Genomic DNA, 224,583 nt, shown 5'->3' with positions numbered 1-224,583 from the left:
GTGCGGATACTCGCTGCCGTCTTCCAGCAGCAGCCGGATGCGGGCGTCGGCATCGCTCGCGCGCTGCAGCCGGCCGCTGGCCAACTCGCGCTTCAGGCGCAGCAACTCGCTGCTCGACTGCGTGACGTGCACGTGGATCGGGTCGAGCTGCTGCACGGTGGTGAGGGCGGCGGCCTGGTTGGCGGTGACCAGCGCGCCCGGCGTCACGCTCGACAGTTCGGCCCAGCCGGTGATCGGTGAAGTGATGCGCGTGTAGCCCAGCTGGATGCGCGTGGTCTGCTCGGCGGCGCGTGCCACGCCCAGGTCGGCCTGGGCTTGCTGCTCGGCGGCCTGGGTTTCGTCGAACACCTGGCGGCTGATGGCGTCGATCTTCACCAGCTCCGCATTGCGCTTTGCCACCGTGCGTGCCGTGGCCAGGGCCGACTCGGCCTTGCGCACGCTGGCTTGCGCGCTGGCGTGCGCCGCCTGCAGCGAGGCCGGGTCGAGCTGGTAGAGCACCTGGCCGGCCTTGACCTGCGAGCCTTCGGTGAAGAGCCGCTCCTTCAGAATGCCGCCGACCTGCGGACGGATCTCGGCGATGACCGGCGCGGCGGTGCGGCCGGGCAGCTCGGTGCTCAGGGCCAGGGTCTCTTGCTTCAGGGTGACGGCGCCGACTTCCTTGTCTGGTGCGGCGGCTGCCTTCGATGTGCCGGGTGTCTCCACGCTGGTGCGCGAGCAACCTGCGAGCGCGGCGATGGTGAGGGCCGTGAAGAGCAGGGCGAAACGGGAGGGTGTTTGGTCAGGCATCAGACAGGTAATTGAAGTAGCGAACGCCCCCGATGGAGCGGGTGAGCGGCCTCAAGTTCAACGACGCATGAGAGGCGTGGCCGGCTTTACACGCGGTTTACTGCAATTGCGGTGCCATGACGCGGCGATCGCGTGACAGCCATGTGACACGACGGCCGGAGCCGTTGCGGTGCCGCCTTCAGGCCCGCTGTAGCGCGCGCGTCACCATGTCGTTCGGCGCAAGCCGCAGCAGATGCGGCAGCAGCCCCATGGCCTTGTCGCGTTCGCCCGCATGCAGCAGCCCGTTGGCGCACACCGAGAGCGTGTTCGCCAGCTCGGGGTGATCGGGCGCGGTCTTCAGCAGGATGCGGCACAGCTTGTCCGCGTCCCCGAACTGGCGGATGCGGGCGAAGCGGCGCGCCAGGCGGGCCATGTCGTCCGGCTTCAGGCGCACACCGGGTCGGGCCTGTTCGAGGTAAGTGGTGAAGCTCGCATGCTGCAGTGCCAGCGTGTCGGCGTCGGTGGCGGGCAGACGGAAGATGCGGCGCGCGGCCTGGTGGAAGTCGTCGCTCGCAGGCTGCAGGCGCGCGGTGTTGAACCAGGCGCGCAGCGTGTCGGTGTCGCCGGGGCGCAGGGCGGCCGCGGCGCGCCATTCGGCGCAGGCGTTCTCGAACTTCATCGTGGCGGCCAGCTTGCGCGCGGCGGCCACATGCTGGTCGAAGAGGTCGTCGTCGGTCACCATTTCCGACTTGACGGTCTCGGGCGTCTTCACGCGGTGCAGCAGCGTGGCGCCGGCCATCAGCGCGGCGCCGGTGAGCAGGCCACCGAGGTGGGCCATGTAGGCGATGCCCTGGCCGCCCAGCCAGTGCTGCATCAGCTCGTTGATGATCCATGCCGGCAGCAGCAGAAGGGCCGGCGCGGTCACGTAGTTGAAATAGAAGAACAGCTGGTAGAAAAAACGGATGCGCCGCAGCCGGTACATCACCGCGTACATGCCCATCAACGCCGAGATGGCGCCCGAGGCGCCCAGGCCGTAGCTGCCCTTGCCCGCATAGGCCCAGCCGGCCAGCGCGGAGGCGCCGACGGCGCCGAGCAGATAGAACGTGAGATAGGTGCCGCGGCCCAGAGCCAGCTCAACCGAGAAGCCGAACAGGAACAGGAAGAGCATGTTGCCCAGCAGATGCCCGGTGCTGCCGTGCAGGAAGGCGGCGGTGATCCAGGTCCAGGGCTTGAACTCGGCGTCCTTGCCGTAGTCCTGCGACCAGCGCTCGGTGAAGGGAGCGGGCAGCATCGCCTCGTAGTGCTGGCGGTCGCGTTTCCACTCGGTGTACTGCGGGTTCGCCGGCGTGATGACTTCATCGGCCTGCAGCCTCTGCAGGAATTTCTTCTCGTGCTGAAGGCCTTCGAGCAGTTGCGGATAAGTGTCTTCATCCGTCAGCATGCGCCGGGCCATCTTGCCGCGCTTTGGGTCTGTTTTTTCAAGCCACTCCACGAAGGGCGGCAGCTCCAGTTGGGGCAGCACGCTCTTCGTGTAGTAGCTGGCGGCGCGCTCGCGCCCGTTCTCTTCGCTGCGCTGCGGCCCCCAGAACACGAGCATGTTCACAAGGATCAGCAGCACCGTCATCCACGGCGGGTTGCGCCAGCTCGGTTTGTTTTCGAGCGGGATGGCGTAGAACACGGCGCGGCGGCTGTCGTCGGCTCGCTCAGCCCAGGCGTGCGCGGTGGCGCGCGATCTGCGCCTTCACTTGCGCCGGGGCGGTGCCGCCCAGGATGTTGCGTGCGTTGAGCGAGCCGCGCAGGCTCAGCACGTCGTACACGTCCTTCTCGATGTTCGGGTTGAACTGCTGCAGCACCGACAGTGGCAGCTCGGCCAGGTCGACCTTGTGCGAGGTGGCGGCCTTCACGGCGTGCGCCACGGTTTCGTGCGCATCGCGGAAGGGCAGGCCCTTCTTCGTGAGGTAGTCGGCCAGGTCGGTGGCGGTGGCGTAGCCGCGCAGGGCCGCGGCTTCCATCGCCTCGGGCTTGACGGTGATGCCGCCGATCATCTCGGCAAAGATGCGCAGGGTGTCCTTGAGCGTGTCGACGGTGTCGAACAGCGGCTCCTTGTCTTCCTGGTTGTCCTTGTTGTAGGCCAGCGGCTGGCCCTTCATGAGCGTGATCAGCGCCATCAGGTGGCCGACCACGCGGCCGGTCTTGCCGCGCGCCAACTCGGGCACGTCGGGGTTTTTCTTCTGCGGCATGATCGACGAGCCGGTCGTGAAGCGGTCGGCGATCTGGATGAAGCCGAAGTTCTGGCTCATCCACAGGATCAGCTCTTCGCTCATGCGGCTGATGTGCACCATGCACAGGCTGGCGGCGGCGGTGAACTCGATCGCGAAGTCGCGGTCGCTCACGGCGTCCAGGCTGTTCTGGCACACGCCGTCCATGCTGAGGGTCTTGGCGACCAGTTCGCGGTCCAGCGGGTAGCTGGTGCCGGCCAGCGCGGCGGCGCCCAGCGGCAAGCGGTTCACGCGGCGGCGCACTTCGCCCATGCGTTCCGCATCGCGGCTGAACATTTCCACATACGCCAGCATGTGGTGGCCGAAGCTCACCGGCTGCGCCACCTGCAGGTGGGTGAAGCCGGGCAGGATCACCTCGACGTTCTTCTCGGCAATGTCGACCAGCGCCTTCTGCAGCTCGACCAGCAGGTCGCCGATCAGGTCGATTTCGCCGCGCAGCCACAGGCGCACGTCGGTGGCCACCTGGTCGTTGCGGCTGCGGCCGGTGTGCAGGCGCTTGCCGGCATCGCCCACCAGTTGGGTCAGGCGGGCTTCGATGTTCAGGTGCACGTCTTCGAGGTCGAGCTTCCACTCGAAGGCGCCGGATTCGATCTCGGCGCGAATCTGCGCCATCCCGCGTTCGATCGCGGCGTGGTCCTGCACGCCGATGATCCCCTGCGCGGCGAGCATGCCGGCGTGTGCCAGCGAGCCCTGGATGTCGGCTTGCCAGAGGCGTTTGTCGAAGAAGACGCTGGAGGTGTAGCGCTTCACCAGGTCGCTCATTGGTTCGGAGAACAGGGCCGACCAGGCTTCGGATTTCTTGTCGAGTTGGTTTTGGGTCATGGGAGCCGTCCAGGAGGCAATAATGGGTTGGTCACCCGATGTAACTGATGTCTGTGATGCGCAACCCGGCGATTTTATCGGCCAGCTCTACAACCACGTCCCCGGCATCGTCGGAAAGGGCCCGTTCGACCGCGCGCGGCGAGCCTTCGCTGTTCGACGCCTGCCGGATCGGCGTGGTGCTGCGCACCGTGGTGTTCGTCGAGGCGGTGGTGGCCATTGCCACGCTGTTCGTGGTGTCGACGCCCGCCGAATGGCTGGTGCAGACGGCCACCGTCACAGGTGGCGCCTTGCCCGCAACGCTGCTCTGGCTGGTGGCGACCTGCGGCCTCAAGAAGCCGTTGCGGCGCCTGCCGCGTCAGTGGCAATACGCGGCCGGTGCCACGCTCGGCGCCGTTTCCTCCCTTTATGGATGCGGTTTGCTGCGGCTGACGGGCGTGCTTTCCAATGCGCCGTGGCTCGCGAGCGCGCTGGCCGGGGCCCTTTTTGCGGGGCTGGTGATGGCGGCGATGGTGCTGCGCGCGCGCGGCCAGACGCCCGCGGCGACCACGGCCCGGCTCGAAGAGCTGCAATCGCGCATCCGCCCGCACTTTCTGTTCAACACGCTCAACAGCGCCATTGCGCTGGTGCGCGAGGAGCCGGCCAAGGCCGAGACCATGCTCGAAGACCTGGCCGAGCTGTTTCGCCAGGCGCTGGCCGACCCGGGCGAATCGGGCACGCTGGCCGACGAGATCGCACTGGCCGAGCGCTACCTGGCCATCGAGCAGGTGCGCTTCGGCGACCGCCTGCGCATCCGCTGGGACCTCGATGCCGCCGCCAGCAACGCGCGCCTGCCGCCGCTGCTGCTGCAGCCGCTGGTCGAGAACGCCATCAAGCACGGCGTGGAGCCCAGCCCCGAGGGCGCCAAGCTGCGCATCCGCACCGAGCGGCGCGGTTCCATGGTGGTGATCGAGGTGGTCAACAGCCTGCCGCCGCTGCGCTGGGCCGACGAGCCGCTGCCGCGCGGCCATGGCATCGCGCTGGCCAATGTGCGCGACCGCCTGCGCCTGTTGCACGACATGCAGATGCAGTTCAGCGCCGGCATGGACCAGAAGAACTACCGGGTGCGCATCGCCATCCCCGCTGAATCATCATGAGCCTCAAGACCCTGATCGTTGACGACGAAGCCCTGGCACGTTCCCGCATGCGCACGCTGCTGCGCGACTGCACCTCGCCCGCCGCCGAAGTGGTGGCCGAGGCCTCGCAGGGCGCGGAAGCGCAGCAGCACCTGGCCACGATGGCGCTCGACCTCGTGCTGCTCGACGTGCACATGCCCGGCGTCGATGGCATCGAGGTGGCACGCGCGCTGCGGAGCCGGGCCGACGCGCCGGCCGTGGTGTTCGTGACCGCGCATGCCGCCCATGCGGTGACGGCCTTCGAGCTTGACGCGGTCGACTACCTGACCAAGCCGGTGCGGGCCGAACGCCTGCAACAGGCCCTGCAGAAAGCCGAGCGATTCCTCAAGGAGCGCCGCGCGATACAGGCCGAGGCCGCGCCCGAGAGCGTGCTGATCCAGGACCGGGGCCGCGCCGAGCGGGTGCCGCTGTCCGAAGTGCTCTACCTGAAGTCCGAATACAAGTACCTCACCGTGCGCACCGCCACGCGCAGCCATATCCTCGACGGCTCGCTCAACGAGTTCGAGGAGCGCTATCCGAACCGCTTCCTGCGCGTGCACCGCAATGCGCTGGTGGCGCGTTCGGCGATCCGCGCGCTCGAAAAGTACGACGACGGCGAGGACGCCGAAGGCTGGGCCTTGCGGCTCGATGCGATTCCCGAACCCGTGGCGGTGTCGCGGCGCCAACTGGCCGCCGTGCGCGAAGTGCTGAAGGAAGCGCGATGACCGAAGAAACCAACGCACCTTCCGGCAAGCCGCCGACCGAAGAAGCGCCGCAATCTGCGCCCGAGTCGCTGCCTGCGAAGCCTTTGCAGCCAGCCGCTGAAGGGCCCGCTTCCGAGCCGGAGCAGCCCGAGGCGCCAGCGACGACGGATGCGCCCGCACGGGCCCGCCAACGCCTGCTGCTGCACATGCCGGTCGACGTGCGCAGCGCCTCGCTGGTGGTGCTCGCCGTGCTGGCCAGCGTCTTCGCGCTGCAGTGGGGCCAGGCCGTCTTCATTCCGCTGATGCTGAGCCTGCTGCTCACCTACGCGCTGTCGCCGCTGGTCGACATGCTGCATCGCTGGAAGCTGCCGCGCTGGATTGCCGCGGCGGTGATCCTGCTGGGCCTGTTCGGCGGCCTGGGCTGGACCGGCTATTCGCTTTCGGGCAGCGCCTCGCAACTGCTCGATTCGCTGCCGGTGGCCGCGCAGAAGCTGGGCCAGGCCATGCGCCGCGACAAGAGCGCCAGCGCCACGCCGCTCGAAAGCGTGCAGCAGGCTGCGGCACAACTGGAGAAGGCGGCCGAGGAAAACTCCGCGCGCGTTGCGGCCCGCAAGGGCGTGGCACGCGTCGTCATCGAGCGGCCGGGCTTCAACGTGCGCGACTACCTGCTCAGCGGCACCGTCGGCCTGCTGAGCGCAATGGGGCAGCTCACGCTGGTGGCCTTCCTGACCTACTTCGCGCTGTGCTCAGGCGATACCTTCCGCCGCAAGCTCATCAAGATCACCGGGTCGAGCCTGCAGAAGAAAAAGGTCACGGTGCATGTGCTGGACGACATCACCCGCAACATCGAGCGCTACCTGCTGGTGCAGATCCTGGTGAGCGCTGTGGTGGGCGTGACGACGGGCCTGGCGTTCTGGGTCATCGGGGTCGAGAACGCGGCCGTCTGGGGAATCATCGCGGGCGTGACCAACCTCATTCCCTACATCGGCTCGGTGATCGTGCTGGTGGCGGCAGGGCTGGTGGCCTTCCTGCAGTTCAACAGCCTGCAGATGGGCGTCGTGGTCGGTGGCGTGTCGCTGGCCATTCACACGCTCATCGGCAACCTGCTGATGCCCTGGCTCACCAGCCGCACCAGCCGCATGAACCCGGTGGCGGTGTTCGTGGGCGTGATCTTCTGGGGCTGGCTCTGGGGCATCTGGGGCCTGCTGCTGGGCATTCCGATCACGATGGTGATCAAGTCGATCTGCGACCGAGTGGAAGACCTGCAGCCCATCGGCGAGCTGCTGGGGGAGTAGGGCTCAGCCGAGCAGCGCCTTCAGCTCGTCGGCCGCGGCCTTGAGGATTTCCCGTGAGAGCGCTTCGTCGTTGACCGCGCGCGACAGCGACACCGCACCCACCAGCGAAGACAGCGCCGCGATGGCCTTCGCGCGCTTTTCCTTCGGCTTTTCCGCTGCCGCCAGCTTGGCCAGCAGGTCGAGGTAGGTGTTCACCTGCTGCGTGTAGGCCGTGCGCGTGCGCTCGTTGCCGCGAGCCACGTCGCCTGCCAGCGTGGTCACGGCGCAGCTCGTGGTCAGTGCGTCGCGGTGCGCGGTGCTCAGGTAGGCGTCGACCAGCCTGGCCGCCACCACCGGGCGGCTCGCCTTGGATGCGGCCACGGCCTCGACGGCACGGCCACCGTCGCTCAACGCGCATTCGACCGCTTCGGCCACCAGCGCGTCGCGCGAGGCGAAGTGGCGGTAGAAGCCGCCGTGCGTCAGGCCTGCGTCCTTCATGAGTTCGGCCACGCCCACGCCGTCGACGCCGGCCTCGCGGAAACGCGCAGCCGCCGTTTGCACGATGCGTGCGTGGCTTTCTTCCTTGTTCGCTTTTGAATGGCCCATGGGCGTGAAAAGTCCTCGGTCGTGTGCTTGACGATCAGGATTATGTTCATCATCATCCCCGATGTGGATGATGGTCGTCATTCAGAATCAACAAATCCTTGCAGGAGCCTTCCATGCCCATGATCGATGTTTACGCTGCAGCAGACCTGTTTCCGGCCGGTGCCGAAACCGACCGCCAACTCGGCGAAGCGCTCACGCTGGCGGTGCTTCGCGCCGAAGGCGTGACCAAGCCCGGCCCCTTTCACCTGGACAACACGGCCGCCTACATCCATCGCATGCCGGCGTCGGCGGTGCAGACCGCCACGAGCGCGCAGGCCCGCACGGTGCGCGTGCAGATCATCACGCCGCCGGGCTCGCTGAACCGCGAAGGGCAAAAGCAGATCACGAAGGAAGCCACCGAGATCGTCACGAAGCTGTCGGGCGACCCGAGCCAGGCCGCGCGCACCTGGGTGATCCTGACCGAGGCGGCCGAAGGCGGCTGGGGCATGTTCGGCACTGCCTTCGGCAAAGAAGAGTTCGCCGCGCTTGCCGCCAAGGCGAAGGCCGCTGCGGCTACATAGACCGCGTCTGCAATTCAGCGGGCGCCAGCTTTGGCTGCAGGGGTTTTGGTGCGCGTCGCTGCCTTCACGGGCAGCTTCTTCACGAAGGTATCGGCCGCATCCAACGGCTGCCCGTCGCGCGTGCGCAGGTCGATCTTTTGCACCGGCTTGCCGCTGTCCCGCTCGACCAGCACGGAGTGCGGCTCACCCTTGGCATAGAGGTGCGCCTCGCCCCAGTGGCGCAGGCCGACTACCACGGGGAACAGGCCCTTGCCCTTGGGCGTGAGCACGTATTCCTGGTAGAGCGTGCCGTCCGATGCGGGCACGAGGTCGAGCACGCCTTCCTGCACCAGCGACTTGAGCCGGTCGGCCAGGATGTTCTTGGCCACGCCCAGGCTTTGCTGGAATTCGCCGAAACGCTTCATGCCGTCGAAGGCATCGCGAATGACCAGCAGCGACCACTGGTCGCCCACGATCTCGAGCGAGCGTGCCATCGGGCAGGGGTCGTCTTTCAGGCTTTTTCTCCGGGCCATCTTTTCTTTGCTTTCCTTGCAAGGCGCGTGCGCCAACTGGTTGCAGGATTAGACCGCAATGGCATGCGGGTCGCCAAATAAAACCAGAATGGCCGGGATCTTTCTGGTTTCGATTGGAAGCTCCGGGGCCCGACAGATTCATCCAGCGCGCACAGACTCTTGAAGAAAGCTCCTGACATGCCCTACCTCCAGCTCGACGTGAACGGCACGCACCCCGTGGCCGACAAGAAGCGACTCGCGAAGAAACTCAGCGAGACCTACGCGCAGATGATGAGCGTCGACATCCGCCGCATCAGCATCGCGATCCGCGAAGTGGGCGAGGGCGGCGTCTGGCGCATGGTGGACGGCGAGCCGGTCGAAGTGTCGGTGCTGATGTGCGACATCCGGCGCGGCCGCTCCGCCGAGCTGCGGCTCGAAGTGGCCAAGGCGCTGTGCCGCGACTGCATCGACATCCTGGGCCTGCGCGAAGACCGGCTCAACGTCGAGTTCACCCAGCACACCGGCGACGAGATGTACCACCCCACGCTCGGCGGCTACAGCCCCGAGTGGTCGGAAGACGAAGCTCAGTGAGCCGGTCGCGCGCGATGCAGTCGTGAGAAGCGCGCGATCATCCACGGCCCCAGCAGCGCGCCCAGTCCGACCGAACTCCACGCCGCCACCCAGCTGTGCGTGCTGCCCAGGCCGAAGCGCGTCTGGCCCCAGTCCAGCGCTAGGCCGAACACCCACGGGCTGAGCGCGCCCGCGCCGAAGCCCATCACCGAACGCACCGAATACGCCACGCCCAGCCGGTGCGGCGCCACCACGTCAGCCAGCGCGGTCGAGTAGACCGATGAATCGGCAATGGCCAGCAGGTTGTAGATGGCGGCTGCCGCGGCCAGCAGCCACAGCGGCCAGGTCCACATCCAGCCGAACGCGAAGGACATGCAGAGGCTGGCGACGGTCGCGATCATCATGACCCGCGCGCGGCCCAGCCGGTCCGACGCCGCGCCGCCCGCGATGCTGCCGAACACGCTCACCAGATGCGCGAAGGCAGCGAGCGCGATGCCCGCGCCTTGCCACGCCGCCGTGCCGCCCGACGAGGCAACGAGGTAGGCGGGCAGCCACGCCCACAGCGCCATCAGCTCCCAGCAATGGAAGGCGTAGGCCCAGTTGCCGGCCATTGCGGGCTTGTCGCGCACCGTCGCGGCCAGCGCATTCCATGTGCCTTCGCGGGCTGTTTGCGTGGGGCGCGAAGGCGGACGCATCCGCCGCATGGCCTGCACCGTCAGCAAGGCACCGGCCACCGAACAGGCCGCCGCCACCAGCAGGCCATGGCGCCATTGCTGCGCGTGGCTGAAGGCCGCGACCACCGCGAGCGAGACCGCATAACCCATCGATGAAGCGCCGATGAAGAGCCCCATCGCGCGACCGCGCACGGCGGGCTCGGCATTGCGCGCCAGCAGTTGCAGGCCCGGCGTGTACGACGCACCCGCACACAACCCCGCCAGCCCGTAAAGCAGCATCGCGGAACGGTGGTCGTGCGCGAAGAGCGCGAAGGCCAGCGCCGCCATCGCGCTGACGAGGCTGCCGCCGAAGAAGATGCGGTGCGGCCCGTAGCGGTCGGCCAGCAGGCCCACCGTGAACAGCGAAACCATGTAGCCCACATGCCATGCGCTCTGGATCGAACCGGCCTGCGCGGCCGACATCTGCCAGTCGGCCATCATGAAGGGCAGCACGCCGGAGTAGGCCGTGACGATCATGGCCTGCAGCAGCCGGCTCGCGCACAGCAGCGCGAGCCAGCCGCGCAGGGGCGCGGCGGCGGTGTCGTTCGACATGCCGGGGCTCAGCGCAGCGCGCGCTGCATCAGCACCGTGTCGACCCACTGCCCGAACTTGAAGCCCACGTCGCGCAGCACGCCCACCCGCTCGAAGCCCAGCCTTTCGTGCAGCCCTTGCGAGCCGGCGTTGGCGCTGTTGCCGACCACCGCCACCATCTGCGTGAAGCCGCTGTCGGTGCAGCGCCGGATCACCTCGGCGAGCAGCGCCTTGCCGATGCCGTGGCCGTGCATGCCCTGCGCGACGTAGATCGAGTCTTCCACCGTGTGGCGGTAGGCGGAGCGGGCGCGGTAGGTGCTCGCATAGGCATAGCCGACCACCTCGCCGTTCTTCAGCGCGACGAGGTAGGGCAGGCCGCGCCGCAGCGTGTCGGTGCGGCGCGACTGCATCTGCTCGACGGTGGGTACTTCTTCCTCGAAGGAGCACAGGTCGTGCAGCACGTAGTGGCTGTAGATGGCCTGCACGAAGGGCATGTGATGCGGCTCGGCATCGAGGACTTCAACGGTGGCGAGGGCGGAGGCGGCGAGGGATGGCGATGACATGCCCCGATCTTGACGAGCCACCATCGATAAGTGAAGCTTGGCTCAGCTATGCAAGGCATAAGGAATACTTTGGAAAAGACACTGAACCTCGACCAGCTCAAGTCCTTCGGGCTGGTGATCGAAACGGGCAGCTTCTCTGCCGCCGCCGACCGGCTCGGTGTTTCCCAGCCGGCCGTGAGCCTGCAGATTCGCCAGCTGGAGCGAAGGCTGGCGGTGCGGCTGGTCGAGCGTGTCGGCAAGCGCGCCAGGGCCACGCCCGCGGGCATGGAACTGCTGCGCCACGCGCACCACATCGAGACCGCGGTGGACAATGCCATCGACGCGCTGGCCGACCATGCGAGCGGCATCACGGGCCGCGTGCGGCTGGGCACGGGCGCGACGGCCTGCCTGTACTTCCTGCCCGGCGTGCTGCGCGCATTGCGCGAGCAGTTCCCGGCGCTCGGCATCGTGGTCAGCACCGGCAACACCGACGACCATGTGCGCAAGGTGGAAGAGAACAGCCTCGACCTCGCGCTGGTCACGCTGCCGGCGGCGGGGCGTTCATTGACGGTGATGCCGGTGCTCGACGACGCGTTCGTCGCCATCGGCCGCCGCGACCTCGCACCGTTGAAGGCGCGCGTGACGCCGGTCGACCTGGGTGCCTTGCCGCTGGTGCTGTTCGAGCCAGCAGCCAACACACGCAAGCTGGTCGACCGCTGGTTCGCCGCCGAGGGCCTGCAGCCGCAGCCCGTGATGGAGCTGGGCAGCGTCGAGGCGATGAAGGAGATGGTGGCCGCGGGGCTCGGCTACGGCATCGTGCCCGGCATGTCGATGGTGGGGCGCGGTGCCCACCCCGAGCTGAAGAGCAGCCACCTGAACCCGCGCATGCACCGCACGCTGGCGGTGGTGATCCGGCGGGACAAGCCGGTCAACAAGGCCCTGCGCGTGGTGCTCGATGCGATCGTGGCGGCAGGGAAAAAGACAGGCCGCCGCTAGAGCGCAAAAGCGCAATGCGGCGGCCAGGTGTCATTCCGGAATGGCGGCCAGCGGTGCACCGCCGCGTGCGCGGCCCAGCGTGGCAACGATCAGCGCTGCAATCAGCACCAGCACGCCGCTGAGCACCATCGCGCTGGAGATGCCATGGCTGTCGACCGTCAGGCCACCGATCAGGGCGCCGGAGGCAATCGCCACCTGGAAGCCCGTCACGAGCAGGGCCTGTCCGGCTTCCTGCGCATCGGGCACCGCCTCCATCATCCAGCCGGTGAGCGCCACCGGAATCAGGCCGAACGCGATGCCCCAGATCACGACCACGATCGCGCCGGCCACCATGCCGGTGCCGATCAGCGTGGACAGCAGCAGCGCCGTCGCGAGCATCAGCGCCGCCAGCAGGGTGGTGCCGCGCACGCTGCGCGCCACCAGGCTGCCGCCCAGGAAGGTGCCGATGAAGCCCACCGCGCCATAGACCAGCAGCAGCGTCGAAACCGCATTGGCCTGCAGGCCGAACACCTGCTGCAGCAGCGGCTTCAGGTAGGTATAGGCCGCGAAGTGGCCGGCAATGAAGAACAGCACCGCGAGCAGCCCGACCTGTGCCATGCGGCGCGTGAGCGGCGTCAGCAGGTCACGCGCGCTGATGGCGCGCTGCGGCGGAATCGCCGGCAGCAGCCAGAGCTGCATCAGCAGCACGGCCGTGGCCAGCGCACCGGTGACCGCGAACGAAGCGCGCCAGCCGAACAGCGTGCCAAGGAGCGAACCGGCCGGCACGCCGAGCACGGTGGCGGCCGATACGCCCGCCAGCACCAGCGACATGGCGCGCGCCTGCGAGGCATGCGGCACCAGTTGCGTGGCAGCGGCCGGCGCAAAAGTCCAGAAGCCGCCGACGGCAAGGCCGAGCATCAGGCGCGCGACCAGCATCGTGCCGAAGTTGGGTGCAAAGGCCGCGAGCAGGTTCGAGGCGATCAGCAGCAGGGTGAGCGTGATCAGCACCGTGCGCCGGTCGAGCCGGCCCGAAGCGACGATGAGCGCCGGGCCCGCAAAGGCAGCCAGCACGCCGGGCATGGTGACCATCAGGCCGGCCGTGCCGTCGGACACGTTGAGCCCCCGGGCGATGTCGGTCAGAAGGCCGATGGGCATGAACTCGGTCGAGACCATGGCGAAGGTGCCGACGGCGATGGAACTGACGGCAAGCCATGCGGACCGCGAGGTGTGGGCCGGTGCGGCCGCCGCCACGTCGTCGATGCACGGGTTGCTGCTGGGTGAATTCATCATGGAGATGCTTTCCTGAAGGGCATCGGCAGCGCGTGCGCCAATGCTTGTGGAGGGCATTGGAGTGTGCGAGCTGACGCCTTCGCGACAAAGGGGGCGGGCAGCAGTAGTCAGTTTCCTGACGGCGAACAATCGACCCCTTTTGTGTTCCGGCGGACCCTCGGACCACCGCCAGGGTGGTCATTGCCATCACGCCCTGTGCGAGGGGCGACAGGGGTTCAAGCGATGACCGGACGCTGCTGCAGCACCCGGCCGTCGGCGATGAACGAATCGCCGATCAGCACGCGAAAGACCGCGCCATGCGGAAACTTCGGCCCGGCCACGGCCGGCGAGAGGAATTCGATCTCCAGCGCCTCGGGCATCGCGCGTTCGAGCACCTCGCCCTGCGGCACGAACCAGCGCGCCGAAAAGCCTTCGTTGTCGATCACCAGCGCGCAGCGGTATTCGCCCGCGCCGATCGGCACGTCCTGCGAAGGCAGCGCCGGCTTGCGGAACTTCAGTTCGACCAGCAGGTGTGGCGTGAACGCGCCCGCCCCGTCGAAGCTCGGCGGTGCGGCCGGCGGCGCCCGGCGCGGCCGCTTGCTGATGAGCCATGCGATGACGTTGCCGATGATCGGCACCCACAGCACCATCAGCAGCGTGCCGATGTCGCGCGCGGTCGATCCCCGTTCCGCGTAATGCCGCAGGAACGCGCCGCCCACGGCCACGCACAGCAGGATGATGACGATGAGTCGTCGGCGGACTTGGATGGTGGTCATGAAAGCGCGGGGATGAAAGCGGCCCCGGACCTTAACCCACCCGCACCACCGCATCCGCCGGCAGCGCCTGCCAGTCGATCCACTCGCCCATCGCCAGATGGTGCGTGGGCGCGGCGGCGCCTTCGACGGTGCCCCACTGCAGCACGAGGCTGCGCTTGCCGAGCCGCAGCGAGACCTCGAAGCCCGGCCAATGCGCGGGCACATGCGGCGTCAGCGAAAGCTGGCGTCCCTTCACGTTCAGGCCCAGCAGGGTTTCGACAGCGGCGCGATGCAGCCACGCGGCCGAGCCGGTGTACCAGCTCCAGCCGCCACGGCCCACATAGGGCGCGGCGCCGTAGACGTCGCCCGCCATCACATAGGGCTCCAGCTCGTAGGCCGGACCGCGCTCGGGGTGTTGCGTGCGATGGGCCGGGCTCAGTCCTTCGAAGCTCTGCCAGGCCGCTTCATGGTCGCCCTGCAGCGCCTGCGCCATCAGCGCCCACACGGCGCCGTGCGAATACTGGCCGCCGTTCTCGCGCACGCCCGGTGGGTAGGCCTGGATGTAGCCGGGGTTGTTGGTCGAATTGGCAAAGGGCGGTGCCAGCAGGCGCAGCAGGCCGGCCGGTTCGTCGTGCAGGTGCTTCTTGACGGCGGCCATGGCCGGGCCGGTATGGGTGTCGTCCGAAGCGCCGGAAAGCACCGACCACGCCTGTGCGATCAGGTCGATGCGGCATTCGTCATTGGCCGACGAGCCCAGCGGCGCGCCGTTGTCGAAGAAGGCGCGGCGGAACCAGGCGCCGTCCCAGCCGGCGTCGTGCAGCGCGGCGATCCAGCCGCGTCGCGCCTCGGTCCAGCGCGCGGCGCGTTCGTGCTCGCCGCGCGATTCGGCGATGGGCGCGAAGCGCTCGACCACGCTGCACAGGAACCATGCGAGCCATGCCGATTCGCCACGGCCTTCGTTGCCGACGCGGTTCATGCCGTCGTTCCAGTCGCCGGTGCCCATCAGCGGCAGGCCGTGCGCGCCGGTCTTCAGGCTGCGGTCGATGGCGCGCGCGCCGTGGTCGAACACGGTGGCCATGCGGCCGCTGTTCTGCGGCGCGTAGTAGGCGTCTTCCGCGCCCTCGGGAATGCCGGGGCCTTCGATGAAGCCGACCATCTCGTCGAGCAGCGATGCATCGCCCGTCACCTCGACATAGTGCGCCGATGCATAGGGCAGCCACAGCAGGTCGTCCGAGAAATGCGTGCGCACGCCGGCACCGCCGGGCATGTGCCACCAGTGCTGCACGTCGCCTTCGGGAAACTGGCGTGCCGCGTTGACCAGGATCTGCTCGCGCAGGCGCGGCGGGTCGGTGAGCGCGAAGGCCATCGCATCCTGCAACTGGTCGCGAAAGCCGAAGGCGCCGCCGGCCTGGTAGAAGCCGGCCTTCGACCACAGCCGGCACGCCAGCGTCTGGTACACGAGCCAGCGATTGACCAGCGCATCGAACAGCGGATCGGGCGTGCGCACCTGCAGGCGACCCAGCAGTTCGTCCCAGAAGCCGCGCACCTGCCGCAGCGCCTCGGGCACGTCGCGCTGGCGCCAGCGACGGGCGAGTTCGAGTGCCGCGTCGGCGCTGCCGGCGTGGCCCAGCACGAAGCTGAAGCTGGCGGTTTCGCCGGCGGCCACGACGAACTCGCCGCCGATGGCCGCGCAGGCATCGAGCCCGCTGCCGGCGCGCCGCGTCAGCGTGTCGGGCACTTCGACGACGCCGCGCCCGGCAAAGAACTCGTTGCGATCGCAGGTCCATTGCGTGGCGCCGGTCGTCGCGCCCTGCAGGCCCGCGAGCAGCAGAAAGGCCGCGCTGCCGCCGAAGCCCGCGCTCGATTCGCGCTGTTGGCCGAACACGGCCGCCTGGTCCTCGGGCTTCCAGCAATGCACGGTGCGCCGTTCGCCCCGCGCCGCGCCCATCTGCCACTCGACCATCGCGAGCGCGCGCAGGCGGCGCTGGCCGGTGCCTTCGTTGCGCACGCGCACATGCACCAGCTTGACGGCCTCGTCGCGGTCCGCGAAGAAGGTGGTCTCCAGCACGAGTGAATCCTGACGGCATTCAAAGACCGAGTAGCCCTGCCCATGCCGCACGCGGTGGCGGGAGCCGCCATCGCCACCGCCGGCGGGCGTCAGCGGCAGCATCTCGCGCGTGCCCACGTCCTGCAGCAGGTAGTGCTCGAAGGCCGTGTCCTGCACCGGGTCGTTCGACCACGGCGTGACCTGGTGCATGCGGCTGTTGCCGGCCCAGGTGTAGCCGGTGCCCCATTCGGACACCTGGAAGCCGAAGGAGGCATTGGCGATCACGTTGATCCACGGGCGCGGTGTGCGGTGTGCGAGATCGACCTCGAAGCGGAACTCGCCGCTGTCGGCATCGAAGTCGCCGATGGGCGTCACGGCTTCAGGCGCGGCCTTCGTGGTCGCAGTCCGTGTCAGCAGCGGCACGCGCGACGGCGCCGGCGTGCTGTTGTCGCCCGCCGGTGGCGTGCCGCGCGCCTCGTGCAATGCAGCCACCTGCACTTCGAGCGCCCGGCCGTCCGCAGTGAACACCACGCGCGCCAGGCTGGACAGCGCGGCCTTTTCCGAAGGCACCACGTCCTGGTCGCGCAGCAGGTAGAAGCCGGCGGTGTCGTTGCGCGGAAAGCTGTTCTGCGTCTGCTGCGCGACGCGCGAGCGCAGCGTTTCTATTTCGCGCTGCAGCGGCATCAGGTACGAGTTCGGTTCGCTGTTCAGCACCACCAGGTCGCAGGCCACGCCGCCGAAGCCCCACCACGGCTGTGCGCGCAGCAGCGTGTTGATGAGGCCCATGCCGTTCATCGAGTGGATGTAGACCAGCACGATGGGTTTGTCGCCCGAGATGCCGAAGCGCCAGATCTGGCGCAGGTCGATCAGGCCCCGGTCGCTCATCACGCGCGGCGTGGTGTAGGTGAGGATGGTGGTGAGGTCCTGCAGCGCGAGGTTCTGCGCGGGCGCGATGCTCAGGTCGCGCAGCCGCACCTGCGCCAGCGTGGCGGCCATGCGGGTGGCGCGCTCCACGTGCATGGGCTGCAGGTAGCGGTCGATGCTGGGCATCAGCGCCTCGATGCTTTCGTCGGCAGCGGTCGCGAAGCTCAGGCGCGCGGTGGCGCCCGGTGCGATCGACAGGCGCACGCGCAGGCAGGCGATGGGGTCCAGGCCGTTCACCGGCGTGCCGTTGACGGCCTGCGGTTGCGCATCGAGCGCGGGCGAAGCGAGCGTGCGGTTGCGTCCGATGAAGGCGCGCCGGTCGGTCATGCAGTCGATCGACAGCACGTTGGCATCGACCGAGGCCACGAAGTGCACGGCCGCCACCACCGGGTCGCCATGCAGGCGCGGCTTGCGCGACAGCAGCAGCGCGCGCCACGCGGGCTCCCAGCGCGATTCGACGAACAGGTTGGCAAAGGCCGGATGCGCCTCGTCGGCCTTGGGGTTCGACAGCACCGGCTCGAAGTAGGAGACCAGTTCGAGCGTGCGCGTTTCGTCGCCGCTGTTGTGCAGCGTGATGTTGCGCAGCTCGGTGTCGTCCTCGGGGCTGATCAGCACCGTGGTGCGCACCTGCAGGCCGGGCCCGGCCGCATCGAACTGCACCTGGTCGGCCAGGAAGCGGGTGCGGTAGTGCCAGTCGGCACCGGGCGCGGGCAGGGCGGTGAGCGAGGTCAGCTCAGACTGCCCTTCGTCGCGCACATAGAAGAAGGTGCCGTAGCTGTCGCGCAGCGGATCGTCGCGCCAGCGGGTCACGTTGAACGAGCGCCAGCGGCTCACGCCCGCGCCGTTGGCGCGCAGCGCCACCGTGTAGCGGCCGTTCGACAGCAGGTGCGTGGGCTGGAAGCCTGGCCCCATCGGGTCGACCACGCGCGGCTGGAACAGCGGCGCCAGCTCGGTCTGGCTGGGCTCGGGCGGCGTGCGCGGGTCGGCGCTGCCGATGATCTGGCGCGGCGTGCGCTCGTGCAGCAGCGACTCGTGCGCCTGCACCAGCGCGGCGCTGCCGAACCAGCGGCGCGGTGCTTCGTCGCGCAGCACATTGCACAGCGCCACCAGCGACATGCCCTGGTGGTGCGCCATGAAGTTGCGCACCACGGTGAAGTCCTGGCCTTCGGCCTGGCGCGAGGTGGTGAAGTCGATCGCGTCGTGAAAACCGAACTCGCCGCGCGCGCCGAGCGATTCGAGCAGTTCGAGGTTGATCACCGCCGCTTCAGGCGCGAAGGGCGCGGCCATCGCGCTGGCGTAGGGCGCCACCACGCGGTCGGTCGGCGGCGTGCGCCGCAGCGCCAGGCGTGGCACGCCGAAGGGCGAGTACTGGTAGGCCAGCGAATGGTCTTGCGCGAAGTAGGCCGACTCGGAAACGCCCCATGGCATGTTCTGCGCGCGGCCGAAGGCCTGCTGCTCGACGACGGCCGCGGCGTTGGCCACCTGCAGCAGGCCATCGGTGGGTTCGGTCATCACGAGCGCGGGCATCAGGTACTCGAACATCGAGCCCGACCACGACTTGAGGCTGGGCTGGAAGCCCACCAAGAGGAACGGCCGGCCCAGCGCCATCCAGTGCCGACGTGGCACGTCGCCCTTGGCGATGGCCAGGAAACTCAGCAGCCGCGATTCGGAGGCCAGCAGGTCGTAGTAGCTCGCGTCGAGCACGTTCTCTTCGACGCGCAGGCCGATGTGGAACAGGTGGCGCTTGGCGTCGTAGAGGCCGCTGAAATCCATGCCGTCGTGCAGCGTGTCGCAGCGTTGCGCCAGCGCTTCGAGCGCTGGCTCTTCATGGCTCTGGCAGCCTTCTTCCGCCGCAAAGGCCCGGCAGGCCTGCGCCACCGCCACGAGGTGGCCGGCGAAGTTGCCGCTGTCCACGCTGGACACGTAGTCCGGCGGCAGCGGCTTCAGTGTCTGCGTGTCGTACCAGTTGAACAGGTGGCCGTGGTGCTTCTGCATGCGATCGACGGTGTCGAGCGTGGCGGTGATGCGCTCCAGCAAGGCGGCCGTATCGATCCAGCCGAATTCGCGCGCGCAGCAGGTGGCGAGCAGGTACATGCCGACGTTGGTCGGCGAGGTGCGGTGCGCAATGGTCGGCTGCGGTTCGAGCTGCAGGTTGTCGGGTGGCAGGTGGTTGTCTTGCGGGCCCACCACATGCTCGAAGAAGCGCCATGTGTCGTGCGCCAGCTTTTCGAGGTAGACGCGCTGCTCGGGCTTGAGCGGATCGTCCGCTTGCGCATTGACGCGGCTGCTCCACCACGAGGCAATCGGCGCCAGCGCCCAGACCACGAAGAGCAGCGGCCCGAGCACCGGGTAGGCGCTCCAGTTCGCGAGCAGGGCCAGCACCAGGCACAGCGCGCTGCTGAGGGCCGCGTTGCGCACGAAGGGCTTCAACTGCTGGCTGGACTGGGCCTGCGCCTGTGCGGCCGTCGTCCACTGCAGCAGGTGCCTGCGGCTGACGACGAGTCGCCAGGTGGCAAGAAAGGCCGCATCGAGCAGCAGGCGCGTCTGCGCCGCCAACTGCACGAACTGCCAGGCCGCGCCGGCCATGGCGCGCAGCAGTTCGACCGCACCCACATCGAAGAAGTGGCGCAGCTCGATGGAGCGCCGTGTCGGCACCAGCCCGGCCAGTGCACCCAGCAGCGGGCCGAGCGTGAGCGCCGATGCAACCGCAGCCAGCGCCCATCCGAGCGGCATGGCCTGCGTGAAGATCACCAGCACCAGCAGCGCGAAAGAAGCCGGCACCACCAGCGAGCGCCGCAGGTTGTCGCACATCTTCCAGAGGCCCAGCACGTCGATGCCGAAGCGGCGCGCGCGCCACATCAGCGGCAGCAACTGCCAGTCGCCGCGCACCCAGCGGTGCACGCGCGAGGCGGCCACGCCGGCATGGTGCGGATGGTCTTCGACCAGCACCACGTCGCTGACCATCGCGCAGCGCGCGACCGTGCCTTCGAGCAGGTCATGGCTCAGCACGGCGCTGTCGGGCAGGCGCTGGTCGAGCGTGGCGTGCACCGCGCGCACGTTCAGCAAGCCCTTGCCGGTGAAGGAGCCGCTGCCGAACACGTCCTGGTAGATGTCGGACGCACCGCTGCCATAGGGGTCGAGGCCGCATTGGCCGGCGAACATCCAGTGGAAGAAGGAGCGCTCGTTCTGCATCGGGAACGGCGTGACGATGCGCGGCTGCAGGATGCCGAAGCCCGCGACCACGCGACGGCTTTGCATGTCGATCTCGGGCGCGTTCAGCGGATGCGCGGCGATGGACACGAGATCGCGCAGCGCGCCGGGCGGCAGGCCGGTGTCGCTGTCGAGCGTCAGCACATAGGGCGTGCGGCCGGGTGCGATCTGTTGGCCCGGCGCGAGCGGAAGAAAGCCGCTGGCATCGCCGCTCGCGAGCAGGCGCACCAGCATCTCGAGCTTGCCGCGCTTGCGCTCCCAGCCCATCCAGCGCTGTTCGGTGTCGCTCCAGCTTCGTGGGCGATGCAGCAGCAGGAAGCGCGGCGCGCCGCCTTCCGCCACGGGGTATTTGGCGTTGAGCGCGGCGATGCGCTGCACGGCATCGTTGAGCAGTGCCATGTCGTCGGGCATCGAGGCCTGCGGCGCATCGGCCCAGTCGGTGAGCAGTGCGAACTGCGCATGCGCCTCGCGGTTGGCGAGCCAGTGCAGTTCGAGCCGATGGGCGAGCTGTGTGTTGTTCGCGGTCGAACCCAGCAGCGTGGGAATGACGACGAGCGCGCGGTGCCGCTCGGGAATGCCGCCCGCGAAGTCCAGGCGTGGCAGTGCCTGCACGCGCACCGACTCCGCCATGATGCGTTGCGCCAGTGCAATCAATGCCTCGGACACAGGCCACGCCAGAAGGATCAGCGCCACGATGGTGGTCCAGTCTTCGCGATGCGGCAGGCCGTGCATGACGGCTGCCAGCAGCAACGCGGTGCCGACGGCCACGGCGCCGACGTAGACGGGCAGGCGCCAAGCGCGATGGTCCCGTGTGGGCCGGAAGTTCGTCGTGCGGTCGGTGCGACCTGCGGGGCTCGCAGAGCCGTCCGCCTGCAACGACGCGATCAGCGCGGGCCGGCCTTGGCCGAAGAGGTAGTAGCCGGCAGTGCCATCGGCGCGATCGGTCTCCGCGCCGGCTTCGTCGGCCGGCGCACCCGACGCCAGCTTGACGACGGCCTGCGCCACTTCGCGCTCGGGCCGTTCGCTGCTGCGCGCCACCTGCTCCATCGCATGCGTGATCTGCTGGCGCGTGAGTTCGCTTTCGTTGGCAAAGCTCGGCAGCTCGCGCAGCACGCGCAGCGAGCGGCTCACGGGCTCGATCAGGTCGCTCCACTCGACCTGGCCGATCATGCGCAGCGTGGTGATGATGTTGCCGACTGTGAGGTTGGCGGCGGCCTGCGCGTTCTGCGCGTCGCCGATCAGCGCCGGGCCGTTGGGGCAGTGCTGCTCGGTCCAGCGCACCAGCGCCGGCATGTCGTCGCCGTGCTCCACGGGCAGGCGTTGCCAGAGCTGCGTGAGGTAGTTGTCCTGCAGGCCGTGGCTCTGCAGCGCGCGGTAGAGCACGTCGAGGTCTTGCGCCGAGAGATGCGGCGCCGCATCCCAGGCGGCATGCGCGATCTCGCGCGCGACCTTGTTCTCGGCAATGCTCTCGGCCACGCGGCGCAGGTTTTCGAGCAGCACCACGCGCAGGGTGGTGGGCAGTGCCCACAGCTCGCCGAGCGTCAGCTCGTCGATGTCCTGGTACGCGTTGAGGAACGCGGTGAACAGCGTTGCATTGAGCACGCTGTCGGTGTGCGCCACATAGGCCCACGCAATGCCGTACACGCGCGGCAACCCCGCCAGCGGCGGCGTCGTGAGCTTGGGCAGGCGCGCGTAGTAGCTGCGCGGCACGCCGTCATGAATCTGCTGGAGCTGTGCCTCGACCAGGTGGAAGTTGTCGAGCAGCCATTCGGCGGCAGGCGACACATAGCGCCCGCTCTGCGAGATCAGCGCGATGTAGTCGAAGGCTGCGCGCAGCGACTCGAGGTTTTCATCGACACGCGGAAAGAAGGGCGCACCCTCGCGCGCGCGGTGGTGGTCGTCTTCCACCACCTGGGCACGGGCCAGGCTGTGGCCGTGCTGTTCGAAACGTTGGGCACCGAAGAGTTCGGCACGGATCGGAAGTGCAACCGGGTCGTGAGGACCCAGAAGAAGGGTCCGGGCGTAGTGACTGAGCCCCTGGAGGCGGTCGACGACGGCTGCTGCGCTCAAGCGAGTGCGAAGAGGCCGATGCCAAGGACCACGGCCACGCAAGCCATCGTGACGATGCGGCCGGCAGCGAGTGCGCGCACCCGTTGCATGTGGCTTCGCACCGAGAACCATCGCCCGTGAGCGCGCGCGCAGTGGCGCATGTGGGAAGCCAACGCTTCGAAGTCGCTGCTGACGAAATCGACTTGCGAATGGGAAAGGGACTGCGGGACTGACATTGCAACGGGCTCCTGTTTGACGACTTCGAGCTGCCGCGCGATTGCGAGAACTGTGAACGTTCTCCGACCGTACTCTTTTAATTGACCTTACAGGTTCCTGTTTGGCGACGGTTCACGTAGGAAAGGGCGCACAAGGCGCCCTTTGTCTTTGGTAGCGTGCGCCTAATCAGCCGGTGTTGCGCAAGCCGGCGGCCACCCCGTTGATCGAGATGTGAATGCCGCGCTGCAGCCGCTCGCCGCCATCGCCCGCGCGATAACGCCGCATCAGCTCGACCTGCAGGTGATGCAGCGGATCGATGTACGGGAAGCGATGGCGCACCGAGCGCTGCATCTCTGCGTTGCCTTCGAGCCGCTGCTTCGCGCCGGTGATGAGCGTGAGCGCATCCGATGTGCGATGCCATTCGGCCTCGATCATCGAGAACACCTTCTGGCGCAGCTTGCGGTCGGTCACCAGCTCGGCATAGCGCGAGGCCAGCGCGAGGTCGCTCTTGGCCAGCACCATGTCCATGTTCGACAGCAGCGTGCGAAAGAAAGGCCATTGCTCATACATGCGTTGCAGCAACGCCTGGCGTTCCTTCTTGCCCGCGGCATTGCCCGCAGCGGCGAGGAACTGCTCCACACCGGAGCCGAAGCCGAACCAGCCCGGAATGGTGAGGCGGCACTGGCCCCAGCTGAAGCTCCACGGCACCGCGCGCAGGTCGTCGATCTTGTGGCTCGGGTTGCGCGATGCGGGGCGCGAGCCGATGTTGAGTTCGGCGATCTCGCGGATCGGCGTGGAGCCGAAGAAGTAGTCGCCGAAGCCGGGGGTCTCGTACACCAGCTTGCGGTACGCGGCCATGCTGGCACTCGAGAGTTCGCCTGCGGCCGAGAGAAAGGTCGCGGGCGCCGGCTTGCCCTGCGGCAGCAGCGTGGCTTCGAGCGTGGCGGCCACCAGCGTTTCGAGGTTGCGCCGGCCGATCTCGCGGTTGGCGTACTTGGAGCCGATCACTTCGCCCTGCTCGGTCAGGCGGATCTGGCCGCGCACGGTGCCCGGTGGCTGCGCAAGGATGGCCTGGTAGCTCGGGCCGCCGCCGCGTCCCACCGTACCGCCACGGCCATGGAACATGCGCAGGCGAATCGGGTTGGTTTTTTTCTTGTTGAGTTCGTCGAACAGCGACACCAGTGCGATGCCCGCGCGGTACAGCTCCCAGTTGCTGGTGAAGATGCCGCCGTCCTTGTTGCTGTCGCTGTAGCCGAGCATCACGTCCTGCTCGGCGCCGGAGCGTTCGATCAGCGCCTGGATGTTCGGCAGCGCGTAGAAGGCGCGCACGATGGGCGCGGCATTGCGCAGGTCTTCGATGGTCTCGAACAGCGGCACCACGATCAGGTCGCAGGTCGCGTTGCCGTTCATCGCGCCGCGCAGCAGGCCTACTTCCTTCTGCAGCAGCAGGGCTTCGAGCAGGTCGCTCACCGTTTCGGTGTGGCTGATGATGTAGTGGCGAATCGCGGCGGCGCCGTAGCGTGCGCGCGAGGCACGGGCGGCCGCGAAGATCGCGAGTTCGCTTTGCGCGAGCGGCGAGTAGTCGGCATCGGGCACGCGCAGCGGGCGGGCGTCGTCGAGCAGCTTCAGAAGCAGCGTCTGCTTGGCTTCTTCGGCCAGCGAGGCGTACGAAGGCTCGATGCGCGCGGTGGCCAGCAGCTCGGCGATCACGGCCTCGTGCTTGTCGGAACTCTGGCGCAGGTCGACCGTGGCCAGGTGAAAGCCGAACACTTCGACCGCGCGGATCAGCGGGCGCAGACGCGGCGCCGCGAGCACGCTGCCGTGCTTTTCGTCGAGCGACTCTTCCACGGTGCGCAGGTCGACAAGAAACTCTTCCGCGTTGGCATACGGGTTCTGCGGCGCGACCGCATGGCGCGCGGCCTCGCCGCCGGTGAGTTCGCGCAGCGTGGCCGCAAGGCGCGCATACACGCCGGTGAGCGCGCGACGGTAAGGCTCGTCCTTGCGGTGCTCGCTGGTGTCGGGCGAGCGCTCGGCCAGCGCCTGCATCTCGACCGACACATCGACCAGCGTGGCCGACAGCGACAGCTCACCGCCCAGGTAGTGCACTTCGGTGAGGTAGTGGCGCAGCGCCAGTTCTGACTGGCGGCTGAGCGCGTATTCGAGCGTTTCAGCGGTCACGTTCGGGTTGCCGTCGCGGTCGCCGCCGATCCACTGGCCCATGCGCAGGAAGGGCGCGACCGACGGGGTGATGCCGCCCTGGGTCAACGCGCTTTCGAGGTCGGCATAGACGCGCGGAATCTCGCGCAGGAAGGTGGCTTCGTAGTAGCTCAGTGCGTTCTCGATCTCGTCGGCCACCGTGAGCTTGGAGAAGCGCAACAGGCGCGTCTGCCAGATCTGCGTGACGCGGATGCGCATCTGCGTTTCGTTGTCGGCGAATTCGATGGGCGTGAGCGCGTCCTTGCCACTGGCATAGGCGCTCTGGCGCAGCTTGATCTCATCGCGCGTGGTCAGCAGCAGCGCGATGGCGCGCTCGGCATCGAGGATGCTCTTGCGCTGCACTTCGGTCGGGTGCGCGGTGAGCACGGGCGACACATAGCTGTGGGCCAGCGAGGCCACGATTTCGTCGGGCCTGACGCCGGCCTTGCGGATGCGGGCCAGGGCGGTCTGCAGGTCGCCGTCGGCGGTTTCGCCGGCACGCTCGGCCTCGGTGCGGCGGCGGATCTGGTGGCGGTCTTCCGCGAGGTTGGCCAGGTGGCTGAAGTAGGTGAAGGCGCGGATCACGCGCACCGTTTCAGCCGCGCTCAGGCCCTTGAGCAGGTTCTTGAGCGCGCGGTCGGCCGCGTGATCGGCATCGCGCCGGAATGCCACGGACAGGGTCCGGATTTTTTCCACCAACGCATAGGTCTCGTCGCCCTCCTGTTCCCGGATCACATCGCCGAGGATCCGGCCCAACAGCCGGATGTCGTCGATCAGTGGCTGGTCTTCGGCCTGACGGCGCTTGGGGGGAGCAGGGGTCTTGCTGGCTTTCATTCGATGTTGTTCCTGGGGACTTGAATGGATGCGCCGACTGCGTTGCTGCGGCGCAACATGCTAGCATTCCGACGGTCTGGAAACATGTACTTTTTGGGAACGGTCTTGAGCAATATCGTCATCGCCACGCGCGAAAGTCGCCTGGCCTTGTGGCAAGCCGAACACGTGCAGGCACTTCTGCAAGAACGGGGCCACACGGTCAGCCTGCTGGGCCTCACGACCACCGGCGACCAGATCCTCGACCGCTCGCTCAGCAAGGTCGGCGGCAAGGGTCTCTTCGTCAAGGAACTCGAACTCGCACTGGAAGAAGGGCGCGCCGACATCGCGGTCCATTCGCTCAAGGACGTGCCGATGGACCTGCCTGAGGGCTTCACGCTGGCCTGCGTGCTGGAACGCGAAGACCCGCGCGATGCGCTGGTGTCGCCCCGCTATGCCTCGCTCGACGAACTGCCGCAGGGCGCGGTGGTCGGCACGTCCAGCCTGCGCCGCGTGGTGCTGCTGCGCGCGCTGCGGCCCGACCTGCGCATCGAACCGCTGCGTGGCAACCTCGATACGCGCCTGCGCAAGCTCGACGAAGGGCAGTACGACGCGATCGTGCTTGCCGCGGCCGGGCTCAAGCGGCTGGGCCTTGAAGGCCGCATCCGCGTGGCCTTCGATCCCGACACCATGCTGCCGGCCGCAGGGCAGGGCGCACTGGGCATCGAGGTGCGCGCGGACCGTGCCGAACTGATCGAACTGTTGGGCTCGCTCACGCATCGCGGCGACTGGCTCTCGACCGCCGCCGAACGCGCCGTGAGCCGCGCGATGGGCGGCAGTTGCTCGATGCCACTGGCGGCACATGCGCGCTGGCAGGCTGATGGCGTGCTGCGCATCGATGCCGCGTGGGGCGATCCGGAGGGCAACGCGCCGCTGGTGAAGGTCCACGTGCTTGCATCGGCCGACGACTTTGCCCAGGCCGACGCGCTCGGCGGTCGGGCTGCGGCCCTGCTGCGTGACGCGGGCGCCCACTGAAATCCGTAGTCATCGTATGACCGCGCGTCCCGTCATCGTCACGCGGCCAGCGCGCGAGGCGGTGCAATGGGTCGACGAATTCCGCGCTGCCGGCATCGACGCCGTGGCGCTGCCGCTGATCGTGATTGCACCGGTGGAAGATGCCGAGCCGTTGCATGCGGCGTGGCGACAGCTCGCAGGCTATACGGCGCTGATGTTCGTCAGCGCCACGGCGGTCGAGAACTTCTTCCTGCACCAAGGGCCCGATGCAGCAAGCGATGCCATCGCAAGCCGCCGCTTCTGGGCTACCGGCCCTGGCACCACGCGCGCCTTGCTGCGTGCCGGTGTGCCGCCGCAAGCCATCGACGCACCGCCACCCGAAGCCCCGCGCTTCGACTCCGAGGCGCTGTGGGAGCGGGCGCAGACCCAGGTGTCGGCGGGCACGCGCGTGCTGATCGTGCGCGGCGGTGACGAAGCGGGACAGCCGACCGGGCGTGACTGGCTCGCCAATGAGATCGATACGGCAGGTGGCCTGCGCGACACCGTGGTGGCCTACCGTCGCCTGCCGCCGTCGTTCGACAGCAAGGCACGGCAACTCGCCATCGATGGCGCCGAAGGTCGCGCGATCTGGCTCTTCAGCAGCTCGGAAGCGATCGGCAATCTGCAGCGCGCGATGCCCGATGCGAAATGGCACGCGGCAAGCGCCGTGGTCACCCATGCACGCATCGGCGAAGCCGCGCGCGCCGCGGGTTTCGGGGCGTTGCGTGTATGCACACCTTTGCGGGAAGCACTGATCGCGTCGATAGAATCCTTCGCATGAGCGCCGCGTCCCCGTCCGACGACCTTTCTTCCCCTTCCGCCGTTGCGGCACCGGTGCCTGCCCCGCTGGCGCCGCACCAGACGCCTGCCGCGCAAGCCGCTGCCGCGGTCCTGTTGTCGCGCATCGGATTCGGCCTGCTGGCCCTTGTGACCGTGGTCACGCTGATCGCAACCATCGCGCTGTGGCAGAAGGTCAGCGGCATGAAGGAACAGTTGGCGCGGCAGAGCGCCGATGCCATCGCCCAATCGATGGAAGCACGCGCGCTGGCACGCCAGGCCAGCGACACCGTGCGCGATTCCGCCGCCCGCGTGGCCCTGATCGAAACCCGCGTGGCCGAAGTCGCGCTGCAGCGTTCGCAGCTCGAAGAACTGATCCAGAGCCTGTCGCGCTCGCGGGACGAAAACCTCGTCATCGACATCGAGTCGGCCGTGCGCCTTGCATTGCAGCAGGCGCAAGTCACCGGCAGCGTCGAGCCCCTGCTCGCTGCGCTCAAGGCCGGCGACCTGCGCATCTCGCGTGCCGCGCAGCCTCGGCTCGCGCCACTGCAGCGCGCGATGCAACGCGATGCCGACCGGCTGCGCAGCAGCGCCAGCACCGACAACGCCGAAGCCCTGCAAAGGCTCGATGAGCTGATGCGCAGCGTGGACGATCTGCCGACGCTCAATGCCGTGGCCGTGCGCGGCACCGGCGTCAACGCATGGCAGGCCGAACCGATTCCCGCCGATGCGCCGTGGTGGCGCCGCGTGCTGCTGACGGTGCGCGGCGAGGCCCGCTCGCTGGTTCGCGTCGGCCGCATCCAGAGCCCCGAAGCCGTGCTGCTGGCGCCCGAACAGTCTTACTTCCTGCGCGAGAACCTCAAGCTCAAGCTGCTCAATGCGCGGCTGTCGCTGCTGTCGCGCCAGGTGGATGCCACGCGCGGCGAGCTGGCCCAGGTGGCCGCGTCGCTCAACCGCTATTTCGATCCCGCGTCGCGTCGCACGCAAGCCGCCGCCACGCTGCTGCAGCAGCTGCAGCAGCAGGTGAAGACCACCGAGCCGGCGCGTATCGACGACACGATCGCCGCATTGGCCACAGCCGCAGCAGGACGCTGATCCGCACATGCGCGCTGCAATCTGGCTCCTTGCACTCTTCGCCGTCGCGGCGGCCGTCGCCCTGTTCGCGGGCAACAACCAGGGCACGATCACGGTGTTCTGGCCGCCGTGGCGCGTCGACCTGTCGCTGAACCTCGTGCTCGTGATCCTGCTGGCGACCTTCGTGTTGCTGCACGTGGCGTTGCGCGCCCTGGCTGCGCTTTTCTCTCTGCCGACGCAGGCGCGCCAATGGCGGCTGCAGCAGAAGGAACGCACGCTTCACGCGGCCTTGCTCGATGCCATGGTGCAACTGATCGCGGGCCGCTTCTCGCGTGCACGCAAGGCGGCGCAGGCTGCGCTCACGCAAGAGAAGACCCTGTCCGCGCTCGGTGCAAGCCTGCCGCAGGCACAGCAGGTGCGCGTGCTGTCGCATCTGCTGGCGGCCGAAAGCGCGCAGGCCCTGCAAGACAAACCGGCGCGCGACGCGCATCTGCAGCAGGCCCTGAACGAAAGCGCCGACCGCACCGTGCTGTCGAGCCCCGAGACGCGCGAAGGCGTGCAACTGCGCGCCGCACGCTGGGCACTCGAAGACCGCGATGCACCGGCAGCGCTCGCACGGCTCGAAGAACTGCCGCAGGGCGTGCAGCGGCGAACGCTGGCCCTGCGCCTGCACCTCAAGGCGGCCCGCCTGGACCGGCGCACCGTCGAAGCCCTCGAAACCGCACGGCTGCTGGCCAAGCATCGCGCGTTCTCCGAAGCGGCTGCGCAGAGCATCGTGCGCGGCCTGGCGACCGAGTTGCTGTCAGGCGCGCACGATCCGGCGCAGCTGCTGCGTGCCTGGTCCGAACTCGATGCCAACGAACGCGGCATGCCCGAAGTGGCAATCCACGCGGCACAACGCATGGTCGCGCTGCGTGGGGACCTGGCATTGGCGCGCGGCTGGCTGTTGCCGGCATGGGAGCGCATGGTCGCGAACCCGCGTGCCCTGGGCGATGCGCTGCGCGTCAAGCTGGCGCGTGCGCTCGAAGCAGGGCTCGACTCGGTCGATGCCGACTGGCTGGCCCGCATCGAAAGCGCGCAACGCAACAACCCGCGCGACCCGAACCTGCAGTACCTCGCGGGCATGGCCTGCATGAAGCGGCAGTTGTGGGGCAAGGCCCAGCAACTGCTCACGCAGGCCGGGCTGGGGCTGCAGGACACCGACCTTTATCGGCGCGCGTGGTCGGCGCTGGCGCAACTGGCCGAAGCCCGCGAAGACGCGGAGCAGGCCGCCGAAGCGTGGAAGCGCGCGGCGCAGATCGAAATCACCTGAGCGTTTTCTGTTCGGGTGCGCCCTGGGTTCAGGAGCACACGGACTCTTCGGTCTTCAGGCCCGATGCCTGCGCAACTGGCTTGCCATTGCCGAAGATCAGCAGGCTGATGCCGGCCAGCACCCACACGCCGATGCCGCCGTAGAGCATCACCAGCCCGAAGCTCTGCACGAGCGCCGCATGAACGGCAGTGCCTGACGGATCGGCTTGCAACAGCGCCGGAAAGTCCTGCGTGAGCGAGTTGAAACTGCCGGCCGCGACCTTCTCCGCCACGGCGCGCAACTGCTGCGCATCGAGCGATGCGGACAAGGTGCTCTTCAGATACGAATGGATGCCTTCGAGCAGGATGAACCCCATCAGCGCGATGTTCACGGCCAGCGTGATCAGCCGTGCGCTCATGTCCATGCCCGAGGCCATGCCCGCGCGGGCGCTCGACACCGAGCCGGTGGTGGTGTTGGTCACCGGTGTGTTGGTCAGGCCCAGCCCGATGCCGGCCAGCAGGCAACCGGGCAGCAGCGTGAGCCAGCTCGCGTGTTCCATGCTGCTGCCGTAGCGCATCGCCATGAAACCCAGCCCGATCACGAACAGGCCCGAGGGAATGACCACGCCGGGCCGGTAGCGCAGCGACAGGCGCTCGGCCAGCGGCGGCATGACCAAGGTGGGCAAGGTGTAGGCCAGCAGCGCCGAGCCGGCGGTGACGGCGTCGTAGCCCAGGCCGCTCTGGAAGTAGATCGGCAGGTAGATCATGAACGGCCAGAAGCTGAAGTTCATGCCGATGGAGCCGATGATCGAGCCCGAGAAATTGCGGATGCGGAACACCGAGAAGTCGAACATCGGGTGCGGGTTGATCTTCTCGACCCAGAGGAACACGGCGAAGCTGGCCACCGTCGCGACCAGGATGCCGATGGCCACGGGGCTCGCGAAGCCGAGGCCCGGTCCCTGCGTGATGAAGTACGTCAGGCCGAACACCGCGAGCGACAGCGTGACGATGCCCGGCAGGTCCAGCTTCTTCGCGTCGGGGTCGCTGGACTCTTCCACGCTGCCCAGCACGAGCGCCAGCGCCACCACGGCCAGCGGCACGTGAACCAAGAAGACCCATTGCCAGCTCGACAGCGCCACGATCGCGCCGCCGATGATCGGCCCGAAGCCCAGGCCCATGCCGAAGACCACGCCCCAGATGGCGAAGGCCTTGCTGCGCTCCTTGCCTTCCTGGAACTGATGCGAGAGCACCGCGAGCTGGCAGATCAGCATCGCGCCGCCGGCCAGGCCCTGCAGGAAGCGGCTGACGATCAGCACGGGCGCGCTCTGCGCGAGGCCGCACACCAGCGAGGTGATGCCGAACAGCACCACGCCGACGATCAGCATGCGCTTGCGGCCGTAGCGGTCGGCCAGCGTGCCGGCGGCCATCAATACCGTGGTGCAGGCGATGGTGTAGGCGTTCATGATCCACTGCATGTCGCTGAAGTCGCCGTGCAGTGCTTTTTCGAGCGTGGGAAGAATGACCGGCACGCTGGAGATTTCCAAGCCGAACATCAGGGCAATCAGGCAGATCGCGGACAGTGCGATCCGGTTCTTGCCGGCGTGAGAGAGAGGCATCGAGCAGCTTTCCGAAAGAGGTTCGGGCGATTCTGGTGAAACCCTCTTCATGATGGAAATGATTTAATTTCCTAGAATTCATTAGGAAACATCATTTATCTATGGCCATGGATTTCGACCCCACGCTGTTGCGCGCCTTCGTGGCCGTCAAGGAAACCGGCGGCTTCACGCGTGCGGCCGAACGCTTGCACCTGACCCAATCGGCCATCAGCCACCAGATCCGCAAGCTCGAAGAGCAGGTGGGCCGGCCGCTGCTGCATCGCACGACGCGGCGCCTGACCGTGACGGAAGACGGCGAGGACTTCCTGCGCTATGCGCAGCAGATCCTCGACGCGCTCGATGCCATGACCCGGCGCTTCCAGCCGTCGCCGATCGCGGGTTCGGTGCGCTTCGGCGTGCCGGACAACTTCATGGGAGACCGCCTGCCGCCGCTGCTCTCGCAGTTCGCGCGCGGATTCCCGGCGGTGCGGCTGGAGGTGAGCGTGAGCATGCATCTGGACCTGCGCGCGATGATCCGGGCCGGCGAGCTGGACCTCGCGGTGGTGATGTCGCCACCCGACACCGTGGAAGGCACGCGCCTGCGCCGCACGCAACTGGTCTGGGCCGCGGCCGAGGCTTTCGAGGCGCCGAAGGGCGCATCACTGCCATTGGCTTTCTTTCCGAAGCCCTGTGTCAACCGGGAGGTGGCGGGTTCGGCGCTCGACCTTGCTGCGGTCGACTGGCATGTGGTCTTCACTTCGGCCAGCACGCAGGGCATTCGCGCGGCGGTGCTCGCGGGGCTTGCCGTGACGGTGCTCACGCGTGAGGAGGTGGAGCCGGGCATGAAGATCGTCGATGGGCGCTACGGCCTGCCACCCTTGCCCAGCGTCGACTTCTCGCTGATCTGGAGCGAAGGCGGCAAGACGCCTTGTGCCTGCCGGTTCGGGCAACTGATCCTGGAGATGCCGGATCTGCCGGCGCCTGATGCGCGGCCTGTTCCGGCGTGACAACGCCGAGCCAATAAAAAACGGCGCCAGAGGCGCCGTTTTCATTTGCAGTTGAGCAGGGGGCTCAGAGCGTGCGCTGCTGCTGTGCGTCGCCGGCAGCCTGCTCGAACGGCAGCGACATCGAGGCGAGGTCGCGGCGGGTTTCGACCAGCACCAGCGGGCCTTCGTCGAGCACGATCACTGGTGGGCGTTCGCGCGGCACGTGGACCGGCTTCGGCTCGGCGGCGATGGCAGCGCGCGCTTGCGCGATGCGGTCTGCATCCGAGTTGACCCACTGCAGGCCCGAGCTTTCGGCGATCTGGGCGAGTTCGCTCAGCGGCAGTTCAAAGGCTTGCACCTTGGGCAGTGCGCGACCGTTGGCGGCAGGCGTTGCGGCCTTGCTGCTTTCGGCCACGACGGGCGCTGCAGCAGCAGGCGCTGGCGCGGGGCGCTGCTCGGCGCGGGCCTGCTGGGGAGCGGGCTCGCGAACTTCCGGTGCGGTAGCAACGGCAGTCGCTTCGGCGCGTTCCGACACCAGCGGCAGTTGCTGCGGCTGGCGGGACACCGGTGCTTCTTGCACGTCGCTGGCTGCGACGGCTTCCGCGGCCGAGCCTTCTGCCACTTGGGCGCCGGCCGTGTTGGCTTCGCTGTCGTCGCGCGGGCCGCGTTCGCGGCGGTCGCGGCCGTAGCGGTCACGCGAACGGCCACGGCGCTCGTCGCCGTCGCGGCGCGGTGCCTGCTCGTTGTTGCCGGTGGCGGCGTCGTTGCCCTGGTCGGCATCGCTTGCGTTTGCTGCTTCGGCCACGCGGGTGTTGTCGGCTTCGCCGGCGACCTGCGGTGCGTCGTTGCGGCGCTCGCGGCGTCCGTCGTTGCGGTCATTGCGATCGCCGCGCGGTGCGCGTTGCTCGTCACGGCCGTTGCGCGGCTGGCGCTCGCCTTGGGCTGCGTCGTCGCCGGTGGCGGCTTCGCTGCGGGGCTGCTGCTGCGTGTCGGCGTTGCGGTCGCCGCGTTCGTTGCGGTCACCGCCACGTTCGCCACGATCACCGCGCTCGCCACGTTCACGGCGGGCGCGCGGTGCGCGTTCCGCTGCATTGCCTTCTTCGCCTGCAACGGCGCCCGGCGCCAGTTGCTGGGCTTCGAGGTTGACGTTGCCGTCGAGTGCCTCTGCCGGTGCATTGCGGCCTTCGCCTTCGCGACGCTCGCCGCGACCACCACGGCGCTGTTCACCGTCGCGCGGTGCGCGTGCTTCACGGGGCTCGCGGGGTTCACGTTGCTCGCGCGGTTCGCGTTGTTCACGCGCCGGGTTGGTGGCGTCGTTGCGGACTTCGGTGCTGCGACCTTCGCGGCCTTCGCCGCCGCGACCTTCACGGCGCTCGCCGCCACGGCCACCACGGCGTTCGCCGTCGCGACCACCGGAACGGCCACCTTCTCCACGGCCTTCGCCGCGACCTTCACCACCACGGCCGCCACGGCGTTGTTCGCCGTCACGTGCGCCGCCGCGTGCTTCGCCATCGCGGCCAGGACGGCCATCGCGACGGGGCTTCGGTGCCTCGACCGGAATCACGGCCGGTGCCGGCGCCGGAGCGGGAGCTGGCGTGCCGCCGAACAGGTTCTTGATCCAGCCGAAGAAGCCGCTTTGCGCCGGAACGGGCGCGCTCACCACGGGCGGAGCGACCGGTGCCGGTGCTGCAGCGACAGGCGCGCGCACAGCTTCGGGCTTGGGCTGCACCACGGGCGCGGGTGCATCGGGCAGCACGCCCTTGATGACCGGCGTCTGCTTGTTGGTGGGCTCCTGCGAACGGCGCGTGACGGCCGTCGGGTCTTCGATCTCGTCAGCCATCTTGTAGCTGGCTTCGATGTGATCGAGGCGCGGATCGTCGTGCTTGAGGCGCTCGAGCTTGTAGTTCGGCGTTTCGAGCGTCTTGTTGGGCACCATCAGCACGGTGACGCGCTGCTTGAGCTCGATCTTGGCGATTTCGGGGCGCTTTTCGTTCAGCAGGAACGAGGCCACTTCGACCGGCACCTGGACGTGCACGGCGGCCGTGTTGTCCTTGAGGCACTCTTCCTGAATGATGCGCAAGATTTGCAGCGCGCTCGATTCGGTGTCGCGGATGTGGCCCGAGCCGCCGCAACGGGGGCAGGGGATCGACGAGCCTTCGCTCAGCGCCGGCTTCAGGCGCTGGCGGCTCATTTCCATCAGGCCGAACTTGCTGATCGAGCCGAACTGCACACGGGCGCGGTCCTGGCGCAGCGCGTCGCGCAGGCGGCTTTCGACTTCGCGGCGGTTCTTCGACTCGTCCATGTCGATGAAGTCGATGACGATCAGGCCGCCCAGGTCGCGCAGGCGCATCTGGCGGGCCACTTCGTCGGCGGCTTCGAGGTTGGTGCGGGTGGCGGTCTCTTCGATGTCGCCGCCCTTGATGGCGCGGGCCGAGTTCACGTCGACCGAAACCAGCGCTTCGGTGTGGTCGATCACGATGGCGCCGCCCGAAGGCAGTTGCACGGTGCGAGCGTAGGCCGATTCGATCTGGTGTTCGATCTGGAAGCGGCTGAACAGGGCCGCGTCGTCGCGGTAGCGCTTCACGCGGGCGGCATGCTCGGGCATGACGTGCGCCATGAACTGCTGCGCCTGGTCGTAGATGTCGTCGGTGTCGATCAGGATGTCGCCGATGTCGTGATTGAAGTAATCACGGATGGCGCGGATGACGAGCGACGATTCCTGGTAGATCAGGAAGGCGCCCTTGCCGCCCTTGCCCGCGCCGTCGATGGCACTCCAGAGCTTGAGCAGGTAGTTCAGGTCCCACTGGAGTTCGGGCGCGGAGCGGCCGATGCCGGCGGTGCGCGCGATGATGCTCATGCCCTTGGGGTACTCGAGCTGGTCCATCGCCTCCTTGAGTTCGGCGCGGTCGTCGCCCTCGATGCGGCGCGAAACGCCACCGCCACGGGGGTTGTTCGGCATCAGCACGACATAGCGGCCGGCCAGCGAGATGAAGGTGGTGAGGGCTGCGCCCTTGTTGCCGCGTTCTTCTTTTTCGACCTGGACCGTGAGTTCCTGGCCTTCGCGGATCGCGTCCTGGATGCGGGCCTGGCTGGCCGACACGCCTTCGGCGAAGTACTGCTTGGAGATTTCCTTGAACGGCAGGAAGCCGTGGCGGTCTTCGCCGTAGTCGACGAAACAGGCTTCGAGCGACGGCTCGACGCGGGTCACGACCGCTTTGTAGATGTTGCCCTTGCGCTGTTCGCGCCCTTCGATCTCGATTTCGTAGTCGAGGAGCTTTTGCCCGTCGACGATGGCCAGGCGCCGCTCTTCCGGCTGCGTGGCATTGATCAGCATCCGCTTCATGATGCGTTGTCCTTATATGTATCGTTCTGCAGCCCGTGAAGGGCCAACGATGCACGGACGACGCCCGCGAAACAGGGGAATTGCCGCTTGGCCCCGGATGCTGTGACTGCCGCGCCAGGCGCGGACAGGCCTCTCGAGCGTCAGCTCAAGAAGACAGCCGGGGTGGGGGCGCGTGGATGGGCGCGAGCCAGATTCGGTGTTGAGTAGCTATCTTTTTGATAGCCGGTTGCGCAAGGGTGGCGCGCGCTACGGACGATTCAATGCCTGAGGCCACCGGCATCAGCCAGCGCAAGCACATTTGAATCAGCAGCATCAACACAACAAGGGACTCGCTTCGATCCGCCGGCAGCTTGGAAGCTGCAGGCTGGGTATTCCGTATCGGTGTTTCGTGGGTGTCGGCTTGACTCGGGTGCCTGGCCTGCCACTTTGCGCAATTGCGCGGGGTTTGCAGCTCGGCGCCAAAGCGGCATCGACCTCACAGCGTTGTCGTCAGTGCTCTAAACTTCTGTCTAATCAAGCACTTACACGACCGCGCTGGTGAAAAACATTATAGGTGCGAAGCAAAGCCCCGAGACCGCTCCAAATCCCTCAGGCCAAAAAGCCTCAGGTGAAACCGCGGCGCCGCATTCGGCCATCAAATTCCTCACGGTCGATGCCGAATCCGCCGGGCAGCGGCTGGACAATTTCCTGTTCCGCCATCTGAAAGGCGTCCCGAAGACGCATGTCTACCGGATCATCCGGTCGGGCGAGGTGCGCATCAACAAGGGCCGGGCGCAGGCTGAAACCCGCATCGAGGTCGGCGATGTGTTGCGGCTGCCGCCGGTGCGGATTTCGCCGCGCGCGGAGGAGGGCGCAGCCCCACCCGCACCGGCACGCGAATTCCCCGTGCTGCTGGAAGACGATGCGGTGCTCGCCATCGACAAGCCCGCCGGCGTGGCGGTGCATGGTGGCAGCGGCGTCAGCTTTGGCGTGATCGAGCAACTGCGCACGGCGCGGCCGGGCGCCAAGTTCCTGGAACTGGTGCATCGGCTGGACCGCGAAACCTCGGGCATCCTGCTGGTTGCCAAGAAGCGAAGCGCGCTGCTCGCACTGCAGGACCAGTTTCGCGAGCGCGAGACCGGCAAGACCTACCTGGCGCTGGTCGAAGGCAACTGGCCAGCCAACAAGAAGGTGCTCGACGCACCGCTCGCCAAATACCTGCTGCCGGGCCCGGATGGCACGGCCGGTGCCGGCGAGCGCCGCGTGCGCGTGGTTGCCAAGGACCATCCGGATGCGATGCGCGCTGTGACGCTGGTGCGCGTGCTGGCGCGGCTTGCGCTCCCGGGCGATGCCACGCCGCTGTCATTGCTTGCGGTGACCATCAAGACTGGCCGCACCCATCAGATTCGCGTTCACCTGGCATCCGCCGGTCATGCAATTGCCGGCGATGACAAATACGGTGACTTCGAGCGCCAGCGCGCATTGCAGAAGCTTGGCCTCAAGCGCATGTTCCTGCACGCCTGGCGGCTCCAGTTCAACCACCCGGCCAGCGGTGAGCGTGTCGCGCTGCAGACCGACCTGCCGCCCGAACTGCATGCGCTGATGTCGCCCGCCGCGCTCGACGCGCTGGCCCAACACCCCACTCCCACGTCCCATGACTGATTCCTCCAGACCTCTTCGCTTCGACCTGATCGCCTTCGATTGGGACGGCACCCTCTATGACTCCACGCAACTGATCGTGCGCTGCATCCAGGCCGCGGTGATCGACGTCGGCGGTGCCAAGCCGACCGAAAACGACGCCGCCTGGGTGATCGGCCTGGGCCTGGCCGAGGCGCTGGCGCGCGCGGCGCCCGATGTGCCCAAGGAAAAATACCCCGAACTCGGCGCCCGCTATCGCTACCACTACCTGCAGCATCAGGACGACCTCGTGCTGTTCGACGGTGTCCTGCAGATGATCGACGCGCTGCGTGCGCGCGGCCACAAGCTGGCGGTGGCCACCGGCAAGTCGCGCCGTGGGCTGAACGAGGCACTGAAGTCGGTCGCACTGCGCGATCGCTTCGATGCCTCGCGCACCGCCGACGAGACCTTCGGCAAGCCGCACCCGCGCATGCTGCTGGAGCTGATGGAAGAACTCGACGTGACGCCGGAACGCACCCTGATGATCGGCGACACCACGCACGACCTGCAACTGGCGCAGAACGCCGGCTGCCCCAGCGTGGGCGTGAGCTACGGCGCCCACGAGCCCGCCAGCTTCGACGAATTCAAGCCCTTGTTCGTCGCCCACACGGTCGCCAGCCTGGAAACGTGGCTCCTCGACAACGCCTGAGAATTTCGTCATGAGCGAAGAACGCATCCCGCTGTGCAATGCCGCGGACCTGGTCGAAGGCGGCCATGCCGTGCCGTTCGACGTGGTCCATGGCGGGGAAACCTGCCGCGCCTTCGCGGTGCGTTTCGAGGGGCTGCCCCATGCGTATCTCAACCGTTGCAGCCATGTCGCGATGGAGATGGATTTCCAGCCCGACCGCTTCTTCGATGACACCGGCCAGTGGCTGCTGTGCGCGACGCACGGCGCGGTCTACAGGCCCGATACCGGCGAATGCGCAGGCGGGCCTTGCCGTGGCGGCCTCGTGAAGATCGCGCTGAGCGAGCATGACGGGGTGGTGCACTGGCATACTGACTGGAACCTCCAACCCCTCATCTTCTGACACATGACCGATTCGAATCGCAGAGAACCTGAAGGTTTCGATCCGTTTGAGCCGGTAGCTCCCATCACGCCTTCGCAGGACACCTCCAAGAACATGGCTCAAGACCCCACACAGCGCCCCGGCTGGGAGCGCGCAACGCTTGAAAAGCTCGCCTTCGCCGCGCTGGGCGAGCAGAAGGCCACGCGCCGCTGGAAGACCTTCGTGCGTCTGTCCTGGCTCGCCTTCTTCATCTTTCTGGCGTGGTTCGCGCTTTCGCGCAGCACGCCGAGCACCGCCAAGACCACCGCCCACACGGCCGTTGTCGAGATCAAGGGCGAGATCGCCGCCGGTGGGGATGCGAGCGCGGAATTCGTGGTCGCGGCCATGAAGACTGCCTTCGAGGATGACGGCGCCAAGGGCGTGGTCCTGTTGATCAACTCGCCTGGCGGCAGCCCGGTGCAGGCCGGCATCATCAACGACGAGATCAAGCGGCTGAAGGCCAAGCACAAGAAGCCGGTCTATGCCGTGGTCGAGGAAACCTGCGCCTCTGCTGCTTATTACATTGCCGCCGCCACCGACAAGATCTACGTCGACAAGGCCAGCATCGTCGGCAGCATCGGCGTGCTGATGGACGGCTTCGGCTTTACCGGCGTGATGGAAAAGGTTGGTGTCGAGCGTCGCCTCTTGACCGCTGGCGAGAACAAGGGCTTTCTCGATCCGTTCAGCCCGATGAGCGATGCGCAACGCGCCCACGCCCAGACCATGCTGAACCAGATCCACGCGCAGTTCATCAATGTGGTGAAGACCGGCCGCGGCGATCGCCTGAAGCTCGACACCCCGGGCCTCTTCAGCGGCCTGTTCTGGAGCGGCGAGCAAGCCGTCGAGTACGGCCTGGCCGACCAGTTGGGCAACGTCGACTACGTGGCACGCGAAGTCATCAAGGCCGACGAGGTGATCGACTACACGCGCCGCGACAACGTGGCCGAGAAGCTGGCGAAGAAGTTCGGCGCCTCCATGGCTGAAACCACGGTGCGCCTGATGCAGAACTACACGCCGGCGCTGCGCTGATTCACCGCTGCCGTTATCGGTTTTCGCCGCTGGCGGTGTAGCGCGCCGAAGCCGCCAGCGCGACGGCGAAAACCACGACCACATAGAGCGCGGCGGTCAACGAGGTCGCCCGCGCCAGCAGGCCAATCACCGCGGGGCCTGCCATGAACCCCAGATACGCCACGGCCGACACTGCAGCAATGCCGCGGGCCGGCTCGACGCCTGGCACCTTCGCCGAGGCCGAGAACAGGATCGGCACCACATTGGCAAAGCCGACGCCCACACCCGCAAAGCCGATCAAGGCGAGCCAGGGCAGGTTGGTGAGCAGCACCAGCGTCATGGCGGCTGCTGCGAGCAGGCCGCTGCCGAGCAACAGCGCGGCCGGCTGGAAGCGGGCACGCATCGCATCGCCACCGAAGCGCGCTGCAGCCATGGCCGCCGAGAAACTCGCGTAGGCCAGCGCGGCTTGCTGCTGCGGCGCGCCGATTTCCTGCTGCATATAGAGAACGCTCCAATCGTAGATCGCGCCTTCGGCGATCAGGCCCAGTGCGGCAAGCGTCCCCAGCACCGCCAGCGCACCGCGCGGCAGGCGAAAGCTGTGATCGGCGTCGGCTCCATCGCCTGCAGTAGCGGGCTTGGGCAACATGCGTGTCGAAGCCACGGCGACAACCAGCACCATGACCGCGGCCACCAGCAACAGGTGTGCCTGTGCCCCGAGTCCGGCCGCAAGCGCCGCGCTGCCGCTTGCGGCGCCGGCCATGCCGCCCAGGCTGAACATGCCGTGCATGCCGCTCATCAACGGCGTGCCGCCGTGCAGTTCGAGCTGTGCCGCCTCGGTGTTGATCGACACGTCGAACACGCTGGTGACAAGGCCGAAGGCGGCCAGCAGCACCAGCAGCGCGGCATAGCCCGGCACGGCGATCAGGCCGGTGAGCAGCAGCGCATAGATGCAACCGCAGATGCCGGCCACGCGGCGCGGGCCGTAGCGCCCGATCCAGCGCCCCGCGCTGGTCAGCCCGAACATCGCGCCGGCGCCGGCCGCGAGCATCGCCAGTCCGAGCTGGGCTTCGTCGATGCCGTAGTGCGCTTTCACCGTAGGCACATGCACGCCCCAGGTCGCGAAGATGAAGCCGGCGGAAAAGAACTGCGCACGCGAAGCCCAGCGCGTGCCAGCGGTCACGGCCACCATCGTCAGCGACCGATCGCGAACACGGCGGGCAGGCGTTCGTCCACGCCGGGTTGCGGCTTGGCGCGCCAGCCCTTTACCGTTTCGCTGCGCACGTGGGCGGTGGCGAGCGTGAGGCCGCGCGCCACTGCGAGGCGGGTGTTGTGCTGCAGCGTTTGCACCAGGGCCTGCAGCAGCGCGGTGTTGCGGTAGGGCGTTTCAATGAACAACTGTGTCTGGCCGGTCTTGAGTGCGAGCGCTTCGAGTTCGCGAATTCGGGCCTGGCGCTCGCTCGCGTCCTGCGGCAGGTAGCCGACGAAGGCGAAGTTCTGGCCGTTGAGGCCGCTGGCCGCCAGCGCGAGCAGCAGCGAGACCGGGCCGGTCAGCGGGACCACGGCAATGCCGAGGTCGTGCGCGGCGCGCGCCACTGAAGAACCCGGGTCGGCCACGGCCGGCATTCCGGCTTCGCTGAGCAGGCCGATGTCGTGGCCTTCGAGTGCGGCGGCGAGCAAGGGGCGGGCGTCGAACTGGCCGGCGTGATCGCCTTTCTTGTGCACTTCGCGCGGCAGTTCCTGGATGTTCTGCGCCTGCAGGGGCGCAGCCAGTGGCGTGACGGCGTCGATGCGTTTCAGATAGGCGCGCGCGGACTTGGCGTTCTCGCAGATCCAGTGGGTGATGCCGGCAGCCGCCTGCAGCGTGCCCAGTGGCAGCGCGTCTTGCAGCGGGGCCTGGACGTCGCAGCCGAAATCGAGCGGTGCGGGGACGAGGTAGAGCTTTCCGTGTGTCACAGGAGTTCAACCCCCGCGGCGCGCAGCATCTGGCAGGTGCGGATCAATGGCAGGCCGACCAGCGCGGTCGGGTCGTCGCTGTCGATGGCGCTCAGCAGGGCGATGCCCATGCCTTCGCTCTTGGCGCTGCCTGCGCAGTCGTAAGGTTGTTCGGCCAGGAGGTACTGCTCGATGGCTGCGTCGCTGAGATCGCGGAACACCACGCGAACCGGTGCGATGTCGCGCTGGACGAAGCCTGTCGCATGGCAGACGACGGCCACGGCGGTCTGGAATATCAGTGTCTGGCCGCGCATGCGGCGCAGCTGGGCGGTGGCGCGGGCGTGGTCGCCGGGCTTGCCGAGGGCTTCGCCGGCCAGGTCGGCCACCTGATCGGAACCGATGACCACCGCTTCGGGGAAGCGGGCGGCCACGGCATTGGCTTTTTCGAGCGCCAGGCGCACGGCCAGATCGTGTGGCGTTTCGCCGGCCAGCGGCGTTTCGTCGACTTCAGGTGACTGCACGTCGAAGGGCAGTCGCAGCCGATTGAGCAGTTCGCGGCGGTAGCGCGAGGTCGAGGCGAGGATCACAGAGCGTTGCATGGGGATGATTGTGCGTGAGCCGTTCAAAACCCACCGGCATCCCGATGTCGGGAAAGCGGCGGGCGCGATAGACTGGCGCGGATGAACAGAGAATTTGTCCCCGAACGGCTCAACGTGCCTGCATTTGCTGCGGCCGCCGCATCCCTTGAGGCTGCTGACCCGGTTCCCAATTATTTGCGCCTGGCCGCCGAACTGGCGGCGCCTGCGCCTGACGCGGTGGTCCAGTGGGAGGCGAGCGCCGAGGAGCGCCCCGGTGCAGACGGCAAGGCGACGCCCTGGCTGCATCTGGAGGCGGAAACCACCGTTCCGCTGGTTTGCCAGCGTTGCCTGTCGCCCGTCGACACCTTGCTGTCGGTCGATCGCTGGTTCCGTTTCGTGGCCGATGAGGCCACGGCGGAAGCCGAAGATGAGGAATCCGAAGAAGACCTGCTGGTCATCAGTCGGGATTTCGACCTCCAGACGCTGATCGAGGACGAGCTTCTGATGGAAATTCCCGTCACGCCCATCCACGACGTCTGCCCCGTACCGGTCCAGCTCTCGTCCAGCGACGAGGACTTCCAGGCGGCCGAAGAGGCCAAGCCGAACCCCTTTGCGGTGCTCGGAGCGTTGCGTTCGCGCAAGCCGGGAGAGGGCAACTAGCCCTTTTCCCCAGGCTGGGCTATAATCATGGGCTTCGCGCGCGCCGCCGTGAGCAGCGATGCAGATAAAGGCATTCCATACATGCCGCTGCATTGCCACCGCTTGAGCCCGTATCCAATCACTCACCTAACAGTCCAGGAGCCATCATGGCCGTCCAGCAAAACAAGAAGTCGCCTTCCAAGCGCGGCATGCACCGTTCCCACAATGCGCTGGTCGTGCCCGGCATCGCCGTGGAGCCGACCACCGGCGAAACGCATCTGCGTCACCACATCAGCCCCAACGGTTTCTACCGTGGCCGTCAGGTGCTCAAGAACAAGTCTGAAGCCTGATCTCGCATCCCAAGGCCGAGGCCCGAAGCTACTTCTGCTGTAGCGTCGGGCCTTTGTTTTGATGGCTACGTCTTCCCTTTCCGAATCCGCTGCTGCGCCTTCTGCAATCACGCTCGCCGTGGATTGCATGGGAGGCGACCATGGGCCGCGCGTCACGCTTGCGGCCTGCCGCGCGTTTCTCGAGCGGCACAGCGAAGCCTCGTTGTTGCTGGTCGGCGCGCCAGCTGCACTGGCGGGCTTTGCCGCACATCCACGCGCCCGTATCGTTGCTGCCAGCGAGGTGGTGGGCATGGACGATCCTGTCGAAATCGCGTTGCGCAAGAAGAAAGACTCTTCGATGCGTGTTGCGATCCAGCAGGTCAAGGACGGCACTGCGCAGGCCGCCATCTCAGCCGGGAATACCGGCGCGCTGATGGCCATTGCGCGCTACCTGCTCAAGACGCTCGATGGCATTGATCGTCCGGCCATTGCGCCGCAACTGCCGAACGCCAAGGGCGGGGCAACGACCGTGCTCGACCTGGGTGCGAACGTCGATTGCGACGCCGAGGACCTGCTTCAGTTTGCCGTGCTTGGCTCGGCGCTCGTCTCGGCGCTGACCGGCAATGAGTCGCCGTCGGTCGGCCTGCTCAATATTGGCGAAGAAGCCATCAAGGGCAGTGAAACGATCAAAAAAGCGAGCCAACTGCTGCGTACGGCTGCCAACTCCAAAGATTTGAACTTCTACGGCAACGTGGAAGGTAACGACATTTTCAAGGGCACGACCGACATCATCGTTTGCGATGGATTTGTCGGAAATGTGGCGTTGAAGGCCAGCGAAGGCGTGGCTTCGATGATCCAGGAATTCATTCGGGCGGAGTTTTCGCGAAACGTCTTCACCAAAATTGCAGCAATTGTTGCTTACCCGGTCCTAAAAGCATTCAAAGGCCGTGTTGATCACCGGCGCTACAACGGCGCGGCACTTCTGGGCCTGCGTGGCCTGGTTTTCAAGAGCCATGGCTCGGCCGACGAAGTGGCTTTCGGCTATGCGCTGGATCGCGCTTATGATGCCGCTCGCAACAACCTGCTCGATCGCGTGCGGGCCCGCATCGCCCACGCCGCGCCATTGCTCGCGCGGCAGGAACCGGCGGCGCCGGTCGACGCGACGGCCCTTCACGTTTGATGACCCCTTTTTCACGCATTACCGGCACCGGCAGTTATCTGCCCCCACGCCGCGTGACCAATGACGACCTTGCCAAGGAACTGGCCACACGCGGTATAGAAACCTCCGACCAGTGGATCATTGAGCGCACTGGCATCCACGCGCGTCACTTTGCCGCGCCGGAAGTCAGCAGCAGCGATCTCGGTCTTGAGGCCGCCAGGCACGCCCTGGAAGCCGCGGGCCGCAAGGCCAGCGATATCGACCTGATCATCGTCGCTACCTCGACGCCCGACATGGTGTTCCCGTCGTCGGCCGCGATCCTCCAGCACAAGCTTGGCATTGCCGGCTGCCCGGCCTTCGACGTGCAGGCCGTCTGCAGCGGTTTTGTCTACGCGCTGACCGTTGCCGACGCGATGATCCGCACCGGCACGGCGCGTTGCGCGCTGGTGGTCGGCGCCGAAGTGTTCTCCCGCATCCTCGATTTCAACGACCGCACCACGTGCGTGCTGTTCGGTGATGGCGCAGGTGCAGTGGTGCTTGAAGCCAGCGAAGAGCCGGGCATTCTTGCCAGCGACCTGCATGCCGACGGCAAGCACGTCGGCATTCTGTGTGTGCCGGGCCACGTCTCGGGTGGCAACGTGCTGGGCACGCCGCTGCTGCACATGGATGGGCAGGCCGTGTTCAAGCTCGCGGTCCGCGTGCTCGAAGAAGCGGCGCGCGCCACGCTGGCCAAGGCCGGCAAGACCGAGGCCGACATCGACTGGCTGATTCCGCATCAGGCCAACATCCGCATCATGGAAGGCACGGCGAAAAAGCTGAAGCTGCCGCGCGAGAAGCTGATCGTCACGGTCAACGAGCATGGCAACACGTCGGCTGCCTCGATCCCGCTGGCGCTCGATGAAGCGGTGCGCTCCGGCAAGGTGAAGAAGGGTGAGACCCTCATGCTCGAAGGCGTGGGCGGCGGCTTCACCTGGGGCGCGGTGCTATTGAATCTGTAGCGTGTTGCGGCCTCTCGACGAGGGCTGCAATGCGATATGACGCATAAAACAATGAAATCCTTTGCTTTTGTCTTTCCGGGTCAAGGCTCGCAGGCGGTCGGCATGCTCGACGCCTGGGGTGACCATCCGGCCGTGGCCGAAACCCTGCGCGAAGCCTCCGATGCGCTGGGCGAAGACGTCGGCGCGCTGATCAAGGCGGGCCCCAAGGAAGAGCTGGCGCTCACCACCAACACCCAGCCCGTGATGCTGGTGGCTGGCGTCGCCGCGTGGCGCGCCTGGCTGGCCGAAGGCGGTGCAACGCCTTCCGTGGTGGCTGGTCATTCGTTGGGCGAGTACTCGGCGCTGGTCGCCTCCGGCGTGCTGACGCTCGCACAGGCGGCGCCGCTCGTGCGTTTCCGTGCGCAAGCGATGCAGCAGGCTGTGCCTGTGGGCGTCGGCGCGATGGCGGCGATTCTCGGCATGGAATCCGGCAAGGTCGTGGCGGGTTGTGCGGAAGCTGCGGCAACGTTCGGTACAGACAGCGCCGAGATCGTCGAGGCCGTGAATTTCAATGACCCGATGCAGACGGTGATTGCCGGCAGCAAGGCGGCGGTCGACAAGGCCTGCGAGCTGCTGAAGGCCAACGGCGCCAAGCGCGCGCTGCTGCTGCCCGTGTCGGCGCCGTTCCATTCGAGCCTCATGAAGCCCGCAGCCGAAGCGCTGCGCGAAAAGCTCGCCGGCATCACGTTGGCTGCACCGCAGATCCCAGTGCTGAACAACATCGATGTGGCCATCGAAACTGACGCGGACCGCATCCGCGACGCGTTGGTGCGCCAGGCTGCAGGTCCGGTTCGCTGGGTCGAAAGCATTCAGGCCTTGAAACTGCGCGGTGTAGCCGCCATCATCGAGTGCGGCCCTGGCAAGGTGCTGGCCGGCATGGTGAAGCGCATTACCCCCGATCTGGAAGCCGCGTCGGTGTACGACCCGGCCACGCTCGCGGAAACCCGACAATCGCTCGCCGGCTGAACGGCGCAAGCAAGGTCCGATACTTTTTCTTATGAGCATTCCCAAATTCGAAGGGCAAGTCGCCCTGGTCACCGGCGCATCGCGCGGCATCGGCGCGGCGATCGCGCTGGAGCTTGCCCAGCGCGGCCTCAAGGTCGTGGGCACCGGCACCACCGACGAAGGCGCGGCGAAGATCACCTCGGCCCTCAGCGCCTTCGATGGCCGCGGCCGTGCGCTTGACGTGAACGACGGCGCTGCCGTCGAAGCCCTCATCGACGAGATCGTGAAGGCCTACGGCGCCATCCACGTGCTGGTCAACAATGCCGGCATCACGCGCGACACGCTCGCCATGCGCATGAAGGACGACGACTGGGACGCAGTGCTCGACACCAATCTCAAGGCTGTCTTTCGCCTGTCGCGCGCCGTGATCCGCCCGATGATGAAGCAGCGCTACGGTCGCATCATCAGCATCACCAGCGTGGTGGGCGCCTCGGGTAACGCCGGACAAGCCAACTACGCGGCCGCCAAGGCCGGCGTCTCGGGCATGACCCGCGCGCTGGCCCGTGAACTCGGCAGCCGCAACATCACGGTCAACTGCGTCGCTCCCGGTTTCATCGAAACCGACATGACGGCCAGCCTCCCGGAAGCCCAGCAACAGGCGCTGCTCCAGCAGATCCCGCTGGGCCACCTGGGCAAGCCGGCCGACATCGCGCACGCCGTGGCCTACCTCGCATCGCCCCAAGCCTCCTATGTGACGGGGCAGGAGCTGCACGTCAACGGCGGCATGCACATGTAGCCGCAAGGCGCAATCTTTCCCCGTACCGGGTGCACGGCAAATGCCACAATGCGCCCGGCTAAAATCCACCGATTACCTACAAACCCTCAGAGGGAACCAAATGAGCGATATCGAAGCACGTGTCAAGAAAATCATCGCCGAGCAACTCGGCGTGGAAGAGTCCCAAGTGACGAATGAAAAGGCCTTCGTGGCCGACCTCGGCGCCGACTCGCTCGACACGGTCGAACTCGTGATGGCACTCGAAGACGAGTTCGGCATCGAGATTCCCGACGAAGACGCCGAGAAGATCACCACGGTGCAAAACGCCGTCGACTACGCCACCAAGAATCAAAAGGCCTGATCGGCCAGCTGACAACATCGCGTCTGCGGCCGGCGGTTCTTCTCTGAACCGCATGCGCCGACAGGCTGTTGTACAGCGCTTCCAGAAAGGTTTGCCGGCATGACCAAACGCCGCGTCGTCGTGACCGGACTCGGTTGCATCGCTCCTGTCGGAAACACCGCAACCGAATCCTGGGCCAACCTGTTGGCCGGGAAGTCGGGCATTGCGAACATCACCGCGTTCGATGCAAGCGCCTTCGCCTGCAAGTTCGCCGGTGAGGTCAAGGGTTTCGACATCACCCAATACATCTCGGAGAAGGAAGCGCGTCACATGGACCGCTTCATTCATCTGGGACTCGCCGCCGCCATCCAGGCGGTACAGGACAGCGGACTGCCGACCGGCGACGCACTGTCCTATGAAGAGGCCGTGCGCATCGGCTGCAACATCGGCTCGGGCATCGGCGGTTTGCCGATGATCGAGCAGACGCATGGCGAATACGCGAGCCGCGGCCCGCGCCGCATTTCGCCGTTCTTCGTGCCCGCCTCGATCATCAACATGATCTCGGGCCACGTGTCGATCAAGTACGGCTTCAAGGGCCCGAACATCGCCGTCGTGACCGCCTGCACCACCGGCCTGCATGCCATCGGCACGTCGGCACGCATGATCGAGTACGGCGATGCCGACGTGATGATCGCGGGCGGCGCCGAATCGACAATTTCTCCGCTCGGCATTGGCGGCTTCACCGCGCCTCGCGCGCTGAGCACCCGCAATGACGATCCCGCAACAGCTTCGCGCCCGTGGGACAAGGACCGCGACGGCTTCGTGCTGGGCGAGGGCGCCGGCGTGCTGGTGCTCGAAGAGTACGAACATGCCAAGGCGCGCGGTGCCAAGATCTACGCGGAAGTCTCGGGCTTCGGCCTGACCGGTGACGCGTACCACATGACCGCGCCCGACGTCGACGGCCCGCGTCGTTCGATGGCCATGGCACTGGCCAATGCCGGCGTCAACGCCGACGAGGTTCAGTACCTGAACGCGCACGGCACTTCGACGCAGATCGGCGACCTCAACGAGACCAACGCGGTCAAGCTCGCCTTTGGCGATCACGCGAAGAAGATCGTCGTCAATTCGACCAAGTCCATGACCGGCCACTTGCTGGGCGGCGCGGGCGGCATCGAATCGGTGTTCACAGTGCTTGCGCTGCATCACCAGAAGAGCCCGCCGACCATCAACATCTTCAACCAGGATCCGGAGTGCGATCTCGACTACTGCGCCAACGAGGCGCGCGATCTGAAGATCGATGTCGCGGTCAAGAACAACTTCGGCTTCGGGGGCACCAACGGCACGCTGGTGTTCAAGCGCGCTTGAGCATTGCTCTTTCATGCACAGCGCACCGTCGGTGACCTATCCGGTGGGGCGCTCGCGTGGCGCAACCCGGATCTTGATTGTCCTTTGGGCCCTGGGCGCTTGTTGTGCGGGCGCATCCTGCTATCTGCTGGATAGTGCCGGATGGCGCCAGCTCCTGCTGGTTCTCAGTGTCGTGTTTTCGGGTGTTGCCGCCGGCTTCGGCTTGCGGCGCGATGGCGCAGAGGTTCTGCACTTCGACGGACTTTGCTGGTCCTTGACGGGCGCCGACACCACTCGCGGCGTTCGCGCGGCTCAAGCCTCGGTCGCCCTCGATTTCCAGTCGCTGATGCTGGTCAGGCTCTGTGAGCCCGGCCGTGCTCGGCGCTGGATCTGGATCGAACGCCGGGCCATGCCGGAGCGCTGGCGCGATGTGCGTCGCGCGGTATATTCGCGCGCTCCCTCCGCAGCACCCGCTGGCGACCCCTGGCGCGCGACGGCACCTGCCGACGCGCCCTGAACCTTCGTCAATGACCACTTCCCCGCCTCCCGTGCCACCGGACTCCGGCCTGACCGATGCGTCCGCCGAGGCGCCGCGTCCGGGCGAGGTCGATTTCCAACTGGTCCAACGCACGGTTGCGGGCGACCAGAAGGCTTTCGAGCTGCTGGTCATCAAGTACCAGCGCCGCATCGAACGCCTGATCGGCCGGATGGTGCGCGATGTCGACCTGATCGAGGACATTGCGCAGGAAACCTTCATTCGGGCCTACCGGGCGCTGCACCAGTTCCGTGGGGAGGCGCAGTTCTACACCTGGCTCTACCGGATCGCCGTCAACACCGCCAAGAAGGCGCTGGTGGACATGAAGCGCGATCCGACTGTCTCCGAAAGCGCTCTGCGGCCGTCTTCTGACGACGACGATGAAACTTACCGTCCTGGAAACGAACCAATCAGCGACGAAACCCCCGAATCGGTCATGGCGGCGAAGGAAATCGCCAATGCCGTCGAGGTCGCCATGGACGCGCTCCCGGCCGAGTTGCGCCAGGCGGTCACGCTGCGCGAGATCGAGGGCATGAGTTACGAAGAGATCGCCGAGGTCATGAATTGCCCTATCGGCACGGTGCGTTCGCGTATTTTCCGGGCGCGTGAGGCCATTTCGGCCAAGGTCAAGCCACTGTTGGACAACCAGTCCGGCAAGCGTTGGTAAGCAAGCAGGTGAATGAAATGAATCAGTCGATGACAGTTCGGGAACAGGTGTCCGCACTTGCGGATGGTCATTTGCAGGGCGAGGCGTTCGCGCAGGCGATCGATGCGATCTGCAACGAGGGCGAATCGCGCGCGGCCTGGCAGGAATACCACGCGATGGGCGATGTCCTGCGTTCGGGGTCCCATGCGCCGTGCAGCGACACCTCGGCGTTTCTGGCGCGTTTCCAGCAGCGACTGGCTGCTGAACCTGTTGTCGTTGCACCCGTACTGGCGCCTGTGGCCGTAGCGGCGGCTTTGCCTGTACAGCGCAGGGCGGACGCGGCCAACGAGCCGGTGTTCCGCTGGAAGCTGGTGGCCGGTGCTGCGTCGCTGGTCGCGGTGGTGGCCGTCAGCTGGACGCTGGTCGGCAACGGTGCGGCGATTCCGCAGGCCGGCGCGCAGATCGCGTCGACCCAACAGCAGCAACAGCCGGCGGTGAATTCCGTCCTCGCAGCGGCAGCCATCAATGGCCAGCAGCCCGCCAGCGCCACATTGACCCCGACTCGCGTGATCGTCGGCAACGGCAGTCCACAAGTCATGCTGCGTGATCCGCGGCTCGATCAATTGCTCGAAGCGCATCAGCAAGCCGGTGGTGCTTCGCAAATGCCTTCCGGATTCCTGCGCAACGCCACCTTCGAGGGGCCCACGCGCTGAGTGCGCGCCCTTAGCTGCCTGTAATGACCGTTCAGATGCCGATCTCCGCCCGCGCCTGCGTGCTTGTGTTTGCAGCTTTTTGCCTGGCGCAGGTTGCCACCGCGCAGACCCGCTCGGGCTCGGCGAATGCGAAGAGTGCAGCGACGGCGCAGACGGACGAGCCGCCCGCGATGAGCGTGACCGAATGGTTGCAGCGCATGCACGCGGGCGCCCGGCAGCGCAACTATGTAGGCACCTTCGTGGTGTCTGCGCCGGGTGGTGATCTGTCGAGCGCGCGCATCTGGCATGTGCGCGACGGCGATCATCAGATCGAGCGCATCGAGGCCCTGTCGGGGCCGCAGCGTTCGACCTTCCGGCGCAATCGCAATGTCATGACCTTCCTGCCGGAGGTGAAGGTCGTCAAGGTCGAAAAGCGCGAGAACCTCGATCTCTTTCCGAATCTGCCGGACAAGCCCGATTCGTCGATCGGCGATTTCTACGACGTGCGTGCCATCGGCAAGGACCGTGTGGCAGGCTTCGACGCCGATGTGGTGCAGCTGGTGCCGCACGACGGGTTGCGTTTCGGCTACCGCATCTGGAGCGAGCGCCGCTCGGGGCTGGTGGTGAAGCTGCAAACCGTGGACAGCGAATCCCGCGTGGTGGAGCAGTCGGCGTTCTCCGAACTGCAGCTCGATGCCCCGGTGAAGGCGCAGGCCTTGGCGCAAATGATGGCCAACACCTCGGGCTATCGCATCGAGAAGCTGGAGTTGGAGCGAACCACCGCACAGGACGAAGGCTGGGCCCTCAGCACACCCGTGCCCGGATTCAAGCCCCGAAGCTTCTTCAAGCGGCCGGCTGCTGCTGATGGCAAGTCGTCGAAGTCCGACGCCACGACGGTCCAGTGGACCTTCTCCGACGGCCTTGCCTCTGTGTCGCTTTTCATCGAGCGTTACGACGCGGTGCGCGCGCCTCGCGATGGCGTACTGACCATCGGGGCCACCAACGCGATTCGCCGTCGCCTGCCGGAGCCGGCGAGCGATTGGTGGGTGACTGCGGTCGGTGAAGTGCCGCAGCAGACACTCAATGCATTCGCGCAGAGTCTCGTACGCACGCGCTGACGGACCACGAAAGCGCCTGCTGCGTCCCTTGCGCTGAACCAAGCACGCGCCGCAGACTCACAGCATTTGTTGTTTTATCCGCTCTGTTCTTTTGAAAGAAAACCGATGATCTTCAAAGTCGAGGGACACAAGCTTCGTTCCGGCCTGCTGGCCTTTGCGCTGGCGGTGACGGCCGGCGCCGCCTTCCTGCCTGTCGAGTCGGTCCATGCGCAGACGCGCACGCTGCCCGACTTCACCGATCTGGTCGATCAGGTCGGCCCCTCGGTGGTCAACATTCGCACCGTCGAAAAGGTCGCGCAGCGAGGCGGCGGCGCCAACGGCGAGATGGACGAGGAGATGCAGGAGTTCTTCCGCCGCTTCTTCGGCCAGCCGCTTCCGGGCGCGCCGCGCCAAGGGCCGCGTTCCAAGCCGCAGCAGCCCCAGGAAGAAGAACGCCCGCGCGGCGTGGGTTCCGGCTTCATCCTGACGGCCGATGGTTATGTCATGACCAACGCGCATGTGGTGGAAGATGCTTCCGAGGTCATGGTCACGCTGCCCGACAAGCGCGAGTTCAAGGCCAAGATCGTCGGTTCCGACAAGCGTAGCGACGTCGCGGTCGTCAAGATCGAGGCCACGGGCCTGCCTGCCGTGAAGGTGGGCGACATCTCCAAGCTGCGCGTGGGCGAATGGGTGATGGCCATCGGCTCGCCCTTCGGCCTCGAGAACACCGTCACTGCAGGCATCGTGAGCGCCAAGCAGCGCGACACCGGCGAATACCTGCCGTTCATCCAGACCGACGTGGCCATCAACCCTGGCAACTCGGGCGGCCCGCTGATCAACATGCGCGGCGAAGTGGTGGGCATCAACAGCCAGATCTACTCGCGCTCGGGTGGCTTCATGGGCATCTCGTTCTCGATCCCGATCGATGAAGCGATCCGTGTCAGCGACCAGTTGCGCACTTCGGGTCGCGTTTCGCGCGGCCGTATCGGCGTGCAGATCGATCAGGTCACGAAGGACGTGGCGGAAGCGATCGGGCTGGGCAAGGCGCAGGGCGCGCTGGTGCGTGGCGTCGAGGCCGGATCGCCGGGTGAAAAGGCGGGCGTCGAGCCGGGCGACGTCATCACCAAGTTCGACGGCAAGCCCATCGAGAAGCCGAGCGATCTGCCGCGTCTCGTGGGCAACACCAAGCCGGGCACCAAGAGCACGCTCACGGTGTTCCGCCGCGGCGCCTCGCGCGACTTGAGCGTGACCATTGCAGAGATCGAACCCGACAAGCCTGCCAAGCGCGCAGCCGATCGCGACGAGCCGGCGCAGAAGCCATCGGCTTCGGCCGCTGCCAAATCGCTCGGCCTGGCCGTGAGCGATCTCAACGATGCGCAGAAGAAAGAGCTCAAGCTGAAGGGCGGCGTGAAGGTCGATACCGCCAGCGACGCCGCTGCGCGTGCCGGCCTGCGCGAAGGGGACATCATCCTGGCCGTGGGCAATGTCGAGGTTGCCAATGCACGGGAATTCGAGTCCGCCATTGGCAAGGCCGACAAGAGCAAGGCGCTCAGCGTGCTGTTCCGGCGTGGTGACTGGGCGCAATACGCCCTGATCCGTCCCGCACGCTGATCTGGCGTCGGCGTCAAGTGGCCCCACCCGGCAGTCGGGTTTGGGGCCGTTTTTTTGAGGTGTTTACGACGTTCCACCATCCGGCTCGAAAAAAATCTGGGGCCCGAAAAGCAGTATGTTTTGTTTGTGTCTACTAACTTTTGAGAAGGCTAAGGACGGTTTTCGGTAGAATAGGCGTCTCTTGCCGGTCGGTCAGCGCATAAGGAATGCACCGACCTTCACGATGCGAGATGTTAGACAGCAGTCCACCGGTGCTCCACAGATCGCCCACAAGTTGTTCAGTGAGTGCTCCACCGATCCTGTGGATAACCTGTATATATCTTTGATGTTGTTGACCTGCAACGACCCCTTTGGACCCCGTTCCCGGATGTACGTGCTTCCCTTTTTGCCTACAATGAAGTTCCAACTACTGCAGTTGCCATTGCTTGTTGGTTCAGGGCGCGTCTCCAGAAGACGCGCCCTTTTTTCTTGCCTGTCGCACTCTGCGCACGAGCCAATTCAAGTACTTAAGCGTTCTCGTTGATGAATCACATCAGAAATTTTTCGATCATTGCGCACATCGATCATGGCAAGTCCACGCTCGCAGACCGTTTGATCCAGCGTTGCGGCGGTCTCGCCGAGCGTGAGATGGAAGCGCAGGTGCTCGACTCGATGGACATCGAAAAAGAGCGTGGGATAACCATCAAGGCACAGACCGCCGCGCTGCACTACAAGGCACTCGATGGACAGGTCTACAACCTCAATCTGATCGACACACCGGGCCACGTCGACTTCTCTTATGAAGTGAGCCGCTCGCTGTCGGCGTGCGAAGGTGCGCTGCTCGTTGTCGATGCGTCGCAAGGTGTCGAAGCGCAGACGGTGGCCAACTGCTACACCGCACTCGACCTCGGCGTCGAAGTGGTGCCGGTGCTCAACAAGATGGATTTGCCCAACGCGGATCCAGACAACGCGCGCACTGAGATCGAAGACGTCATCGGCATCGATGCGACCGATGCGATCCCATGTTCCGCCAAGACGGGCCTCGGCATCGACGAGATCCTCGAAGCCATCGTCCACAAGATGCCCGCGCCGCGCGGCAATCCCGATGGCCCGCTGCGCGCGATGATCGTCGATAGCTGGTTCGATCCATACGTCGGCGTCGTCATGCTGGTGCGCGTGGTCGACGGCCGGCTCGTGAAGGGCGAGCGCATCAAGATGATGGCGTCCGGCGCCATGTACAACGCCGACAACATCGGCGTCTTCACGCCGGCCACCGAAGCGCGCGCTTCGCTCGAAGCGGGCGAGGTGGGCTTCATCATCGCGGGCATCAAGGAACTGCAGGCCGCCAAGGTCGGCGATACCGTGACGTTGATCAAGCCGGGCACCGGTGGCGCCGCTGCCACCGCGACCGAAGCGCTGCCGGGTTTCAAGGAAATCCAGCCGCAGGTGTTCGCCGGTCTCTACCCGACCGAAGCCAGCGAGTACGACTCGCTGCGCGACGCGCTGGAAAAGCTCAAGCTCAACGATTCATCGCTGCGCTACGAGCCCGAAGTGAGCCAGGCGCTCGGCTTCGGCTTTCGCTGCGGCTTCCTCGGCCTGCTGCACATGGAAATCGTGCAGGAGCGCCTGGAACGTGAGTTCGACCAGGACCTGATCACGACCGCGCCGAGCGTGGTCTACCAGGTGGTGCGCAGCGACGGCGAAGTCATCATGGTCGAGAACCCGTCCAAGATGCCCGACGTCGGAAGGATGAGCGAGATCCGCGAGCCGATCGTCACCGTGCATCTCTACATGCCGCAGGAATACGTCGGTGTCGTCATGACGCTGGCCAACCAGAAGCGCGGCGTGCAGATGAACATGGCTTACCACGGCCGCCAGGTCATGCTGACCTACGAGATGCCGCTCGGCGAAATCGTGCTCGATTTCTTCGACAAGCTGAAGTCGGTCAGCCGGGGCTATGCCTCCATGGACTACGAGTTCAAGGAGTACCGCGCGTCCGACGTGGTCAAGGTCGACATCCTGCTGAACGGCGAGAAGGTCGACGCCCTGTCCATCATCGTGCACCGCACGCAGTCGCAGTACCGCGGCCGGGCGGTGGTCTCGAAGATGCGCGAGATCATTTCGCGCCAGATGTTCGACGTTGCGATCCAGGCCGCCATCGGGGTCAACATCATTGCGCGTGAGACAATCAAGGCGCTTCGCAAGAACGTGCTGGCCAAGTGCTATGGCGGCGACATCTCCCGTAAGAAGAAGCTGCTCGAGAAGCAGAAGGCGGGCAAGAAAAGAATGAAGCAGATCGGCTCTGTCGAGGTCCCGCAAGAGGCCTTCCTCGCGATTCTGCAAGTCGAAGACTGATCAACAAAATGGCATTCATCACCTCCCTGGTCCTCGCGGCATTTGCCGGCTATGTCGGCGCCTGGTATTTCGGCGTGATCGAAGGCAACTTCGCCTTGCTGCTGTTCCTTGCCACGGTGGTCACCGGCCTTTACTGGCTGGCCGAGCGCTTCTATTTCCTGCCGAAGCGCGAGCAAGCCGCCGCCAAGCTCGAGGCCTCGATGGCCGAGCGCAACGCGCGGCTGGCGGGTCAGGGCATCACGCAGGTCGACACCGTCGACGCCAAGGCGAGTGACCGGCTGCTGATGCAGCCCTGGTGGCTCGACTGGACCGCCGGCCTGTTCCCCGTGATCCTGGTGGTGTTCCTGCTGCGCTCGTTCCTGTACGAGCCCTTCAAGATTCCCTCGGGCTCGATGATGCCCACGCTGCTGACCGGCGACCTGATCCTGGTCAACAAGTTCACCTATGGCCTGCGCCTGCCGGTCATCAACACCAAGATCACCGACGGCACGCCGCTGGCGCGTGGCGACGTGGTGGTGTTCCGCTATCCGCCCAAGCCGAGCATGGACTACATCAAGCGCGTGGTCGGCATCCCGGGCGACGAGGTGGCGTACCTGAACAAGAAGCTCACGATCAACGGCCAGCCGGTTTCCAAGGAACCCGCAGCCGATTACCTCGATGGCGAATCGATGCGCCTGCTCAAGCAGTTCGACGAGCATCTGGGCGACAAGCAGCACAAGATCCTCAACGACGACGCGGCCCCGTCTTTCGTGCCTGGTGCCAGCGACTTCCCGTTCCGCGAAAACTGCCGCTACTCCGTCGAAGGCGTGGTCTGCAAGGTGCCCGCCGGCCAATATTTCATGATGGGCGACAACCGCGATAATTCGGCGGACTCGCGCTACTGGGGCTTCGTGCCCGACCAGAACATCGTGGGCAGGGCGTTCTTCGTCTGGATGAACTTCGGCGATCTGGGTCGCATCGGTCCGTTTCAATAAGCAGTCCAAACTGTTCGAGGGGTAAGAGGGCATGAGAACAAACCGGTCCATCCGCAGCAGGGCCGCGCAACAGCGCGGCATTTCGTTCATCGGCTTGGTGTTCGTCGCGGTGGTGCTCGCTTGCGTGGGCGTCGTCGTCGCGCAGGTCATTCCGACGCTGATCGAATGGCAGGCCATCGACAAGGCGGCCAACAAGGCCAAGGAAGGCACGACCGTGCCCGAAGTGCGCGCCATCTTCGATCGTGCCCAGGCCATCGACGACTTCAAGTCGGTCAGCGGCAAGGACCTGGACATCAAGAAGGTCGGCGACAAGGTCGTCGTGTCGTATGCGTACGAGCGCGAAATTCCCTTGTTCGGGCCGGCCTACCTGACCCTCAAGTACAAGGGCGAGACCCGCTGAACGCGGCGCTCAAAAAGGTGGACGGCAGCCTCGTCGCGCTGCAGGCGCGCCTCAAGTACACGTTCTCCGACGTCCGGCTGCTCCAGCTCGCGCTCACGCACCGCAGTTTCTCGGCCGATCACAACGAGCGCCTGGAGTTTCTCGGCGACTCGGTGCTGAACTTGGCTGTCTCCCACCTGCTCTACATCCGCCTTTCGGCCCTGCCCGAGGGCGATCTGTCGCGCGTGCGTGCCAATCTGGTCAAGCAGGACACCCTGCACCGGCTCGCGCTCGGACTGGCAATCTCGCCGTTGCTGCGGCTCGGCGAAGGCGAAGCCCGCTCGGGCGGCCCCAGCCGGCCGTCGATCCTGGCCGACGCGCTCGAAGCGCTGATTGGCGCCGTCTACCTGGACGCCGGCTTTGCAGCCGCCCAGGCACTGGTGCATCGGCTGTACGAGTCGGTCGAGATCACGCCGCGCATGGATGCGGCGGCCAAGGACCCGAAGACCGAATTGCAGGAATGGCTGCAGGGTCACAAAATGAAGCTGCCGGTGTACCGCGTGGCAGCGACGCTGGGCGCCGCGCACAAGCAGACTTTCGATGTCGAGTGCGAGGTGCCCGAGTTGGGCCTTCGCGAACGCGGCATCGGCGGCTCGCGCCGCGCCGGCGAGCAGGCCGCCGCGGCCGCCATGTTGATCCGGCTCAAGGCACGCGGCGCCGCGTGAAATCACAATGAACGATGCTATCAATCCCGTAGCGGGACCCGAAGACGCCGCAGGCGATACCGGCGCAACCGGCCCGCAGCACTGCGGCCTTATCGCCATCGTCGGCAAGCCCAATGTGGGCAAGTCGACGCTGCTCAATGCGCTGGTCGGCCAGAAGATCAGCATCACCTCGCGCAAGGCGCAGACCACGCGGCACCGCATCACGGGCATGCGCACGCTGGGCGCGACGCAGTTCGTGTTCGTCGACACGCCCGGTTTTCAGACCCTGCACGCCAACGCGCTGAACAAGTCGCTCAACAAGACCGTGCAGGGCGCGGTCGGCGACGTGGACCTGATTCTGTTCGTGGTCGAAGCCGGCAGCTTCACGCCGGCCGACGAGCGCGTGCTCAAGCTTCTCGGCAAGGGCATCCCGACCGTGCTGCTGGCCAACAAGCTCGACAACGTGCACCGCCGTGGCGATATCGCGCCCTGGCTGCAGACCATGCAGGGCAAACACAGCTTTGCCGAGTACGTCCCGATGTCGGCCAAGAACGCGAAGGATGTCGAGCGCCTGTTTGGCATCTGCGAGAAGTACCTGCCCGAGCAGCCTTGGTTCTACGACGAGGACGAGCTCACCGACCGGAGCGAAAAATTCCTCGCCGGCGAACTGGTGCGCGAGAAGCTGTTCCGCCTGACCGGCGACGAATTGCCCTACACCTCGACCGTGATCATCGACAAATTCGAGGAAGAGCCGCCCCAGAAGAAGGGTCAGAAGCGGCTGCTGCGCATTGCCGCCACCATCGTGGTCGAGCGCGACGGCCACAAGGCCATGGTGATCGGCGACAAGGGCGAGCGCATCAAGCGCATCGGCATGGAAACCCGGGTCGAGCTGGAGAAGCTGGCCGATGCCAAGGTCTTCCTCGAACTCTGGGTCAAGGTCCGTTCGGGCTGGGCCGACGACGAGGCACGCGTGCGCTCCTTCGGTTACGAATGAAGTGGCCGCTGCCCACCGCGTTTCGCATGAGCCGGCGTACGTGCTCCACCGCTACGACTGGAGCGAGTCGAGCCTGATCCTGGAGGTCTTCACCCGTCACCACGGGCGCATCGCGCTGGTGGCCAAGGGGGCGAAGCGGCCGAGTTCCAACTTCCGCCCGGTGCTGCTGCCGCTGCAGCCCCTGCAGCTCAACTACGGAGGCGACGCCGAAATCCGCACGCTCAAGGGCGCCGAATGGATGGGCGGCCACGTGATGCCGACCGGCGAAGCCCTGATGTCGGGCTACTACATCAATGAACTGGTGCTGCGCCTGCTGGCACGCGACGACGCTCACGAAGCCCTGTTCGATGCCTACGCCGGCGTGGTGCAGGTGCTGGCGGGCGACCACGCCGGCGCACAGGCAGCCACCCAGGCCGCCGCGCTGCGCGCGTTCGAGCTGCTGCTGCTGCGAAGCGTAGGCCTGCTGCCATCGCTGGACGTGCAGACCCTCACGCTGGAGCCACTCGCAGCCCGGGTGCGCTACACCCTCGTGCCGGAAGCCGGATTGCGGCAGGCGGCCAAGGACGAAGCCGCACTGGCCGGCGCCGACTGGCTGTCCCTGCAAGGCGTGCTCGACGATCGCGCGCCTTTCACTGCCACGTTGCGTGAAATTGCCACCATGAATGCCGGCAGCAACAGTGCCCTGCGCAACCAGCTGCGCGCCTTGCTCAACTACCATTGCGGCGTGTCCACGCTGCGCACGCGGCAAATGATGAGAGATCTGCAAGCACTATGAGCACTTCAGGCAACGCCGGTATCACCTCGCTGTCGGTCAACCTCAACAAGGTGGCCCTGGTCCGCAACACCCGCCACCTGGGCATTCCGAGCGTGGTGAAGGCCGCGCAGGCCTGCCTGGCTGCCGGGGCGCAAGGCATCACCGTGCATCCGCGGCCCGACGCGCGCCACATCCGCGCGCACGATGTCAGCGATCTGTCGGCGCTGCTCGCCAAGGACTGGCCGGCGATCGAGTTCAACATCGAGGGCAACCCCTTCCAGAACCTGATGGACTTCGTGCGCGCGCTCAAGCCGCACCAGGCCACCTTCGTGCCCGACAGCGAAACCCAATCGACCAGCGACCATGGCTGGACCTTCCCCGAAGACGCCGAGCGTCTGCGCCCGCTGATCGCCGAAGCCAAGGCCTTGGGCGTGCGCGTCAGCCTCTTCATGGACCCGGTGCCCGAGATGATGGCGGCGGTCAAGGCCGTGGGCGCCGACCGAGTCGAGCTCTACACCGAAGGCTATGCAGCATCGCGCGGCACGCCCGATGAAGAGGCCGTGCTCGCACGCTATGTGGCCTCGGCACGCGCGGCGCATGCCGCGGGCTTGGGCGTCAACGCGGGCCACGATCTGAGCCGCGACAACCTCACCGCCTTCCTGCGCGCGGTGCCCGGCGTGCACGAGGTCTCGATCGGCCACGCCTTCGTTGCCGATGCGCTCGAACTCGGCTACACGGCCACCACGCGCGAGTACCTGCGCTGCATCAGCGAAGCGCAGTGAACGCCGGCGCCGCATGATCTACGGCATTGGCACCGACATCTGCGACCTGCGTCGCATCGCGGCGACCTTCGAGCGCCAAGGCGAGCGCTTCGCCCGCAAGGTGCTGTGCGATGCCGAGTTCGCCGTCTGGAAGGCCCGCAGCGAGCGCTGGCCGAAGCGCGGCCTGAGCTACCTCGCCACCCGTTTTTCCGCCAAGGAGGCCTTCAGCAAGGCCATCGGCATGGGCATGCGCATGCCCATGACCTGGCGCTCGTGCGAAATCGCCAACCTGCGCAGCGGCAAGCCGGTGATCGTGCTGCATGGCGAACTCAAGGAATGGTTCGAAGCGAAGGGCCTCACAGCCCACGTGACCGTGACCGATGAAACCGAATACGCCGCGAGCTTTGTCGTGGTCGAGCACAAGAGCAGCAGCGACGCATGAATCCGATGTCCAGTACCCATTCGCCGTTGATCATCGATGTGGCCGGCACCGAACTGAGCGCGGCCGACCGCCGACGACTTGCCGACCCGCTGGTCGGCGGCGTGATTCATTTCGCCCGCAACTGGCAGGACCGCGCCCAGATGACGGCGCTCAATGCCGAGATCAAGGCGATCCGCCCTGACCTGCTGATCTGCGTCGACCACGAAGGCGGGCGTGTGCAGCGTTTTCGCACCGATGGCTTCACGCGGCTACCGTCGATGCGGGCCCTGGGCGAGCTGTGGATGCGCGATGCCATGCGCGCGACGCAGGCAGCCACCGCCACCGGCCTTGTGCTGGCTGCCGAGCTGCGCGCTTGCGGCATCGATTTCAGCTTTGCGCCGGTGCTCGACCTGGACTACGGCGAAAGCAGTGTCATCGGCGACCGCAGTTTTCACCGCGACCCGCGTGTGGTCGCGCTGCTGGCAAAGAGCGTCATGCACGGCATGCTGCAGGCGGACATGCGCAATTGCGGCAAGCATTTCCCGGGGCATGGTTTCGTGACCGCCGACTCGCATGTCGAGATTCCGGTCGACAAGCGCGGCCTGCAGGCCATCCTGGCAGACGACGCGCGGCCTTACGACTGGCTGGCGGGCACGCTCACGGCAGTGATGCCGGCGCATGTGATCTATCCGAAGGTCGACAAGCGGCCGGCGGGTTTTTCATCCAAGTGGCTGAAGGCCGTCCTGCGGCAGCGGCTCGGTTTCGGCGGCGCGATCTTCAGCGACGACCTCAGCATGGAGGCCGGGCGCTACATCGACGGCGAATTGCTCAGCTACGCCGATGCCGCGCTGGCGGCCATCGACGCAGGTTGCGACCTGGCGCTGCTGTGCAACCAGAGCATCGGCGACGGCGCGCCGCTCGACGCCTTGCTCGAAGACTTCGGCGCGGCCCGCGATGCTGGCCGCTGGGTGGGCGACGCCGCCAGTGAGGCACGCCGCCGGGCGCTGCTGCCTCGTTCGGCCGCGTCGTCGTGGCCGTCGCTCGCAAGTTCAGCGGAATACCTGGGTGCCAAGCGCATCCTGTCGCACGGCGGCCTGACGGAGTAGCGCATGCCCTTGTGCTTGAGCTTCTTTGCGCGCAAGGACGAGGCCACCTTGCGCAACCATGCGCACTACTGCCGCTTGTTCGGCTATCCGCATCAGTGGGTCGAGGCGGACCGCCTTCGTCACCCGGCATTGCGTGACAGTGCCAGGTACAGCCAGATCCTGCGCCATCTGCGCGCGCTGCCCGAGAACGACTGGCTCCTGTTCCTCGACGGCGATTCGGTTGTGTTCCATCCCGTCGCCATCGAGACCTTGATGCAGGGGCGGGACTCGCTGGTCGTGGAAGGTCCGCCCAGCGGTGACCGGCCGGGCCCCGCGATGACCAACATGATGGTGCTGCGCAACACCGCCGCGAACCGTGCCGCGCTGCATGAACTGATGGGCGATGCAGGGAATGTCATTGCGCTGGTGAACCGTTCGACCGACGAAGCCGCGCGGCTGCGTCCGGTCGGGCTGCTCGGGTGCAACGCCATGGTCGGCGACATCTACGTCAATGTCTCGTGGCGCATTCCGCAATGGTTCCAGGCGCGCATCTTCGTCGTCAACCTGGCGCCGCTGCCCATTGCGGCACCCGAGGGCGAATGGCGCGAAGCGCTGCTGCATGACACGAACCTGCAGGACCTGCTGGTGGCGCAGGTCAACAACGCGCTCATCCACGGACATCCCCTGCTGCAGCCGGCCGCTTATTCCGCGCTGTCGGACGACGCCATGTCGAGCTACAACGCGGGCGCGGACATCGCCTTCGTCACGCTCTACACCCACCACGTTGCCAGCTATGCGCGGGTTTCCGAGCACAACGTGAAGCGCTACTGCGACAGGCATGGCTATGCCTATCACGTGTACCGCACGGTGCCCGATGCGGTCGGCCCGGGCATCGGCGGGTCATGGGTGCGCAGTTGGCTGCTGCAACAGCACATCGCGCAGCACAAGTGGGTGATCTGGGTCGATGCCGACATCCTCTTCTTCAACCAGGGGCGCCGCATCGAAGCCTTGCTCGAAGGGCGCGAACTGCTGCTGGCGAAGGACGTGGGCGGCTGGGCCTTCAACTCGGGCGTGATGGGCTTTCGCAATACGGCAGGCAACGCCGACCTGCTCGCGCGCATCTGGCAGCGCATCGGCGAGGTTCAGGACAAGTCCGCGGTCTACAGCAGCCAGGGCGACCAGTACTACACCAACCAGGTGCTGTCCGAAGAGGGGTTGATCGATGACCGTGTCATCGTCGACAACCTGAGCATCAACACGCCGCCGCACCTGGCCTCGGACGAGACGCTGCTGGTGCACTTCATCAACCTGGACGAGCCGTACCGGTCGGCGTACATGGCGTCGATGGACGCCGTCTCCCAGCGCCTGCGTTAGTTAGCTGCCGACTCCGGTTCGAGCCTGAAGATCCGCACCGGCAACTGGTTGGCTGCGGGGGCCAGGAACCGAGCCACCTCAGGGATTGCGAACTGGCTTTCCAGCCATGCCTTGTCGGCCAGGCCCGCATTGAAGAAGACCTGCAGCAGGCGCAATGCCTCGTGCCGAAGCGCACGCGTCAGTGTTTCGTGTTCGACCAGTTGTTGCTCCGGCGCTGCCGCCGGGCTGAAGCAGGCACGTGCCAGGGTCTGCAACAGGCCTTGCGCAAAGTCGAGTGCCGACGGCCAGTACAACGCGTAGAGCTTTGCGATTTCGCGCACGTCTTCGCCGCTGGATTTCGGCAGCAGGTAGGCCAGCACCAGCGCACGCGCTTGTGAGGCCAGTGCTGCAGCCCGGGCCGTATCGGCTGGCGCGGGCGGCGCGACCGGCCGGTGCAGCAGCTGGGGGATCACCGCGAAACGTGCGCCTGCGGCCGCGCTTTTGCACAGCATGTGCAAGTCATCGTGCGCCGTGAATTCCGGGTCGTGACGCACACCGCTGCGTTCAAGAAAACTGCGCCGCACCATGCAGGCTGACAGCAGCATCGGGCGGGGCCCGAGGTACTCGACGAGGATGTCCTGGTGCCGCTCGGCGAACTCGAACGGTCCTTCATGCGTTTCGCACCAGCAGCCCACGATGTCGATGTCGGTGCAGCTCTGCAGCAGCGCGGCCTGGCGTTGCAGGCGCTCGGGGTCGGGAATGTCGCCGGCATCGGAAAAGACGATGTAGTCGCCTTGTGCCTGCGCCAATGCAAGATTGCGGGTGGTGGCGCGGTCGCACGAGACCGGCAGCGAAATCAACTGCGCATTGGCGATGCCCGCTTCGGTGAGAAGGGTGTCGAGGCCGGCGATCCCCGCCTGCGCAACGAGCACCACGTGGAGCATCACGTCGCTTTGTCCAGCCCACGCGCGAAGGGTTTGCGACAGGGCTTCGAGCGAGTCCCCGGCCATGAGGCAGACCGTCACGCGCGGCATGGTCGTCGCCACGAGTCGGTCGGGCTGCTGTGCGCGCCAGCTCAGGAAACGCTGGATGGCCGGGCCCACCAGGGGCGGCACAAACGCATGGCTGAACACCTCCAGGCCCTTGCGCTCGAGCGCCGCACGGCGGGGGGCGTCGGCGAGCAGTTGCTCGATCGTCTCGATGAGCTTTTCATATGGTGCGCCGACCACCGAGTCGCGCACCGAGGCCTCGACCTCGCTGTCGGGATAAAGCTCGCAGACCACCGCCTTGCGATGGCGCAGCAGGATCGACAGGCGCGGCACTTCGACAATGCGCGACTCTTCCCAGTTGTGGAGATTGAGCACGATCTTCGCGCGGCGCATGAAGCCGTTGCGCTCTTCCAGCGTCCAGGCGCGCCCGCGATTGACTTCGACCCGCAGCCCGCGTGCCATCAGCCCTTCGAGAATGTCGATGCGCCGGCGCGTCAGCGAGCCGAAGAAGACGACGTCGATGTCCTGCTGCTCATCGGGCAGGATGTCGCTCAGCGGCAGGATTTCCGCCGCACCGGGTTCCCAGCCGAGCGCGACATAGTCCGCGTTCCTGTATTCCAGTTGGCGATGCCGCTGGAAATTCGACTTGCTGTATTCCCAGAGATAGCACTGTTTGAGAACGCCAAGGTAGCGCTCGTTCCAGGCGTGAGTGCCGAGCACCATCGGCTCGAAATTGACGACGATGCAGTCGGGGTGATGATGCTCGATGTGTTCCCACGGCACATCCCAGAAGAAAAACAGGATGTTGATTTCGCCCGGCTCGATGTAGCTCTGGGTGAAGCGGGTCGGGTAGCCGAGGCTCTCGGCCGCCAGCCTGAAGGCCTCGACGATGTCGCCGCAGGTCTCGTGCGAGGACAGCGACGTGAAGTTGAGCCGGGGCAGTGTCGTCGTCATGCGGTCGGGTCACCGTGCGTGCAATGCGCTTGTCAGTAGCTGCCCAGCACGTTGACTTTGTAGTAGTGCTCTTTCAGTGCCGCATGCAGCAGCAGCGCCTGTGTACGGACCTCTTCGCTGGCGTCCTTGCCGACGCCGAAGAAATACAGGTCATGGCTGCTGCGGTCTTCGAAGAAGCCCCAGACCGAGAACCATGCATCGTGCTGGAGCAACTCCGTGAAGTCGGAGGCCGAGAGATTCCGGTAGTAGTTCTGGCTCTTGCCAATGGTCAGCGGTGAGTCGGTGGGATTGAACTCCACCGTGCCGTGCTGGCGCCGCCCCGGGGTGGCGCAGGTCATGATGACGAGGCCGTCGTCCTTGACCAGGCGCAAGGTGTTGAGCCATGTCTTTTTCCACTGCGGGTTGTGTTCCATCGCCTCGCAGGAGATCACGACGTCCGTCCCGCTCGCGCTGCCGCCGTAGTTCTCGCCGTGGCATACGAGGTCGACATCGGGGCCCTCGCCCACGTCGAGGCCCAGGTAGTTGCAGGCCTCGAAAAATTCTCGAACCGAGCCGTTGAGGTTGAGACTGCCGATCTCGACGACAGACCGTTCCTTGAAATAGAACGGCAGGAATTGCTTCACGCCTGCGACGAAGAATCGTTGTTGCGGATGGGACATGAGATGTGGCCGCGTTGAAGCGGAGATTGAACGAAGTACTGGTGCCGCGTGCGCCGTTCTCTTCTCGCCGACCCCGAGGACTAGTCGTCGCTCGGCACGGAGGTCGCGGCCATGCCGGACCAAAGGCGCTTTCCGCCCGTGTTCAGATGCTCAAGGTACAGGCGCAAATCGAACTCCAATCGATGATAGTCCGGCTCCATGTGCATGCAAAGTGCGTAAAACGCCTTGTCGTGCTCACGTTCCTTCATATGTGCCAACTCGTGCACAACAATCATCCGCAGCCAATCCAGCGGCACCTCCTTGAACAGGCTGGCCACCCGGATTTCGCGCTTGGCCTTGAGCTTGCCGCCCTGCACGCGCGAGACCGTGGTGTGCGTGCCGAGGGCATTGCGGATCACATGCAGCTTGCTGTCGTACATCACCTTGGACAGCGGCTCGGCCTTGCGCATGAAGTCGCTCTTGAGCCCGCTCACGTAGTCGTAGAGCGCACGGTCTGTCTGGACGCCGTGCGAACCCTCGGGGTAGCGCTGGGTCAGCAGCGCTGCGAGCTTGTCTTCGGCCATCAGCTGGCGGACCTGATCCAGCAGGGACGCCGGATAGCCCGCCAGGTATTTCATGCCGTGCGCCCCGGCCGCGCGACGCAGGCCAGGCCGGTCGCCACGCCGCCGAACAGGTCGCCTTCGACGAGATTCACGCCGGCAAAGCTCTTGCGCAATGCATGCTGGAACGGCCGCAGGGCCGAAGAGCCGCCAGTCAGGTAGATCGCATCGAGGTCATTGCTGCGCAGGCCGGCCCGCTTGACGCAGGCGTGCGCGCAGGCAATCACGTTCTCCAGCGGCGTTGCGAGCTGCTGCGCCATGTCGGCGGGCGAGAGCGACGCGACCAGCCCCGCTTCGGCGCAGGAAAGATCGATCGCGGTTTCCGCATCCCGCACGGAAGCATCGATCTTGGCCGCTTCGACAGCGCTGGCGATGCGGTGGCCATGCCGTTCTTCGAGCACGTTCATCAGCCGGTCGTGCAGGCGGGTGTTGCTGTAGCTCGTGCGCAGTTCCTTGGCCTGGCGAACCGCCTTGGGTGCGTAGAGCCAGTTGATCAGGTGCCAGGACGACAGCTCGAAGAACACCTTGCTCGGCACCTCGCGCCCCTGCGGGCCGGTGTGCCGAAAGCCGAACTGCGGCATGACGCGTTCGAGGTTCAGGCGCTGGTCGAAGTCGGTGCCGCCGATATGCACGCCACTGGTGGCCAGCACGTCGCTGCTGCGGTCGTTGTGCGTGGCGCGTTCGGGGCCCACGCGCACGACGGTGAAGTCCGAGGTGCCGCCGCCGATGTCGACGATCAGCACGATCGATTCCTTGGTGATGCGCTGTTCGTAGTCGAAGGCTGCGGCAATCGGTTCGAGCTGGAACGCGATGTCGCGGAAACCCGCCGCGCGGGCCGCATGCCGCAGGCTTTCTTCGGCGCGCTCGTCGCGCTTGGAGTCATCGTCCACGAAGTGCACGGGTCGTCCGATCACGACGCGCTCGGGCATCTGTCCAAGCTCGCGGCTGGCTCGCACGGCCAGCTCGCGCAAAAAGCGCGCGATGATGTCCTCGAAGCTCACGAGGCCGTCGTAGATCGCCGTCTTCTCCTGCATCAGCGCACTGCCGAGCAGGCTCTTGAGCGAGCGCATCAGGCGCCCTTCGGTGCCTGACAGGTATTGGGCGATGGCCTCGCGGCCGAAATGCGTCGTGCGGTCTTCGGCATTGAAGAAGATCGCGGTCGGCAGCGTGGTGGCCGTGCCTTCGATGGGCAGCAGCCGGGCGACGCCGTCGACCCGGCAGGCCACGGCGGAGTTGGAGGTGCCGAAGTCGATGCCGATCGTCGGCAGCGACGACGGAGACGACACGCTCAAGATTCCCTGCGCAGCGCCGGGAACAGGATCACGTCGCGAATGCTCGGCGAGTCCGTCAGCAGCATCATCAACCGGTCGATGCCGATGCCGCAGCCACCGGTGGGCGGCATGCCGTATTCGAGCGCGCGCACGAAGTCGTGGTCGTAGAACATGGCTTCGTCGTCGCCGCTGTCCTTGGCAGCCACCTGCGCGTTGAAGCGCGCGGCCTGGTCTTCGGCGTCGTTCAGCTCGCTGAAGCCGTTGCCGAATTCGCGGCCGGTGATGTACAGCTCGAAGCGCTCGGTGACCTCGGGGCGCTCGTCGTTGGCGCGCGCCAGCGGCGAGATTTCGGTCGGGTGCTCCATGATGAAGGTCGGCTGCCAGAGCTTCTCTTCGACGGTTTCCTCGAAGTACATCACCTGTAGGCTGGCCAGGCTGCGCTGCGAGAGCTTGTCCTTTTCTTCGCTCAGGCCGAGCTTGCGCAGGGCGTTGATGAGCCAGGCGGTGTCGTCCACTCCGTCACCAGCCTCGGTGTACTTCAGAATGGCTTCGCGGATCGTCAGGCGCTCGAAGGGCTGGGTCAGGTCGACCGGCTTGCCGCCGTAGGTGAGCTGCTGCGTGCCCACGGCCCTGTCGGCGATGGTGCGGATCAGCGTCTCGGTGAAGTCCATCAGGTCGCGGTAGTTCCAGTAGGCCGCGTAGAACTCCATCATCGTGAACTCGGGGTTGTGCCGCACCGAGATACCCTCGTTGCGGTAGCTCCGGTTGATTTCGAACACGCGCTCGAAGCCGCCGACGATCAGGCGCTTCAAGTACAGCTCGGGCGCGATGCGCAGGAACATTTCCTGGTCGAGCGCGTTGTGGTGCGTCTTGAACGGCTTGGCGTTCGCGCCACCCGGAATGGGGTGCAGCATGGGCGTTTCGACTTCGAGGAAGTCGTTGGCCACCATGAATTCGCGCAGCGCGCTCACGGCCTTGCTGCGCGCGGTGAAGCGCGTGCGGGCGGTTTCGTCGGTGATCAGGTCGACGTAGCGTTGGCGGTACTTCTGCTCCTGATCGGCCATGCCGTGGAACTTGTCGGGCAGCGGACGCAGGCTCTTGGTGAGCAGGCGCAGCTTGGTGACCTTGACCGACAGTTCGCCGGTCTTGGTCTTCATCAGCGTGCCTTCGGCGCCCACGATGTCGCCCAGGTCCCAGCGCTTGAAGTCGGCATAGGCTTCTTCGCCGATGGCGTCGCGCGTCACGTAGAGCTGGATGCGGCTGGTGGCGTCTTGCAGGGTTGCGAAGCTGGCCTTGCCCATGACGCGCTTGAGCATCATCCGGCCCGCCACGCTCACGGCAACGGCTTGCGCTTCGAGCGCTTCGGCTTCGGTGGCGCCATGCGCCTCGATGAGTGCGGCCGCGCGGTGGCCCGGTTTGAAGTCGTTGGGGAACGCAACGCCCTTGCCCTCGGTCTGCGCCGTGCGCAGCAGCTTGAGCTTTTCGCGGCGTTCGGCGATGAGCTGGTTTTCGTCGACGGCAGGGGCTGCGGTCGGTGCCGCAGCGGGCGTGGGAAGGGGAGGGGTCAGGTGATCGGACATGGGAGGCGGGTGGCGCGCAACCGGGAGCGTGCGCGGGGCTGGCATTTTAGCCCATAGGCTTTGAATAAAACCTGTGCCTATCGCCCGTCAGTCCTGCGCAATGCGCTATAAAAAGCGTAGCGACCTATTCAGTGATGCCCGTGCGTGCCAGCAGATCGCTGACCAGTTCGAGGCGCATCAGCGGGCTGTCGAGTTCCATCAGCCGTTGCCGCAGCTCGAGTTGCATCGGCACCAACTCGCACCAGCGGTTGGCCACCCAGCCGCAGTCGTTGAACCGGTAGGGAGCGCCGATCGGCAGCCGCACCGACTCGCCTTGCGTGCCGCGCCGCTCTTCGAGCGTGTCGACGAGGCGCCGCAGCGCGGTGGCCGTGTGCTGCAGGTCGTCAGGAATTTCGAGTGCGACGTCGTCCGCCACGGCGTCCACTTCGGCCACCCACAAGCCGTGCTTTTGCAGCTCGCTGTGGCGAACACGAAAGCGCTGGGTACCGATGCATTCGATCTGCAGCAGACCGCTTTGCGGTGAGTCGAACTCGCGGATCACTGCCAAGGTGCCGATGCCGGCAAAGCGCTCTGCATCGGCGCCGGCCTTGCGCACCTCGCTGCCACTGGTGAGGCTGACCACACCGAAGGGCGCATCGGCCTTGCGGCACTTGCCGATCATGTCGAGGTAGCGGACCTCGAAGACGCGCAGTGGAAGCAGGCCGTCGGGAAACAGGACGGTGCCGAGCGGAAAAAGAGGAATGAGCACGTGAAGGAGGGCGGGGCCAGGGCGCCGAAGTCAGTGGGATTGAAAGACCAGGTCAAGCACCGTTGCGTGTTCCGGACGCAGTATGCCCAGCGCTTCAAACCCCTGTCGCGCACTGTTGAGCAGGTTCAGGATCGACTGCTGGCAGCCGTCCGCGCTTTGGCCCCAGCGGGTATCGATTCTCGACAGTGCACTGCGGGCTGCGTGGTGAACATCCACCATGTGGGCCAGCGTCTGGGGCATGTCTTGCGGGCGCCGGTACAGCGTCAGCAGGTGCTCGCATTCGTGGCCCTGCAGGCGGGGGAACAGCAGAGGCAGGAAGCGTCTGTAGATGCGGTCCTTCGAAGCGTAGAGCCGGTCGAGCCGCAGCGTTCGCGAGGTCATGTTCGCGTGGATGCGATAGCGCGTCAGGGGCTCGGGCAGGTTGGCGAAGGTGGCGCCGTGGAGCATGCAGTCCATCCAGAAGCCCAGGTCGTCGACGACGTAGAGGTTGGGGTCGAACTGGAGCGCGTGAGCGCGATAGAAGTCCAGCCGCCCGAGCGTGCTCTGGTTCGCAAGGTAGTTGGCGCCTTCCACCATGCGCGCCTTGATCATGGCGTCGTCGTGCGGCAGGCCGGTGATGCCCGCCTGGTCGTGAAAGTGCTCGAGCTGGCTGCCGACGATCGTGACCGACGGGTTCCGCTCCAGGAAGTCGACCTGCTTCTCGAAGCGCGTCGGCATGGCGCAGTCGTCGTGGTCAACGCGCGCCAGGTACTTGCCCGTCGCCATGGCCATGGCGATGTTCATGTTGGTCGGCAGGCCGACATTGAACGCATTGCGGTGCCGCCGGATGCGCGGATCGTTGAACGCCTCAAGGCGCTCCCAGGTGCCGTCCGAGCTGGCGTCGTCCATGATCAGCAGCTCGAAATCCGTGAAGCTTTGCGCCAGCAGCGAATGCAGGGTTTCGATCACGAAGTCGCCACTGTTGAAAGTGGGAAGCACGACGCTGAGCAAAGGCATGGAGTTCTGAGGGGCAGTGTGAGCGGGTGCGCAGGCTTGTGGTCCAGAATTGGAGCCATCGCGCTCCCGCGCCTCTCTCCAATCCGACATGTTGTACCAGATTCCCTCGTTCCTTCTCGACGTGATCGTCGGCCTGCTCGGCGGCGCCTGCCTGCTGCGCCTTTACATGCAGTACCACCGGGTGCCGTTCGGCAATCCGCTCGGGCGCTTCGTGTTCGCGATCACCGACTGGATCGTGCTGCCGCTGCGGCGTGTTGTGCCATCGGTCAAGCGCTGGGACCTGGCGAGCCTGATCGCGGCCTGGCTGCTGGTGCTGGTGAAGTTCCTGCTGTTGTGGCTGCTGATCGGCAACCTGGGGCGGATCGCAACCCTGCCGCTGGTCTCGCTGGTGGGCCTGTTCCAGCTCGCGGTGTCGGGCCTGACGGCGCTGCTGGTGGTCTATGCGGTGCTGTCGTGGGTGCCGGGCGCGTCGCCGATGCTGCTCGACCTGATCTCGCGCCTGGCCGAACCGCTGGTGCGGCCGTTTCGCCGTTTCATTCCGCTGATCGGCGGCATTGACCTTTCGCCGTTGGCCGCGATCGTCGTGCTGCAGGTGCTGGCGATCGTGCTGAACAACTTGCTGGTGTTTGCCTACCAACTGACTTTTTGAGTCGACAAGAAAAAAGGGCCCGGGTGCATCGCACCCGGGCCCTTTTGTTTTTGCGTTGACGACTTGTCGCGTCTTGTTCAGCTCACCGCGTCGGCCGGCTGGCGCAGCAGCATCGCCAGCGTACTGGCAATCGTCTTGCGCAGTTCGCGGCGGTCGCTGATGAAGTCGATCGCGCCCTTGGTCTGCAGGAACTCGGCGCGCTGGAAGCCTTCAGGCAGCGTCACGCGCACGGTCGATTCGATCACGCGCGGGCCGGCAAAGCCGATCAGCGCCTTGGGCTCGGCAATCACCACGTCGCCCACGAAGGCGAAGCCGGCGGACACGCCGCCCATGGTCGGGTCGGTCAGCACGCTGATGTAGGGCAGGCCCTTTTTCGCGAGGCGCGTGAGCGCGGCGTTGGTCTTGGCCATCTGCATCAGCGAGAGCAGGCCTTCCTGCATGCGCGCGCCGCCGGTGGCGGTGAAGCAGATGAAGGGCACTTTCTGCTCGATGGCGGTTTCGACGCCGCGCACGAAGCGCTCGCCGACCACGCTGCCCATGCTGCCGCCCATGAATTCGAACTCGAAGCAGGCCACGACCACGCTGATGCTGTGGACCGAGCCGCCGAGCACGACGAGCGCGTCGGTCTCGCCGGTGTTCTCGAGCGCTTCCTTCAGCCGCTCGGGGTACTTGCGGCTGTCCTTGAACTTCAGGGCATCGACCGGCAGCACTTCCTGGCCGATTTCGTAGCGTCCCTCGGCATCGAGGAAGGCGTCGAGCCGCGCGCGGGCGCCAATGCGGTGGTGGTGGCTGCAGCTGGGGCAGACGTTCTGGTTGTGCTCGAGGTCGGTCTTGTAGAGCACCGTCTCGCAGGCAGGGCATTTGATCCACAGGCCCTCGGGCACCTGGCGGCGCTCGCTGGGGTCGGTTTGTGCGATCTTGGCGGGTAGCAGTTTTTCAAGCCAGCTCATAGGACTCCGAATTAACTCCCCTCTCCCGAACGGGAGAAGGGCTGGGGTGAGGGGCAACCGAGATTATCGGCCAGCCGCATTCTTGGGGGTAGCCGCGGGCAGGGCGTCCAGCGCTTCGCGGATTCCGGCGAGGAATTCACGCACCGCGGGCACCACTTTTTCGCGCGGCTGGTCTTCGATGAGTTGAATGATCTTCGTGCCGATCACGACCGCATCGGCGGCCGATCCGACCGCCTGCGCCGTGCGCGCATCGCGAATGCCGAAGCCCACGCCGACCGGAATGCTCACGTGCTGGCGAATGCGCGGGATCATCTGGCCGACCGCCTCGGTGTCGAGGTGGCCTGCGCCGGTCACTCCCTTGAGCGAGACGTAGTAGACGTAGCCACTGGCGATGCGCGCGACCTGCGCCATGCGCTCGCTGGTGCTGGTCGGCGCCAGCAGGAAGATCAGGTCGATGCCAGCGGCCTTCAGGTCGGCGGCGAAGTCCTCGCATTCTTCCGGCGGATAGTCGACCACCAAAATCCCGTCGACGCCGGCCGCCGCTGCATCGCGGATGAAGGCTTGCTTGCCGTGCACGAGGTCGTAGCGCTCGACCGGGTTCGCATAGCCCATCAGCACCACGGGCGTGGTCGCGTCCTTCTGGCGGAACGCGGCCACGATGGCGAGCACCTGCTTCATGCCGATGCCCAGTGCCAGCGCGGCCTCGCCGGCCTTCTGGATCACCGGGCCGTCGGCCATCGGGTCGGAGAAGGGCACGCCGAGTTCGATCACGTCGGCACCCGCTTCGACCATGCCGTGCATCAGCTCGGGCGTGATGTCGGCGAAAGGAAAGCCGGCGGTGACGTACGGAATCAGGGCCTTGCGGCCTTGCGACTGGAGTGCCTGGAAGGTGGCGGCAATGCGGCTCATCACTTGCCTCCCTTCACGCTCAGGCCGCGCATCGAGGGGCGGTCGTAGAAATCGACGCCCGACAGGTCGGCGACGGTGCCGATGTCCTTGTCGCCACGGCCCGAAAGATTCACCAGGATGGATTGGTCAGGGCGCATGGTCTTCGCGAGCTTCATGGCGTAGGCCACCGCGTGGCTGGATTCGAGCGCGGGGATGATGCCTTCGGTTCGACACAGGTAGTGGAAGGCTTCGAGCGCTTCCATGTCGGTGATGCCGACGTATTCGGCGCGACCGATGTCGGCCAGGTACGCATGCTCGGGGCCGACGCCCGGGTAGTCGAGGCCGGCGCTGATGCTGTGCGTTTCAGTGATCTGGCCGTCATCGTTTTGCAGCAGGTAGGTGCGGTTGCCGTGCAGCACACCCGGGCTGCCGCGCAGGATCGAGGCGGCGTGCTTGCCGCTGTCCAGGCCTTCGCCCGCGGCTTCGACGCCGATGAGCCGGGTGTTGGCGAACGGAATGTAGGGGTGGAAGATGCCTATCGCATTGCTGCCACCGCCCACGCAGGCGATCACCGCGTCGGGCTGCTTTCCTTCTGCTTCGCCCGTGATGCCGTTGGCTGCGAGCATGGCGGGCATCTGCTCGATGCACTCGGTGCCGATCACGGTCTGGAAGTCGCGCACCATCGTCGGATAAGGGTGCGGGCCGGCCACGGTGCCGATGATGTAGAAGGTGTCTTCCACGTTCGTCACCCAGTCGCGCATTGCCTCATTGAGCGCGTCCTTCAGTGTCTTGCTGCCGGATTCGACCGGGACCACGGTGGCGCCCAGCAGGTTCATGCGGTAGACGTTGGGGCTCTGGCGCTTCACGTCCTGGCTGCCCATGTAGACCACGCACTCGAGGCCGTAGCGCGCGCAGATGGTGGCCGTGGCCACGCCGTGCTGGCCGGCGCCGGTCTCGGCAATGATGCGGGGCTTGCCCATGCGGCGAGCGAGCATCGCCTGGCCGATCACGTTGTTGATCTTGTGCGCGCCGGTGTGGTTCAGGTCTTCGCGCTTCAGGTAGATCTGCGCGCCGCCCATCTCGCGGCTGGTGCGTGCGGCGTGATAGATCGGCGAGGGCCGGCCGACGAAGTGCTTGAGCTCGTAGTGGAATTCGGCAAGAAACGCCGGGTCGTCCTTGAACCTGGCGTACGCATCACGCAGTTCGTTGATCGCGTGGGTGAGCGTTTCGCTCGCGAAGGTGCCGCCGTAGTTGCCGAAGTGGCCGGTGGCGTCGGGTTGCTGGTAATCCTGGAAATTGCTTTGCATGGTTCTCGATCGTTGGGCCGCAGCCCGAATGACGATCGGGTGCGGCGGCTAACTGGAGAAGGATGAGGCGTCTGCGGCTCTTACGGCGGCGACGAATTGCCGGATCTTTCCGGCGTCCTTCAGGCCCTTGTTTCCCGGGCCGTCGATTTCGACGCCCGAGCTCACATCAACGGACAGCGTCTTGCAGCGCGTCCGCAGGATGCGAATGCCATCGCTCACGTTTGCAGGTGTGAGCCCACCACTCAAGACGAGGTGAGCGTCGACGGCGGGTGGAAGAAGTGACCAATCGAAAGCCTTGCCGCCACCGCCATAACCTTCGACATGGGCGTCGAGCAGGATGGCCTGGGCGTGGGAGTAATCGGACGCGTATTTTACGAGGTCGAAGCCGGCACCGGCAGCCCCCAGCGGAATACGGGCGGCGCGCATGTAGCGAAAGCGGCCCGGGCCGGTGGCTTCCTCGCATTGCCGGGGTGTTTCTTCCCCGTGGAACTGGGTGATGGCGCCCTTCACGCGTGCGAGTGATGCTATGACTTTGGAAGCATCTTCGTTCACGAACAGCAGCACGGGCGTGATGAAAGGCGGCAGGCGCGAAGCCAGTTCGGCGGCGCGTTCAGCCGTCACCGCGCGGGGGCTTTTCGCATAAAGCACAAAGCCGATGGCGTCGGCACCGGCCTCGACCGCGGCGTCCACATCGGCCTCACGCGTCAGGCCACAGATCTTGATGCGGGTGCGGGGAGGGGCTGCTGCTGTCATGGCGGGCCATCATAAGGAGCCCCGCCGGCCTGCAGCGTGGCCTCGGCCGGCAGACCCCACTTGGCGTCGTACAACGGACCGAGGAAGTACAGGCCGTCCGCCGAGAAGGTCGGAGCCGCCACCTTGCGGCTGCGGGCTTCCAGCACCTCGGAAATCCACTCGGGGCGCTCGTCGCCGCGGCCGATGCGCACGAGGCAGCCCATGAGGTTGCGGATCATGTGATGCAGGAAGGCATCGGCCTCGAACTCGAAATGCCAGCGGCAGCGCTCGCCTTCGCCGACGCGCGTGATCTCGATGCGGCGCAGGTTCTTCACGGGCGACTTGGCCTGGCAGGCCGAGGCGCGGAACGAACTGAAGTCATGCGTGCCGATGAGCACGGCAGCGGCTTTGCGCATCGCATCGCCATCGAGCGGATGCATCGACCAGCCCATGCGCCCGGTGTCGAGGCTGGGCCGCACCGGCGACTGGGAAAGCACGTAGAGGTAGCGGCGTGCCAGGGCGCTGGCGCGGCAATGGAATTCGTCGGGTACCGGCTGCGCCCACTGCACCGCGATGTCGTCGGGCAGGAAGCGGTTGGTGCCGCGCATCCAGGAGAAGGGTTCGCGCTCGATGGTGGTGTCGAAATGCACCACCTGCATCAGCGCGTGCACGCCGGCGTCGGTGCGGCCGGCGCACAGCGTGCCGATGCGCCCAGATGGGTCAGCGGCGAATTTCGCGAGGGCGGCTTCCAGCTTGTCCTGCACCGTGCGGCCCGAGCGCTGGCTTTGCCAGCCCTCGTATGCCTGGCCGTTGTACCGGATGCCGAGCGCCAGTCTCACGAATTCAGGGGACGGAACAACCAGCCCGCGCTCAGCGCAGCTCGGCGAGCAGTTGCCGGGCTTGCGACTTGAGGTCGCCGGCGCTTTCGGCTTCGACTTCCTCGACCAGCGAGCGGGCACCTTCGACGTCGCCGATGGCTTGCAGCTCGCGTGCGAGCGACAGCTTGACGGCGTGCGGGCTGTCGTCGCCATCGTCCGCATGCGTGGCCGCTGCTGGCTTGGCTGCAGTTTCGGCGGAGCGGGCCGGCAGGCCTGCCAGCGCGCTCATGTCGAACTCGATGAAGCCCGAGTCGGCCGGCAGCGCATTGCGCAGCATGGCGGGGCGGGTGTTGTGCTCCGCGTCGCTCAGGTTCAGGGTCGAAGGGCGGGTGTCGGGCGTCAGCGCGCCAGGGGCGGTGTCGAAATCGTTTTCAAGATCGACAGGCGTTGCGGCATGGCCGTTGGACAGCGGTGCGGCGGGGCGCGCGGTTGTCGGAGCGGGTGCATAGGCCGACTTCGGCAGGCTGGCGCCGACCGGTGCGTGGTTCGGAGCTGGTGCAGGCGGTTGGCTCAGGTCGAGGTCGAAGTCCAGCGGTGCCACCGAGGGGACGAAGGCGGGCGGTGCTGCGGCGGCTGGCGGCGCTGCGGGAGGTGGCGGCGCCACCGGCTTGGCGGCTGCGGCCAGGGCGCCGGCGAAAGCGGCCGTCTCGGCAGCGCTCGCGCTGCGCGGTGCTCCCGATTCGTACAGCGGGTTGCCCGGATCGAGGTCCTTGCCCATGTCGACCACGCGGGTCCACTCGGAACCCAGGCCGCCGGTCAGCTTGTGCACTTCGGTGGCAAGGCTCTCGTAGGCCCGCACATCGCGGCGCTTGGCGTGGATTTCGAGCAGCTTGAGGTGGATGGCGGTGCGGTCGGGGTTCAGGCGCAGTGCTTCGCGCAGGATTTCCTCGGCTTGCAGGTCGCGGCCGTAGGCCAGGTAGACGTCCGCTTCGGCCACGGGGTCGACATCGCCGGCGTCGAGCTGGCTCGGCGAGTACGACAGCGAAGAGACGGTGGAATCGCCACGGCCCTTGGTGTCGACCGATTCGCCACCGCTGGCGCCGAAGAACGAATCCTTGGGAATGCGGCTTTCGAGGAACACGCTTTCGCTCATTTCCTCGCGCCGGCGACCCAGCACGCGATAGAGCAGGAAGCCAACCAGCAGCGCGATCAGCGCAGCACCGGCGAGCATCAGCGGGTTGTCGAGCAGTTCTTCGAAGAAGCCGCGTTCCGGCGGGGGCGGCGGAGGAGGTGCCGCCTTGACCACCGGCTTGGGAGCGGGCGTTGGGGTTGCTGCAACCGCGGCGGTTGCGGGCGATGCCGTGGCATCGGTAGTAGCGGACGGTGTCGATGCCGTGCCGGCTGCTGCTGCGGAAGCAGCTGCGGCAGGTGCAACTGCCGTGGGAGCTGGCGTCGTTGCCTCAGGGGTTGGCGCGGCCGGGCTTGGCGCGGCAACTGGTGCTGCGGCTGCAACAGCGGGCGCTGGTGCCGGTGCCGGAGCGGGCGCAGGGCTCGCGGCGGCTGGTGTCGTTGTTGCGCTGGTCGCTGGCGTCGGAACCGGAATGCCCGGCGTGGCCGGTGCAGCAGGAGCAGCCGCGGCTGGCGCCGACGAGCCGGTGCCCGTACCGGCCTTGAGCTTGTTCAGCTCGTTGAGATTCTTCGACAGCTCCGCCACGCGGTTGTTGCTGTCCTGAGCCTGGCGTGCCTGCGCGACCTTTTCGTCGGCTGCGCGGGTCGACGCGCTGCCTTGGGAGATCGTGAGCTTGTCCGGTGCGCTGGCCGCGGCGTTGCGGTCTTCCACGTTGGCTTGCAGCTTGCCCGAGGCCTTGCGGCTCGCGGCGGCCACGTTCGAGGTCGGCGCGTTTTCAGCCAGGCGCTGGCGGTAAGTGCCGAAGTCGCGGCTTTGCGCCGTGATCGTGCGACGTGCTTCCGCCGGGGTGGCGGCGGTTGCTTCGGCTGCGCTTGGCAAATCAAGGACCGCGCCGGCCCGCATGCGGTTGACGTTGCCGCCAACGAACGCATCCGGATTGGCAAGCAACAGCGCCACGAGCATCTGGTCGAGAGACACGTCGGCCGGCTTGTGGGCGCCGGCAATCTTGCTGGCGGTGTCGCCACGCTGCACGGTGACTTGTTCGCCGCTACCGCCACTGGCGCGAGCTGGTGCGGCTGCAGTGACGGGTGCGGGCGCTGCTGCTGGTGCCGGCGCAGCGGCAACCGGTGCCGAAGGAGCGGCTGCAACAGGTGCCCGCTCGCGACGCGCACGGGCCACGGGAGCGGGGCGCTCGACGGGCGTGCTGATCTGCGGGGCAATGATGGGCGTTGCCGGCGTGCTCGCAGCCGCCTGGCGTGTGGCCGGCGGATCGAGCAGCACGGTGTAGTCGCGCACGATGCGGCCCGACGACCCGTTGGCTTCGAGCAGCAGGTCGATGAACGGATCGTTGAGCGGGCGGTTGCCGCTCAGGCGCACCACGTACTGGCCGCCCGCACGGCGTTGCAGCGTCGCCTTGACGTCGCTCAATGCCGTGTTGTACGGAATGCCCGCGTTCTTGAAGGCTTCGGCCGTGGCGATGTTGATCTTCAGACCGTCCGCTTCGGCAGCGGCAATTTCGGTCACGTCGATCTCCGCACGCAGCGGTTCGCCCAGCGCCGATTGCACTTTCAACTGGCCCAGCGCGAAGGCGCTGGCGTCGGCACTGGCGAGGCCCAGAGCCACGGCGGCGGCCGCGCCCAGGATGGAAAGGCGCCAACCGTTCGATGGCAGAGGCGGGCGAACGGCCGAGGGGCTGGCCGCGGGCAACAGATGTCTTGTCATGCTGATAGGGGCGGCTCAGGCCCAGAATTTGTAAGAGGACGTTAGCATCATCACCGGGCACTGACAAGGCAATGCGCCCGTTCTACCCAGTGCGCGCATACTTACGATCACATCTTGTGTTGCCTTGTGGCAACAAATTGTGTTTCAAATGGGCCTGAGCAACCCGCATCAGGCTTCGAGCAAGATGCGCAGCATGCGGCGCAGCGGTTCCGCGGCACCCCACAGCAGTTGGTCGCCGATGGTGAAGGCGCCGACGTACTCGGGGCCCATCGCCAGCTTGCGGATGCGGCCGACCGGGATGTTCATCGTGCCGGTCACGGCCACGGGCGTCAGGTCCTTCACCGTGGCTTCGCGGGTGTTCGGCACCACGCTGGCCCAGGGGTTGTCAGCGGCGATCAGTGCTTCGATGTCGGCAACCGGCACGTCCTTCTTGAGCTTGAAGGTCAGGGCCTGGCTGTGGCAGCGCATGGCGCCGATGCGCACGCAGAAACCATCGACCGGCACGGCGGCGGTGCCGAAGCCCGCGCCCTGGCCGAGGATCTTGTTGGTTTCGGCGCCGGCCTTCCATTCTTCCTTGGACATGCCGTCGCCCAGGTCCTTGTCGATCCAGGGGATCAGCGAGCCGCCCAGCGGCGCGCCGAAGTTGGCCGTTTCGGCGGCGCTCAGGTTCTGCTGCTTGTGCAGCACCTTGCGGTCGATCTCAAGAATGGCCGACTTCGGGTCGTCCAGCAGCGCACGCACTTCGGCGTTGATCGTGCCGAACTGGGTCAGCAGCTCGCGCATGTGCTGCGCGCCGCCACCCGATGCGGCCTGGTAGGTCATGCTGGTCATCCACTCGACCAGGCCGGCCTTGTAGAGGGCGCCCACGCCCATGAGCATGCAGCTCACGGTGCAGTTGCCGCCGATCCAGTTCTTGCCGCCGTTGGTCAGCGCGTTCTGGATCACCGGCAGGTTGACGGGGTCGAGCACGATGATCGCGTCGTCCTGCATGCGCAGGGTGGAGGCGGCATCGATCCAGTGGCCATTCCAGCCGGCGGCGCGCAGCTTGGGGAACACCTCGCTGGTGTAGTCGCCGCCCTGGCAGGTGATGACGATGTCGCACTTCTTCAGGGCGTCGATGTCGTTCGCATCCTTCAGCGCGGTTTCGTTCTTGGCCATCGCCGGGGCCTTGCCGCCGGCGTTGGAAGTCGAGAAGAAGACCGGCTCGATGAGACCGAAGTCGCCTTCGGCCTGCATGCGGTCCATCAGGACCGAGCCGACCATGCCACGCCAGCCTACGAGGCCGACCAGAGGTTGTTGGGATGCGTTCGCCATTTCAGTTTGCCCTTGTGAAAAAAGAAAGAAGTTGTCTTTTTTTGCCCCCGACTCGTCGAGCCGGGGAGGGGCGTGACGAAGCGGGCTGCGGTTAGCCGGTAATCGTCTTTTTGGTGATTGCTGCAACGACCGCGTCGCCCATTTCGCGGGTGCCGACGCGTTCGTTGCCTTCTGACCAGATGTCACCCGTGCGCAGCCCGGAGGCGAGCACGTCCTTGACCGCCGACTCGATACGGTCGGCAGCTTCGGCTTGGTTGAGTGAAAAGCGGAGCATCATGGCAGCGGACAGGATTGTAGCCAAAGGATTGGCAACCCCTTTGCCGGCAATGTCTGGGGCGCTGCCATGGCTGGGCTCGTACAGGCCCTGGTTGCTCGAATTGAGCGACGCCGAGGGCAGCATGCCGATGGAGCCGGTGAGCATCGCGGCCTCGTCCGAGAGGATGTCGCCGAACATGTTGCCGGTGACCACCACGTCGAACTTCTTGGGTGCCTTCACGAGCTGCATGGCCGCGTTGTCGACCAGCATGTGGTCGAGTTCGACGTCCGGATATTCCTTCGCGATGTCGAGCATCACGTCTTTCCACAGCTGCGAGGTTTCCAGCACGTTGTTCTTGTCCACGCTGGTCACGCGCTTGCTGCGCTTGCGGGCGGCCTCGAAGGCCACGCGCGCGATGCGCTCGATCTCGGGGCGCGAGTAGCGCATCGTGTCGAAAGCCTCTTCGGCGCCCGGAAAGTGCCCGTCCGTCGCGATGCGACGCCCGCGCGGCTGGCCGAAGTAGATGTCGCCGGTCAGCTCGCGAATGATCAGGATGTCGAGGCCCGCGATCAGCTCGGGCTTCAGGCTCGACGCGTCCACCAGTTCCTCGTAGCAGATGGCCGGACGGAAGTTCGCGAACAGGCCCAGGTTCTTGCGCAGCCCCAGGATCGCCTGCTCGGGGCGCAGCGGCCGGTCGAGCTTGTCGTACTTCCAGTCGCCGACCGCGCCGAACAGCACCGCATCCGATTCCTTTGCCAGCTTGAGCGTGGCTTCGGGCAGCGGATGACCATGGGCCTCGTAGGCCGCACCGCCGACCAGTGCCGACTCCATCTCGAACTTCAGGTCGAGCACGTTGAGCACCTTGACGGCTTCCGCCACGATTTCGGTGCCGATGCCGTCACCCGGGAGAACTGCGATTTTCATTTTTGTCGTGTGTTGAAGAGAAAAATCAGGGACGCGCTCAGGCGTTGGCCAGCATCGTATGCGCGAGCCACGGCTTCTGCGCCAGGCGCTCGGTCTCGAAGGCCTTGATCTTGTCCTTGTGGCGCAGCGTGAGGCCGATGTCGTCCAGCCCGTTGATCAGGCAGTACTTGCGGAAAGCCTGCACGTCGAACGCGAATTCGCCGCCGTCAGGCTTCACGACCACCTGGCGCTCCAGATCGATGGTCAGCGTGTAGCCGGGGAAGGCAAAGGCCTCGTCGAACAACTGCGCCACCTGGGCTTCGGGCAGCACGATCGGCAGCAGGCCGTTCTTGAAGCTGTTGTTGAAGAAGATGTCGGCGTAGCTCGGCGCGATGATCGCGCGAAAGCCGTACTGGTCGAGCGCCCACGGCGCGTGCTCGCGCGACGAGCCGCAGCCGAAGTTCTTGCGCGCCAGCAGCACCGAGGCGCCTGCATAGCGCGGCTGGTTCAGCACGAAGTCGGGGTTGGGCTTGCGGCTGGCCGGGTCCTGGCCCGGAAAGCCGGCGTCGAGGTAGCGCCATTCGTCGAACAGGTTCACGCCGAAGCCGGTCTTCTTGATCGACTTGAGGAACTGCTTGGGAATGATCGCGTCGGTGTCGACGTTCTCGCGGTCCATGGGGGCCACGAGGCCCTTGTGCACGGTGAATTTCTGCATGTGATGTCTCCAGGTCAGGCCAGATCAGGCAAAAGTGCGCACGTCGACGAAGTGGCCGTGCACGGCGGCAGCGGCGGCCATGGCCGGGCTCACGAGGTGGGTGCGGCCACCGGCGCCCTGGCGGCCTTCGAAGTTGCGGTTGGACGTCGATGCGCAGCGCTCGCCGGGCTCAAGGCGGTCGGCGTTCATCGCCAGGCACATCGAGCAGCCGGGCTCGCGCCATTCGAAGCCGGCGGCCTTGAAGATCACGTCGAGCCCTTCGCGCTCGGCCTGTTCCTTCACCACGCCCGAGCCGGGCACGACCATCGCGAGCTTGACGTTCTTCGCGACCTTCTGCCCCAGCTTTTTCACCACGGCAGCGGCTTCGCGCATGTCCTCGATGCGGCTGTTGGTGCACGAGCCGATGAACACCTTGTCGATGAAGATGTCGTTCATCGCCTTGTTCGGCTCCAGGCCCATGTAGACCAGCGCGCGTTCGATGGCGCTGCGCTTGCTTGCATCCTTTTCCTTGTCGGGATCGGGCACGCGGCCGTTGATGTCGACCACCATTTCGGGCGAGGTGCCCCAGGTCACTTGCGGCGGAATCGTCGCGGCATCGAGTTCGACCACGGCGTCGAACTTCGCGCCAGCGTCGGACTGCAGCGTGCGCCAGTAGGTCACGGCCTGTTCCCATTCGACGCCCGTGGGCGCGAGCGGGCGGCCCTTCACGTAGCCGATGGTCTTCTCGTCCACCGCCACCAGCCCGGCGCGCGCGCCGGCTTCGATGGCCATGTTGCAGACCGTCATGCGGCCTTCCATGCTCAGGTCGCGAATGGCCGAGCCCGCGAATTCGATGGTGTAGCCCGTGCCGCCGGCGGTGCCGATCTTGCCGATGATCGCCAGCACGATGTCCTTGGCGGTGCAGCCCAAGGGCAGCTTGCCTTCGACCTTCACCAGCATGTTCTTGGCCTTCTTGCCCAGCAGCGTCTGCGTGGCCATCACGTGCTCGACCTCGCTGGTGCCAATGCCGTGCGCGAGCGCACCGAAGGCGCCGTGCGTGGAGGTGTGCGAGTCGCCGCACACCACCGTCATGCCCGGCAGCGTGGCGCCCGACTCGGGCCCGATCACGTGCACGATGCCCTGGCGCTTGCTCAGGAACGGGAAGAACGCGGCGGCGCCGAATTCCGCGATGTTGTTGTCCAGCGTGGTGACCTGTTCCTTGCTGGTCGGATCGGCAATGCCCGCGTAGCCGCGTTCCCAGCCGGTGGTCGGCGTGTTGTGGTCGGCCGTGGCCACGACCGAGCTGATGCGCCACAGCTTGCGGCCGGCTTCGCGCAGGCCCTCGAAGGCCTGCGGGCTGGTCACTTCGTGCACCAGGTGGCGGTCGATGTAGAGGATCGCGGTGCCGTCTTCCTCGGTGTGGACGACGTGTTCGTCCCAGATCTTGTCGTAGAGCGTGCGTGCCATGTCGGTCTCTTGTCTTTCGTGGGGAAATGGATTGTCTGTCCGCGGTCTAGGGCCTGTTCACACTATGCAAGGGGTCGCGTTGCTTCGCAAAGGGGCTGGCTGCAAGGCGCCCGGGCGCAGCAAGGCTGGAGCCTTGCAAGCACGGGCAACGCCGCAGACGGCCCCTTTGCGAAGCAACCCGAAGGGAAGCTCGCCACAGCCCGCCCCTCGGCGTTGCGCTCCTTGTGCGTGCGGACGCACGCACGGCGTCACGCGCCTTGATGGGCGGGCTGTGGCGAGCTTCGCGACCCCTTGCATAGTGTGAACAGGCCCTAGGCCGCGAGTGGTTCTGAGGCGTGCGCCGAGTCGGCGGCGGCATGCAGGTGGTTGACCAGCGAGCGGGCAGCCACCGGCAGCGTGGAGAAGTCGCGTGCCACCAGCCGGATTTCGCGGGCCGCCCAGGCGTCGTTGAGCGCCACGCTCACGAGGCCGCGGCCGATGCCGTTCTGCATAAGCTCGAAGGCGCGATGCGGCATCACGCCGATGCCCAGGCCGTTTTCGATCATCCGGCACATGGCGTCCAGGCCCGTGACGTGGATGCGCAGCTTGACGCTGCGGCCTGCGTTCAGCGCCGCCTCGTGCATCGCGACGTAGATCGAGCTGTTGGTGTGCAGGCCGACGTGGTCGAAGTCGAGTGAATCGATGAAGTCGATGGCGCCTTGCGGTGCCAATGCATGGCCTGTCGGGACGATCAGCGCCAGGCGGTCGTGCCGGTACGACAGGCTCTGCAGTTCGCCCGCACCGCCCGCCACGTGGCACACGCCGAGGTCTGCCGCGCCTTCCTGCACCGCGCGGATCACTTCGCTGCTCAGGTGCTCTTCGAGGTCGATCTTGATGGCCTCGTGGGCGCGTGTGAACACGCCCAGGTCCTCGGGCAGGAACTGCACGATGGCCGAGATGTTCGCGTGCACCCGCACGTGGCCGCGCACGCCGTCGGCATATTCGCTGAGCTCGCCCTGCATCTTCTCCAGGCTGTAGAGCACCGAGCGCGCGTGGTGCAGCAGGCTTTCGCCGGCCGGCGTGAGATCGACACCGCGTGCATGGCGATAGAGCAGGGTGGTGCCGAGCGTGGCTTCGAGGTCGGACAGCCGCTTGCTGATGGCCGACGCCGCAATGAATTCGCGCTCCGCCGCGCGGCCGATGCTGCCCAGTTCGCACACGGCCACGAACAACTGCAACGACGTGAGGTCGATGCGGCGGGCGAAGTTGCGTTCTGACGTGCTCATGGGGCTGTGGGCATCGCGTCTGGCGATGAGCTGGCTATTTTCTTCTTGTTTTTGTCGCAAGGCCATCGCGATATGCGATGGCCTTGCTGCCGTCCCGCGACGAGCAGGTGTCGCTGGGTCAGTCCGCGGGAACCCCAGCGCTCCAGGCCGGCCAGTTGCCCACGATCGCGTCGACCAGAGGACGGCCGGCGATCAGGAGATTGCCGGTGGAGATCGGGAATCCGCCCGACTCGGCGTTCAACGAGGCGTAAGCGGTTTGCCCTTGGTAGGGACGGTCGAAATTGGAAGCCGTGCGCAGGACCGCCACGCGCTGCAGGTCGAGCAGCCCCGCGCTGGCACCCCGTTTCAAGGCCTCGTAGGTGGCGTTGTCCTCCTGCTGGGTGGTGCAGTACTTGCCCTGCCCGTCGGTCACGAGCGAAACCCAGCGCGCGGCTGTCTCGCCCAGGAATCTGCCGTGCCAGTAGGTGTCGCCGGCCGCGGTGTCGCATTGCAGCACCGATGGGCGGGCCTTGGCGGTTGGCTGCGAATACCGGGCGCGGTAGGCGCGCGCCTTGTCGTTGTCGGCCAGTGCGGCATTGGCGGACAGCTTCAGTGCCTTCTGCAGCAGCTTTTCGTTGAGGCGGAAGACCTCCGTCCGGTATTCGAACTTGGGCTTCGAGTCCGGATCCTTGGCGCCGATGCCGAAGTAGCCGGTGCGCCAGGTCGATGGCATTTCACGCGCATCGATTTCGTGCGCGATGCCGAAGTCGACCAGGAACCGGGCCCATGTGGCGGAACCGATGGTCGAGACGTTCGGGTCGACACCCGCGATGCCGGCCACTAGGAAGTAGGTCTTCGAGAGGTCGAACTTTCCGCTGAACACCAGTGCCGTGATGGACGCCGCCGCATTGGTGTGGCCCATGCCGGTGGTGACCTGGCACACCGAATCGGCGTTGCACCGGACCAGCGGATCGTCGGAGGACAGGCCCGGCACCTTGATCTCCCGGGTCAGCTTCAGCGGCTCGAACCACACCTGTGCTTCGGGCTTGAACATACTGATGATGAGAACTTTCACTGCAATTTGCGGCGGCGGCTTCGCACTGGGTGCGTCGGTGGCGCAGCCGAACAGCAGCGTCGCCGCGAAGGCAATGAATGCCGCCCTTGCGCCAAACCAGGTCACGCGTTGAAAAACTGACATTCACCTTCTCCTTTGTGAGCCCAAAGAGATCGCAATTTACAGGCCAAAAAAAAGCTGCCCGAAGGCAGCTTTTTTGATCATCGAAATTCGACGGAAGCTCAGCGAGCCGTGATCGGCTTGACGTCGCGCTTGGGCGAGCCTTCGAACAGTTGGCGCGGGCGGCCGATCTTGTACTCGGGGTCGCCGATCATTTCGTTCAGCTGGGCGATCCAGCCGACCGTGCGGGCCAGCGCGAAGATCGCGGTGAACAGCGGCACCGGGATGCCGATGGCGCGCTGCACGATGCCCGAGTAGAAGTCGACGTTCGGGTACAGCTTGCGCGACACGAAGTACTCGTCTTCCAGGGCGATCTTTTCCAGTTCCTTGGCCAGCTTGAACAGCGGGTCGTTTTCCAGGCCCAGCTCGGTCAGCACTTCGTTGCAGGTTTCCTGCATCAGCTTGGCGCGCGGGTCGTAGTTCTTGTACACGCGGTGGCCGAAGCCCATCAGCTTGACGTTCGAGTTCTTGTCCTTGACCTTCTTGATGAACTCGCCGATCTTCTCGACGCCGCCTTCCTTCTGGATGTCGTACAGCATGTTCAGTGCTGCTTCGTTGGCGCCGCCGTGGGCAGGGCCCCAGAGGCAAGCCACGCCGGCCGCGATGGCCGCGAAGGGGTTCGTGCCCGACGAGCCGCACAGGCGCACCGTCGAGGTCGATGCGTTCTGCTCGTGGTCTGCGTGCAGGATGAAGATGCGGTCGAGCGCGCGCTCGAGCACCGGGTTCACCTTGTACTCTTCGCACGGCGTGGCGAACATCATGTGCAGGAAGTTGCCTGCATAGCTCAGGTCGTTCTTCGGGTACATGTACGGCTGGCCGATCGTGTACTTGTAGGCCATGGCCACGAGCGTGGGCATCTTCGCGATCAGGCGGATCGCGGCGATCTCGCGGTGCTCGGGATTGTTGATGTCCGTGCTGTCGTGATAGAAGGCCGACAGGGCGCCCACGAGGCCGGTCATGATGGCCATCGGATGCGCGTCGCGGCGGAAGCCGCGCAGGAAGAACTGCATCTGCTCGTTCACCATCGTGTGGTTGGTCACGAGCTTGGTGAAGTTGGCTTTCTTGGCCGTGTCCGGCAGTTCACCGTACAGCAGCAGGTGGCAGGTTTCCATGAAGTCGCAGTTGGTCGCGAGCTGTTCGATGGGGTAGCCGCGATACAGCAGCTCGCCCTTGTCGCCATCGATGTACGTGATGGCCGACTGGCAGGCGGCGGTCGACATGAAGCCCGGGTCGTAGGTGAACATGCCGGTCTGCGCATACAGCTTGCGGATGTCGATCACGTCGGGACCGACGGTTCCCTTGTAGATCGGCAGTTCGACGCTGTCGCCGCCGTTGCTGAACGACAGCGTGGCCTTGGTATCGGATGCTTTCATTTCGATTTTCTTTCAGAGGAGGATTCAGGACGAAGGAGAGATTGCGGGGCGCTGGGCGCCGTCGGTGCGCATCAGCAGCAGCAATGCGACCACCTCGGCCCCGGCCCATTCGGGCTCGGGCTCCTTCCTGCGTAGCAAAAGGTCGAGGAGGTCGTTGTCCGACAGGTCCATCAGTGTCTCCATCGCTCCCGCTTGACCGACGGTCATGCGGGATTCGTGCCGCTCGAAGAAGCGGGCGATGAACAGGTCGTTCTCGAGCAGGCCGCGCCGGCAACGCCATTTCAGCTTGCTCAGCGCACGTTCGCTGAGCGGCTGCAGGAGTTCATCGGCGGTTTGCATGGTGATTTCTTGAAAAAAGGTCAGATGGCGCGACGCACCATCAGTTCCTTGATCTTGCCGATGGCCTTGGTGGGGTTCAGGCTCTTCGGGCACACATCGACGCAGTTCATGATCGTGTGGCAGCGGAACAGGCGGTACGGGTCTTCCAGGTTGTCCAGGCGCTCGGCGGTGGCTTCGTCGCGGCTGTCGGCGATGAAGCGGTAGGCCTGCAGCAGGCCGGCCGGGCCGACGAACTTGTCGGGGTTCCACCAGAAGCTCGGGCAGCTCGTGGAGCAGCTCGCGCACAGGATGCACTCGTACAGGCCGTCGAGCTCTTCGCGCTCTTCGGGCGACTGCAGGCGTTCCTTCTCGGGCGGCACGCTGTCGTTCTGCAGGTACGGCTTGATCGAGTTGTACTGCTTGAAAAACTGCGTCATGTCCACGATCAGGTCGCGAATGACCGGCAGGCCCGGCAGCGGCTTGAGCACCACGGTGCCCTTGAGCGTGTTCATGTTGGTCAGGCAGGCCAGACCGTTCTTGCCGTTGATGTTCATCGCGTCGGAGCCGCAGACGCCTTCGCGGCACGAGCGGCGGAACGACAGCGTCGGGTCTTGTGCCTTGAGTTTCATCAGGGCGTCGAGCAGCATGCGTTCGTGGCCGTCGAGTTCGACCTCGACCGTCTGCATGTAAGGCTTGGCGTCCTTGTCCGGGTCGTAGCGGTAGATCTGGAATGTGCGCTTCATCGTAGTGACCTTGTGAATGCTTTTACTTGGCTGACTGAGCCGTGGCTTAGAACGTGCGGACCTTCGGCGGAACCGAGGCCACGGTGAGCGGCTGCAGCTTGACCGGCTTGTACGAGAGGCGGTTGTCCTGGCTGTACCAGAGCGTGTGCTTCATCCAGTTGGCGTCGTCGCGGCCCAGCGGTGCGACCGGATCGTCCGAGGGACGCTCGTAGTCTTCCACCGTGTGGGCGCCGCGGCATTCCTTGCGGGCGGCGGCCGAGACCATGGTGGCCTGCGCCACTTCGATCAGGTTGTCGACTTCCAGCGCTTCGATGCGGGCGGTGTTGAACACCTTGGACTTGTCCTTCAGGCCGATGGACTTGACGCGTTCGCGCACGGCGGCGATCTTGACCACGCCTTCGTCCATCGAGGCCTGCTTGCGGAACACGGCGGCGTGCTGCTGCATGACGGCGCGGATCTCGCCGGCCACGTCCTGCGCGTATTCGCCACCGGTGCTGTCTTCGAGTTCGTTCAGGCGTTGCAGCGTGCGATCGGCGGCGTTGGTCGGCAGCGCCTTGTGTTCCTTGAGCTTGTCGTTGAACTGGACGATGTGGTTGCCGGCGGCGCGGCCGAACACCAGCAGGTCGAGCAGCGAGTTGGTGCCCAGGCGATTGGCGCCGTGCACGCTCACGCAGGAGCATTCGCCCACGGCGTAGAGACCGTTCACCACGGCGCTGTTGTCTTCACCCTTCTGGATGACGACCTGGCCGTTGATGTTGGTCGGGATGCCGCCCATCTGGTAGTGGATGGTCGGCACCACCGGGATTGGTTCCTTGGTGACGTCGACGTTGGCGAAGTTGATGCCGATCTCGTAGACCGAGGGCAACCGCTTGTGGATGGTGTCGGCCCCGAGGTGGTCCAGCTTCATGTGGATGTAGTCCTTGTTGGGACCACAGCCACGGCCTTCCTTGATTTCCTGGTCCATCGAACGCGAGACGAAGTCGCGCGGTGCCAGGTCCTTCAGCGTGGGCGCATAGCGCTCCATGAAGCGTTCGCCGTTGCTGTTGAGCAGGATGGCGCCTTCGCCGCGGCAGCCTTCGGTCAGCAGCACGCCCGCGCCGGCCACGCCGGTCGGGTGGAACTGCCAGAACTCCATGTCCTGCAGCGGGATGCCCGAGCGCGCGGCCATGCCCAGGCCGTCGCCGGTGTTGATGAAGGCATTGGTGGACGCACCGAAGATGCGGCCTGCGCCGCCGGTGGCCAGCAGCACGGTCTTGGCCTGCAGGATGTGCAGGTCGCCGGTTTCCATTTCGAGTGCGGTCACGCCGACCACGTCGCCGTCGTCGTCACGGATGAGGTCGAGCGCCATCCATTCGACGAAGAACTGGGTGCGGGCTTCGACGTTCTTCTGGTAGAGCGTGTGCAGCATCGCGTGGCCGGTGCGGTCGGCCGCGGCGCAGGCGCGCTGCACGGGCTTTTCGCCATAGTTGGCCGTGTGGCCGCCGAACGGGCGCTGGTAGATCGTGCCGTCGGGGTTGCGGTCGAACGGCATGCCGAAGTGTTCGAGCTCGTACACGACCTTCGGTGCTTCGCGGCACATGAACTCGATCGCGTCCTGGTCGCCGAGCCAGTCGGAGCCCTTGATCGTGTCGTAGAAGTGGTAGTGCCAGTTGTCTTCGCTCATGTTGCCGAGCGAAGCGCCCACGCCGCCTTGTGCAGCGACGGTGTGCGAGCGGGTCGGGAACACCTTGGAGAGCACGGCCACGTTGAGGCCGGCACGTGCGAGTTGCAGCGAGGCGCGCATGCCGGAGCCGCCGGCACCGACGATCACGACGTCGAACTTGCGCTTGGTGATTTGTTCTTTTGTGTAGGTCATGGTGGGGTCAGATCTTCCAAAGCACTTGAATGGCCCAACCCGCACAACCGACAAGCCAGACGATGGTGAAAATTTGCAGGGCGAGGCGAATGCCGACGGGCTGGACATAGTCCATCCACACGTCGCGCATGCCGACCCACACGTGATAGAGCAGGGCGACGATCACGGAGAAGGTCAGCACCTTCATCCACTGCGCGGCGAAGATGCCGGCCCAGAGGTCGTAGCCGATGGGGCCACGCGAGAAGATCAGCTGTGCGAGCAGGATGATCGTGAAGAGCGCCATCAGGCCGCCCGTGATGCGCTGGCTGAGCCAGTCGCGCAGACCGTAATGTGCGCCGACGACGATGCGCTTGGAGCCGTAATTCACAGACATGGGGGGCTCCTTTTAGTACACGCCGAACAGCTTGGCGCCGAGCACCGCGGTGAGCAGGATGCTCAGGGCCAACGTGGCCACGGCCGAGGTGTGGCCGAATTCCTTGGTCACCGCTGCATGGCTCACGTCCATCCAGAGGTGGCGCAGGCCGGCGATGAAGTGATGCAGGTAGGCCCAGATCAGTGCCAGTGCCACCAGCTTGAAGAACCATCCCGGAGCAAAGCCGATGCCGGTGTTGAAGGCGGCCTTGAATTTGGCGAACGAGTAATCAGATGACAGCGACGTGTCGAACATCCAGATGATGAACGGCAGCAGCAGGAACATGATCACGCCGCTGACGCGATGCAAGATCGACACGATGCCGGCCGGCGGCAAGCGGTAGGTCCGGAGATCGGTGATGAGATTGATGTTGCGAAATTCGCGACGTGGCGGCCGGGGGGGAGTTGCAAGCTCTGTCATGAGGGGAGGGCTTTCGTGGCTTGGTGGCTTGTTCTGAGAGCGAACGCTTTTGTTTCTTATGCGGAAATGCAAACAACGCAAAATTCTATTGCAATGCACCATCGTGCTGCGGACGCGCCCGCGTCAACGCACCGCTGCAGTCGGATGCTATTGACTTCGTAGCGCATCGCGCGCGCTGTGTGCGCACATTCGCGCAATGGAATTCGGCTTTCGTCTGCATCGGGGTCAGCCCAGCTGATTTCTGTAGTGGTGCGTGTCGGTGCGATAGAGCCCACGGCGCAACTCCATGGGCATGTCATGGTAGGTGTGCGCAACGCGTTCCACACTTAGCAGGGGCATCTGCGGCGTCACGTCGAGCAACTCGGCCTGTTCGGCATCGGGCAGCACGGCGCGGATTTTTTCTTCGGCCCGCACCATGCGCACACCGAATTCGGTCTCGAACAGTGCGTACATCGGGCCGGGCCAGGCGCGCAGCCGTTCGGCCGTGAGGCCCTTGAAGGGCGTGCCGGGCAGCCAGAGGTCTTCGAGGATGGTCGGCACGCCACCGTATGCGAGCACGCGCCGGACCTGCAGCACGGCGTCGCCCGTGCGCAGGCCGAGGGCGCGCGCCACATCGGCCGAGGCGCGCTGGCGCTTGCAGTCGACGATGGTGCGCACGGCCGGGCCGTCGGTGTTCGCATCGCCCGCATCGGGCACGAGCTTGAGAAAGCGGTATTGCACATGCTGCTCGGCATGCGTGGCGACGAAGGTGCCTTTGCCCTGGCGCCGCACCACGAGGTTTTCGGCGGCAAGCTCGTCAATGGCCTTGCGCATCGTGCCCTGGCTCACCCGGTAGCGCGCGGCCAGGTCCATCTCGCTCGGGATGGGCTCGCCCGGCTTCCACTCGCCCGCCTGCAGGCTCTGCAGGATCAATGTCTTGATCTGCTGGTAGAGCGGACTGAAGGACGGCGTGGCGGGCTCGTCGAGGGCTGTGGGCGTGTTCATGGCAGCGGTGGGGTGCGCCGTGGCGGGGTCTCCGAGGATATCTTATATAAGACATAAGACGAGGCTCATTGAATCGGCTTAAAATGCCGGCCGGTCCCGCGCCGCGGGAAGCTGATCCCCCCGCTGGACCATTGGCGCGCCACGAGCGCGTCGACACCGTTTCATCACCTTCTGGAGTCTTCCCATGAGCAAAAAGCCCGTCCGCGTTGCCGTCACCGGTGCCGCCGGTCAAATCGGTTACGCCCTGTTGTTCCGTATCGCTTCCGGCGAAATGCTCGGCAAAGACCAGCCGGTCATCCTGCAACTGCTCGAAATCCCCGACGAGAAGGCCCAGAAGGCGCTCAAGGGCGTGATGATGGAACTGGACGACTGCGCCTTCCCGCTGCTGGCCGGCATGGAAGCCCACGGCGACCCGATGACCGCCTTCAAGGACGCCGACTACGCACTGCTGGTTGGCTCGCGTCCCCGCGGCCCGGGCATGGAACGTGCCGAACTGCTGGCCGTCAACGGCGCCATCTTCACGGCACAAGGCAAGGCACTGAACGCCGTCGCCAGCCGCAACGTCAAGGTGCTGGTGGTCGGCAACCCCGCCAACACCAATGCCTACATCGCCATGAAGAGCGCGCCGGACCTGCCGCGCAAGAACTTCACCGCCATGCTGCGCCTGGACCACAACCGCGCTGCCAGCCAGATCGCCGCCAAGACCGGCAAGGCCGTGGCCGACATCGAGAAGCTCACCGTCTGGGGCAACCACTCGCCCACGATGTACGCCGACTACCGCTTCGCCACCATCAACGGCGAAAGCGTCGCCAAGATGATCAACGACCAGGAATGGAACGCCAACACCTTCCTGCCGACCGTCGGCAAGCGGGGCGCCGCCATCATCGAAGCACGCGGCCTGTCGTCGGCTGCCTCGGCCGCCAACGCCGCCATCGACCACATGCGCGACTGGGCCCTGGGCACCAACGGCAAGTGGGTCACCATGGGCATCCCGTCGGACGGCCAGTACGGCATTCCGAAGGACACCATGTTCGGCTTCCCGGTCACCTGCGAAAACGGTGAATACAAGCTGGTCGAAGGCCTCGAAATCGACGCATTCAGCCAGGAACGCATCAACAAGACCCTGGAAGAGCTGCAAGGCGAACAAGCCGGCGTTGCTCACCTGATCTAAGCCAAGCAAGACCCGCCGGCATGCTCGACTGGAACCCTGCGCTCTACCGTCGCTACGAGGACGAGCGCACCCGCCCCGCACAGGAACTCCTGGCGCGGGTGCCGCTGACCGAGGCGGCCCATGTGGTCGATCTCGGATGCGGCCCGGGCAATTCCACCGAGCTGTTGGTGCAGCGGTTCCCGAAGGCGCAAGTCCTCGGGACCGACAACTCCGAAGCCATGCTGGTCAGCGCGCGCGAGCGCCTGCCGCAAGCGAGCTTCGTGTTGAGCGACATCGCGACCTGGGCGCCGCAAGAAGCGCCCGACCTCATTTATGCCAACGCGTCCCTGCAATGGGTGCCGGATCACGACACGCTGATCCCGCGCCTGTTCGACGCGCTGGCCCCGGGCGGCGTGCTCGCCGTCCAGATGCCCGACAACCGCCAGGAGCCCACGCACCGCCTGATGCGCGCGGTGGCGGCCGAAGCGCCCTGGGCCGAGCCCATTGGCGATGCCGACAAGTTGCGCACGCAGTTGTTCGGCCTGGGCGGTTATTACGACCTGCTGGCGCCGCGCGCCGCGCATGTCGATGTCTGGCACACGATCTACCAGCACCCGATGGCGAATGCCGCGGCCATCGTCGAATGGGTGCGCGGCACGGGCCTGAAGCCTTTCGTCGACCGCCTGCCGCCCGACCTGCAGGCGAGCTACCTGGCCGAATACGAGCGTCGCGTCGACGAGGCCTATCCGGCCCGCGCCGACGGCAAGCGGCTGCTCGCTTTTCCGCGCATGTTCATCGTGGCGCAAAAGAAAGCATGACCAAAGCAGTCCATCCGGGTGAAGTGCTGCTCGGCGCGCAGGCCGGGGCCGTGACCCTGCCCGTGTGCGATCACTACAGCGGCGTCGAAGCCCGCATGAAGAAAAGCCTGGCGCTGCAGGCCGAGATGGCCGAAGAGTTCGGCGCCTGCGTGTTCGACGTCACCCTCGATTGCGAAGATGGCGCGCCGGTCGGCGGTGAGGCGGAGCATGCGGCCCTCGTGACCGAGCTGGCGCTGGCTGCCAAACCCGGCATGCGCGTCGGTGTGCGCGTGCACCCGGTGGACCATCCGGCATTCGCTGGCGACGTAATCACCATTGCAGGCCGAGCCGGCCATCGCCTCAGTCACCTCATGGTGCCCAAGGTCGAGTCGGTGGCCGATGTGTTGCAGGCTGTTGCGGCACTCGAAGCGGCGGACGCGGATGCGCTGCCGCTGCACGTGCTGATCGAATCGCCGCTGGCCGTGCACAACGCCTTCGAGATCGCGGCGCATCCGCGCGTGCAGTCGCTGAGCTTCGGCCTGATGGATTTCGTCTCGGCCCACGCCGGCGCGATCCCCGCCGATGGCATGGGCGCCGCCGGGCAGTTCAGCCATCCGCTGGTGGTGCGCGCCAAACTGGCCATTGCGTCGGCCGCGCACGCCTACGGCAAGGTGCCGTCGCACTGCGTGGTGACCGAGTTCAACGACACCAACGCCATGCGCGTTGCGGCCCGCAAGGCGGCCACTGAATTCGGCTACACGCGCATGTGGAGCATCCATCCGAACCAGATCCGCCCGATCCTCGAGGCCTTCGCGCCCGACGAGGCGCAGATTCAAATTGCCACACAAATCATTGCAAAAGCCGCAGATGCGGATTGGGCTCCGACACAAATTGATGGCACATTGCACGACCGCGCGAGCTATCGCCATTTTTGGCAAGTTCTGACGCGCGCCCACGCAACAGGGCGCGTGTTGCCCCCCGAGGCGAAAGCCTGGTTTGCATTCGCGGCCTCCTGAAACAGTTCCGAACCCAGCCTCAAGGAAACCCACACATGAAGAAAATTGCCCTGATTGCCGCTGTTGCCCTGGCCCTCCCGCTGGCCGCAATGGCCCAGGACGCAGCCAAGCCGGCGGCCAAGCCCGCCGCCAAGACCACTGCGGCCAAGGCACCTGCCAAGAAGCACCAGGTCACCCGTCGCGCCGCCAAGGCCGTCGAGGAAGTCACGCCGATCAACACCGACACCGACGTGACGCTCAACGAAGCCGACCTGGCCGTGGCCCAGCGCGTGTCCGTCGGCAAGGCCCAGTGCGAACTCGGCGCCGACGTGACCGTCACGCCCGACGAGAAGAAGCCCGGCTTCTTCACCGTGACCACCAAGGGCCTGAAGTACCGCATGCACCCGGTCGAAAGCCGCACTGGCGCCATTCGCCTCGAAGACCCGCGTGCCGGCGCCATGTGGCTGCAGCTTGGCAACAAGTCGATGCTGATGAACCAGAAGGCCGGCCTGCGCATCGCTGACGAATGCCAGACCGCCGCCCAGGTCGCATTCGCCGAAGAAATGAAGAAGAACCCGCCGAAGGCCCTTTTCGAAGGTGCCGACGCGGCCAAGAAGTAAGAGTATCGAACGAAGGGGTGCGGCGCGGCTCTTGCTTGCCGCGTTGCACGCCCGCCAGCCCAGTTTCCGGAGAAAAGAAGATGTTGCAAGCCTACGTTGACCATGTTGCCGAACGCGCCGCGCTCGGTATCCCGCCGCTGCCTTTGAGCGCGAAGCAAACCGCCGAAGCGATCGAGCTCCTCAAGAGCGCGAATGCCAAGGACGGTGCCTTCCTGCTCGATCTGCTCACCTACCGTGTGCCCGCCGGCGTCGATGACGCGGCCAAGGTCAAGGCGAGCTACCTCGCGGCCGTGGCCCATGGCACCGAAAAGAGCGAGTTCCTGTCGCGCGCCCGCGCCACCGAACTGCTCGGCACCATGCTCGGCGGCTACAACATCAGCCCGATGATCGACCTGCTCGACGACGCCGAAGTAGGCAGCACGGCGGCCGAGGGCCTGAAGAAAACCCTGTTGATGTTCGACCAGTTCCATGACGTCAAGGAAAAGGCCGACAAGGGCAACGTGCACGCCAAGGGCGTGCTGCAAAGCTGGGCCGATGCCGAGTGGTTCACCAGCCGTCCCGAAGTGCCGCAAAGCATCACCGTCAGCATCTTCAAGGTGGCTGGCGAAATCAACACCGACGACCTGTCGCCCGCACCTGACGCCACCACGCGTCCCGACATTCCGATGCACGCCCTGGCGATGCACAAGAACGCACGCCCCGGCATCGTTCCCGAAGAGGACGGCAAGCGCGGCCCGGTGAAGTTCATCGAAGACCTGCGCGCGCGCGGCCACCTCGTGGCCTACGCCGGCGACGTGGTCGGCACGGGTTCGTCGCGCAAGAGCGCCACCAACTCGGTGCTGTGGTTCACCGGCGAAGACATTCCCTTCGTGCCGAACAAGCGTTTCGGCGGCGTCTGCCTCGGCGGCAAGATCGCACCGATCTTCTACAACACGATGGAAGACTCGGGCGCACTGCCCATCGAGCTGGACGTGACGCAGATGAACATGGGCGACGTGGTCGAGCTGCGTCCCTACGACGGCAAGGCGCTGAAGGACGGCAAGGTCATCGCCGAATTCACCGTCAAGAGCGATGTGCTGTTTGACGAAGTGCGCGCCGGCGGCCGCATTCCGCTGATCATCGGCCGCGGCCTGACGGCAAAGGCACGCGAAGCACTGGGCCTGCCCGTCTCGACGCTGTTCCGCCTGCCGCAAAGCCCGGTCGACACCAAGAAGGGCTACTCGCTCGCACAGAAGATGGTCGGCCGCGCATGTGGCCTGCCCGAAGGCACCGGCGTGCGTCCGGGCACGTATTGCGAACCCAAGATGACCTCGGTCGGCTCGCAGGACACCACCGGCCCGATGACGCGCGACGAGCTGAAAGACCTGGCTTGCCTGGGCTTCTCGGCCGACCTCGTGATGCAGTCGTTCTGCCACACCGCGGCGTACCCGAAGAAGGTCGACGTCAAGATGCACCACGAACTCCCCGAGTTCATGGCCAACCGCGGCGGCGTTTCGCTGCGTCCGGGCGACGGCGTGATCCACTCGTGGCTCAATCGCCTGCTGACGCCCGACACCGTCGGCACCGGCGGCGACAGCCACACCCGCTTCCCCATCGGCATCAGCTTCCCGGCCGGCTCGGGCCTCGTGGCCTTCGCGGCCGCCACCGGCGTGATGCCGCTGGACATGCCCGAATCGGTGCTCGTGCGCTTCAAGGGCAAGATGCAGCCCGGTGTCACGCTGCGTGACCTGGTCAACGCGATTCCGCTGTACGCCATCAAGTCGGGTCTGCTGACGGTGGCCAAGCAAGGCAAGAAGAACATCTTCTCGGGCCGCATCCTCGAAATCGAAGGCCTGCCCGACCTGAAGGTCGAACAAGCCTTCGAGCTGAGCGACGCTTCGGCCGAGCGTTCGGCCGCCGGCTGCACGGTGCACCTGAACAAGGAACCGATCCAGGAGTACATCAACAGCAACATCACGCTGATGAAGTGGATGATTGCCGAAGGCTATGCCGATGCCCGCACGCTGGCACGCCGCATCGCCGCGCAGGAAGCCTGGCTCGCGGACCCGCAATTGCTCAAGGGCGATGCCGACGCCGACTACGCCGCCGTCATCGAGATCGACCTGGCCGAGATACACGAACCCATCGTGGCCTGCCCGAACGATCCGGACGACGTGAAGACGCTGAGCGACGTGGCCGGTGCCGTGATCGACGAAGTGTTCATCGGCTCGTGCATGACCAACATCGGTCACTTCCGTGCCGCATCGAAGCTGCTCGAAGGCAAGCGCGACATTCCGGTCAAGCTGTGGATCGCACCGCCGACCAAGATGGATGCGCAACAACTGACCGAAGAAGGCCACTACGGCGTGTTCGGCAATGCCGGTGCCCGTACCGAAATGCCGGGCTGCTCGCTGTGCATGGGCAACCAGGCGCAGGTGCGCGAAGGCGCCACGGTGATGTCGACCAGCACCCGCAACTTCCCGAACCGCTTGGGCAAGAACACGAACGTGTACCTCGGCTCGGCCGAACTGGCCGCGATCTGCTCGCGCCTCGGCCGCATCCCGACCCGCGAGGAATACATGGCCGCCACGGGCGTGCTCGATGCATCCAGCGCGCAGATCTACCAGTACCTGAACTTCGACAAGATCGACGACTACAAGGGCGTGGCGGATACGGTCGCGGCCTGATCTTCTTCGGATCGCACCAAGCAAAAAGCCCCGCTCTTGCGGGGCTTTTTTGTGGGCGCAGCCTTCACGGAGGGCTCAGGGAGGCGGAGCGTTCGGCTTCAGGTGCTCCCGGCCCGTGAGCACCATCGCGGCACCAGCGGGGCCGCCGACCGCGTAGGGCAACGCGGTCAGCAATGAGTTGGCGAAGTCGCCACGATACAGCTTGGCGCCCTGGTGCGAGAGGTTGGAGTTGGCATCGATGTAGATCGACTCGCCCAGCCCCGACCACAGGCGGCAGAAGCCGTAGTCTTCCGACAGATAGCGGCGCGTCACCGGATCGACCATCACGTCGAAGAAGCGGTAGTGCAGCCCGAGGTTCGCTTCGCCGATGCTGTCGGGCACGTAGCTCAGGTCGGGATAGCTGACCATCAGCCGCTCGAACACCGCGCGCTTGATCACCATGAAGCCGGTCGGTGCTTCGTCCATCTTCATGAAGCCGTCGGGCTGAACGTCGAGCTCCACCCGCGAAGTGGCTTCCGAGGCCTTGGCGTTGACGGTGTAGCGCGTGAACGTGGCTTCGAACTGCTGCTGCGTCGTGCCCCCGGCCACGCCCTCGGCGGGCCAGTTCTCGCGCTTGAGCGGATAGACGCCGGCGGCAATGTCGTAGCCCGACAGCAACAGCCGGAAGGCCGCCTGTGCTGAAAAGCCGATGTCCGCGTCGATCCAGAACAGGTGCGTCCAGTGTGGATTGGCCAGGAATTGGGCCACGCAGTTGTTTCGCGCGCGCGTCACCAGGCTCTCGCCCTGATGGAACAGCACCTGCAGCCGCATGCCGGCACGCTCGGCTTCGATGGTGAGGTTCAGCATCGACAGGACGTAGTTCTGGAAGAACTTGCCGTCGTGGCTGGGCGAGACGACGACGGGAAAGAATTGGCGGAGTTCGGAGGGGTCAAGCATGAAGGGCTTCGCTTATTTGGCGGGTCGCTGCATCAGGCCGAGCAGCAGCGTGTTGTACACCTCGGTGGCGGCCGCGTTGCCGGGCAGGTAGCGGTCGATCAGGCTGCGTTGTCGCTCGCGGTAGGCGAGCGCCTGTGCATCGTGCGTGTCGATGGCTTCGAGCACGCGGGCACTGCCTGCCGCCACGTCGTTGTCCTGGTAGTAGTAGCCGAGGTCCGCGCACAGGTGCGCGTTGTGCACCAGCGGGTAGCCTTGCCAGCAGGTCTCCAGGTAGAAGTAGTTGAGCGGGTTCTCCCACTGGTGCGAGACCACGATGTCGGTGTTCTGCGCCAGGAACACCGGCGTTTCGTGCCGGCCCAGGAACACTGCCTTGTGCTGTCGGATCAGGTCGAGCTGGTTCATCAGCGTGATGAACTCCATGTTCTCCTTGGCCAGCCGCTCTGAATTGGTGACCTGCAGCAGCGCAATGGCGTCGGGCCGTGCGCGGTAAGACAGTTCGGCAATCAGGATCGGGTAGAGGCAGAACTTCACGACGTTGATGTTCGGCTCCATCACGCTGAGACGACGCGGCCCGCTGTGCGGCTGGTAAACGCCGGCTACGGGCAGCGCGCGGGTGCGCTCGTCGAGAAACACCGGGCTCCACACGAAAGGCACGGCACGCGCCTCGGCGCGACGCAACACCTCGAAGTAGGGCTGGCTGATGTGAGCCACCTGCGGAACCATCCAGATGTCGTCATAGCGCTGGTTGATGAACAGGGTCTGCCCCCAGAGCGGCTTGTTGAACAGCATCGACTCCATGGCATGCACGTACTCGAAGCCGCAGCAGTACGACACCAGCCGCGCGCCACGGCGCTTCAGATAGTCGGTCTGGCCCGGATCGATCTGGCCGCCGAGTTCGATCAGCACGTCCACGTTGTCCTTGGCCGCTTCGAAGGTCACGGTGGGCCAGCGTGACTGGTCCCAGGGCAGGGCGGCGGTGATGGGCACGGCCGTGGTGTTCACCAGCACGACCGACGCCACGCTTGGGCAGTGCTTCAGTGCTTCCGCCAGGAACACGGCGTTCTGCTTGATGCCGTTGTTCCACAGCGTCTCGGCCTCGTGATGCAGGCCAATGGTGATGCCAATGCGGAGCCTTGGAGAGACATTCATTTTTAATTGGTTTCCAGAATGTTAATTCTCTATTAATGGCGGTAAGAGGTTATTTGGGATAAGTAATTCGTCGACTGCTTTGCGAAAAATTCCGCAGATTTGAGAGCGTTTACTTATTCGTGCGCACAGGGATGAATCCGTCAATCGACGAGGAAGAAGTGAAGATCGCAGATGAAGCCCGACTTAGCGGCAATTTTGTGTGAAAAAAGTCCGCTTTCAAAGCCGCTGAGATTCTACTTGGGGCCGCTCTTTCGTAGCTTGATGACAACTCGCTGCCGGCGATTTGGCGACTCTTATTTGGTTTTTGTGAACTAAATCATCTGCCGGATTTTTCGCAGATGTTGCATTGCGCCATAAATGTAAACAGCCGCGTACATTCCACCGTTCTTGTAATTGGGCGCCGCACGGGCGGGTGTCTTTCGCGACGGATTCTGAGCCAGGGAAGCCGCGTTTCTTATCTATCTGTACCTGGCTGTTGTCTACCGTGAACTGAGTTGAACAAATGAATAAGTCTTACAGAAGTGTGTGGAACGAAGCCCTTGGCGCTTGGGTTGCGGTCAGCGAACTCGAAAAGAGCAGGGGCAAGGCCAGCAAGAGCGGGCGTGCTCGGGGCATGCTTCGGACGACGTTGCTGTCAGCCGCGATGGCGGCTGCTTTTGGTTGGATCGGGTCGGTGGCCAACGCCCAGATCACCTGTAACGCGGCTACCGTTTGTCAGCCCAGCAGCAACAACGGGCTTACATTTGTCTCGAATCCCGACAGGATCGGATCAGGCGAGAGCATGGTCCTGAGCGGCGCTGGGGCTGGTACCCCTATCCGCAACTACTTCGTTGGCAATGCCGATATCGCCAATGCGACGAACATCACGCTGGGCGACGCGGGATACACGAACTCGACCACGACGATCCTCGCCAATCACTTCCAAGTAGGCGACAGCAATACCAGCGCTTCAGGCGCCAACAGCTCGGCCATCGGCATTGGCGCGAAAGCCACCGGAGCAGACACAGTTGCCATCGGGAGCAACAGCTCGGCCACCGGCAACAGTGCTACCGCGCTGGGCAATGGCGCTCGAGCTGGGGTCGATGGTGCGATTGCCATCGGCAAGAATGCGGGCGCGTCCATCGGAGCCAGCAGCGAAGTCAACTCGATTGCCATCGGTACGAATGCGAACAGCTGGGGTGGGAGCGTCGCGTTGGGCGTCGGCGCATCCGCCGACCAAGTGGGTGCCGCGATGCCGAACGCCGCCATCGCGATCGGCAACAACGCCACGACGGACAACAACACGACCCGCGCTGTTGCAATCGGCAATGGCGCACTGGTCAAGTCGAGCGACGGATCGGTGATCGATGCAGCGCTTGCATTGGGTGCCAATGCCATCGGTGCCGGGTCGAATGCGGTGGCGATCGGCAATGCAGCCAACGCCGCATCGCTCAATACGGTCGCAATCGGCGCAGGTGCCCGTGCGAACGGCGGCGGCGCAACGGCGATCGGTAGCGGCGCATCCGCCGCTTTCGGCAACGACATGGCCGTTGGAACCGGTGCGAAGGCTGTTGGCGATTCAAGCAACACGGCGCCTTCGACAGCCTTTGGCAACCTTGCAAATGCCAGCGGGAGTGGTTCTACGGCATTCGGCACCCTCTCCAACGCCGCAGGAAAGACTTCCGCAGCGTTTGGCTACGGTGCGCAGGCTGGCGCAGAGAACGCCCTCGCACTTGGAACCGCCTCAGTCGCGAACGGAAATCGCTCGGTGGCTATCGGCTCGGGCGCCCAGGCGACCGGTGATTTCGGTGCCGCCCTGGGCCGAACGGCGTTCGCGACCGGCAATGGCGCCACGGCGATCGGCTCGAACAGCGTCGGCGGCGCGTTGGCCGCTGGAAGCAACGCCGTCGCGATTGGCGGGCAGTCCATCGTCACCGCGGGCGCTACTTCAGGTGTCGCGATCGGCCTTGGGTCCAACGCCAGCGTCGCGGGATCGGTTGCCCTCGGGCCGGGCGCGACGACTGCCGGCACTGCAACGACTGCCACCGGTGGCAACGGGACCGTCAGCAACGCGGTCATTGGCGGCACGACGTTCGGCTCCTTTGCGGGGAGCGATTCATCGGCAGGGGTGATGAGCGTGGGCGGCCCGGGTGCGGAGCGTCGCATCCAGAACGTCGCGGCCGGCCTGGTCGGTGCCAGCAGCACCGATGCCATCAATGGCAGCCAGCTGTTCTCCACCATCAGCACGGTGACCAGCAACATCAGCAGCCTGTCGACCTCGACGTCCACCGGCCTGAGTACTGCGACCAGCAGCATCGGCAGCCTGTCGACTGGATTGAGCACAACGAACAGCAGGCTTACCAGCCTGTCGACCTCCACCTCGACGGGCCTGAGCACGGCGACGAGCAGCATCGGAAGCCTGTCCACGGGATTGAGCACGACGAACAGCAATGTTGCCAGCCTGTCGACCTCGACGTCCACTGGTCTGAGCACGGCGACGAGCAGCATCGGTAGCCTGTCTACGGGCTTGAGCACGACGAACAGCAACGTTGCCAGCCTGTCGACTTCGACGTCCACAGGTCTGAGCACGGCGACCAGCAGCATCGGTAGCTTGTCTACGGGCTTGAGCACGACCAACAGCAACGTTGCGAGCCTGTCGACTTCCACGTCGACTGGCCTCAGCACCGCGACCAGCAGCATCGGCAGCCTGTCGACTGGTTTGAGCACAACGAACAGCAGGCTTACCAGCTTGTCGACTTCCACTTCGACGGGCCTGAGCACAGCAACGAGCAGCATCAGCAGCCTGTCGACGGGTCTGAGCACGACCAACAGCACCGTCAGCAGTCTCTCGACCGGCTTGAGCACGTCCGCGAGCGGCATCACAAGCCTGTCCACAGGTCTGAGCACGACCAACAGCAGTGTCGCCAGCCTGTCGACGTCGACGTCGACTGGTCTGAGCACTGCGACGAGCGGTATCGGTAGCCTTTCGACTGGCCTGAGCACGGCGACCAGCGGCATCGGCAGCCTGTCAACGGGTCTGAGCACCACGAACAGTAACGTCGCCAGCTTGTCGACTTCCACGTCGACTGGCCTCAGCACCGCGACGAGCGGCATCGGTAGCCTGTCGACCGGTCTGAGCACAACGAACAGCAGCGTTGCCAGCCTGTCCACCTCGACGTCGACGGGGCTGAGCACAGCGACGAGCGGAATCGGCAGCTTGTCGACGGGTCTGAGCACAACCAACAGCAACGTCGCCAGCTTGTCGACTTCGACTTCCACTGGTCTGAGCACCGCGACCAGTGGCATCGGTAGCCTGTCGACCGGTCTGAGCACAACGAACAGCAATGTCGCCAGCCTGTCGACTTCCACATCGACTGGCCTGAGCACCGCGACGAGCGGCATCGGCAGCCTGTCTACAGGTCTGAGCACGACCAATAGCAACGTCGCAAGCCTGTCGACCTCGACATCGACCGGTCTGAGCACCGCAACGAGCGGCATCGGTAGCCTGTCCACGGGTCTGAGCACAACGAACAGCAATGTCGCCAGCCTGTCTACTTCCACATCGACTGGCCTGAGTACCGCGACCAGCGGCATCGGTAGCTTGTCGACGGGTCTGAGCACGACCAACAGCAACGTTGCCAGCCTGTCGACTTCGACGTCCACTGGCCTGAGCACAGCAACAAGCGGGATCGGTAGCTTGTCGACCGGCCTGAGCACGACCAACAGCAACGTTGCGAGCTTGTCGACTTCGACGTCCACTGGCTTGAGCACCGCGACCAGCGGTATCGGTAGCCTTTCGACCGGCCTGAGCACCACGAACAGCAATGTCGCCAGTTTGTCGACTTCGACGTCAACTGGCCTCAGCACTGCGACCAGTGGGATCGGTAGCTTGTCGACGGGCCTGAGCACGACCAACAGCAATGTCGCCAGCTTGTCGACTTCGACATCTACAGGGTTGAGCACCGCAACGAGTGGCATCGGTAGCTTGTCGACCGGTCTGAGCACCACGAACAGCAATGTCGCCAGTTTGTCGACTTCCACGTCGACTGGCCTCAGCACCGCGACAAGCGGGATCGGCAGCCTGTCTACGGGCTTGAGTACGACCAACAGCAACGTCGCAAGCCTGTCGACCTCGACATCGACTGGACTTAGCACCGCGACCAGCGGCATCGGCAGTCTGTCGACGGGTCTGAGCACCACGAACAGTAACGTCGCCAGCTTGTCGACTTCGACTTCCACTGGCTTGAGCACCGCGACCAGCGGGATAGGTAGCCTGTCTACAGGCTTGAGCACGACCAACAGCAACGTCGCAAGCCTGTCGACCTCGACATCGACCGGACTTAGCACTGCAACGAGCGGCATCGGTAGCCTGTCCACAGGGCTGAGCACCACGAACAGCAATGTCGCCAGTTTGTCGACTTCGACGTCAACTGGCCTCAGCACTGCGACAAGCGGGATCGGCAGTCTGTCTACAGGCTTGAGCACGACCAACAGCAGTGTCGCAAGCCTGTCGACCTCGACATCGACTGGTCTTAGCACTGCGACGAGCGGCATCGGCAGCCTGTCAACAGGTCTGAGCACAACCAACAGCAGCGTTGCCAGCTTGTCGACCTCGACATCCACTGGCCTGAGCACCGCAACCAGTGGAATCGGCAGTCTGTCGACCGGTCTGAGCACCACAAACAGCAACGTTGCGAGCCTGTCGACTTCGACGTCCACCGGCCTGAGCACGGCAACGAGCGGTATCGGTAGCTTGTCGACGGGTCTGAGCACGACCAACAGCAACGTTGCGAGCCTGTCGACCTCCACGTCGACTGGCCTCAGCACGGCGACCAGCGGGATCGGCAGCCTGTCTACTGGTTTGAGCACGACCAACAGCAATGTCGCCAGCTTGTCAACTTCTACGTCGACTGGCCTGAGCACTGCGACGAGCGGCGTCGGTAGCCTGTCGACGGGTCTGAGCACAACGAACAGCAACGTTGCGAGCCTGTCGACTTCCACGTCGACTGGCCTGAGCACTGCGACGAGCGGCATCGGTAGCCTTTCGACTGGCTTGAGCACGACGAACAGCAACGTTGCGAGTCTGTCGACCTCCACGTCGACTGGCCTGAGCACCGCGACAAGCGGTATCAGTAGCCTCTCCACCGGCCTGAGCACAACCAACAGCAACGTTGCCAGCTTGTCGACCTCGACTTCCACTGGCTTGAGTACCGCGACGAGCAGCATCGACAGTCTGTCGACATCGACTTCCACCGGACTGAGCACTGCGACGAGCGGGATCGGCAGCCTGTCGACCGGCCTGAGCACAACCAACAGCAATGTTGCGAGCCTGTCGACTTCGACGTCTACTGGCCTGAGCACTGCGACCAGCGGGATCGGCAGCCTGTCTACGGGTTTGAGCACGACCAACAGCAATGTCGCCAGCTTGTCGACTTCTACGTCGACTGGCCTCAGCACTGCAACGAGTGGCATCGGTAGCCTTTCGACTGGCTTGAGCACTACGAACAGCAACGTTGCCAGCCTGTCGACCTCCACGTCGACTGGTCTCAGCACCGCGACCAGCGGCATCGGCAGCTTGTCGACGGGTCTGAGCACAACCAATAGCAACGTCGCGAGCCTGTCGACTTCGACCTCGACTGGCCTGAGCACCGCGACGAGCGGAATCGGCAGCCTGTCGACTGGCTTGAGCACGACCAACAGCAACGTCGCGAGCTTGTCAACCTCGACGTCGACTGGCTTGAGCACCGCGACAAGCAGCATCGACAGTCTGTCGACATCGACTTCCACTGGGCTGAGCACCACGAACAGCAGCGTCGCGAGCCTGTCTACCTCGACGTCTACGGGGCTGAGTACGGCGACCAGCGGCATCGGTAGCCTGTCAACGGGCCTGAGCACGACCAACAGCAATGTTGCGAGCCTGTCGACTTCGACGTCTACGGGACTGAGCACTGCAACAAGCGGAATCGGCAGCCTTTCGACGGGTCTGAGCACCACGAACAGCAGCGTTGCGAGCCTGTCTACCTCGACGTCTACGGGGCTGAGCACGGCGACCAGCGGCATCGGCAGCTTGTCGACGGGCCTGAGCACGACGAACAGCAACGTTGCCAGCTTGTCGACTTCCACATCGACCGGCCTGAGCACCGCAACAAGCGGAATCGGCAGCCTTTCGACGGGTCTGAGCACCACGAACAGCAGCGTCGCGAGCCTGTCTACCTCGACGTCTACGGGTCTGAGCACCGCAACAAGCGGAATCGGCAGCCTGTCCACCGGCCTGAGCACGACGAACAGCAACGTTGCCAGCTTGTCGACTTCCACGTCGACCGGCCTGAGCACCGCAACAAGTGGCATCAGCAGCCTGTCAACGGGCCTGAGCACGACCAACAGCAACGTTGCAAGCCTGTCGACTTCCACATCGACCGGCCTCAGCACAGCTACCAGCGGCATCGGCAGCCTGTCCACCGGCCTGAGCACCGCCTACAGCAACATCGGCAGTCTGTCGACGGGCCTTGCCAACTCGGTGCAGTACGACGATCCAAGCCACACGAAGGTGACCCTGGGTGGCGTCGGGGCGACCAAGCCGGTGATCCTCACCAATGTGGCCGATGGCGTGAACCCGACCGACGCGGTGAACTTCGGCCAGCTGACCTCGTTGTCGACGTCGATCTCTGGCGGCATCGCGAGCCTGTCCACTGGCCTGAGCACGACCAACAGCAACGTCAGCAGCTTGTCGACATCGACGTCGACCGGCCTGAGCACGGCGACGAGCAGCATCAGCAGTCTGTCGACTTCGACGTCCACCGGCCTGAGCACGGCGACGAGCAACATCAGCAGCCTGTCGACATCGACCTCCACAGGCCTGAGCACTGCAACGAGCAGCATCAGCAGCCTGTCGACTTCGACCTCCACAGGCTTGAGCACTGCGACGAGCAGCATCGACAGCCTGTCGACCTCGACGTCCACGGGCTTGAGCACTGCGACGAGCAGCATCAGCAGCCTGTCGACCTCGACGTCCACGGGTCTGAGCACGGCGACGAGCAGCATCAGCAGCCTGTCGACTTCGACGTCCACGGGCCTGAGCACCGCGACGAGCAGCATCAGCAGCCTGTCGACCTCGACGTCCACGGGTCTGAGCACGGCGACCAGCAGCATCAGCAGCCTGTCGACCTCGACGTCCACGGGTCTGAGCACGGCGACCAGCAGCATCAGCAGCCTGTCGACCTCGACCTCGACGGGTCTGAGCACTGCGATGAGCAGCATCGACAGCCTGTCGACCTCGACCTCGACGGGTCTGAGTACCGCGACCAGCAGCATCAGCAGCTTGTCGACCTCGACTTCGACGGGCCTGAGCACTGCGACGAGCAACATCAACAGCCTGTCGACTTCAACCTCCACGGGCCTGAGCACGGCGACGAGCGGCATCGCCAGCCTGTCCACCGCACTGAGCACGGCGACGAGCGGCATCGCCAGCCTGTCCACCGCACTGAGCACGACGACGAGCGGCATCGCCAGCCTGTCGACGTCCACGTCCACCGGCCTGAGCACCGCGACGAGCAGCATCGAAAGCCTGTCGACCTCGACGTCGACCGGCCTGAGCACTGCGACGAGCAGCATCGGCAGCCTGTCGACTTCGACTTCCACAGGCCTGAGCACTGCCACGAGCAGCATCGGCAGCCTGTCGACCTCGACCTCCACGGGCCTGAGCACGGCGACCAGCAGCATCAGCAGCCTGTCGACTTCGACCTCTACCGGCCTGAGCACGGCGACGAGCAACATCAGCAGCCTGTCGACCTCGACATCCACCGGCCTGAGCACGGCGACCAGCAGCATCGGCAGCCTGTCCACGGGCGTCGTCAGCTTGTCGACGGGCCTGAGCACGGCCACCAGCAACATCAGCAGCCTGAGCACGACGGTCAACGAGATCAACACCAAGGGCGCGAAGTACTTCCACGCCAACTCGACGGCCCCGGACTCCAGCGCCACCGGGCAGGATTCGGTGGCGATCGGACCGCAATCCGTGGCCAGTGGCGCCAACTCCTTCGCTGCAGGCAACGGCGCGAAGGCCACGGCCGATGGCGCGGTGGCGATCGGCTTCGGTGCCCAGGCCACGGGCGCCAACGCCATCGCGATCGGTACGGGCGCTCTTGCCACTGGTTCGCAGGCCTTCGGTGCCAACTCCCGTGCAGGCGGCGGTGGCGTGGCATTCGGTGACAACGCCGACGCCGGCGGCACGCCGCTGAGCCAGGCGCAGAACGTGTCCAAGGGCACGGCCATCGGCTTCGGAGCGGTGGTGCAGCAAAGCGGCGGTGTCGCATTGGGCGCGGGCTCGGTGGCTTCCAGGGCTGCGGGCGTGGCCGGCTATGTGCCGGGCAATGCGACCGCGGACCAGCAGGCCGCCATCGCGGCAACCACCAGCACGCAAGCGGCCGTGTCGGTGGGCGACGCCACCAACAACCAGTACCGCCAGATCACCGGCGTGGCGGCAGGCTCGGCCGACAGCGATGCCACCAACGTGGCGCAGTTGAAGGCGGCGTCGAGCGCGTCGAAGGCCAGCAGCGTGCAGTACGCGACCAACCCGGACGGGTCGATCAACTACAACCAGGTCACGCTGGGCGCGGGCCAGGCACCGGGCGGCACGCGCATCAGCAATGTGGCGCCGGGCATCCTGCCGGGCGATGCGGTCAACGTCGGCCAGTTGAACCAGGTGCAAGGCCAGGTGAACGAGGTGGCGCGCATTGCTTACTCGGGCTCGGCGATGGCGTTCGCGATGTCGGGCACTTACCTGCCCACGTTGTACCCGGGCGAGAAGACCGTGGGCGTCGGCCTGGGTTCGTACAAGGGCTACAGCGCCGTGGCACTGACCTTCAAGGCGCTGTCCGACGACGGAAAGATGTCCTGGGGCGCGGGTCTGTCGACCACGGGCAAGGAATGGGGCATCAACGCCGGTATCGGCTGGAAGTGGAAGTAATCGACATTTACTGCCTCTGACCCGATCACCGGATCGGGTAATCTGCTGGCTCCCGCGCCCCTTGGACGCGGGAGCCAGCTTGCTTTTCGAGACCTACATTTCATATGCGCATAGGCATTTCCGTCATCACTCGCGCGGGGCAGAACATCTGGGAAAACGGCCTCGGACAGAACGTCGTGTTTCTCGCGCGCCTGTTCCAGCAACTGCCCTTCGTGCAATCGGTGGTGCTGATCGATGTGGGCGACCAGCAAGTCATGCCTGCGCAGGTCGACCTGAATGCCCTTGGCATACGGCTGATGCGCCCACATGAAGCCACCGACGAAGTCGACGTGATCATCGAGATGGCCGGTGCCCTCGATCCGCAATGGCTGGCGCTGCAGCGCGCACGCGGCAAGAAGGTCGTTTACTACTGCGCGGGGCAGCCCTATGCGGCCCTGATCGAGCCGGCCGTGTTCGACAAGCCCGGTATTTTTTCCCGCCCCGATCGCTGCGACGAAGTCTGGCTGCTGCCCAAGGATCAGGCCCTTGTGAGTTTCCAGCGCGTGCTGAACCGCTGCTCGGTGCGAATCGCGCCGTATCTCTGGCACCCGCAATTCCTGGTGCAACGCATCGCCGAAGCGGAGCAACTCGGCCATCGCTTCGGCTGGCAAGCCGGCGTGCAGCGCAATGGCCTGCGGGTGGCGATCTTCGAGCCCAATATTTCGGTACTCAAGACGGCGAGCATTCCAATGCTGGCCTGCGACGAGGCCTACCGCGCCGAGCCGAGCAGCGTCGCGATGATGAACGTGCTCAACACGCTGCACATGAAGGACCATCCGACGATGCTGTACTTCGCGAACCAGCTGGACCTGGTGAAGCAGCACAAGGCGCTGTTCCTGGGGCGGCACGACATCGTGGGCTTCATGGTCCAGAGCGCCGACGCGGTGGTGTCGCACCAGTGGACCAACGACCAGAACTACGCCTACCTCGATGCGCTCTACGGCGACTACCCGCTGGTGCACAACTCGCCCTGGCTGCATGGCTTTGGCGCGGGCTATTACTACCCCGGTTTCGAAGCGGCCGAAGGCGGTCGGCAGCTTCGCATCGCGGCCAAGGAACATGACGCACGGCTCGAAGACTACCGGCAGCGGTCACGTCAGGTGTTCGATGCCGTCGATCCTTTCAACGCCGCGAATATCGAGGCCTATGCACGGCTGCTGCTCGATCTGCAGGCGAAAACAAAGGAGGGCGTGACGGCATGAAGCAATTGAAAGTCGGCGTCTCCATCCTCGTGCGCAAGGGCGAGCAGTCGCTCTGGGAAAACGGCATTTATCAGAACTGCCTGTTCTTCGTCATGCTGCTGCTGCGCTCGCCCCTCGTGAGCCAGGCCTTCCTGGTGACCGGCGGCAGCGACGGTTCGCCTGAAGACGCGAACTTCCTGTCCGATTCGCCGGTGCCCTTGATCGACATGGCGCAAGCGGCACAAGAGCTCGATGTGATGGTCGAGATGAGCGCGCAACTGAGCCGCGACTGGATGGTGGCTTTTCGCGAGCGCGGCGGCAAGATCGTGTCGATGCGCGTGGGCAACGACTACGTGATCGACATCGAGCGCATGGTGTTCGACAAGCCGCACGGCCTCTTGCTGACCGGCGCGCCCTACAACGAGATCTGGACGATTCCCGAATACGAGGCCACCTGCGTGCCTTATTTCGCGAGCGGCTTCCGGGCGCCGGTGCGCATGGTGCCCCACCTGTGGAGCCCGCTGGTGCTGGACCGCGCCTCTGCCGGATTGCCCGAAGGGCATCGCTTCGACTACCAGCCCGGCCGCAAGCGCTGGCGCGTCGCGATGTTCGAGCCCAACATCTGCATGGTGAAGACCAGCCACATTCCCCTGCTGTGCTGCGAGGCCGCACACCGCGCCGAACCCGACCTGCTCGAACACGTCTACGCGTACAACACCTTCCACATGAAGGACCACCCGGTCTTCAACGGTTTTGCCAACAGCCTCGACATCGTTCGGCACGGGCTGAGCACTTTCGAGGGGCGCTTCCCGACCTGGCAGGTGATGGCGTTCAACGTCGACGCGGTCATCAGCCATCACTGGGAGAACGGCCAGAACTACCTCTACTACGAGGCGCTCTACGGCGGCTACCCCCTGATCCACAACTCCCACCTGATCGGTGACTGCGGCTACCGCTATCACGACTTCGATTGCGAAGAGGGCGGGCGCGCGCTGCAGCAGGCCTTTGCAACGCACGACGAAAACCTCGGGTCGTACCGCGAGCGTGCTCGCCGCTTCATCGCCACGCTCGATCCGGAAAGCGAAGAGAACGTGCGCATCTATACCGCCGCTTTCGAAAACCTCTGCGCGTGAGATCACCGATGAAAACAACCACACAACGATTCGCAAGATTGCTGCTTGTGGCAGCGGTTTGCGCCGCCGCCGGCACGGCGTTGGCGCAAGGCGTGCTGGTGCCGCAAGCGCCACCGGCGGCGCCGCAGGACACGCTCACGCGCGCGGCCACCAGCGTGGGCGTCAAGCGCTGCCTGCCCGCCATCACCCGGCTCGCAACGCTCACCGTGCAGGGCAGCCGCAGCCACGACGTGCTGCTCGACTGGGACCGCAAGCGCCCCGACGTCGGGCCGATGTTCTCGCTGATCGGCATGGAGTTTCCGAACGCCGGCGTGGCCGCCTCGATCACCGCCATTCCCGACGACAGCGGCGCCTGCACCGTGTCGGCCGAGCGCATCTCGGTCGCGCCGTTCACCTGCGCGAGCGTCGCGCAGCAGGAACTGGCGGGCTACAAGGTGACGCGGCTGCTGCCCATCTACGCTGTCTACACCGACGACAAGGAGCCCACGTCGTCGGTCTCGCTGATCGATTCGCCGCCGGGTTGCCTGATCATCCGGCGCTATGTCGAGTACGGCTGGCGCGACCCCGCGGCGGCCCCGGCAGCCGCACCGGCCGCACCCGCCGGCCAGGCCCCGAAGCGCCGCTAGACGAAGTCAGGCGCGTCCGTCTCCGACACGCACGGACGCCCTTGACCGGCCCTTGAGGCCGGTCGCAAGCCCCAAGAATGGTGCCGAGCCGCGCTTTCGTCGTGGCGAAGGAGACGTACCATGCCGCTGGCGACACTGATCGGCCGATGGGCCATGAAGCCATTCTCGAAGGCGCTGCCACCATTGGGCGACACCGAGCGCGCCGCGCTGGAAGCCGGCACGGTCGGCTTCGAGGGGCAGCTCTTCGCCGGCCGTCCGGACTTCGATGCGCTCGCGGCCATGGGCCCCAACCGACTGACCGAACGCGAACAGGCCTTTCTCGACCGCGAAGTGCGCGAGCTGTGCCACATGCTCGACGACCACGCCATCGACCAGGCGCGGGACCTGCCGCCCGAGGTGTGGCGCTACCTGCGCGAGAAGCGCTTCTTCGGGATGATCATTCCCGAGGAATTCGGTGGCCTGGGCTTCGGCCACTTTGCGCACGCCACCGTGGTGACCCGCATCGCCACCGTCAACACGGCCACTGCCGTCACCGTGATGGTGCCGAACTCGCTGGGCCCGGCCGAGCTGCTGCTGCGCTACGGCACCGATGCGCAAAAAGACCACTACCTGCCGCGCCTGGCGGACGGCCGCGAGCTGCCGTGCTTCGGCCTGACCTCGCCGTATGCCGGCTCGGATGCAGCGTCCATTCCCGATCGCGGCGTGCGGGTCGAACGCGAGTTCAACGGCCAGCTCACCCAAGGCTTCCTGGTCGACTTCGACAAGCGCTACATCACGCTGGCACCCGTGGCCACCGTGGTCGGGCTGGCCTTCCATGCGGTCGATGAAAACCGGCCCGAAGGTCAGCGCGACCTGGGCATCACCTGCGCGCTGATTCCCGTGCCGCACGATGGCATGGAGATCGGCCGTCGGCATCGCCCGATGGACAGCGCCTTCATGAACGGCCCGATCCACGGCCGCCAGGTCTTCGTGCCGATGGACTGGATCATCGGCGGCGAAAAGCAGGTCGGGCAGGGCTGGCGCATGCTGATGGAATGCCTGGCCGCGGGGCGCGCGATCTCGCTGCCCGCGCTGGGTTCGGCCATGCAGCAGACCGCGCTCTACGTGGGCAACGGCTATGGGCAGATCCGCGAGCAGTTCGGCATGCCGGTCGGCAAGTTCCATGCGATCGCGGGGCTGATCGCGCAGATGTCGGCCGAGCTGTATGCGAGCGATGCGGCGCGCCGCTTCACGGCCGCGGCGCTCGACAAGGGCGAGCGGCCCAGCGTGGCGAGCGCGATCCTCAAGGTGCAGCTCACCGAGGCCGGGCGGCGCGCGGTCAACCACGGCATGGACATTCTTGGCGGCAAGGGCATCATCGCCGGCCCGTCGAACCTGCTGGGCGTGGCCTATCGGCAGGCGCCCATCGCGATCACGGTGGAGGGCGCGAACATCCTCACGCGCGCGCTCATCGTGTTCGGCCAGGGGGCCGTGCGCTGCCATCCGCATGTGCTCGACGAAATGGCGGCTGTACAGGCGAATGACGACACCGCGCTCGGCAAGGCGCTCATCGCGCATGGCAGGCACGTGGCGGTGAACCTGTGGCACAGCGTGTTCGGCGCGCCGGTGCTGGGCGAGCCGCCCCATGACCTGCTGCCCGAGGCGCGGCTGGTCGCGCGCATGAGCGCCAAGTACGCGCTCACCGCCGACCTGGCGATGGGCATGCTCGGCGGCAAGCTCAAGCGCATGGAACTGCTGTCGGCGCGGCTGGGCGACGTGCTCGCGCATCTCTATCTGGCCAGTGCCTGCATCTGGCGCTACCGCGTCGATACGGCGCCCGAGTTGCTGCCGTTCGCACAGGCGGCGATCCGCATGCAGCTCGACGAGGCCGGCAAGATCCTGCGCGACCTGTACGCCAACCTGCCGACCGCCGGCCGGCGCGTGATCGGCGCGCTGGTGCTGCGCCGCACCGCGCACCTGGCGCCGTTGCGCGACGTGCAACTGATCGCATTGGCCGACCTGCTGCGCGCGAACCCGCGCATCGTCGAACGACTGGCGCCCGACCTCAGCGAGCCCGCGCCGGGCGGCCTGTGCGACCTGATGCATGCGATGGAGCTGGGCGCGCAGTTGGGCGGCACGACCGGCGCGCTCAACAAGGTGCTGCGCCGCACGAATTCGCTGGAAGAAGCCGCGCGTTCGGCGGCCGATCCGGAGCTGGCGCTGGCCTATCTGAAGGCGGCCGACAAGGTCATCCAGGTGGACGACTTCGAGGGCCCTGTCCAGAAGCGCCGCGACCTCATCAGCCCGCCGGTCGCGCAGCCAGGGCCGTCAACGCCGCCGCCGTCTGCTCGTTGGCCGGAAAGAACGACTCCACCGCCAGTTCCTGCAATGTGACGTCGACCGGCGTGCCGAAGATGGTGATGGTGCTGATGAAGCTCAGCACGCCGTTGGGCGTGACGAACTGGATCGGCACCGCCACCGCCGACAGCTCGGTGTCGATGGCGGGCAGGTCGTGGCTGACGGTGGGGGCAGGGTAGGCCTCCAGCTCGTCGTGCAGCGCCTGCAGCACCACGTCGCCGGTGGCTGCAATCTGCTGCTGCAGCCGCTCCAGCAGATGGGTGCGCCATTGCGCGAGGTTGGCGATGCGCGGAGCCAGTCCATCCGGGTGCAGGCTCAGGCGCAGCACGTTGATGGGCGCCTGCAGCAGTTCGGGCGAAGCGCCCTCCATCAGCATCGGCACCATCGCGTTGTGCGCCACCAGGTTCCAGTGGCGGTCCACGGCCAATGCGGGGAAGGGCTCGTGTCCTTTCAAAACCAGGTCGACCGCTCGCCGCGCCGAGGCCATCGCCGGGTCGTCGAGCGAGCGCTGGCGGTACATCGGCGCGAAGCCCGCAGCCACCAACAGCGCATTGCGCTCGCGCAGCGGCACTTCGAGCCGCTCGGCCAGGCGCAGCACCATCTCGCGGCTGGGCGCGGCGCGTCCGGTTTCCACATAGCTCAGGTGGCGGGTCGAGACTTCGGCCTCCTGTGCCAGGTCGAGCTGGCTCAGGCGGCGGTGGGTGCGCCAGTGCCGCAGGTGGGCGCCGAACGGATCGCGCGCGCCGGGCTGGCCGGCCTTGGACGAGTGGGAGCGGGTGGTGTTCATGGGCCGCATTCTGGCGTGCGTGCGGCGCGGCGCCATGACCTCCCAGGTAATCGACGCGATGCACGCCGGCCGGAATCATTGGCTCCAACGCGGCAGGACTGGCTTGCGGCGTACCACTCCAAGGAGATTCACATGTCCGTCTTTGCCTCCCCCCGTTTCCTGCCCAACGTGATGTGGGCCGACGCCGCTTCTTGCGCCGCGACCGGTGCGCTGCAGGTGGCTTTTACCGAAGCGCTGGCCGGGTTGACCGGGCTGCCGGCGCCGTTGCTGATGGGCACGGGGGTGTTCTTGCTGGTGTACGCGGCTGCTGCTGCGTTCATGGCCAGCCGCAGCACGCCGCCGCGCACGCTGATCGGTCTTGTGATCGTCGGCAACTTCGGCTGGGCCCTGGCCTGCATTGCGTTGCTGGTCAGTGGCATGTTCACTATCACTGCGCTGGGTGTGGCCTGGGTGCTGGCGCAGGTGGTGTGCGTGGTGGTGCTGGCTGAGTTGCAATGGACCGGGCTGCGTCGGACCCGGTCGCGTTCGGACATGGCCCTGGCATGAGGTTCTGATTTATTTGGGGACACGTTGGGCACGCTGTTGTTCGGGGCGTCGCTCACGCCGACACGGTGCTCTTTTTCGCGAATGTCCCCCGCTTCGCTCCTCCTTTATTTCGCGAAAAAGAGCCCCGTATCGACGTGAGCGCTGGACAGAGCGGTGGTTGATCAGCGATTCACTAGCAGCGTGCCCATGTGCGAATGACGCCGGGTGCTCCCCGCAGCGAAATAAAGGAGGAGCGAAGCGGGGGACATTCGCGGAGGGGAGCACCCGGTGTCATTCGCACTCGCCCTGAATGAACCCGCATCACGCCACCTCACAAGCCTTCAGAGTTCCCAGGCACATCCGCCAGCCGGGCGTTTCTCGCTATGAACGCCATAGCACCGCGAGACCATCTCCGAGGAAGCCAGACTACAACAGCTGACATTGATCCCCGCTATCCTTGAGGAGCTTCCACGAACAAACAGGAGTTTCTCTATGGCCAAAGCACCGGCGCACGCCTTTGCGTCAACCCTCAAGACCTTCAAGACTGCATCGGGCACAGCCGGAAAGTACTGGTCACTGAAGGAACTGGCCAAGCAATACCCCACCATCGACCGACTGCCCGTATCGATCCGCATCGTGCTCGAATCGGTGCTGCGCAATTGCGACGGCCAGAAGGTGTCGCCCAAGCACGTTGAAGAGCTGGCCCACTGGGCGCCCAACGCCGAACGCACCGACGAAATTCCTTTCGTCGTCACCCGCGTGGTGCTGCAGGATTTCACCGGCGTGCCGCTGCTGGCCGACCTGGCCGCCATGCGCAGCGTGGCCGCCAAGCTGGGCAAGTCGCCCAAGACCATCGAGCCGCTGGTGCCCGTCGACCTGGTGGTCGACCACTCGGTCATGGTCGACTACTACGGCACGCCCAAGGCGCTCGACCTGAACATGAAGCTGGAGTTCCAGCGCAACAACGAGCGCTACCAGTTCATGAAGTGGGGCATGCAGGCCTTCGACACCTTCCGTGTCGTGCCGCCGGGTTTCGGCATCGTGCACCAGGTCAATCTTGAATACTTTGCACGCGGCGTCTACAAGAGCCCAAGCGACAAGGCTGACAAGCCCACCTACTACCCCGACTCGCTGGTCGGCACCGACAGCCACACCACCATGATCAACGGCATCGGCGTGGTCGGCTGGGGCGTGGGCGGCATCGAAGCCGAAGCGGCCATGCTGGGCCAGCCGGTCTACATGCTCACGCCCGACGTGGTGGGCTTCGAGCTCACCGGCAAGCTGCGCGAAGGCGTCACGGCCACCGACCTGGTGCTGTACGTCACCTCCATCCTGCGGGCCGAAAAAGTGGTGGGCAAGTTCGTCGAATTCTTCGGACCCGGCGCTGCATCGATTGCCGTGCCCGACCGCGCGACCATCGGCAACATGGCGCCCGAATACGGCGCGACCATGGGCTTCTTCCCGGTCGACGAAATGACCGTGGCTTACTTCGAAGGCACCGGCCGCACCAAGGAAGAGGTCGAGCGCTTCGAGGCCTACTACAAGGCGCAGGGCCTGTTCGGTATGCCCGCGCCGGGCGAGATCGACTACACCAAGATCGTCAAGCTCGACCTGGGCACCGTATCGCCCAGCCTGGCCGGCCCCAAGCGCCCACAGGATCGCATCAACCTCGGCGATCTTTCCACCAAGTTCTCCGAGCTGTACAGCAAGCCCAACGACGCCAACGGCTTCAACCAGCCGGCCGACAAGCTCAAGCTGCGCTACCCGCTGCTGACGGCCGGCAAGGGCAATGACGAAGAAGCGGCAGCGCCGCCCGCGGGCGCGCCGCTCGACGTGGTCGAGATGGTGGCCAACCGTTCGACCAAGGCGGCCGCGCACGTGAGCGCCACCGCGCCGCCCGCACCCAAGGGCGGCGTGACCATCGGCAACGGCGACGTGCTGATCGCGGCCATCACCTCGTGCACGAACACCTCGAACCCGAGCGTGATGCTCGCGGCCGGCCTGCTGGCCAAGAAGGCGGTGGAGGCGGGCCTGACGGTCAAGCCGCACATCAAGACTTCGCTGGCCCCCGGCTCGCGCATCGTCACCGAATACCTCGAGAAGGCCGGCCTGCTGCCGTACCTCGAAAAGCTCGGCTTCTACCTGGCCGGCTACGGTTGCACCACCTGCATCGGCAACGCCGGCGACCTGACGCCCGAGATCAACGAAGCCATCACCAAGAACGACCTGATCGGCGCGGCCGTGCTCTCGGGCAACCGCAATTTCGAGGCGCGCATCCACCCGAACCTGAAGGCCAACTTCCTGGCTTCGCCGCCGTTGGTGGTGGCCTTCGCGATCGCCGGCAACGTCATGACCGACCTGATGACCGAGCCGGTGGGCAAGGGCAAGCACGGCAAGGACGTGTACCTGGGCGACATCTGGCCGACCCCGAAGGAAATCGACGACAACCTGCGCTTTGCGATGAACGCCAAGTCGTTCCGCGCGAACTACGAGAAGGTGAAGACCGATCCGGGCAAGTTCTGGACGAGCATCAAGGGCACCAACGGCCAGGTCTACGACTGGCCCACGTCCACCTACATCGCCGAGCCGCCGTTCTTCGAGGGCTTCAAGATGAAGCCGCATGCGTCGGACGCGGGCTTCAAGGGCGCGCGCGTCATGGCGCTGTTCGGCGACTCGATCACCACCGACCACATCTCGCCGGCCGGCTCGATCAAGGAAAGCTCGCCCGCGGGCATCTGGCTCAAGGCGCACGGCGTGGCCAAGGCCGACTTCAACAGCTACGGCTCGCGCCGCGGCAACCACGACGTGATGATGCGCGGCACTTTTGCCAACGTGCGCATCAAGAACCTGATGATTCCGCCGGACGCCAACGGCACGCAGGAAGAGGGCGGCGTCACGCTGTTCCAGCCGGGCAACCAGAAGATGTTCATCTACGACGCGGCCATGAAGTACATGGAAGCGGGCGTGCCGACGGTGGTGTTCGGCGGCGAAGAGTACGGCACTGGCTCGTCGCGCGACTGGGCCGCCAAGGGCACGCAGTTGCTGGGCATCAAGGCCGTGGTGGCGCGCAGCTTCGAGCGCATCCACCGCGCCAACCTGGTCGGCATGGGCGTGCTGCCGCTGCAGTTCCGCGGTGCCGATTCATGGCAGACGCTGGGCCTGACGGGCGACGAGCAGATCGACGTGGTGATCGGCAGCGAACTCAAGCCGCAGATGGACGTCAAGCTGGTCGTGCACCGTCCCGACGGCACACACCAGGAAGTGACGGTGCGCCTGCGCATCGACACGCCGATCGAGGTGGACTATTACAAGCACGGCGGCATCCTGCCGTTCGTGCTGCGTCAGTTGCTGGCGGCTTGATCGTCGCCTGTTGATCCTTACTTGCCGGCGGCATCGAGCCGCTGCGCAAGTTGATCGAGCAGCGGTCGGATCTTCTCGCCGACGCTGATTTGCGGATTGGAAAAGCCATCTTCCTTGCCGGCCTCGACCTCGCGTTCGCGGATCACCGGCACGGCCGCTGCAAAGGCGGTCTCGAAGGAATGGGTCTTGCGCAGTTCTTCGTTGAACATCGCGCGGCCGAAGAAGGTCAGCTCCGACAGTCGCCCGCATCCGTACGAGGTGTGGGTGGCGTCGGCAGCGGTCATCACCAGCGTGTGGTCGTTTGCCATCGGCTCGATCCACCCACCCGAATAGCAGGCCGACACCGCCACGACGCGGTTGCGGATGCCCGCGCCGTCGAGGGCCGTGCGCAGCTCCTCGGGCGTGAGCCAGGGCACCGACAGCGGCCAGTGCGCTGCGGCCAGCTTGTGGTCGCGCGCACCGTGCGAAGTGAGGTAGATCACCAGCAGGTCGTTGTCGCGGTCCATGCGCTGGGCCAGCGCCGCCACCGCCCGCTGCAGGTTGAGCGGCGTGGCCCAGGGCAGCGTGTCGGTCGTGGTGGCGTGGTTCATCAGGTGCAGCACATGGCCCCCGGCGTCGAAGCGGTCTTCGAGCAGTTGGGTGACCATGCGGCTTTCGCGCAGGAACACGTCTTCGGACGCGTAGGGCGCGAACACCAGCGCGTAGACATTGGGCTGGCCCGCACGCCGGCCGGCGAGGCCGTTCACCGTGCGGTCCCACAGCGCCTGCTGCTGCTCGAAGACCTCTTGCGTCAGTTTCAGGCGCGGCCGTTCGGGCTCAGAGGTTGCCGCACTGGCGCTGGCGTCGGGCAGCCACACGCGCTCTTCGCTGCTGATCAGTTGCCAGAAGCCCAAGGCCAGCATCGCCACGAACGCTGGCACGAAGAGGGTGACTCGCCAGCGTGAGCCGACCTCGCGCGCGGTGAAGCGCGCCAGCGCAATCACGATCCACGCGCAGCCGATGCCGAAGACGAACCAGTAGCCCTTGGCGCTGGAGAGCATCGAGGGCAGCCAGCCGCGCGAATAACCGACGTACAGCAAGGTGAGCAGCAGATTGCCCGGGAGCATGGCCCAGGTGGCGAGCGCGAACCAGCGCGCCAGCCCGCCGCTCGCGGCCCTGCCGGCGAGCGCGCACCAGCCGAGCCATGCCAGCAGCCCCAGCGTCCAGAGCGGGTTGAGTGCCGCGAGTGCATTGAGTTGCGCGGGGCCTTCCACCTGCAGGCGACCGACGCCGGCCCACAGAAGCTCGGGCAGCAGCACGAGCAGCAGCAGTTGCCAGGGAGCGGGCGTGGCATCGACACCGGGTGCGCGAAGCACGGCGGCGCGCAGGCCGCCGAGGATCCAGCGCAACAAGCTCGCACGCGGCACGGCGACCGGCGAAGGAGGTGGGGCCGGTGCCTCTTCGGGCGTTTCGGCAGCGGGCATCTGTGGGGTGGTGTCCTCGGGCATGGCGCCGATCATGCCTTGGCCGAGGGCGCTTCCAGGCCGCCGCGCCGGGCTCCCCGGGGTTTGCGAGAATCACTTTTTTCTTATGCGCCGCGTCTGCCTCATCTCCGACACGCACGGCCTCTTGCGGCCTGAAGCACTGGTGTTCCTGCAAGGCAGCGACTTCATCGTGCACGGTGGCGACATCGGCAACGCGGGCATTCTCGAAGCGCTCGCGGCCATCGCGCCGCTGACCGTGGTGCGTGGCAACAACGACCGCGAACCTTGGGCCGATGGCATTGCCGAATCGGAATTCCTGAAGGTCGACGGCGTGTGCGTCTACGCCATTCATGATCTCGCCCAGCTCGACATCGACCCGGCCGCTGCCGGTGTTCGTGTGGTCGTCTCGGGCCACTCGCACAAGCCGAAGATCGAGGAGCGCGGTGGCGTCCTGTACGTCAACCCGGGCAGCGCCGGCCCGCGTCGTTTCAAGCTGCCCATTGCGGTGGCCGAACTCCTGATCGACGGCGATGCCGTCACCGCACGCATCGTCGAACTCGCCATCTGAGGGCGGAGCAATCATTACCATCTGGTAATGAAAGCCCTTAAATGAGAATGGATCTTATTTGATGGGTTATCCTCGTTCGCTCCTCCGTGGGGCCAACGTCGAGCGTTGCTGACCTGCCGGCTCCGGGGGCTTCTTCTGCCCTGAATTCCGAAGCCGATGCTCATCCCTTTTCTCATCATGCTGCGCGAAGGCATCGAAGCCGCGCTGATCGTCGGCATCGTTGCCAGCTACCTCAAGCAAAGCGGACGCGGCGCGTTGATGCCCGCGGTGTGGGTCGGCGTGCTGCTGGCCACCGCGCTGTCGCTGTTCGCGGGCGCCGGCCTGCAACTGCTGGCGGCCGAGTTTCCGCAGAAGCAGCAGGAACTGTTCGAGGGCGTGGTCGGGCTGATCGCCGTCGTCATGCTGACCTCGATGGTGTTCTGGATGCGCAAGGCCGCGCGCTCCATCAAGGGCGAACTGCAGGCCTCCATCGACAAGGCGCTCACCAAGGGTGCGGATGGCCAGGGCTGGGCGCTGATCGGCATGGTCTTCCTGGCCGTGGCGCGCGAAGGGCTGGAGTCGTTGTTCTTCCTGCTGGCCGTGTTCCAGCAAAGCAGCGGCTGGGAGGCGCCCGTGGGCGCGCTCGCCGGCATCGCCGTGTCGGTGGCGGTCGGCTGGGGCCTTTATTCGGGCGGCGTGCGGCTCGACCTGCGGCGCTTCTTCCGCTACACGGGCCTGTTCATTCTTCTGGTGGCCGCGGGCCTGCTGGCCGGCGTGCTGCGCAAGCTGCATGAAGGCGGCGTGTGGAACCACCTGCAGACGGTGGTGTTCGACATGAGCGAGACGCTGCCGATGGACAGCCCCGTGGGCGCCGTGCTCTCGGGCCTGCTGGGCTACCAGGCCGCGCCCGTGGTGGGCGAGGTCGTCGTCTACCTGGCTTTCCTCGCGGTCGCCCTGTTCTTCTTCCTGCGCTCGCCCCCGGCGATGGCGCCTCGCGCGGCGCCTGCCCGCTGAAACCCCGCAATGTCCTCTTCCTCTCCCGAACCGAAAACTCCCTCTTCTTCCACGCTCATGCGCGTGGCGGTGGCCGCTTCGGCGCTGCTGGTCGTCGCCGGGCTCGTGGCCTTCTGGTATGCCTCGAACGAGGCCAAGAAGGCACCGGCCAAGGCGGCCGACAACGCCGTCACCGTCACCATCCAGGGCAATGTCTGCGAGCCCAACGAGATCACCGTACCGGCGGGGCGCACGACCTTCACCATCGTCAACAAGTCGAACCGCGCGCTCGAGTGGGAAATCCTCGACGGCGTGATGGTGGTGGAGGAGCGCGAGAACATCGCGCCGGGCTTCTCGCAGACCATGACGGTCAAGCTGTCGCCGGGCGACTTCGCCATCACCTGCGGGCTGTTGAGCAATCCACGCGGCAAGTTGCACGTCACGCCGTCGGCGGCCTCGAAGGCCGAAGAGGCGCGGCCTTCGCTCGTCAACTACGTGGGCGCGTTGGCCGAGTACCAGGTGTTCCTGCGGCTCGAAGCCGGCACGCTGGACGACGCGGTGCGCGCTCTTGCCGACGCCATCAAGGCCGGTGACCTGCAACAGGCCCGCGCGCTCTACGCGCCGGCCCACCAGTCCTACAAGCGCATCGAGCCGATGGCCGAGTTGTTCGCCGACCTCGACACGCGCATCAACGCGCGTGCCGACTATTTCGAGAAGCGCGAGGCCGACTCCGGCTTCACCGGCTTCCATCGCATCGAGTACGCGCTCTACAGCCAGAACGACGTGAAGGGCCTGGCGCCCGTGGTCGACCAGTTGATCGCCGACATCGGCGTGCTCAAGGAGCGCCTGCGCGGGCTCAACATGCCGCCCGAGCGCCTGGCCGGTTCGGCGTCCAAGCTGCTGCGCCGCGTGGCCGACAACCTGCCGGCCGGCGGTGAAGACCACTACGGCCATGCCGAGCTGGTGAACCTGCAGGGCACGTACGAAGGCACGAAGAAGATTTCGGAACTGCTGCAGCCGCTGCTGGTCAAGGCCGCGCCCGCGCTGCAAAAGAGCGTGGACGAACGCTTCGCCGCCTTCGATGCCGCATTGGCGCCGTACCGCGAAGGCGAGGGCTTCAAGGCCGCGCCGCTCGACGAAGCACAGAGAAAGACCATCGCAGACGCCGTGCGCGCGCTGGCGGACGAACTCGGCAAGGTGAATGCCGCGCTCGGCCTGGAATGAGTTGAAAGAAAAAGAGTATTCCCATGGAAAAGCCGACCCCCGAACCCGCGCCCGCTTCCGGACAACCCGCCTCGCCGCACCGCCGCCGCATGCTCGGCGCCGCAGGCGTTGCCTTCGCCGGCCTCGCTGCCTCGGCCCATGCCGCCGCAGCGCCTGCGGGCTCGCCCAATTCGCCCGATGCCGGCGCGCAGGTCACCGACGCGCCGCAAAGCAGCCACACGCAAGACCGCGTGCCCTTCCGCGGCAAGCACCAGGCGGGCATCGTCACGCCGCGCCCGACGGCCGGCATGATTGCCTCGTTCTATGTGTTGGCCGAGAACCGCGCCGACCTGGAGCGCCTGTTCCACACGCTCACCGAACGCATCGCCTTCCTGACGCAGGGCGGCCTGCAGACCGACCCCGATCCCAAGCTGCCGCCCGCCGGCTCCGGCATCCTCGGCCCGGTGGTGCAGCCCGACGGGTTGACGGTCACGGTGTCGGTCGGCACCTCGCTGTTCGACGAGCGCTTCGGCCTCGCAAAGAAAAAGCCGGTGCGGCTCAACCAGATGCAGCGCCATCCCAACGACGCGCTCGATGCCGCGCTGTGCCACGGCGACCTGTCGATCCAGTTCTGCGCCAACACGCCCGACGCCAACATCCACGCGCTGCGCGACATCATCAAGAACACGCCCGACCTGCTGGTGCTGCATTGGAAGCAAGAGGGCACCGTGCCGCCGATTCCGGCCGTGCCCGGCAAGCCGGCCGAGAGCGCGCGCAATTTCCTCGGCTTCAGGGACGGCTCGGCCAACCCCGACTCGGCCGACAACAAGCTGATGGACAGCATCGTGTGGGTGCAGCCCGGCAGCGACGAGCCGGCCTGGGCCGTGGGCGGCAGCTACCAGGCGGTGCGGATCATCCGCAACTTCGTCGAACGCTGGGACCGCACGCCGCTGCAGGAGCAGGAGGCCATCATGGGCCGCCTCAAGCCCACCGGCGCGCCGATGGATGGCGGCAAGACCGAGCACGACGTGCCCGACTACAGCAAGGACGCCGAAGGCAAGGCCACGCCGATGGATGCGCACATCCGCCTGGCGAACCCGCGCACGAAGGCCACCGGCAAGAACCTCATGCTGCGCCGGCCCTTCAACTATTCGAACGGCGTCACCAAGTCGGGCCAGCTCGAAATGGGGTTGCTGTTCATCTGCTATCAGGCCAACCTGGAGAACGGCTTCATCGCCGTGCAGACGCGCCTGGACGGAGAACCGCTCGAGGAATACATCAAGCCCATCGGCGGCGGCTTCTTCTTCACGCTGCCCGGCGTGCAGGACGAGCGCGACTGGCTGGGGCGCAGCCTGATGGCGGCCTGAGGCCGCGTCTTCGGGACCACAAGTTTTTTTCACTACCGCTAGAACCAGGAGATCCATGACCGTGCAGTTCCGCCGCCATTTCCTCGCCACTTTCGTTGCAGGCTTCGCCGGGCTCTATGCCGTGGGCGCGCAAGCCGCCGTGTCGCCGCTCGAGTTGGTCGGACCGATCTCCGACTACAAGATCTACGTGGCCGAGAACGTGCGCAAACTGGCGACGGACACGCGCGCCTTCACCGCCGCGGTGAAGGCCGGCGACATCGAGAAGGCGAAGAAGCTCTATGCGCCGACGCGCACCAGCTACGAACGCATCGAGCCGGTGGCCGAACTCTTCAACGACCTCGACAAGTCGATCGACTCGCGCGCCGACGACCACGAAAAGGCCGAGAAAGACCCGGCCTTCGGTGGCTTCCACCGCATCGAGTACGGCCTGTGGGTGCAAAAGAGCACCAAGGAACTGAACCCCGTGGCCGACAAGCTGCTAGCCGACGTGCTCGAGTTGCAAAAGCGCCTGGTCGCGCTGACCTTCCCGCCCGAGAAGGTGGTGGGCGGTGCCGCCGTGCTGATGGAAGAGGTGGCCGCCACCAAGATTTCGGGCGAAGAAAACCGCTACAGCCACACCGACCTGTGGGACTTTCAGTCCAACTTCGAGGGCGCCTACAAGATCGTCGAGTTGCTGCGTCCGCTGGTCGTGAAGGAAAACAAGGCCTTCTCGGACAAGACCGATGCCAACTTCAAGGTCGTGTTCGACACGCTGGCCAAGTACAAGACGGCCGATGGCGGCTTCGAGACGTACTCCAAGCTCACCGAGCGCGACCGCAAGATGCTGGCCGGCCGTGTCAACACGCTGGCTGAAGATCTCTCCAAATTGCGCGGAATGCTCGGCCTGAACTGATCGAAAACCCGGTTTCCTCGGGGGATCGACGTCTTTCTGGGGTCTTGGTCAGGTTTTCGCGAGTGAGAATTGCTAGCATTCGGGTATTGCTTACTTGGCGCGCCGATATTCAGGGCGCACTCTCACCGTGCACACCAATGACAACGGCGCAGCGCCGGCACCCGCCGTCCTGCACCTCGACCAACTCCCCGACAACCAGTGGGCCACCGTGCTCGACGTCGCCCGCCCCGAGAGCGCCGACGACCGCGAACTCGTATTGCGCCTGACCGAAATCGGCTTCGTCCCCGGCGAAGCGGTGCGCATCGTGGCCAGCGGCATCCCGGGGCGCGAGCCCCTGGCGGTTCGCCTGGGCCACACCACCTTCGCGCTGCGCCGCCACGAGGCCGCGCTCATCCACGTGACGCCGGGAGCCGAGCACCATGGTTGAAGCCGTCATCCAGGGGCCGGGCGGCTTCGCGGCCACCGCACAGCCGGGGCGCATCGCGCTGCTGGGCAATCCGAACTGCGGCAAGACCGCGCTCTTCAACCTGTTGACCGGCAGCCGCCAGAAGGTCGCCAACTACGCCGGCGTGACCGTCGAGCGCAAGGAAGGCACGCTGCGCACGCCGTCGGGCCGCCGCGTCTTCGTGCTCGACCTGCCGGGCGCCTACAGCCTGAACGCGCTGAGCGCCGACGAGGCCGTCACCCGCGACATCGTCACCGGCCAGAGCCAGGAAGCCTTGCCCGACCTGCTGGTGTGCGTGACCGACGCCACCAACCTGCGCCTGAACCTGCGGCTGGTGCTCGAAGCGAAGAAGCTCGGCCTGCCGATGGTGGTGGCGCTCAACATGACCGACATGGCCCGCAAGCAGGGCATCGTGGTCGACACCGCCGTGCTGTCGCGCGAGCTGGGTCTGCCGGTGGTCGAGACCGTCGGCGTGCACACCGGCGGCGCGCAGAGCCTGCTCGACGCGCTCGACAAGCCCGTGGTCGCCGCTTCGCCGCAACCCTGGCAGGCGCCCGGGCTCGACGACGTGCTCGCCACGCAGCGCGAAGTGCGCCGCATCCTCGGCCTGGCGGTGACCGAGCCGGTCGGCAGCCTTGCCACCAGCGACCGCATCGACCGTGTGGTGATGCATCCGGTGTGGGGCATGCTGGTGCTCGCCGTCACCATGTTCCTGATGTTCCAGGCCGTGTTCAGCTGGGCCAACGTGCCGATGGACGTCATCAAGGCCGGCACCGAAGCTCTTGGCGGCCTGCTCAAGGCGCACATGGCCGAAGGCATGCTGCAGAGCCTGCTGGTCGACGGCGTGATCGCGGGCGTGGGCGGCGTGATCGTCTTTCTGCCGCAGATCCTGATTCTTTTCCTCTTCATCCTCGCGCTCGAAGACTCCGGCTACCTGCCGCGTGCAGCCTTCCTGCTCGACCGCGTGATGGGCACCGTGGGGCTGTCGGGCCGCTCGTTCATTCCGCTGCTGTCGAGCTTCGCCTGCGCCATTCCGGGCGTGATGGCCACGCGCACCATCAGCAACTGGCGCGACCGCATCACGACCATCATGATCGCGCCGCTCATGACGTGCTCGGCGCGGCTGCCGGTGTATGCGCTGCTCATTGCCGCCTTCATTCCGGCGCGCACCGTGGGCGGTGTGTTCAACCTGCAGGGCGTGGTGCTGTTCGCGCTGTATGTGTTCGGCATCGTCTCGGCGATGGCCGTGGCCTGGGTGATGAAGCGCTTTCGGGACAACGCGCAGCATTCGCCGCTGATGATGGAACTGCCGGCCTACCGCTGGCCCAACCCGCGCAACCTGGCATTGGGGCTGTACGAGCGCGCGTGGATCTTCATCCAGCGCGTGGGCACGATCATCCTCACGCTCACGATCCTGCTGTGGTTCCTGTCGACCTTCCCGTCGCCGCCCGAAGGCGCGACCGGCCCGGCCATCCAGTACAGCCTGGCCGGCATGATCGGCCGCGGGCTCGAACACATCTTCGCGCCCATCGGCTTCAACTGGCAGATCTCGATTGCACTGGTGCCGGGGATGGCCGCGCGCGAAGTGGCGGTGGGCGCACTGGGCACGGTGTACGCGCTCTCGGCCACCGGCGAGGACGTGGCGGGCGCGCTGGAGCCGCTGATCGCCGGGAGCTGGTCGTTGGCCACCGCACTGTCGTTGCTGGTCTGGTACGTGTTTGCGCCGCAGTGCATCTCGACGCTCGCGGCCGTCAAGCGCGAAACCGGCTCGTGGAAGTACGTGTGGATCATGGCGGGCTACCTGTTCGCACTGGCCTATGCGGCGTGCTTCATCACCTACCGCGTTGCACTGGCACTCGGAGCAGGGTAAAACCGGCAGCGAAAGGTTTGAAGAAGAAATGGCACAGCAACTGATCGTCGGATTGATCGTCGCGGCGGCCGCGTTCTATGCGGTCTGGCGCTGGATGCCCGCAGGCTGGCGGCGCAGCGCGGCGCACAAGCTCGCGGCCGGCACGCAACGCGCCGGGCTGGTCGACCAGCAACGTGCCGACCAACTGGCGGCTTCGCTCGCCAAGACCTCGGGCTGCGGCTCCTGCGACACCTGCGGAAGCTGCGCCCCCAAGACCCCCTTCAAACCGGAAGCCGACAAGCTGTCGTCCACGAACAGCCTCTGAGCCGATGTCCGCGCACATCCTCGTCGCCGGGGGCGGCATCGGGGGGCTGGCCACGGCGCTGGCGCTTTCCCGCAACCGGCACCGGGCCGACGTTTTCGAGCAGGCCACTGTCTTCGGTGAAATCGGTGCCGGCGTGCAGCTCGGCCCCAATGCCACTCGACGCCTTCAGCAACTCGACCTGGGGCAAGGCCTGGCCGCCATCGCCGCTTGTCCCGACTCACTTGTGGTCCACAGCGCCGGCAGCGGCGCCGAATTGGCCCGTCTGCCGCTTGGCGATGCGATGCAACAGCGCTACGGCGCACCTTATTTCTGCGTTCACCGCGCCGACCTGCACGGGCTGCTTCTTGACGCGGTGCGCACACGCGGCACCGGCACGTTGGTCACTGCGGCCCATATCGAACAGATCGAGACCAGCGACGACCTCGTGTGCGTGTCGAGCACCGACGCGCGCGCCTGGGAAGGCGAAGCGCTCGTGGGCGCCGATGGTCTCTGGAGCCTGGCGAGGCGGCAGCTGGCTTCCGCTGCAGCCGCCGAGCCGCCGCGTGTCACAGGCCACACCGCCTGGCGCGCGTTGATCCAGCAATCGGCACTGCCCGCGGCATTGCGCCGCACGCGGGTCGATGTGTGGCTCGGCCCGCATCTGCATGCCGTGGCGTACCCGGTGCGCGGCGGCGACTGGCTCAACGTGGTCGTGATCGCTGAATCCGCTCCCGCCGGCGATGCGCGCGACTGGGACCAGTCCAGCAGCATCGTGGCCCTGAAGCAGGCGATGGGGCATAGCTGTGCCAGCTTGCAGGCCCTGCTCGACGCCATGCCCGGCTGGCGCGCCTGGTCGCTCAGCGACCGCGCGCCCGTTGCCTCTGCCGCCGACATGGCGCATGAGCGCGTCGCGCTGGTGGGCGATGCCGCGCATCCGATGGTTCCCTACCTTGCGCAGGGCGCCGGCATGGCGATCGAAGACGCGTTGGCACTGGCGGATGCACTCGGCCACGGCAGCGCGGCTGAAGTGCCGGCCGCCTTTTCGCGCTACGCCGACGCGCGCTGGGCGCGCAATGCACAGGTGCAGGCGAGGGCGCGTCGCAACGGCGAAATCTTCCATGCCACGGGAGCAGTGCGCCTGGGCCGCGACATGGCGATGCGCCTGCTCGGCGCGAAGCTGCTCGACCAGCCCTGGCTGTACGGCGGATAGGCCAAGCGCTGCGGTCGGCGCGCCTCAGAGCCTGAAGGTCTGCAGGTGCTCGATGCGCTCGGCCAGCCCTTCCTGTCCCAGGTAGTGGCCGTGCTTGCCATCGGCCATCTTCGCCAGCGTCGTCTCCAGCTCGAGCAGCATGGCATCGCGGTCCGCCACGAAAGCAGGCGGCACGTCGATGCCCGCCCGCGCACAGGCGTCCGCGATCAGGTGCGCGCTCGCGGGTGCGCCGCAGGCCGCGCACTTGACGATGGCCGCGACGCTGGGCTCGGCGCCATTGGCCAGCAGCGCACTGGTGAGTTCGGGCGCAATCTGGCCGTTGATGTTGCGCAGGGCATCGATGGCCACAGGGGCGCCCGCGCGCACCAGCGCTGCTGCTGCGGCAAAGGCGTCATGCCCCACTGCCACGTCGGTGGCGAGCGCGCTGCCTTGCAGCGGCCCCTCGAAGCTCACGCCCGCAGCAGCGAGCTGCACGATCAGCCCGGCATCGTCGGTGGCAATCGCATGGCGCAGCGCCACGCGCGCCAGCGCCGGCTGATGGCGCAGCGTGGCTTCGGCCAGCGGCGTGCGCCAGTCGAGCACGGCGCGGCAATAGAAGGCGACCAGCTTGTCCATCAGGTCGAGGTCCAGGCCGTGGTCCTGGTGCCGGTCGTCCATGTATTCGAGCAAGGTCTGCCCCGAGAAATAGTCGCCCGCAGGCGCCAGCGGGTCTTCTTCCAGGTGCAGCGCCGCGAAGGCTCCGTGCAGGTTGGGCGCGATGGTGCTCAGGGCGTCTTCGTGCAGCGCGTGCGTCCACGCAGGCGGCAGGCCCTGCTTCCACGCGACGATCTGTCCCTGCCCGGCGCCGGGCTCGACCACCGCGTAGATGCGGTCGCGGTATTCGAAGCCGCCGAAGGGCAGGTGCGTGAGCTTGCCGCTCCATGGCGTGCCGCCGCCTTCGGCGGCTTCCTCGGCCTGCTCCTGTTCATGCTCGATCCAGCCCTGCAGGTCGCGGTAGCCGTCGCTGCCGTCCCAGAACAGTTCCGACCAACTGACCGCCTCGACGTTGCCGTTCATTTCGAGCGTCAGGTCGTAGTCGAGCCGCCCGCCTGCTGTCTGCTGCCACAGCGCGACCAGCGCCTCGGGCAGAGGCCCCGCGCACAGGGCCTGCACGGCGGCGATCTGCTGCGCCGGCATCGGCGGTTGCGCATCGAAGATCACGCGGTCTGCGAACAGCACGACGCCGTGTTCGCGCAGGATGGAGAGCTCGTCGGGTGTGAACCGGATGTCGTTCATGGCAGTGGTCTCCGTTGTTTCCAAAATGTAGCGCTTTGCGCAGATGGAACAACCCATGCCACCCCTATTTCATGAGGGCGGTTGCGCGGTGGCTGGCCATTCGATCCGGTCGAAGATGCGCATCAGGCGGATCTTGCGGGTCGGATTGAACTGGCCGATCCACGCGATGTGGCCCAGCAGGTGACCGCGAAAGTCGTTCAGCTCCGCGCGGTTCTGGCTTGCGGGCCCGTGCACCGCGCAGCGATGCAGCACGGCCTTGAGCCGGTCGAAGTCTTCGCGCGGCGCATTCGCCTTCTGGTTGACCACCACGCCGGTCACGCGCTGCTGTTGGTGCTGCGGCATGCAGCGCACCTTGCGTGGATGAAGCTCGAAGCCTTCGTCGGCCGCGATGCCGCCGACCCATGCCCGCAACGCGCTGAACCGGCCGCGCAGCGATGCCGGTCCCGAGAACACGAGGTCGTCGGCGTAGCGCGTGTAGGTGGCGCCGAAGACCCACGCCAGTCCTTCGAGCCGCAGGTCGAGCCGAAAGGCGCAGAGATTCGCCAGCGCGGGAGAGCAGGGCGAGCCTTGCGGCAGATGCGGCGCGGCCAGCCGCTTGGCACCCATCCAGTCGAGGCCGCCATCGTCGCGCAGTCGTTCGACCACGGCGCTGTCGGTGCGGTGCGTGCACAGCGCGGTGAGGGCGCGCGACACGCCCTCGGGGTAGCCCAGCGTGCGCCACATCGCATGCACGCGCGACGCACGAACACCGGGAAAGAAGTCGCGCAGGTCGAAGCCGATCACCACGTCCTTGCCTGCATGCGCGGCCGCATGGCTGGCGACGGAGCGGCCTTGCACGAAGCCGTGCGCTGCCTCGTGCACGGGCACGTGTTGAAGCAGGTCGTCGAGGATGCGGCGCTGCGCGCGCTTCAGATCGGCCTTGGGAATTTCCAGCAGGCGCAGGCCGCCGAGGCGCTTGGGCTGCAACTGGTAGCGGTAATGAGAGGCGGGGCGCGGGCTGGTCGCGTCGGACTCGCGAAAGCCTTGTGCCGCCGATGTGAGCCATGCCAGGCGGTCGGGTTCGAGTTCCAGCCACTGCGCGAGTTCGGCCAGCGTGGGAACGTGCGGCAAGCCGAAGTGATCGAGGCCCATCGGGCGCGGCAGCATCTGCGCGGGCCGCAGGATGATGCGGCGAACCTGCGGCAGCTCGTCCTGCGCAAAGGCGAGGTCCAGCTCGGGCATGTCATGGATCGCCTTCGCCAGCGCAGGCAGGTCGGTGCGCTGCCACGTGGCTTGCGAGCGATTGCCGAGTGCTTCGGTCAGCGGCTTCAGCCAGGCCTGGTCGGCGCTGAGCGTTGCGGCGGCCCGTGCGCGCAGTGCGTCGGGCGCGGTGCCGCCATGCTGCCCGGCGTCGGCCAGCAAGGCCCGCGCAAGGCTGCGGGCCAGCCATTCCCTGTAGCTCAACGCGCGCGTCATGAAGGTGATGAAGCCGATCGATGAAGTGGGCGGCAACCAGCCCTTCAACCAGCCGGTGATGCGCCAGCTGCGCTGCGCGTCAGCGCAGTCCCGCTTGCGCGCCGGAACGTGTAGCCATCCATCCACCGCGGGGTGACCCCGCAGCACAAGGTCAAACGACGAATCGAATCACCTTGTCGAGTCTTGAAGTGCTGGTGCCGCGCGGATTGTAGGAGTGCCTGAATTTCAGGAAAAAGTACGACCTGAGCGAAACAAGAGAGGGTCGACTGATTTCAATACCTTCAATAATCCGCCACGGCGCCCGGGCGTTGCCTGCGCCGGCCCATATCTGCAGCAGGATCCAGTGCCAATGAACAGTCCCAGACCTCCGTCGCTCACGGATGCGCCTACCGGCTATGCCGAATGGCTCACCGAGCTGAAATTGCGTGTCCATGGTGCCCGGCAGCGCGTGGCGACCGCTGTCAACCGCGAGTTGGTAAATTTGTACTGGCAGATTGGTCGGGACATCCTCGCGCAGCAGGCCAAGCAAGGATGGGGCGCCAAGGTCATTGAGCGTTTGGCCCATGATCTGCGCATCGCCTTTCCTGAGATGAAAGGGTTTTCTCGCGCCAACCTCATGTACATGCGTGCTTTTGCCGAGGCATGGCCCGATGAGGAAATTGTCCAACAGGCTGTTGGACATTTGCCCTGGGGCCATAACCTGGTTTTGCTGAGCAAGCTCAAGACGACGCAGCTGCGCCTGGCTTATGCACAGAGAGCGATCGAGCAGGGTTGGTCGCGCAATGCGCTCAATATCCATATCGAAACGCGTCTTCTGGAGCGAGAGGGAAAAGCTGTGACCAATTTTTCGACACGGCTTCCTGCACCGCGCTCGGATCTGGCGTTGCAGGCACTCAAGGACCCCTATGTATTCGATTTCCTGGGTATTGGGCAGGAAGCAGGCGAGCGCGAAATCGAAGCCGCGTTGGTGGAGCACATTTCCCGCTTCTTGTTGGAGCTCGGGGCTGGCTTTGCGTACGTCGGACGGCAGGTTCCCATTGAAGTCGGTGGAGATGATTTCTTCATCGACCTGCTTTTCTATCATCTGAAGCTGCACTGCTACGTGGTCATCGAGCTGAAGGCGGGGGCTTTCAAGCCAGAGCATGCCGGTCAGTTGAGTTTTTATCTGACGGCGGTCGATGCGCAGCTCAAGTCAGATCAGGATGCCTCGACCATCGGCTTGTTGCTGTGCAAGACAAAGAACCGCGTGGTTGCCGAATATGCGCTTCGCGACTCCAACAAGCCAATCGGCATTGCCGAATACCAGTTGGTCGAATCCCTTCCGAAGGAATTGCAGACGAACTTGCCGACCATCGAGCAGATCGAGCAGGAGTTGGAGCGATATCGGGAGAAGGGGGAGGGCACATGAGCCCTGCCTGTGCCTCCAGCAGGACGACGCAAATTTCTTGAATCGGAAAAGCGCTGGCGGCATTCGGGTGATGTGCGCGCCGCCTGCGGTTTCTCCATTCACAGGTCGGTGCGCAGCTTCCAGATTTCGGGAAACAGCACCACGTCGAGCATCTTGCGCAGGTAGCTCACGCCGCCGGTGCCGCCGGTGCCGCGCTTGAAACCGATCACGCGCTCGACGGTGGTCACGTGGCGGAAGCGCCAGAGACGGAAGGCGTCTTCGAGGTCGGTGAGTTTTTCGCCGAGCTGGTACAGGTCCCAGTGATCGTGCGGGTTGCGATAGACGACGAGCCACGCCGCCTCGACGCCGTCGCTCACTTCATAGGGCTGCGTCCAGTCACGCTCCAGCCGGTCGGCCGGCACCGGCAGGCCGTGGCGTGCCAGCAGGCGCAGCGACTCGTCGTACAGCGACGGCGCGCGGTAGGCCGCATCGACCTGCGCCAGCAGATCGGCACGGTGCGCGTGCGGCTTGAGCATGGCGGCGTTCTTGTTGCCGAGCGCGAATTCGATGCAGCGGTACTGCGCGCTCTGGAAGCCGCTGGAGTTGGCAAGGTAGGGGCGCATCGCCGTGTACTCGGGCGGCGTCATGGTCGACAGCACGGTCCATGCGCTCACGAGCTGTTCCATGATGCGGCTCACGCGCGCCAGCATCTTGAAGGCGTCGGCCAGTTTCTCTTGCGCGATGCAGCTCGTGGCGGCGTGCAGCTCGTGCAGCATCAGCTTCATCCAGAGTTCGCTGGTCTGGTGTTGCACGATGAACAGCATTTCATCGTGCGCGGGCGACAGTGGATGCTGTGCGTTGAGGATCTCATCGAGGTGCAGGTAGTCGCCGTAGCTCATGGACTTGCTGAAGTCCAGCTGCGCCTTCTCTTCGTGAACGATGTTCTCGGGGTTGTTAGCGGGGCTCTTGTCGGCGGTCATGTCACTGCGTTCTTGCGGTTGAATTCAGCGCGTCGCCACTCGCCGGTTTCGAGCACCTGCACGAGATGCTCGACCGAGTTCCACACGTCCTCGAAGCCGATGTACAGCGGCGTGAAGCCGAAGCGCAGGATGTCGGGCATCTGCGAATCGCCGGCGCGGTAGTCGCCGATGACGCCGCGCGCGATCAGCGCCTGCACGATGGCGTAGGCGCCTTCTTCGCGGCTCAGGCAGACCTGCGAGCCGCGTTGAGCGTGCTCGCGCGGCGTGACCAGCGACAGGCCCTGGCCCTTGCAGCGTTCTTCGACCAGCGTGATGAACAGGTCGGTGAGCGCGAGCGACTTGGTGCGCAGTGCCGCCATCGCGCCTTGCCCGGCGTTGAAGGCCTCGGCCGCGAGCACGGTGTCGAGGCCGCATTCGAGCCCCGCCAGCGCAATGATCGGCTGCGTGCCGCAGAGGTAGCGGCCGACGCCCGGCGCGGGCCGGTAGTGCGGCGTGAACTCGAAGGGCGCCGCATGGCCCCACCAGCCTGACAGCGGCTGCTCGAACTGGCCGGCGTGCCGCGCGTTGACCCACGCAAAGGCGGGAGCGCCCGGGCCACCGTTCAGGTACTTGTAGCCGCAGCCGATGGCGTAGTCGGCGTTGCTGTCGTTCAGCGCCACCGGCACGGCGCCCGCGCTGTGCGCGAGGTCCCACACCGCGAGCGCGCCCACGGCGTGGGCGGCGGCGGTGATGGCCTTCATGTCGTGCATGGCGCCGGTGCGGTAGTTGACGTGCGTCAGCATCAGCACGGCCACTTCGTCGGTCAGCACCGAATCCGGGCCTTGCAGTTCGCTCGCGCCGATCAGCTTGAGCGTGAAGCCGCGTTCGCGGCACAGCGACTCGGCGATGTAGAGGTCGGTCGGGAAGTTGCTGCGCTCGCTGATCACCAGCTTGCGGCCGCTGTCCTTCTGCTGCGAGAGCGCGGCGAACAGCACCTTGTAGAGGTTCACCGAGGTGCTGTCGGTGCACACCACTTCGCCGGGCGCGGCGCCGATCAGGCGGGCCACCTTGTCGCCCAGGCGCTGCGGCAGGTCGAACCAGCTCGCGGTGTTCCACGAGCGGATCAGGCCTTCGCCCCATTCCTTCGTCACCACTTCGGCGATGCGCGCCGGCGCGGCCTTGGGCATCACGCCGAGCGAGTTGCCGTCGAGGTACAGCACGTCCCCGGGGATGGTGAATTGGTCGCGCAGTGCGCGCAGCGGGTCTTGCGCGTCGAGCGCGCGGCAGTCTGCAAGGGTCGTCATGGTGGAGGTTTCAGCGAGGAAGTTCGCGCAGCACGGCGCGAACGGGGGAGGCATCGGCGCTGACCAGCTTGAGCGGCAGCGCGATGAGTTCGTAGTCGCCTTCGGGCACGTCGTCGAGCACGAGGTTCTCGAGCACGCGCAGGTCGAGGCGGCGGATGCGTTGATGGCTTTCCAGCGTCTTGCTGTCGGCCGGGTCGATGCTGGCGGTGTCGATGCCGATGAGCTTCACGCCCATGGCCGCGAGCCGTTCGACGGTGGCGGGTGCGTAGGCCGCGAGCTGCGGGTCCCAGCGGTCCACCGGCATGGCGGTGTAGGTGCGCACCAGCACGCGTTGCGGCAGGTGGCTGTCGACGGCATGGGCGATGTGCTCCCACTCGATCAGCGGGCCCTTGTCGATCGCGTGGATCACGCGGCAGGGGCCGAGAAAGGGCGTGAGGTCGACATGGCCGATGGTCTGGCCGTCGGGGTCGTAGTGCAGGGGCGCATCGGCGTGCGCGCCGACGTGGGGCGAGAGCTTGATCTCGCTGACGTTCACCGGGCAGCCCGGCGAAATGGTCGCGGCCCAGCGCTGCTGGTAGGGCGTGTCGCCGGGAAACACCGGCGCGCCTTCATGCACGGGCGGCGAAATGTCCCAGATGCGTTGCTGATGTGATGGAGCCATGGCGCGAAGGTAGCGCCGGGCGAGGGGTCGTGGTGTCGGTTATTTCCAACACCGAGCGTGACGAGATGAACCCGCTCAGTGCAACGAGGACAGCGCTGGCAGCCCGTGCCGTGCCCGAGCCCGCTCGCAGGCGTCGCTGCCGGACTGCAGCTCATGGCAGGGGTTGGGGCGCCATTCGTAGATGCCGCAGCTCACGGCTTGGCCGATCTTGCCGGTGAGGGCGGCGCAGCGCATCGGCGTGTGGTCGGTGCCGCGCATGCGGCAGATGGCGTCGTTCACTTCGACGGCAAGGCCCGAAGGCACCCGGCCGCCGTTGTCGTCGAGTTCATGCACGCTGAAGTCGACGCGGTAGGCGGCGCAGCAGGCGCCGCATTGCTGGCAATCGGACATGCGGCTGCGCCTTTGGCCCGGAAGATCAGAGCCTGCCCAGGAGCAGGAACTCCATCAGCGCCTTCTGGGCGTGCAGCCGGTTCTCGGCCTCGTCCCACACCACCGACTGCGGGCCGTCGATGACTTCGGCCTGCACTTCCTCGCCACGGTGGGCGGGCAGGCAGTGCATGAAGAGCGCGCCGGGCTGGGCGATGCGCATCATGTCCTCGTCGACGCACCAGTCGGCAAAGGCCTTGCGGCGCGCCTCGTTCTCGGCTTCGTAGCCCATGCTGGTCCAGACGTCGGTGGTGACCAGGTCGGCGCCGCGGCAGGCTTCCATCGGGTCCTTGAAGACCTTGTAGCTGTCGCCCGAGCGGATGCCGGCGATCGACTGGTCGACCTCGTAGCCGCTGGGCGTGCTCACGTGCACCGTGAAGCCCAGGATCTCGGCCGCCTGCAGCCAGGTGTTGGCCATGTTGTTGCCGTCGCCCACCCACGCCACCGTCTTGCCCTGGATGGAGCCGCGGTGCTCGATGTACGTGAAGATGTCCGCCAGGATCTGGCAGGGGTGGAACTCGTTGGTCAGGCCGTTGATGACCGGCACGCGCGAGTGCGCCGCGAAGGCGTCGATCTTGGTCTGCTCGTAGGTGCGGATCATCACGATGTCGACCATGCGGCTGATGACCTTAGCGCTGTCCTCGATGGGCTCTGCGCGGCCCAGTTGGCTGTCGCCGGTGGTCAGGTGGACCACGCTGCCGCCGAGCTGGTACATGCCGGCCTCGAAGCTCACGCGGGTGCGCGTGCTGGCCTTCTCGAAGATCATGGCCAGCGTGCGGTCGACCAGCGGCTGGTGCTTTTCGTAGGTCTTGAACTTCTTCTTGATGATCGCCATGCGATCGAAGAGGTAGACGTACTCGTCCGCCGTGAGGTCGGCGAACTGCAGGTAGTGGCGAATGGCTGCGGGTGTCGTGGCGGTCGTCATTGCGCGGCAGGCTCCGACAGGAAGGCTTTGACGATGGGCGCGAGGATGGCGACGATCTCGTCGGCCTCGGCAATGCTCAGGATGAGCGGCGGCACGAGGCGGATCACCTTGTCGGCCGTCACGCTCAGCAGCAGGCCGGCGTCGCAGGCGCGGTTCAGGATCACGCCGCAGGGACGGTCGAGCTCGATGCCCAGCATCAGGCCCTGGCCGCGGATTTCCTTCACGCCGGGCAGGCCGCCGATTTCGCGCTCCAGCGCGGCCTTCAGGTGCGCGCCCACGGTGGCGGCGTTCTCGAGCAGCTTGTGCTCTTCCATGATGCGGATGGTCTCGACACCGGCGCGCATCGCGAGCGGATTGCCGCCGAAGGTGGTGCCGTGGTTGCCCGGCCCGAAAATGTTGGCGGCCTTGGGGCCGGCCACCACGGCGCCGATCGGCACGCCCGAGCCCAGGCCCTTGGCCAGGGGCATCACGTCAGGCTTGATGCCGGCCCACTGATGGGCAAACCACTTGCCGGTGCGGCCCATGCCGCACTGCACTTCGTCGATCATCATGAGCCAGTCGCGCTCGTCGCAGAGCTGGCGCACTTGCTTGAGGTAGTCCACGCGCATCGGGTTGATGCCGCCTTCGCCCTGGATGGTCTCGAAGAACACGGCGACCACGTTCGGGTTGCCTTCGGTGGCCTTCTTCAGGGCCTCGATGTCGTTCAGCGGCACGCGGATGAAGCCCTCGACCAGCGGGCCGAAGCCGGCCTGCACCTTGGGGTTGCCGGTGGCCGACAGGGTGGCGATGCTGCGACCGTGGAAGGCGGCTTCATAGACCACGATCTCGGGGCGCTCGATGCCCTTGTCATGGCCGTACTTGCGGGCCAGCTTCAGGGCGGCTTCGTTGGCTTCCAGGCCGGTGCAGCAGAAAAACGCGTTGGTCAGGCCCGAGATCTCGGTCAGCTTGGTGGCGAGCTGTTCCTGGCCGGTCACGTGGTAGTAGTTGGAGCTGTGGATCAGCTTGGTCAGCTGGTCCTGCAGCGCGGGCACCAGCTCGGGGTGGTTGTGGCCCAGCGTGTTGACGGCGATGCCGCCCAGGCCGTCGATGTAGGCCTTGCCCGTGGTGTCCCAGACTCGGCAGCCCTGGCCGTGCGACAGCGCGATCGGCAGGCGACCGTAGGTGTTCATGACGTGGGGCGAGGTGGGCTGGGCAGTGGCGCTCATTCGGGTTCTCCAGATAGGGAACGCGGATTCTAGGCGTGCGATTTGACGGCTTCGTTGAGGATTCCGCATTACAGCAATGCCCCATGTTCAGGATGCAAAAAGTGGCGCGGATAGAATCGCTTGCTGCACCGCAGCACCTGCTCCGGGCGCCTCATTCAACGATGATTTCCCCCACTGCCAAAGAAATCTTCATCCAGGGCATCACCCGTGATGGCCGGACTTTCCGCCCCAGCGACTGGGCCGAGCGGCTTGCCGGTGTCATGAGCTCCTTCCGTCCCGGCGGCGCCTTTCCGGGCAGCTACCTGAGCTACTCGCCATGGTGCGTACCGACCAGCATCAACGGGGTCAAGTGCGTGATCGTGAACCGCGACCTGCGTGACCTCGAGCCCATGGCATGGGACTTCTGCGTCAACTTCGCAAAAGACAACGACCTGCAGGTGTCCGAGGTGTCTCCGGCGCCGCCCGCACCGGCCGTGCCCAGGGCCGCGCAGACCCCGGTGGCGGCCGTGGTGCGGTCGGACCCCGCCGCACCGGTGATTCCCGTCGAGCCACCCCAAACCGATCGCCCATGAAAAAACCGCCCGAAGGCGGTTTTTTACACTTTGCTGCAGCGCACCCCGATCAAACGGCGGACCGGAGAATTCCGGCCCGGGCTTGCCTGACAGGTGTCAGGCGGCGACGGCCTTTTCAGGCGCGAGGGCGAGGGCCTTGACCTTGGCCGACAGGCGGCTCTTGTCACGGGCTGCCTTGTTCTTGTGGAAGATGCCCTTGTCGGCGACGGTGTCGACGATGCTCTGGGCCTTCGCGAACAGTTCGCTTGCCTTGGTCTTGTCGCCAGCCAGAACAGCCTTTTCGACGTTCTTGACAGCGGTACGGTATTTGGAGCGCAGCGAGGTGTTCGCAGCGTTGAGCTTGGTGTCCTGGCGGACGCGCTTACGGCCGGAGGCGAGGCGCGGGTTCTTTTTCTTGGGCTTGGCGGATGCCATGATTTAGTTCCTTAGGTGTCTGAGGATGATGCAGCAAAGCCCTCCATTATAGGCCGGGTTGCCATTTCCGCCGAATTGCGCCTTTTGGCGGCCTTTGCGGGCCCTACACTCGCCCCCGTGTCCCTGCTCAAATCCGCCTCCACCGTCTCCCTGCTGACCCTCGCATCGCGGATCACGGGCCTTGTACGCGACGTGCTCTTCGCCTCGGTTTTCGGCGTCAGCGCGCTCACGGACGCCTTCAACGTCGCATTCCGCATCCCGAACCTGTTCCGGCGGGTCTTCGGCGAAGGCGCCTTCAGCCAGGCTTTCGTGCCGGTGCTGGCCGGGCGCAAGACGGAAGCCGGCGAAGAGGGCGCCCGGCAACTGATCGACCACGTCGCCACGCTGCTGACCTGGACGCTGGTGGTGGTCTGCGTGGTGGGCGTGGTGGCGGCGCCGCTGATGGTCTGGGCCATGGCCAGCGGGCTGGCGGGTTTCGATTCGGCCGTCGTCATGACGCGCTGGATGTTCCCGTACATCGGCTTCATGTCGCTGGTGGCGCTGGCGGGCGGCATTCTCAATACGTGGCGCAAGTTCGCGGTGCCGGCGGCGTCGCCGGTGCTGCTGAACATCGCGCTGATCCTGTCGATCGTGATCGGTGCGCCGCTGTTTCGCAGGTACGGCATCGAGCCGATCTATGCGCAATGCGTGGGCGTGCTGCTCGGCGGCGTGCTGCAACTGGGCCTGCAGATTCCGGCGCTGCGCGCGCTGGGCCTGATGCCGCGCATCGGCGCGAGCTTCAAGGCGCTGGGCGCCGCCTGGAACGATCCCACCACGCGCAAGGTGATGAAGCTCATGCTGCCCGCCTTGCTGGGCGTGAGCGTGGCGCAGATCTCGCTGCTCATCAACACGCAGATCGCCTCGCACCTCGCGACGGGCAGCGTGACCTGGGTGACCAACGCCGACCGCCTGATGGAATTTCCGACCGCCATGCTGGGTGTGGCGCTGGGCGTGGTGCTGATGCCCCAACTGGCTGGCGCCCGCGCCGCCAAGGACGACGCCCGCTATTCGTCGCTGCTGGACTGGGGCCTGCGCCTCGTGGTGCTGCTCTCGGCGCCGTGCGCTGTCGCACTGCTGCTTTTCGCGCAGCCGCTGGTGGCCGTGCTGTTCCACAACGGCGCCTATCCCGACGACGCCGTGCGGCGCACCGCGCTGGCACTGACAGGCTACGGCGTCGGCCTGATCGGCCTTGTGGCCGTCAAGGTGCTGGCCCCCGGCTACTACGCCAAGCAGGACACGCGCACGCCGATGCTGATTGCCGTGGGCGTACTCATCTTTACCCAGGTCCTCAACTTCTTTCTGGTGCCGGTGCTGCAGCATGCGGCGCTCACCCTGACCATCGCCATCGGCGCGCTGGTCAACGCGACCTGGCTGCTGGTCGGCCTGATCCGGCGCGGCAGTTACAAACCCGAGCCCGGCTGGGGCAAGTTCGCGCTGCAGGTGCTGGCCGGCGTGCTGGTGCTGGCGGCGCTGCTGGCGTGGGGCTCGCACCACTTCGACTGGATCGGCCTGCGGGAGCAGAAGCTGTACCGCATCGGCCTGCTCGCCGCACTCATCGCCGGCTCGGCACTGCTCTATTTCGCCGTGCTGGCAGCCGTTGGCGTGCGACCTCGCAGTTTCATGCGCCGCTAAGGCCTTGGCGAGCCGGAAAACACGGCCTTGACGCTCCCGGCGGGCTCCTCTACAAAGACACATGACGTTCAGCTTTCAGGTTCCTACCGCACTGGAATACTTCGAGTCACTGGTTCGCAGCGACGAGCAGTTCCCCTTGCTCGAAGCCGCCGCCAGCCTCGCGCAGGACGAATACCCCGAACTCGACGTGCAGCAGGTGCTCGGCGACGTCGACCAGCTCCTGGCACGCCTGAAGCGCCGCCTGCCGGCCGATGCCGCACCGCTGGCCCGGCTGCGCGCGCTCAACCAGTTCTTCTTCAACGACCTGAACTTCGGCGGCAACGTCAACGACTACTACGACCCCGACAACAGCTACCTGAACGCCGTGCTGCGCACCCGCCGTGGCATTCCGATCTCGCTGGCGGTGCTGTGGATGGAGCTGGCGCAGGGCCTCGGCCTGCAGGCGCGGGGCATCGGTTTCCCGGGCCATTTCATGCTCAAGGTCACCTTGCCCAAGGGGCAGGTCGTGATCGACCCCTTCACCGGCAAGTCGCTGTCGCGCGAAGAGCTGGGCGAGCGGCTGGAGCCTTACAAGCGCAGCAACGGCCTGGTCGGCGATTTCGACGTGCCGCTGGGCTTGTACCTGCAGCCCGCCAGTTCACGCGAGATCATCGCCCGCATGCTGCGCAACCTGAAGGAAGTGCACCACGCGCAGGAAGACTGGCAGCGCGTGATTGCCGTGCAGGACCGCCTGATCGCGCTGCTGCCTGGCGCCTGGGGCGAGTACCGCGACCGCGGCGTCGCGCATGCGGAGCAGGGCAACAACCCGCTCGCGGTGCGCGACCTGGAAACCTACCTGTCGAACGCCGAGGACGCACTCGACATCGACGTGATCGCCGAGCGCGTCGCCATCCTGCGCCGAACGGCCAACTGATGGACACCAAGGCCGGTGTGAGCCCGGCACCCGACCTCGGCACCCGGCATGAATTCCACGGCGTGCAGCCGGTGCTCCCGGTGTCGGACGTCGCGCGCGCCGCGCGCTGGTTTCGCGACGTGCTGGGTTTCGAGCTCGATTTCATTGCCGGCGAGCCGCCCAGCTACGCCCGCGTGAAGAAGGGCGACCGCAGCTACGGCGACCCGGTCTATCTGCGTCTTTGGCAGTGCAACTCCCGCGAAGCCGTGCCCTGGCGCGGCGAGATCGTGATCCACGTGGGCAAGGACATCGACGGCCTGCACGCCGCTTACGTAACGCGCGGCGTGACCGTGATCGAGCCACCGGTCTCCCAGCCCTGGGGCCTGCGCGAATTCGCGATCCGCGAGCCGGACGGGCACGTGCTGCGCTTCTGCGGCTATCTGCCCTGAGCGCGACTGAGGTTCTGAAACACGGAATTACAAGCGGATCGGCGTGATCATGTCGATCCGCCTCCCGCTCGCCCGACGTGTGAACAGGAGCACGCAGTTTTCAGCGTCTCCCAACCCTCATCCACCTTCAGGAGAAACACCATGCGATTCATGATTCTGGTCAAGGCCAACAAGGATTCCGAAGCAGGCGTCATGCCCAGCACCGAGATCCTCACCGAGATGGGCAAGTTCAACGAGGAACTGGTCAAGGCCGGCGTGCTGCTGGCGGGCGAAGGCCTGCATCCGAGTTCCAGGGGCGCGCGCGTGCGCTGCGAAGGCCTCAAGCGCACCGTCATCGACGGTCCGTTCACCGAAACCAAGGAGTTGCTCGCCGGCTTCTGGCTGCTGCAGGTCAAGTCGAAGGAAGAAGCCATCGAGTGGATCAAGCGCAGCCCCTTCCAGGAAGGCGAGATCGAGATCCGCCAGGTGTTCGAGGCCACCGACTTCGGCGAATCGATGACGCCCGAACTGCTGGCGCAGGAAGAGCGCCTGCGGGCCGAGTCCGCCGCCAAGGCCGGCCGCTGAGCTTCGCAGCACGCAAGGAGACATTGCCATGCGATTCATGCTGCTGATGATTCCCCACGGCTACGAAACCGCCGCGCCCGGCACCATGCCCGAAGACCTCGAGGCAATGACCGCGATGATGGCCTACAACGAGTCCCTGCAGAAAGCCGGCGTGCTGATCAGCTGCGACGGCCTGCATCCGCCCTCGATGGGCGCGCGCGTGAGCTTCAAGGGCCGCAAGCCGAAGATCGTGGATGGGCCATTTGCCGAAGCCAAGGAAGTGCTCGGCGGGTTCTGGATCATCGACGTGGCCTCGCGCGCCGAAGCCATCGAATGGGCCGCGCGCTGCCCCGGTGGCGAGAACGAAGTCATCGAGGTGCGCCAGGTGCAGGAGCTTGAAGACTTCTCGCCCGACCTGCAGGCCGTGGCCGGCACCTTCCCCTCGATGCAGACCGTGCCCGAAGGCCAGAGAAAGAAGGACTGAGCAGCGTGGCGACGAGCGACGCCGGCGCCATCCATCGCGCGATCGAGGCGGTCTGGCGGATCGAGTCCGCGAAGATCATCGCCACGGTCGCGCGCATGGTGCGCGACGTGGGCCTGGCCGAAGAGCTGGCGCAGGACGCGCTGGTCTGTGCGCTCGAACAATGGCCCGAAGCCGGCGTGCCCGACAACCCCGCCGCCTGGCTCACCCAAGTGGCCAAGCACCGCGCCCTCGACCGCCTGCGCCATGGCCAACTGGCCGATCGCAAGGCGCCCGAGATCGGCCGCGAGCTCGACGCACGGCACGAAATGGCGCAAGCCGATTTCGCCGAAGCGGTCGACACCGCCCTCGACGACGACATCGGCGACGACCTGCTGCGCCTTGTCTTCACCGCCTGCCACCCGGTGCTGTCGACCGAGGCGCGCGTGGCGCTCACGCTGCGGCTGATGGGCGGCCTGACCACCGACGAGATCGCCCGCGCCTTCCTCGTGCCCGAAGCCACGGTGGCGCAACGCATCGTGCGCGCCAAGCGCACGCTGGCCGAGGCGCGCGTGCCCTTCGAGGTGCCGCGCCGGCATGAGCTTGAAGCGCGGCTCGCCTCGGTGCTCGAAGTGCTCTACCTGATCTTCAACGAAGGCTATGCAGCCACCACCGGCGAAGACTGGATGCGCCCGACGCTGTGCGACGAAGCGATGCGCCTGGGCCGCATCGTGGCCGAGCTGGTGCCCGGTGAAGCCGAGGTGCACGGTCTCGTGGCGTTGATGGAAATTCAGGCCTCCCGCACGGCTGCGCGCGTCGGTGCCTCGGGCGAGCCGGTGCTGCTGCTCGAACAGAACCGGGCGCGCTGGGACCAGATGCTGATCCGCCGCGGCCTCGCGGCGCTTGCGCGCGCCGAATCGCTGGGCGGCGCCTTCGGCCCTTATGCGCTGCAGGCGGCCATCGCCGCCTGCCACGGCCGCGCGCGAACCGCCGGCGAAACCGACTGGCCGCGCATCGCAGCGCTCTACGACGCGCTGGCCGAGTTGTCGCCGTCGCCCATCGTCGAACTCAACCGCGCGGTCGCGCTGTCGATGGCCTTCGGACCGGCCGCCGGGCTGGAGGTGGTGGAGTCGCTCATGGGCGAGCCTGCTTTGCGCGGCTATCACCTGCTGCCGACCGTGCGCGGCGACCTGCTTTTCAAGCTCGGTCGGCTCGACGAGGCACGCAAGGAATTCGACCGCGCGGCTTCGCTTACCCGCAACACGCGCGAACGGGCGTTGCTGCTGGCGCGCGCACGGGCATGCACCCTGAACTGAACGCCTGCTGAAGCCGCAACAGCCCGCGCGAGAGGAAAATGCGCGCCATGCGCCGTCTCTCTCATCTCCATTTCCTGTGCGTCTTTGGCCTGACCTTGTTGTCGGCCGCATCGGCCCAAGCCCAGTTCGATCCCTCCAAGGTGTGGGTCGAGCCGTCGGCCATTGCTGCGCGCTTTCCCGATCCGCCGGTGAGCTATGCCACGCCGGGCTTTCGCGCCGGCCGCACCGACTTTGCCTCGCACGCCGAGGTGCTGGCTTTTCTCGATGACCTGGCGCGCCAGTCGCCGAACGTGCGCGTCGAGCGCCTGGGCGTGTCGCAGCAGGGGCGCGAGATGCCGCTCGTGCTGCTTGCCGACCAGGGCCGCGTCGATCCCACGCGCCCCACCGTCATGGTGATCGGCCAGCAACACGGCAACGAGCCGGCCGGCGGCGAGGCGGTGCTGGCTCTGGCGCAGCAGTTCGCCAGCGGACCGGGCGCGGCGCTGCTGCAGAAGGTGAATCTCGTGCTGCTGCCGCGCGGCAATCCCGACGGCGCGGAGCACTTCACCCGCGTCACCGCCAACGGCATCGACGTGAACCGCGACCACCTGCTGCTGCGCACGCCCGAAGCCCGCCTGATCGCGGCGGCCACCTTGCGCTTTCGGCCGCAGGTGGTGCTCGACCTGCACGAGTTCACCGTCGGCGGCCGCTGGATCGACAAGTTCGGCGCAGTCATGAAGTACGACGGCCTGCTGCAGCCCGCCACCGTGGGCAACCTTGACGCCGCCATTGCCGCGAGCGCGCAGCGCGACTACATCGACGCCATCCAGGCTGCGTTCACACAGGCGGGGCTGCAGGGCTTCAAGTACCACACCACTTCTGGCGGAAAGACCGGCGATCGCATCGTCTCGATGGGCGGCGTGCAGCCCGACACTGGCCGCAATGTGAGCGGCCTGCATCAGGCTGTGAGCCTGCTGCTGGAGGTGCGCGGCGTGGGGCTGGGCCGCGCGCATTTCGCCCGTCGCGTGTACACGCAGGTGGTGGCCGCCACCACCGTCATCGAGACGGCGGCGCGCCAGGGGCCGGCGCTGATGCAGCTCACCGCGCAGGCTGGCCAGCGGGCCAAGGCGGACGCCTGCCACGGCGACCTCGTGGTCGAGGCCTGGCAGACGACGATGCGCCAGCGCCTGGACTTTCTCGATGCGAAGAGCGGGGAAGAAAAGGCGGTCGATGTCGAATGGCGCGCGGCCGAGCCGCTGAAGATCGCCAATGCGCGCCCGCGTCCGTGCGGCTATCTGCTGGCAGCCAGTGAAACGGTGGCCGTGCAGCGGTTGCAGTTGCTGGGTGTGCGCGTCGAGCGCATCGACAGCGCGGCGCCGTGGCAGATCGAGCGCTACGAGATCCTGTCGCAGAGCGACGGCCAACGCCAGGATGCGCGCGGCGCCATCGAAGACGGCGAGGCGATCCGCGCCTTCCGCGTGCGGCCACGTACCGGCCGCGCGGTGATGCCGCCGGGCAGCTTCTATGTGTCGCTGGCGCAGCCGTTGTCGCCATTGGTCAGCGCTGCGCTGGAGCCGGATTCGCAGAACAGCTATGCGGCGAACCGGTTGCTGGAGATCGGCGATGACAAGCTGCTGCGTGTGCCTGGTCCTGCGCCTGTGGGGGTTTGGCACTGAGTGCGTTGTTTGTTTTTTGGCGCTGCTGCTGTTCAGGGCGACGCTCCCGCCGACACGGTGCTCTTTTTCACGAATGTCCCCCGCTTCGCTCCTCCTTTATTTCGCGAAAAAGAGCCCCGTATCGACGCGAGCGCTCAGAGCACTTGTTGATCGGCCGCAAACGCAGAGCGTGTCCATGTGCGAATGGCACCAGGTGCTCCCCGCAGCGAAATAAAGGAGGAGCGAAGCGGGGGACATTCGCGGAGGGGAGCACCTGGTGTCATTCGCACTCGCCCTGAAGGTGTTCAACGACCGCAAGCAGTCAACAAAACGCGAGTTGAACGCGGCGCTAAGTTTTCAGCGGCACATTCGCCTCGGACGGTGACCCCGGCAAACCGAACTGGTGCCACGCGCGACGCAACTGCGTGTCGGACCCGAAGCCCGACAACTCCGCTGCACGCGTGACGTTCGCTCCCGAAGCCAGCGCGAGTTGTGCAGCCGCCAGTCGCAGGCGGCGCAGATAAGCCAGCGGCGCCACGCCCGCATGCTCGACGAACAGGCGCGTGAGGTGCCGTGCCGAGGTGTGGGCCACCTCCGCCATGCGCGGCACGCTCCACTCGGCCTGAGGCTGTTCGCTGACCGCGTCCTGCACGCGGTGCAGCGCGGCATGCAAGTGGTTGCGGTAGGCGAGAAAGGGCGACAGCTCCGGATCGTGCGGGCCGCGCCGCAACGCCACCACCATGGTCTGCGCCACCTGGGCCGCGAGGGCTTCGCCGCAAATCTCGGCAATGCGGTACAGCACGAGGTCGATGCCGGTCGTCACGCCCGCGCTGCTGTAGAGCGGTGGGTCGATCACGAACACGCGATTGGCCACCACGTCGCAACGCGGCTCCACCATGCCCAATTCGCCCAGGTGATGGTGGTGCGTGGTGGCGCGCCGCCCCGCGAGCGCGCCGGCGTGCGCCGCCAGCACGGCGCCGGCGCAGATCGTCACCAACTCCAGCCGGCCGCGCTCGAAGCGCAGGCCGCGCAGCCAGTGCAGCAGGTCCTGCGTCTCGGGGTTGTCGATGGCGATGCTGTTTCCGGGCAGGCCGACCAGCACCACCCAGGCCGGGCCGTCCCATTGCGTGGGCAGCGGCGCCAGCCCGGTAAGCGCAACGCCGACCGAGCTGCGCGATGTGGGCCGGGGGCTCGCGAATTCGAGCACGAAACGCTCGGGCTGGCCCATCGCGCGCAGCCGCTGGTTGGCGATGCGCAGCGCCTCGGCGGGCCCGGACCAGTCGAGCACGAGGCTGCCGGGCAGCAGCGCGAAGACTACGCGGATGGGTTGTTGCTGTTGCTGCTGTTGTTGTGGGTCCATGCGTAGTCCATCTGGCGCGCGGTGCGCTCGGCCAGTTCGCGTCCGGCCAGGCGCTCGACCAGGTGCAGGCTCATGTCGATGCCCGCGCTGATGCCGGCCGAGCTGACGATGCGGCCGCTGTCGACCCAGCGCACGCCTTCGCGCACATCGAGTTGCGGAAACTGCGCGCGCAGGTCGGTGATGTCTTCCCAGTGCGTGGTGACCGCCTCGCGCATGACCACGCCGCTTTTCGCGAGCAGGAAGGCGCCGGTGCAGACCGATGCCACGAGCTGCGCGCCGGCCGCGCTTTCCGCGATCCAGCGCAGGGTGTCGGGGCTGGCCATCGGCGCATCGACCACGCCGCCGGGAACGATCAATACGTCGGCTTTCGGGCCGTCTTCGAGCGTGTGATCGGCCAGCAGGCGAAGACCGGCGCGCGCCTGCACGGGCGATGCCTGCGCGACCGAGGCCACCTCGAACGGCGCGGCCGTGCCGGGCTGCATCCGCTGGCTGACGCGGCTGGCGGTGGTGAAGACCTCGAACGGCCCGGCGAAGTCCAGTGCCTCGACACCGTCGTAGGCCAGGATCAGCACGCGAAGGCTCATGCGCTGGCCTTCGCGCCGACGCGTTCCAGCGCCTGAGCCACAGTGCAGACCGTGGCGAAGCGGCCGTGCAGCACGGTGGCGGTGCGCGCCTTGATGTCGGCGGCGGCCAGCGGTTGACCGTCGGGCTGGGTCATGTCGAAGGTCAGCGTGGCATCGGTCACGTAGTCGACCTCCCAGCCCAGGTCCGAGGCGTGGCGCGTGGTGGTTTCGCAGCACTGCTCGGTGCGGATGCCGCTCACGATCAGCCGGCCGATGCCGTTCTGCGTGAGCCAGATGTCGAGCCCGCTGTTGACCAGCGCGCTGTGGCGGTGCTTGGTGAAGGTGGCCGAGGCCTCGAAATCGGCCAGGCCCTCGATGGGGCGGATGTGGCCCGATTCGACCGCGAAGGGATTGCTCGCGTCGGCCGGTTCGTCGACGTGGAAGATCCGCACGATCGGCGTGCCGGCGGCGGCGCAGCCCGTGATGAGCGCGTTCTGCGCGGCGAAATAGGGGGCTGCCAGGCGTTCGTCCCAGTACGGGCGCTGGCGAAACGACGCCTGGGCGTCAATCACAATCAGACAGGTTTTCATGGCGGTGGCTCACAAGGGCGGAATGGATGATGCCGCCTATTCTTGTGCGTTACCAGCCCATGGTCCGCTCGGGAGCGGACCAGAACCGATCAGATCAGGACATGGCCTGATCGGCCATGGGCCCTCAGACCAGCGCCGCCGCCTGCAGCTCTTTCTTCAGGTACGCGTAGTACAGCGGCGCAGCCACCAGCCCGGCCGGCCCGAACACCGCCTCGGCCACGAACATCACGGCCAGCAGCTCCCACACGCTCATTTGCGTGCGCGCGCCCACCACCTTGGCGTTGATCACGTACTCGGCCTTGTGGATCACGATCAGGAAGATCAGGCAGGCCAGCGCCGTGACCGGCGACACCGACAGGCCCACCAGCGTGATCACCGAATTGCACACCAGGTTGCCCACGATCGGCACCAGCCCGGCCAGGAAGGTCAGCGTGATGAGCGCCGGCGTGTACGGCAGGTGCGCACCCCACATCGGCATGATGAACAGCAGGAAGATGGCCGTGAGCAGCGTGTTGAAGGCCGCGATCCAGAACTGGGCCGCCACGATCTGGCCGAAGGCCTCGCCGAAGGTTTCCACGCGCTGGTGCAGTTGTTCGGCCAGCGGCTTGCGCAGCAGTGGCGCATGTGCCACTGCGGCCAGGCTGCCGACGATCAGGCCTACATAGGAAAAGAGCAGCCCGTGCAGCCATGCACGCCCCGCCATGGCCAGCGAACCGGCCTGCGCGCGCAGGTAGTTGGCGATCACGCGCTGGATTTCAGCGGCGCCTTCGGGCAGGTACGCCGCGATCTCTCCCGGCAGCTTGGAGCGCAACTCGAGGATGGTGCGGGCCGTGTAGTCGAGCAGCTCGCGGTACTGGTCGGGCGCGTCGACGATGTATTCACGGGCCTGCGACAGCAGCAGCGTGACCAGCGCGATCGGGCCGAGCAACACCAGGATGACGGCCAGTACGCCCGCCCAGCCCTCGGCACGCGTGCCGAACGACGGAATGCGCCGCAGGCCGCCGGTCAGCACGCGCGCGAACCAACGGGTGGCAAGGAAGCCGATGCAGACGCACAGCAGGCCCGGCAACAGGTGTTCCCACATCACCAGCAGCAGCGTGGCCAGCATCAGCAGGTAGCTGGCGATCATCACGCCGCGGGAGGCCGTCACGCGGGGGATGCGGGACGTGGAAGCCGTGGGAGCGGCTGTCGTGGTGGGTTGTTGCGGCTTTTTTGCCATCCGGGGTGCGGGTGCTTGCTCTGCTCAGGAAAATGGACGGAGCAGCCGGCGGTCAGCCGACGACCACCGCGGCGCCTTCGCCGCGCGCGGCGATCACGCCGATTTCGTGCACCGTTTCACCGGCGGCACGCAGGGTGGCGGCACAGGCGGCGGCTTCGGCCGCGTCGATCACCACGACCATGCCGATGCCGTTGTTGAAGGTGCGGTTCATCTCGATGTCGTCGATGCCAGCCACCTTCTGCAGCCAGGCGAACAGCTCGGTCTGCGGCCAGCTGCCCTTCTTGAGGTGGGCGGCCGTGCCTTCGGGCAGCACGCGCGGGATGTTCTCGAGCAGGCCGCCACCGGTGATGTGGGCCAGGGCCTTGATCGGGTGCTTGGCCAGCGCTTCGAGCACGGGCTTGACGTACAGGTGGGTAGGTTCCATCACGGCTTCGCGGAAGGGCTTGCCGTCGAGAGTGGCGGGCAGGTCGGCGCCCGCGCGCTCGATCACCTTGCGCACCAGGCTGAAGCCGTTGGAATGCACGCCGGCCGAGACCAGGCCCAGCACCACGTCGCCGGGCTTGACGTTCTGGCCCGTGAGGATCTTCGACTTTTCGACCGCGCCGACCGCAAAGCCCGCCAGGTCGTATTCGCCGGCCGGGTACATGCCAGGCATTTCGGCGGTTTCGCCGCCGATCAGCGCGCAGCCCGAAAGCTCGCAGCCGCGGGCGATGCCGCCAATGACTGCCGCAGCGGTGTCCACGTCCAGCTTGCCGCAGGCGAAGTAATCGAGGAAGAAGAGGGGCTCGGCGCCCTGCACCAGCACGTCGTTGACGCTCATGGCCACGAGGTCGATGCCGACGGTGTCGTGCATGTTCCATTCGAAAGCCAGCTTGAGCTTGGTGCCCACGCCGTCGGTGCCGCTCACCAGCACCGGCTCCTTGTAGCGCTTGGGCACTTCGAACAGGGCGCCGAAACCGCCGATGCCGGCCAGCACGCCTTCGCGCAGGGTCTTCTTCGCAAGGGGCTTGATGCGGTCGATCAGGGCGTCGCCGGCATCGATATCGACACCGGCATCCTTGTAGCTGAGCGGGGTGGGCGTGGGGGAAGTCATGGGCGGTCGAGGTCGAGAAGGGGGCGAACAGAGGGCGAAGGGGAGGCGCCGGTAACCGAGGCGGCCGGGCCGATAGAATTCCTCACGATTTTAAGGGCCCTCGCGGCCCCCTCCATGAACCTTCCCGGGATGAAACAGCTCGCGCTCGATATCGGCATTGCGACGGGCCCCAGCTTCGACGCCTTTTTTGCCGGCCCCAACGAGGCCGCGCTGAGCCACCTGCAACTGTGGGCGGGCAGCGCCGGCAGCCCTGTGCTGCACTCGCCGGTGCCGACCTATCTTTGGGGCGAAAGCGGCAGTGGCAAGACCCATCTGCTCGAATCAGTGCGTGTCGCACTGCGCGAGCAGGGCGCCAGCGTGGGCTGGCTCCACGCCGGCCTGCTGGAGCCGCCCGAGTTCGACGAGCGCTGGGGCGCCGTCCTGCTCGACGACGTCCACCTCTACACCGCGGTGCAGCAGCACGCGGCCTTCAACTGGTTCGTCAACGCCCAGACCCTGCAGCGCGGCGTGGTGGGCGCGGGCGCCTTGCCGCCGGCCGACCTGCCGCTGCGCGAAGACCTGCGCACCCGCCTCGGCTGGGGCCATGTCTTCCATCTGCAGGTACTGAGCGAAAGCGAACGCCGCGCGGTGCTGCGCCAGGCGGCCGATGCGCGCGGCGTGATGCTGTCCGACGACGTGCTCGACTACATGCTTCACCGCTTCAGCCGCGATCTGGGCAGCCTGATGGAGCTGCTCACGCAGCTCGACGGCTATGCCTTGCAGACGCAACGCGCGATCACCATTCCGCTGATCCGCTCCATGCTCGAGAACGAATAAAAGAGCGAACAAGGCTTTCAACCAACAATGATCAAGAAATTCATCGACAAGCTGCTCGGCAAGACCGCCGGCAGCACACAGGGCAAGAGCCGCTTCGGCAAGCGCCAGGAGGTGCCGGCAGAGGTTCACAAGATCGATCCGGCCCTGGTCGACGAACGCGCGAAGAACGTGGTCACCACGCTGCAGCAGGCGGGCTACGAGGCTTATGTGGTGGGTGGCGCGGTGCGCGACCTGCTGCTGGGGCTGCGCCCCAAGGATTTCGACGTGGCCACCAACGCCACGCCCGAGCAGGTCAAGTCGCTGTTTCGCCGCGCCTTCATCATCGGGCGGCGCTTTCGCATCGTGCACGTGGTGTATGGCCGTGGTCGCGAGCATGAGGTGATCGAGGTCTCGACCTTCCGCGCCTACATGGACAACGCCGCCGCCGAGCAGGTGGCGGGCAACGAGCGCACCAGCAAGGGCGAGCTGGCCAGCATGAAGCACGCCGTGGACGCCAGCGGCCGCGTGCTGCGCGACAACGTCTGGGGCCCGCAGGAAGAGGACGCGGCGCGCCGCGACTTCACCGTCAACGCCATGTACTACGACCCGGCCAACCAGGTCGTGGTCGACTATCACAACGGCATCAAGGACGCCCAGAAGCTCACGTTGCGCATGATCGGCGACCCGGCCACGCGCTACCGCGAAGACCCGGTGCGCATCATTCGCGCCATCCGCTTCTCGGCCAAGCTCGCGGCCCTGGGCTTCAAGATGGAAGCCAAGACGGCAGCGCCGCTGATCGAGTCGAGCAAGCTGCTGGCCGATGTGCCGCAGAGTCGCCTGTTCGACGAAATGCTCAAGTTGTTGCAGACCGGCCATGCAATTGCCACGGTCGAGCAACTGAACAAGCTGGGGCTGGCCAAGGGTATCTATCCGCTGCTGGACGTGGTGGTCGAGCGTGCCGACCAGCCCTTCGTGAAGGCGGCCCTGCAGGACACCGACCGCCGCGTCGGCGAAGGCAAGCCCGTGGCGCCGAGCTTCCTGCTGGCCTGCGTGCTGTGGGCCGACGTGCGCGACGGCTGGGCCCAGCGCCAGGAAGGCCAGCGCGGCCAACGTCCGCAGGCGCCGTTCCCGGCGCTGCAGGATGCCATCGACGACGTGTTCAATGCCCGTATTGGCGACGTGTCGGGCCGCGGCAAGCTTGCCGCCGACATGCGCGAGATCTGGATGATGCAGCCGCGCTTCGACAAGCGCACCGGCTCCACGCCCTACAGCCTGGTCGAGCAGGCGCGTTTTCGCGCCGCCTTCGATTTCATGCGCCTGCGCGCCGACGTGGGCGAGGTCAGCGAGGCGATTGCCGAGTGGTGGCAAGAGTTCAGCACCGCCGACGATCTGCGCCGCCAGGACCTGCTGGAGCAGGTGCGCGAAGAGCAGAAGGTGCGCCAGCGCGTGCGCGTGCGTGACCCCGCGCCCGCACCGGCCAAGCCCCGCAATGAGCCGGCCGCGCGCCCGCAGACCCGCGATGACCAGGATGCCGGGCAGGACGACGAGGTTGAAGTCGAAGCCGGCGCCGTACCGCCCGATGGCGAGTTTGCTGCGCCGCGCAAGCGCCGGCGCCGCCGCAACAAGCCGCGCACTGGCGGCGGTGGCGGCAGCAGTGAGGGCGGCGGGAGCGCCGCTGGCGAATGAGCGCGCCCGGCCAGCCGAAGGACGGCAAGAAAAACCCCGCAGCCAAGACTGCAGCCAAGACCCCGGCCAAGAAGTCCGCACCGCCGCGCGCGGGCGGTGCCAAGCCGCCGTCGGCAGGCGCCAGAAGCGGCCCGCCAGCACGCCGTGCGCCCGCGGGTGCCCCAGTGCGTCGCCTGCGTGGTCCGCGTGAGGACTACCCGACCGTGCAGGCCTTCGTCGCCATCGGCGCCAACCTGGGCGATGCCGAAGCGTCCGTGAAGGCCGCCATGGCCGCCATCGGCGCGCTGCAGCGAACCCAGGTGACGGCCCGTTCGTCGCTCTATCGCAGCGAACCGGTGGATGCCGAAGGCCCCGATTTCATCAATGCCGTGGTTGCAGTGCGCACCGGCCTGGATGCCGAGCAGTTTCTCGTGGCCTTGCAGCGCCTGGAGACGCAGGCCGGCCGCGAGCGGCCTTTCCCCAACGCGCCGCGCACGCTCGATCTCGACCTGCTGATGCACGGCAATTCGGTGATCGACACCCCGACGCTGACCCTGCCGCATCCCCGCATGCGCGAGCGCGCCTTCGTGCTGAAGCCGCTCGCCGAAATCGCGCCCGACAAGGTGCCGCGCGCGGCGCTGGCGCGCGTCACTGGCCAAGTGGTCAAGCGCATCGTCTAGACGGCCGCGCTGCTGATCGAGGCGCGCCACATGGGCGTCGTTTGCGGTGGCCGGCATCTGCTCGCATTGCGCCAGCCGATCTGAATTTCCGGCGTTCTGGTGGCCTCGAAAAGCCGGTTGGGCCGGGTTGGGCGCTCGCGCCCGTTAAACTTCGCCCGTTTTTTCATGAAGGCGTCATGAAATTGTGATTGGCGCACCCCCAGGAGTTTCCATGTTCGGCAAGCTGCTGCCCCGCGAGGGCAATTTCTTCGAGATGTTCAACCAGCACGCCGAGCGCATCGTGGAGGCGGCCAGGGCGTTCGAGCAACTGGTCGCCAACTACAGCGACGTGCACCTGCGCGAGCAGTACAACCGCGACGTCGACAACGCCGAGCGCGCGGCCGACCGCGTGACGCACGACGTCAACCGGCTGATCCACAAGACTTTCATCACGCCCATCGACCGCGAGCAGATCCACAAGCTCATCAACACGATGGACGACGTGGCCGACCTCATTCAGGACTCGGCCGAGACCATGGCGCTGTACGACGTGCGCCACATGACCGACGAAATCGTGCGCCTCACGGCCCTGAGCGTGAAGTGCTGCGATCGCCTGAAAGACGCCGTCAAGTTCCTCGGCAAGATCGCCGACCCTGCGGTGGCCGAGGCGGTGCTCAAGACCTGCGAGGAAATCGACCGCCTCGAGTCGGACGCCGACCGCGTGATGCGCAGCGCCATGAGCAAGCTGTTCCGCGAGGAGCCCGACGTGCGCGAGGTGATCAAGCTCAAGGCAATCTACGAATTGCTCGAGACGATCACCGACAAGTGCGAAGACGTGGCCAATGTGATCGAGGGCATCGTCCTCGAGAACTCCTGAGCGGGTAGCGATCGATGGCAACGGTTCAGGTCGCCCTCTGGGTGGTGATAGTGCTGGTCGTGCTCGCGATCCTGTTCGACTTCATGAACGGGTTTCACGACGCCGCCAACTCAATCGCGACGGTGGTCTCCACCGGCGTGCTCAAGCCCGGGCAGGCCGTGGTGTTCGCGGCGTTCTTCAACCTGATCGCGATCTTCGTCTTTCACCTGAGCGTGGCGGCCACGGTGGGCAAAGGCATCGCCCAGCCCGGAGTGGTCGATGTGCACGTGGTGTTCGGCGCGCTCATCGGCGCGATCAGCTGGAACCTCGTGACCTGGTACTACGGCATTCCGAGCAGTTCTTCGCATGCGCTGATCGGCGGCATCGTGGGCGCGGTGATCGCCAAGACGGGCACCAGCGGGCTGGTGGCTTCGGGCATCTGGAAGACGGTGGCATTCATCTTCGTGTCGCCGCTGCTGGGCTTCCTGCTGGGCTCGATGATGATGATTGCGGTGGCCTGGGGCTTCCGGCGTGCCACGCCTTCGCGCGTCGACCGGTGGTTCCGGCGGCTGCAACTGGTTTCTGCCGGCGCCTACAGCCTGGGCCACGGCGGCAACGACGCGCAGAAGACCATCGGCATCATCTGGATGCTGTTGATCGCCACCGGCTATGCATCCGCCAGCGACGCGACACCGCCGAGCTGGGTCATCGTGAGTTGCTACACCGCGATTGCCCTGGGCACCATGTTCGGTGGCTGGCGCATCGTGAAGACGATGGGGCAGAAGATCACCAAGCTCAAGCCCGTGGGCGGCTTCTGCGCCGAGACCGGCGGGGCGCTGACGCTGTTCCTGGCCACGGCGCTGGGCATTCCGGTGTCGACCACCCACACCATCACTGGCGCCATCGTCGGTGTCGGTTCCACGCAGCGCGCGAGCGCGGTGCGCTGGGGCGTGGCGGGCAACATTGTCTGGGCTTGGATCTTCACGATCCCTGCCTCGGCTTTCGTTGCCGCGATCGCCTACTGGGTCAGCATGCAGTTGTTCTGAGGACTACTGCGAAATCTTCCGGCCTTCTTCGATCTGGTGCTCGAAGTAGCGCTGGAAGCTGAACACGATGCTGGCCATCAGGATCGTGCTGCCGAAGAAGAGTGACAGCACCACGGCGCCGATGGTGAACCAGTTCGTCTGACCTGGCTTGGCATCCGTCGGTGCGCTCGCGTTGAAGCGGGCGTTCCACTTCTCGGGCGTCATGAGGCCATAGACGATGGCCATCAACGCGCAGCCCGCGATGGTGAAACCCAGCATGGGGATCAACGCCCAGCTCAGGCCGTCGTCCACACCATACATGCGCACGCGCTCGATGCCGTAGATGCCCAGCGCCGTGGGAATGGGCAGCAGCCAGCCCAGCAGGTCGCCCATGCCGCGCAGGTAGAAGCGGTGCAGCCCCAAAGGGCCACCGAGGAAAGAAAGCCAGGCTGCGGTTGTCTTGTTTTTCATTCGGGTTTTGTTGTGCTGCCTTCGCCGAGCACTTTTTCCATCAGGACCACGTCGCGCCATTCTCCGAACTTCCAGCCGCAATCCTTGAGTACACCCACATGGGTGAAGCCCTGGCTGCGGTGCACGCCGACCGAGCCGGCGTTGGCGGAGTCGCCGATCACCGCGATCAGCTTGCGAACGCCGACCGCCTCGGCGGCCTGCGACAGCGACGCCAACAGCTTGGCACCCAGACCCTTGCCGCGTGCTGACTCCGACATGTAGATCGAGTCTTCGGCCGAAAAACGGTAGGCCGGACGCGGCTTGAACCAGTTGCAGTAGGCAAAGCCCAGCACCTCGCCGTCTTCTTCCGCGACCAGGTAGGGCAGGTTCTTGCCGAGCACGTCGGCGCGGCGTGCCGCCATGTCGGTGGCGGAGGGCGCTTCGGTCTCGAAAGTGCCCGTGCCGTGCAGCACATGGTGGGCATAGATGGCCGTGATGGCCGCGACATCGGCGTCGCGGCTGGGGCGGATGGTGAGGGTCATGCGGTGGAAGAAAAGAGACGGAAAGAGACGGCCCGGAGCCGAATATTCGGAGAAAACGCGGAGCGGGCTATAATCGCAGGCTTTTCAGCGTGTCGCTGGCCGGGTGGCCATGTCGCGTGTCTCGACGCTGGAAGAACATTGTGAGCGGGCCTCTTTCTCATCCAATTGGCTCGCTGACCACCCAAGGATAAATCATGGTCGTCATTCGACTCTCCCGCGGCGGCTCCAAAGGCCGTCCGTTCTTCAACATCGTCGTGTCGGACAAGCGCGTTCGCCGCGATGGCCGTTTCATCGAGCGCCTGGGTTTCTACAACCCGACCGCCAAGGAAAACGAAGAAAGCATCCGCATTGCCCAGGACCGCCTGACCTACTGGAAGAGCGTTGGCGCGCAAGCCTCGCCCACGGTCCTGCGCCTGATCAAGCAAGCTGCAGCCGCAGCGCCCAAGGCGGCGGCTTAAGCCGTCCAGCACGGCGATGTTGCCCACACTCGAAGCCGCCGAATTGCCGGCGGATGCGATCGAGGTAGGGCGCATCGCCGATGCATGGGGCATCAAGGGCTGGTTCAAGGTCCTGCCCCACAGCGCCCAACCCGAGGCGCTTTTTTCTTCCAAGCGCTGGTTTCTGCAGGCTCCCGGAGCTGCTGCAAACACCGCTTTCCGGCTCGCGATCCGCGAAGCCAAAGAACATTCCGACAGCATCGTCGCCTCGTCCGAGGACGTGCCTGACCGCAATGCGGCCGAGGCCCTGCGCGGCGCGCGCATCTTCGTGCCACGCTCGAGCTTCCCGACGGCGAGCGTCGACGAGTACTACTGGGTCGACCTGATCGGCCTGTCGGTCGTCAACCGCGAGGGCGTGACGCTCGGCACCGTGCGCGAGTTGCTCGCCACCGGCCCGCAGACCACGCTGGTGCTGGCGGCCGAAGAAGACGGCAAGGCCATCGAACGCATGGTGCCCTTCGTCTCGGTCTTCGTCGACAAGGTCGACCTGCCCGGCCGGCTGATCACGGTCGACTGGCAACCCGAATACTGATTCGGGTCTTGCGCGCATGCGCTTCGACATCCTCACCCTGTTTCCCGAGTTGTTCGCGCCCTTCGTGGCCAGCGGCGTGACGCGCCGCGCCTATGAGTCGAAGCAGGTCGAGGTCGTGCTCTGGAATCCTCGCGATTTCGCGCAGGGCAACTACAAGCGCGTGGACGATCGCCCCTTCGGCGGCGGCCCCGGCATGGTGATGATGGCGGAGCCGCTCTCCGCCTGTCTCGACGCGGCCCTGGCCGCGCGTGGCGCGCAGGCGCCCGTCGTGCTGTTTTCCCCCATCGGCGAGGCGCTGCGCCATGAGGCGGTCGAACGCTGGTCCGCCAGCGAAGGCGCGGTACTGGTTTGCGGCCGCTATGAGGGCATCGACCAGCGCTTCATCGATGCACGCGTCACCCATCAGATCAGCCTTGGCGACTTTGTCCTCTCGGGTGGCGAGATTGCCGCGATGGCGCTGCTCGATGCCGTCGCCCGGCTGCAGCCCGGCGTGCTTGGCGACGAGGCCAGCCACGTGCAGGACAGTTTCAATCCCGCACTCGACGGCCTGCTCGACTGCCCGCACTACACACGGCCCGAGCAATGGAACGGGCAGGGCGTTCCGGCGCCACTGCTCTCGGGCCATCATGCGCAGATCGAACGCTGGCGGCGCGACCAGCGCCTGGCCATGACGGCCGCGCGGCGCCCCGATCTGATCGATGCAGCCCGTGCCGCCGGCCTTCTGGGCAAGGCCGATGAGGCTGCCCTCAAAAAAAAGCTATAATCTTCGGCTGCCCGATCCTCTGCCCGGCCGCGCCTGGTCTTTTCGTTGCTCAAGCGATGGATGCCAACAGCGCCTTTTGTGTAGCCCGACACGATCGAACATCAGGAAATCATGAACCTCATTGAAACCCTCGAGCAGGAAGAAATTGCCCGTCTCGGCAAGACCATTCCTAATTTCATGCCCGGTGACACGGTCATCGTCAGCGTGAGCGTCGTCGAAGGCACCCGCAAGCGCGTGCAGGCCTACGAAGGCGTCGTGATCGCCAAGCGCAACCGTGGCCTCAACAGCGGCTTCACCGTGCGCAAGATCTCCAGCGGCGAAGGCGTGGAGCGTACGTTCCAGACCTACAGCCCGCTGATCGCCGGCATCGAAGTCAAGCGTCGTGGCGATGTGCGCCGCGCCAAGCTGTACTACCTGCGCGAACGCAGCGGCCGCTCGGCACGTATCAAGGAAAAGCTGCCGAGCAAGTCGACGGCTGCAGCCAAATAAGCTGCGCCTGTCGTGCAAGAAAAGCCGCCGCTCTGGCGGCTTTTTGCATTGGTGCTTCGCACAAAAGACAGCATCGCCTTTTTACGCTCTACTCCATCTACCCCGTTACCGGCCAACCCATCTCTTGACCACCACTTCCGTCCCCGCGCAATCCTTGGCCCTCGAACCCGTGAATGCCGTGGTCCCGCCCACGCTGCTGCAGTTCGACCCGCGCGAGGCGCCCTTCGTGGACGGCAGCGATGGTTTGCCGGCGGTGTCGCCCACGCAACTGACGGCGCAGGCGTTGCGAGCACGCTTCGCTACGCCTCCGGTGTGGACGCCCGAGCTGCGCCGCGAACCGCGCATGGTCGACCGCGCTCCGGCGCAGGCGGCTGTGCTGGTGCCGATCGTGCAGCGTCCGCAAGGCGCGACCGTGCTGTTGACCGAGCGCACCACGCATCTGTCGAACCACTCGGGCCAGGTTGCGTTTCCGGGTGGACGTGTCGATCCGGAAGATGCCAACATCGCAGCCGCCGCATTGCGCGAGGCCTGGGAAGAGGTGGGCCTTTCGGCGCAGTTCATCGAAGTGCTGGGGAGCCTTCCAACCTACACCACGGTGACCTCGTTCATCGTGACGCCGGTGGTCGCGCTGGTGCAGCCCGACTTCGAGCTCACCATCAACCCCTACGAAGTGGCCCAGGCCTTCGAGGTGCCGCTGGCCTGGCTGATGGATCCCGCCAACCATCGCCGCCATGCCGTGAGCGCCATCGACGGCCGCAAGCGCGAGTGGTACTCGATGCCTTATCAGGACGGGCCCGACGAGCGCTTCGTCTGGGGTGCGACCGCGGGCATGCTGCGCAATCTCTATCGCTTCCTCGCCGCCTGAATCGGGGCTGATTCAGGCTTGAATCCGGCCTGAACCTTCAGGCTCTCTCGCTATCATCGAAGGATGAGCTTCTTTGCCATCCTGTGCGCGTTGCTGATCGAGCAGGTGCGGCCGCTGGGCCCGCGCAACCCCGTGTACGGCAGCGTTCTGGCGTGGACACGCTGGACCAGCCGCAACTTCGACGCGGGCAAGCCGCATCACGGATGGATCGCATGGGGGCTTGCCGTGTTCCTGCCCACGCTGGTGGCGCTGGGCGTGCACTGGCTGCTGGTGCTCACATTGGGCCTGCCCTTCGCGGTGCTCTGGAGCATCGCGGTGCTCTACGTCACGCTGGGTTTTCGCCAGTTCAGCCATCACTTCACCGACATCCGCGATGCCCTCGACGAAGGCGACGAGCCGCTTGCGCGCTCGCTGCTGGCGCACTGGCAGGGTGTCGATGCCGCCGATTTGCCGCGCAGCGAAATCGTGCGCCATGTCATCGAGCATTCGGTGATCGCCGCGCATCGGCATGTGTTCGGCGTGCTGGCCTGGTTCTCGGTGATCGCGGCCATCGGTCTCGGGCCGGCCGGCGCGGTGTTCTATCGCATGAGCGAGTTCGTTGCGCGTTACTGGGCGCACAAGAACGGCGCCGCGGTGCAGCCTTCGAGCGTCTCGGTGCAGCAGGCCGCAGACGGCGCCTGGCACGCCATCGACTGGCTGCCGGCGCGCATCACGGCCCTGGGTTTTGCCGTTGTCGGCAGCTTCGAGGAGGCGATCGACTGCTGGCGCAACGACGCGCGGCGCTTCCCGAACGAAAACGACGGCGTGATCCTGGCCGCCACCTCCGGCGCGGTGAACGTGCGCCTGGGCGGCGGCTCGCTGAGCCCCATCCCGACGCTCGATCCGTTGTCGCGCGCGCAAGCCGGCGATTCCATTGCGGATGGCCGTCCGCCCGACAGCGGCAGCACGCCGGGGCGCGAGCCCGAGCCCGGCCACCTGCGCAGTGTGGTCGGCCTGGTCTGGCGTTCGGTCGTGATGTGGATGGTGCTGCTGGCCTTGCTCACCCTTGCTCGCCTGCTGGGCTGAGCGACCACCTGGAAACGCCATGACCACCGCAGTGCCGGTCTTCTGGAGCCCGCGCATCGGCGCGCTCGAACCCTATGTGCCCGGCGAGCAGCCGCGCATCCAGAACCTCGTCAAGCTCAACACCAACGAGAACCCGTACCCGCCTTCGCCGGACGCCGTTGAAGCGATCCAGCGCGCGGCCGCGAACGGCCTGGAGCTCTACCCCGATCCCACCTCGCTCGCGCTGCGTGAAGCGGTCGCGCGGCGGCACGGGCTGCAGGCCGATCAGGTCTTCGCGGGCAACGGCTCGGACGAAGTGCTGGCACACGCCTTCTTCGCTTTCTTCCAGCAGGCCGAGCCATTGCTGATGCCGGATGTGAGCTACAGCTTCTACAAGGTCTATGCCCAGATCTACGGCATTGCCTGTGAGCTGCAGCCGGTCGATGATGGCCTGCGCATCGATGTCGATGGTCTCGCGGCCAGGGCACGATCGGGCTGCGGCGGCATCGTGCTCGCGAACCCGAATGCGCCCACCGGCATCGGACTGCCGCTGTCGCGCATCGAGCAGCTTCTCGCGTCTTGCCCCGATCGCGTGGTGCTGGTCGATGAGGCCTATGTCGACTTCGGTGGAGAAAGCGCGCTGCCGTTGATCGGCAAGTACCCGAACCTGCTCGTGGTGCACACCCTCTCGAAGTCGCGTGCGCTGGCCGGCCTGCGGGTTGGTTTCGCTTGCGGCCAGTCGCACCTGATCGACGCCTTGGTGCGCGTCAAGGACAGCTTCAATTCCTACCCGCTCGACCGGCTGGCTTCGGCGGGCGCCGTGGCGGCGCTCGACGACGAGGCGTGGTTCAAGGCTACTTGCGACAAGATTGCCGACACCCGCGAGGGCCTCAGCCTGCAGCTCGAAGACCTGGGTTTCGACGTGCTGCCTTCGCAGGCCAACTTCGTGTTCGCACGCCATCCGCAGCGCGACGCGGCCGAACTGGCGGCGCTGCTGCGCGAGCGCGCGGTGCTGGTGCGGCATTTCAAGCAGCCGCGCATCGCACAGTACCTGCGTATCAGCATCGGTACGCGCGAGCAGTGCGGCGTGCTCGTGCAGCACCTGCAAGAAATCCTGACCTGAAACCTCTGAGAGAAGTCTTGTTGTCGATGTCGAGCATTCACACCGATCCGCGCGCCGTCGCCTGCGCGTCCTTCTGGCAAGCCTTGAGCGATCGGCTCGAGAGTCTGCGTCCCTTGTCGGGCCACGAATTGGTGGGAGCGCTGAACGAGCTGCTGAAGCCCTTCTTTCCGAATCTGGCCGCCGAGGTGATGGGCGATCCGCCAGCCTTCAAGCTCGTGCTGACGGCGCAAGGCGCCGAGGACGAATTCGAAGACCTCATGACGCTGGTGCAGAGTGCGCCCGCGTTGCCCCAGGTCGAAGTGGAAGCCTTCCGCCAGCGCATGAGCGAAGGTTTCAGCATGCGCATGAACGACTTCGAGCTTGCCTGCGCGGACGTTCTCGTGAAGCAGGAGCCCTACCGGGGCCGGGTGGCGCTGGAGATCGGCTTTGCCAAGCCCATCCCCATGGACATGCAGGACCACGCGCGCCACATGAGCCTGATCATGCTCGACCACATCCTGGGCGAGTACGACTTCGCCGTGAAAGTCGGTGCGGTCGATCATGTCGAGGCCGATGCGCACGCGGATTTCGATGGCGTGCCGCTCGATGATTTCGTGCACCTGTTCGACGCGTGCTGGCGCGAGGATCTCGGCCACACCGGCGTGTTTCCCGTCGGCGAACATGGCTGGTCCGGCCTGACCGCCACGCGCACGGCCGAGGACGGCAGTGAGGTCGAGGCGGTCGTGATGCGCAACGATGCCGCGAATGCGCTGCTTGGGCGTGCGGACCTGGGGCATCGGCTCTCGGCCGCCATTCCCGTCGAATCGGCTGAAGAGCTGGACGAGGCGCGTGTCTACGAAGACCGATTGACCGCACTGCTGCAGACGCATGAAGAAGGCTGCTGCACGCACGTCGTGTTGGAGGAGGGCGTTCGCACCATCCACTTCCACGTGGCCAATCCGGAGGCGGCGATTGCCCATGCGCAATCGCTTCAGGTGGAGTCGGAGTTGCCGGTCAGGCTCGACCTTGCGTTCGATCCGACCTGGAAGTCGTACCGCGTCTGGCTGAACTGACGCCCGGCCTCAGTACCGTTTCTGGCTTAGTTCGGCGAACAGCTCGCCGTAGATCTTGTAGCGGCTGGCGCTGATGGCGTTTGGCGCCGTGTTTGCGGCCGAGGCCACATTGGCAATCACGCCGCAGCCCGGCTCGTGCAGGTGAGTGCAGTTGTAGAACTTGCAATCGCCCATGTGCTCGGCAATGTCGGGCATCAACCCGGCAAGCTGCATCGGCTCGATGTGGTTCAGGCCGAACTCCTGAAAGCCCGGTGAATCGATCAGGCCGGTGGTGCGCGCTTCGTCGATCCAGTACCAGGTGGTGCTGGTGGTCGTGTGCTTGCCTGAGTTCAGTGCCTGCGAAATCTCTTGCGTCAACACGGTCGCGCCGGGCACCAGCAGGTTGGTCAGCGTGCTCTTGCCCGAGCCGGAGGGTCCGAGCACAAGGGTCGACTTGCCGGCAAGAAGCTTCATCAACGAGGCGTAGTCCGCTTCGCCCGAGGCCTTCAATGACAGCGGCAGCACGCCGTGATGCATGCGGCGATAGGGCGCCAGCTTGTTCCACGCACGCCCGAAGGGCTCGACGAGGTCGCTCTTGTTGAGCGCGATGATCGGTGTGATGCGCTCGGCCTGTGCCGCGATCAGCGCTCGCGCCAGTTGATGCTCTGAAAATTCCGGCTCGGCTGCGATCAGGATCAGCACGTGGTCGAGGTTGGCCGCAAACGACTTGGTGCGGATCTCGTCCTGTCGATAGAAGAGGTTGCGGCGCGGCAGCACTTCTTCGATGGTGCCTTCGTCTTCGGTGGCCTGCCAGCGCACGCGGTCGCCGACGACGGCCTGGCTCTTCTTGCCGCGCGGGTGGCAGATCAGCCGCTCGCCGGTGGGTGTTTCGACAAGGCAATGACGCCCATGGCTGGCAACAACGAGGCCGTCGTGCAGCGTCTTCGCTGCATTGGCTGCCAACGCAGCGGCGCGGGCCGGTTTAGCCACAGGCGTGTTCCGTCATGCGGCGGCGCCTGCAAGCAGCGCGTTGGCCTGCCGCGCGCAATCGAAGTCGGTGACCGACAGGCCGCCCACGTCGTGCGTGTTGAAGCGCACCACGCAGCGGTTGTAGTGCACCGACAGGTCGGGGTGGTGGTCTTGCGTGTGCGCCACGAAGGCCAGCGCGTTCACGAAGGCGATGGTCTCGAAGTAGTTGGCGAAGGTGAAGGTCTTCTCGATGGCGACATCGGCGCCGTCGCCGGTGAGCTTCCAGCCGTCGAGCTGGGCAAGGCCCGAGACGATCTCTGTGGCGCTCAGTGCCTTGCGGGGAATGTTTTTCCAGTCTTTGGGCTTGAACATGCTGCTCATGAGGGGCTTCGGCAAAAGGTGGTTGATGCGACGGTCATGCCGCCGTCATGCGCGCAAGGCGCTCGGAGGCAGGCGGATGGGAGTAGTAGAACTTGACGAACACCGGATCGGGCGTGAGCGTCGATGCGTTGTCCTGGTAGAGCTTGAGCAGGGCTGCCGACAGGTCGGCGCCGCTGGTCTGGGCCACCGCATAGGCGTCGGCCTCGAACTCGTGCTTGCGCGACAGGCGCGCCGGCAGCGGTGCCACGAAGAAGCCGAACACCGGCACGGCCAGCATGAACAGCAGCAGGGCCAGCGCGCTGTTGGGCGCGGCCATGTTGGGCTGCACGCCCAGGCCCGTGTAGAACCACACCTGGGTCGAGACCCAGCCCAGCAGCGCGAAGCCGGCGAGGCTGAGCGCGAACATGGCGACCAGCCGCTTCACGATGTGGCGGTGCTTGAAGTGGCCGAGTTCGTGCGCGAGCACCGCCTCCACTTCCCCGGCGTTGAGCTGGCGCAGCAGCGTGTCGTAGAACACCACGCGCTTGCTCGCGCCAAAGCCGGTGAAGTAGGCATTCGCATGGGCACTGCGGGTGCTTCCGTCCATCACGAACAGGCCCTTGGCGGCGAAGCCGCAGCGCTTCATCAGCGCCGTCACGCGGGCCTTCAGCGTCGGGTCGTCAAGCGGCTTGAACTTGTTGAACAGCGGGGCAATGAAGGTCGGGTAGATCAGCATCAACAGCAGGTTGAAGCCCATCCACGAGGCCCAGGCCCAGAGCCACCAGAGCGTGCCGGCCGCGCCCATGAGCCACAGGATGAGCGCCGCGATTGGCAGCCCGATCAGCGCGCCGAGCAGCGTCGACTTGGCGGTGTCGGCCAGCCAGAGCTTCCAGGTCATCTTGTTGAAGCCGAAGCGCTCTTCGAGCCTGAAGGTCTGCCAGAGCGTGAAGGGCAATTCGAGCAAGCCGCCGATGGCAGCAAAGGCCGCCAGCAGCACCAGTTGCTGCACCATGCCGCCGCCGATCCACACCAGCAGCAGCTTGTTGAGCAGGTCGAGCCCGCCGAGCAGCGTCCAGCCCAGCAGCAGCGCGGCGCTCCAGGCCATCTCGACGAGGCCGAAGCGCGCCTTGGCGATGGTGTAGTCGGCTGCTTTCTGGTGGGCGGCGAGCGTGATGGTCTGGGCGAAGGCGGGTGGCACGGCGCCGCGGTGCCGCGCCACGTGGCGCACCTGGCGCGAAGCCAGCCAGAACTTCACGAGCAGGCCCGCAACCAGCGCGACCGCAAAGGCAATGGTGAAGATGAGCGAATAGGACATGGAGCGCGGAGTTTAGCCCTCGGTATCTGCAGGCGCGGGCCGTCGGCGACAATCCCGCGATGCCTGAATCCACTGTCCCGACGCCCCCCGCAGTCCCGCCCACCCTGAAGAAAAGCGACCAGAACCTGGTCTGGCTGGACTGCGAAATGAGCGGCCTCGACCCCGAGAAAGAGCGCCTGCTCGAAATCGCCGTGGTCGTCACCGGCCCCGACCTCACGCCCCGCATCGACGGCCCCGTGCTCGTCATCCACCAGAGCGACACCGTGCTCGACGCCATGGACGCCTGGAACAAAGGCACCCATGGCCGCAGCGGCTTGATCGACAAGGTGAAAGCCTCCACGCTCGACGAAGCGGCGGCCGAGCAGCAACTGCTCGAATTCATCGCCAAGTACATCCCCCGCAGCGGCTCGCCCATGTGCGGCAACACCATTGGGCAGGACCGGCGTTTCCTGGTCAAGTTCATGCCCAAGCTGGAGGCGTACTTTCACTACCGCAACCTCGACGTCAGCACCCTCAAGGAACTGGCCAAGCGATGGAAACCTTCGGCCTACAGTGCCTTCAAGAAGCAGCAGGCGCACACCGCACTGGCCGACGTGCACGAGTCCATCGAAGAACTCGCCCACTACCGCGAAACCTTCCTGCGCCTGACTGATTGACAGGGGATTAGGTAAAAACCCGAAGCCGTGCCATAATCGCAGGCTTCGCTGATTGGTGCATGTTTTGAACACCCAGTCAGCGTCTCTTGCATCTCCCTATCTTGCACACCGCGCCCGATCGCATCCGCTGATCAAAAAGGGCCACAGCCTCAGGCGTTAGCCAGAAGCTGAATGTCGTTGGATGGTTGATGTTTTTAACCACCAACGGGGCGTCGCCTACGGCAGCGCTCGCGTTTGAGATTGATATCTACATGACCGACGCTTTTGAAGCGCAGGGCGAGTTCGCGCCTGTGCAATCCGCTACCAACAACGAATTCACCGCCGCTGTGGACACCATGTCCGAAGCGCCGATCCTCGAGGCGCTCGATGCAGCCGCCCCCGAGGTCGCCGTGGTGGAAGAACCCGCAAAGCCCAACGGCTTCGTCAAGCTCGGCCTCGCGCCCGAGCTGATCGCCGCCGTGGCCGACATGGGCTTCACCCAGCCGACCACCGTGCAAGACAAGGTGATCCCGATCGCCATGGGCGGCGACGCCGGCCAGGACGGCAAGGCTCGCTTTGTCGACCTGATGGTCTCCAGCCAGACCGGCTCGGGCAAGACTGCCGCTTTCCTGCTGCCCGTGCTGCACACGCTGCTGAAGCGCCAAGCCGAAGCAGAAGCAGAAGCCAAGGCCGAATTCCAGCGCCTGGCCGCTGAAGCCGCTGCCCGCGGCGAAGCCGTGCCGAAGAAGCCGAAGCGCAAGGACCCGACCAACGCCCGTCATTTCAAGGCTGCCACCCCCGGCGCCCTGATCCTGTGCCCGACGCGCGAACTCGCCCAGCAAGTTGCGCACGACGCCATCGAACTGGTTCGCCATTGCCGCGGCCTGCGCATCGCCAACGTGGTGGGCGGCATGCCTTACCAACTGCAGATCGCCAAGCTGCAGAACGCCGACCTCGTGGTTGCCACGCCCGGCCGCCTGCTCGACCTGCAACGCTCGCAGCAACTGAAGCTCGACCAGGTCAAGTTCCTGGTGGTCGACGAAGCCGACCGCATGCTCGACCTGGGTTTCTCCGACGACCTGGCCGAAGTCAACCAGCTCACCATCGAGCGCCAGCAAACGATGATGTTCAGCGCCACCTTCGCGCCGCGCATCCAGCAACTGGCCCAGCGCGTGATGCGCGAACCCCAGCGCATCACCATCGACAGCCCGCAGGAAAAGCACGCCAACATCAAGCAGTCGCTGTACTGGGCTGACAACAGCCAGCACAAGCGCAAGCTGCTCGACCACTGGCTGCGCGACACCAGCATCAACCAGGCGATCGTGTTCGCCAGCACGCAAGTCGAGTGCGACGGCCTCGCCAACGACCTGCAGCAGGAAGGCTTCAGCGCCGTGGCGCTGCACGGCGCCCTGAGCCAGGGCCTGCGCAACCGCCGCCTGATGGCGCTGCGTCAAGGCCAGGTGCAGATCCTGGTGGCCACCGACGTTGCCGCTCGCGGCATCGACGTGCCGACCATCACCCACGTCTTCAACTTCGGCCTGCCGATGAAGGCCGAGGACTACACCCACCGCATCGGCCGCACCGGCCGTGCAGGCCGCGACGGCCTGGCGATCACCTTTGCCGAGTTCCGCGATCGCCGCAAGATCATGGACATCGAGCAGTACAGCCGCCAGCAGTTCAAGGCTGAAGTGGTTGCCGGCCTCGAGCCGCAACAGCGCATGCCGCAATCGCGTCCCCCGATGGGTGAGTACCGTGGCGGCGGTCGCGACAGCCGTGACAACCATTCGCGCGACCGCAAGTTCGGTGGCGCACCTCGCGGTGGCAATGCCGGCGGCTTCGGCGGCGGCAACAGCGGCTACGCCGGTGCCAGCGGCTTCAACGACCGTGGCTCGCGTGGTCCGGGCGCTCCGGGTCCCCGCGGCTTTGGTGGCGGCCAAGGCCATGGTCATGGCGGTGGTGGCTACAACGCCGGTTTCGGCGGCGGCCGTGACGAAGGCAATGGCGGTGGTGGCGGTTACGGTCGCAAGCCGGGCTGGGGCGACAACGCTCCGCGCGGCGGCAACGGCGGTGGCCGTGGCGAAGGCGGCGGTTTCGCACCTCGCGAAGGTTTTGCGCCGCGTGAAGGTTTTGCACCGCGCGGCAATGGCGCAGGCCATGGCGGCCCGGGCAAGGTGTTCGTGCCCCGCGACGCACAAAAGCGTGCGTTCAAGCCCACGCGCTGATCCATCGCCAAGCGGCCAATCCGCCGCTTCGCACCAAAAAAGCCCGCGCTTCGCAAGAAGCGCGGGCTTTTTCATTGCGGGTTTCCGAGGGGCCCGTTTCAGTGAAATTTGATTGACACCTGAATCGATGAAAAGTAATGTAATAGCGCATTGCTTCCCCGGGTCCGCCCAGCGGCCGCCGGTTCATCGACATCTGCTTTTCAACTTTCGAACATGAAAATTGCGATTCTTGGAGGTGGTCATGGTGCCTACGCGGCCGCTGCCGACCTGTCCGAAGCCGGGCACGAGGTGCGCCTGTGGCGTCGCGATGCAGCGGCACTGGCGCCCGTCGTGCAAGCCGGTGCCATCACGCTGAAAGATGCCGACGGCGCGCGCGAAGTGCGGCTTGCATTGGCGACCGCCGACATCGGCGCGGCGCTCAAGGGCGCCGAGCTGATCGTCATTCCCACCCCGGCCATCGCGCAGCACGACATCGCGCTTGCGATGGCGCCGCATCTTGTCGACGGCCAGGTCGTGTTCTTGCCGCCGGGCACCTTCGGCAGCTATGTGATGGCAAGGGCCGTGAAGCAGGCGGGCAACCGCGCCGATGTGGCCTGGGCCGAAACCGGCACCTTGCCCTATCTGGCGCGCAAGCACGGCGAACGCGAAGTGAACGTCACGATCCGCGCCATCCGCCTGCCGACCGGTGTCTACCCCGCGCGCAAGGAGGCTGCCGCCATCGAGGTGATCCGCAAGGCCTACCCGGCCGTGCATGGCTGCGGCAACGCGCTTTCGGGCGCATTGATGAACGCCGGCCCCGTCATTCATCCGCCACTGATGGTGATGAACGCCGCGCCGCTGCAGCATTTCGAGCGCTGGGACATCCACAACGAAGGCACGCAGCGCGCGGTGCGCGACGTGACCGACCGGCTCGACCAGGAGCGCATCGCTGTGCGCGAAGCCTTTGGGCAGGGCGCGCCGCACTATCCGCTGGCCGACCACTACAACAACGACCGCTGGATGTACGGCGATGCCCACAAGCAGCTCGTCAAGTCGGGCGACTGGCGCGAGAACATCGACCTGCACACGCACCGCTACATCACGGAAGACACCGAACTCGGACTCGCCTTCCTTGCCTCGGCGGCACGCCATGCCGGTGTGGATGCACCCATCGCGCACGGCCTGCTGGCCATCGTTGGCGGCTTTCTCGGGCGCGACCTGCGCCTGGGCCCGCGCACCTTCGAAAGCCTGGGCCTTGCCGACCTGAGCGCGGCGCAGCTCAAACAGAGGCTGCACGATGGCGAATGACGCCGCGCTGCCCCGCTTCGCGGCCGTCGGCGCGGGTCGCATGGGGCGCGGCATCGCGATCGCGTTCGCCTACGCCGGTCACCGCGTCTCGCTGATCGACCTGCGCCAGCGCAGCGATGAAGCCTGGCAGCGATTGCGCGACGAAGCCAAGGCCGAGATCGAAGCGAGCCTGACCGGCCTGTCGCAACTCGGCGTGCTCGATGCGCAACAGATTCAATCCATCGCCGCGCGCGTGGATTTCGTCAACGCCGCCGCTGCACCGAAAGCGCTGGCCGCCGCCGAACTGGTGTTCGAGGGCGTTCCTGAAACGATGGAAGCCAAGCGCGAAGCCTTCGAGCAGCTCAACCGCCACTGCCGCGACGACGCGATCCTGACCTCGACCACCAGCAGCATCCTCGTCACGCAGCTCGCAGCGCTGGTGCGTTTGCCTGCGCGCTTCCTGAACATGCACTGGCTCAACCCGGCGTATGTGATTCCCGTGGTGGAACTGAGCTGCCATCCGGGCACCGATGCCGCCGTGCTGGCGCGCACCAAGGCGCTGATGGAAGAGATCGGCAAGCTGCCCGTGGTGTGCGGCGCGTCGCCGGGCTACATCGTGCCGCGCCTGCAGGCGCTGGTCATGAACGAAGCGGCCCGCATGATCGAGGAAGGCGCTGCCACAGCCGAAGAAATCGACAAGGCCACGCGCTATGGCCTGGGCTTGCGCTTCGCGGCGCTCGGCGTGGTCGAGTTCATCGACTTCGGCGGCTGCGACATCCTGCACCACGCAAGCCGCGAGATGTCGGCATCGCTCGATGCCGGCCGCTACACTGCACCGGCCATCGTCGGCCGCATGGTCGAGGAAGGGCGGCTGGGGCTCAAGAGCGGCAGCGGCTTCTACGACTACGAGGGCCGCGACATTGCCGCCTATCGCCGCGACGTGCTCTCGCGCACGCTCGGCGAGCTGCGGCATGCGGGCCTGTGGCGCGCACCGGCCGACGAGACGCTGTCATGACGATTCGCCGTGCCTTCGCCGACCTGTCGGTGGGGCAGGTGCATTACGCGGCATGCGGCGATCCACAGGCGCCCGCGGTGCTGTTGCTGCATCAGTCGCCGCGCAGTTGGGCCGAGTACCGTGATGTGCTGCCGTTGATCGGCGCACAACGCCACGCCATCGCCATGGACACTGCCGGCTTCGGCGACTCCGCCGATGGCGGCGTGCCGGCGAGCATCGCGCAGTGGGCGCGCGTGGCTTGCGAGCTGCTCGATGCGCTGCATATCGAGCGCGCCGATGTGGTCGGGCACCACACCGGCGGTGTCGTGGCGCTCGAACTTGCTGCGGCGTTTCCCGAGCGGGTGCGCAGCCTCGTGCTGTCGTCCACGCCGTACACCGACGAGGCCTTTCGCCGTGCGCGTGCGGACAGGCCGCCCATCGACGAAGTGGCGCCTAGTGAAGACGGCAGCCATCTCACCGCGCTGTGGCAGAAGCGCCAAAGCTTCTATCCACCAGGGCACCCCGACCTGCTCGAAGCCTTCGTGCTCGATGCGCTGAAGGTCGGCCATCGCGTCGAAGAGGGGCATCGCGCCGTGGCGTCTTACCGCATGGAAGACCGCATCGGCCGTGTGACGCAAGCAGCACTCATCATCCGCGCCACCGACGATCCATTCGCCGCGCCGCACGCGCAGGAGCTTCAGCGCCATCTGCCTCAAGCGCGCATCGTCGACATCGCAGGCGGCATGGTGCCGCTGCCCGACCAAATGCCCGAGGCTTTCGCGCGCACGGTGCTCGACTTTCTCTCGACGCTGCCATGAAGGCCGTTCGCATCCATGGCTTCGATGCGGTGCCTGTGCTCGAAGAAGTGGCCGATCCCGTGCCACGCCCTGGTCGCACCATCGTGCGAATGCAGGCCGCGACGGTCGGCCATATCGACCGCACCGTGTGGCGAGGCAGCTTCCTGCGGCATCCACCGTTGCCCTACACGCCCGGCGTGGAAGCCGCCGGCATCGTCATCGCAAGCATGCGCTACGACGTCGGTCAGCGCGTGTGGTTGCGGGGCAGCGGGTTGGGTACGTTGTTCGACGGCACCTGGTGCGAGCAGATCGATGCACCCGACGAGGCGCTCGGTGTCTTGCCCGATGCGCTGCCGATGACGCTGGGTGCAGCATTCTTTTCACCCAGCACATCGGCCTGGGTGGCCTTGCACGAAGTCGCCAAGCTGCAGGCGGGAGAACAAGTCCTGGTGACCGGTGCAAGCGGTGCGGTGGGCTCGCTCGTCGTTCAGCTTGCACGCGATGCTGGTTGCACCGTGACCGCAGTCGATCCGAATGCAGAACCCCCGGCACTCGCGAGCGCCGACCTCTTGATCGACACCGTCGGCGGGAGCGTGCTTTCAGCGGTGTTGCCTTCCGTGCGTCCGGGCGGACGCGCCGTGCTGATCGGCTACACCGCAGGCCCGGTGCTGCAACTCGACATCGCCCACTTCCTGCAGCGCGACGTGGCATTGCTTCCGCTCAACATGTTCAGGCGAGAGGCCGCGGGCCGTGCCGCAGCGCCCGAGCTGCTCGCGCGATTGGCCGATGGGCGCCTGCACCTCGAAGTGCAGAGCTTTGCCCTTGCCGACGCAGCCCTTGCGCTCGACTGGATCGCGCAGCGCGGGCATCGCGGACGCGCCGTGCTCGTGCCTTAGTCTTCTTCGGGTGCCTCCACCGGCACATGCACGTGCAGGTCGATCATCTGCCGCAACGTTTGCTTCAGTTCTTCGGCGCGTCGCAATCCGAAGGGCTCCAGCACGCGGCGTTCGTGGTCCCGCGCCAGTTCCATCAGGTGCTCGACAGCCTTCAGGCCCTTGCGCGTGATGCGCACCAGCGTGATGCGGCGATCACTTTCGTGGGGCAGGCGCTCGACCTGTCCGCGCGATTCCATGCGGTCCAGCAGCCGCGTCACCGTCGGCTGCTTGGTCACCGTCACCTGCGCAAGCTGGCCGATGCTGATGGCATCGCTGCCCGCCAGGGAGGCCATCACGCGCCACTCCGACACAGAAAAGCCCTGCTGCCGCGCGACCTCATGGAACTCCGAGGAAATCAGCTGGCTGGCCTGCGCCAGCAGCGCCGGCAGGTAGTCATCGACAAAGCGATGCGATGCAACGGGTTGTTCATCCATGAAGGCACCTCATAGCCAGACAGCCCACAGCGGCCGCGGGCACGCTGCTTGCATGTCTAGGGTAATACATGATTGTGGATACATTCATTTGTCAACATTATAGAAAGCATGATGTGGCAGATGAGCGCATCGTCCCACGATAGAGAACAAGGACCCACATGGCTGAGCGTTCGTTCGTCGAAGAAGTCAAGAAACTGCGGCTTTCTGGTGGAGATGTCTTCCGCGGGGAGGGCATTCTGGCCGTGACCAAGGCCTTGCTCGAATCGGGTGTTTCCTATGTCGCCGGCTACCAGGGCGCGCCCATCTCGCATTTGATGGACGTGCTGGCCGATGCGCAGGACATCCTGTCCGAGCAGGGCATCCGCTTCGAGAACAGCGCCAGCGAGGCCACTGCCGCCGCCACGCTGGCGGCATCCGTCAACTACCCGCTGCGCGGCGCCGTCACCTTCAAGGCCACCGTGGGCACCAACGTCGCTTCCGACGCGCTGGCCAACCTGGCGTCGGGCGGCGTCACCGGCGGTGCGTTGATCATCGTGGGCGAAGACTACGGCGAAGGCTCGTCGATCATGCAGGAGCGCAGCCACGCGTTCGCCATGAAGTCGCAGATATGGCTGCTCGATCCGCGCCCGAATCTGCCGAGCATCGTCGATGCGGTCAAGCAGGGCTTCGATCTTTCCGAGGCCAGCAACACGCCCGTGATGCTCCAGTTGCGCATCCGCGCTTGCCACGTGCACGGTCACTTCATTGCCGGCGACAACAAGCGCGCGAAGTTCACGCTGCAGGAAGCGATGGAAAACCCGCAGCGCGACGTCAGCCGCATCGTGCTGCCGCCCGCCAGCTTTGTGCATGAGCAGGAAAAGGTGAAGGACCGCTGGCCCGCCGCCGTGCGCTTCATCGAAGAGCGCAAGCTCAACGAATTCTTCTCTGAAGACGCCGACGACATCGGCATCATCGTGCAGGGCGGCAGCTACAACACCATGCTGCGCGCGCTCGAACGCCTCGGGCTGGCCGACGTCTACGGCAACACCCAGGTGCCGCTTTACGTGATGAATGTGGCCTACCCCGTCATCGAGAGCGAGGTGCTGCGCTTCTGCGAAGGCAAGCGCGCGGTGATGATCGTGGAAGAGGGCCAGCCCAACTTCGTCGAGCAGAACCTTGCGACCATCCTGCGCCAGGCGGGCTCGACCACTGCGCTGCACGGCAAGGACATGCTGCCGGTGGCCGGCGAATACACGTCGTCCGAGTTGCTGAAAGGCGCGCGCACTTTCTGCGAGCGCTATGAACGACTCGCACCCTTGCCAGTGCCCACGCCAGTACGCAAGGTGATCCCGCTCAAGGAAGTGGCCGCCATCGGCATCGATGCGGCGCCCGAACCCGCGCTGCCATCCACATCGCTGGGCGAAGTCGTGCACGCCCGCCCGCCAGGCTTTTGCACCGGCTGCCCCGAGCGCCCGATCTTCAGCGCGATGAAGCTGGTCGAGCGCGAACTCGGCCCGCATCACGTGAGCGCCGACATCGGCTGCCACCTGTTCTCGATCCTGCCGCCCTTCAACATCGGCAACACCACCATGGGCTATGGCCTTGGCGGAGCGGGCGCATCGGCGCTTAATGTGCCGGCGGGCAAGCGCGCGATATCGATGATGGGCGACGGCGGCTTCTGGCACAACGGCCTGACCAGCGGCGTGGCGAATGCGGTCTTCAACAAGAGCGACAACCTCACCATCGTTGTCGACAACAACTACACCTCTGCCACCGGCGGGCAAGACATCCTGTCGTCGCATGCCGTGAACAAGACGCGCAGCACCGGCCATGCCATCGAGCGCGCCGTGCGCGGCGTGGGCGTGGAGTGGGTCCGCACGCTGCGCCGGACCTATGACGTGGCCGGCATGCGCGATGCGCTCAAGGAAGCGTTGACCACCAAGACCCAGGGCCCCAAGGTCCTGATCGCGCAGTCGGAGTGCATGCTCAACAAGCAGCGGCGCGAGAAACCGCTGGTGCGCAAGGCCATCGCCGACGGCAAACGCATGGTGCGCGAGAAATTCGGCGTCGACTCCGACACCTGCACCGGCGACCACTCCTGCATCCGCCTGTCGGGCTGCCCGTCGCTGTCGATCAAGCCCAACCCCGATCCGCTGCGCACCGATCCGGTCGCGACCGTGCTCGACAGCTGCGTGGGCTGCGGCGTGTGCGGCGAGGTTTCGCACGCAGCCGTGCTGTGCCCTTCGTTCTACAAGGCGCAGATCGTGAGCAACCCCAGCCGCTGGGACATGCTGCGCGAGCGCGTGCGCGCAGCGGTGATCGGCTGGCTGCAGCGTGGCGAAGCCCGTCGCCGCGAAGCCTATGCCTTCTGAACCCATGACGAACAAGGTGCAACCCATCAAGATCGCGATCCTCGCCATGGGTGGGGAGGGCGGCGGCGTGCTGGCCGACTGGATCGTCGACATGGGCGAGGCCAACGGCTACGTCGCCCAGACCACGTCGGTACCGGGCGTGGCCCAGCGCACCGGCGCCACCATCTACTACGTCGAGCTGTACCCCACGGCGCAAGCCGAAGCGGACGGCGGCCGGCCGGTGCTGGCGCTGATGCCGTTGCCGGGCGACGTCGACGTGGTGCTGGCGTCGGAACTCATGGAAGCGGGCCGCGCCGTGCAGCGCGGGCTTGTCACGAGTGACCGCACCACGCTGATCGCATCTACGCACCGCGTGTTCTCCATCGCGGAAAAAAGTGCGCTGGGCGATGGCCGTGTCGACAGCGCGCAACTGCTCGCACACACGACCAAGGCCGCCAAGCGCTTCATCCGCTTCGACATGGCGCAGGCCGCCGAAGTGTCGGGCAGCGTGATCAGCGCGGTGCTGTTCGGTGCACTGGCCGGCTCGGGCGTGCTGCCCTTCAGCCGCGCGCAGTTCGAGGCCACCATCGAGCGCGGCGGCGTGGGCGTCAAGCCCAGCCTCAAGGCTTTCGGCGCCGCGTTCGCGCGAGCCCAGGCCGGCGACGACGGCGAAACCGTGGAAGCCGCACCCCTCGCCACGCCAACGCCGCAGCCGCGTCACCCCGCCGTGCGCGCCCTGGTCGAACGCGCGCAGCGCGACTTCCCGGTGGCGGTGCAAGACTTTCTGCTCGAAGGCGTGCGCCGCCTCATCGACTACCAGGACACGGCCTACGCCGGTGTGTACCTCGACCGCATGGCCGCCATCGCCGCGCTGCCGAACGACGACGGCCATCGCCTGCTGCGCGAAACCGCGCGCCATCTCGCGCTGTGGATGTCCTATGAAGACACCGCCCGGGTCGCAGCCCTCAAGACCCGCGCGACACGCTTCGAGCGCGTGCGCGGCGAGGCCCGCGTGCAGCCCGGACAGGTGCTCGCCATCAACGAATACATGCACCCGCGCCTGCAGGAAATCTGCGAGACGCTGCCGGGCGGCATCGGCCGCTGGCTGATGAACTCGACGCTGCCGAAGAAGCTCGTCGAGCGCTACACCCAGCATGGCCGTGTAATCCAGACCAGCTCGCTGCGCGGCTACCTCATGCTGCGCACCGTGGCGGCATGCAAGCGCTGGCGCCTGTCGACCATGCGCTACGCCGAAGAAAACCGCCGCATCGAGGAATGGCTCCAGCGCATCGCCGCCACCGCGCAGCGCAACCCTGAACTCGCGGTGGAGCTGGCCCAGTGCCAGCGCCTCGTGAAGGGCTACAGCGACACGCACGAGCGCGGCCTGCGCAACTACGACACCGTGATGCGCGCCTTCGAGCGTGCGGGCGCGGCGCTGGCACCCGCCACGCTGCGCGAGTTGCGCGACGCCGCGCTGGCGGACGAACACGGCCACAAGCTGCAAGCCGCACTGGCGCAGCACGCCCTGGCCTGAAGAGACACAGAAGATGACCGCTCCCACCGCCACCCTTGAACTGCGCGTCGCCGAAACGCGCGAACTCAATCCGCTGATCCGCATGCTGCGCCTGCGCGCCGAAGACGGCCGTGCCTTGCCCGGTTTTGCAGCCGGTGCGCACATCCGCGTGCAGGTGTCGCTGCCCGATGGCAAGACCGACTGGCGTCACTACTCGCTCATCAACTTCGCAACGGCACGCAATGCCACCAACGCGCCAACCGAGTACGTGATCGCGGTGCGCAAGGAGGCCGAAGGCCGGGGCGGCTCGCGCTTCATGCACGAGCAGCTGAAAGAAGGCGACGCCATCGCCATCGAGCCACCGAAGAACGACTTCCCCCTGCACACCGGGCCCGGCGGCACAGTGCTGGTGGCCGGCGGTATCGGCGTCACGCCGCTCGCCACCATGGCTGCACGGCGCCGCGCGGAAGAGACGCCCGTGCGCATGCACTACGCCGGCCGCAGCCGCGAGCTGATGGCCTTCCTGCCGGAGCTGCAGGCACTGCTGGGCGACGACCTGCGCGTGCATGCCGACACTGAGGCCGGCGCACCGCTCGACATCGATGCACTGCTCGATGCCGTGCCCACCGGCGACCGCCTCTACGTCTGCGGCCCCAAGGTCATGCTCGACGCCGTGCTCGCCCGCACCCAGGCGCGTGGCTGGGAACACGACCGCGTGCACTTCGAGCTTTTCACCGAACCGGTCGCCGAAGAAGGAGACCAGCCCTTCGAGGTGGAGCTTGCCCAATCGGGCCAGCGCTTCACCGTGGCCGCCGACCAGAGCATCCTCGATTGCTTGATCGAGAACGGCTGCGACCCGATGTTCGACTGCAAGCGGGGCGAATGCGGCGTGTGCGCCGTGCCCGTGCTCGACGGAGAAATCGACCACCGCGACTACGTGCTCACCGCCCGCGAGAAGGCCGAGGGCAATGTCATCCAGATCTGCATCTCGCGCGCCAAGGGGGCGCGGCTGGTGCTCGACATCTGAAGAAATCAGGAGGCACAACACCATGACCTCGTACCGAGACAACCCCGACGCGATCCGCGCGCTGGTGCAGAACGACCGCGTGCACCGCGACCTGTACACCAGCCAGGAACTGTTCGAGCTGGAGCAGGAGCACTTCTTCGCCAACACCTGGAACTACGTCGGCCACGAAAGCCAGATCCCGAAGTCCGGCGACTGGTTCAGCAACGAGATCGCGGGCCGCCCGCTGATCGTCGTGCGCCACACCGACGGCAGCGTGCGCGCGATGATGAACCGCTGCGCCCACAAAGGCTCGCGGCTGGTGAGCGGGCCTTGCGGCAACACCGGCAAGTTCTTTCGCTGCCCCTACCACGCGTGGACCTTCAAGACCGATGGCGCGCTGCTGGCCATTCCGCTGAAGACCGGCTACGAGAACACGGCGCTGCACGAGTGCGAGTCGGCCAAGGGCCTGACGACGCTCAAGCATGTGCGCAGCCATCGCGGCTTCATCTTTGTGAAGATCAACGACGCCGGCCCCGACTTCGACGAATACTTCGGCGACTCGCTCAGCTCCATCGACAACATGGCCGACCGCTCGCCGGAAGGCGAGCTGGAAATCGCGGGCGGCTGCCTGCGCTTCATGCACCAGTGCAACTGGAAGATGTTCGTCGAGAACCTCAACGACACCATGCACCCGATGGTGGCGCACGAGTCCTCGGCCGGCACCGCCAAGCGCATGTGGGCCGACAAGCCCGAAGACGAACCCAAGCCCATGGCGGTCGAGCAGTTCGTGCCCTTCATGTCCGACTACAAGTTCTTCGAGGACATGGGCATCCGCACCTACGACCACGGCCACAGCTTCACGGGCGTGCACTTCAGCATTCACAGCAAGTACAAGGCGATCCCCGAATACGACAACGCCATGAAGGCGCGTTACGGCGAGGAAAAGACGGCGCAGATCCTCGGCATGGCGCGGCACAACACCGTGTACTACCCGAACCTCACGATCAAGGGCGCGATCCAGGCGATCCGCGTGGTCAAGCCGATCTCGGCGGACAAGACGCTGGTCGAGAGCTGGACCTTCCGCCTGAAGGGCGCGCCACCCGAGCTGCTGCAGCGCACCACCATGTACAACCGGCTCATCAACTCGCCGTTCTCGGTGGTGGGGCATGACGACCTGCAGGCCTATCGCGGCATGCAGGCCGGCTTGCACGCGAGCGGCAACGAATGGGTGAGCCTGCACCGCGACTACGACCCGTCGGAGCTGAAGGGCGGAGAGATCACCACCGGCGGCACCAACGAGCTGCCGATGCGCAACCAGTACCGCAGCTGGGTGCAACGCATGACGGAGACCATGTGATGGCCGGCACCGACACCCACTCCGAAGTCACCCGGCAGGACCTGATCGACTTCGTCGTGAACGAAGCGCACCTGCTCGACACGCGCCGCTACGAGGCGTGGAACGCGCTCTTCACCGACGACGCCTTCTACTGGATTCCGCTCGTGCCCGACCAGGAAGACGGCCTCAACCACACCTCGCACCTCTATGAAGACAAGCTGCTGCGCGACCTGCGCATCGAGCGCCTGAAGAGCCCGCGCGCGTTTTCGCAGCAGCCGCCGAGCCGCTGCCATCACCTGCTGCAGGTGCCGGTGGTCGAACAGTTCGACGCCGAGGCGAACCGCTTCGTGGTGCGCACCGAATTCCACTACACCGAATCGCAAGGCGACGAATTGCAGTTCTATGTCGGCACTTTCTTCCATCACCTCGTGGTGCAGGACGGCGCGCTGCGCATGACGCTCAAGCGCGTCAACCTGCTCAACTGCGACGCGGCCCTGCCGGCCGTGCAACTCTTCATCTAAGGACGCGATGACACACGCCACCGTCCATCAAGTCTTCGCGGCCACTGCGGCGCGCACGCCCGGGGCCGAGTTTTTGTTCACCGAATCGGTGACCGCCGCGGCCTACGGCATTGCAGCCGGTGCGATCCGCTGGGGCGAAGCTGCTGCAGAGGTCGAGCGCCTGCGCGCGGCCTATGCGCAAGCCGGTTACGGGCACGGCCACCGTGTCGGCCTGTTGCTGGAAAACCGGCCCGCCTTTCTCTTTCACTGGTTCGCGCTCAACGCACTGGGCGTGAGCGTGGTGCCGATCAACGCCGAGATGCGCTCGGCCGAACTGGTCTACCTGATCGGCCACAGCGAGATCGGCCTGGCCGTAACGCTGCCCGAGCGCGCCGGCGATCTGCGCTCGGCGGCGGCCCAAGCTGGCGTGGCCTTCGAGACGATGGGGCCCGACGACGCGGTTCCCCGCGCGAAGACGGCGGCACCGCGTGCCGGCGAGCCCATCGGCGTCGATACCGAATGCGGGCTGCTCTACACCTCGGGCACCACCGGCCGGCCCAAGGGCTGCATCCTGAGCAACGCCTACTTCCTGCGCGCCGGCGAGTGGTATGCCGCGCTCGATGGCGTCTGCAGCATCCGCCCCGACGCAGAGCGCGTCATCACGCCGCTGCCGCTCAACCACATGAACGCGATGGCGTTTTCCACCATGGTGGTGCTGGTCGCGGGCGGTTGCCTGGTGCAGCTCGACCGCTTCCACCCAAAGACCTGGCTGGCCAGCGCGAAGGAAAGCGGCGCCACCATCGTTCACTACCTAGGCGTGATGCCGGCGATGCTGCTGTCGGCGCCTGCATCGGCCGCCGACCGCGACCATGCGATCCGCTGGGGCTTCGGCGCCGGCGTGGACCGCAAGAACCACGCGCCCTTCGAAGAGCGCTTTGGCTTCCCGTTGGTCGAGGCCTGGGCGATGACGGAGACCGGTGCCGCCGCCTGCATCATGGCCAACCGCGAGCCGCGCCTTGTGGGCACGAGCTGCTTCGGACGGCAGGAAGATTTCGTCGAGATCCGCCTCGTGGGCGAGGACGGCAGCGACGTCGGCGTCGATGCGCCGGGCGAACTGCTGGTGCGCTCGGCCGGCGACGACCCCAAGCGCTACTTCTTCACCGGGTACCTGAAGGACGAAGAAGCCACCCGCGAAGCCTGGGCCGATGGCTGGTTCCAGACCGGCGACCTCGTGCGCCGTGATGCCGAGGGCAACTTCTTCTTTGTCGATCGCAAGAAGAACGTGATCCGCCGCAGCGGCGAGAACATCTCGGCCGTCGAGGTCGAGAGCGTGCTCAACCAGCACCCGGCCGTAAAGACTTCGGCTGTGGCCGCCACGCCCGACGCGGTGCGCGGCGACGAGGTGCTGGCCTGCATCGTCATGCGCGAAGACGCAGATGCCTCGCAGCGCGCGCAGATCGCCGCCAGCATCGTCGAACACGCGCTGGCGCAGTTGGCCTACTACAAGGCTCCCGGTTACGTGGCCTTTGTCGACGCGTTGCCGCTCACGCCCTCGCAGAAGATCCAGCGCGGGCAGCTGCGCGAGATGGCGCAGACGCTGCCGGGCCAGGGCCATTGCATCGACACGCGCGCGATGAAAAAGAGGCAGGCATGACGAAGCGACGACTCTCCTACGAAGGCGTTGCGGTGGCCGTGCCGGTCACCGTGCCTTACGTGCGCTACTCCACGCGCACCGCGCACTGGTTCATCGGCCAGGCCATCGAGGCGCTGGTCGAGGCCAGCGGCGTGGCCAAGGAACAGATCGACGGCCTGTGCCTCAGCAGCTTCTCGCTCGCGCCCGACACGGCCGTGGGCGTCACGCAGCACCTGGGCCTGTCGCCGCGCTGGCTCGACCATGTGCCTACCGGCGGTGCCTCGGGCGTGATGTGCCTGCGCCGCGCCGCGCGGGCCGTGCAGGCGGGCGATGCCGACATCGTGGCCTGCGTGGGAGCGGACACCAACCACGTCGATTCCTTCCGCCAGACGCTCGGCAGCTTCAGCAACTTCGCGCGCGACGCCAGCTACCCCTACGGCTCGGGCGGCCCGAACTCGATCTTCGCGTTCATCACCGCAAACTACATGCGCACCTATGGCACGAAGCGCGAAGACTTCGGCCGCATCTGCGTGGACCAGCGCACCAACGCGCTCGGCAACCCGAACGCGATGTTCAAGAAGGCATTGACGCTCGACGAGTACATGGCCGCGCGGCCCATCTCCGACCCCATTCACCTGTTCGACTGCGTGATGCCCTGCGCCGGTGCCGACGCCTTCCTCGTGATGAGCGAGGAACGTGCGCGCGACCTGGGCCTGGCGCACGTGGTGATCCGCGGCGCCATCGAACGCCACAACGCCTATGCCGAAGACCCGGTGATGGTGCAGGGCGGCTGGCGCAAGGACCGCGACGACCTCTACGCGCAGGCCGGCGTGCAACCCGCTTCGCTCGACTTCGTGCAGACCTACGACGACTACCCGGTGATCGTGATGATGCAGTTCGAGGACCTGGGCTTCTGCGAGAAGGGCGAGGGCTCGGCCTTCGTGCAGTCGCACACCATGACCTTCGATGGCAGCTTTCCGAACAACACGAGCGGCGGGCAACTGTCGGCCGGGCAGGCGGGCGCGGCGGGCGGCTTCCTCGGCATGGTCGAGGCGATCCGCCAACTGACCGATCAGGCCGGAACGCGTTCGGTGCCCGACGCTCAACTCGGCCTTGTCGCCGGCTTCGGCATGGTGACCTACGACCGCTGCCTCTGCACAGGCGCCGTCATCCTCGGGAGACCCGCATGACGATGCCCCTGATGCGCCCCCCGCGCAAGAACCCGGTGCTGCGCACCCGGCAGATGAACCTGCCACCCGGCGCGCGCGGCCGCGTGGCGCTCGGCCTCACGGCCGCCGCTGCCGAAGGCCGCTTCGAGCTGCAGACCTGCGAGGACTGCGGCACCGTGCAGTACCCGCCGCGCGAGGTCTGCCACAAGTGCCTGTCGGCCGCCCTGCGCTGGCGCCAACAAAGCGGCGAGGGCGAGTTGCTCGGCAGCACCACGCTGCACCACAGCAACGACCTGTTCTTTCGCGAGCGGCTGCCCTGGCGGCTGGGCCTTGTGCATCTCGATGCCGGCCCCACGCTCATGGTCCACCTGCACGGCGAGGTCGGCGATGCACCACAGCGAGTGCGCGTGGGCGCCCGGCTCGACCGCGCGGGGCAGGCCGTTCTCATTGGTTTTCCGAATGAAGGGAGTGCCCATATGGCCGACGACAAGATGCTGCGTGAAATGACCAGCGACCCCAAGTTCCGCAAGGCGCTGGTGACCGACGGCAAGACCGAGACCGGCCAGGCCATCGTGCGCGCGCTGGTGAAGGCCGGCGCCGACATCGTCTGGGTCGGCCATGCAGAGCCGTGGAAGAAGATGGGCGACGGGCTTGACGACATCTCGGCGCTGCCACAGGTCACGCTGGTGCCGCTGGACCTGACGAACGGCCGGCAGGTGACGGAGCTTGCGGGCTCCATCGGCGGCAAGGTCGACATTGTGATCAACAACGCCGAGGTGCACCGCACCTTCGGCATCGGCGCACGGCGCGGCACCGACGTGGCCAAGGCCGAGATGGACATCAACTACTTCGGCCTGCTGCGTCTTGCGCAGGAGTTCGGCCCAGCGCTGAAAGGCCGCTCGGCCGATGGCGAGACGGGCGCGACGGCCTGGGTCAACCTGCTGTCGATCTATGCGCTCAGCAACTTCCCGCCGCACGGCACCTTCAGCGCATCGAAGGCTGCGGCGCATTCGCTCGCGCAGTGCCTGCGCGCCGAGATGCGGCCGGCCGGCATCCGCGTGATCAACGTGTTCCCCGGCCCCATCGACGACGAATGGAACCAGCACACGCCGCCGCCCAAGCTGGCGCCCACCGCGCTGGCCAACGCCATCGTGAAGGCGCTGCGCGACGGCGTGGAAGACGTGTACCCCGGCGACGTGGCGCAGGAGTGGCTGGAACGCTGGCGCGACAACCCCAAGGTGCTCGAACGCGAGCTGGCCGCAGGCGGCTGAGACAGGAGCCACACGAATGACCACAACCACCGAACTGATGTCCGCCGCAGAAATTCTCGGCAGCCTCGTGACCGCGATGGCCGGCGGCCGCATCCGCGTGATCGACCTCACGCAGACGCTCACGCCCGAGTTTCCGCAGATCGCGCTGCCGCCCGAGATGGGCCAGTGCTGGCCCTTCCGCATCGAGGAAGTGTCGAAGTACGACGAGCGTGGGCCGGGCTGGTACTGGAACAATTTTTCCTGCGGCGAACACACCGGCACGCACTTCGATGCGCCGATCCACTGGATCTCGGGCCGCGACCTGCCGAACAACTCGGTCGACACGATCCCGGTGCAGCACTTCGTGGCGCCCGCCTGCGTGATCGACTGCTCACCGCAAGTGAAGGACGACCCCGACTACCTGCTGACGCTTGAGGACATCGAGGCCTATGAGGCGGCGCATGGCCGCATTCCGAAGGGCGCGTGGGTGCTGATGCGCACCGACTGGTCCAAGCGCACCGACCCCGAGGCGTACCAGAACTTCGACGAGACCGGCCAGCACACGCCGGGCCCGAGCACGGCGGCCGTGCGCTTTCTGGTCGAGCAACGCGACGTGCTGGGTTTCGGCTCGGAGGCCATCGGCACCGATGCAGGGCAGGGCTACCACCTGCGCCCGCCCTATCCGTGCCACTACTACATGCATGGTGCCGGGCGCTATGGGCTGCAGTGCCTGAGCAACCTCGACCTGCTGCCACCCTCGGGCGCGGTGCTGATCTGCCCGCCGCTCAAGATCGAGAAGGGCAGCGGCAGCCCGCTGCGCGTGCTGGCGTTGGTGGGGGCGCCGGCATGAGCAACGTCGCATCCGAAGTCGCGGCTGTCACCGGTGGCAGCGCCGGCATCGGCAAGGCCATCTGCGAAGACCTGCTCGCGCAGGGCTACGAAGTCGTGTCGCTGGCACGCCGCAAGGCCGAGATCGACCATCCAAAGCTGCACAGCATCGAGGTTGACCTGAGCGACCGCGCCGCCACGGGCGAGGCCGTGCGCGAACTGGTCGCGCGCTTCGCACCCACCACCGTGATCCACAACGCCGGTGTCATCCGCGCCGCCTTGCTGCCCGACGTGAAGCTCGACGACCTCGATGCGCTGGTCGACCTGCACCTGGGCTGTGCGATCCAGCTCGTGCAGGGCGCATTGCCCGCCATGCGCGCACAGCGCTTCGGCCGCGTGGTGCTGCTGTCTTCGCGCGCCGCGCTGGGCCTGGCCACGCGCACCAGCTATTCGGCGACCAAGGCCGGCATGCTGGGCATGGCCCGCACCTGGGCGCTCGAACTCGCGGGCGACGGCATCACGGTGAACGTGGTCGCGCCCGGCCCGATTCGCACCGACATGTTCTACGACGTGGTCGAGGCCGGCAGCGAGAAGGAACGCGCGCTCGCGGCCTCGGTGCCCGTCAAGCGCCTGGGCGAATCGGCCGACGTGGCACGCGCCGTGCGTTTCTTTGCCGCGCCCGAAAACAGTTTTGTCACCGGCCAGGTGCTGTACGTGTGCGGCGGCACCAGCGTCGGCAGCCTGGCCCTCTGAGTCTTCGGTTTTCCTCACGTTCATTTCAAAACAACCACCTCTGGAGCATCGCCATGAAAGTCCTGAACCGAATTCGCACACTCGCGGCCGTGGCCGTGGGCCTCGGCGCGCTGAGCGCCGCGAGCGCATGGGCCGCCGATCTCAAGGTCGGTTTCATCACCTCGCTGTCGGGGCCGGTGTCGTCGCTCGGCATTCCCTACGACAAGGGCATGAAGGCCGCGTTGGCCTACAAGTCGGAAATCGGCGGCCGCAAGGTCCAGGTGATCCAGCTCGACGATGCCTCCGACCCCTCGACCGCCGCGCGCAACGCACGCAAGCTGATCGAGGAAGACAAGGTCGACGTCATCATCGGCACGGCCGGCGCGCCGGGCTCGCTGGCCATCGCTGGCGTGGCACGCGAGACCAAGACGCCGCTCATCTCCATCGCCAATGCCGACCTGGCGGGCGAAGAGGGTGCATGGATGGTGACGCTGCCGCAACCCGCGCCCTTGATGATGGGCGCGATGGTCGAGAAGATGAAGCAGGCCGGCGTGAAGACCGTCGCCTACATCGGCTACTCCGACGCGTGGGGCGACCTCGTGTACGACGCGCTCATGAAGTCCGCGTCCACGGCCGGCATCAAGGTGGTGTCGAACGAGCGCTATGCGCGCAGCGATTCGTCGGTGGCCGGGCAGGTGCTGAAGATCGTGGCGTTGCGTCCTGACGCGGTGATCACCGGAGCCTCCGGCACACCGGGCGCCTTGCCTTACCTGGCGCTGACCGAGCGCGGCTACAAGGGAAAGATCTACGGCATGCATTCGCTGATCAACCCGGACTTCATCCGTGTCGGTGGCGCGTCGGTCGAAGGCCTGCTGGCACCCACGGGCCCGGTGGTCGTGGCCGAGCAGTTGCCTGACAGCAACCCGATGAAGAAGATCGCGATGGACTTCCGCGCGGCCTACCAGAAGGCCAACGGCGCGCCGCCCACCGACACCTTCTCGGCCTACACCTTCGATGCCTGGCTGATCTATCTCGATGCGGCGCAGCGTGCGCTGGCCAGCAAGAGCGAGCCGGGAACTCCGCAGTTCCGTCTGGCCCTGCGCGATGCCATCGTGAGCACCAAGGAGCTGGTGGGCACACACAGCGTCTACAACTTCAAGCCGACCGATCGCTACGGTTCGGATGACCGTTCGCGTGTTGTCGTGAAGCTTGAGAAGGGTCAGTGGAAGCTGGTTCCCTGAAATGAACGCTTGCTTCTCTGTTCGTCATGTTGTGCGTTCTGGGCGTTGCTGTTCAGGGCGTCGCTCACGCCGACACGGGGCTCTTTTTCGCGAATGTCCCCCGCTTCGCTCCTCCTTTATTTCGCGAAAAAGAGCCCCGTATCGGCGCGAGCGCTGGACAGAGCGGTGGTTGATCGCGGGATCAATAGCAGCGTGCCCCAGTGCGAATGACACCAGGTGCTCCCCGCAGCGAAATAAAGGAGGAGCGAAGCGGGGGACATTCGCGGAGGGGAGCACCTGGTGTCATTCGCACTCGCCCCGAACAGCAGCACCTCGAACAAAGAGCCTCTGAACACAAGCACGGAAAACTGAGATGAAAAAAAACCTGACCCACATCCTCGGCGCCACAGCACTTGCCCTGACCGCTGCGCAGGCCATGGCGGCAGACTTGAAGATCGGCTTCATCAGCTCGCTGTCAGGCCCCGTCGCAGCACTCGGCATTCCGTACGAAAAGGGCATCCGCGCAGCCATTGCAGAACATCCAGAGATCGCTGGCCGCAAGGTCCAACTGATCGTGCTGGACGACGCCTCCGACCCCACCACCGCCGGACGCAACGCGCGCAAGCTGGTGACAGAGGACAAGGTCGACGTGCTCATCGGTACCTCGGGTGTTCCGGGTGCAATGGCCATCGCCGCGGTCGCGAAGGAACTCAACACGCCGCTGATCTCGCCCACGCCAGTGACCATTGCCGGCCCCGAGGGCGCATGGACAGTCACCGTGTCGCAACCGTTCCCGCTAATGGTCGCGGGCGTGGTCGATCGCATGCAGAAGTCGGGCGTGAAGACGGTGGCCTTCATCGGTTTCTCCGACGCGCTGGGCGACCTGGCCTACGACTCGCTGGTGAAGAGCGCGGCCACGGCCGGCATCAAGGTGGTGGCGAACGAGCGCTATGCGCGCAGCGATTCGTCGGTGGCGGGGCAGGTGCTGAAGATCGTCGCGGCGCGGCCTGATGCGGTGTTTGCCGGCAATTCCGGTACGCCGGGCGCGCTGCCCTACATCGCACTCGCCGAGCGCGGCTACAAGGGAAAGATCTACGGCACGCACGGCCTCATCAACGCCGACTTCGTGCGCGTGGGCGGTGCTTCCATCGAAGGGCTGCAGGTGCCCAGCGGCCCCGTGCTGGTGGCCGACCAGCTGCCCGACAGCAACCCGATCAAGAAGGTGTCGATGGGCTTTCGCGCGGCCTATCAGAAGGTCAATGGCGCGGCGCCGACCGATGCGTTCTCGTCATACACCTACGACGCCTACCTGCTGCTGGCCGACGCGGCCTCGCGCACCAAGGGCGAGCCGGGCACGCCGCAGTACCGCACGGCGCTGCGCGATGCCATCGTGAGCACCAAAGAATTGGTGGGCACGCACGGCATCTACACCTTCAAGCCCGACGACCGCTATGGCTCCGACCAGCGCGGCGTGGTCATCGTGCAGATGACCAAGGGCCAGTGGAAGCTGGTCCCCTGAGCGCCACGGCCTGAGTCACCGAGTCCACCGCCATGACCACCTACCGCAATCGCCCCGATCTCGTCGCGGCGCTGGTGCAGGACGACCGAGTGCACCGCGACCTGTACCTGAGCGATGAGATTTTTTCGCTCGAACAGGCGCATCTGTTCGCGAACACCTGGGTCTTTCTCGGCCATGCGAGCCAGGTGCCCGAGGCCGGCGACTTCGTGACGCAAGAGATCGCCGGGCGGCCGCTGCTGATGGTGCGCCAACCCGGTGGTGACGTGCAGGTGCTCTACAACCGCTGTGCCCACAAGGGCACGCAACTGGTGACGGATGAGAGCGGCAATGCCGGCCGCTTCTTCCGCTGCCCGTACCACGCGTGGACCTACAAGCTCGACGGCGCACCGCTCGCGATTCCGCTGAAGAACGGCTACGAGGGCACGCAACTCAAGGCCTGTGAATCGGGGCAAGGGCTCGCGGCGGTGAAGCACGTGAAGGTGTACCGCGACTTCGTGTTCGTGCGCTTGTCCGAACAGGGGCCCTCGTTCGAGGACTACTTCGGCGAAGTGCTCGGGGCCATCGACAACATGGTCGACCGCTCGCCCGAAAGAAAGCTCAGCGTGGGTGGTGGCGTGCTGCGCAACATCGTCCACTGCAACTGGAAGATGTACCTGGAGAACATCAACGACACGGTGCACCCGATGTCGACGCACGAATCGGCCACGCAGGCCGCCGAGGCGCTGTGGCAGGGCCATGCGCCCACCGACCCCAAGCCGATGGCGATGGAGCAGATATTGCCCTTCGGCTCCGGCTACGAGTTCTTCGACAAGATGGGCGGGCGGGTGTTCGCCAACGGCCACAGCGTGCTGGGGGTGAACTTCAGCATCCACTCCAACTACGCGCAGTTGCCCGAATACGAAGCCGCGATGCGCGCGGCGCACGGCGAGGCGCGTGCGACAGAGATCCTGCAGCGTTCGCCGCAGAACTCGGTTTTCTATCCCAGCCTGTCGGTCAAGGGCTCGCCACAGGCGATTCGCGTGATCCGCCCGCTGGCGGCCAACCGCACGTTGATCGAGGCGTGGAGCTTTCGTGCGGCGGGCGCACCGGCGTTGCTGTTCGAGCGTGCCATGAGCTACAACCGGCTCGTGTTCTCGCCGATGTCGGTGGTCGCGCATGACGACGTGCACTTGTTCGAGAGCATCCAGCAGGGCTTGCGCGCCGACGGCAACGACTGGGTGAGCCTGCACCGCAACTACGACGCCACCGAACTGGCGCAACCGACCCTCACCACCAACGGCACGAACGAGCTGCTCATGCGCAACCAGTTCCGCGCCTGGGCGAAGTCGATGGTGGCGTGCATGGAGGCCGCGCCATGAACGACCCGCGCGATTTCGTCGCCCACGAGGCTGCATTGCTCGACGAGCGGCGCTTCGACGACTGGCTGGCCCTGTTTGCCGAAGACGGCCACTACTGGGTGCCGCTGCTCGGCGCGGCTCAGGCCGATCCGTTCTCGCACAACTCGCTGGCCTACGAAGACCGCCTGCTGCTGCGGTTGCGTGTGGACCGCCTGAAGAATCCACGCGCGCATTCACAACATCCAGCCAGCCACAGCCAGCATGTGCTGCAGCCTTCGCGCATCGAGCGCGAGGCGGGCGACGAAGCCTGGCTGCGCACGCCGTTCCTCTACGTCGAGGCGCGCGGCGAAGACCAGATATTGCTGAGCGGCACCGCCCGCCACCACATCGTGCGAACGCCCTCCGGCTGGTTGATCCGTCAGAAACGCGTCGACCTGCTCAATGCCGTGCGCGCCTTGCCGGCCATCCAGTTGTTCATCTGAGTTTTCCGTTACTTCCATCCATCCTCACTGGAGCTACGACATGAAGAGCCTGATGCAGACCCTGACGCGCGGTGCCCTCGCGGCCGCGCTGACCGCCTGTGGTGTTGCGAGCGCGCTGGCGGCCGACCTGAAGGTCGGGCTGAGCGTGTCGCTGTCGGGGCCGAACTCCTCGCTCGGCGTGCCCTATGCCAAGGGCATGCAGGCCGCGCTGGCCTACAAGCCCGAGATCAACGGCCGCAAGGTGCAGCTCATCGTGCTGGACGACGGCTCCGACCCCACCACGGCCGGACGCAACGCGCGCAAGCTGATCGAGGAAGAGAAGGTCGATCTGCTCATGGGCACCTCGGGCGTGCCTGCCGCGATCGCGATGGCGCAGGTGGGCAAGGAAGCGAAGACGCCGATGATCGGCCTCACGCCCATCCTGCTCGATCCGAACGAAAACCCGTGGGTGATGACGGTCGCGCAGCCCACGCAACTGATGATCGACGCCGTGGTCGAGCGCATGAAGCGCAACAATGTGAAGACGGTGGGCTACATCGGCTTTTCCGACGCCTGGGGCGATCTTGTGTACGACGCGTTGATGAAGGCCGCACCCGCCGCCGGCATCAAGGTGGTGAGCAACGAACGCTATGCGCGCGCCGATGCCTCGGTGACGGGGCAGGTGCTCAAGATCGTGGCGCTGCGGCCCGACGCGGTGATGACCGGCGGCGCCGGAACGCCGGGCGCTCTGCCGTTTCTTGCACTGCAGGAGCGCGGCTTCAAGGGCGGCGTGTACGGTCAGCACGGGCTGATCAACCCCGACTTCGTGCGCGTGGTCGGTGCGGCCGGGCAGAACGCATTGATGCCCACCGGCCCGGTGATCGTGGCCGAGCAGTTGCCCGACAGCTACCCGACCAAGAAGATCGCGATGGACTTCCGCGCCGTGTTCCAGAAGGTCAACAACGCACCCACCAGCGATGCCTTCTCGGCTTACTCCTTCGACGGCTGGCTGGTGTTCGCCGATGCGGCATCGCGCGCGATGAAGAAGGCCGAGCCGGGAACGCCCGAGTTTCGGGTGGCGCTGCGCGATGCGATCTTCAGCACCAAGGAAGTGGTGGGCACGCATGGCGTGTACACCTTCAAGCCCGGCAGCCTGTATGGCGTGGACGAGCGCGCCCGCGTGATCGTCAAGCTCGACAACGGTCAATGGAAGCTCGCACCTTGAACCTCCTCATGCTCACGACGATTTTTGAAGAGGGTTTTCTATGACATGGGACGTGGCGCTGATTCTCGTCACCGATGGCCTGGCCAACGGTGCCGTCTATCTGCTGGCCGGGCTCGGGCTGGTATTGATCTTCTCCGTCACGCGGGTGGTGTTCGTGCCGTTCGGCGACATCGCCGCCTTCACGGCGCTGACGCTCGCGGCCTTCGAAACCGGCCGCGTGCCGCCGACCATCGGCCTCGTCGCGACGCTGGCGGTGCTGGCCATGGCCACGGAAATTGGCAGCCTGCTGCGGCGCGGTGAAGCCGCGCGCATTCCCAAGGCGGTGCTGATGTGGGGCGTGCTGCCGGCATTGCCTTGCGCGTTGGCGTGGATGGTGGCCCGGCCCGGTATTCCGGTGGCGGTGCACATCGCGGTGGCGGTGTTGCTGGTGGTGCCGATAGCGCCGCTGCTCGCGCGGGTGGTGTTCCAGCCGATCGCGGATGCGTCGGTGCTGGTGCTGCTGATCGTGTCGCTGGCGCTGCACTTCCTGCTGTCGGGCCTGGGCCTGTTGTTCTTCGGGCCCGAAGGTTCGCGCACCACGCCGCTCACCGACGCCATGTTCACATTGAGCGACGGCTTCACGGTCAGCGGCCAGGTGGTGCTGATGGTGGGCGCGGCCATCGTGCTGAGCGGGCTGTTCTTCCTGGTGTTCGAGCGCACGGTGGCGGGCAAGGCGCTGCGTGCGACGGCGGTGAACCGGGTGGGCGCGCGGCTGGTCGGCATCCGGCCGGTGCGCACGGCGCTGCTGGCCTACGGCTGCGCTTCGCTGCTCGCGGGGCTCATCGGCGTGCTGATCGCGCCGGTGACCACCATGTACTACGACTCGGGCTTCATCATCGGCCTGAAGGCTTTCGTGGCCGCGATCATCGGCGGGCTGGTGAGCTATCCGATGACGGCCGTGGGCGCGCTCGCGGTCGGCGTGGTGGAAAGCTTCGCCTCGTTCTGGAGCGGCGCGCTGAAGGACGTGATCGTCTTCAGCCTGCTGATACCGGTGCTCATGCTGCGGTCCTTCATGGCGGTCCATGCCGAAGAGGAAGAAGACGAGGTGGACCAATGAACGCGAACCGCAAACGCATGGCGTGGATCGCCGCGGTGGTCGTCGTGCTGGCCTTGGTGCCGGCGCTGGCGGGCAGCTTCACGGTGTCGCTGCTTAATGACATCGGCATCGGCGCACTGGTGGCGTTGGGGCTGGTGCTGCTCACCGGCGTTGGTGGCGCGACCTCGTTCGGGCAGGCGGCCTTCGTGGGCATCGCTGCTTACGCGACGGCCTGGCTGACGACCACGCAGGGCATGTCGCCGTGGATCGGTCTGCTGTTCGCACTGCTGCTCACGGGCCTGTCGGCCCTGGCGATCGGCATGCTCACGCTGCGGCTCGGCGGGCACTTCCTGCCGCTGAGCACCATCGCGTGGGGGCTGTCGATCGCGATGCTGTTCGGCAACGTCGATGCGCTGGGCCGCCACACCGGCCTGTCGAACATTCCGGCGCTGCAGATCGCGGGATGGTCGCTGGCCGATCCGCGTGCGATGTACTACCTGATCTGGGTGGTGGTCGGGCTGGCCTGCCTGTTCAGCCATAACCTGCTGCAGTCGCGGCCGGGGCGTGCCATTCGCGGGCTGCGCGGCGGTGCCACGCTGCTGGCCAGCGTGGGGGCGGACGCCTACCGCGTGCGGCTCTCGCTGTTCGTCACGGCCGCGCTCTTCGCGGGGCTGGCCGGCTGGCTCTATGCGCACATGAACCGCTTCGTGAGCCCGTCGCCCTTCGACGTGCGCGCCAGCATCGAGTACCTGCTGATGGCGGTGGCCGGCGGGCTCGGCCAGTTGGCGGGCGCACTGGTGGGCGCGGCGCTGGTGCTGGTGCTCAAGAACGGTTTGCAAGATGTGCTGCCGATGCTGACGCAACGCGCGGGGCAACTCGAGGCGGTGGCCTTTGCCGCGCTCTTCATCCTGCTGCTGCACTTTGCGCGCGGCGGCGTGATGGGCCTGCTGCGGCGCTGGACGCGCCGTCGTGGCGGCACGCAGGGTGCATCGCGCCACGACGCGCCACCGGTCGAGCCGCTGCCGCATCGCCAGTTGCCCGAGCGCGGCACGCAGGTGCTGTCGGTGAACGGCGCGGTCAAGCGCTTCGGCGGGCTGGTGGCGGTCAACGACGTGAGCTTCGACGTGAAAGCCGGCGAGATCGTCGGGCTGATCGGGCCCAACGGCGCAGGCAAGTCGACCATGTTCAACCTGCTGACCTGCACGCTGCCGATGAGCGCGGGCCAGGTGCGTTTTCTGGCGCACGACATCGCCGGCATGCCGCAGCGGCAGGTGGCGCGGCTGGGCCTGGCGCGCACCTTCCAGCACGTGAAGCTGCGCCCGCACATGAGCCTGCTCGACAACGTGGCGCTGGGCGCGCACTCGCGCACCCGCTCGGGCATCCTGAAGGCGGGGCTGCGGCTCGACCGCACGGAAGAGCGCCAGATCCTGCAGGAGGCGCAACGCCAGCTCGACCGCATCGGCCTGGGCGACCGGGCGCATGAACTGGCGGGCAGCCTGCCGCTGGGCACGCAGCGCATTCTGGAGATTGCGCGCGCACTGGCCGCCGACCCGGTGTTGCTGGTGCTCGACGAACCCGCGGCCGGCCTGCGCCGCAAGGAAAAGATGGCGCTCGGCGACCTGCTGCGCAAGCTGCGCGAGGAGGGTGTGACCATCCTCATCGTGGAACACGACATGGACTTCGTGATGAAACTGGTGGACCGGTTGGTGGTGATGAACTTCGGCTCCAAGCTCGTGGAGGGCGTGCCGTCTGCGGTGCGTGCCGACGAGCGTGTGCAGGCGGCTTACCTGGGGAGCGTTGTATGAGCGCCGCACGGCCGCCCGAAGGCGCGGGCCCCCTTCAGGGGGAAGGCGCAGTACACGAAGTGACAAGCCTGGGGGTGACGAAATGAGCGCGATGCTGGAGATTGGTGACTTGCATGTGTCGTACGGGCAAGTGGAGGCGGTGCGCGGTGTATCGCTCGACTTGCAGCACGGGCAGATCATTTCGGTGATCGGCCCGAACGGCGCGGGCAAGACCACGCTGCTGGCCGCTGCAATGGGCCTCTTGCCATGCAAGGGCACGCTGCGCTTCGAGGGCGAAGACCTGCAGGGGCTGGACGTGGAAGCGCGCGTGGAGCGCGGCCTGTGCCTCGTGCCCGAGAAGCGCGAGCTGTTCGGCGAACTGACCGTGCTCGACAACCTGCAGCTCGGCGCTTATGCCAAGCGGCTGCGCGGCGATGCGATGAAGAAGCGGCTGCAGTCGGTGTACGACCGCTTTCCGCGTCTTGCGGAGCGCCGTGCGCAACGGGCCGACACGCTCTCGGGCGGCGAGCGGCAGATGCTGGCGGTGGGGCGTGCGTTGATGTCTGCGCCGCGCCTGTTGATGCTTGATGAACCCAGCCTCGGGCTCGCGCCGCTGATCGTGCGTGACATCCTCACCATCGTGCGAAAGCTGCGCGAGGACGGCGTGTCGATCTTGCTGGTGGAGCAGAACGCGCGCGCCGCGCTCGAAAGTTCCGACGAAGGCTATGTGCTGGAGACCGGCGAGATCGCGCTGTCGGGCGCGTCGGCCGAACTGGCGAGCGACCCGCGTGTGCAGGCGACTTACCTGGGCGGAGGCACGCACGATGACGAGTGAGGCCCGCGCAATGCCGCCTGCGCAGCGCACGCTGCCTGCGATGCTGCAGCGACAGGCCGAGCGGTTCGGTGGGCGGCCTTTGCTGCGCGTCGCTGGGCGCGAATGGGCGCACGGCGATGCAGCACAGGCGGCGGCTGTCCGGGCCGGTGCACTGGCCAAGGCCGGCGTGGTGCGTGGGGATCGGATTGCCGTGATGTGCGGTAACCGCATCGAGTTTCTCGAAACCTTCCTGGGTGCGGGTTGGATGGGCGCGTCGGTCGTGCCGGTCAACACGGCATCGATGGGGCCGCAGGTCGAATACTTCCTGGCGAACAGCGAAGCGAAGCTGCTGGTGATCGAGGCCGGCTTTCTCGAACGGCTCGCGACGGCGGACCTCGGGCGCACTTCGTTGCGCGAAGTCTGGGTTGTCGGCGAGGCGGGGCCTGTCGCATGGCAGGCGCCTGTCGGCGTGCATGTGGTTCCGTACCCGCAAGGCGCTGAAGCCGTGCCACCGGCACGCGTTCAACCCGGCGATCCGCTTGCGATTCTCTACACATCCGGCACCACGGGGCCGGCCAAGGGCGTGATCTGCCCGCATGCCCAGTACTTCTGGTGGGGCGTGAACAGTGCTGAAGTGCTCGGCGTTGGCCAGGACGACGTGCTGTGCACCACGCTGCCGCTGTTCCACATCAACGCGCTCAACACTTTTGCGCAGGCCGCGCTCACAGGCGCGGAAGTGGTGTTCGAGTCGCGCTTCTCGGCCTCGGGCTTCTGGCCCTCGATGCGGGCGAATGGCGCGACGGTGGTCTACCTGTTGGGTGCGATGGTGCCGATTCTGCTGGCGCAGCCGGAGGGCGAAGGCGAGCGAAATCATCGCGTGCGCATCGGGCTTGGCCCCGGCGTGCCTTCACCGGCAGGGCAAGCGTTCAGGGCGCGTACCGGTGTTGCATTGCTCGAAGGCTATGGCTCGACGGAAACCAACTTCGCGATCGCCACCGCGCCCGACTCGCCACGCGGCGGTGTCATGGGATGGCTGCGGCAGGGCTTCGATGCACGCGTGGCTGACGAGGACGATGCGGCGCAGCTCCCCGGCGAGGCCGGGGAGCTGCTGCTGCGCGCCGATGAGCCGTATGCCTTCGCGAGCGGCTACTTCAACATGCCGGAGAAGACTGTCGAGGCCTGGCGCAATCTCTGGTTCCACACGGGCGACCGCGTGGTGCGCGATGCCGACGGAGCCTTCCGCTTCATCGACCGCATCAAGGACGCGATTCGGCGGCGTGGCGAGAACATCTCTTCGTTCGAGGTCGAGCAGGTGCTGCTGAGTCATCCGGGCGTGGCTTCGTGCGCGGTGTATCCGGTGCGCTCGGAGCTGGCCGAAGACGAGGTGATGGCCGCGCTGGTGGCGCGCGAGGGCGTGCATATCGACCCGGCCGAGCTTGCGCGTTTCTGCGAGAGCCGCCTGCCGTACTTCGCCGTGCCGCGATACATCGACCTGTTGCCTGACCTGCCGCGCACCGAGAACGGCAAGGTGCAGAAGTTCAAGCTGCGCGAGCGCGGCGTCGGCGCGCGGACCTGGGACGGTCGGCCCGCGAGGTCGTAGGCCCATGAGCACCACGCTGCTGCCGCTTTCGGGACGCGTGGCGTTCGTGACGGGTGCGGGGCAGGGGTTGGGTACGGCCATTGCGCGCGGGTTGGTGGAGGCGGGCGCTCGGGTGGCGCTGGCTGACGTCGATCTTGGCAAGGTCGAGTCGGTCGCCGCATCGGTGGGCGGCCTTGCGTTGCCACTCGATGTGCGCGACGAGGTGGCATTCACCGAATGCTTCGACAGAGCCGTCGCGCATTTCGGCGCGGTCGACATCATGGTCAACAACGCCGCGCGCACGCCGACCACGTCGATCTGGGACATCACGCCGCAAGAGTGGGACGAGGTGCTTGCCATCAACCTGCGCGGCAGCTTCTTCGGCTGCCGCATCGCCGGGCGCCACATGCGCGGGCGTGGCACGGGGCGCATCGTCAATCTCACATCGATGGCGGGGCAGCAGGCCAGCATGGCGACCGGTGCGCACTATGCGGCGAGCAAGGCCGGGCTGCTGGCGCTGACACGTTCTTTCGCGCAAGAGCTGGCGCCGCATGGCGTCACGGTGAACGCCCTCGCGCCAGCGGCCATCCTCAGCCCGGCGCTCGATGCGCTGGACCCTGCCCGGCAGCAGGCCCTGAAGGCTGGCATCCCACTGGGCCGCTTCGGCTTGCCCGAGGAGGTGGCGGCGGCCGTGGTCTACCTGGCTTCGCCGGCGGCAGCATTCATGACGGGCGCGACGCTGGACCTCAATGGCGGGCGTTTCATGCGGTGACAACCTGCGGGGACGTACATCGTTAAAATGATTCAGAACTAAAACATTCAGGTATGCAAACAAATTCACTGACTGGCCGCCATGCTCTCGTGACCGGTGCCGCACGCGGCATCGGCGCGGAGATCGCCCGCACCCTGGCCGCCGAGGGCGCTGTTCTGACCCTGCTGGGGCGCGACCGCGACGCGCTGCAGCGCGTGGCCGACTCGCTCGCTGGCAGCGGACATGGCGTGGTCGCCGCCGACGTGGCCAACCCGGAAGCCGTGCAAGCGGCTTTTGCACAGGCGCGTGCCGCACGGGGCTCGATCGGCGTGCTCGTCAACAACGCAGGCGCGGCCGAGAGCGCGCCGTTCCTCAAGACCTCGTTCGAGCTGTGGCAGCGGATGCTGTCGGTCAACCTGACTGGCAGCTTCCTGTGCGCCCAGGCCGCGTTGCCCGACATGCTCGATGCCGGCTGGGGCCGCATCGTCAACATCGCCAGCACGGCGGGGCAGAAGGGCTATGCCTATGTCGCGGCCTACACCGCGGCCAAGCATGGCGTGATCGGGCTCACGCGTTCGCTGGCGCTCGAAGTGGCGCGCAAGGGCATCACGGTGAACGCGGTGTGCCCCGGCTATACCGACACCGACATCCTGCGCAACAGCGTGGCCAACGTCGTCGGCAAGACCGGGCGCAGCGAGGCCGATGCGCTGGCCGAGTTCTCCAGCGTCAATCCGCAAAAGCGCATCGTGCAGCCGTCCGAAGTGGCCGACACCGTGCGCTGGTTGTGTGGCGAGGGTGCCGCATCGGTCACCGGCCAGTCGATCTCTGTTTCAGGGGGGGAAGTGACATGACACGCAACGATGCATCGCATGCGGTGCTGAGCGACGCCGAAGAACTCGGCCACGAGGCCCGCGCGGGCCATGAAGATCACGCGATGCTCAAGCTGTGGCTTCGCATGCTGGCCAGCACCACGCAGATCGAGGCCGAGATCCGCCGCCGTTTGCGCGAGCGCTTCGGCATCTCGCTGGCGCGCTTCGACTACATGGCGCAGCTCTACCGCTACAAGGACGGCCTGAAGATGCGCGTGCTCTCGCGCTACCTGATGGTGACCGGCGGCAACGTCACCGGGCTGACGGACGAACTCGAACGCGAAGGCATGGTCGCGCGCGCGCCCAGCCCTGACGATCGCCGCGCCTGGATCGTGAGCCTCACGCCCACGGGCCGGCGCACCTTCGAGACGATGGCGAGCGAGCACGAGCAGTGGATTCTCGAAATGTTCTCGGGGCTCGACATGAAGACCGTGAAGCAGATGTACGGCCAGTTGGGGCAACTGCGCGTGCATGTGATGCATGGCGAGCCCGCGGGCGAGGAAGGTTGACATGAGCGAGGCCGGTACCGAATTCCAGCGCGCGCGCCTGATCCGGTTTTCGGACTGCGACCCGGCGGGCATCGTCTTTTATCCGCAGTACTTCGTGATGCTCAACGGCCTCGTCGAAGATTGGGTGAACGAAGGCCTGGGCCTGAGCTATCACGGGCTGGTGGCGCAGCGCCGCATCGGCCTGCCGACCGTGAAGCTCGAAGCCGACTTTCGTGCCGTGAGCCGCATGGGCGACCAGGTGATGCTGGGCCTTGCCGTGCAGCGACTGGGTTCACGCTCGATGTCGTTGGCGCTGCGTTGCTTCGAGCCCGTGTCCGGCGAGTTGCGCATGGAGGTCAAGCAGGTGCTGGTGACGACCTCGCTGGAGACGCACCGCGCTGTTGCGATTCCGGACGACATGCGCGCGGCGATCCTGCGCGACGCACCTGCACTGGGTTGAACTTCAGGGTGCCGGCTCCGCGTCGGCGGCGTCCTGTGCGCGTTTCTTCAGCCAGCCGCTCAGCTCTCGCTTGCCCTTGGCATTGGCTGTTCGCCATGCCTCGCGCGCGGCTGCAATGAAGCGCTCTTCCGCCGCATCGGGCACTTCGGAGGGCCGGTCTTCCTTGTCGAGCCAGCCGGGCTCGACATCGCAGTGCCGCTCGATCTGCCGCGCGAGGTTGTCGCCGATGGGCCGCGCGCTCTTGATCTGGCTCCACATGCTGGGAGAGACCTCGATCTTCTTTGCGAACGCCTGGTCCAGCCCCTTGGCTGGCAGGCCCGCGGCAACGGCCTCTTCAAGAAAGCGGCGATGCAGCGCGAGGGCATTGCGACGACGAGCGACGGTGATATTGGGCACTGTTCAAAAACAACAACGAGACAAAAAAAGATTGTCCCGGTTGTTGACGTCGCCGTAAACACTATTTACAGTTGCCTTCATTCGCGGCCCAGGCCGTCCCTTTTTCAACCCCTCACAGCCGACAGCGGCAATTTTTGACCAGGAACCATCGTGAACACCGCCTTGACTCTCACCAACATTCGACCCGCATCGGGCCGGGCGTTCGTGCGCGTGTGGTCGTGCGGCGGTTTCAACATGCTGTCGACTCCGTCGAACCTGCGCCAGAGCTACGTGCATGCCACGAAAGCCGCAGCAAGCCTGCGCGTTGGCAAGTTCGAGGATCAGGTGCTACCGGGTGGAGATTGCGCATAGGCGCACATCTTCCAAGCTCTCTCAAGCAGAGGCCCGGACACCGAAAGGTTCCGGGCCTTTTTGTTTTTTGCTTTGTTTGTTTGTTTGTTTGTTTGTTGGTCGTGCTTTGCCATTTCGGGTGTGCCTTCACCACACCGCCGGAGTTCACCGCGTAGACGGTCTGGTGGGATGTGCAGGAAAGTGATCACCCCTGTGCAGCGACGTCGTACGGGACAGCGTCCAGCGCGCTGTCCGTCGCGTGAGGACACAACCGAAATGGAAAAGCGGGTCATTCATCCGTTTTTTCTCAACCCGACCCGAGCGGGACCGGGCCATGCAGACGGCCCTCCCGCGGAAACCGGCCGCAAAGATTGGGCGGCGCCGGAACTCGTAACCGGACACTTTTTGTTCTTGTTTTTTTCAACCCGCGTTAGCTCAATGGATCAGAGCACTTGCCTACGAAGCAAGGGGTTGCACGTTCGAGTCGTGCACGTGGGGCCATGTTTTTGTTTTGTCAGTTACCAACCAAGGAGTCACCATGCGCAAGCGCAACACCCCGATCCGGATGATCACCGTGCGCCCGGCACAGCCGCGCAGGCGCATGGTCTTTGCACTGGCCCGGCGCTTCGGCATCGGTACTGATGCCCGGCACGAAGCGGACAGCCCGCCCGCATCGCCTGGCCGCGAGTGTCGGCTCGATGGTCTCGACCTCGATCAACGCGTGCGCTTGCTGGGCGAGTGGTAGGCGGCCAATCCGTTTTCTTTCTACGGTGCGCGTAGCTCAACGGCAGAGCCGTGGGTTGTGGTCCCACTGACGACGGTTCGATTCCGTTCGTGCACCCCATCTTTTTTTTTTCTTCTTTTTCTTCTTCTTCTCTTCATTCAACCATCGCCGCGAAAGGAGGCGAGTCATGCACCCTCACGTCCTGCAACTCGATATTCAGGGCACGCCGCAAGCCTGGATTTCGCTGGAGCAGGCGGTGCTGCACTACGCCACCGGATCGGTCGCGTGGGAAGACGGCGACCTGCCGCTGGCCACGCTGCGTGGTGGGTTCAACGTCGCGCGCGGCGTGCAGTCGCGCGTTAAAGTGGCGCCCATCATCGCGCTGCGCGGCGCATCGAAGATCAACCTGTTCGACGTGGTGCCCAGCGTCACCAAGAGCAAGCTGCTGCGGCGCGACCGCCACACCTGCGCGTACTGCGCCGGTGTGTTCCAGGAGCGCGATCTGCAATGCGAACACGTGCTGCCCGAGTCGCGTGGCGGCCCGTGGACGTGGACCAATCTGGTGAGCGCATGCGCGGTCTGCAACAGCAGGAAGGCTGCGCGCACGCCCGAGGAAGCGGGCATGCCGCTGGTCTACCTGCCGTATGTGCCGAGCCGCTTCGAGAACTTCCTGCTCGAAGGCCGCAACATTCGCGCGGACGTGCACGAATGGCTGGCGAAGCGGCTGCCCAAGGGCTCGCGGCTTCAGTGAGGGCGCTTTGATGCAGCTTGCTTGCGCCCATGAAAAAAGCCCGCTGTCCTTTGGACAGTGGGCTTTTGCTTGTGCGCAGGACCGGTCAGCGTCCGATGCCGAAGTAGCGGTAGGCGACCACGCCTGCGGCTGCAATGCCGCCTACAACGATGAAGATCACCTTGGTGAAGCGGCCGTTGCTGCGTTTCGAGCGGGTCCAATGTTCCGGACCGATCAGGTCGATGGGAACGGTGGGTTTGCCTATGTCGGAAGCCTTTTCCATGAGCGGAAATATAGCTCAGGCTTCAAGGCATATGCCGGGGCGGTGCTTTCCGTTGATCCGCGCATCGTTATTGACGCGAGAGACGGTCGGGCAAAAAAATACCCGCCTGAGCGGGTCAACGAGCTTTTCGCTTCGCAGTTTGATGTCCCTGCAATCCTTGTTCTTATGGTGCGTGACAGCAAGTGCAAGATGCCACGCCACCCAGCCTACTTTTGTAGGTTGGGGCTTGGGCAGGGTGTAAGTGCCAGATAGAAACGTGAAATATTTCCTTATGAACAAAGAAATCGTTCTCGAAAGTTTGACCCGCGCTTTTGAGAGTTGGGTTCGCAATGCCTCGGCGCGGCAGCTCTGGCAGGTGCACGAAGCGGGTGGCCTGGGCGCATCCATTCATGCGGAAGGCGACATCGTCCAGGTCCGCATCGCGCTGGGCGGTCCACGAGGTACGTTGTCCGACATCGGCAAGACGGACGGGCGCCTGCCTGTCACTGAAGCGTTTCGTGGCAACAGCGGCGCGGACTGGGGCACGCCGCCGCCGCAGGGCAGCCTTGCGCGTGAGCAATGGTTCCTGGCGAGCGAGGTGGCCCAGGCTCATGCGAGGCAGTACCTGATGGCGGAGGTGGGCGAGAAGCGTGATGTTCTCGCGCGCTTCGCCGGCGACTGGGTGGCGCTGCAAAGCGGCGCGCAGGGCTCGGCTTCCTAGCCGGCGTTTTCTTGAAGCCAGCGGGCCAGGGCGATCGTCGTCCGGTCTTCCAGTGCGGGGCCGATGATCTGCACGCCCAGCGGCAACCCCTGCGTGGTCTCGCCTGCAGGTGCCACTGTCGAAGGCAATCCGGCGACGGTTGCAAGCCCCGACCAGGCCAACTGCTCGCGGTACAGCGAGGGCTCGCCATCGATGGTCAGCGTCGTGTGGTCCCAATCGGGGGAGTCGATGTGCTCGAATGCGGCCGTGCCGAAAGGCGGTGCGATGACGACGTCGAACGACTCGAAGAGAAGATGCCAGCGCTTGCGCAACTGCATGCGCCGGTCGAGCAGGCGCAGCCATTCATGCGCCGAGATGGAAGCAGGCGGATGGGGAGCGCCCCGCGTCACGATCGTGACCAGGAGCTTTGCGTAGTCGTCCTGAAGAGCGGCGAGATCGGGAAGCAGCGCACTGGCATGTGCAATGTGCGCGCCGCCCTTCGCGAGCCGTGCGGCCGTGTCTTCGACAGCGCGCCGTGCATCCGCGCCTGTGCGAGCCGAAGGATGTTCGGTCAGTGCCAGCACGCGCAGGCCACGGGCATCCGTGCATCGGGCGCGTGGCAGTTCCAATCGATAGGCCGTCGCCTCGTCGGCATCGGGGCCGGCAAGCACGTCGAGCGCAAGCTCAAGGTCGGCGGCGCTGCGCGCCATGGGTCCGATCACCGAAAGCACATCGGACGCCGCCTCGTAGCCGGGAAATTGGTGCCCGCGCGTGGGCAAGAGGCCGTGGCTCGGCTTGTGGCCATGGACGCCGCAGAAGTGCGCGGGCACGCGGATCGATCCTCCGATGTCGGATCCCAATTCGAGCGACACCATGCCTGCGGCCAACGCGGCCGCTGAACCGCCGGACGATCCGCCCGGTGTGCGCGTTGCATCCAGCGGATGCCGCGTGCGACCGTACACGGGGTTGTTGCTCTCGTAGTCGCCAAGAGCGAGCGCGAGGTTGGTCTTGCCCAGGATCACGGCACCGGCCGCCTTGAGCCGGGCGACAGCCACGGCGTCTTCGGTGACCGGCAGCGAGCGCGCGAACTCGAAGCCCCAGGTGGTCGGCAGGCCCGCGACGTTGAACGACTCCTTCACTGTCATGGGCAGGCCCAGCAGCGGGCGCCGCTCGCCCCGGCCCATTGCTGCATCGGCGGCGCGTGCCTGTTCGCGCGCACGCTCGAAGTCGCGCACGACGACGGCGTTGATGTTGCGGTCGCGATCTTCGATGCGTGCGATGGTCGCGTCGCACAGCTCGAGGGCGCCGATCTGGCGCACGGCAAGTGCCTGCACCAGTTGGCTCGCGCTGGCGGTTTCGATGTCTGGAAGGGAGGAGGTCATGGCGGGCTGTCGGGGTTACTGCAGTGGAAGGTAAAGATCGGTGCGCCACTCGTTGCCCAATGGTTCGCGAGGATCGTTGACGTAGTGCTCGAAGCAGGGTGTGTCGCGCAGCGCGTAACCCGTGGCAGGGAGCCAGTCGCGGTACACGGCGTTCCATACGCGATGCAGCAGGCTATGGGCTCCACGGTGCGAGAAGACGGCATAGCGGCCGGCGGGCAGATGCCACCAGCACAAGGTGCCTTGCAGGGGGATTGCCGGCTGCATTGCGCAGCCACTGCGCTCGACGAGGCGGTGATCGAAGACCGCGCCGCAGAGCATCCGCGCCTGTTGATCTTCCAGGCCCTGGGGCTCGTCCGGAAACAGCGCGAGCCAGCTTTGGGTGCGGGGCAGCAGATTCGCCTGGCGGATGGCCGGGACCAGTTCATCGAAGGCCTGCTCGGCCGCTCGCCGCATGTCGCCGGCATCCATTCCGCGGCCGGTGGCTGTCAGGACCGGGAGTGCGGGCACGTCGAGCATTTGCGGTTTGAGCAGTGCGTCGTTGTGCGATGCGAGTGGATCGGCGGCGGGCCGGCGGTCGAACAGTTGCTGCCAGCACGGCGCCCCGCCGGCCCGCACGGCCACGGGCGTGGTGTCGAGTTCGCGGCGCATGGCTTTCGCCAGGGCCTGGGCGGATTCGTAGCCGACCTGAATGGCGACCTTGTCCACCGAGGCGGAGTTGCGGGCGAGGAGTTCGCACGCCCGCTGCATGCGGCGCCAGGTGATGTAGCCACCCACGGTGGTTCCGAAGTACGCGCGGAAGATGCGGTGAAAGTGATAGCGGGACATGGCGGCCACGTCGGCCAGCACGCGCGCATCGAGCGGGTCGGCCAGGTGCGTGTCGATGTGCGCGACTGCACGCGACAGCAGATCGAGATAGCGAACCGTCTGCGTTCTCGATGTCGTGAAGGGGTCGGGCTGCATGGCAACAGGATTGTTCCAAACAACCGCTGGTGCAGCGTGTCCGCGTTTGCTCGATGGGGCCGGCCGCCCCGCGTTCACATGCAATGCGGCGCGCCAATGAAAAAAGCCTGCTACCGGTGAGGTAGCAGGCTTTTCAGCGTTTCCGCAGTGTTGGTTGGTGGGCCCTGAGTGACTCGAACACTCGACCTACGGATTAAGAGTCCGCTGCTCTACCAACTGAGCTAAGAGCCCTTGCTTTGAAAACGTTTGGCGTTTTCTGGCAAGACCACGAGTATATCCCAGAATTTGTAGTCGTCCAAAAAATTTATGAGTCGCAGCGTTAGGATGCGCCACTACCGACGGGGCACGCCCCTCTATCCCCATCTCTACCAGGAGAAATTTCGATGAGCGATGCAAGCACCACGCCCCATGTCCTGATCACCGGCGCCGCGGGCGCGCTGGGCCGCGCAGTGGCGCAGCACTTCCTTGAGCAAGGCGCGCGTCTCGCGCTGGTCGACCACCACGCGGGGCGATTGGCCGAAGTGTTCCCGGGTCTCGACAACTCGCAGCACCTGTTGCTCGCCGGCGACGTGACCTCGGCGCCCGACATGGCCGGCCTCGCGGAGCAGGCGCTCAAGTCCTTCGGCCGCATCGATGCGCTCGTGCACATCGCGGGTGGGTTCGAGATGGGCGAGGCAACGCATGCGCTCACGCGTGTGAGCTGGGACCGCATGATGAACCTCAATGCGTGGTCGTTCGTCGCGGTGACGCAAGCGGTGCTGCCCTCGATGATCGAGCGCGGGGCTGGCAGCATCATCGCCGTGACGGCGAAAGTGGCGGCGCGCGGTATGCCAGCGATGGCGGCGTACATCGCGTCGAAGAGCGCGCTGCAGCGCCTGGTCGAAGCCATGGCCGCCGAAGCGGCGCCGCACGGCGTCAACGTGAACAGCGTGGCGCCCAGCGTGCTCGACACGCCGGCCAACCGGCAGGCCATGCCCGATGCGAATCCGGCCGACTGGGTCTCGACCTCGGTCGCGGCGCAGACCATCGGTTTCCTCGCCTCGCCGGCGGCGGCCGCGCTTCACGGTCAGCATCTGACGCTCGACATCTGAGCCGGAAAAAAGAAAAGGCCCTGGCGATTGCCAAGGCCTTTTCGAATCGGTTGGTGGAGAGGATGAGGATCGAACTCACGACCTCCGCATTGCGAACGCGGCGCTCTCCCAGCTGAGCTACCCCCCCAACGCAACTCAAATTCTAACCAGAACTCCCGTTTTGGCGCAGGCCTTCATGCCAAGATGCGCGCCTCGCGAAACAAGGAGCAGGAACCGCATGGCCTCGTACGAACCCGCCTGGCTGGAAGGCATGTACAACAACCTCGCGCGGGTCAAGGACCATCTCGCGTACTTCGAGCGATGGGCGCGCGAATCGGCGAAGGCGCGCGACACCTTGCCAAGCCGGATCGACCTGCCCTACGGCGACGGCCCGAACGAAACGCTCGACATCTTCCCGGCTCCCGTGCCCGACGCGCCGGTCCTGGTCTTCATCCACGGCGGCTACTGGCGCGCGATGGACAAGAGCCAGCACTCCTTCATCGCACCCGCATTCAATGACCGCGGCGTGTGCGTGGTCGTGCCCAACTATGCGCTGTGCCCCGGCCCCGTCGAGCAGCCTGTGACAGTGCCGGACATCCTGTTGCAGATGGTGCATGCGCTCGCGTGGACCTGGCGCCATGTCGCGGCCTACGGCGGTGATCCGTCGCGCATCACCGTCGCCGGGCATTCGGCTGGCGGACACATGGCCGCCGCCTTGCTGGCCTGCGATTGGAAAGCGGTCGCGCCTGATTTGCCCGCGCACCTGGTGCGCAACGCGCTGTCGATCTCGGGTCTCTACGACCTGCGCCCGCTGCAGCGCACGCCGTTCCTGGAGAACGTGCTTCACCTGACAGATGCAGACGCGCTGCGTGCCAGCCCCGCGCTCTGGCCCGCGCCTTCGCGCGGCAAGCTCTATGCGGTCGCTGGCGGCAGCGAGAGCCCGGAGTTCATTCGCCACAACACCATGATCCGCGAGGCCTGGGGCCAGAACACCGTGCCGGTGTGCGAGGTGCTCCCGGGGCTGAACCACTTCGGCGTGGTCGATGCGATCGCGGATCCGGCCCATGCGTTGCACCGGCATGCGGTGCAACTGCTCGAAGCCTGACGACGACGACCGGCGGTGCAGCCCCTCGGGGCCGCAGCCTTACATCAGCAGGTGTTCGCCTTCGTTGGCGCCGCCCAGCGTGACGTAGTTGACCTTGCGGATGTCCATCAGCGTGCGGCCACCCGCGTAGCTGATCGAGCTCTGCACGTCCTGCTCCATCTCGATGAGCGTGTTGGCCAGCTTGCCCTTGATGGGTTCGAGGATGCGCTTACCCTCGACGTGCTTGTATTCGCCCTTGTTGAAGTCGCTGGCCGAGCCGTAGTACTCCTTGTAGAGCACGCCATCGACATCGACCGTCTTGCCTGGCGATTCTTCATGCCCCGCGAACAGCGAGCCGATCATCACCATCGATGCGCCGAAGCGCACGCTCTTGGCAATGTCGCCGTGGTCGCGGATGCCGCCGTCCGCAATGATCGGCTTGGTTGCCACGCGCGCGCACCACTTGAGCGCCGACAGCTGCCAGCCACCCGTACCGAAGCCGGTCTTGAGCTTGGTGATGCACACCTTGCCCGGGCCGATGCCGACCTTGGTCGCGTCCGCGCCCCAGTTCTCCAGGTCGATCACGGCCTCGGGCGTGCCGACGTTGCCGGCGATCACGAAGGACTTCGGCAGCTTTTCCTTGAGGTAGCCGATCATGTTCTTCACGCTGTCGGCATGGCCGTGCGCGATGTCGATCGTGATGTATTCAGGCGTCAAGCCTTCGGCCACCAGTTGGTCGACTGTGTCGTAGTCGGGCTTCTTCACGCCGAGCGAGATGGAGGCGAACACGCCCTTGCCCTGCATGTCCTTGACGAACTTGACGTTGTCCAGGTCGAAGCGGTGCATGACGTAGAAGTAGCCGTTCTGCGCCAGCCACAGGCAGATCGACTCGTCGACCACCGTCTTCATGTTGGCCGGCACCACCGGCATTCGGAACGTGCGCTCGCCCAGCTTCACGCTGGTGTCGCACTCGGAACGGCTTTCCACGCGGCACTTGCGCGGGAGCAGAAGAATGTTGTCGTAATCGAAAATTTGCATGACCAGGCTCCTGAAAGGAATCGTTGAACAGAACGAATGAGCGCTTGGTCCGGCCGGTTCTTGCGGCATCTTCTGCAAAGAAGACGCCCACAAAAAACCGGGCGCAAGAAACTTGGGCCCGGTGATTGAGTTTACGCGGTCTCGCAGCGGCGGGTCTTCTGCTTCTTCATATAACCCGCATACGCAGTGGTTTCTACAATCGAGGGATGTTGTTTAACGATCCTGCGGCTGACGCCCACCCTGCGGACCTGCCGCTGCTCCATAACCTGAACGCGGAGCAACTCGCCGCGGTCACACTGCCGGCGGGCAACGCGCTGATCCTAGCGGGCGCGGGCTCCGGCAAGACCCGCGTGCTCACCACCCGCATTGCGTGGCTGCTCCAGACGGGGCAGGTCTCCGCCGGCGGCATCCTGGCCGTGACCTTCACCAACAAGGCCGCCAAGGAAATGATGACGCGGCTGACGGCGATGCTGCCCGTCAACGTGCGCGGCATGTGGATCGGCACCTTCCACGGCCTGTGCAACCGCCTGCTGCGCGCCCATTGGAAGCTGGCCAACCTGCCGTCGACCTTCCAGATCCTCGACACGCAAGACCAGCTCTCGGCCATCAAGCGCCTGATGAAGCAGTTCAACGTCGACGACGAACGCTTTCCGGCCAAGCAGACGCAATGGTTCATCGCCGGCGCCAAGGAAGACGGCCTGCGCCCCGGCGACGTCGAAATCCGCAGCGATGACGACCGCAAGAAGGCCGAGCTGTACCAGCTCTACGAAGAGCAATGCCAGCGCGAAGGCGTGGTCGATTTCGGCGAGCTGATGCTGCGCAGCTACGAACTGCTGCGCGACAACGAACCGGTGCGCGAGCACTACCAGCGGCGCTTTCGCCACATCATGATCGACGAGTTCCAGGACACCAACCGCCTGCAATACGCGTGGATCAAGATGCTGTCGGGCAACGTGGTGGCGGGCCAGTTCACGCCGAGCGAAAACAACAGCGTGATCGCCGTGGGCGACGACGACCAGAGCATCTATGCCTTCCGCGGTGCGCGCGTGGGCAACATGACCGACTTCGTGCGCGAGTTCAATGTGCGCCACCAGATCAAGCTGGAGCAGAACTACCGCAGCTACAGCAACATCCTCGACTCGGCCAACGAACTCATCAGCCACAACAAGAAGCGCCTGGGCAAGAGCCTGCGCACAGACCAGGGCCCCGGCGAGCCGGTGCGCGTGTACGAATCGCCCACCGACCTGGCCGAAGCGCAGTGGATGGTCGAGGAAATGCGCCAGCTCGTGCGCGACGGCTTCGACCGAAAAGAGATGGCCGTGCTCTACCGCAGCAATGCGCAAAGCCGGGTGATCGAAACCGCGCTCTTCAACGCCTCGGTGCCGTATCGCGTGTACGGCGGCTTGCGCTTCTTCGAGCGCGCCGAAATCAAGAACGCGCTGGCCTACCTGCGCCTGTTGGAGAACAAGGACGACGACACCAGCTTCCTGCGCGTCGTCAACTTCCCGCCGCGCGGCATCGGCGCGCGCACGCTCGAAACCCTGCAGGACGCGGCGCGCGCGGCCGGGCGCTCGCTGCATGACGCGGTCAGCGTCGTCGGCGGCAAGGCCGGCGCCAACCTCACGGGCTTCGTCGCCAAGATCGACGTGCTGCGCGAGCAGACCCAGGGCGTGAGCCTGCGCGAGATCATCGAGCTGGTGCTCGACCACAGCGGGCTCATCGAGCACTACAAGGCCGACCGCGAAGGCGCCGACCGTGTAGAGAATCTGGAAGAACTCGTGAATGCGGCCGAGAGCTTCGTCACGCTGGAGGGCTTCGGCCGCGACGCGGTGGCATTGCCGGTCGACGAACTGCGCCAGTCGCCTGCGAGCCAGGGCATCGACCTGACCCGCCCGGTGGTCGACGAACCGCTCGCGCCCGATGCCGAGACCGGCGAAACGCTGAGCCCGCTGGTCGCCTTCCTCACGCATGCGGCGCTCGAGTCGGGCGACAACCAGGCGCAGGCCGGGCAGGACGCGGTGCAACTGATGACCGTGCATGCCGCCAAGGGCCTGGAGTTCGACTGCGTGTTCATCACCGGCATGGAAGAGGGCCTGTTCCCGCACGAGAACTCGATGAGCGACTTCGAGAGCCTCGAGGAAGAACGCCGCCTGATGTATGTCGCGATCACGCGCGCACGCAAGCGCCTGTACCTGAGCCATTCGCAGACGCGCATGCTGCATGGCCAGACCCGCTACAACGTCAAGAGCCGTTTTTTCGACGAGCTGCCCGAGGGGGCGCTCAAGTGGCTCACGCCCAAGAACCAGAGCTTCACGCCTTCGGCCTTCGGCTACGGCGGCGGCTATGCCAGCACGCGCGGCGGTGGTGGCGCCTACAGCGGTGGAAGCGGCTATGGCGGCGGCAGCAGCTACGGAGGCGGAAGCAGCAGCAAGGACACCTTCGCCAGCCCGCCGGTGCCGCCGCAAAAGGCGGCGCCTTCGCACGGCCTGCGCTCGGGCATGCAGGTGTTCCACAACAAGTTCGGCGAAGGCACGGTGCTGGCGCTCGAAGGCACGGGCGACGACGCGCGTGCGCAGGTCAAGTTCACGCGCCACGGCGTGAAGTGGCTGGCGCTTTCTGTCGCCAAGCTCACGCCCGTTTGACGACGCTACTAAAGCTATAGCTAACACCGCAGGCAGGACGGGCGTCAGGGCGTCTTTCTCCTTGAACGGCCGTACACTCCGGGCTCGCCAAACAAGGGGAGTTCCGGATGTGGTTTCTTGGCATCATTGCCGGCCTGGTGATAGGCGCGCTGTTCCAGTCGGTGCCTGCGGCGCTGGTCCTGGCGGTGCTGGGCGCCTTTGCGCTTCCGCAGGTCTTCGGCAAGAAGAAGAAAGCCCCGCCCGAGCGAACCGACGCTGAAAGCGTTCCCAACCCGGGTGCCGCAAACCCCGTGATTGCCAGTACGTCCACGGCCCCGGCCGGCGGTGTGCTGAAACTGCAGCAGCGCGTGGCGGAACTCGAACAACGGGTCTCGCTGCTCGAATCCCGGTTGTCGCAAGGCGCGTCGGCTGCCGTCGCCGCTCCTGTGGCCGAGGCCATGGCCTCCGTGATTCCCGAACTGGCCCATGCGCCGGCGAGCGATCTCGCCACCTCGATGGCGGACACGCCGCTCGCCACCGTGCCATCGCTGCCGTTGGCGCCTCCACAGGCGGAACTGGCCCGACCGCGCATCGCCACGATGACGGTGCCTGCGCCCGTCGTCGCAGCAGCTGCGGTTGTTGTCGCCGATGTGCCGGTTGCAGCCGCCGAGCCTGTGCCGGCTGCCGCTCCCGCATCCGTCGACAAACCCGTCACACTGCCGCAACCCGAGGCCGTCGCACCCGTCAAGCCACCCGTGGCCGCGCCTGCGCCGGTCCGTCGCCCACCTCCGCCGCCCCCACCACCGCCGGTGCCGCTGCGCGACCGCCTGCCCGCACCCATCGCCAACCTGATCTTCGGCGGCAACATGCTGGTCAAGCTCGGCGTACTGATCCTGTTCCTCGGGCTGGCTTTCCTGCTGCGCTACACGGCAGAGCGCGTGACCGTGCCGATCGAGCTGCGCTATGCGGCCGTGGCGCTGGTCGGCGCCGGCCTGCTGGTGCTGGGCTGGCTGCTGCGCCACAAGCGCGCGGGCTATGCGCTGATCCTGCAGGGCGCGGGCATCGGCATCTTCTACCTCACGACGCTCGCGGCCATGAAGCTCAGCGGGCTGCTGCCGGCCAGTGTCGGCTTTGCCTTCCTGTTCGGCGTGGCGGTGCTCAGCGCCGCGCTGGCCGTGCTGCAGAACGCGCCGCTGCTGGCCATCGTCGCCGCGCTCGAGGGTTTCGCGGCACCGGTGCTCGCATCCACCGGCTCGAACCAGCCGGTCGGCCTCTTCACCTACCTGCTGGTGCTCGACGTCGGCATTGTGTTGATCGCCTGGTTCAAGGCCTGGCGCGTGCTGAACCTGATCGGCTTCGTCGGCACCTTCACGCTGGCGGCCGGCTGGGCGCACAAGTACTACACCGACGACCAGTACGGCACCATCCAGCCCTTCCTGATCGCGTTCTTCCTGCTGTTCACCGCCATCGGCCTGCTGTTCGCGCGCCGCACGCTGTTCGATGCGCCGGTGCAACCCGCGCAGCCGCTGGCCACCCGCGCGCTGGACACGCTGCGTCGCGCCGGCCGGGTCGACAGCTCGCTCGTGTTCGGCACGCCCATGGTCGCGTTCGGCATGCAGGTCCTGCTGATGCGTCCGTGGGAATACGGCGCCGCCTTCTCGGCGATGGCGCTCGCGGCCTTCTACCTCGTGATGGGCCGACTGGTGTTCGCCACGCAGCCCAAGGGGCTGGCGCTGCTGGCGGAGGCCTACGCCATCGTCGGCGTGATCTTCGGCACGTTGGCGATTCCACTCGGCCTCGAAGGCCAGTGGACCGGCGCGGCCTGGGCGGTCGAGGCGGCCGGCATGTACTGGCTGGGCGCGCGGCAGAGGCGCGTGTATGCGCGCGCCTTCTCGTTCGTGGTGTTTGCCGGCGCGGTGCTGAAGCTGCTCGAAGCCACCGGGCTCGATGCGGCGCCGGGGCATCCGCTGCTCGAAGGTTCGCTGATCGGCCCGCTGCTGGTGGCCGTGAGTGCCTTTGCCATGTGGGCCATGCACCGCCGTGCCAGGCTCGATGTGGGCAACACCGTGGAAGCCATGGTCGGAAGCGCCTTGCCATGGCTCGGCATGGCCGCGCTCACGCTGCTGCTCTGGCAATGGTGGACGCCGCCGTGGGCTGCGGCCGCAACGGCCGTGCTGGCATCGGTCACCTTCGCGGTGGCGGTGCGCTTCGCATTGCTGCCGCTGACTTATGTGAGCTTCGGCATGCAGGCGCTCGCGGTGGCGGGCTTCATCGCGACCTTGCACCACACGGGCGAAGTCACTGACGGCCGCGTGCTCGAAAGCGGATGGCAGGGCGCTGCCGCTGCCTGCCTGATCGCGCTCAGCCTGCTGGGCAGCGCCGCGTGGTCGATGCTGCAGGCGCATCGCGCGGCACTGGCGCGTGGCATCCAGCCCGTGTGGTCGATCGGCAATGTGGTGGGCGTGCTCGCGGGCGTGAGCCTGCTGCACCTGGCAATGCTGTTCCAACTGAACCTGGCGCAGGCCGCATTGCTGTGGCCGCTGACGGCCACGGTCGTGTTCTGGGTGGCGCTGCGCATGGCGCATTTCCCGCTCGCTGCGCTGGCTGGCGTGCTGCAGGTGATCTCGGCGATGGCATTCGGCGCGAGCCAGTCTGTCGATGCCGAAGCGGTGCGGCCGGCCTTCGCGCACCTCGGCTTCTGGACGCCCGTGGTGCTGGGGCTCGTGGCCCTGCTGGCTGGCGACTGGCTGCGCGATGAAGCTCGGCCGCGCGTGAGCGAGCCCGCAGGCACGGCGCCCAAGCGCTGGGCCAACGCGTGGTGCGCGATTCCGGTCGTGCTGTGGGCGCCGGTGATCTGGGGGCTCTTCTGGTGGTTCTTCGGCGTGCTGGACGAAAGCATCCGCGTGCTGAATCGTCACGACCTTGCGAGCCATGTGCCGGCGGCCGTGATGGCGGTGGTGCTTGTCACCTCCGCGCTGGCCGCGCTCGTGGCGCACCGCCGCGACTGGTCGCAATTGGGCAAGGCCACGATCGCCACGCTGCCGGCTTTTGGCCTGATCGCGGCCTACGGCATCGCGGGCGGCCCGACGCCGTTCTACGTGCCGTCGAGCGCGCTCGGCTGGATCGCCTGGCCGCTGGCGCTGGCGTGGCATCTGCGCCTGCTGCGTGTGCAAAAGCGCTGGTTCGATGCCCCGGCATTGACGCCTTTCCACGTGGCGGGCTTCTGGCTCTTCCTGTTGCTCGCTGCGCGCGAATGCCAATGGCAACTGGGCCGCATCGGTGCCGAATGGTCGAGCTGGCAACTGCTGGGCTGGGCCATCGTGCCGGCGCTCGTGCTGTGGGCGCTGCGCTCGCGCGCGGTGCTCAAGCGCTGGCCGCTGATCGAGTACCGCGGCGCCTACCTGGAGTTCGCCGCGACGCCGGTGGTGGTCTATCTGCTCGTGTGGGTCTGGCTCACCAATGCCGTGAGCCCCGGCAACGCCGCGCCGCTGCCGTATGTGCCGCTGCTGAATCCGCTCGAACTCGCGCAGTGGCTGGTGCTGTTCGCGCTGGTGCTCTGGTGGCGCGCCTTGCCGCAGGGATCGTTCGCGCGCGTCGATCCGATGGTCGCCAAGGGCGCGGCCGGCCTCACCGGGCTTGCGCTGCTGACCGGCATGGTGCTGCGCACCTGCCATCACTACGCGGGTGTCGAATGGCGCTTCGATGCACTCTATGCCTCGTGGCTGACGCAGGCGGCGTTGTCGATCACCTGGGCGGTCTGCGGCGTGGCCGCGATGGTGCTGGGCCACTCGCGTAGGGTGCGCACCTTGTGGGTCGCGGGCGCGGTGCTGCTCGGCGTGGTGGTGCTGAAGCTGTTCTTCGTCGAGCTGGCCAATCGCGGTGGGTTGTTCCGCATCGTGTCGTTCATCGCGGTGGGCGCCTTGCTGCTGCTGGTGGGTTACTTCGCACCGGTGCCGCCGAAGAAGGAAGAAGAAAAAGCGGAACCGAAGGCGCCAGCCGAAGGCGGTGCGGCATGAGCGGCGCCGCGGTGTGGACGCTTCGCGCGGGCAGCGCCTTCGTCGCCGTCATGGTGGCGACGGGCTTCGGCGCGGTGCATGCGCAGCCCGCTACCTCCGCGCCCATCGCACTGCAGGGCGAGGGGCCGTACCACCGGCTCACGCTGCCTCTGTCGATCTACGGCAGCGCTGCATACGGCGACTTGCGCGACCTTCGCGTGCGCAACGCAGCCGGGCACGCCGTGCCTTACGCATGGCTGCGCAATGAAGCGGCGACACCGCGAACCGCCTCGCAGGACGTGCCGATCTTCGCGCTGCCCGGCAGCGACAGCGGTGCGGTGTCGGCCGACGCATCGCTCGCCTTTTCCGTGCGGCCCGATGGCTCGCTGGCACTCGACAGCAAGGCCGCCAGCGCCCAGCGCAAGGTGAGCGAAGCGACGCAATGGCTCATCGACCTGAGCCAGGTCAAGGGCAGCCTGCTGCAGGCCCGCTTCGAGATCGCACCCGATGCGCGCGGCCTGTTCGCCTTCCGGCTCGAAGCCAGCGACGACCTGCGCCAATGGCGGCCGGTGGGCGGAGAAGATCAACTGGTGCGGCTGGCCCACGGCGGCCAGACCATCGAGCGTCTCGTGGTCGACCTGGGCAGCCTTCGCACGCGTTTCCTGCGCCTGCGCTGGAGCGATCCGCAGCACGGCGCACCGCTGACCGGCGTGGGAATCGACAGCGTGCAGGAGGTCGAACCCGTCGCACCGCTCGAATGGTCCGGCCCGCTGAAGCCGGAGCGCTGCGCCACCGACTACTGCGACTACCTGCTGCCGCGCGGCCTGCCGGTGCAGAGCCTGCGCATCGACCTGGCCGACATCAACACGCTGGCGCAGGTCGGCGTCTCGGGGCTGTCCGATCCGGCGCCTGCCGCGGCCACGCCGCCGCAGCCTGTGCCCCGCAATCCGCTCTATGCCTTGCGGCACCAGCAGCGCCGACCGGCCCCGCTGCCTGATCGGCCGAACGAATCGCCACTGGTCGATGCCGTGGTCTATCGTCTGGCGCAAGCCGGCGGCGAGGCGCGCTCGCCCGTGCTGGCACTCGATGGCGCGGTGTACGCACGCCTGCGCTTGCGAACCTCCGGCCCGGTGAGCGTGCTGGGTGCGACGCCGCCGACCATCGCGGTGGGCGCCGTGCCGCGCACGCTGGTGTTTCTCGCGCAGGGCGGGGCGCCGTTCTCGCTGGCATGGAATGCGGCGCCCGATGCGGGCACCGTCGAAGGGGCCGTGCCCGGTGCGCCACTGGCGCTGTCGACGCTGATTCCGGGCTATGCCCCGGACAAACCGGTCGTTGCCGATGGCGCCTCGGTCACGTTGCCGACGGCGGCGATCACGGCAGCAGTGGCAGCCACCGTGCAACCGCCGATTCCGCAGGCCGATGGCCTCGATCCGTCGCGCAAATGGTGGCTCTGGGGTGCGCTGGGTGTCGGCTTGCTGTTGCTGGCCGGCATGGCATGGTCGCTGTTCGCGAGCCTGCGCAAGGACGCGGCCAGGCCCGACTGAGCCGGGCGGCCGCGCTCACGCTGCGCTCAGTTCGGATCGAAGGTATCGCGGAAGGTGAACCAGGTCGAGCTGAGCGACATGGCCGCGAGCACCAGCGCCGTGCCGACGATCAGCACATTGCCCACCGCCAGCGCGGCGCCACCGGAGCCCATTGCGCCGACGCCGATCAGCACGGTAGCGAGCAGGCCCATGCCGATGCCGGCGATCAGGAACACGCCGAACCACGCAATGCCGAACAGCGTGTAGGCGCCGAAGTTGCGGAACAGCGCAACGATGCTGAAGAAGATGCTCTTGACCGGCTCCACGCGGTGCCAGTGCACCAGCGCCGGCGCATGCCACATGGCCAGCGACAGCGGCAGGTTCAGGCACATCAGCAGCATGCGCGCCACCTGGAAGTCGCTGCTTGCGATCACTTCGGGCGTCAGCGGGTCGTCGAGCAGGTAGGCGCGCGCGAGCTGGCCGCCGTCGACCAGCGTGGTCACCATCACCGCCAGCACGAAGTAGACGGCCGAGATGATGCCCAGCACCAGCAGCGAGCGCCATTCGGAGCGCATGGCGCTGAACACCGCCACGAACATCGCCGAGCCGGTGGGGCGCCTTGCGTCGCCGGCCTGGCCGATGCCTTCGGCGTTGTCGGTGTAGGCCACCGAGGTCGCGACCATCAGGCCCAGCGTCATGAACGGCACAAGCGCCGGTGCAAACAGGCTGCCCAGAATCGGCACGATCGACACCGTCGAGATCATCGCCATCAACAGGAAGAACAGCGAGATGAAGGCCAGCGGCTGTCGCCAGAAGGTCTTGAGTCCGAGGCGGACCCATTCGGCGCCGGTTCGCGCCGGCACGAGTTTGAGTTTCATGTGTAGGGGTCAGGCAGCCAGCAGCGGCTCGGGCTCGAGCGCCTGTGCCATGGCATGCGGGTGGGTGGCGCGCTCGCGCAGCACGCGCTCGAAGTGCGACGGGTCGTGGGGCTTGAGCATGCTCGCCTCACGGGGCAGGTAGAAATCCCACAGGCGCGAGATCCAGAAGCGCAGCGCCGCGGCGCGCAGCATCGCGGGCAGCAGGGCGCGCTCGGCCGCGTTCAGCGGGCGCACGGATTCGTAGGCCGACAGCAGCGCGTCGGCGCGCTGGGCATGGTGCCGGCCGGTGGGCAGGTCGATGGCCCAGTCGTTCAGGCACACGGCCAGGTCGAACAGCCAGGTGTCGGTGCCGGCGAAGTAGAAGTCGAACACGCCGGTCAGGCGCGGCGCGGCACCGGCGTCATCGCCGGTCGCGAACATCACGTTGTCGCGGAACATGTCGGCGTGCACCGGGCCACGCGGCAAGGCGGCATAGGTCGACGATTCGGCGACATGGTTCTGGTAGGCCAGTTCGGCGCGCAGCAGGGCGGCCTGCGATTCCTCGATGTAGGGCAGCACCACCGGCACGGTCTCGTTCCACCAGGCCAGGCCACGCAGGTTCGGTTGCGTGCGCGAATAGTCGCGGCCTGCCAGGTGCATGCGCGCCAGCATCGCGCCCAGCTCGGCGCAGTGGGCCGGACCGGGAGCCAGTTCGCTGTGGCCCGAAAGCTTTTGTACCAACGCGGCGGGCTTGCCGGCGACCATGTGCAGCAGGTCGCACGAGGTGTCGGTGGCGGGCGTCGGCGGCAGGCTCTTTTTCGACGGCTTCTCGGCGGCGGGCGCGATGGCCATGGCGGCCACGGGCTCGGGCACCGGCAGGCCGGCAGCCGCCAGGTGCTTCATGAGGCTCAGGTAGTAGGGCAACTGCTCGGCGCTCAGGCGCTCGAACAGCGTCAGCACGAACTCGCCGGACTCGGTGGTCGCGAAGTAGTTGGTGTTTTCGATGCCGCCCTGGATGCCGCGCAGGTCGCGCAGGCGGCCGACGCCGAGGCGTTGCACGAGCGCGTCCGCCTCGCCGAACTGGACTTCGGTAAAAACTGCCATGGCGTTGCTCAGCGCCGGGCCGAGGATGCGAAAGATGGGAAGAGGTGGGCGGGTCGCACGGTCAGAACTTCATCACGTTCCAGACGCGCGGGCCGTTGGCGCCGGTCTCCGAGGAGCCCTGGCGCGCCGTGCCTGCGTCGGCCGGCAGCACTTCGTAGCCGGGCATGTTCGACTTGGGCTTGACGTTGATGCTTTGCGTGCGGCCGCCGTAGCGGACTTCGTCGACCGAGGCACCGCTGTCTTCGGTGTGCAGGTTCTCGACCTTCTGGTTGTGCCGGCCGTCTGCCTGCTCCTGATTTGGTAGCGGTTGCGCCGGGGCCGGCGCAGCCGCCGGTTGGGCGGGCGCGGGCTGCGCCTGCACGGCGGCAAAGGGGGCGGCGAAAGCCAGCGCCAGCAGGATGCGGCGGGCGACCAGGAGTGTGGAGCTAGGCATGCCTTGATTGTAGGCGCGGCACCGTCTGCCGTCTGTCGGCGCGCAGGCCGTTTCGCCGGGCTTCGGCGGACCGCTCCGGGCACGGCAAAATGGCCCGATGACCGACAAGAAAACGCTGCTGCTCGTCGATGGCTCGAGCTACCTTTACCGAGCCTTCCATGCGATGCCCGATCTGCGCGCCGTGCCCGGCGACCCGAAGAGCCCGGCCACCGGCGCCATTCGCGGAATGATCAACATGATGACCGCGCTGCGCCGCGAGGTGCGCGCCGACTACGCGGCCTGCATCTTCGATGCGCCCGGCAAGACTTTCCGCGACGACTGGTACCCCGAGTACAAGGCCAACCGCTCGCCGATGCCCGACGACCTGCGCAGCCAGATCGACCCCATTCACGAAGTGGTCAGGCTGCTGGGCTGGCCGGTGATCACGGTGCCCGAGGTCGAGGCCGACGACGTGATCGGCACGCTCGCCAAGATCGCCGCCGCACAGGGCATCGAGGTGATCGTGTCCAGTGGCGACAAGGACTTGAGCCAGCTGGTTGATGAGCACATCACCATCATCGACACGATGAATGGCAAGCGGCGCGACGTGGCGGGTGTCACGGCCGAATTCGGCGTGCCGCCGAACCTGATGGTCGACTACCAGACGCTGGTGGGCGATTCGGTCGACAACGTGCCCGGTGTCGAGAAGGTCGGCCCGAAGACCGCCGCCAAATGGCTGCTCGAATATGGCTCGCTCGATGCGCTGGTCGAACGCGCCGCCGAAGTGAAGGGCGCCGCCGGCGAGAACCTGCGCAAGGCGCTGGACAAGCTGCCGCTCAGCAAGAAGCTCGTCACCATCCGCACCGATTGCGACCTCGAAGGCCATGTCACCGGCCTGCCGTCGCTCGAGAACCTGCCGGTCGGCGCGCCGCAGACGACTGAGCTGAAACCCTTCTACGAGAAGTTCGGCTTCAAGAGTCTCGTCAAGACGCTCGAAGCACAGGAAGTGCCGCCCGAGCTGATCGAGGAAGGCGCCAAAAAGAAGCCCGCCAGGGCCAACACCGACCAGGGCGGCTTGTTCGACGAACCCGCCGACATGAGCGCGCTCGAAGCCGCCGCGCCCGCGAGCAACCTCAAGTACGACACCATCACCACCTGGGAACAGTTCGACACCTGGCTCGCCAGGCTCGAAGCTGCCGAGCTGACGGCCATCGACACCGAAACAACGTCGCTCGACGAAATGGTCGCGCAGATCGTCGGCGTGAGCTTCAGCGTCACGCCCGGCGAAGCGGCCTACATTCCGCTCACGCACAACTACCCCGATGCGCCCGCGCAGTTGCCCATCGACGAAGTGCTTGCCAAGCTCAAGCCCTGGCTGGAAAACGGCGCGAAGAAAAAGCTCGGCCAGCACATCAAGTACGACCGCCATGTGTTCGCCAACCACGGCATCGAGGTGCAGGGCTACGCGCACGACACCATGCTGCAGAGCTACGTGCTCGAAGTGAACAAGCCGCACGGCCTGTCGAGCCTTGCCGAACGCCACCTGGGCCGCAGCGGCATCTCGTACGAAGACCTGTGCGGCAAGGGCGCGCACCAGATCTCGTTCAGCCAGGTCGACATCGCCAAGGCGGCCGAGTATTCCTGCGAAGACAGCGACCTGACGCTCGACGTGCACAACACGCTGTGGCCGCGCCTGCAAGCCGATGAAAAGCTGGGCTTCATCTACCAGTTGGAAATGGATTCGAGCGAAGCGCTCTACCGCATCGAGCGCAACGGCGTGCTGATCGACAGCGCCACGCTGGCCGCGCAGAGCCATGAACTCGGCACGCGCATCATGGAGCTGGAGCAGGAGGCCTACGACATTGCCGGCCAGCCCTTCAACCTGGGCTCGCCCAAGCAGATCGGCGAAATCTTCTTCACCAAGCTGGGCCTGCCGGTGGTCAAGAAGACGCCGAGCGGCGCGCCGAGCACCGACGAAGAAGTGCTGGAGAAACTCGCCGAAGACTACCCGCTGCCCGCCAAGATCCTGGAGCACCGTGGCCTGTCGAAGCTCAAGGGCACCTACACCGACAAGCTGGGCCAGTTGGCCAATCCGCGCTCGGGCCGCGTGCACACGCATTACGCGCAGGCCGTGGCCGTCACCGGGCGCCTGAGCAGCAACGACCCGAACCTGCAGAACATCCCGATCCGCACGCCCGAAGGCCGCCGCGTGCGCGAGGCTTTCGTGGCACCGGCCGGCAGCGTGATTGCCAGCGCCGACTACTCGCAGATCGAGCTGCGCATCATGGCCCACATCAGCGGCGACGAATCGCTGCTGCGCGCCTTCAAGGAAGGCATCGACGTGCACCGCGCCACCGCCGCCGAAGTGTTCGGCTCCACGCCCGACCAGGTGTCGAGCGAGCAGCGCCGCTACGCCAAGGTCATCAACTTCGGGCTGATCTACGGCATGAGCAGCTTCGGCCTGGCGAAGAACCTCGGCATCGAGACCAAGGCCGCGGCCTTGTACATCGAGCGCTACTTCGCGCGTTATCCGGGCGTGAAGGCGTACATGGACGAGACCAAGGCGAGCGCCAAGGAAACGGGTTACGTCGAGACCGTGTTCGGCCGGCGCCTGTACCTGCCCGAGATCAACTCGCCCAACGGCCCGCGTCGTGGCGGCGCCGAACGCGCAGCCATCAACGCGCCGATGCAGGGCACGGCAGCCGACCTGATCAAGCTCAGCATGGTCAAGGTACAGAACGTGCTTGATGAAGAAAAGCGCGCCACCAAGATGATCATGCAGGTGCACGACGAACTGGTGTTCGAGGTGCCCGAGGCCGAGGTCGAATGGGTGCGCACCGAAATCCCGCGCCTGATGGCCGGCGTGGCGGACCTGAAGGTGCCGCTGCTCGCCGAGATCGGCGTCGGTCCCAACTGGGACAAGGCCCACTGACCCTCTATATTGCCTGTGAATTGATCCTGCATGGATCCAACGCGTCAATCGAAGAGACAACGAACGAAAGAAAGAAGAACGCTCACCCATGAAATTCCTGCCCCGCCAATTCCTGCTGGCCGCCGTTTGCGCGGCCTGCCTCGGCACCGCTTATGCTGCCCCCGATGCCCGCATCGCCTCGCTTGCCGCTAAGGAAAAGCCCGCGCTGCTCGACACGCTCAAGGAGCTGGTCTCCATCGAATCGGGCAGCCGCGACCTCGACGGCCTTGAAAAAATCTCCGACCTCATCGCCGCGAAGTTCAAGGCCCTGGGCGGCGAGGTCGAGCTGATCGACCCGAGCGCCGATGCCTACCGCATGGAAGACACGCCCGAGAAAATCGGCCGCGTGGTGCGCGCCACCTTCAAGGGCACGGGCACCAAGAAGATCCTGCTGATCGCGCACATGGACACGGTCTACACCATCGGCATGCTCAACAAGCAGCCGTTCCGCATCGAGGGCGACAAGGCCTATGGCCTGGGCATTGCCGACGACAAGCAAGGCGTGGCGGTCATCACGCACATCGTGTCGATGCTGCAGTCGATGAAGTTCAAGGACTACGGCACGCTCACCGTGCTGATCAACGGCGACGAGGAAATCAGCTCGCCTGGCGCGCGCGCGCTCATCACGCGCATGGGCAGCGAGCACGACGCCGTGCTGTCCTTCGAGGGCGCCTACGTGAAGGACGACAAGCTCTCGCTGGCCACCGCCGGCATTGCCTCGGTCACGCTGCATGTTGCCGGCAAGGCCTCGCACGCGGGCTCGGCGCCCGAGCTGGGCGTGAACGCGCTGTACGAACTGTCGCACCAGATCCTGCAGATGCGCGACCTGTCCGACCCGGCCACGGGCCTGAAGATGAACTGGACCATCTCCAAGTCCGGCAGCAACCGCAACGTGATTCCGGCCAGCGCCACCGCCGGTGCCGACGTGCGCGTGCTGAAGGTCAGCGACTACGACCGCATCGAGCAGCAGGTGAACGAGCGCGTGAAGAAGCAGCTCATTCCCGAAGCCAAGGTCGAGCTGAAGTTCGAGCGCCGCCGTCCGCCGCTCGAAGCCACCGATGCCTCGCGCGCACTCGCGAAACACGCGCAGCAGATCTACAAGGACGAGCTGGGCCGTTCGCTGGGCGCCGATGACAAGGCCGCCGGCGGCGGCACCGACGCGGCCTTTGCCGCGCTCAAGACCAAGGCGCCTGTCATCGAGCGCTTCGGCCTGCAGGGCTTCGGCGCGCATTCGGCCGATGCCGAATACGTGCTGGTCGATTCGATCGAGCCACGTCTTTACCTCGGCACGCGCCTGATCATGGACATCGCGCGCGGCAAGACCAGCGCCGGCAACTGACCGGTCCACGGCCCCATGCGCCTGCGCCACATCGAGGTCTTCAACGCGATCATGCTCACGGGCAGCGTGAGCGCGGCGGCGCGGCTCATCAACATCACGCAGCCGGCGGTGAGCCGCACGCTGCAGCATGCCGAGCAGCAGTTGGGCTTTCCGCTGTTCCAGCGCGCCAAGGGCCGGCTCACGCCGACCACCGAGGCGCTCACGCTGTACCCGCACATCGAGCGGCTGTTCGCGCAGCTCGACGAAGTGCAGCGGCTGGCCGCCAACCTGCGCACGGCGGGCGACACCGGCGAGCTGCGCATCCTGAGCGTGCTGGCGCTCAGCTACGACGTGCTGCCGCGCGCGCTCAAGGCCTTTCGCGAAATGCATCCGGGCTATGCGATCACGGTGGAGTCGCTGCATTCGCCGCAGATCATGTCGGCCCTGCTGCTGCAGGAGGCCGACGTGGGCTTCGCCTTCAGCCCCGCCGTGCACCCTTCGCTCACGCAAGAGACGCTGGCCGACAGCCGCATGGTGTGCATCGCGCCCAAGGGCATGTTGCCGCGCGCGCTGGTGCGCAACGGCTCGGTCGCGCTGCACGACCTTGTCGACCGGCCGGTGATCGGGCTGGACAGCCGCGACCCTGTGGGCACCAGCCTGAGCCAGGCCTGCCGGCAAGCGGGCGTGGGTTTCCAGCAGGCGGTGGTGACGGTGCAGACCTACCACGCGGCGCTGGCCATGGCCCATCACGGGCTCGGCGTGGCGCTGGTCGATGGCTGCACCGCGCGTTCGGCCGACCGCGAGAAGGTCGATGTGCTCACGCTGGAGCCGCACATTCCGGTGCCGATCCGCGCGCTGCGTTTCGCGGGCCGGCCCGATTCGGTGGCGGTGCGCGGCATCACGCGCTGCATGCGCGAAGCGATAGAGCAGACCGCCTGAGCACCGCCCGGGTGCCACGGGCATTCGCCGCGCGCGATAATCCGCGGCCATGCACCTCCCACGAACCTTCCGCCTGTTGCACCGCCTGGTGCTGGCGTGGTTCATGGCGTCGCTGCTCGTCGCGGGGGCGTCGCCCCTCGTGAATCCGCAGTCGATGGAACTGGTGTGCTCCGCCAGCGGCTCCATCAAGGTCATCGTGCAGGGCGACGACGGCCCGACCG

Annotated in this window: 200 protein-coding genes, 4 tRNA genes and 2 pseudogenes (2 of these 206 cut by a window edge); 128 read left to right on the top strand and 78 right to left on the bottom strand. The window is 66.2% G+C overall.

What is annotated here, in order from left to right; all coding sequences use genetic code 11:
• The 3 genes from ACSFB7_RS19920 to argH form a co-directional block, all read right to left on the bottom strand.
• Positions 1–786, bottom strand: the 5' portion of a protein-coding gene (locus ACSFB7_RS19920; RefSeq protein ID WP_435473163.1) for an efflux RND transporter periplasmic adaptor subunit. The gene continues 426 nt to the left of window position 1, outside the view; only the first 786 of its 1,212 coding nucleotides appear in the window; it begins with the start codon at positions 784–786; its stop codon lies off the left edge, out of view.
• Positions 787–964: 178 nt separating this feature from the next.
• A complete protein-coding gene (locus ACSFB7_RS19915; protein WP_435473161.1) occupies positions 965–2,443 on the bottom strand; it encodes a rhomboid family intramembrane serine protease in 1,479 nt (492 codons plus the stop codon).
• 25 nt (positions 2,444–2,468) lie between these two features.
• Positions 2,469–3,866, bottom strand: a complete 1,398-nt coding sequence (argH, locus tag ACSFB7_RS19910) for an argininosuccinate lyase (RefSeq protein ID WP_435473159.1) — start codon at positions 3,864–3,866, stop codon at positions 2,469–2,471.
• Positions 3,867–3,922: 56 nt separating this feature from the next.
• Between argH and ACSFB7_RS19905 the strand changes: the two genes are divergently transcribed.
• The 3 genes from ACSFB7_RS19905 to ACSFB7_RS19895 are packed head-to-tail and all read left to right on the top strand — an operon-like array spanning position 3,923 to position 7,016.
• On the top strand, positions 3,923–4,999 hold the full coding sequence (locus ACSFB7_RS19905; protein ID WP_435473401.1) for a sensor histidine kinase: 1,077 nt from the start codon (positions 3,923–3,925) through the stop codon (positions 4,997–4,999).
• Positions 4,996–5,742 (top strand): LytR/AlgR family response regulator transcription factor, encoded by a 747-nt coding sequence (locus ACSFB7_RS19900; protein WP_435473157.1) that lies wholly within the window; start codon positions 4,996–4,998, stop codon positions 5,740–5,742. Before ACSFB7_RS19905 ends, ACSFB7_RS19900 begins: the two co-directional genes overlap by 4 nt.
• Complete coding sequence (locus ACSFB7_RS19895; RefSeq protein WP_435473155.1) at positions 5,739–7,016, top strand: AI-2E family transporter; 1,278 nt, start codon at positions 5,739–5,741, stop codon at positions 7,014–7,016. Before ACSFB7_RS19900 ends, ACSFB7_RS19895 begins: the two co-directional genes overlap by 4 nt.
• A gap of 3 nt (positions 7,017–7,019) precedes the next feature.
• Here the strand turns inward: ACSFB7_RS19895 and ACSFB7_RS19890 are convergent, their stop codons facing one another.
• Complete coding sequence (locus ACSFB7_RS19890) at positions 7,020–7,601, bottom strand: TetR/AcrR family transcriptional regulator (protein ID WP_435473153.1); 582 nt, start codon at positions 7,599–7,601, stop codon at positions 7,020–7,022.
• Between the two features lie 113 nt (positions 7,602–7,714).
• On the opposite strand from ACSFB7_RS19890, the gene ACSFB7_RS19885 reads away from it, so the two are divergent.
• Positions 7,715–8,161: a hypothetical protein gene (locus ACSFB7_RS19885; RefSeq protein ID WP_435473151.1), complete on the top strand. Its 447-nt coding sequence runs from the start codon at positions 7,715–7,717 to the stop codon at positions 8,159–8,161.
• A 14-nt stretch (positions 8,162–8,175) separates the two neighbouring features.
• Here ACSFB7_RS19885 and ACSFB7_RS19880 read toward each other — a convergent pair whose 3' ends face one another.
• Positions 8,176–8,673, bottom strand: coding sequence for a winged helix-turn-helix transcriptional regulator (locus ACSFB7_RS19880; RefSeq protein WP_435473149.1), 498 nt, complete (start codon positions 8,671–8,673; stop codon positions 8,176–8,178).
• A gap of 177 nt (positions 8,674–8,850) precedes the next feature.
• Here ACSFB7_RS19880 and ACSFB7_RS19875 point away from each other — a divergent pair, with 177 nt between their 5' ends.
• Positions 8,851–9,243, top strand: a complete 393-nt coding sequence (locus tag ACSFB7_RS19875; RefSeq protein ID WP_435473147.1) for a tautomerase family protein — start codon at positions 8,851–8,853, stop codon at positions 9,241–9,243.
• Here ACSFB7_RS19875 and ACSFB7_RS19870 read toward each other — a convergent pair.
• Positions 9,237–10,487, bottom strand: coding sequence for an MFS transporter (locus ACSFB7_RS19870; protein ID WP_435473146.1), 1,251 nt, complete (start codon positions 10,485–10,487; stop codon positions 9,237–9,239). The genes ACSFB7_RS19875 and ACSFB7_RS19870 overlap by 7 nt on opposite strands.
• A gap of 8 nt (positions 10,488–10,495) precedes the next feature.
• The gene (locus tag ACSFB7_RS19865; RefSeq protein WP_435473145.1) at positions 10,496–11,029 is read right to left on the bottom strand and encodes a GNAT family N-acetyltransferase; all 534 of its coding nucleotides are present in this window, start codon (positions 11,027–11,029) and stop codon (positions 10,496–10,498) included.
• Between the two features lie 48 nt (positions 11,030–11,077).
• Between ACSFB7_RS19865 and ACSFB7_RS19860 the strand changes: the two genes are divergently transcribed.
• Positions 11,078–12,004 (top strand): LysR family transcriptional regulator, encoded by a 927-nt coding sequence (locus ACSFB7_RS19860; protein ID WP_435473143.1) that lies wholly within the window; start codon positions 11,078–11,080, stop codon positions 12,002–12,004.
• Positions 12,005–12,034: 30 nt separating this feature from the next.
• Here ACSFB7_RS19860 and ACSFB7_RS19855 read toward each other — a convergent pair whose 3' ends face one another.
• The 5 genes from ACSFB7_RS19855 to ppc form a co-directional block, all read right to left on the bottom strand.
• Positions 12,035–13,273: an MFS transporter gene (locus ACSFB7_RS19855; RefSeq protein WP_435473141.1), complete on the bottom strand. Its 1,239-nt coding sequence runs from the start codon at positions 13,271–13,273 to the stop codon at positions 12,035–12,037.
• Between the two features lie 215 nt (positions 13,274–13,488).
• Positions 13,489–14,028 (bottom strand): hypothetical protein, encoded by a 540-nt coding sequence (locus tag ACSFB7_RS19850; protein WP_435473139.1) that lies wholly within the window; start codon positions 14,026–14,028, stop codon positions 13,489–13,491.
• A gap of 31 nt (positions 14,029–14,059) precedes the next feature.
• Positions 14,060–22,258, bottom strand: a complete 8,199-nt coding sequence (locus tag ACSFB7_RS19845; RefSeq protein WP_435473137.1) for a glycoside hydrolase family 94 protein — start codon at positions 22,256–22,258, stop codon at positions 14,060–14,062.
• Positions 22,255–22,473, bottom strand: a complete 219-nt coding sequence (locus tag ACSFB7_RS19840; protein WP_435473135.1) for a hypothetical protein — start codon at positions 22,471–22,473, stop codon at positions 22,255–22,257. Before ACSFB7_RS19840 ends, ACSFB7_RS19845 begins: the two co-directional genes overlap by 4 nt.
• Positions 22,474–22,639: 166 nt before the next feature.
• Entirely contained in the window at positions 22,640–25,483 is a 2,844-nt protein-coding gene (gene ppc, locus ACSFB7_RS19835; RefSeq protein ID WP_435473133.1) for a phosphoenolpyruvate carboxylase, read from the bottom strand.
• An 84-nt stretch (positions 25,484–25,567) separates the two neighbouring features.
• Between ppc and hemC the strand changes: the two genes are divergently transcribed.
• From hemC to ACSFB7_RS19815, 4 genes are read left to right on the top strand one after another with little or no spacing between them, the layout of a single operon-like run.
• On the top strand, positions 25,568–26,494 hold the full coding sequence (hemC, locus tag ACSFB7_RS19830; protein WP_435473131.1) for a hydroxymethylbilane synthase: 927 nt from the start codon (positions 25,568–25,570) through the stop codon (positions 26,492–26,494).
• 16 nt (positions 26,495–26,510) lie between these two features.
• Positions 26,511–27,293: a uroporphyrinogen-III synthase gene (locus tag ACSFB7_RS19825; protein WP_435473130.1), complete on the top strand. Its 783-nt coding sequence runs from the start codon at positions 26,511–26,513 to the stop codon at positions 27,291–27,293.
• Positions 27,290–28,384, top strand: coding sequence for a uroporphyrinogen-III C-methyltransferase (locus ACSFB7_RS19820; protein WP_435473128.1), 1,095 nt, complete (start codon positions 27,290–27,292; stop codon positions 28,382–28,384). Before ACSFB7_RS19825 ends, ACSFB7_RS19820 begins: the two co-directional genes overlap by 4 nt.
• A 7-nt stretch (positions 28,385–28,391) precedes the next feature.
• Entirely contained in the window at positions 28,392–29,675 is a 1,284-nt protein-coding gene (locus ACSFB7_RS19815; RefSeq protein WP_435473126.1) for a heme biosynthesis protein HemY, read from the top strand.
• Positions 29,676–29,703: 28 nt separating this feature from the next.
• On the opposite strand, the gene ACSFB7_RS19810 is transcribed toward ACSFB7_RS19815, so the two are convergent.
• Positions 29,704–31,269 (bottom strand): MFS transporter, encoded by a 1,566-nt coding sequence (locus tag ACSFB7_RS19810; RefSeq protein WP_435473124.1) that lies wholly within the window; start codon positions 31,267–31,269, stop codon positions 29,704–29,706.
• A 107-nt stretch (positions 31,270–31,376) separates the two neighbouring features.
• On the opposite strand from ACSFB7_RS19810, the gene ACSFB7_RS19805 reads away from it, so the two are divergent.
• Positions 31,377–32,255, top strand: a complete 879-nt coding sequence (locus ACSFB7_RS19805; RefSeq protein ID WP_435473122.1) for a LysR family transcriptional regulator — start codon at positions 31,377–31,379, stop codon at positions 32,253–32,255.
• A gap of 64 nt (positions 32,256–32,319) precedes the next feature.
• On the opposite strand, the gene ACSFB7_RS19800 is transcribed toward ACSFB7_RS19805, so the two are convergent.
• Complete coding sequence (locus ACSFB7_RS19800) at positions 32,320–35,577, bottom strand: Rne/Rng family ribonuclease (RefSeq protein ID WP_435473120.1); 3,258 nt, start codon at positions 35,575–35,577, stop codon at positions 32,320–32,322.
• 537 nt (positions 35,578–36,114) lie between these two features.
• Between ACSFB7_RS19800 and ACSFB7_RS19795 the strand changes: the two genes are divergently transcribed.
• Genes ACSFB7_RS19795 through ACSFB7_RS19780 form a run of 4 tightly spaced genes read left to right on the top strand, consistent with a single transcriptional unit; the run spans position 36,115 to position 39,308 of the window.
• On the top strand, positions 36,115–37,218 hold the full coding sequence (locus tag ACSFB7_RS19795) for an RluA family pseudouridine synthase (protein WP_435473118.1): 1,104 nt from the start codon (positions 36,115–36,117) through the stop codon (positions 37,216–37,218).
• Positions 37,211–37,882, top strand: a complete 672-nt coding sequence (locus tag ACSFB7_RS19790) for an HAD family hydrolase (RefSeq protein WP_187108323.1) — start codon at positions 37,211–37,213, stop codon at positions 37,880–37,882. The genes ACSFB7_RS19795 and ACSFB7_RS19790 overlap by 8 nt, the downstream gene beginning before the upstream one ends.
• Positions 37,883–37,892: 10 nt before the next feature.
• Positions 37,893–38,261: a Rieske (2Fe-2S) protein gene (locus ACSFB7_RS19785; RefSeq protein ID WP_435473116.1), complete on the top strand. Its 369-nt coding sequence runs from the start codon at positions 37,893–37,895 to the stop codon at positions 38,259–38,261.
• A 3-nt stretch (positions 38,262–38,264) separates the two neighbouring features.
• Positions 38,265–39,308 carry a S49 family peptidase gene (locus ACSFB7_RS19780; protein WP_435473114.1) on the top strand — a complete coding sequence of 348 codons (1,044 nt, stop codon included), beginning with the start codon at positions 38,265–38,267 and terminating at the stop codon, positions 39,306–39,308.
• 13 nt (positions 39,309–39,321) lie between these two features.
• Here the strand turns inward: ACSFB7_RS19780 and ACSFB7_RS19775 are convergent, their stop codons facing one another.
• The 3 genes from ACSFB7_RS19775 to ACSFB7_RS19765 are packed head-to-tail and all read right to left on the bottom strand — an operon-like array spanning position 39,322 to position 41,818.
• Positions 39,322–40,476 carry an MFS transporter gene (locus ACSFB7_RS19775; RefSeq protein ID WP_435473112.1) on the bottom strand — a complete coding sequence of 385 codons (1,155 nt, stop codon included), beginning with the start codon at positions 40,474–40,476 and terminating at the stop codon, positions 39,322–39,324.
• Between the two features lie 2 nt (positions 40,477–40,478).
• On the bottom strand, positions 40,479–41,240 hold the full coding sequence (locus tag ACSFB7_RS19770; protein WP_435473110.1) for an SAM-dependent methyltransferase: 762 nt from the start codon (positions 41,238–41,240) through the stop codon (positions 40,479–40,481).
• Positions 41,237–41,818 (bottom strand): Maf family nucleotide pyrophosphatase, encoded by a 582-nt coding sequence (locus tag ACSFB7_RS19765; protein WP_435473108.1) that lies wholly within the window; start codon positions 41,816–41,818, stop codon positions 41,237–41,239. The genes ACSFB7_RS19770 and ACSFB7_RS19765 overlap by 4 nt, the downstream gene beginning before the upstream one ends.
• An 81-nt stretch (positions 41,819–41,899) precedes the next feature.
• Between ACSFB7_RS19765 and ACSFB7_RS19760 the strand changes: the two genes are divergently transcribed.
• From ACSFB7_RS19760 to ACSFB7_RS19650, 23 genes are all read left to right on the top strand, one after another.
• Positions 41,900–42,457 (top strand): YceD family protein, encoded by a 558-nt coding sequence (locus ACSFB7_RS19760; protein WP_435473106.1) that lies wholly within the window; start codon positions 41,900–41,902, stop codon positions 42,455–42,457.
• Between the two features lie 146 nt (positions 42,458–42,603).
• On the top strand, positions 42,604–42,786 hold the full coding sequence (gene rpmF / locus ACSFB7_RS19755) for a 50S ribosomal protein L32 (RefSeq protein WP_007830466.1): 183 nt from the start codon (positions 42,604–42,606) through the stop codon (positions 42,784–42,786).
• A gap of 61 nt (positions 42,787–42,847) precedes the next feature.
• Positions 42,848–43,945, top strand: coding sequence for a phosphate acyltransferase PlsX (gene plsX, locus ACSFB7_RS19750; protein WP_435473104.1), 1,098 nt, complete (start codon positions 42,848–42,850; stop codon positions 43,943–43,945).
• Positions 43,945–44,922, top strand: coding sequence for a beta-ketoacyl-ACP synthase III (locus ACSFB7_RS19745; RefSeq protein WP_435473102.1), 978 nt, complete (start codon positions 43,945–43,947; stop codon positions 44,920–44,922). The genes plsX and ACSFB7_RS19745 overlap by 1 nt, the downstream gene beginning before the upstream one ends.
• A gap of 51 nt (positions 44,923–44,973) precedes the next feature.
• Positions 44,974–45,927 (top strand): ACP S-malonyltransferase, encoded by a 954-nt coding sequence (fabD, locus tag ACSFB7_RS19740; protein ID WP_435473100.1) that lies wholly within the window; start codon positions 44,974–44,976, stop codon positions 45,925–45,927.
• Positions 45,928–45,958: 31 nt separating this feature from the next.
• A complete protein-coding gene (gene fabG / locus ACSFB7_RS19735; protein ID WP_093236562.1) occupies positions 45,959–46,702 on the top strand; it encodes a 3-oxoacyl-ACP reductase FabG in 744 nt (247 codons plus the stop codon).
• Positions 46,703–46,802: 100 nt separating this feature from the next.
• Positions 46,803–47,042, top strand: coding sequence for an acyl carrier protein (acpP, locus tag ACSFB7_RS19730; protein ID WP_007830471.1), 240 nt, complete (start codon positions 46,803–46,805; stop codon positions 47,040–47,042).
• Between the two features lie 99 nt (positions 47,043–47,141).
• Positions 47,142–48,386 carry a beta-ketoacyl-ACP synthase II gene (fabF, locus tag ACSFB7_RS19725; protein WP_435473098.1) on the top strand — a complete coding sequence of 415 codons (1,245 nt, stop codon included), beginning with the start codon at positions 47,142–47,144 and terminating at the stop codon, positions 48,384–48,386.
• Positions 48,387–48,399: 13 nt separating this feature from the next.
• Entirely contained in the window at positions 48,400–48,882 is a 483-nt protein-coding gene (locus ACSFB7_RS19720) for a hypothetical protein (RefSeq protein ID WP_435473096.1), read from the top strand.
• A gap of 10 nt (positions 48,883–48,892) precedes the next feature.
• Entirely contained in the window at positions 48,893–49,567 is a 675-nt protein-coding gene (rpoE, locus tag ACSFB7_RS19715) for an RNA polymerase sigma factor RpoE (protein ID WP_435473094.1), read from the top strand.
• Positions 49,568–49,584: 17 nt separating this feature from the next.
• Positions 49,585–50,259 carry a sigma-E factor negative regulatory protein gene (locus tag ACSFB7_RS19710; protein WP_435473092.1) on the top strand — a complete coding sequence of 225 codons (675 nt, stop codon included), beginning with the start codon at positions 49,585–49,587 and terminating at the stop codon, positions 50,257–50,259.
• A gap of 23 nt (positions 50,260–50,282) precedes the next feature.
• On the top strand, positions 50,283–51,356 hold the full coding sequence (locus ACSFB7_RS19705) for a MucB/RseB C-terminal domain-containing protein (RefSeq protein ID WP_435473090.1): 1,074 nt from the start codon (positions 50,283–50,285) through the stop codon (positions 51,354–51,356).
• 105 nt (positions 51,357–51,461) lie between these two features.
• Positions 51,462–52,946, top strand: a complete 1,485-nt coding sequence (locus ACSFB7_RS19700; protein WP_435473088.1) for a DegQ family serine endoprotease — start codon at positions 51,462–51,464, stop codon at positions 52,944–52,946.
• 522 nt (positions 52,947–53,468) lie between these two features.
• A complete protein-coding gene (gene lepA / locus ACSFB7_RS19695) occupies positions 53,469–55,280 on the top strand; it encodes a translation elongation factor 4 (protein ID WP_435473086.1) in 1,812 nt (603 codons plus the stop codon).
• Between the two features lie 8 nt (positions 55,281–55,288).
• Complete coding sequence (lepB, locus tag ACSFB7_RS19690) at positions 55,289–56,254, top strand: signal peptidase I (protein WP_435473084.1); 966 nt, start codon at positions 55,289–55,291, stop codon at positions 56,252–56,254.
• Positions 56,255–56,285: 31 nt separating this feature from the next.
• Positions 56,286–56,654, top strand: coding sequence for a DUF4845 domain-containing protein (locus tag ACSFB7_RS19685; RefSeq protein WP_187108339.1), 369 nt, complete (start codon positions 56,286–56,288; stop codon positions 56,652–56,654).
• A 17-nt stretch (positions 56,655–56,671) separates the two neighbouring features.
• Positions 56,672–57,358 (top strand): ribonuclease III, encoded by a 687-nt coding sequence (gene rnc, locus ACSFB7_RS19680; protein WP_435473081.1) that lies wholly within the window; start codon positions 56,672–56,674, stop codon positions 57,356–57,358.
• A 7-nt stretch (positions 57,359–57,365) separates the two neighbouring features.
• Positions 57,366–58,331, top strand: coding sequence for a GTPase Era (gene era / locus ACSFB7_RS19675; RefSeq protein ID WP_435473079.1), 966 nt, complete (start codon positions 57,366–57,368; stop codon positions 58,329–58,331).
• 1 nt (position 58,332) lies between these two features.
• Positions 58,333–59,106: a DNA repair protein RecO gene (gene recO, locus ACSFB7_RS19670; protein ID WP_435473077.1), complete on the top strand. Its 774-nt coding sequence runs from the start codon at positions 58,333–58,335 to the stop codon at positions 59,104–59,106.
• Positions 59,103–59,867 carry a pyridoxine 5'-phosphate synthase gene (locus ACSFB7_RS19665; RefSeq protein ID WP_435473075.1) on the top strand — a complete coding sequence of 255 codons (765 nt, stop codon included), beginning with the start codon at positions 59,103–59,105 and terminating at the stop codon, positions 59,865–59,867. Before recO ends, ACSFB7_RS19665 begins: the two co-directional genes overlap by 4 nt.
• Positions 59,868–59,880: 13 nt before the next feature.
• Positions 59,881–60,288 carry a holo-ACP synthase gene (gene acpS, locus ACSFB7_RS19660; RefSeq protein WP_435473073.1) on the top strand — a complete coding sequence of 136 codons (408 nt, stop codon included), beginning with the start codon at positions 59,881–59,883 and terminating at the stop codon, positions 60,286–60,288.
• Entirely contained in the window at positions 60,285–61,373 is a 1,089-nt protein-coding gene (nagZ, locus tag ACSFB7_RS19655) for a beta-N-acetylhexosaminidase (RefSeq protein WP_435473071.1), read from the top strand. The genes acpS and nagZ overlap by 4 nt, the downstream gene beginning before the upstream one ends.
• Positions 61,374–61,376: 3 nt before the next feature.
• Positions 61,377–62,726, top strand: coding sequence for a glycosyltransferase family protein (locus tag ACSFB7_RS19650; RefSeq protein ID WP_435473069.1), 1,350 nt, complete (start codon positions 61,377–61,379; stop codon positions 62,724–62,726).
• On the opposite strand, the gene ACSFB7_RS19645 is transcribed toward ACSFB7_RS19650, so the two are convergent.
• The 7 genes from ACSFB7_RS19645 to ACSFB7_RS19615 all read right to left on the bottom strand — a co-directional run bounded on the left by ACSFB7_RS19645 (position 62,723) and on the right by ACSFB7_RS19615 (position 70,501).
• On the bottom strand, positions 62,723–64,648 hold the full coding sequence (locus ACSFB7_RS19645) for a glycosyltransferase (RefSeq protein WP_435473067.1): 1,926 nt from the start codon (positions 64,646–64,648) through the stop codon (positions 62,723–62,725). The genes ACSFB7_RS19650 and ACSFB7_RS19645 overlap by 4 nt on opposite strands.
• A 32-nt stretch (positions 64,649–64,680) precedes the next feature.
• Entirely contained in the window at positions 64,681–65,307 is a 627-nt protein-coding gene (locus tag ACSFB7_RS19640) for a class I SAM-dependent methyltransferase (RefSeq protein WP_435473065.1), read from the bottom strand.
• 80 nt (positions 65,308–65,387) lie between these two features.
• Positions 65,388–65,924: a YgjP-like metallopeptidase domain-containing protein gene (locus ACSFB7_RS19635; RefSeq protein ID WP_435473063.1), complete on the bottom strand. Its 537-nt coding sequence runs from the start codon at positions 65,922–65,924 to the stop codon at positions 65,388–65,390.
• Positions 65,921–67,198 carry an Hsp70 family protein gene (locus tag ACSFB7_RS19630; protein WP_435473061.1) on the bottom strand — a complete coding sequence of 426 codons (1,278 nt, stop codon included), beginning with the start codon at positions 67,196–67,198 and terminating at the stop codon, positions 65,921–65,923. Before ACSFB7_RS19630 ends, ACSFB7_RS19635 begins: the two co-directional genes overlap by 4 nt.
• Entirely contained in the window at positions 67,195–68,757 is a 1,563-nt protein-coding gene (gene lysS, locus ACSFB7_RS19625) for a lysine--tRNA ligase (protein ID WP_435473059.1), read from the bottom strand. The genes ACSFB7_RS19630 and lysS overlap by 4 nt, the downstream gene beginning before the upstream one ends.
• A 124-nt stretch (positions 68,758–68,881) precedes the next feature.
• Positions 68,882–69,505, bottom strand: coding sequence for an LON peptidase substrate-binding domain-containing protein (locus ACSFB7_RS19620; RefSeq protein ID WP_435473057.1), 624 nt, complete (start codon positions 69,503–69,505; stop codon positions 68,882–68,884).
• A gap of 30 nt (positions 69,506–69,535) precedes the next feature.
• Positions 69,536–70,501, bottom strand: a complete 966-nt coding sequence (locus ACSFB7_RS19615; protein ID WP_435473055.1) for a glycosyltransferase family 2 protein — start codon at positions 70,499–70,501, stop codon at positions 69,536–69,538.
• An 88-nt stretch (positions 70,502–70,589) separates the two neighbouring features.
• On the opposite strand from ACSFB7_RS19615, the gene ACSFB7_RS19610 reads away from it, so the two are divergent.
• Positions 70,590–71,150, top strand: coding sequence for a YggT family protein (locus tag ACSFB7_RS19610; RefSeq protein WP_435473053.1), 561 nt, complete (start codon positions 70,590–70,592; stop codon positions 71,148–71,150).
• A gap of 77 nt (positions 71,151–71,227) precedes the next feature.
• Here the strand turns inward: ACSFB7_RS19610 and accD are convergent, their stop codons facing one another.
• The 19 genes from accD to ACSFB7_RS19515 all read right to left on the bottom strand — a co-directional run bounded on the left by accD (position 71,228) and on the right by ACSFB7_RS19515 (position 91,913).
• Positions 71,228–72,100: an acetyl-CoA carboxylase, carboxyltransferase subunit beta gene (accD, locus tag ACSFB7_RS19605; protein WP_435473051.1), complete on the bottom strand. Its 873-nt coding sequence runs from the start codon at positions 72,098–72,100 to the stop codon at positions 71,228–71,230.
• 63 nt (positions 72,101–72,163) lie between these two features.
• A complete protein-coding gene (gene trpA / locus ACSFB7_RS19600; protein WP_435473049.1) occupies positions 72,164–73,009 on the bottom strand; it encodes a tryptophan synthase subunit alpha in 846 nt (281 codons plus the stop codon).
• Positions 73,009–74,295: a tryptophan synthase subunit beta gene (trpB, locus tag ACSFB7_RS19595; RefSeq protein WP_435473047.1), complete on the bottom strand. Its 1,287-nt coding sequence runs from the start codon at positions 74,293–74,295 to the stop codon at positions 73,009–73,011. The genes trpA and trpB overlap by 1 nt, the downstream gene beginning before the upstream one ends.
• 48 nt (positions 74,296–74,343) lie before the next feature.
• Positions 74,344–75,048, bottom strand: a complete 705-nt coding sequence (locus ACSFB7_RS19590; RefSeq protein ID WP_435473045.1) for a phosphoribosylanthranilate isomerase — start codon at positions 75,046–75,048, stop codon at positions 74,344–74,346.
• Positions 75,045–75,866 (bottom strand): tRNA pseudouridine(38-40) synthase TruA, encoded by an 822-nt coding sequence (truA, locus tag ACSFB7_RS19585; protein WP_435473043.1) that lies wholly within the window; start codon positions 75,864–75,866, stop codon positions 75,045–75,047. Before truA ends, ACSFB7_RS19590 begins: the two co-directional genes overlap by 4 nt.
• 31 nt (positions 75,867–75,897) lie before the next feature.
• The gene (locus ACSFB7_RS19580) at positions 75,898–78,696 is read right to left on the bottom strand and encodes a FimV/HubP family polar landmark protein (protein WP_435473041.1); all 2,799 of its coding nucleotides are present in this window, start codon (positions 78,694–78,696) and stop codon (positions 75,898–75,900) included.
• 168 nt (positions 78,697–78,864) lie between these two features.
• A complete protein-coding gene (gene asd, locus ACSFB7_RS19575; RefSeq protein WP_435473039.1) occupies positions 78,865–80,010 on the bottom strand; it encodes an aspartate-semialdehyde dehydrogenase in 1,146 nt (381 codons plus the stop codon).
• A 91-nt stretch (positions 80,011–80,101) separates the two neighbouring features.
• A complete protein-coding gene (gene leuB / locus ACSFB7_RS19570; RefSeq protein WP_435473037.1) occupies positions 80,102–81,190 on the bottom strand; it encodes a 3-isopropylmalate dehydrogenase in 1,089 nt (362 codons plus the stop codon).
• 37 nt (positions 81,191–81,227) lie between these two features.
• Entirely contained in the window at positions 81,228–81,884 is a 657-nt protein-coding gene (leuD, locus tag ACSFB7_RS19565; RefSeq protein ID WP_435473035.1) for a 3-isopropylmalate dehydratase small subunit, read from the bottom strand.
• Positions 81,885–81,908: 24 nt separating this feature from the next.
• Positions 81,909–83,330, bottom strand: coding sequence for a 3-isopropylmalate dehydratase large subunit (gene leuC / locus ACSFB7_RS19560; RefSeq protein WP_435473033.1), 1,422 nt, complete (start codon positions 83,328–83,330; stop codon positions 81,909–81,911).
• Positions 83,331–83,641: 311 nt separating this feature from the next.
• Positions 83,642–84,595, bottom strand: coding sequence for a LysR substrate-binding domain-containing protein (locus ACSFB7_RS19555; protein ID WP_435473031.1), 954 nt, complete (start codon positions 84,593–84,595; stop codon positions 83,642–83,644).
• A 118-nt stretch (positions 84,596–84,713) separates the two neighbouring features.
• Entirely contained in the window at positions 84,714–85,772 is a 1,059-nt protein-coding gene (locus ACSFB7_RS19550; RefSeq protein ID WP_435473029.1) for a purine-nucleoside phosphorylase, read from the bottom strand.
• A gap of 98 nt (positions 85,773–85,870) precedes the next feature.
• Positions 85,871–87,181: a citrate synthase gene (gltA, locus tag ACSFB7_RS19545; protein WP_187108364.1), complete on the bottom strand. Its 1,311-nt coding sequence runs from the start codon at positions 87,179–87,181 to the stop codon at positions 85,871–85,873.
• Between the two features lie 24 nt (positions 87,182–87,205).
• The gene (locus ACSFB7_RS19540; RefSeq protein ID WP_435473027.1) at positions 87,206–87,520 is read right to left on the bottom strand and encodes an FAD assembly factor SdhE; all 315 of its coding nucleotides are present in this window, start codon (positions 87,518–87,520) and stop codon (positions 87,206–87,208) included.
• 20 nt (positions 87,521–87,540) lie between these two features.
• Positions 87,541–88,242, bottom strand: a complete 702-nt coding sequence (locus tag ACSFB7_RS19535) for a succinate dehydrogenase iron-sulfur subunit (protein ID WP_435473025.1) — start codon at positions 88,240–88,242, stop codon at positions 87,541–87,543.
• A gap of 46 nt (positions 88,243–88,288) precedes the next feature.
• Positions 88,289–90,097, bottom strand: coding sequence for a succinate dehydrogenase flavoprotein subunit (gene sdhA / locus ACSFB7_RS19530; protein ID WP_435473023.1), 1,809 nt, complete (start codon positions 90,095–90,097; stop codon positions 88,289–88,291).
• Between the two features lie 7 nt (positions 90,098–90,104).
• Complete coding sequence (gene sdhD, locus ACSFB7_RS19525; RefSeq protein ID WP_093434813.1) at positions 90,105–90,470, bottom strand: succinate dehydrogenase, hydrophobic membrane anchor protein; 366 nt, start codon at positions 90,468–90,470, stop codon at positions 90,105–90,107.
• Between the two features lie 12 nt (positions 90,471–90,482).
• Complete coding sequence (sdhC, locus tag ACSFB7_RS19520) at positions 90,483–90,929, bottom strand: succinate dehydrogenase, cytochrome b556 subunit (protein ID WP_435473020.1); 447 nt, start codon at positions 90,927–90,929, stop codon at positions 90,483–90,485.
• A gap of 225 nt (positions 90,930–91,154) precedes the next feature.
• Positions 91,155–91,913, bottom strand: coding sequence for a GntR family transcriptional regulator (locus ACSFB7_RS19515; RefSeq protein ID WP_435473018.1), 759 nt, complete (start codon positions 91,911–91,913; stop codon positions 91,155–91,157).
• A gap of 184 nt (positions 91,914–92,097) precedes the next feature.
• On the opposite strand from ACSFB7_RS19515, the gene ACSFB7_RS19510 reads away from it, so the two are divergent.
• The 5 genes from ACSFB7_RS19510 (at position 92,098) to ACSFB7_RS19490 (ending at position 98,141) form a co-directional block, all read left to right on the top strand.
• Entirely contained in the window at positions 92,098–93,084 is a 987-nt protein-coding gene (locus ACSFB7_RS19510) for a malate dehydrogenase (protein ID WP_296780172.1), read from the top strand.
• Positions 93,085–93,104: 20 nt separating this feature from the next.
• Positions 93,105–93,881 (top strand): trans-aconitate 2-methyltransferase, encoded by a 777-nt coding sequence (tam, locus tag ACSFB7_RS19505; protein ID WP_435473016.1) that lies wholly within the window; start codon positions 93,105–93,107, stop codon positions 93,879–93,881.
• Positions 93,878–94,876, top strand: a complete 999-nt coding sequence (locus ACSFB7_RS19500) for an HpcH/HpaI aldolase/citrate lyase family protein (protein WP_435473014.1) — start codon at positions 93,878–93,880, stop codon at positions 94,874–94,876. Before tam ends, ACSFB7_RS19500 begins: the two co-directional genes overlap by 4 nt.
• A gap of 35 nt (positions 94,877–94,911) precedes the next feature.
• Positions 94,912–95,475, top strand: a complete 564-nt coding sequence (locus ACSFB7_RS19495) for a hypothetical protein (protein WP_187108372.1) — start codon at positions 94,912–94,914, stop codon at positions 95,473–95,475.
• Positions 95,476–95,555: 80 nt separating this feature from the next.
• Positions 95,556–98,141, top strand: a complete 2,586-nt coding sequence (locus tag ACSFB7_RS19490) for a bifunctional aconitate hydratase 2/2-methylisocitrate dehydratase (RefSeq protein WP_435473012.1) — start codon at positions 95,556–95,558, stop codon at positions 98,139–98,141.
• A gap of 75 nt (positions 98,142–98,216) precedes the next feature.
• Here ACSFB7_RS19490 and ACSFB7_RS19485 read toward each other — a convergent pair whose 3' ends face one another.
• Positions 98,217–99,077 (bottom strand): hypothetical protein, encoded by an 861-nt coding sequence (locus tag ACSFB7_RS19485; protein WP_435473010.1) that lies wholly within the window; start codon positions 99,075–99,077, stop codon positions 98,217–98,219.
• A gap of 12 nt (positions 99,078–99,089) precedes the next feature.
• Positions 99,090–100,226 carry a DUF2827 domain-containing protein gene (locus ACSFB7_RS19480; RefSeq protein WP_435473008.1) on the bottom strand — a complete coding sequence of 379 codons (1,137 nt, stop codon included), beginning with the start codon at positions 100,224–100,226 and terminating at the stop codon, positions 99,090–99,092.
• A 502-nt stretch (positions 100,227–100,728) separates the two neighbouring features.
• Here ACSFB7_RS19480 and ACSFB7_RS19475 point away from each other — a divergent pair.
• Positions 100,729–100,863: pseudogene (locus ACSFB7_RS19475) on the top strand (ESPR domain-containing protein); the annotation flags it as partial.
• Positions 100,864–101,141: 278 nt separating this feature from the next.
• Here the strand turns inward: ACSFB7_RS19475 and ACSFB7_RS19470 are convergent.
• On the bottom strand, positions 101,142–101,795 hold the full coding sequence (locus tag ACSFB7_RS19470) for a hypothetical protein (protein WP_435473006.1): 654 nt from the start codon (positions 101,793–101,795) through the stop codon (positions 101,142–101,144).
• On the opposite strand from ACSFB7_RS19470, the pseudogene ACSFB7_RS19465 reads away from it, so the two are divergent.
• The 6 genes and pseudogenes from ACSFB7_RS19465 to ACSFB7_RS19440 all read left to right on the top strand — a co-directional run.
• Positions 101,713–107,631: pseudogene (locus ACSFB7_RS19465) on the top strand (ESPR-type extended signal peptide-containing protein); the annotation flags it as partial. The gene ACSFB7_RS19470 and the pseudogene ACSFB7_RS19465 sit on opposite strands and share 83 nt — an antisense overlap.
• 429 nt (positions 107,632–108,060) lie before the next feature.
• Positions 108,061–109,170, top strand: coding sequence for a YadA-like family protein (locus ACSFB7_RS19460; protein ID WP_435473399.1), 1,110 nt, complete (start codon positions 108,061–108,063; stop codon positions 109,168–109,170).
• 104 nt (positions 109,171–109,274) lie between these two features.
• Positions 109,275–110,411, top strand: coding sequence for a DUF2827 domain-containing protein (locus ACSFB7_RS19455; RefSeq protein ID WP_435473004.1), 1,137 nt, complete (start codon positions 109,275–109,277; stop codon positions 110,409–110,411).
• Positions 110,408–111,523 (top strand): DUF2827 domain-containing protein, encoded by a 1,116-nt coding sequence (locus tag ACSFB7_RS19450; RefSeq protein ID WP_435473002.1) that lies wholly within the window; start codon positions 110,408–110,410, stop codon positions 111,521–111,523. Before ACSFB7_RS19455 ends, ACSFB7_RS19450 begins: the two co-directional genes overlap by 4 nt.
• Before the next feature lie 8 nt (positions 111,524–111,531).
• A complete protein-coding gene (locus tag ACSFB7_RS19445) occupies positions 111,532–112,149 on the top strand; it encodes a hypothetical protein (RefSeq protein ID WP_435473000.1) in 618 nt (205 codons plus the stop codon).
• A gap of 120 nt (positions 112,150–112,269) precedes the next feature.
• Entirely contained in the window at positions 112,270–114,522 is a 2,253-nt protein-coding gene (locus ACSFB7_RS19440; RefSeq protein ID WP_435472998.1) for an acyl-CoA dehydrogenase, read from the top strand.
• On the opposite strand, the gene ACSFB7_RS19435 is transcribed toward ACSFB7_RS19440, so the two are convergent.
• Positions 114,428–115,273, bottom strand: coding sequence for a helix-turn-helix domain-containing protein (locus ACSFB7_RS19435; RefSeq protein WP_435472996.1), 846 nt, complete (start codon positions 115,271–115,273; stop codon positions 114,428–114,430). The two genes, ACSFB7_RS19440 and ACSFB7_RS19435, sit on opposite strands and share 95 nt — an antisense overlap.
• Before the next feature lie 132 nt (positions 115,274–115,405).
• On the opposite strand from ACSFB7_RS19435, the gene ACSFB7_RS19430 reads away from it, so the two are divergent.
• Both ACSFB7_RS19430 and ACSFB7_RS19425 read left to right on the top strand, forming a co-directional pair.
• Entirely contained in the window at positions 115,406–115,819 is a 414-nt protein-coding gene (locus tag ACSFB7_RS19430) for a hypothetical protein (RefSeq protein ID WP_435472994.1), read from the top strand.
• A gap of 471 nt (positions 115,820–116,290) precedes the next feature.
• Positions 116,291–119,158 (top strand): aconitate hydratase, encoded by a 2,868-nt coding sequence (locus ACSFB7_RS19425; RefSeq protein ID WP_435472992.1) that lies wholly within the window; start codon positions 116,291–116,293, stop codon positions 119,156–119,158.
• Between the two features lie 17 nt (positions 119,159–119,175).
• Here ACSFB7_RS19425 and ACSFB7_RS19420 read toward each other — a convergent pair whose 3' ends face one another.
• Positions 119,176–120,645 carry a C13 family peptidase gene (locus ACSFB7_RS19420; protein ID WP_435472990.1) on the bottom strand — a complete coding sequence of 490 codons (1,470 nt, stop codon included), beginning with the start codon at positions 120,643–120,645 and terminating at the stop codon, positions 119,176–119,178.
• Positions 120,646–120,727: 82 nt separating this feature from the next.
• Here ACSFB7_RS19420 and ACSFB7_RS19415 point away from each other — a divergent pair, with 82 nt between their 5' ends.
• The 9 genes from ACSFB7_RS19415 to ACSFB7_RS19375 all read left to right on the top strand — a co-directional run bounded on the left by ACSFB7_RS19415 (position 120,728) and on the right by ACSFB7_RS19375 (position 129,431).
• On the top strand, positions 120,728–121,189 hold the full coding sequence (locus ACSFB7_RS19415) for a metallophosphoesterase family protein (protein WP_435472988.1): 462 nt from the start codon (positions 120,728–120,730) through the stop codon (positions 121,187–121,189).
• A 156-nt stretch (positions 121,190–121,345) separates the two neighbouring features.
• On the top strand, positions 121,346–122,182 hold the full coding sequence (gene efeU / locus ACSFB7_RS19410; RefSeq protein WP_435472986.1) for an iron uptake transporter permease EfeU: 837 nt from the start codon (positions 121,346–121,348) through the stop codon (positions 122,180–122,182).
• A 9-nt stretch (positions 122,183–122,191) separates the two neighbouring features.
• Positions 122,192–123,385 carry an iron uptake system protein EfeO gene (gene efeO, locus ACSFB7_RS19405; RefSeq protein ID WP_435472984.1) on the top strand — a complete coding sequence of 398 codons (1,194 nt, stop codon included), beginning with the start codon at positions 122,192–122,194 and terminating at the stop codon, positions 123,383–123,385.
• Positions 123,386–123,408: 23 nt separating this feature from the next.
• Complete coding sequence (gene efeB / locus ACSFB7_RS19400; protein WP_435472982.1) at positions 123,409–124,731, top strand: iron uptake transporter deferrochelatase/peroxidase subunit; 1,323 nt, start codon at positions 123,409–123,411, stop codon at positions 124,729–124,731.
• 55 nt (positions 124,732–124,786) lie between these two features.
• Positions 124,787–125,623 (top strand): iron uptake system protein EfeO, encoded by an 837-nt coding sequence (gene efeO / locus ACSFB7_RS19395; protein WP_435472980.1) that lies wholly within the window; start codon positions 124,787–124,789, stop codon positions 125,621–125,623.
• A 127-nt stretch (positions 125,624–125,750) separates the two neighbouring features.
• Positions 125,751–126,050 (top strand): FeoA family protein, encoded by a 300-nt coding sequence (locus tag ACSFB7_RS19390; protein WP_435472978.1) that lies wholly within the window; start codon positions 125,751–125,753, stop codon positions 126,048–126,050.
• Positions 126,043–127,938: a ferrous iron transporter B gene (feoB, locus tag ACSFB7_RS19385; RefSeq protein ID WP_435472976.1), complete on the top strand. Its 1,896-nt coding sequence runs from the start codon at positions 126,043–126,045 to the stop codon at positions 127,936–127,938. The genes ACSFB7_RS19390 and feoB overlap by 8 nt, the downstream gene beginning before the upstream one ends.
• 28 nt (positions 127,939–127,966) lie before the next feature.
• Positions 127,967–128,242, top strand: a complete 276-nt coding sequence (locus ACSFB7_RS19380) for a DUF6587 family protein (protein ID WP_187108390.1) — start codon at positions 127,967–127,969, stop codon at positions 128,240–128,242.
• A gap of 4 nt (positions 128,243–128,246) precedes the next feature.
• Positions 128,247–129,431: an FAD-dependent monooxygenase gene (locus ACSFB7_RS19375; protein WP_435472973.1), complete on the top strand. Its 1,185-nt coding sequence runs from the start codon at positions 128,247–128,249 to the stop codon at positions 129,429–129,431.
• Positions 129,432–129,455: 24 nt separating this feature from the next.
• Here ACSFB7_RS19375 and ACSFB7_RS19370 read toward each other — a convergent pair whose 3' ends face one another.
• Both ACSFB7_RS19370 and ACSFB7_RS19365 read right to left on the bottom strand, forming a co-directional pair.
• The gene (locus ACSFB7_RS19370) at positions 129,456–130,706 is read right to left on the bottom strand and encodes an SMI1/KNR4 family protein (protein WP_435472971.1); all 1,251 of its coding nucleotides are present in this window, start codon (positions 130,704–130,706) and stop codon (positions 129,456–129,458) included.
• Positions 130,707–130,775: 69 nt separating this feature from the next.
• Positions 130,776–132,287 carry a reverse transcriptase family protein gene (locus ACSFB7_RS19365; RefSeq protein WP_435472969.1) on the bottom strand — a complete coding sequence of 504 codons (1,512 nt, stop codon included), beginning with the start codon at positions 132,285–132,287 and terminating at the stop codon, positions 130,776–130,778.
• A 223-nt stretch (positions 132,288–132,510) separates the two neighbouring features.
• Between ACSFB7_RS19365 and ACSFB7_RS19360 the strand changes: the two genes are divergently transcribed.
• A complete protein-coding gene (locus ACSFB7_RS19360; protein ID WP_435472967.1) occupies positions 132,511–133,569 on the top strand; it encodes a PDDEXK nuclease domain-containing protein in 1,059 nt (352 codons plus the stop codon).
• Positions 133,570–133,667: 98 nt separating this feature from the next.
• On the opposite strand, the gene kynA is transcribed toward ACSFB7_RS19360, so the two are convergent.
• The 6 genes from kynA to ACSFB7_RS19330 all read right to left on the bottom strand — a co-directional run bounded on the left by kynA (position 133,668) and on the right by ACSFB7_RS19330 (position 139,028).
• Entirely contained in the window at positions 133,668–134,528 is an 861-nt protein-coding gene (gene kynA, locus ACSFB7_RS19355; RefSeq protein WP_435472965.1) for a tryptophan 2,3-dioxygenase, read from the bottom strand.
• Positions 134,525–135,811, bottom strand: a complete 1,287-nt coding sequence (gene kynU, locus ACSFB7_RS19350; protein ID WP_435472963.1) for a kynureninase — start codon at positions 135,809–135,811, stop codon at positions 134,525–134,527. Before kynU ends, kynA begins: the two co-directional genes overlap by 4 nt.
• A gap of 10 nt (positions 135,812–135,821) precedes the next feature.
• A complete protein-coding gene (gene kynB, locus ACSFB7_RS19345; protein ID WP_435472961.1) occupies positions 135,822–136,472 on the bottom strand; it encodes an arylformamidase in 651 nt (216 codons plus the stop codon).
• Positions 136,473–136,547: 75 nt separating this feature from the next.
• The gene (locus tag ACSFB7_RS19340; RefSeq protein WP_435472959.1) at positions 136,548–136,862 is read right to left on the bottom strand and encodes a YkgJ family cysteine cluster protein; all 315 of its coding nucleotides are present in this window, start codon (positions 136,860–136,862) and stop codon (positions 136,548–136,550) included.
• A gap of 25 nt (positions 136,863–136,887) precedes the next feature.
• Positions 136,888–137,823: an ornithine carbamoyltransferase gene (argF, locus tag ACSFB7_RS19335; RefSeq protein ID WP_435472957.1), complete on the bottom strand. Its 936-nt coding sequence runs from the start codon at positions 137,821–137,823 to the stop codon at positions 136,888–136,890.
• Entirely contained in the window at positions 137,820–139,028 is a 1,209-nt protein-coding gene (locus ACSFB7_RS19330; RefSeq protein WP_435472955.1) for an aspartate aminotransferase family protein, read from the bottom strand. Before ACSFB7_RS19330 ends, argF begins: the two co-directional genes overlap by 4 nt.
• 161 nt (positions 139,029–139,189) lie before the next feature.
• On the opposite strand from ACSFB7_RS19330, the gene ACSFB7_RS19325 reads away from it, so the two are divergent.
• Complete coding sequence (locus ACSFB7_RS19325) at positions 139,190–139,600, top strand: DUF3579 domain-containing protein (protein WP_435472953.1); 411 nt, start codon at positions 139,190–139,192, stop codon at positions 139,598–139,600.
• Between the two features lie 96 nt (positions 139,601–139,696).
• Here ACSFB7_RS19325 and rpsT read toward each other — a convergent pair whose 3' ends face one another.
• Entirely contained in the window at positions 139,697–140,014 is a 318-nt protein-coding gene (gene rpsT, locus ACSFB7_RS19320) for a 30S ribosomal protein S20 (protein WP_187108402.1), read from the bottom strand.
• Between the two features lie 117 nt (positions 140,015–140,131).
• On the opposite strand from rpsT, the gene murJ reads away from it, so the two are divergent.
• The 7 genes from murJ (at position 140,132) to ACSFB7_RS19285 (ending at position 147,000) form a co-directional block, all read left to right on the top strand.
• Entirely contained in the window at positions 140,132–141,685 is a 1,554-nt protein-coding gene (gene murJ / locus ACSFB7_RS19315) for a murein biosynthesis integral membrane protein MurJ (protein WP_435472950.1), read from the top strand.
• Between the two features lie 61 nt (positions 141,686–141,746).
• Positions 141,747–142,598 carry a SirB1 family protein gene (locus tag ACSFB7_RS19310; protein ID WP_435472948.1) on the top strand — a complete coding sequence of 284 codons (852 nt, stop codon included), beginning with the start codon at positions 141,747–141,749 and terminating at the stop codon, positions 142,596–142,598.
• Positions 142,598–143,026 (top strand): bleomycin resistance protein, encoded by a 429-nt coding sequence (locus ACSFB7_RS19305; protein WP_435472946.1) that lies wholly within the window; start codon positions 142,598–142,600, stop codon positions 143,024–143,026. The genes ACSFB7_RS19310 and ACSFB7_RS19305 overlap by 1 nt, the downstream gene beginning before the upstream one ends.
• Before the next feature lie 141 nt (positions 143,027–143,167).
• Positions 143,168–143,590: a YciI family protein gene (locus ACSFB7_RS19300; RefSeq protein ID WP_435472944.1), complete on the top strand. Its 423-nt coding sequence runs from the start codon at positions 143,168–143,170 to the stop codon at positions 143,588–143,590.
• 28 nt (positions 143,591–143,618) lie between these two features.
• Complete coding sequence (locus tag ACSFB7_RS19295) at positions 143,619–144,053, top strand: YciI family protein (RefSeq protein WP_435472942.1); 435 nt, start codon at positions 143,619–143,621, stop codon at positions 144,051–144,053.
• Between the two features lie 5 nt (positions 144,054–144,058).
• Positions 144,059–145,345, top strand: coding sequence for an RNA polymerase sigma factor (locus ACSFB7_RS19290; RefSeq protein WP_435472940.1), 1,287 nt, complete (start codon positions 144,059–144,061; stop codon positions 145,343–145,345).
• A gap of 47 nt (positions 145,346–145,392) precedes the next feature.
• A complete protein-coding gene (locus ACSFB7_RS19285) occupies positions 145,393–147,000 on the top strand; it encodes a M14 family metallopeptidase (protein WP_435472938.1) in 1,608 nt (535 codons plus the stop codon).
• A gap of 328 nt (positions 147,001–147,328) precedes the next feature.
• Here ACSFB7_RS19285 and ACSFB7_RS19280 read toward each other — a convergent pair whose 3' ends face one another.
• The 5 genes from ACSFB7_RS19280 to purM all read right to left on the bottom strand — a co-directional run bounded on the left by ACSFB7_RS19280 (position 147,329) and on the right by purM (position 151,804).
• Entirely contained in the window at positions 147,329–148,339 is a 1,011-nt protein-coding gene (locus tag ACSFB7_RS19280; RefSeq protein ID WP_435472936.1) for a GlxA family transcriptional regulator, read from the bottom strand.
• Positions 148,294–148,923, bottom strand: coding sequence for a DJ-1/PfpI family protein (locus ACSFB7_RS19275; protein WP_435472934.1), 630 nt, complete (start codon positions 148,921–148,923; stop codon positions 148,294–148,296). Before ACSFB7_RS19275 ends, ACSFB7_RS19280 begins: the two co-directional genes overlap by 46 nt.
• Positions 148,920–149,492: a cysteine hydrolase family protein gene (locus tag ACSFB7_RS19270; RefSeq protein ID WP_435472932.1), complete on the bottom strand. Its 573-nt coding sequence runs from the start codon at positions 149,490–149,492 to the stop codon at positions 148,920–148,922. Before ACSFB7_RS19270 ends, ACSFB7_RS19275 begins: the two co-directional genes overlap by 4 nt.
• Positions 149,493–149,616: 124 nt before the next feature.
• Positions 149,617–150,711: an AI-2E family transporter gene (locus ACSFB7_RS19265; RefSeq protein WP_435472930.1), complete on the bottom strand. Its 1,095-nt coding sequence runs from the start codon at positions 150,709–150,711 to the stop codon at positions 149,617–149,619.
• A gap of 52 nt (positions 150,712–150,763) precedes the next feature.
• Positions 150,764–151,804 (bottom strand): phosphoribosylformylglycinamidine cyclo-ligase, encoded by a 1,041-nt coding sequence (purM, locus tag ACSFB7_RS19260; RefSeq protein WP_435472928.1) that lies wholly within the window; start codon positions 151,802–151,804, stop codon positions 150,764–150,766.
• A gap of 129 nt (positions 151,805–151,933) precedes the next feature.
• Between purM and hda the strand changes: the two genes are divergently transcribed.
• The 5 genes from hda (at position 151,934) to ACSFB7_RS19235 (ending at position 156,825) form a co-directional block, all read left to right on the top strand.
• Positions 151,934–152,620 carry a DnaA regulatory inactivator Hda gene (gene hda, locus ACSFB7_RS19255; protein ID WP_256327128.1) on the top strand — a complete coding sequence of 229 codons (687 nt, stop codon included), beginning with the start codon at positions 151,934–151,936 and terminating at the stop codon, positions 152,618–152,620.
• 27 nt (positions 152,621–152,647) lie between these two features.
• The gene (gene pcnB / locus ACSFB7_RS19250; protein WP_435472926.1) at positions 152,648–154,285 is read left to right on the top strand and encodes a polynucleotide adenylyltransferase PcnB; all 1,638 of its coding nucleotides are present in this window, start codon (positions 152,648–152,650) and stop codon (positions 154,283–154,285) included.
• On the top strand, positions 154,282–154,944 hold the full coding sequence (gene folK / locus ACSFB7_RS19245; protein WP_435472924.1) for a 2-amino-4-hydroxy-6-hydroxymethyldihydropteridine diphosphokinase: 663 nt from the start codon (positions 154,282–154,284) through the stop codon (positions 154,942–154,944). The genes pcnB and folK overlap by 4 nt, the downstream gene beginning before the upstream one ends.
• Positions 154,945–155,155: 211 nt before the next feature.
• Positions 155,156–155,800, top strand: coding sequence for a DUF47 domain-containing protein (locus ACSFB7_RS19240; RefSeq protein ID WP_124463399.1), 645 nt, complete (start codon positions 155,156–155,158; stop codon positions 155,798–155,800).
• 14 nt (positions 155,801–155,814) lie between these two features.
• Positions 155,815–156,825, top strand: a complete 1,011-nt coding sequence (locus tag ACSFB7_RS19235) for an inorganic phosphate transporter (protein ID WP_435472921.1) — start codon at positions 155,815–155,817, stop codon at positions 156,823–156,825.
• A 3-nt stretch (positions 156,826–156,828) separates the two neighbouring features.
• Here ACSFB7_RS19235 and ACSFB7_RS19230 read toward each other — a convergent pair whose 3' ends face one another.
• Together ACSFB7_RS19230 and ACSFB7_RS19225 are read right to left on the bottom strand one after the other, a co-directional pair.
• Positions 156,829–157,275, bottom strand: a complete 447-nt coding sequence (locus ACSFB7_RS19230) for a TM2 domain-containing protein (protein WP_435472919.1) — start codon at positions 157,273–157,275, stop codon at positions 156,829–156,831.
• Positions 157,272–157,796 carry a GNAT family N-acetyltransferase gene (locus ACSFB7_RS19225; protein WP_435472917.1) on the bottom strand — a complete coding sequence of 175 codons (525 nt, stop codon included), beginning with the start codon at positions 157,794–157,796 and terminating at the stop codon, positions 157,272–157,274. Before ACSFB7_RS19225 ends, ACSFB7_RS19230 begins: the two co-directional genes overlap by 4 nt.
• Before the next feature lie 194 nt (positions 157,797–157,990).
• Between ACSFB7_RS19225 and rpsP the strand changes: the two genes are divergently transcribed.
• The 8 genes from rpsP (at position 157,991) to ACSFB7_RS19185 (ending at position 164,161) form a co-directional block, all read left to right on the top strand.
• On the top strand, positions 157,991–158,254 hold the full coding sequence (gene rpsP / locus ACSFB7_RS19220) for a 30S ribosomal protein S16 (protein ID WP_013540078.1): 264 nt from the start codon (positions 157,991–157,993) through the stop codon (positions 158,252–158,254).
• 16 nt (positions 158,255–158,270) lie between these two features.
• A complete protein-coding gene (rimM, locus tag ACSFB7_RS19215; protein WP_435472914.1) occupies positions 158,271–158,825 on the top strand; it encodes a ribosome maturation factor RimM in 555 nt (184 codons plus the stop codon).
• A 16-nt stretch (positions 158,826–158,841) separates the two neighbouring features.
• Positions 158,842–159,588: a tRNA (guanosine(37)-N1)-methyltransferase TrmD gene (gene trmD / locus ACSFB7_RS19210; protein ID WP_435472912.1), complete on the top strand. Its 747-nt coding sequence runs from the start codon at positions 158,842–158,844 to the stop codon at positions 159,586–159,588.
• A gap of 111 nt (positions 159,589–159,699) precedes the next feature.
• A complete protein-coding gene (rplS, locus tag ACSFB7_RS19205) occupies positions 159,700–160,077 on the top strand; it encodes a 50S ribosomal protein L19 (protein WP_187108423.1) in 378 nt (125 codons plus the stop codon).
• 124 nt (positions 160,078–160,201) lie between these two features.
• Complete coding sequence (locus ACSFB7_RS19200; protein WP_435472910.1) at positions 160,202–160,942, top strand: CoA pyrophosphatase; 741 nt, start codon at positions 160,202–160,204, stop codon at positions 160,940–160,942.
• Positions 160,943–161,005: 63 nt separating this feature from the next.
• On the top strand, positions 161,006–162,007 hold the full coding sequence (locus ACSFB7_RS19195) for a CobD/CbiB family protein (RefSeq protein ID WP_435472908.1): 1,002 nt from the start codon (positions 161,006–161,008) through the stop codon (positions 162,005–162,007).
• 19 nt (positions 162,008–162,026) lie between these two features.
• Positions 162,027–163,109, top strand: a complete 1,083-nt coding sequence (gene hisC, locus ACSFB7_RS19190) for a histidinol-phosphate transaminase (RefSeq protein WP_435472906.1) — start codon at positions 162,027–162,029, stop codon at positions 163,107–163,109.
• A 26-nt stretch (positions 163,110–163,135) separates the two neighbouring features.
• On the top strand, positions 163,136–164,161 hold the full coding sequence (locus ACSFB7_RS19185; protein ID WP_435472904.1) for a hypothetical protein: 1,026 nt from the start codon (positions 163,136–163,138) through the stop codon (positions 164,159–164,161).
• Positions 164,162–164,170: 9 nt separating this feature from the next.
• Here ACSFB7_RS19185 and rsgA read toward each other — a convergent pair whose 3' ends face one another.
• From rsgA to ACSFB7_RS19170, 3 genes are read right to left on the bottom strand one after another with little or no spacing between them, the layout of a single operon-like run.
• On the bottom strand, positions 164,171–165,130 hold the full coding sequence (gene rsgA / locus ACSFB7_RS19180; RefSeq protein ID WP_435472902.1) for a ribosome small subunit-dependent GTPase A: 960 nt from the start codon (positions 165,128–165,130) through the stop codon (positions 164,171–164,173).
• A gap of 12 nt (positions 165,131–165,142) precedes the next feature.
• Positions 165,143–165,490, bottom strand: a complete 348-nt coding sequence (locus tag ACSFB7_RS19175) for a 4a-hydroxytetrahydrobiopterin dehydratase (RefSeq protein ID WP_435472900.1) — start codon at positions 165,488–165,490, stop codon at positions 165,143–165,145.
• 34 nt (positions 165,491–165,524) lie between these two features.
• Positions 165,525–166,784: a M48 family metallopeptidase gene (locus tag ACSFB7_RS19170; RefSeq protein WP_435472898.1), complete on the bottom strand. Its 1,260-nt coding sequence runs from the start codon at positions 166,782–166,784 to the stop codon at positions 165,525–165,527.
• Positions 166,785–166,843: 59 nt separating this feature from the next.
• Between ACSFB7_RS19170 and orn the strand changes: the two genes are divergently transcribed.
• From orn to ACSFB7_RS19140, 6 genes are all read left to right on the top strand, one after another.
• The gene (orn, locus tag ACSFB7_RS19165) at positions 166,844–167,440 is read left to right on the top strand and encodes an oligoribonuclease (protein WP_435472896.1); all 597 of its coding nucleotides are present in this window, start codon (positions 166,844–166,846) and stop codon (positions 167,438–167,440) included.
• Between the two features lie 251 nt (positions 167,441–167,691).
• Positions 167,692–169,641: a DEAD/DEAH box helicase gene (locus ACSFB7_RS19160; protein WP_435472894.1), complete on the top strand. Its 1,950-nt coding sequence runs from the start codon at positions 167,692–167,694 to the stop codon at positions 169,639–169,641.
• A 213-nt stretch (positions 169,642–169,854) separates the two neighbouring features.
• Positions 169,855–170,928: an NAD/NADP octopine/nopaline dehydrogenase family protein gene (locus ACSFB7_RS19155; protein WP_435472892.1), complete on the top strand. Its 1,074-nt coding sequence runs from the start codon at positions 169,855–169,857 to the stop codon at positions 170,926–170,928.
• The gene (locus ACSFB7_RS19150) at positions 170,918–171,922 is read left to right on the top strand and encodes a 3-hydroxybutyryl-CoA dehydrogenase (protein WP_435472890.1); all 1,005 of its coding nucleotides are present in this window, start codon (positions 170,918–170,920) and stop codon (positions 171,920–171,922) included. Before ACSFB7_RS19155 ends, ACSFB7_RS19150 begins: the two co-directional genes overlap by 11 nt.
• The gene (locus ACSFB7_RS19145; RefSeq protein ID WP_435472889.1) at positions 171,919–172,719 is read left to right on the top strand and encodes an alpha/beta fold hydrolase; all 801 of its coding nucleotides are present in this window, start codon (positions 171,919–171,921) and stop codon (positions 172,717–172,719) included. The genes ACSFB7_RS19150 and ACSFB7_RS19145 overlap by 4 nt, the downstream gene beginning before the upstream one ends.
• Entirely contained in the window at positions 172,716–173,594 is an 879-nt protein-coding gene (locus ACSFB7_RS19140) for a quinone oxidoreductase family protein (RefSeq protein ID WP_435472887.1), read from the top strand. The genes ACSFB7_RS19145 and ACSFB7_RS19140 overlap by 4 nt, the downstream gene beginning before the upstream one ends.
• On the opposite strand, the gene ACSFB7_RS19135 is transcribed toward ACSFB7_RS19140, so the two are convergent.
• Positions 173,591–174,067 carry a MarR family winged helix-turn-helix transcriptional regulator gene (locus tag ACSFB7_RS19135; protein WP_093236676.1) on the bottom strand — a complete coding sequence of 159 codons (477 nt, stop codon included), beginning with the start codon at positions 174,065–174,067 and terminating at the stop codon, positions 173,591–173,593. The two genes, ACSFB7_RS19140 and ACSFB7_RS19135, sit on opposite strands and share 4 nt — an antisense overlap.
• Before the next feature lie 158 nt (positions 174,068–174,225).
• On the opposite strand from ACSFB7_RS19135, the gene ACSFB7_RS19130 reads away from it, so the two are divergent.
• The 23 genes from ACSFB7_RS19130 to ACSFB7_RS19020 all read left to right on the top strand — a co-directional run bounded on the left by ACSFB7_RS19130 (position 174,226) and on the right by ACSFB7_RS19020 (position 199,946).
• Positions 174,226–176,418, top strand: coding sequence for a thiamine pyrophosphate-dependent enzyme (locus ACSFB7_RS19130; RefSeq protein WP_435472884.1), 2,193 nt, complete (start codon positions 174,226–174,228; stop codon positions 176,416–176,418).
• A gap of 4 nt (positions 176,419–176,422) precedes the next feature.
• A complete protein-coding gene (locus ACSFB7_RS19125; protein ID WP_435472882.1) occupies positions 176,423–177,931 on the top strand; it encodes an indolepyruvate oxidoreductase subunit beta family protein in 1,509 nt (502 codons plus the stop codon).
• A gap of 13 nt (positions 177,932–177,944) precedes the next feature.
• The gene (locus ACSFB7_RS19120) at positions 177,945–178,937 is read left to right on the top strand and encodes a PDR/VanB family oxidoreductase (RefSeq protein ID WP_435472880.1); all 993 of its coding nucleotides are present in this window, start codon (positions 177,945–177,947) and stop codon (positions 178,935–178,937) included.
• Between the two features lie 22 nt (positions 178,938–178,959).
• The gene (locus ACSFB7_RS19115) at positions 178,960–180,273 is read left to right on the top strand and encodes an aromatic ring-hydroxylating oxygenase subunit alpha (protein ID WP_435472878.1); all 1,314 of its coding nucleotides are present in this window, start codon (positions 178,960–178,962) and stop codon (positions 180,271–180,273) included.
• Positions 180,273–180,773, top strand: coding sequence for an aromatic-ring-hydroxylating dioxygenase subunit beta (locus tag ACSFB7_RS19110; RefSeq protein ID WP_093236680.1), 501 nt, complete (start codon positions 180,273–180,275; stop codon positions 180,771–180,773). Before ACSFB7_RS19115 ends, ACSFB7_RS19110 begins: the two co-directional genes overlap by 1 nt.
• Before the next feature lie 7 nt (positions 180,774–180,780).
• A complete protein-coding gene (locus tag ACSFB7_RS19105; protein WP_435472876.1) occupies positions 180,781–182,406 on the top strand; it encodes an AMP-binding protein in 1,626 nt (541 codons plus the stop codon).
• Positions 182,403–183,575 carry a thiolase family protein gene (locus ACSFB7_RS19100; RefSeq protein ID WP_435472874.1) on the top strand — a complete coding sequence of 391 codons (1,173 nt, stop codon included), beginning with the start codon at positions 182,403–182,405 and terminating at the stop codon, positions 183,573–183,575. Before ACSFB7_RS19105 ends, ACSFB7_RS19100 begins: the two co-directional genes overlap by 4 nt.
• Positions 183,572–184,825, top strand: coding sequence for an SDR family NAD(P)-dependent oxidoreductase (locus ACSFB7_RS19095; protein WP_435472872.1), 1,254 nt, complete (start codon positions 183,572–183,574; stop codon positions 184,823–184,825). Before ACSFB7_RS19100 ends, ACSFB7_RS19095 begins: the two co-directional genes overlap by 4 nt.
• 16 nt (positions 184,826–184,841) lie before the next feature.
• Positions 184,842–185,654, top strand: a complete 813-nt coding sequence (locus ACSFB7_RS19090) for a cyclase family protein (RefSeq protein WP_435472870.1) — start codon at positions 184,842–184,844, stop codon at positions 185,652–185,654.
• On the top strand, positions 185,651–186,385 hold the full coding sequence (locus tag ACSFB7_RS19085) for an SDR family NAD(P)-dependent oxidoreductase (RefSeq protein ID WP_435472868.1): 735 nt from the start codon (positions 185,651–185,653) through the stop codon (positions 186,383–186,385). Before ACSFB7_RS19090 ends, ACSFB7_RS19085 begins: the two co-directional genes overlap by 4 nt.
• Before the next feature lie 53 nt (positions 186,386–186,438).
• A complete protein-coding gene (locus ACSFB7_RS19080) occupies positions 186,439–187,605 on the top strand; it encodes an ABC transporter substrate-binding protein (protein ID WP_435472866.1) in 1,167 nt (388 codons plus the stop codon).
• A gap of 352 nt (positions 187,606–187,957) precedes the next feature.
• On the top strand, positions 187,958–189,103 hold the full coding sequence (locus ACSFB7_RS19075) for an ABC transporter substrate-binding protein (protein ID WP_435472864.1): 1,146 nt from the start codon (positions 187,958–187,960) through the stop codon (positions 189,101–189,103).
• Between the two features lie 32 nt (positions 189,104–189,135).
• Complete coding sequence (locus ACSFB7_RS19070; RefSeq protein WP_435472862.1) at positions 189,136–190,461, top strand: aromatic ring-hydroxylating dioxygenase subunit alpha; 1,326 nt, start codon at positions 189,136–189,138, stop codon at positions 190,459–190,461.
• A complete protein-coding gene (locus tag ACSFB7_RS19065) occupies positions 190,458–190,922 on the top strand; it encodes an aromatic-ring-hydroxylating dioxygenase subunit beta (protein WP_435472860.1) in 465 nt (154 codons plus the stop codon). The genes ACSFB7_RS19070 and ACSFB7_RS19065 overlap by 4 nt, the downstream gene beginning before the upstream one ends.
• A 40-nt stretch (positions 190,923–190,962) precedes the next feature.
• Complete coding sequence (locus tag ACSFB7_RS19060) at positions 190,963–192,126, top strand: ABC transporter substrate-binding protein (protein ID WP_435472858.1); 1,164 nt, start codon at positions 190,963–190,965, stop codon at positions 192,124–192,126.
• A 40-nt stretch (positions 192,127–192,166) separates the two neighbouring features.
• On the top strand, positions 192,167–193,222 hold the full coding sequence (locus ACSFB7_RS19055) for a branched-chain amino acid ABC transporter permease (protein WP_435472856.1): 1,056 nt from the start codon (positions 192,167–192,169) through the stop codon (positions 193,220–193,222).
• Positions 193,219–195,006, top strand: a complete 1,788-nt coding sequence (locus ACSFB7_RS19050; RefSeq protein WP_435472854.1) for a branched-chain amino acid ABC transporter ATP-binding protein/permease — start codon at positions 193,219–193,221, stop codon at positions 195,004–195,006. Before ACSFB7_RS19055 ends, ACSFB7_RS19050 begins: the two co-directional genes overlap by 4 nt.
• Positions 195,007–195,088: 82 nt before the next feature.
• On the top strand, positions 195,089–195,820 hold the full coding sequence (locus ACSFB7_RS19045; protein ID WP_435472852.1) for an ABC transporter ATP-binding protein: 732 nt from the start codon (positions 195,089–195,091) through the stop codon (positions 195,818–195,820).
• Entirely contained in the window at positions 195,810–197,399 is a 1,590-nt protein-coding gene (locus tag ACSFB7_RS19040; RefSeq protein ID WP_435472850.1) for an ATP-dependent acyl-CoA ligase, read from the top strand. Before ACSFB7_RS19045 ends, ACSFB7_RS19040 begins: the two co-directional genes overlap by 11 nt.
• A 4-nt stretch (positions 197,400–197,403) precedes the next feature.
• The gene (locus ACSFB7_RS19035; protein ID WP_435472848.1) at positions 197,404–198,150 is read left to right on the top strand and encodes an SDR family NAD(P)-dependent oxidoreductase; all 747 of its coding nucleotides are present in this window, start codon (positions 197,404–197,406) and stop codon (positions 198,148–198,150) included.
• A 53-nt stretch (positions 198,151–198,203) separates the two neighbouring features.
• Positions 198,204–198,980, top strand: a complete 777-nt coding sequence (locus ACSFB7_RS19030; protein WP_435472846.1) for an SDR family NAD(P)-dependent oxidoreductase — start codon at positions 198,204–198,206, stop codon at positions 198,978–198,980.
• Positions 198,977–199,507, top strand: coding sequence for a MarR family winged helix-turn-helix transcriptional regulator (locus tag ACSFB7_RS19025; protein WP_435472844.1), 531 nt, complete (start codon positions 198,977–198,979; stop codon positions 199,505–199,507). Before ACSFB7_RS19030 ends, ACSFB7_RS19025 begins: the two co-directional genes overlap by 4 nt.
• A gap of 1 nt (position 199,508) precedes the next feature.
• Entirely contained in the window at positions 199,509–199,946 is a 438-nt protein-coding gene (locus ACSFB7_RS19020) for an acyl-CoA thioesterase (RefSeq protein ID WP_435472842.1), read from the top strand.
• Between the two features lie 3 nt (positions 199,947–199,949).
• Here ACSFB7_RS19020 and ACSFB7_RS19015 read toward each other — a convergent pair whose 3' ends face one another.
• Entirely contained in the window at positions 199,950–200,342 is a 393-nt protein-coding gene (locus ACSFB7_RS19015; RefSeq protein ID WP_435472840.1) for a hypothetical protein, read from the bottom strand.
• Positions 200,343–200,492: 150 nt separating this feature from the next.
• On the opposite strand from ACSFB7_RS19015, the gene ACSFB7_RS19010 reads away from it, so the two are divergent.
• From ACSFB7_RS19010 to ACSFB7_RS18990, 5 genes are all read left to right on the top strand, one after another.
• Positions 200,493–200,693 (top strand): hypothetical protein, encoded by a 201-nt coding sequence (locus tag ACSFB7_RS19010; protein WP_093236700.1) that lies wholly within the window; start codon positions 200,493–200,495, stop codon positions 200,691–200,693.
• A gap of 403 nt (positions 200,694–201,096) precedes the next feature.
• Positions 201,097–201,173, top strand: a tRNA-Arg gene (locus ACSFB7_RS19005).
• A 37-nt stretch (positions 201,174–201,210) separates the two neighbouring features.
• Positions 201,211–201,417, top strand: coding sequence for a short-chain dehydrogenase (locus ACSFB7_RS19000; RefSeq protein WP_435472837.1), 207 nt, complete (start codon positions 201,211–201,213; stop codon positions 201,415–201,417).
• Between the two features lie 25 nt (positions 201,418–201,442).
• A tRNA-His gene (locus ACSFB7_RS18995) sits at positions 201,443–201,516 on the top strand.
• Between the two features lie 67 nt (positions 201,517–201,583).
• Positions 201,584–202,147 carry an HNH endonuclease gene (locus ACSFB7_RS18990; protein WP_435472835.1) on the top strand — a complete coding sequence of 188 codons (564 nt, stop codon included), beginning with the start codon at positions 201,584–201,586 and terminating at the stop codon, positions 202,145–202,147.
• An 85-nt stretch (positions 202,148–202,232) separates the two neighbouring features.
• Here the strand turns inward: ACSFB7_RS18990 and ACSFB7_RS18985 are convergent, their stop codons facing one another.
• Positions 202,233–202,409, bottom strand: coding sequence for a hypothetical protein (locus tag ACSFB7_RS18985; protein ID WP_435472833.1), 177 nt, complete (start codon positions 202,407–202,409; stop codon positions 202,233–202,235).
• 298 nt (positions 202,410–202,707) lie between these two features.
• Here ACSFB7_RS18985 and ACSFB7_RS18980 point away from each other — a divergent pair, with 298 nt between their 5' ends.
• A complete protein-coding gene (locus tag ACSFB7_RS18980) occupies positions 202,708–203,109 on the top strand; it encodes a hypothetical protein (RefSeq protein WP_435472831.1) in 402 nt (133 codons plus the stop codon).
• On the opposite strand, the gene ACSFB7_RS18975 is transcribed toward ACSFB7_RS18980, so the two are convergent.
• From ACSFB7_RS18975 to ACSFB7_RS18965, 3 genes are all read right to left on the bottom strand, one after another.
• The gene (locus ACSFB7_RS18975) at positions 203,106–204,470 is read right to left on the bottom strand and encodes an amidase family protein (RefSeq protein WP_435472829.1); all 1,365 of its coding nucleotides are present in this window, start codon (positions 204,468–204,470) and stop codon (positions 203,106–203,108) included. The two genes, ACSFB7_RS18980 and ACSFB7_RS18975, sit on opposite strands and share 4 nt — an antisense overlap.
• A 15-nt stretch (positions 204,471–204,485) precedes the next feature.
• Positions 204,486–205,430 (bottom strand): AraC family transcriptional regulator, encoded by a 945-nt coding sequence (locus tag ACSFB7_RS18970; protein WP_435472827.1) that lies wholly within the window; start codon positions 205,428–205,430, stop codon positions 204,486–204,488.
• Positions 205,431–205,585: 155 nt separating this feature from the next.
• Positions 205,586–205,661: transfer RNA gene (locus ACSFB7_RS18965), tRNA-Lys, on the bottom strand.
• A gap of 152 nt (positions 205,662–205,813) precedes the next feature.
• On the opposite strand from ACSFB7_RS18965, the gene ACSFB7_RS18960 reads away from it, so the two are divergent.
• A complete protein-coding gene (locus ACSFB7_RS18960; protein ID WP_435472825.1) occupies positions 205,814–206,521 on the top strand; it encodes an SDR family NAD(P)-dependent oxidoreductase in 708 nt (235 codons plus the stop codon).
• A 51-nt stretch (positions 206,522–206,572) separates the two neighbouring features.
• Here ACSFB7_RS18960 and ACSFB7_RS18955 read toward each other — a convergent pair.
• Positions 206,573–206,648 (bottom strand) — tRNA-Ala (locus tag ACSFB7_RS18955).
• A gap of 90 nt (positions 206,649–206,738) precedes the next feature.
• Here ACSFB7_RS18955 and ACSFB7_RS18950 point away from each other — a divergent pair.
• Complete coding sequence (locus ACSFB7_RS18950; protein WP_435472823.1) at positions 206,739–207,605, top strand: alpha/beta hydrolase; 867 nt, start codon at positions 206,739–206,741, stop codon at positions 207,603–207,605.
• A gap of 39 nt (positions 207,606–207,644) precedes the next feature.
• On the opposite strand, the gene ACSFB7_RS18945 is transcribed toward ACSFB7_RS18950, so the two are convergent.
• Positions 207,645–208,622 carry a GMP reductase gene (locus ACSFB7_RS18945; RefSeq protein WP_394475897.1) on the bottom strand — a complete coding sequence of 326 codons (978 nt, stop codon included), beginning with the start codon at positions 208,620–208,622 and terminating at the stop codon, positions 207,645–207,647.
• Between the two features lie 206 nt (positions 208,623–208,828).
• On the opposite strand from ACSFB7_RS18945, the gene ACSFB7_RS18940 reads away from it, so the two are divergent.
• The 3 genes from ACSFB7_RS18940 (at position 208,829) to ACSFB7_RS18930 (ending at position 216,782) form a co-directional block, all read left to right on the top strand.
• Positions 208,829–211,264, top strand: a complete 2,436-nt coding sequence (locus ACSFB7_RS18940) for a UvrD-helicase domain-containing protein (protein WP_435472822.1) — start codon at positions 208,829–208,831, stop codon at positions 211,262–211,264.
• A gap of 107 nt (positions 211,265–211,371) precedes the next feature.
• Entirely contained in the window at positions 211,372–215,259 is a 3,888-nt protein-coding gene (locus tag ACSFB7_RS18935) for a DUF2339 domain-containing protein (RefSeq protein ID WP_435472821.1), read from the top strand.
• Entirely contained in the window at positions 215,256–216,782 is a 1,527-nt protein-coding gene (locus tag ACSFB7_RS18930; RefSeq protein ID WP_435472819.1) for a DUF3999 domain-containing protein, read from the top strand. Before ACSFB7_RS18935 ends, ACSFB7_RS18930 begins: the two co-directional genes overlap by 4 nt.
• Positions 216,783–216,808: 26 nt before the next feature.
• On the opposite strand, the gene ACSFB7_RS18925 is transcribed toward ACSFB7_RS18930, so the two are convergent.
• The 3 genes from ACSFB7_RS18925 to ACSFB7_RS18915 form a co-directional block, all read right to left on the bottom strand.
• Positions 216,809–217,639, bottom strand: coding sequence for a BPSS1780 family membrane protein (locus tag ACSFB7_RS18925; RefSeq protein ID WP_435472817.1), 831 nt, complete (start codon positions 217,637–217,639; stop codon positions 216,809–216,811).
• A 9-nt stretch (positions 217,640–217,648) separates the two neighbouring features.
• Entirely contained in the window at positions 217,649–218,722 is a 1,074-nt protein-coding gene (locus ACSFB7_RS18920) for a homoserine kinase (protein WP_435472815.1), read from the bottom strand.
• A gap of 61 nt (positions 218,723–218,783) precedes the next feature.
• Entirely contained in the window at positions 218,784–219,155 is a 372-nt protein-coding gene (locus tag ACSFB7_RS18915; RefSeq protein ID WP_435472813.1) for a hypothetical protein, read from the bottom strand.
• Between the two features lie 97 nt (positions 219,156–219,252).
• On the opposite strand from ACSFB7_RS18915, the gene polA reads away from it, so the two are divergent.
• The 4 genes from polA to ACSFB7_RS18895 all read left to right on the top strand — a co-directional run.
• Positions 219,253–222,066 carry a DNA polymerase I gene (gene polA / locus ACSFB7_RS18910; RefSeq protein WP_435472811.1) on the top strand — a complete coding sequence of 938 codons (2,814 nt, stop codon included), beginning with the start codon at positions 219,253–219,255 and terminating at the stop codon, positions 222,064–222,066.
• Between the two features lie 88 nt (positions 222,067–222,154).
• Complete coding sequence (locus ACSFB7_RS18905) at positions 222,155–223,444, top strand: M20/M25/M40 family metallo-hydrolase (RefSeq protein ID WP_435472809.1); 1,290 nt, start codon at positions 222,155–222,157, stop codon at positions 223,442–223,444.
• Between the two features lie 15 nt (positions 223,445–223,459).
• Entirely contained in the window at positions 223,460–224,362 is a 903-nt protein-coding gene (locus ACSFB7_RS18900; RefSeq protein ID WP_435472807.1) for a LysR family transcriptional regulator, read from the top strand.
• 49 nt (positions 224,363–224,411) lie between these two features.
• A protein-coding gene (locus ACSFB7_RS18895) for a DUF2946 family protein (RefSeq protein ID WP_435472805.1) crosses the window boundary here: on the top strand, positions 224,412–224,583 show its 5' portion. It continues 185 nt past the right edge of the window; the window shows 172 of its 357 coding nt (coding positions 1–172); it begins with the start codon at positions 224,412–224,414; its stop codon lies off the right edge, out of view.

The organism is Variovorax raffinosi (assembly GCF_051216615.1).
In the GTDB taxonomy this organism is placed as follows: domain Bacteria; phylum Pseudomonadota; class Gammaproteobacteria; order Burkholderiales; family Burkholderiaceae_C; genus Variovorax.
This window is presented reverse-complemented; position numbering and strand designations above follow the sequence as displayed.

What these genes read in the sequence shown, in the direction of transcription:
- argH (WP_435473159.1), bottom strand. Translation starts at nt 3,866, where the DNA reads ATGACCCAAAACCAACTCGACAAGAAATCCGAAGCCTGGTCGGCCCTG.
- orn (WP_435472896.1), top strand. Translation starts at nt 166,844, where the DNA reads ATGCCTGAATCCACTGTCCCGACGCCCCCCGCAGTCCCGCCCACCCTG.
- ACSFB7_RS19535 (WP_435473025.1), bottom strand. Translation starts at nt 88,242, where the DNA reads ATGAAGCGCACATTCCAGATCTACCGCTACGACCCGGACAAGGACGCC.
- ACSFB7_RS19420 (WP_435472990.1), bottom strand. Translation starts at nt 120,645, where the DNA reads ATGCCCGAGGACACCACCCCACAGATGCCCGCTGCCGAAACGCCCGAA.
- ACSFB7_RS19765 (WP_435473108.1), bottom strand. Translation starts at nt 41,818, where the DNA reads ATGCAACGCTCTGTGATCCTCGCCTCGACCTCGCGCTACCGCCGCGAA.
- ACSFB7_RS19145 (WP_435472889.1), top strand. Translation starts at nt 171,919, where the DNA reads ATGACGATTCGCCGTGCCTTCGCCGACCTGTCGGTGGGGCAGGTGCAT.
- ACSFB7_RS19455 (WP_435473004.1), top strand. Translation starts at nt 109,275, where the DNA reads ATGCGCATAGGCATTTCCGTCATCACTCGCGCGGGGCAGAACATCTGG.
- efeU (WP_435472986.1), top strand. Translation starts at nt 121,346, where the DNA reads ATGCTCATCCCTTTTCTCATCATGCTGCGCGAAGGCATCGAAGCCGCG.
- ACSFB7_RS19495 (WP_187108372.1), top strand. Translation starts at nt 94,912, where the DNA reads ATGAAGAAAATTGCCCTGATTGCCGCTGTTGCCCTGGCCCTCCCGCTG.
- ACSFB7_RS19480 (WP_435473008.1), bottom strand. Translation starts at nt 100,226, where the DNA reads ATGAATGTCTCTCCAAGGCTCCGCATTGGCATCACCATTGGCCTGCAT.
- ACSFB7_RS19875 (WP_435473147.1), top strand. Translation starts at nt 8,851, where the DNA reads ATGCCCTACCTCCAGCTCGACGTGAACGGCACGCACCCCGTGGCCGAC.
- ACSFB7_RS19785 (WP_435473116.1), top strand. Translation starts at nt 37,893, where the DNA reads ATGAGCGAAGAACGCATCCCGCTGTGCAATGCCGCGGACCTGGTCGAA.
- ACSFB7_RS19080 (WP_435472866.1), top strand. Translation starts at nt 186,439, where the DNA reads ATGAAAGTCCTGAACCGAATTCGCACACTCGCGGCCGTGGCCGTGGGC.
- ACSFB7_RS19150 (WP_435472890.1), top strand. Translation starts at nt 170,918, where the DNA reads ATGGCGAATGACGCCGCGCTGCCCCGCTTCGCGGCCGTCGGCGCGGGT.
- ACSFB7_RS18950 (WP_435472823.1), top strand. Translation starts at nt 206,739, where the DNA reads ATGGCCTCGTACGAACCCGCCTGGCTGGAAGGCATGTACAACAACCTC.
- ACSFB7_RS19225 (WP_435472917.1), bottom strand. Translation starts at nt 157,796, where the DNA reads ATGACCCTCACCATCCGCCCCAGCCGCGACGCCGATGTCGCGGCCATC.
- asd (WP_435473039.1), bottom strand. Translation starts at nt 80,010, where the DNA reads ATGGCGAACGCATCCCAACAACCTCTGGTCGGCCTCGTAGGCTGGCGT.
- ACSFB7_RS19125 (WP_435472882.1), top strand. Translation starts at nt 176,423, where the DNA reads ATGACGAACAAGGTGCAACCCATCAAGATCGCGATCCTCGCCATGGGT.
- kynU (WP_435472963.1), bottom strand. Translation starts at nt 135,811, where the DNA reads ATGACGACCCTTGCAGACTGCCGCGCGCTCGACGCGCAAGACCCGCTG.
- feoB (WP_435472976.1), top strand. Translation starts at nt 126,043, where the DNA reads ATGGTTGAAGCCGTCATCCAGGGGCCGGGCGGCTTCGCGGCCACCGCA.
- rplS (WP_187108423.1), top strand. Translation starts at nt 159,700, where the DNA reads ATGAACCTCATTGAAACCCTCGAGCAGGAAGAAATTGCCCGTCTCGGC.
- ACSFB7_RS19170 (WP_435472898.1), bottom strand. Translation starts at nt 166,784, where the DNA reads ATGTCCTATTCGCTCATCTTCACCATTGCCTTTGCGGTCGCGCTGGTT.
- kynA (WP_435472965.1), bottom strand. Translation starts at nt 134,528, where the DNA reads ATGACCGCCGACAAGAGCCCCGCTAACAACCCCGAGAACATCGTTCAC.
- sdhA (WP_435473023.1), bottom strand. Translation starts at nt 90,097, where the DNA reads ATGACCTACACAAAAGAACAAATCACCAAGCGCAAGTTCGACGTCGTG.
- sdhD (WP_093434813.1), bottom strand. Translation starts at nt 90,470, where the DNA reads ATGTCTGTGAATTACGGCTCCAAGCGCATCGTCGTCGGCGCACATTAC.
- ACSFB7_RS19800 (WP_435473120.1), bottom strand. Translation starts at nt 35,577, where the DNA reads ATGAAGCGGATGCTGATCAATGCCACGCAGCCGGAAGAGCGGCGCCTG.
- era (WP_435473079.1), top strand. Translation starts at nt 57,366, where the DNA reads ATGAACGATGCTATCAATCCCGTAGCGGGACCCGAAGACGCCGCAGGC.
- ACSFB7_RS19685 (WP_187108339.1), top strand. Translation starts at nt 56,286, where the DNA reads ATGAGAACAAACCGGTCCATCCGCAGCAGGGCCGCGCAACAGCGCGGC.
- polA (WP_435472811.1), top strand. Translation starts at nt 219,253, where the DNA reads ATGACCGACAAGAAAACGCTGCTGCTCGTCGATGGCTCGAGCTACCTT.
- ACSFB7_RS19430 (WP_435472994.1), top strand. Translation starts at nt 115,406, where the DNA reads ATGTCCGTCTTTGCCTCCCCCCGTTTCCTGCCCAACGTGATGTGGGCC.
- ACSFB7_RS18985 (WP_435472833.1), bottom strand. Translation starts at nt 202,409, where the DNA reads ATGGAAAAGGCTTCCGACATAGGCAAACCCACCGTTCCCATCGACCTG.
- ACSFB7_RS19865 (WP_435473145.1), bottom strand. Translation starts at nt 11,029, where the DNA reads ATGTCATCGCCATCCCTCGCCGCCTCCGCCCTCGCCACCGTTGAAGTC.
- ACSFB7_RS19175 (WP_435472900.1), bottom strand. Translation starts at nt 165,490, where the DNA reads ATGAGCAGCATGTTCAAGCCCAAAGACTGGAAAAACATTCCCCGCAAG.
- ACSFB7_RS19890 (WP_435473153.1), bottom strand. Translation starts at nt 7,601, where the DNA reads ATGGGCCATTCAAAAGCGAACAAGGAAGAAAGCCACGCACGCATCGTG.
- ACSFB7_RS19820 (WP_435473128.1), top strand. Translation starts at nt 27,290, where the DNA reads ATGAGCGCCGCGTCCCCGTCCGACGACCTTTCTTCCCCTTCCGCCGTT.
- ACSFB7_RS19090 (WP_435472870.1), top strand. Translation starts at nt 184,842, where the DNA reads ATGACCACAACCACCGAACTGATGTCCGCCGCAGAAATTCTCGGCAGC.
- sdhC (WP_435473020.1), bottom strand. Translation starts at nt 90,929, where the DNA reads ATGACAGAGCTTGCAACTCCCCCCCGGCCGCCACGTCGCGAATTTCGC.
- rpsP (WP_013540078.1), top strand. Translation starts at nt 157,991, where the DNA reads ATGGTCGTCATTCGACTCTCCCGCGGCGGCTCCAAAGGCCGTCCGTTC.
- ACSFB7_RS19310 (WP_435472948.1), top strand. Translation starts at nt 141,747, where the DNA reads ATGACGTTCAGCTTTCAGGTTCCTACCGCACTGGAATACTTCGAGTCA.
- ACSFB7_RS19285 (WP_435472938.1), top strand. Translation starts at nt 145,393, where the DNA reads ATGCGCCGTCTCTCTCATCTCCATTTCCTGTGCGTCTTTGGCCTGACC.
- ACSFB7_RS19815 (WP_435473126.1), top strand. Translation starts at nt 28,392, where the DNA reads ATGCGCGCTGCAATCTGGCTCCTTGCACTCTTCGCCGTCGCGGCGGCC.
- ACSFB7_RS19140 (WP_435472887.1), top strand. Translation starts at nt 172,716, where the DNA reads ATGAAGGCCGTTCGCATCCATGGCTTCGATGCGGTGCCTGTGCTCGAA.
- nagZ (WP_435473071.1), top strand. Translation starts at nt 60,285, where the DNA reads ATGAATCCGATGTCCAGTACCCATTCGCCGTTGATCATCGATGTGGCC.
- ACSFB7_RS19060 (WP_435472858.1), top strand. Translation starts at nt 190,963, where the DNA reads ATGAAGAGCCTGATGCAGACCCTGACGCGCGGTGCCCTCGCGGCCGCG.
- ACSFB7_RS19130 (WP_435472884.1), top strand. Translation starts at nt 174,226, where the DNA reads ATGGCTGAGCGTTCGTTCGTCGAAGAAGTCAAGAAACTGCGGCTTTCT.
- fabG (WP_093236562.1), top strand. Translation starts at nt 45,959, where the DNA reads ATGAGCATTCCCAAATTCGAAGGGCAAGTCGCCCTGGTCACCGGCGCA.
- ACSFB7_RS18920 (WP_435472815.1), bottom strand. Translation starts at nt 218,722, where the DNA reads ATGGCAGTTTTTACCGAAGTCCAGTTCGGCGAGGCGGACGCGCTCGTG.
- leuC (WP_435473033.1), bottom strand. Translation starts at nt 83,330, where the DNA reads ATGGCACGCACGCTCTACGACAAGATCTGGGACGAACACGTCGTCCAC.
- ACSFB7_RS19515 (WP_435473018.1), bottom strand. Translation starts at nt 91,913, where the DNA reads ATGAACACGCCCACAGCCCTCGACGAGCCCGCCACGCCGTCCTTCAGT.
- lepB (WP_435473084.1), top strand. Translation starts at nt 55,289, where the DNA reads ATGGCATTCATCACCTCCCTGGTCCTCGCGGCATTTGCCGGCTATGTC.
- ACSFB7_RS19135 (WP_093236676.1), bottom strand. Translation starts at nt 174,067, where the DNA reads ATGGATGAACAACCCGTTGCATCGCATCGCTTTGTCGATGACTACCTG.
- ACSFB7_RS19085 (WP_435472868.1), top strand. Translation starts at nt 185,651, where the DNA reads ATGAGCAACGTCGCATCCGAAGTCGCGGCTGTCACCGGTGGCAGCGCC.
- ACSFB7_RS19710 (WP_435473092.1), top strand. Translation starts at nt 49,585, where the DNA reads ATGAATCAGTCGATGACAGTTCGGGAACAGGTGTCCGCACTTGCGGAT.
- ACSFB7_RS18960 (WP_435472825.1), top strand. Translation starts at nt 205,814, where the DNA reads ATGAGCGATGCAAGCACCACGCCCCATGTCCTGATCACCGGCGCCGCG.
- ACSFB7_RS19645 (WP_435473067.1), bottom strand. Translation starts at nt 64,648, where the DNA reads ATGACGACGACACTGCCCCGGCTCAACTTCACGTCGCTGTCCTCGCAC.
- ACSFB7_RS18990 (WP_435472835.1), top strand. Translation starts at nt 201,584, where the DNA reads ATGCACCCTCACGTCCTGCAACTCGATATTCAGGGCACGCCGCAAGCC.
- efeB (WP_435472982.1), top strand. Translation starts at nt 123,409, where the DNA reads ATGGAAAAGCCGACCCCCGAACCCGCGCCCGCTTCCGGACAACCCGCC.
- ACSFB7_RS19825 (WP_435473130.1), top strand. Translation starts at nt 26,511, where the DNA reads ATGACCGCGCGTCCCGTCATCGTCACGCGGCCAGCGCGCGAGGCGGTG.
- ACSFB7_RS19070 (WP_435472862.1), top strand. Translation starts at nt 189,136, where the DNA reads ATGACCACCTACCGCAATCGCCCCGATCTCGTCGCGGCGCTGGTGCAG.
- ACSFB7_RS19860 (WP_435473143.1), top strand. Translation starts at nt 11,078, where the DNA reads ATGCAAGGCATAAGGAATACTTTGGAAAAGACACTGAACCTCGACCAG.
- ACSFB7_RS19035 (WP_435472848.1), top strand. Translation starts at nt 197,404, where the DNA reads ATGAGCACCACGCTGCTGCCGCTTTCGGGACGCGTGGCGTTCGTGACG.
- ACSFB7_RS18935 (WP_435472821.1), top strand. Translation starts at nt 211,372, where the DNA reads ATGTGGTTTCTTGGCATCATTGCCGGCCTGGTGATAGGCGCGCTGTTC.
- ACSFB7_RS19780 (WP_435473114.1), top strand. Translation starts at nt 38,265, where the DNA reads ATGACCGATTCGAATCGCAGAGAACCTGAAGGTTTCGATCCGTTTGAG.
- ACSFB7_RS19425 (WP_435472992.1), top strand. Translation starts at nt 116,291, where the DNA reads ATGGCCAAAGCACCGGCGCACGCCTTTGCGTCAACCCTCAAGACCTTC.
- folK (WP_435472924.1), top strand. Translation starts at nt 154,282, where the DNA reads ATGAGCGCGCCCGGCCAGCCGAAGGACGGCAAGAAAAACCCCGCAGCC.
- ACSFB7_RS19280 (WP_435472936.1), bottom strand. Translation starts at nt 148,339, where the DNA reads ATGGACCCACAACAACAGCAGCAACAGCAACAACCCATCCGCGTAGTC.
- ACSFB7_RS19020 (WP_435472842.1), top strand. Translation starts at nt 199,509, where the DNA reads ATGAGCGAGGCCGGTACCGAATTCCAGCGCGCGCGCCTGATCCGGTTT.
- ACSFB7_RS19270 (WP_435472932.1), bottom strand. Translation starts at nt 149,492, where the DNA reads ATGAAAACCTGTCTGATTGTGATTGACGCCCAGGCGTCGTTTCGCCAG.
- ACSFB7_RS19325 (WP_435472953.1), top strand. Translation starts at nt 139,190, where the DNA reads ATGATTTCCCCCACTGCCAAAGAAATCTTCATCCAGGGCATCACCCGT.
- ACSFB7_RS18915 (WP_435472813.1), bottom strand. Translation starts at nt 219,155, where the DNA reads ATGCCTAGCTCCACACTCCTGGTCGCCCGCCGCATCCTGCTGGCGCTG.
- ACSFB7_RS19050 (WP_435472854.1), top strand. Translation starts at nt 193,219, where the DNA reads ATGAACGCGAACCGCAAACGCATGGCGTGGATCGCCGCGGTGGTCGTC.
- ACSFB7_RS19100 (WP_435472874.1), top strand. Translation starts at nt 182,403, where the DNA reads ATGACGAAGCGACGACTCTCCTACGAAGGCGTTGCGGTGGCCGTGCCG.
- ACSFB7_RS19115 (WP_435472878.1), top strand. Translation starts at nt 178,960, where the DNA reads ATGACCTCGTACCGAGACAACCCCGACGCGATCCGCGCGCTGGTGCAG.
- ACSFB7_RS18925 (WP_435472817.1), bottom strand. Translation starts at nt 217,639, where the DNA reads ATGAAACTCAAACTCGTGCCGGCGCGAACCGGCGCCGAATGGGTCCGC.
- ACSFB7_RS18945 (WP_394475897.1), bottom strand. Translation starts at nt 208,622, where the DNA reads ATGCAAATTTTCGATTACGACAACATTCTTCTGCTCCCGCGCAAGTGC.
- ACSFB7_RS19110 (WP_093236680.1), top strand. Translation starts at nt 180,273, where the DNA reads ATGGCCGGCACCGACACCCACTCCGAAGTCACCCGGCAGGACCTGATC.
- trpA (WP_435473049.1), bottom strand. Translation starts at nt 73,009, where the DNA reads ATGAGCCGCATTGCCGCCACCTTCCAGGCACTCCAGTCGCAAGGCCGC.
- ACSFB7_RS19760 (WP_435473106.1), top strand. Translation starts at nt 41,900, where the DNA reads ATGAACAGAGAATTTGTCCCCGAACGGCTCAACGTGCCTGCATTTGCT.
- ACSFB7_RS19775 (WP_435473112.1), bottom strand. Translation starts at nt 40,476, where the DNA reads ATGGTGGCCGTGACCGCTGGCACGCGCTGGGCTTCGCGTGCGCAGTTC.
- plsX (WP_435473104.1), top strand. Translation starts at nt 42,848, where the DNA reads ATGGCTACGTCTTCCCTTTCCGAATCCGCTGCTGCGCCTTCTGCAATC.
- ACSFB7_RS19230 (WP_435472919.1), bottom strand. Translation starts at nt 157,275, where the DNA reads ATGAAAAACAAGACAACCGCAGCCTGGCTTTCTTTCCTCGGTGGCCCT.
- ACSFB7_RS18975 (WP_435472829.1), bottom strand. Translation starts at nt 204,470, where the DNA reads ATGACCTCCTCCCTTCCAGACATCGAAACCGCCAGCGCGAGCCAACTG.
- leuD (WP_435473035.1), bottom strand. Translation starts at nt 81,884, where the DNA reads ATGCAGAAATTCACCGTGCACAAGGGCCTCGTGGCCCCCATGGACCGC.
- rpoE (WP_435473094.1), top strand. Translation starts at nt 48,893, where the DNA reads ATGACCACTTCCCCGCCTCCCGTGCCACCGGACTCCGGCCTGACCGAT.
- ACSFB7_RS19705 (WP_435473090.1), top strand. Translation starts at nt 50,283, where the DNA reads ATGACCGTTCAGATGCCGATCTCCGCCCGCGCCTGCGTGCTTGTGTTT.
- ACSFB7_RS19370 (WP_435472971.1), bottom strand. Translation starts at nt 130,706, where the DNA reads ATGAACGACATCCGGTTCACACCCGACGAGCTCTCCATCCTGCGCGAA.
- hemC (WP_435473131.1), top strand. Translation starts at nt 25,568, where the DNA reads ATGTACTTTTTGGGAACGGTCTTGAGCAATATCGTCATCGCCACGCGC.
- ACSFB7_RS19635 (WP_435473063.1), bottom strand. Translation starts at nt 65,924, where the DNA reads ATGAAATACCTGGCGGGCTATCCGGCGTCCCTGCTGGATCAGGTCCGC.
- ACSFB7_RS19870 (WP_435473146.1), bottom strand. Translation starts at nt 10,487, where the DNA reads ATGTCGAACGACACCGCCGCCGCGCCCCTGCGCGGCTGGCTCGCGCTG.
- ACSFB7_RS19055 (WP_435472856.1), top strand. Translation starts at nt 192,167, where the DNA reads ATGACATGGGACGTGGCGCTGATTCTCGTCACCGATGGCCTGGCCAAC.
- efeO (WP_435472984.1), top strand. Translation starts at nt 122,192, where the DNA reads ATGTCCTCTTCCTCTCCCGAACCGAAAACTCCCTCTTCTTCCACGCTC.
- ACSFB7_RS19360 (WP_435472967.1), top strand. Translation starts at nt 132,511, where the DNA reads ATGAACAGTCCCAGACCTCCGTCGCTCACGGATGCGCCTACCGGCTAT.
- ACSFB7_RS19615 (WP_435473055.1), bottom strand. Translation starts at nt 70,501, where the DNA reads ATGCCTTTGCTCAGCGTCGTGCTTCCCACTTTCAACAGTGGCGACTTC.
- lysS (WP_435473059.1), bottom strand. Translation starts at nt 68,757, where the DNA reads ATGTCCGATCACCTGACCCCTCCCCTTCCCACGCCCGCTGCGGCACCG.
- rpsT (WP_187108402.1), bottom strand. Translation starts at nt 140,014, where the DNA reads ATGGCATCCGCCAAGCCCAAGAAAAAGAACCCGCGCCTCGCCTCCGGC.
- acpS (WP_435473073.1), top strand. Translation starts at nt 59,881, where the DNA reads ATGATCTACGGCATTGGCACCGACATCTGCGACCTGCGTCGCATCGCG.
- ACSFB7_RS19095 (WP_435472872.1), top strand. Translation starts at nt 183,572, where the DNA reads ATGACGATGCCCCTGATGCGCCCCCCGCGCAAGAACCCGGTGCTGCGC.
- ACSFB7_RS19720 (WP_435473096.1), top strand. Translation starts at nt 48,400, where the DNA reads ATGCACAGCGCACCGTCGGTGACCTATCCGGTGGGGCGCTCGCGTGGC.
- ACSFB7_RS19905 (WP_435473401.1), top strand. Translation starts at nt 3,923, where the DNA reads ATGCGCAACCCGGCGATTTTATCGGCCAGCTCTACAACCACGTCCCCG.
- ACSFB7_RS19295 (WP_435472942.1), top strand. Translation starts at nt 143,619, where the DNA reads ATGCGATTCATGCTGCTGATGATTCCCCACGGCTACGAAACCGCCGCG.
- ACSFB7_RS19885 (WP_435473151.1), top strand. Translation starts at nt 7,715, where the DNA reads ATGCCCATGATCGATGTTTACGCTGCAGCAGACCTGTTTCCGGCCGGT.
- ACSFB7_RS19745 (WP_435473102.1), top strand. Translation starts at nt 43,945, where the DNA reads ATGACCCCTTTTTCACGCATTACCGGCACCGGCAGTTATCTGCCCCCA.
- ACSFB7_RS19305 (WP_435472946.1), top strand. Translation starts at nt 142,598, where the DNA reads ATGGACACCAAGGCCGGTGTGAGCCCGGCACCCGACCTCGGCACCCGG.
- ACSFB7_RS19185 (WP_435472904.1), top strand. Translation starts at nt 163,136, where the DNA reads ATGTCGAGCATTCACACCGATCCGCGCGCCGTCGCCTGCGCGTCCTTC.
- ACSFB7_RS19640 (WP_435473065.1), bottom strand. Translation starts at nt 65,307, where the DNA reads ATGTCCCATCCGCAACAACGATTCTTCGTCGCAGGCGTGAAGCAATTC.
- ACSFB7_RS19030 (WP_435472846.1), top strand. Translation starts at nt 198,204, where the DNA reads ATGCAAACAAATTCACTGACTGGCCGCCATGCTCTCGTGACCGGTGCC.
- argF (WP_435472957.1), bottom strand. Translation starts at nt 137,823, where the DNA reads ATGACGACCGCCACGACACCCGCAGCCATTCGCCACTACCTGCAGTTC.
- ACSFB7_RS19045 (WP_435472852.1), top strand. Translation starts at nt 195,089, where the DNA reads ATGAGCGCGATGCTGGAGATTGGTGACTTGCATGTGTCGTACGGGCAA.
- ACSFB7_RS19155 (WP_435472892.1), top strand. Translation starts at nt 169,855, where the DNA reads ATGAAAATTGCGATTCTTGGAGGTGGTCATGGTGCCTACGCGGCCGCT.
- ACSFB7_RS19120 (WP_435472880.1), top strand. Translation starts at nt 177,945, where the DNA reads ATGACCGCTCCCACCGCCACCCTTGAACTGCGCGTCGCCGAAACGCGC.
- ACSFB7_RS19340 (WP_435472959.1), bottom strand. Translation starts at nt 136,862, where the DNA reads ATGTCCGATTGCCAGCAATGCGGCGCCTGCTGCGCCGCCTACCGCGTC.
- ACSFB7_RS19040 (WP_435472850.1), top strand. Translation starts at nt 195,810, where the DNA reads ATGACGAGTGAGGCCCGCGCAATGCCGCCTGCGCAGCGCACGCTGCCT.
- ACSFB7_RS19700 (WP_435473088.1), top strand. Translation starts at nt 51,462, where the DNA reads ATGATCTTCAAAGTCGAGGGACACAAGCTTCGTTCCGGCCTGCTGGCC.
- rimM (WP_435472914.1), top strand. Translation starts at nt 158,271, where the DNA reads ATGTTGCCCACACTCGAAGCCGCCGAATTGCCGGCGGATGCGATCGAG.
- ACSFB7_RS19435 (WP_435472996.1), bottom strand. Translation starts at nt 115,273, where the DNA reads ATGAACACCACCCGCTCCCACTCGTCCAAGGCCGGCCAGCCCGGCGCG.
- ACSFB7_RS19855 (WP_435473141.1), bottom strand. Translation starts at nt 13,273, where the DNA reads ATGATGAATTCACCCAGCAGCAACCCGTGCATCGACGACGTGGCGGCG.
- ACSFB7_RS19485 (WP_435473010.1), bottom strand. Translation starts at nt 99,077, where the DNA reads ATGCTTGACCCCTCCGAACTCCGCCAATTCTTTCCCGTCGTCGTCTCG.
- ACSFB7_RS19490 (WP_435473012.1), top strand. Translation starts at nt 95,556, where the DNA reads ATGTTGCAAGCCTACGTTGACCATGTTGCCGAACGCGCCGCGCTCGGT.
- ACSFB7_RS18905 (WP_435472809.1), top strand. Translation starts at nt 222,155, where the DNA reads ATGAAATTCCTGCCCCGCCAATTCCTGCTGGCCGCCGTTTGCGCGGCC.
- ACSFB7_RS19550 (WP_435473029.1), bottom strand. Translation starts at nt 85,772, where the DNA reads ATGTCAGTTTTTCAACGCGTGACCTGGTTTGGCGCAAGGGCGGCATTC.
- ACSFB7_RS19850 (WP_435473139.1), bottom strand. Translation starts at nt 14,028, where the DNA reads ATGACCACCATCCAAGTCCGCCGACGACTCATCGTCATCATCCTGCTG.
- ACSFB7_RS19580 (WP_435473041.1), bottom strand. Translation starts at nt 78,696, where the DNA reads ATGACAAGACATCTGTTGCCCGCGGCCAGCCCCTCGGCCGTTCGCCCG.
- rpmF (WP_007830466.1), top strand. Translation starts at nt 42,604, where the DNA reads ATGGCCGTCCAGCAAAACAAGAAGTCGCCTTCCAAGCGCGGCATGCAC.
- ACSFB7_RS19610 (WP_435473053.1), top strand. Translation starts at nt 70,590, where the DNA reads ATGTTGTACCAGATTCCCTCGTTCCTTCTCGACGTGATCGTCGGCCTG.
- ACSFB7_RS19650 (WP_435473069.1), top strand. Translation starts at nt 61,377, where the DNA reads ATGCCCTTGTGCTTGAGCTTCTTTGCGCGCAAGGACGAGGCCACCTTG.
- purM (WP_435472928.1), bottom strand. Translation starts at nt 151,804, where the DNA reads ATGACTTCCCCCACGCCCACCCCGCTCAGCTACAAGGATGCCGGTGTC.
- ACSFB7_RS19300 (WP_435472944.1), top strand. Translation starts at nt 143,168, where the DNA reads ATGCGATTCATGATTCTGGTCAAGGCCAACAAGGATTCCGAAGCAGGC.
- gltA (WP_187108364.1), bottom strand. Translation starts at nt 87,181, where the DNA reads ATGAAAGCATCCGATACCAAGGCCACGCTGTCGTTCAGCAACGGCGGC.
- tam (WP_435473016.1), top strand. Translation starts at nt 93,105, where the DNA reads ATGCTCGACTGGAACCCTGCGCTCTACCGTCGCTACGAGGACGAGCGC.
- hisC (WP_435472906.1), top strand. Translation starts at nt 162,027, where the DNA reads ATGACCACCGCAGTGCCGGTCTTCTGGAGCCCGCGCATCGGCGCGCTC.
- ACSFB7_RS19665 (WP_435473075.1), top strand. Translation starts at nt 59,103, where the DNA reads ATGAGCACTTCAGGCAACGCCGGTATCACCTCGCTGTCGGTCAACCTC.
- ACSFB7_RS19105 (WP_435472876.1), top strand. Translation starts at nt 180,781, where the DNA reads ATGACACACGCCACCGTCCATCAAGTCTTCGCGGCCACTGCGGCGCGC.
- ACSFB7_RS19510 (WP_296780172.1), top strand. Translation starts at nt 92,098, where the DNA reads ATGAGCAAAAAGCCCGTCCGCGTTGCCGTCACCGGTGCCGCCGGTCAA.
- ACSFB7_RS19375 (WP_435472973.1), top strand. Translation starts at nt 128,247, where the DNA reads ATGTCCGCGCACATCCTCGTCGCCGGGGGCGGCATCGGGGGGCTGGCC.
- trmD (WP_435472912.1), top strand. Translation starts at nt 158,842, where the DNA reads ATGCGCTTCGACATCCTCACCCTGTTTCCCGAGTTGTTCGCGCCCTTC.
- pcnB (WP_435472926.1), top strand. Translation starts at nt 152,648, where the DNA reads ATGATCAAGAAATTCATCGACAAGCTGCTCGGCAAGACCGCCGGCAGC.
- ACSFB7_RS19275 (WP_435472934.1), bottom strand. Translation starts at nt 148,923, where the DNA reads ATGAGCCTTCGCGTGCTGATCCTGGCCTACGACGGTGTCGAGGCACTG.
- ACSFB7_RS18940 (WP_435472822.1), top strand. Translation starts at nt 208,829, where the DNA reads ATGTTGTTTAACGATCCTGCGGCTGACGCCCACCCTGCGGACCTGCCG.
- trpB (WP_435473047.1), bottom strand. Translation starts at nt 74,295, where the DNA reads ATGCAAAGCAATTTCCAGGATTACCAGCAACCCGACGCCACCGGCCAC.
- ACSFB7_RS19450 (WP_435473002.1), top strand. Translation starts at nt 110,408, where the DNA reads ATGAAGCAATTGAAAGTCGGCGTCTCCATCCTCGTGCGCAAGGGCGAG.
- ACSFB7_RS19445 (WP_435473000.1), top strand. Translation starts at nt 111,532, where the DNA reads ATGAAAACAACCACACAACGATTCGCAAGATTGCTGCTTGTGGCAGCG.
- ACSFB7_RS18970 (WP_435472827.1), bottom strand. Translation starts at nt 205,430, where the DNA reads ATGCAGCCCGACCCCTTCACGACATCGAGAACGCAGACGGTTCGCTAT.
- fabD (WP_435473100.1), top strand. Translation starts at nt 44,974, where the DNA reads ATGAAATCCTTTGCTTTTGTCTTTCCGGGTCAAGGCTCGCAGGCGGTC.
- ACSFB7_RS19540 (WP_435473027.1), bottom strand. Translation starts at nt 87,520, where the DNA reads ATGCAAACCGCCGATGAACTCCTGCAGCCGCTCAGCGAACGTGCGCTG.
- ACSFB7_RS19790 (WP_187108323.1), top strand. Translation starts at nt 37,211, where the DNA reads ATGACTGATTCCTCCAGACCTCTTCGCTTCGACCTGATCGCCTTCGAT.
- ACSFB7_RS19240 (WP_124463399.1), top strand. Translation starts at nt 155,156, where the DNA reads ATGTTCGGCAAGCTGCTGCCCCGCGAGGGCAATTTCTTCGAGATGTTC.
- ACSFB7_RS19895 (WP_435473155.1), top strand. Translation starts at nt 5,739, where the DNA reads ATGACCGAAGAAACCAACGCACCTTCCGGCAAGCCGCCGACCGAAGAA.
- ACSFB7_RS19900 (WP_435473157.1), top strand. Translation starts at nt 4,996, where the DNA reads ATGAGCCTCAAGACCCTGATCGTTGACGACGAAGCCCTGGCACGTTCC.
- ACSFB7_RS19415 (WP_435472988.1), top strand. Translation starts at nt 120,728, where the DNA reads ATGCGCCGCGTCTGCCTCATCTCCGACACGCACGGCCTCTTGCGGCCT.
- ACSFB7_RS19025 (WP_435472844.1), top strand. Translation starts at nt 198,977, where the DNA reads ATGACACGCAACGATGCATCGCATGCGGTGCTGAGCGACGCCGAAGAA.
- ACSFB7_RS19075 (WP_435472864.1), top strand. Translation starts at nt 187,958, where the DNA reads ATGAAAAAAAACCTGACCCACATCCTCGGCGCCACAGCACTTGCCCTG.
- leuB (WP_435473037.1), bottom strand. Translation starts at nt 81,190, where the DNA reads ATGAAAATCGCAGTTCTCCCGGGTGACGGCATCGGCACCGAAATCGTG.
- ACSFB7_RS19810 (WP_435473124.1), bottom strand. Translation starts at nt 31,269, where the DNA reads ATGCCTCTCTCTCACGCCGGCAAGAACCGGATCGCACTGTCCGCGATC.
- ACSFB7_RS19235 (WP_435472921.1), top strand. Translation starts at nt 155,815, where the DNA reads ATGGCAACGGTTCAGGTCGCCCTCTGGGTGGTGATAGTGCTGGTCGTG.
- ACSFB7_RS18900 (WP_435472807.1), top strand. Translation starts at nt 223,460, where the DNA reads ATGCGCCTGCGCCACATCGAGGTCTTCAACGCGATCATGCTCACGGGC.
- ACSFB7_RS19330 (WP_435472955.1), bottom strand. Translation starts at nt 139,028, where the DNA reads ATGAGCGCCACTGCCCAGCCCACCTCGCCCCACGTCATGAACACCTAC.
- accD (WP_435473051.1), bottom strand. Translation starts at nt 72,100, where the DNA reads ATGAGCTGGCTTGAAAAACTGCTACCCGCCAAGATCGCACAAACCGAC.
- hda (WP_256327128.1), top strand. Translation starts at nt 151,934, where the DNA reads ATGAAACAGCTCGCGCTCGATATCGGCATTGCGACGGGCCCCAGCTTC.
- ACSFB7_RS19440 (WP_435472998.1), top strand. Translation starts at nt 112,270, where the DNA reads ATGCCGCTGGCGACACTGATCGGCCGATGGGCCATGAAGCCATTCTCG.
- ACSFB7_RS19160 (WP_435472894.1), top strand. Translation starts at nt 167,692, where the DNA reads ATGACCGACGCTTTTGAAGCGCAGGGCGAGTTCGCGCCTGTGCAATCC.
- ACSFB7_RS18930 (WP_435472819.1), top strand. Translation starts at nt 215,256, where the DNA reads ATGAGCGGCGCCGCGGTGTGGACGCTTCGCGCGGGCAGCGCCTTCGTC.
- ACSFB7_RS19000 (WP_435472837.1), top strand. Translation starts at nt 201,211, where the DNA reads ATGCGCAAGCGCAACACCCCGATCCGGATGATCACCGTGCGCCCGGCA.
- ACSFB7_RS19195 (WP_435472908.1), top strand. Translation starts at nt 161,006, where the DNA reads ATGAGCTTCTTTGCCATCCTGTGCGCGTTGCTGATCGAGCAGGTGCGG.
- acpP (WP_007830471.1), top strand. Translation starts at nt 46,803, where the DNA reads ATGAGCGATATCGAAGCACGTGTCAAGAAAATCATCGCCGAGCAACTC.
- ppc (WP_435473133.1), bottom strand. Translation starts at nt 25,483, where the DNA reads ATGAAAGCCAGCAAGACCCCTGCTCCCCCCAAGCGCCGTCAGGCCGAA.
- ACSFB7_RS19805 (WP_435473122.1), top strand. Translation starts at nt 31,377, where the DNA reads ATGGATTTCGACCCCACGCTGTTGCGCGCCTTCGTGGCCGTCAAGGAA.
- ACSFB7_RS19590 (WP_435473045.1), bottom strand. Translation starts at nt 75,048, where the DNA reads ATGACAGCAGCAGCCCCTCCCCGCACCCGCATCAAGATCTGTGGCCTG.
- ACSFB7_RS19840 (WP_435473135.1), bottom strand. Translation starts at nt 22,473, where the DNA reads ATGTCAGTCCCGCAGTCCCTTTCCCATTCGCAAGTCGATTTCGTCAGC.
- efeO (WP_435472980.1), top strand. Translation starts at nt 124,787, where the DNA reads ATGACCGTGCAGTTCCGCCGCCATTTCCTCGCCACTTTCGTTGCAGGC.
- ACSFB7_RS19880 (WP_435473149.1), bottom strand. Translation starts at nt 8,673, where the DNA reads ATGGCCCGGAGAAAAAGCCTGAAAGACGACCCCTGCCCGATGGCACGC.
- ACSFB7_RS19065 (WP_435472860.1), top strand. Translation starts at nt 190,458, where the DNA reads ATGAACGACCCGCGCGATTTCGTCGCCCACGAGGCTGCATTGCTCGAC.
- fabF (WP_435473098.1), top strand. Translation starts at nt 47,142, where the DNA reads ATGACCAAACGCCGCGTCGTCGTGACCGGACTCGGTTGCATCGCTCCT.
- lepA (WP_435473086.1), top strand. Translation starts at nt 53,469, where the DNA reads ATGAATCACATCAGAAATTTTTCGATCATTGCGCACATCGATCATGGC.
- kynB (WP_435472961.1), bottom strand. Translation starts at nt 136,472, where the DNA reads ATGGCTCCATCACATCAGCAACGCATCTGGGACATTTCGCCGCCCGTG.
- ACSFB7_RS19380 (WP_187108390.1), top strand. Translation starts at nt 127,967, where the DNA reads ATGGCACAGCAACTGATCGTCGGATTGATCGTCGCGGCGGCCGCGTTC.
- ACSFB7_RS19555 (WP_435473031.1), bottom strand. Translation starts at nt 84,595, where the DNA reads ATGAGCACGTCAGAACGCAACTTCGCCCGCCGCATCGACCTCACGTCG.
- ACSFB7_RS19265 (WP_435472930.1), bottom strand. Translation starts at nt 150,711, where the DNA reads ATGGCAAAAAAGCCGCAACAACCCACCACGACAGCCGCTCCCACGGCT.
- ACSFB7_RS19500 (WP_435473014.1), top strand. Translation starts at nt 93,878, where the DNA reads ATGACCAAAGCAGTCCATCCGGGTGAAGTGCTGCTCGGCGCGCAGGCC.